The sequence below is a fragment of the Microbacterium sp. CIAB417 genome, assembly GCF_022788845.1.
Map to the genome: position 1 here is coordinate 336,901 of NZ_JAHZUT010000001.1, position 227,528 is coordinate 564,428.

Sequence of the window (227,528 nt, forward strand, 5' to 3'; positions counted from 1 at the left end):
GGGCGCCTGCGGGCTCTCGGGGCCGTCGGCGTCTCGGCACGGACGTTCCATGCGGCAGCTCTCGCGCAGCTGAACTTCTTCTGGCCGACCCTCACGGGTTCTCCCGCGCCGAGCATCGTGGACAACAAGGTGCGCGTCCTCGGTCAGGCGGCTGATGCCTTGCGTCTGCGTCTGGACCGCGCCACGCTGCGCGACGTCGCGGGCGAGATCGAATGGCGCAAGGTCTCGATGATCGGCATCGATCAGCATGCGACCCTCGGTCGCACGGTCGGCGGAGTCACGGTCGAGCAGCTCGCCGACCTGCAGCGCGGTTATGAAGTGCTCAAGGACGAGCGTCATCAGCTCGACTTCGAGGACGTGCTCCTCGCCTGCGCCGGGATGCTCGAGGCGGAGAGCCGGGTCGCGGCCTCGGTGCACGAGCAGTACCGTCACTTCACGGTCGACGAGTACCAGGACGTCTCGCCGCTGCAGAACCGGCTGCTGGAGCTGTGGCTGGGCGACCGGCGCGATCTCTGCGTGGTGGGCGACGCCAGCCAGACCATCTACTCGTTCGCCGGCGCCGACCAGCACTACCTGCTGGACTTCGAGCGGCGCTACCCGGATGCGACCATCGTGCGGCTCGAGACGAACTACCGCTCCCAGGCGCCGATCCTCGCGGCGGCGAACGCGCTCATGCGCGGGCGGCCGGGAGCCCTCGAGCTCATCCCGGCGCGTGAGGCGCTCACCGCCGAGTCGCCGTCCGTGACGGCTTACGATTCCGAGACCGAGGAGGCCGAGGGGATCGCGCGGCAGATCGCCGCACGCATTGAAGACGGGGTCCCGGCATCCGACATCGCCGTGCTGTACCGCGCCCACGCGCAGTCGGCGGCGATCCAGCAGGCGCTCGCGGGCCAGGGCATCGCGACCACCGTGCTCGGAGGCACGCGGTTCTTCGACATGCCCGAGGTGCGCCAGGCGGTGCTGGCCCTGCGGGGAGCCGCCGTCGCGCCGACCGAACGCGACTTCCTCTCGAACGTGCGCAAGGTGCTGCGCGAGCTCGGTCTGTCGGAGGAACCGCCGGCCGCGGGCGGCGCGCAGCGCGACGGCTGGGAGGCCAGGCTCGCACTTCTGCGTCTCGCCGAGGAGGCGGCGCCGGGTACCACGCTGCGCTCCTTCGCCGACGCGTTGATGGCCAGGGCGAAGGACCAGCACGAACCCACCCTGCGCACCGTCACCCTCTCGACGCTGCACGCCGCCAAGGGCCTGGAATGGCCGCACGTGCACGTCGCAGGCTGGGCCGAGGGAGCGCTGCCGATCTCGTACGCGACCGACTTCGAGGCGATCGACGAGGAGCGGCGTCTCGCCTACGTCGGAATCACGCGGGCGGGGCGCAGCCTCACGCTGTCCTGGTCTCGGGCAGCCGGACGCGGGCAGCGGTCGGCGTCCCGGTTCCTCGCTGAGATCGGAACGACGGCTCGCGGCACCGGCATTCTGCGTGAAACCGCACCGAGCGCCACTGCCGGCTCCCGTCGGCGCTGAGCCGCACCATCGCCGATTCTGTTCCGGAGTCCTCCGTGGCCGGCATGCGCAGCAGACGCGCGACGAGGCCGGCCGCCTCTGCGACCAGCGCGCGGGGGATCGGGGAGTCGTCGCGTCCCACCAGCTGGCAGTGCAGCAGCGGCCACGCGGGATCGCGGTCGCGATCGTGGCCGTCGCGGCACGCCAGGCACGGTGTCCGCCCGGGGACCACGAGAGGGCCTGCGCTGACCCCGGCGGCGTCGAACGACACCGGCAGATGGGCGATGTCCTCGCGCAGGTAGGGGTTGAGCTGCGCGGCAGCGGCGGCGCCATGGACGAGCACGACGCCGACAGCGGCAGGATCCCGGCGGCTCGCCTCCGCGACGCCGAAGTCCGCGAGGGCCTCCAGCATCCGCACGCCCACGCGCGAGTCCGAGATGTTGACGCTCTCCGTCCACACGGTCGGCGGCGGGGGATCCTCGGTCCGCAGCACCGGACGGAGCGCGTCCAGCAGCGCTCGCGCGTCGAGCCGCGGAGCGCCGAGCGCGTGCGCGACCACGTCGAACGAGTTCAGAGGGATGCCCGTGCACAGGCGGGAGACGAGCCGCTCCACCCAGGGTTCGTCGGCGCGGACGCGGACGTCCCCGGGTACGCCGAACTGCAGCGTCTCCCCATCGCGCCACAGCGGGGCGAACTCGGGAGCGATCCTCGTGAGGACGGCGGACGAACGCGGCATGCACCGATTCTCATCGCCGGGGCGACGCCCGTGGGCTCTGAGGACGGATCCGTGGAGAACTCCGCAGCCGTCAGCCCCTGTGCAGAGCGGGTGCTCAGACCGGCGTCTCTCCGTGTCCCGTGCCCTCGCCGTCGTCCTTCGACGGCCGCTCCGTGGACGGTCGATCCTCCGCCCCGCCGCCGGTCGCTGCATCGGTCCCGATCTCGCCCTCGGTCGAGCTGAAGTCGTCGCCGTCCAGCAGTCGCGCCAGCGCCTCATCGAATTCGTCGGCGGGCGGCTCCTCTCCGCGTGCCGACGCCTGCAACCGGGCGATCAGCGCAGACGGGTCGTCGATGTCCGCGGCATCCGGCATGAGGTCGGGGTAGTCCCACAGTGCGTCGCGGGCGGCGACGCCGACGGCGTCGGTGACGGCGCGCCACATCGCTGCCGCCTCGCGCAGACGGCGGGGGCGCAGCTTCAGGCCGACCAGGGCACCCAGGGCGTCTTCGGCGGGTCCGCCGACCGCGCGACGGCGTCGGGCGGCCTCGGCGATGCGCAGGCCGTCGGGAAGGCGCGACGTGGCCTCGGCGGTCACGACGTCCACCCAGCCGTCGATCATCGCGATGATGTTCTCCAGCCGCGCGAGCGACTCGCGCTGCGCCTCCGTCTGAGCGGGCAGCAGTGCGCCGCCCTCGATCGCGGCGCGCAGCTCCTCCGGGTCGGACGGGTCGAGCCGGCTCGCGACGTCCTCGAGGGCGTCGACGTCGACCGTGACACCGCGGGCGAAGTCGGTGATTTGGCTCATCACGTGCAGGTGCAGCCACTTCGCGTGCCGGTAGAGACGCGCGTATGCGAGCTCGCGCGTCGCCAGGTACAGCGCGATCTGGTCCTCAGGGATCTCCAGGCCCTCGCCGAACGCCGTGAGGTTCTGCGGGATGATCGCGGCGGTGCCCGCGGGGAGCACGGGGATGCCGACGTCGCCGCCCGAGACGACCTCGAGCGAGAGGTTGCCGAGCACCTGTCCGAACTGGGCCGCGAACACCGAGCTGCCGAGCCCCCGCATCAGACGCCCGGCGCCCTGGACGACCTGGCGCATCTCCTCGGGCACCTGCGTGTCCAGCGCGCTGGTCAGAGCATCCGCGATGCTCGTCGAGACGGGGTCGGCGATCTCCTTCCAGACGGGAAGGGTCTCCTCGACCCACTCGCCCCGGGTGAGCACGCGGGGCGCGTCCGCGAGCTCCGAGATCGTCGTCGCCTCGCCCAGCCACAGGTTCGCCAGGCCGAAGGCGTCCGCGAGCGAGGTGCGCGAGCCGTCCGTGATGCCGAGGCCGTCCCGGTTGGCGATGTGCAGCGCCCGGCGCAGAGCGTTCTCCCATGGATCGCCGCCGAAGGCGCCCTGGAGTTGGGACATCAGCTGCGACATCATCGCCGGGTCGAGGGCGATGCCGTCGGCACCGCCGAGCGCGTTCCGCAGCGCGTCGAGGTCGAAGTCGGCCCCGCCGTTCGACATCATCCGGCGGATGAACTCCTGGAAGTCCTCCGGGTTCGGGTCGTTGTCTGCCATGTCGATCGCCCTCTCAGCGCGCCTGAAGCCTGTGGCCTCTACGCTAGTTGCAGCATCCTGCGCAGGACCCGACTGTTCGCAGATCGCTGTACGCCACTCGCGAACGACGGAGGTACCCCTGTGAGTCAGACCCGGCCCCGACGACTCGGGCTGGGCGTCTGGGCGCTGATCGTCGCCCTCATCGCCCTCGTCGTGCTCACCTTCCTCCCCACCCCCTACGTGATCCAGCGACCGGGGCCGGTGTACGACACCCTCGGCACCGCGGAGGACGCCGACGGCGAGGAGGTGCCGCTGATCGAGATCTCGGGCGCCGAGACGTTCGAGACCGCCGGGACGCTCGATCTGACCACGGTGCAGGTCGTCGGCAACCGGCAGCGCACCCCGAGCTGGTTCGAGCTCGCGCTGGCCTGGATGGACTCGTCGCGCGCCGTGGTGCCGATCGAGAGCGTGTTCCCCGAGGGGGTGACGACCGAGCAGCGCGACGAGCGCAACGCCGTGCTGATGGTCGACTCGCAGCACGAGGCGACCGCCGCGGCCCTGGGGGAGCTCGGTTACGACACCGGCGCGCAGGTCGAGGTCGTCGAGGTCCTCGACGACGGCGCCGCCGCCGGGGTCCTGCAGCCCGGGGACGTCATCCTCGCGATCGACGGCACGGCGGTGGAGTCCGGCGCGCAGCTGCGCGAGGCGATCCAGGATGCCGGCGGCGACCCGATCTCGCTGACAGTGCAGCGCTGGGGGGAGCAGACCGAGGTCGAGCTGACCCCGCAGAAGACCACGACCGACGGCGTGGAGACCTGGTTGATCGGGATCACCCTGACGACCGAGTACGACTTCCCGATCGACGTCACCATCCAGCTGGACGATGTCGGCGGACCGAGCGCCGGGATGATGTTCGCGCTCGGCATCGTCGACATGCTCACTCCCGGCGAGCTCAACGGCGGGGAGAACATCGCCGGCACCGGCACGATCGAGGCCGACGGCACCGTCGGACCCATCGGCGGCATCCGGCAGAAGCTGTACGGCGCGCGGGATGCCGGAGCGGACTTCTTCCTCGCCCCGGCGTCGAACTGCGACGAGGTCTCCGGACATGTCCCCGACGGACTGCAGGTGTTCTCCACGTCCACGCTGGACGAGTCCATCGGCATCCTCGACACCATCGCCGAAGGCGGCGACCTGAGCGACCTGCCGACCTGCGACGCGCCGGTCTCGGCCGCCCCGTGAACCGCGTTCCGCGCTGAGCGGACACCTGAGCCGCATCCCAGGCATCATGCCTAGGATGGAATGGTGACCACGACCTCAGCGCCGACACCGGCCACGCCCCGCACCTCCCGACGAATCGTCGCCATCACGCTGGCGATCATCGCCGCGCTCGTCGCAGCGTTCTTCGTCTTCGCCTCGCTCTACACGGAGTTCCTCTGGTTCGACCAGCTGGACTTCGCGAACGTGCTGACGACGCAGTGGCTGGCGGCGGCGACCATGTTCGTCGTCGGGTTCCTCGGGATGGCGGTCCCGCTGTTCGTCGTCATCCAGCTCGCCTACCGGCTGCGCCCGGTGTACGTGCGGCTGAGCTCGCAGCTGGATCGCTACCAGGAGGTCATCGAGCCGCTGCGGCGCCTGGCCATGTGGGGCATGCCCATCTTCTTCGGCCTGTTCGCCGGCTTCGCCGCGGCCGGCAACTGGCAGACGGTCCTGCTGTGGATGAACGGCTCGGCGACCGACACGGTCGAGAAGGCGTTCGGCATGGACACCGGGTTCTACCTGTTCGCGATGCCGTTCTACTCGATCCTGCTCGCCTTCGTCTCGGCCGTGCTCCTGCTGTGCCTGCTCGTCACGGCGCTGGTGTCGTACCTGTACGGATCGGTGCAGATCGGGCAGCGCGAGCTGCGCATCTCGAAGCCGGCGCGCATCCAGCTCGCCGTGCTCGCGGGTCTCTACCTGCTCGTGCAGGCCGCCAGCCTGTGGCTGGACCGCTACAAGACGCTGGTCTCCGAGGAGGACCGCATCACCGGTGCCGCTTACACCAGCGTGAACGCGACCATCCCCGGCCTCGCGATCCTGTCGATCCTCGCGATCATCGTCGCGCTGCTGTTCTTCGTCACTGCGGTCATCGGCCGCTGGCGCTTCCCGCTCGCGGCGACCGCGCTGCTCATCGTGGCGTCCCTGGTCGTGGGCGTCGGCTACCCGTGGGTCGTCGACACCTTCCAGGTGCGGCCGAACCAGAACAGCCTGCAGGCGGAGTACTACCAGCGCAACATCGACGGCACCAAGGCCGCCTACGACATCGCCGACCTCGAGACCACCTCCTTCGAGGCGGTCACCGACGTCGAAGCCGGTCAGTTGCGCGAGGACGCCGAGACCACGGCATCCATCCGCATCGTCGACCCCGGCATCATCAGCCCGACCGTGCAGCAGCTGCAGCAGTACCGCGGCTACTACCAGTTCACCGACACGCTCGACGTCGACCGCTATGAGATCGACGGCGTCTCGCAGGACACTGTCGCGGCGGTCCGCGAGCTGAACATGAACCAGCTCGGCGACGGCAACAACTGGAACAACCGCACCGCCGTCTACACGCACGGCTACGGCCTCGTCGCGGCCGCGGGCAACCAGCGCACCGCGGACGGCGAGCCGGTGTTCCTCGAGAGCGGCATCCCGTCCTCGGGCTTCCTCACAGACCGCGAGAACTTCGAACCGCGCGTCTACTTCGGCGAGTACTCCCCGGAGTACTCGATCGTCGGAGCGCCCGAGGGAACCGACCCGGTCGAGATCGACTACCCGCGCGGTGAGGACGGCGCCAACGAGACCAAGACGACCTTCTCGGGCGACGGCGGACCGCGTGTGGGCAACACGTTCAACAAGCTGCTCTACGCGCTGAAGTTCCAGGAGGCGGAGATTCTCTTCTCCGACCTGGTCAACGGTGAGTCGCAGATCCTGTACGACCGCGACCCCGCGACGCGCGTCCAGAAGGTGGCGCCCTACCTGACCGTCGACAGCGACCCCTACCCCAGCGTGGTGGACGGCCGCATCGTCTGGATTGTGGACGGCTACACCACGAGCGCGACCTACCCCTACTCCACGGGCGTCAGCCTGGGGGAGGCGATCGCGGACTCGAACAACCCGGCTCCCAGCCTGACGTTCGACGACATCAACTACATCCGAAACTCGGTCAAGGCGACCGTCGACGCGTACGACGGATCGGTGACGCTGTACGCCTGGGACGACGAGGACCCGATCCTCAAGGCCTGGCAGAAGATCTATCCGGCCACGGTCGAGCCGATCAGCGAGATGTCCGGCGAGCTCATGAGCCACGTGCGCTACCCGACCGACCTGTTCAAGGTGCAGCGCAACATCCTCGGCGTCTACCACGTCGACGACGCGAACTCGTTCGCCCAGCAGGACAACCGCTGGCAGACCCCGAACGACCCGCGCAACGCTGAGCAGCTGCAGCCTCCGTACTACCTGACGATGAAGATGCCCGGACAGGAGGAGGCCGCGTTCTCGATGTTCTCGACCTTCATCCCGGCGTCACAGGGAGCCGCGGAGCGCAACGTGCTGATGGGCTATCTGGCGGTCGACTCGGACGCCGGAGCCGAGGCAGGAGTCAAGAGCGACAGCTACGGAAAGCTGCGGATGCTGGAGATCGACACCGACACGACGGTGCCGGGACCCGGACAGGTGCAGAACACGTTCAACTCCAACGCGGACATCGTGCGCGAGCTCAACCTGCTGCAGCAGGGTGAGTCCGAGGTGCAGTACGGCAACCTGCTGACCCTGCCGGTCGGTGGCGGCTTCCTGTACGTCCAGCCCGTGTACGTCCAGTCGTCCAGCGGCACGCAGCTGCCGCTGCTGCGCAAGGTGCTGGTGGCCTTCGGCGACGAGGTCGCGTTCGAGGACACGCTCACGGATGCTCTCGACGCCCTGTTCGGCGGTGACGCCGGCGCGGACGGCGGTGACGAGGAGGTCGATCCGGTCGACCCCGAGACCGGTGAGCCGACCGAGCCGACCGATCCGGACACCGGAGAGACTCCGGGTGACGGAACCGACGCGGATGCCTGGGCCACCGCCCTCGCGGACGCGCAGCAGGCCATGATGGATCGCGACGCCGCGCTGAAGGCCGGAGACCTCACGGCGTTCGCCGAGGCCGACGACCGGCTGACCGAGGCCGTGAACCGGCTGCTGGAGCTCGAGGCTCAGGAGACCGGGGGAGAGTGACCCGGACGGTTCAGAGGGCGCCCTTCGGGGCGCCCTCGCCGTCTCCGTTCGTCTTCCTCCGTTCGTCTTCCCCGTTCGTTGAGCGAGGACGCGTTCCATTTCCGATCGGCGGCGGGGCGGTCCTCCTCCCCGTTCGTTCGTTGAGCGAGGGCGCGGTCCATTTCCGATCGGCGGCGGGGCGGTCCTCTTCCTCGTTCGTTGAGCGAGGGCGGCGAAGCCGACCGAGTCGAAACGCGGTCTGCAAGCAGGGCGGCGGTCCATCGCCTCTGCCGCACGCCGACCGGATTGCAGGCCACCGATCTGCGGTGACAGGATCGGGGCATGGCATCGGAATCGGGCTCCCGGGCGGAGGAACACGAGAAGGCGCACCGGCGGAACGTCTCGCGCGCTGCGCTGTGGTCGTACGCCGCGACCGGCGCGGCGATCGCGCTGTGGATCACGCTCGTCGTGGTCAACCGGACCACGAGCGGCGAGGTCAGGCCCGATGGGCTCCAGGCCGAGCTGCTCGCGGTGGTGATGCCGCTGTGGACCGCGCTCGGCGCGCTCGCGGTCGTCCTCGCCGTGATCGCGCTCGTGCGCTCGCGCGCGAGGGGCCATGCGTTCATCGCGTTGGCTCTCGCCGTGTTCGTCGTGGCCGTGCCGATCCTCGAGCAGCTCTGAAAGCCGGTGCCTGCTATCTGGTGCGGGGACACGATCCGAGCCGCGGGACCGCGTCGCTCGCACCGCATCCGACGACGACAGAACGACGAAATCCCGGCCCTTTCGGACCGGGATTTCGTCTTCTTCTTGTTGCGGGGACAGGATTTGAACCTGCGACCTCCGGGTTATGAGCCCGGCGAGCTACCGAACTGCTCCACCCCGCGGCACAAGAAGAAAGCCTAGCACGGATTTCGGGCGGCGTCACATCGGGGTGGGAATGCGCGAGGATGGAGGCATGTCCAGCGTCCTCGTCGCCGTGTGCCAGTTCGCCCCGACCGCCGACCGCGCAGACAACCGCGCGCGGGTCGCCGAGCGGACGGCCGAGGCCGCAGCACGCGGAGCATCCGTCGTGGTGTTCCCCGAGTACTCGAGTTATTTCGTCGACCCGATGGACGCCACACTGTCCGAGAACGCCGAAGGCCTCGACGGCGACTTCGTGCGCGCGCTGCGATCCTCGGCATCCGCTCACGGCGTCGTCATCGTCGCGGGCCTCGTCGAGGCCGCGGGGGAGCGCGTCCGCAACACCCTCGTGGCCGTCGACGGCGACGGGGTCATCGCCACCTACCGCAAGCAGCACCTGTACGACGCGTTCGGGCAGACCGAGTCGGAGTGGATCGAGCCGGGGCCGCTGGGCGCTGCGGAGACGTTCGAGGTCGGCGGCCTCCGCTTCGGGCTCATGACCTGCTACGACCTGCGCTTCCCGGAGGTGGCGCGCACGCTCATGGACGCCGGGGCGGACGTCCTCGTCGTGCCCGCCGAATGGGTGCGCGGTCCCCTCAAGGAGCACCACTGGACCACGCTGCTGGCCGCGCGTGCGATCGAGAGCACGGCCTACGTGGTCGCCGCCGACCACCCGGCGCCGATCGGCGTCGGACGCTCGCAGATCATCGACCCCCAGGGCGTCGTGCTCGCGGGTCTCGCCAGCACCGAGGGTCTCGCCGTCGCGGACCTCGAACGCGCGGAGATCGAACGCGTGCGAGCCGTGAACCCGGTCCTGAGCCTGCGCCGCTACGGGGTCGTCCCGCGCTGAGTCCCGCGATGCCGGCCCGGCTCAGAAGGCCGCCGCGAGCCGGCGCATGGCCTCCTCGAGCACATCGGTGCGCTTGCACGCCGCGAAGCGCACCAGTCCTGCGTAGTCGTCGGCATGCGTCCGGCTGACGAACGCACTCAGCGGAATCGCGACGACCCCGGCACGGTCGGGGAGTCTGCGGCAGAAGTCGGCGGTGTCCGCACCGCCGAGCGCGGTCGCGTCGGCCACGGTGAAGTAGCCGCCCTGCGGTGCGATGACCGAGAACCCGGCGGCCCCGAGCCCGCGGGCGAGCAGCGCGTGCTTGTCCCGCATGACCTCGGCCGCGTCGGTGAAGAACGACTGGGGCAGACGCAGTCCCACCGCCACGGCCGGCTGGAACGGCGAGCCGTTCACATACGTGAGGTACTGCTTCACGGTCAGCACAGCGGTGATGAGATCCGCGGGGCCGTGCATCCAGCCGATCTTCCACCCCGTCGCGGAGAAGGTCTTTCCCGCGGACGAGATCGTCAGGGTCCGGTCGGCGGCTCCCGGCAGCGACGCGATGGGGCGGTGCTCGCCGTCGAACACGAGGTGCTCGTACACCTCGTCGGTGACGATGATCGCGTCGTGCGCGTTCGCGAGCCGTACGATCTCGGACTGGACCTCGGCCGAGAACACCGCACCGGTCGGGTTGTGCGGATCGTTCACCAGGATGATCCGGGTCCGGTCGGTGACGGCATCCGCGAGCGCGTCCAGGTCGGGCTGGAAGCCCGGAAGGCGCAGCGGCACGGTCCGCAGCCGCGCGCCCGCCAGGGCGACGGCCGCGGCGTACGAGTCGTAGTAGGGCTCGAACACGACGACCTCGTCGTCGGCGGATCCGATCAGCGCCAGCAGGGTCGCCGCCAGTGCCTCGGTGGCGCCCGCCGTCACGATGACCTCCCGCTCGGGGTCGACCTCCAGACCGTAGAACCGGCGCTGGTGCTCGCTGATCGCCTGGAGCAGATCCGGGATGCCCCGCCCGGGCGGATACTGGTTCGCACCGGAGGCGATCGCCTCACGGGCGGCCTCAAGGACCTCGGCTGGACCGTCCTCATCGGGGAATCCCTGGCCGAGGTTGATCGCCCCGGTTCTGACCGCCGCCGCGGACATCTCTGCGAAGATGGTGGGGGCGACCTCGCCGGACGGCGAGAGCAGCCCTGCTCCTGCGGCCGTGCGGCGCCAGGCTCCGGGAATGTCTCTCATGCAGAACAGGCTAAGGGCATAACCGACACTCACCTCAGCCATAAGGAACGCACAGAATCGGCGGGCAGTCTGAAAGCACCTCGTTGAAGGAGCAGATATGAGCGAAGAGAACGCACCCACCCCCGGCCGCACGCCGAACACCGCGGACGACGCCGCGGCGGCCTCGGCGACGACGGCGCCCGCCGGGCATGAGGTTCCGCAGACGTTCGCGTCCCCGGCCTCCACGACGCAGCAGCCCGCGGCACCCGCGCACGGCGCACAGACCTCCGGCGGATTCGTCCCGCCGATCCCCTCGCAGACCCCCACGGGCGCGGCGTTCGGCGTCGGTGCGCACCCCGGTGCGCACGCGGCCGGTTCCGCGCACGCAGCGCCGGTCTCCGGCGATGCCGACGCCACCTCGCCGATCGGCGAGGCGGCTCCCGTGACGCCGATCTCGACCAAGGAGCGCAAGCCCTTCGGCGCCGGCAAGGTCGCGGCGGTCATCGTCGCGGCGGCCCTCGTCGGCGGTGCCGCCGGCCTCGGCGGCAGCTACCTCGGATCCACGATGTGGCAGCAGCCTGTCAGCAGCTCGGCCGAGGGCCCGGGCACCGTCACGGTGAACAACCCGGACGACGTCAACGAGGCCACGGCGGTAGCATCCAAGGTCCTGCCGTCGGTCGTCACGATCGAGGTCGCGGGTTCGAGCGAGTCCGGGAGCGGATCGGGCGTGATCCTCAGCGAGGACGGCTACGTCCTCACCAACACCCACGTCGTCACCCTCGGCGGAGCCGCAGCGGACCCGACGATCCGCGTGACCACGTCGGACGGACACATCTACGCGGCCACGATCGTCGGCACCGACCCGATCTACGACCTCGCCGTCATCAAGCTCACCGACGCCGAGGGGCTCACCCCGATCGAGTTCGCCGACTCGTCCGAGCTGAACGTCGGCGCGACGGCCGTCGCCGTCGGCGCGCCCCTCGGGCTCGCCAACTCGGTCACGACCGGCATCATCTCGTCGCTGAACCGCAGCATCGAGATCGCCTCGTCCGCACTGCCGGACAGTGCCGAGCAGGACACCCCCGAGGGTGAGGGAGAGGGCGAGCAGGGCGGCCCGTTCCAGTTCGACATCCCGGGCCTCGAGCAGCAGCAGGCCACGGCGAGCGAGTCGATCTCGATCGCGGTGATCCAGACGGATGCCGCCATCAACCCCGGCAACTCCGGTGGCGCGCTCGTGGACGGCGAGGGCAAGCTCATCGGCATCAACGTGGCGATCGCCACGGCGTCCAGCTCCGAGGAGTCCGGATCGATCGGTGTCGGCTTCGCCATCCCGTCGAACGTCGCCGAGCGCATCGCCGACGAGCTCATCGAGAACGGCGAGGCCACGCACGGGCTGCTCGGCGCCTCGGTCAGCGACGCGGCGGGAGCCGCGGACGCCGACATCGCGGGTGCTTACATCGCCGCCGTCACCGACGGAGGCGCGGCGCAGGGCGCCGACCTCCGCGAGGGTGACATCGTCACCGAGTTCAACGGCGCTCCCATCTCCAGCGCGAGCGATCTGACCGCTCAGGTCCGCGCGGCGGCGGCGGGCAGCACCGCGACGCTCACCTACGTCCGCGACGGCAAGACGTACGAGATCGAGGTCGAGCTCGGCGAGCTCGCGCTCTGACGCACCGGGCGGCGCGTTCCGCTCCGATGCACCGCCCGGCTCACACGAAGGACGCCACCCCGCGCGATAGGCTCGCGGGGTGGCGTCCTTCTCTTTCGGCACCGGCAATGCGGCGAAGCTCCTGCGCATCCCGCTGTACGCCGCGGGACGCCTCGCCGCACTCCTGATCCCGCGAGGATCGCGCTGGGTGTTCGGCTGCGGCGTCGGCATCGGCGACGGGGCGCTCGCCCTGTGGCGGGTGGCGTCGGATGCCGGGCACGACACCGTCTGGCTGACCGGATCCGCCCGCGAGGACGCGGACGCTCGCGCCCTCGGCATCCGCACGATCCGCAAGCAGACTCTTCGCGGATGGTGGACGACCGCCCGCGCGGGCGTGCTGGTCGTGACGCACGGATTCGGAGACGTCAACCGCTACGGCGGCGGGGGAGCGTTCACGGTGCAGCTCTGGCACGGCATCCCCTTGAAGCGGATCGGACTGGACTCCCCGGCCACGACGCAGGTGCCCGCGATCCCGGGCGCGGGACTGCTGAGCCGGATCATCGGGCTCCTCTACCGCGCCGCGGCGCAGCGCATCGACGTCCTGCCTGCCGCATCCGATCGGGCGCGCGGGCGACTCGAATCCGCCTTCGGCCTCGGGGATGAACGTGTGGTCGTGACCGGCGAGCCCCGGGTCGACGTGCTCTCGGCAGGTGCCCCGGAGGAGCGCCGCGTCACGGCGTCCGGGATCCTCGCCCGGGCCGTGCCCGGCCTGCCGGAGGGGGCTCGGACGATCCTGTACGCGCCGACCTGGCGGGACGGGGCCGTGGACCCGGCGGTCCCGTCGGCCGCGGAGTGGACGCGGATCATCGCGCTGCTGGAAAGGCGCGACGCCGTGCTCCTGGTGCGCTCGCATCCTCTCGGCGAAGGTTCCTACGCGTCGCCGCTGCCGTCGAGGCGGGTGCGGATGCTGGGCTCCGCCGTGCTCGCGGACGTCACCGGCGCGCTGCCGGCGATCGACGTGCTCGTGACCGACTACTCCTCGCTCGCCTACGACGTGGGCCTGCTGGCCATGCCGGTCGTCCACCTCGTGCCCGACGCCGCCGAATACGCCAGGACCCGCGGCTTCTACGGGCGCCTGGACGAGGTCACCGGCGGCGACGAGGCCACGGACTGGGGCGGGGTCCTGGCCCGGCTGGATGCGCTGCTCGGCGACGAGAGCGCCTTCTCCGAGGCCTCGGCCCGATCCGCCGCGCTCAGCGCCCGGATGCACGCCCACCGGGACGGTCGCAACACCGACCGGGTCTACCGCGCCATCCGTGCGCGCGGCGTTCCCGGACCGACGACGGCGCGCCGAACCGCCGCCGACCCCGTGCGCGGTGCGACCGCGCCGAACGCTGAAGGAGCTCTCCCATGACGACCGCCGTGATCGACGGGCAGCGTGAGGCGCTCATCGTGGCCGGGGACGGCGCGCGCCCGACCGGAGCCGTCCTGGAGGGGCCGCGCGCTCGCGTGAGCGCCGTGCTCACCGGGCGGGGCAAGACGTGGAAGGCGACCTTCCCCCTCCGTGCGGCGCGTTTCGGCGGCTCCGAGCTGCCCCTGCCGTCCGGGGAGTACACGCTGCTCATCGAGGGTGTCGACCTCTCGGGGGTCGCCGTCGAGCGTCAGCTGCTCGCGGGACTCGGCGTGGCAGTCCACGGGGCGACGGTGCGGATCGATCCGCCGCTGGAAGCCGTGCACCTCTCCGCAGAAGGCCAGCGCACGCTCGAGGAGCGCTACGTCGCGCAACCGGGCGGATCCGAGAACGCGGTGTTCTTCGAGAGCTTCTACGGGCAGAGCGCGGGCTGCAATCCTCGTGCCATCGACCGCGAGCTCGCCACCCGAGCGCCGGGAGTCGTGCGCTATTGGAGCGTGACGGATCTGTCGGTGGCCGTGCCGGAGGGGGCGGTCGCCGTCGTCGAGGGAAGCCCGGAGTGGTGGCGTGCACGGGCCGCAGCGCGGCTGCTCGTCGTCAACGACTGGCTCCGCCGGCGGTTCTCCCGCAAGGATGGTCAGCGGGTGCTGCAGACCTGGCACGGCACGCCGCTCAAACGTCTGGCGCTGCACCGGCCCGGGTTCGACCCGCGCCGCATGGCCGCTGTCGTCAAGGAATCCCGCCGCTGGGACGTCCTGCTGGCGCAGAACCGCTACTCCGAGCGGATCCTCGCCAAGGCCTACGCCTTCTTCGGCAAGCCGATCTGGGTGGACGGCTATCCGCGCGACGACGTGCTGGTGAATGGTGACGCCGCCGCCGTGCGCGCGGCGCTGGGGATCGGTCCGGAGGAACGGGTGCTGCTGTACGCGCCGACGTGGCGGGACGACCGGGCCGAGATCGTCGACTTCGTGGATCCCGAGCAGCTCGCGCGAGAGGCGGATGCCGTGGTGCTGGTGCGCGGGCACTCGCGCACCCTGCGCCCCGGGCGCGATCAGGACGGCGCCAGGGTGATCGATGTGACCGGATATCCGCAGACCGCCGAGCTGCTGCTCATCGCGGATGCCCTGATCACGGACTACTCCTCCGTGATGTTCGACTTCAGCGTCACTCGGCGGCCCATGTACTTCCTGGTGCCGGATCTGGAGCACTACCGGGGTCGCCTGCGGGGCTTCTACTTCGATCTGGCGGAGCGGGCGCCCGGTCCGCTGCTGCGCACGCAGGAGGAGCTCGTCGCCGCTCTTGCCGATCCGTCCGCCTCGACCGCCTTCGCCGAGAAGTACGAGGCGTGGCGCCGGCAGTTCAACGCACTCGATGACGGGCGTGCGGCCGAGCGCGTCGTGTCCCGCATCCTGGACCTCGGTTTCGTCGAGGCCTGAGCGCGCTCACGGCAGCGGCGTGTTGCGCGTGCCCAGTCGCGAGGCGTCCACCGTGTCGTGGGCACCGCGCAGGACGCCGCCCAGGAATCCCCATCCCCAGGAGAGGTGCATGGTGGGAAGGACGGCCAGAGTCCACCATCGCTCCCGGATACTGCGCCCGGGAGTGAGCGCCATCGCGACGACGAGCAGCGCATACGCGACGAGCGGGAGGTAGACCACTGCGGCGACGAGCGACCCGATCCCGGAGAGCACGCCGGTCAGCTGCAGCACCGCGACGACGAGGGCGACGGCGACGTTCAGAACCAGCGCGGGGGGAGCGAAGAACCGCAGACCATTGCGCCGGCCGTAGCGGCGCACCAGCTCGCCGCGCCAGGCCCCGGTGGCGCGGAACTGCCGGGCCAGCCGCACCCAGCTCTCGCGCGGCCAGTAGGTCACCGACAGCGCCGGGTCGAACCACACCGTGTGCCCGGCCTGCCGGATGCGCAGATTGAGCTCCCAGTCCTCGCCGCGGCGGATCGACTCGTCGAAGAGCCCGACCTCCTCAAGCACGCTGCGGCGCATGACGCCGAGATAGGCCGATTCCGCCTCGCCCTCGCGCGCACCGCCGTGATAGGCGCCGCCGCCGAGGCCGATCGGCGAGTTGTACGCCCACGCGGCCGCCTTCTGGAACGGGGTGCGACCCTCGGCGTGCATGACGCCGCCGACGTTGGCCGCTCCGGTCCGCTCCAGCGTCGCGAGGGCGCGGGCGGCGTAACCGGGGGAGAGCTCGGAGTGCGCATCCACGCGCACGACGGTGTCATAGCGCCCGGCGCGGATCGCAGCGTTGAGACCGACCGGGATGTCAGCGGCCGGGTTGTCGACGAGGCGGATGCGGTCGTCGGCCGCGGCCAGCTCGCGCGCCAGCTCGGTCGTGCCGTCGGTGGACGGTCCGAGGGCGAGGACGAGTTCTGCCTCGCCGGGAAGCTGCTGCGACAGGACCGATTCCACGGCGTGCGCGAGGTACGCGCGCTCGTTCAGCACGGGCATGACGAACGTGACACCGGGACGAAGTGTTGTCGTTTCGTTGTCGTGCACCCCCCGATCATGTCATGAGGCGGGGCGGGGTGCCTGGGTACTCTTGACAGGTGAGTGTCGTGTCCGATGGGAAGAAGGCGTACCGGCTGCTCCGGCGCGCGCTGGCGTCGCGGAAGTCGGTGCAGCGCGTCCGCCGCCGCCTCGCGGTGCTGCCGCCGCACCCGCTCGAGCACTATCGGATCGCGGTGTACTTCGCCGACGGCGCGGTGAACATGTACCAGATGCGGCAGTGGTACCGCCCGCTCGCGGAGCTGTCGAAGCTCTGGCCCGTCGTCGTGCTCTCGCGCAGTGCGACCGGGGCCGAGAAGCTCCTCGACGAGGACGCCCCTCCCGTCGCGTTCGTGCCGAAGGTGCGCGACCTCGAGCGCTTCATCGCCACGCAGGACATCCGGGTCGTGCTCTACGTGAACCAGAACACGCGCAACTTCCAGATGTTCCGCTACGGGCGGCGCTGGCACGTGTTCATCAACCACGGCGAGTCCGACAAGATGTACATGACGACGAACCAGTACAAGGCGTACGACTACGCGCTGGTGGCCGGGCAGGCCGCGCGCGACCGCCTCAGCCGGACGCTGTGGGACTACGACATCGACCGTCGCACGATCGAGATCGGCCGGCCTCAGGCCGACCACTACTCGGGCAGCCTGCCGTACACGCCCGACGAGCGCACGGTCGTGCTGTACGCGCCGACCTGGGAGGGCGACCGGCCGAGCGCTCACTACGGGTCGATCGCGACGCACGGCGAGACGCTCGTGAAGAAGCTGCTCGCCACAGGCACTCATCGCGTGATCTACCGTCCGCATCCGCGCAGCGGTGTCGTGGACGACGCCTACGGGGCCGCGCACCGGCGCATCCTGGCGGCCATCGAGGCCGCGAACGCCGAGGACCGCGGTGCGCATCACATCTACGACGACGGACCGGAGCTGGGCTGGCAGCTCGCTGCGGCCGATGTCGCGATCGTGGACATCTCGGCGATGGTCTACGACCGGCTGGCCGCCGGCAAGCCGCTGCTCATCACGCGTCCGGCGGATGAGCGCGCCTCGATCGACACCAAGGGATACCTGTCGGACTGCGAGTGGCTGACCGTCGACGGCTCCTACGACATCGTCTCCGAGGTCGAGCGCGTCCGGGCCGATGAGGACGCGATCAAGAAGCTGCGCATGTGGGTGCAGCACTACTTCGGCGACACGTCCCCCGGGGTCGCGACCGCGAAGTTCCATGCGGCCATCGAGCGGCTGATGGGCCTGTGGGACGACTGGCGGGCGGCGGAGATCGGCTCCGTGTCCGAGCAGGAGGACGACGACGACGAGGAAGCGAAGGACGGGGACGACTGATGGACCCCTTCGCGCGCACGCGCACGGTCGCGGCCCGGCTCGAGGTCGTCGAGCAGTCGCCGTCGACCAATGCCCAGCTGCGCGCGCAGGCCGCCGGCGCTCCGCACCGCACCGTGCTGCTGACCACGGACCAGACCGCGGGCCGAGGGCGCCTCGACCGCACCTGGACCACGCCGGCGGGCTCGGCGCTCGCGGTCTCGGTCCTGCTGCGCGACCTTCCGGAGCCGGACGCGCTCGGGTGGATCCCGCTCGCCGCTGGCGTCGCGATGGCGGATGCCGTGGCACGGCAGCTGCCCGGGCACGAGGTGGGCGTGAAGTGGCCGAACGACGTCCTCGTGGACGGTCGCAAGATCTGCGGCATCCTCGCCGAGGCCGCGCACGGCGCCGTGATCGTCGGTGCGGGGGTCAACACCGCCATGGCGGCCGATCAGCTGCCCGTTCCCACCGCGACCTCGTTCGCGGCGCTCGACGCGCAGGCCGACATCGACCGGATCGCCGCTGATTTCGTCGCGGGCCTGGGCCGGCGGGTATCCGAACTGGCCGCGGCCGGCGGCGCGGATGCCTCTGGCCTGCGTCCGGAGGCCGAGAAGCGCTGCCTGAGCCTGGGGCGCGTCGTGGACGTCTCGCTTCCGGACGGCACGCGACTGCGCGGCACGGCCGAGGCTCTCGACAGCGACGGACGCCTCCTCGTTGACGCCGACGGCGTTCGGCATGCCGTCGCCGCCGGAGACGTCGTGCACGCCCGGCTGGCGTGAGGCCGCTCTCGCGCTGACACGCCGTCCGGAGACCCGGGATGTCCGCGCCCTCGGTCACAATGGAGGCATGACCCAGCCGGTGACGCTCGGAGGACGGCCAATGATGCCGCCGCCCGGCGCGCCCAGTGAAGAGCTGCTGATCGCCCGGTTCCGCAGCCAGGCGCGACGGCTGTTCTGGTGCGCGTTGCTGCTGATCGCCGTCTTCGGTGCCACGGCGTACTTCTACGACAACCTGCCCGACGGCTTCGAGAACTGGATGCTGCTGACGGCGGCCGGCCTCGTGCTGCTGCTCGGCGTCGTGATCCCGTTCCTCGTCTGGCTCTCGCGGACGTACGTCATCACCACTCGCCGGGTGATCGCGAAGTCCGGGCTCGGCGCGCGTCATCGTCGCGAGATGACCCACGTGCGCGGGTACACGATCGCGGTGCGCCGCGGCATCCTGCAGCGACTGTGGGGAGCCGGGACCATCTCGCTCTCGAACGGCGTCGATGCACCGCTGCGGCTGGTGAACGTGCCGAACGTCACGCTCGTGCACGAGACGCTCGTCGACCAGATCGAGGTGAACCAGATCCTCGCGCACCGCGACGCCCAATCGGCGTCCGACACCGGCCCGACCGCCTGACGCCGGATGCCGCGTGCGGGCGCGGATGCGGAAGAATGGTCTCCGACGAACGGAGTGCGCGAATGGCGTTGCGTGTGGGTGTGATCGGCGGAGGCCAGCTGGCCCGGATGATGATCGCTCCCGCGGTCGAGCTGGGCCTCGACCTGCGGGTGCTGGCGGAGGACGAGGGGATGTCCGCGCAGCTCGCCGCCACGGCGGTGGGCGACTACCGCGACCTCGAGACCGTCCGCGGCTTCGTGGCCGACGTCGACGTCGTCACGTTCGACCACGAGCATGTGCCGCAGGAGGTGCTGCGCGCGCTCGTCGACGACGGCGTCGCCGTGCATCCCGGCCCCGACGCGCTCCGCTACGCCCAGGACAAGCTGGACATGCGCGCTCGCCTCGCCGAGCTCGGCGTGCCGCAGCCGGACTGGGCGGCGGTGTCGACCACCGCGGAGCTGCAGGCGTTCCTCGACGAGCACGGTGGCCGGGGCGTCGTGAAGACGCCGCGCGGCGGATACGACGGCAAGGGCGTCCGAGTGGTGTCGGACGCGGCCGAGGCCGCGGACTGGTTCGCCGCGCTCGAGGACGGCGGCGCGCTCCTCGTGGAGGAGCTGGTCTCGTTCGTCCGGGAGCTGGCGCAGCAGATCGCCCGCCGCCCCAGCGGGGACATGGTCGCCTATCCCGTCGTGGAGACCGTGCAACGGGACGGCGTGTGCGCCGAGGTCTTCGCACCGGCGCCGAATGCCACGACCCGCCTGGCGCAGGTCGCCGAGGGCATCGGCCGCATGATCGCGGAGGGGCTCGGCGTCACCGGGATGCTCGCGGTGGAACTGTTCGAGACGGTCGACGAGCGCATCCTCGTCAACGAGCTGGCCATGCGTCCGCACAACAGCGGGCATTGGAGCCAGGACGGAGCGGTGACCTCGCAGTTCGAACAGCATCTGCGCGCCGTGGCCGACCTGCCGCTCGGGGACGCCTCACCCCGTGCGCCGTGGTCGGTGATGATCAACATCCTGGGCGGGCCGGCCGAGGGCACGATCGAGGCGCGCTTCGCCGATGCCATGGCCGATCAGCCCTCCGCCAAGATCCACACCTACGGCAAGGCGCCGCGCCCCGGCCGGAAGGTGGGGCATGTGAACGCCACGGGGGAGGATCTCGACGACGCCGTGTTCGTGGCGCGCGCGGCCGCGGATCACTTCCGCTGAGCGGGCGCGCGCCGTTCAGGCGATCGGCAGGGGCAGACCGTACCCTAGGTGAGTGACTGAGCCGCTGCATTCCTCTGCCGTGCCCCTCGTCGGCGTCGTGATGGGTTCCGATTCCGACTGGCGCGTGATGAGCGACGCCTCCCAGGCGCTGACCGACTTCGGCATCCCGCACGAGGTCGAGGTCGTCTCGGCGCATCGGACGCCGGACAAGCTCGTGCAGTACGCGCGCGAGGCGCGCGGTCGCGGCATCCGCGTCATCATCGCCGGCGCGGGCGGCGCTGCGCACCTGCCGGGGATGCTGGCCTCCATGACGGCGCTGCCTGTGGTCGGCGTGCCCGTGCCGCTGGCCTACCTGGACGGCATGGACTCGTTGCTGTCGATCGTGCAGATGCCGGCCGGCATCCCGGTCGCCACGGTGTCGATCGGCGGCGCGCGCAACGCCGGCATCCTGGCCGCCCGGATCATCGGGGCGTCGGATGCCGAGATCGCCGACCGCATCGAGGAGTACGCCCGCACGCTGGAGGGGCAGGTGGCGGAGAAGAACCAGCGGCTGAAGGACTCGCTGTGACCATCGCCGCGCCCCGCGCCGGGATCGGGGCACGACCGGTGATCGAGACGCGTCCGATGCGGCATCCGGACGTGGACGATCCGGGATTCATGGCGCGCCGCGGCTGGTGGCTCGTCGTCATGAACGTCCTCGTCCCCGGGTCCGCCCAGGTGCTGGCCGGCAACCGCCGTCTGGGACGCTTCGCGCTGGGCGCGACGCTGATCGGCTGGCTCTCCGTGCTCGTGGCCGTGGGGCTGGCGCTGTTCGCGAGGCCGACGTTCCTGTGGCTGACCGTGGGCGCCGGGTGGCTCTCCGCCATCGTCCTCACGCTCGTCCAGGTCGCCCTGGTCGGCTACCTCGTGCTGTGGATCGTGCTCGCGATCGACACCCTGCGACTGGTGCGGCTGGTGCGCGTCTCGACCCTGTCGCGGTTCGGCATCCCGGTTGCGGCGCTCGTGATCCTGGGCCTCGTCGGGGCGGGAACCGGCTACGCCGCGACCGTGGTGGGCTCGGGACGGGACACGCTGGGGTCGATCTTCACGCAGAGCGGCCCGAGCCTGCCGCCCAGCGACGGCTACTACAACATCCTGCTCCTCGGCGCGGACAGCGGAGAGGGGCGCGACTCGATGCGCTACGACAGCATCTCCGTGGTCTCGGTGAACGCCGACACCGGAGCCGTCACGATCACCGGCATCCCGCGCGACATGCCCGGCTTCCCGTTCGCCGAAGGGCCGATGCGCGATCTGTACCCGGACGGGCACTCCAGTCACAACGACAGCACCTGCGGCTGGGGCAGCGGCATCAACCAGCTGCGCACCGAGGTCGAGGTGTGCCGGGACGGCACGGAGCTGTACCCGGAGGCGGAGGCGAACGGCTCCGAACCCGGGATCGAGGCGACCAAGGATGCCGCGGAGGGGATCCTCGGCATCGAGATCCCGTACTACGTGTTCATCGACATGAACGGGTTCGCGAATCTCATCGATGCTCTCGGAGGCGTGACGGTCACGGTCGAGAAGCGTCTGCCGAAGGGCGGCGGCCCGTCGTACAAGGGAGAACCCGCCGAGGACTGGGCCATCGGCTGGATCGAGCCGGGCGAGCAGAAGATGAACGGCGACACCGCGCAGTGGTATGCGCGATCCCGCTACACGACGGACGACTGGGACCGCATGAAGCGTCAGCGTCAGCTGCAGGAGGCCATCCTGGCGCAGTTCACGCCGCAGACCGTGCTGACCCGGTTCAACGAGATCGCCTCAGCGGGTACGGCCCTCGTGGACACCGACCTTCCGCAGGACAAGCTGCCGGAGTTCTTCGACCTGGTGATGAAGGCCAAGGAGCTTCCCGTGACGACCATCGAGCTGACGCCCGAGGGCGGCGTGGACGACACCGATCCTGACTTCGAATACGTCCGTCAGCTGATCCAGGAGACGCTGCACCCCGCGACCGAGACGCCGTCGCCCTCGTCCTGAGCGCCTGGAGCGTCCGATCCGCTGAACCGCCGGTCCGCGGATCAAGCGCAGGCCTTCGGATCCGGGCAGGTCGATGGACCCGTGGAGCCCCACGCTCCACGGGTCCATCGGGTCCGGCACTGGGCGACGACGGACGGAGGGGGAGGGGCCGTCGTCGCCCGGCCAGCCACAGTCGCCGCGCGCAGCGACCGTGACTCAGGAACGGCGCCTGCGCGCGGCCCCCGCCGCGATGAGAACGCCGCCGGCGGCGAGAGCGACCGCTCCGCCCCCGAGGATCCAGGGCGACGCCGAGCCGCCGGTCAGCGCGAGTTCCATGCCGGAATCCGTCGATCCCGTCAACGGCAACTCGGTGCCGGATGGCGCGACGCCCGGGTCCTGCTCGCAGCTGGGCCCGACTCCGCCGGCCTGCACGACCGTGACCGTGGCGGTGTACTCGCGGTCCTGCGCTGCGGTCGCGATCAGCGATCCCGACGCGGCACTGAGACCGGCACCACCCGAGTGCGCACCCCCGGCGAATGACAGCGAATAGCTTCCCTCGCCATCGGACGGCGGGCGGAACGACACCACCAGGCTTCCGTCTCCGGCCGCGGTGTTCCCTGAGATGGAGGCGTCACCGGCATTGTGTCCGGAGACCGAGACGGAGACGCGCTCACCGGGCAGGAAGTAGCCGGCACTGAAGGCGATCGTCGACGCCTCGCAGGGCGTGATGATCGGATCGCCGACCGAGACGCGCGGCGTTTCCGCATACGTGTTCGGCGGCGGAGGCGTCTCGAAGGACGCGGCGGATGCAGCAGCCGGTGCGGCCAGGACGAGCGCACCTGCGGTCAGACCGATGACGGCCATCTTCTTCAGCATGATTCTCCCCCAGAGAGATACACGCGGAATCACACCCGAGCACACCCCTGCGCCCGACTGCGTGGACCCTTCCTGCCCCCACGGCAGGATGGCAGAGCCCGATATTCCCCAGTGAGGTCACACTAGCGCATGCGCTGCGGAATGTCACGACCCGCAGTCGATGGATTCGCGCGTGATCTCCGGAGCATGGATGAGCGGGGTGTGGGCGACTTCGGTGAGCCGTTCTCCGGCTCCCTCCCCGGTGAAGTCGACGGTGATCGTCGTGGACTCTCCCGGAGCCAGCTGGACCGAGTGCTGGATGACGCTCCGCCCGTCGATCACGGCGGTCTGCACGTCCTCCTCGGACCCGTCGCGGTCGATGCGCACCGGCGTCGCGCCCGTCGGGCCGTACACCGCGACGAGCGTGCGCGTCTCGCCGGGAGGGACATCGTACCGGCCGCCGCCCGTGACGTACTCGGGGAGAGCTGTCCCGGCATCCTCCGGCGCGTCGTTCGTCCAGGTGACGGACAGGCGCGTGGTCGGCGCGCCCGCGCACACGCCGGTGGCGACCGTGAACCGCGCGTCGGCGTAGTAGTCCATCTTCCCGCCCGTGGTGTCGTTGAGGAGGACGCCGACCCAGGTGGCGCTGTCGTCGTCCGTGGGCAGGGTGCCGCCCAGCATGGATGCCGAGAGGCGGTCCTGCTCGTCCTCGTGCGCGCTCCAGATCCGGATCCGGCCTTCGTCTGCGGACGTCGACAGCGCGCCCAGCAGCGCCTGGGGATCACCGGAGGACAGGGCGGCCGCGAGCAGGGCGCTGGATGCCTGGGCGAACACGGCGTCCTGGGTGCGTGGGTCCGGGATGGCGCTGTAGATCTCCGAGAGCAGGATGCTGAGGACGTTGTCGGCATCGGCCGTGAACGGTCCGAAGGAGACCGGTCCGGTGGCTTCGATGAGGTGCTGGGCGACGACGGCGTCGACGGCGACGACGCCGTCCACCGTGCCCCCGAACCGCTGGGTCCAGCGGGTCGCGATGAGCTGAGCGGCTTCGGGGAAGCGGGGGATGCTCGTGATGTTCTGAAGGTGGCGGCCCGGCTGCTGCTCGAACAGGGCGAGAGTGGAGTCGCTGACCTCCAGGGGAGCGTCCAGCGGCGGGAAATCGGTCGTGGAGGCATTGCGCACGATCCGGATCTGACCCTGATCGGCGGTGATCAGCGCCACGGCACCCACGATCCCTCCGGACGAGCGGACCTCGGCGTTGTTCTGCATCGCGACGACATAGGAGCGCGGGCCCTCCGCACCGAGCATGCTCGGCAGCAGTACGGAGGCGCCGTGAAGGGCGCCCACGAGGGTCGCTGCCTCGTCGACGGCGTCGCGGACCTGCCCGACGGCGTCGGCCAGCGGTGGCAGCGTCGCGTCGGCGTCGATCGCGCGGGCCTGTGCGAGCGCGGCGGAGAGGGTCTCATCGGCGGCGCCCAACGGCTCCTGCGCGGCCGCGAACGGGGTCAGGTCGATCGAGGTGCCGGTGATGCCGAGGCCGGCGAGCTCGAGTTCTCCCGCGGCATCCAGGACCGGGGTCAGGGCGTCGGACGCCACGCTGTCGGCGATCTCGGCGATCTCGCGCACCGCCGTGAAGTTCGCGCCGAGCCAGGGGACGACCTCGAACCCGCGCCAGACGGGGTCGGACGTGAGCTCCGTCGCGACCGACGCGTGGTGCTCGATCCGGTCGGCGACCCTTTCGGCGCGCTCGAGATCCCGCGCGGCGACGGCCGCCTTGAGATCCTCCGCGTTGTCGGACACTGCCTGGAGCTCGTTCGCCGCGCCGATGCCGCGCACGCCTACCCAGCCGAGCGCCAGCAGCAGGAGCATGACGAGCGTGCCGAGGGTCCAGCCGATCCATCGGCCGCGGCGTTGGGGGAGTCGTCCGTCGCTCACGTGAGCATTCAAGCACGGACCCGACGATGACCGCTGATCGGTCTGCGGCCGGGCATCCCGAGGAACGCGCGGGTGCCGTCTACGCTTCTGTTATGAGTGCTCAGCTGCGTGTCGTCCTCGATCAGCTCGCGCAGGTCGTCGCGGCGGACACGGCCTGGGCGGCTCTGGATCTGACGCACGGGCTCATCGACACGGCGCCCGCCGGATGCACGGTCGACGCGATCGTTCCTGCCGGTTCGCAGCCGGAGATCCGAGGGATCGGCGAGGTCCGGACGCTCCCGCTCCAGCGGCGCGAACTGGCGGCCTCCTGGCAATTGGGTATCGCTCCGGGTGTCGGGGGAGGCATGATTCACTCGCCGAGCCTGATGGCGCCGCTCGTCAAGCACGATCGCGTCCACGACCCGGACCAGACCGTGGTCACGCTGTGGGACCTGAACGCCTGGGAGGCGCCGCAGGGCATGGCGAAGCCCGCGGTCAGCTGGCATCGGGGGATGCTGCGCCGGGCGGCGAAGCACGCCGATGCGATCGTCGTCCCGTCGCATGCCTTCGCCGAGCGTCTGGAGGACTTCGCCCGTTTCGGGGACCGGGTGCGGGTGATCGCCGGAGCTCCGCCGTCGAACCTGGTCGTGCCGGGTGACGCCGCGGCGCGCCGGGCCGAGCTGGATCTGCCCGAGACGTACATCGTCATCGCAGGGGCCGGGGAGTCGTTCGCAACAGGCTTCCGCGCGGCGATCGCGGCGGAACGGGATGCCGTGGTCATCGACGCTCCGGACGGGGCCGAACCGCGGCTGGTGGAGATCGCCTCAGCCGCGGGCCTGCCGGCCCGCCGTGTGCACGTGCGCGGCGCGCTCGACCCGGAGGAGCGCGCGTCCGTCGTCGCCGGTGCCGAGGCGTTCGTCGGGACGAGCACCGTCACGGCTTGGCCGTGGCGGGCCGTGGACGCCATGGCGCTCGGCGTGCCCGTGGTCGTCGTCGACAGCGGTGTGCATCGCGACGTCGTGGCCGACGGCGGAATGGTCGTCGGCGACGACGACATCGCGGATGCTGTCGTCGACGCGGTCGGGGCTGGCAGTGCCCGGCTGCGCGTGCTCGCCGGCGACCGGGCGCGCGCCTTCTCCTGGGCGAGTTCGGCTGAGCGCGTCTGGGCGCTGCACGCCGACCTCTGAGCCTTCGTACGGAGCCTGAGAGCTCGCTGAGATCTGGCGACACGCCCGGGTCCAATGTCGACTGTTCGCGGTCACAGTGGCATCATCGCGCCACATACGTCACACTGGTCACATGTCTCGACGTGCCCCACGCTCTCGAAACGTGCCCCGGATCGCCCGAACGATCACGGTCTTCGCCGCTGCCACAGCGGTCATCCTCGGCACGGTGCTCCCTGTTTCCGCCGCGACGGCGGCGAGCGCGCCGACCGGGATCGGAGGCGCCTCGGTCAGCCGGGTGGCCGGGGATCCTGTCTCGAGCGGGATCGTCAAGACGTCTCTCGCCGGGTTCAAGGCCGGCAACATCATCAGCGATGTCGTGTTCACGGACGAGAGCACGATGACCGAGGCGCAGATCCAGTCGTTCCTCAACGGCAAGGTGAAGACGTGCCGTTCCGGCTACACGTGCCTGAAGGATCTGCGGATCCCGACGCAGTCCAAGGCGGCAGACAAGTACTGTTCCGCATACAGCGGCTCGTCCAGTGAGTCGGCTGCGCGCATCATCTACAAGGTGGCCCGCGCCTGCAACATCAATCCTCAGGTGCTGATCGTCATGCTCCAGAAGGAGCAGGGGCTCGTGACGCACACGTGGCCGAGCGACTGGCGCTACAACGCGGCGATGGGACAGGCGTGCCCCGACACCGCCCCGTGCGACGTCAAGTTCGCCGGGTTCTTCGCACAGGTCTACGGTGCCGCGCGGCAGATGCAGCTCTACATGGAGGGTCGCTACTTCACCTGGTACGCGCCCGGCAAGACCTGGAACATCCTCTACCACCCGAACGCATCGTGCGGACGCGCACCGGTGTACGTCGCGAACAAGGCGACGTCCGCGCTGTACTACTACACCCCGTACCAGCCGAACGCTGCCGCGATGCGGGCCGGATACGGCACGGGTGACTCCTGCTCGAGCTACGGCAACCGCAACTTCTACAACTACTTCACGGACTGGTTCGGTTCGACGCAGACTCCGGCGATGACGCCGAGTGGCGCGATCGCCACGGAATGGAAGCGGATGGGGGGTGCATCCGGAGCCCTGGGCAATCCGGCGGCGCCCGTCCAGGTGGTCACGGACCCGAACGGAAACGGCCGGGCGCAGAAGTTCACCGGCGGGTGGATCCACTCCTCGTCCGCAGGCACGTACTCCTCGCTGACTCCGATCATGACGGCCTACAGCGCCGCCGGATGGCTGCGGGGCGACCTCGGATGGCCGGCGACTCAGACCAGTTGCGTCGGCGGCCTCTGCACTCAGGGTTTCGCCGGCGGGCTCATCTCCTACGCGAGCGGGAAGAGCGCGACCGCCACCTTCGAGATCACGCCGGGCGCCATCGACAAGGAGTACGCCGCGCGGGGCGGCGCGAGCGGGTTCCTCGGGAAGGCGCTCGCCGGCGTGCAGGCCGTGTCGGATGCGAACGGGATCGGCCTGGCACGGAAGTACGCCGGCGGCTGGATCCACACGTCCGAGGCAGGAACGTTCTCGTCGTCGTCAAAGATCATGACGGGGTACAGCGCGGCCGGATGGCTGCGCGGGTTCCTCGGATGGCCGGCCAAGGCCGAGCAGACCGTCACGGACCCGAATGGCAACGGGGTCGCGCAGCAGTTCGAAGGCGGCTGGGTCCACTCGTCGGCCAAGGGGTCGTTCGCCTCGTCCACCAGCATCATGACCGCATACAGCGGTGCAGGCTGGCTGCGCGGCGAGCTCGGATGGCCCACGAGCACGGAGAGCTGCACCGGCCAAGCATGCGTTCAGACGTTTGCGGGCGGCGTGATCAGTTATCTCAAAGGCAAGGCAGCTGTGGTTGCGAAGGGAGTGACGCCGGCTGCCATCACGAAGGCGGCCTCGGCGCAGACCTCGGTGACGGGGTCCCTCGGTCAGGCGCAGCCGGTGCAGATCGTGGCCGATCCGAACGGCTCTGGCCTGGCGCAGAAGTTCGCCAACGGATGGGTGCACTCCTCCGACCATGGGACCTTCGTGTCGTCGTCGACGATCATGACGGCCTACAGCAAGGCGGGATGGCTGCGCGGGAAGCTGGGTTGGCCGGTCGGCGTGGAAAGCTGCTCGGGGACGGTCTGCTCGCAGTCCTTCGAAGGTGGCACTATCGCCTACACGCAGGGCAAAGCCGCAGTGACGATGTATGGCGTCGCGCACGAGGCGGTAACTGCGTTGCGTTCGGCGCAGACGAGCGCGCTCGGGAAGGCGGCTCTTCCGGTTCAGGTCGTGTCGGACGCCAACGGGAACGGTCTGGCGCGCAAGTACGCGAACGGCTGGATGCACGCGTCGGATCGCGGGACCTTCTCGTCCTCGGCGAAGATCATGGCCGGATACAGCGCCGCAGGCTGGCTGCGCGGATTCCTCGGATGGCCGGTCGCCGCTGAGCAGACGGTCACCGACGCGAACGGCAACGGAGTCGCCCAGCAGTTCGAGGGCGGGTGGATCCACTCCTCGGGGAAGGGGACGTACACGTCCACGTCGACGATCATGAAGGCGTACAGTGACGCGGGCTGGGTCCGTGGAGGACTCGGCTGGCCCGTGGGCGCCGAATTCTGCACAGGCAACGCCTGCGCCCAGCAATTCGCCGGAGGCGTGATCGGCTACACCAAGGGTCAGGCCGCTGTGGCGACCGTCGGCGCGACGGCGGCCGCGATCACCGCGGCCGCCACGAAGCAGACGGCCGTCACCGGGTCTCTCGGCAAAGCACAGGCATCCGTTCAGGTGGTGGCGGACCCCAACGGGGCCGGCCTGGCCCAGAAGTACGCGAAGGGCTGGGTGCATTCGTCCGCCCGAGGCACCTTCGTGTCGTCCTCGACGATCATGACGGCCTACAGCAAGGCGGGATGGCTGCGCGGCAAGCTGGGCTGGCCCACGAGCGCCGAGACCTGCACCGCGACGGCATGCACGCAGTCCTTCGAAGGAGGTACGATCTCCTACGCGCCGGGCAAGCCGGCCACGGTCGCGTACAAGTGAGCCGTGGGCGTGAGCGACTACAGTGGAACGCATGAAGGTACTGCTCACAGGAGCTGACGGATTCATCGGATCGCACCTCGCGGAGCAGCTCGTTCGGGATGGTCATGACGTCCGTGCGCTGGTCCTCTACAACTCGTTCGATTCACGCGGCTGGCTCGACGGTGTCGACGAGGAGATCGCGCGCGAGATCGAGTTCCTCCCCGGCGATGTGCGTGATCCGGCCCTGATGATGTCGGCGGTCGCGGACCGCGATGCCGTGCTGCACCTGGCGGCGCTCATCGCGATCCCGTACTCCTATGCGGCACCGGACCTGTACGTGCAGACGAACATCCAGGGCACGCTGAACCTGCTCAACGCTGCGCGCGCTGCCGGGGTGTCCCGTTTCATCCACACCTCGACCAGCGAGGTGTACGGAACGGCGCGCTACGTGCCGATGGACGAGGGACACCCGCTCCAGGGGCAGTCGCCGTACTCGGCGTCGAAGATCGCCGCGGACCAGATGGTCAACGCCTATCACGCCTCGTTCGGTCTGCCGACCGTGACGATCCGGCCCTTCAACACGTTCGGCCCCCGCCAGTCCGCCCGCGCCGTGATCCCCACGATCATCAGCCAGCTCGCTGCGGGCAAGCGCGAGATCCAGCTCGGTGCGCTGACGCCCACACGCGACTTCACCTACGTCCCCGACACCGTGTCAGGCTTCACCGCGGCGCTCACCAGCACCGCCGGCGTCGGCGAGGTCATCAACCTCGGCGTCGGTTTCGAGGTTTCGATCGGTCAGACCTTCGAGCTCATCGCCGAGGCCATGGGCGTCGATGCCGTCGCCACGGAGGATCCCGCGCGCCTGCGACCGGCGAACTCCGAGGTCGAACGGCTCTTCTCGGACAACTCGAAGGCGCGCGAGCTGCTGGGATGGCAGCCCCGGTTCGACGGCGTGGACGGGTTCCGTGAGGGGCTGCGCGTCACGGCGGACTGGTTCACCGACCCGTCGAACCTCGCGCGTTACCGCACCGACGCCTACGTCGTATGAGCATCGAGCAGGAGATCGTCCAGGCGATCCGCGACGTCGTCGGGGACGCGGACTTCGTCGGGCTGCACGTTCCCGACATCGCGGACCGCGAGAAGAAGCGCGTCCTGGAGTGCCTCGACTCGACCTTCGTCTCGAGCGTCGGCGCATTCGTCACCGAATTCGAGCAGGGGATCGCCGATTTCGCGGGTTCCGCTCACGGCATCGCGGTGTCCAACGGCACATCGGCGCTTCAGGTGGCGCTCCAGCTCGCCGGCGTCGGCGCGGGTGATGACGTGATCGTCCCCAGCCTGTCCTTCGTCGCCACGGCCAACGCCGTCGTCCATGCGGGTGCGCAGCCGTACTTCGTGGACAGCGATGAGGAGACGCTCGGGATGTCCGTCGAGTCCGTGGCCGAGGTGCTGCGCACGGCACGGACGACGCCGGAGGGGGTCGTCAACCACGCAACCGGACGTCGCATCGGTGCGATCGTGCCCATGCACACTCTCGGCCACCCCCTTCGGATCGCCGAACTCATCGAGCTCGCCGCGGAGTACGGGATCCCGGTCGTCGAGGATGCGGCGGAGTCGCTCGGCAGTCGCGTGGGTCCCCGGCACACCGGGACGTTCGGGGCGCTCGGCATCGTCAGCTTCAACGGCAACAAGATCCTCACCACCGGCGGCGGCGGCATGATCCTCACCGACGACGACGAGCTCGCCCGGCGTGCCCGGCATCTCACAACGACCGCCAAGCTGCCGCACCGCTGGGAGTTCGAGCACGACGAGGTCGCGTTCAACTACCGGATGCCGAATCTCAACGCCGCGCTCGGTGTCGCCCAGCTCGAACGCCTCCCCGAGTTCCTGACGGCGAAGCGGCGACTGGCAGCGCACTATCAAGAGAGGTTCTCCGACGTCGCCGGCGTCGAGTTCCTGGTGGAACCACGGGGGACCGAGAGCAACTACTGGCTGTGCGCGGTGCGTGTCGACGGCGGGCGCGAAGAGCGCGACGCCGTGCTCGAGGCGACCAACGCCGCGGGCCTCCAGTGCCGGCCGTTCTGGAATCTGCTGCATGACCAGGCGGCCTTCCGCGATCTGCCGCACGCTCCCGTACCGGTCGCGGAAGCGCTGCATGCCCGCACCGTGTGCATCCCCAGCTCCCCAGCGCTGGCGGCGATGTGATCACGGTCGCCGTCCTCACCGGCACCCGCGCGGATTACGGTCTGCTGCGCGGACTGCTGTCGGCGATTGACGCCGAACCGAAGCTTCAGCTGCAGTTGATCGTGACGGGGACGCACCTCAGCGACGCGTTCGGTCGTACCGTGTCCGAGATCGAGCGCGACGGCTTCGAGATCTCCGCCACCGTGCCGATCTGGTCCGCCGGCGACGGTCCGCTCGACGCCGCCGCAGACGTCGGCCGTGCGCTGCCGGGGTACGCTCGAGCGCTCGAAGAACTCGACCCGGACGTCCTGGTGGTGCTGGGCGACCGGCTGGAGGCGTTCGCCGCGGCGACGGCGGCGACCATCCTGTCCGTGCCCGTCGCGCACATCCACGGGGGTGAACGGACCGAGGGTGCCATGGACGACGCGCTGCGCCACTCGATCACGAAGATGTCGTACCTGCACTTCGCATCCACGGAGGAGCACCGACGACGCATCATCCAGATGGGCGAGCAGCCCGAGCGGGTCTTCTTCGTCGGCGCGCCCATCGTCGACGCGCTGTCCGTGCTCGAGCTGCTGCCCCGGGAGGCGGTCGAAGACCGCTTCGGCGTCCGGCTTCCCGCCCCCACGGCGCTGGTCACCTTCCACCCCGCCGTGATGGACGTCGCTCCGCCTCAGCATCTCGTGGACGAGATGCTGGCGGCACTGCTGGAGGTAGAGGGCCTGCATGTCGTCATCACCGGATCGAACTCCGACATCGGCACCGCCGATGTGCGCGCGCGCATCGCCGCCTTCGTCGCAGACAATCCGGACCGGGTGGACTTCATCGAGTCGTTCGGACAGCTCGGGTATCTGAGCGCGATGCGTGCGGCATCGGTCGTCGTCGGCAACTCCTCGAGCACCGTGCTCGAGGCGCCGGTTCTCGGGGTGCCGTCCGTGCTCATCGGCGACCGCCAGCGCGGACGTCCCCTGGCGGAGAGCGTCGCAACACCCGTGCCCCACAGGGACCGGATCGCAGAGGCCGTGCGCTCGGCGATCCGGCACGATGCGAACGGTGCCGGGACGGAGATCTTCGGCACCCCCGGGTTCGCGCCGCGCGTCGCGACGGCGTTGCGCGACATGCCGATCCCGCGTCCGCCGCGCAAGTCCTTCTACGACATCGGAGGAGAATCCGCCCATGACTGACCGTGTGTTCGTGATCGCCGAAGCCGGGGTGAACCACAACGGATCGCTCGACACCGCGAAGGAGCTCGTGGATCTGGCCGCATCCGCCGGCGCCGATGCCGTGAAGTTCCAGACCTTCTCCGCCGACAATCTGGCCATGGAGAGCGCGGCGCTGGCCGACTACCAGCGTCTTTCCGACAGCGACGCGCGCACGCAGCACGACCTGCTCCGGGAGCTGGAGCTCAGTCACGAAGAGTTCCGCGCCCTCCGCGCGCACTGCGATTCGCGCGGCATCGCCTTCCTCTCCACGGCGTTCGACCTCGAAGGCCTCGATTTCCTCGTCACGGAACTCGGCATCCCGCTGGTGAAGATCGCCTCCGGCGATCTCACATTCGCGCCTCTGCTGGTCGCCGCGGGACGCACAGGGCTGCCCGTGATCCTGTCGACCGGGATGGCGGATCTGGCAGAGATCGACAGGGCACTGCGGTTCATCGCGGCCGGCGTCGCGCAGGCGCACGGCGCGATCGAGCGCTCCGAGAGGCTCACGGCCGACGTGCTGGAGCAGGCATGGCGACGCCGGGACGAGTTCGTGGATTTCGCGCAGCACGTGACGATCTTCCACTGCACCACCCAGTACCCCGCCGCGGACGAGAACCTCGATCTGCGTGCGATGCAGACCATCGCATCGACGTTCGGTCACCGCGTGGGCTATTCCGACCACTCCCTGGGCTCTCTCGCCTCGGTGCTCGCCGTCGGGCTCGGGGCCATCGCCGTCGAGAAGCACTTCACCTTCGACATCCACGCCGAAGGACCCGACCACGCGGCATCCCTGGACCCGGACGGCCTGCACGCGTACGTCGCCGACCTCCGTCGCGTCCCCGCGATGCTGGGATCCGCTCAGAAACGCTGTCAGCCGGTCGAAGCAGGTAACCGTGCGGTCGTCCGGCGCAGTCTGGTGGCGACTCGGGACATCGCTGCGGGAGCGGTGATCACCGAGGAGGACGTTGCCTGCTATCGTCCCGCGTCCGGGCGCACCTCGTTCGACTACTGGGAGATCGTCGGCTCGACGGCATCCCGGTCGTATCGCCGCGGTGATCTGATCGATGACTGACCTGATCCTTCTCGGGGGCGGCGGCCACGCCCGTTCGGTGCTGGCCGCGCTCGAGCAGGCCGGGAGCGGCGTCCTGGGGTATGTCGCCCCTGAGCCCGGCTCGCTCGGCGAGCTTCCTCATCTCGGTGACGACTCCGTCCTGGCCGAATTCGGACCCGAACGGGTCGCGCTCGTGAACGGTCTCGGTTCCGCCGGCTCGACGCGCGCGCGACGCGAACTGCACGAGCGCGTGATCTCGGACGGCTACACGGTCGTCGACGTCGTCCATCCGCGGGCCTTCATCGACTCGGGTGTCCCGCTCGGCGGCGGGGTCCACGTGCTCGCGAACGCGGTGGTCAACGTGGGCGCGGTGCTCGGAGACGGAGCTCTCATCAACACCGGGGCCATCATCGAACACGACTGCGTGATCGGTGCGCACGCGCACGTGGCGCCGGGTGCCGTGCTCGGTGGTGCCGTGCGCGTGGGAGCCGGCGCACACGTGGGCCTCGGTTCCCGCGTGCTCCAGGGCGTCACGATAGGGTCGGGGAGTGTCATCGGCGCGGGGGCTGTCGTGCTCTCCGACGTGCCCGATGGCGTCACCGTCGTCGGCGTCCCGGCACGACCGATCCGGAAGTGAAGGACGAGCAGCCATGATCGACAGGGCGGACCTCACGGTCGCTCCCGAGACCAGCATCCGGGTGGCACTCGAGCGTCTGGATCGCAGCCGACTGCAGGTCGTCTTCGTCGAGGACGCCGCCGGACGCCTGGTCGGAGCCGTCAGTGACGGGGACATCCGCCGAGGACTCCTCGCCGGCGCCGTGCTGGACGACCATGTCTCCGGCATCATGAATTCGGGGCCCGCTGCGGTCGCGCCGACCGCGAGCCAGGACGCCGTGGATGAGCTGAAGGAGCAGCGCGGCATCCGCGTCGTCGCGGTCGTCGATGACGGCGGCAGGCTCGTGGATGTCGTGGGGGAGGGCGAATCCATCGGTACCCCGCTGTCCACGCCCGTGGTGCTCATGGCCGGAGGCCGCGGTCAGCGTCTGTATCCGATCACGAAGGACATCCCCAAGCCGCTCGTGCCGCTCGGCGATGTGCCGATGATCGACATCATCCTCGGACGCCTGCGCGAGCAGGGGTTCCGGCGCGTGCACGTCTCCGTCAATCACCTCGGACACCTGATCGAGGCGCACCTCGGAGACGGATCGCGCCACGGCCTCGAGATCACCTACCTGCACGAGCCGATGCCTCTCGGCACCGCGGGAGCGATCGCGCAGCTCCGAGATCGGATCGGTGAGGACTTCGTCGTCATGAACTCCGACCTGCTCACGCAGGTGGACCTGCGGCGCATGCTCGCGTTCCACAGCGCGACCGGGGCCGTCGCGACGATCGGCGCGCGAGAGTACGGTTTCGAGATCCCTTACGGTGTGATCCGACGCGAGGGGGACAGAGTGACCGGCCTCGCCGAGAAGCCGTACCACAGCGAGCTCGTCAGCGCCGGCATCTACGTTCTGGCTCCCGATGCCCTCGGACTGCTGGAGCAGGATGAGTACTGCGACATGCCGACGCTGCTGGCGCGCCTCATGGACGACGCTCGGCGCGTGAGCTCGTTCGAGATTCGTGAAGAGTGGATCGACGTCGGGCGTCCAGAGGATCTGGAACGCGCCCGGCAGGCCTGGGAGAGGAACGGACGATGAGGATCTGCACGATCACCGTGCGCGCGGGCTCGAAGGGCGTGCCGGGCAAGAACCTGCGGGTCGTCGCGGGTCGTCCGCTGTTCGGGCATTCCGTCGTCCAGGCCGTGCGGTCAGGGCTGTTCGACGAGGTCGTCGTGTCGAGCGACTCCGAGGAGATCCTGGCTCTGGCTCCCGGTTTCGGTGCGACCGGAGTCGTGCGTCGTCCGGCCGAGATGGCGACCGACACCGCGGGAAAGGTCCCTGCGATCGCTCACGCGGTGCGCGCGACGGAGGAGCGCACGGGCGCGACCTACGACGTGTGCGTCGACCTCGACGCCACGAGCCCGCTGCGCACCGTCGACGATATCCGGGCCGCGGTCGCGATGTTCGAGAAGGAGCGGCCGGAATCGCTCATCACGGGCGTCGAGGCGCGCCGGAACCCGTACTTCAACCTCGTCGAGGAGCAGCCGGACGGCACGGTGGCCGTGAGCAAGAAGCCGGACGACGCCGTCCTGCGCCGCCAGGACGCGCCGCGATGCTTCGACATGAACGGTTCGATCTATGTCTGGAGTCGCGAGGCGCTGCTCGAAGACCAGGTCGTGTTCTTCCCCTCGACGATCCTCTACGAGATGCCGCCCGAGCGCTCGACGGACGTCGACAGCGAGTTCGACTTCCGGGTCGTGGAATGGCTCATGGCGCAGAGGGATGACCTGTGAGTGCGGACGCCGCAGACCTCGACGCGCGCACGTCCGGGGCGATGAAGGCCATCCTCGACCTCGAGGATGCCGCGCCGGACGAGTTGCTTGAGATTCTGCCAGGTGCCACGGTCCCGTTCTGGGCGCATGTGCGCATGCAGATCTTCTGGCAGTTGTCGCAGCAGCACACCGGGAGCGTTGCTGTGGCGAGCACGAGCCAGTGGACCCGATGGGCTGAGGCGAAGCGGGTCGCACGTGGCTTCCTCCCGAACAGATGGGATGCGGTTCGAAGGGCGAAGCAGCACGATGTCTGCTTCTATGTGGCGGGCGGGACCCTTTCGAAGGAGGGTGACCGCGCTCGCAACTGGCTTGTGGATGACTTCGCCGAAGCGACTGAGGGTGCGATGGTCGTGCAAGTGCGTCCGTTGCCGTCGGCTCTGGGAAACCCCACATTTCGACCGACGCTGAGCATGGAATCGGCGACGGCGCGGTCGCGCTGGCGTGCCAGGGGCACGTCGTTGCGACCGGAGACGGACCGCGGCATGGATGTTCTGCTCCGCGCCTTCGCCCGCAGGCTCCAGCAGCCCGAAGACGCGTTCGTCGATATCGGACGACGGACCCGGCGTACCGAACTTCTGCGTCCGTTCCAGACCGACGAGTTGCGTCGGTTGCTCGAACGCATGAGTCCGCGGATCGTCTTCTTCGACAACGGCTCCTATACGTACCACGGCGAGTCGGTGGCAGCGATGAAGGATTTCGGTGCCTATGTCGTCGAACCGCAACACGGCTGGATCGGACCGTCGCATGCGGCCTACAACTACGGGAAGGTTTTCGAGGAGGCGAGCTTGAGACGCGCGCTTCCCGATGAGGTCCTCACCTTCGGCGATTACTGGTCGACATCGATCAGGCACCCCGGACGCGTGACGACGATCGGCAAACCGCATCTGGAACGGCAGGCGGCCAAGGCACGCGAGCATCGGTCGAGTCGCGTCCTCGTGGTCTCTTCTCGCACAGACCCCGAGCGCACGGACGCCTATGTCACAGCCCTTCGTTCCGCCCTCGGAAGCAGCTGGTCGATCGCCTTCCGGCCTCATCCTGGAGAACGTGCCGAGACAGATCGGCGGTACCCTCTGCTGTCCGCCGACACAGACATCACCGTCGATGTCGAACCGGACGTGTACGAGTCGCTGAAAGAATCCGCGGTCGTGATCGGCGAGGCCAGCACCGTGCTGTTCGAGGCGCGAGCATTCGGCTGTCAGGTCATCGCGCGCGACAGCGCCTTCGCCGACACCGTGATCGGGGGACTCTTCGGGCCGCGTGTCACCAATGCAGAGGAGACGGCGGCACGAGTGACGGCGATTGCTTCGACGGGAGCGGTCGAGCCCGTCTCCGACCCCACGATCTGGGCACCGAATTCCATCGCGACGTACAAACTCTGGCTCGCCGACGCGCGTCGACGTGTGTCCCAGGCTGTCTGACCTAGAATGACCACATCCCCGTGGCGGCTCCCGCTGCCGCGCGCCGAATGAGTGGGCCTGTGACCGATACCCGAGATCTCTTCACCGTCGTCCCGCGTTCCGAATTCGACACCCCGGGCAAGAGCCGCGGGCTGATCGACGTGGTGCGCTGGCGCTATCTGCTGAACCTGCTGGTCCGCACCGGGGTGACCACTCGATACCGCAACTCGGTGCTGGGCTGGACCTGGTCGTACGTTCGGCCTGCCGCGCAGTTCCTGGTGTTCTGGGTCGTGCTCGGTCTCTTCATGAACCTCGATCGCGGCATCCCGAACTATGCGGTGTACCTGTTCTCCGGGATCGTCGTCATCAACCTCTTCTCCGAGGGGTTCAAGAACGCGACCACCTCGATCGTCGGCAATGCGCCACTGGTGCGCAAGGTGTTCCTGCCTCGGCAGCTCTTCGCCGTCTCCGCCGTGATCGTCGCCTTCGTGCACTTCCTGCCCCAGGTCGGGCTCCTGCTCATCGTGTGCCTGCTGCTGGGCTGGGTCTCGCACATCACGATCATGTCGGTGCTCGCGATCCTGGCGGGCATGCTCATCGTGATGCTCTTCTCGCTGGGGCTGGGGCTGTTCTTCGGCGCGATCAACGTGCGGTTCCGGGATGCCGAGAACATCGTCGAGCTGATGCTCCTGCTGGCGACCTGGGCATCCCCTGTGCTGTACGCCTGGACGCAGGTGCAGGATGCGGTCGTGGAGACGCTCGGCTGGCCGCAGTGGCTCGTCGAGATCTACCTGCTCAACCCGATCACCCAGGGCGTCGAGCTGTTCCACTACGCGTTCTGGAGACCTGCCACCGAGGGGATGGTCTCGGCATCCGGATATGTCGGGGCCCAGCTCATGGACATCCCGCCCGGGCTCGCCTGGAACACCCTGTGGACGTTCCTCATCGCCCTCGGAACGCTGCTGTTCGGCCAGCTCGTCTTCCGGCGCCTCGAAGGAAGGTTCGCGCAAGACCTATGACCGATCAGACGGCGATCAGGCCCAGCATCATCATCGACGGCGTGCGCAAGCGATTCACGCTCAACCACGCCTTCTCCCTCAAGGACACGGTCGTGTCCTGGATCAAGCGACGCAAGCTCACGAGCGAGTTCGAGGCGCTCAAGGGCGTCGACCTCGTGATCGGCGAGGGCGAGTCTGTCGCGATCCTCGGCTTCAACGGGTCCGGCAAGTCGACGCTGCTCAAGCTCGTCTCGGGAGTGATGGAGCCCGACGACGGACAAGTGCTCACGCGTGGCCGGGTCGCGGGACTCATCGAGGTCGGTGCGGGGTTCCATCCCGAGCTCTCCGGTCGCGAGAACGTGTTCCTCAACGCCGCCATCCTCGGGATGAAGAAGCACGAGATCGAGGCCCGCTACGACGAGATCGTGGCCTTCAGCGAGATCGAGGAGTTCATCGACCAGGAGGTCAAGCACTATTCCTCGGGCATGTTCATGCGTCTCGCGTTCTCCGTCGCGATCCACGTCGAGCTCGATGTCCTCCTCGTCGACGAGATCCTCTCCGTCGGTGACGCACCGTTCCGCGAGAAGTGCCGGCTGAAGTTCGAAGAGCTCATCGCCCAGGGCAAGACCCTCGTCGTCGTCAGCCACGACATGGAGATGGTCCGCGAACTCTGCACCCGTGGCATCGTGATCAACAAGGGTCGCGTCGTGTACGACGGTGAGATCGAGGGCGCGATCGGGATGGTCGACGCGTGATCGGCGACTGGCTCGCACAGACGCCGGCACTGCTCGCCGCGATCCTCGTGGTGTTCGTTCCCGGCGTTCTCGCACTCTGGGGCGTCGGGCTGAGAGGTCTCGCGCTTCTCGCGGCCGCGCCCGTTTTCGGAGTCGCTGTCGTCGGTGTGACCGCCCTGGTATTCGGTGCCCTCGGCATCCCCTGGTCCCCGCTGAGCTGGGGGGGCGCCGCGCTCGTGCTCGTCGTCGTGGCGTGGGTGCTCGGCCGGCTGTTCGGAAATCGGCTTCCCCCGGCGGAATCCAGGGGCGCAACCTGGATCCTGCCGGTCGCGCTGGCGATCGGTGCCCTCTTCGGTATCTGGCGTCTCGCGGCGTATATCAGCGACCCGACCGCCCTTTCCCAGACCAATGATGCGGTGTTCCACATGAACGCCGTCCGATTCGCTCTGGAGACCGCCGACGCCTCCTCGCTGCATATCAACGCCGTGATCGGCGGGCGCAGCTTCTATCCAGCGGCCTGGCACGGAGTCGTGTCGCTGGTCGTGATGCTCACCGGGTCGCAGATCACCGTGGCGGTGAACATGCTCACGCTGGTCATCGGTGCGTTCATCTGGCCGCTGGGAATCGCATGGTTGACCAAGCAGATCACCGGGTCCATCACGATCTCCGCGTATGCCGCCGTCTTCTCGGGAGCGATGCAGGCGTTCCCGCTGCTCATGTTCCAGTGGGGGGTTCTCTTCCCGAATGCGCTGTCGACAGCCCTGATCCCGGCAGGCATCGCGATCGTGATGTCATTGCCTCGATGGAACCGGAACACCGATCGTGTGCGTGCCGGTTTCCGCACACTGCTGCTCGTCCTGCTCGTCATGGCGGCGCTTCTGCTTTCGCAGCCTGCGGCCTTGCTGCCGTGGGCGGCGATATGCGCGGTGTGGTTGACGTTCCACCTGCTCGGCGGCTCGAGCGGCGTTTCACGGCGAGTCGCGATCATCTCTGTGGTCGCGACCTGGGTCGCCCTCGTCGGAGTCTGGGCGTATCTTGCGCAGGGAACCAGCGGATCGCATTGGGGACCGTTCCGTGGAAAGCTCGAAGCGGTCCTCGACGTGATTCTGAACGGGCAGGTCACCCTTCCGTTCGCGTACGGGGTGAGCGTGCTCATGCTCCTCGGACTGGTCGTTGCCGTGCGACGCGCGTCGTATCGGTGGTTCGTCGTGGCCTGGCTCGGCATTTCGGGTCTGTACGTGCTCGTCGCAGCGGTGGGCAACCCGTTCATCCGTGAGCATGTGCTCGGTGCCTGGTACGCAGATCCATATCGGATTGCGGCGCTGGCTCCGATCGTCGTGATCCCGCTGGCCGCGATTGGTTTCGACGCGATCGTACGATGGGCGGCTCGCCTGTGGCGCGGCACAGCCACACCGCCTAAAGCGTCGGTCGTGAGCGCAATCGCTCTGATCGTCGCGGTCCTGGGGATGCTGGTGCTTGTGCTTCTGCGTTCCGTTGCGATGCCCCAGTACATGGATAGGACATTCGAACTCGACTCCCGATATGCCGCAGACCCTGAGCGCTTCGGATACCTCGATCCCGACGAGCGGGCACTGCTCGAGTCATTGGGGGAGTACGTCCCGGAAGGCGAACGCGTCATCGGAAACCCGGGGACCGGCAGCGGATTCGGGTACGTGCTCAGCGGATACGATGTGTTCCCGAGGACCTGGTCACCCCCGAACACCGAGGACTGGGCATTGATCGGTGAGAGCCTCCGCGACGCAGCCGAGGACCCGGACGTCTGCGACGCTCTCGAAACCTATGGTTCTCCGCAGTATGTGCTCGACTTCGGCCCCGGTGAAGAACGGGCCGGACGATGGCTGATGCCCGGCATGACGGACTTCGCCGAACAGGACGGCTTCGAACTCGTCGCCGAGCGGGGAGACGCGTCGCTGTGGCGTATCACGGCGTGCGCGGAGTGAGTCGACATCTCGAATCGGTAAGATCACAGGCGATGCGTCCGGTTGATCTGTCCGTTCTCGTCGTCATCCCGGCGCTGAACGAGGAGGATTCCGTCGCGGACGTGGTCCGCGACGTGCGTCGCGCCATCCCGGAAGCGCGTGTGCTCGTGATCGACGATGGCTCCGTGGATCGCACGGGTGAGCGCGCCGCGGATGCGGGTGCATCCGTGCTGACTCTGCCGTTCAACCTCGGCGTCGGCGGTGCGATGCGAGCCGGATACCGCTATGCACGGGACAACGGCTTCGGCGTGGTCGTGCAGGTGGACGGAGACGGGCAGCACGATCCCGACGTGATCCCCCGGCTCATCGAGGAGCTCGATTCCGCCGACCTCATGATCGGCGCGCGATTCGCGGGAATCGGCGACTACGGCGTCCGAGGACCGCGGCGATGGGCGATGAAGTGCCTGGCGCTGATCATCAGTCGCGTCGCGCGGACGCGTCTGACCGACGTCACGAGCGGTTTCAAGGCGGCTGGCCCGCGGGCAGTCGCGCTGTTCGCCGACGACTTCCCTGCCGAGTATCTCGGCGACACGATCGAGGCACTGGTCATCGCGGCGCGTGCCGGACTCGTGATCCGCCAGCATCCTGTCGCCATGCGCGAGCGCCAGGCCGGTCGGCCATCGCACAACCCGGTGAAGGCTGCGGTGTATCTGCTCAGGGCATGCGCGGCTTTCGGGCTCGCGATGCTCCGCCCGCGCGCACGTCTGGAGGAGTCGTCATGAATCCGGTCACCTATGCGTTCGGCATCACCGCGGCCGTTCTCGCCCTGATCGCGATCGTCGAACTCATGCGTCGAGGAACCCTGCGTGAACGCCATGCCGTGTGGTGGTTCGTCGGTGGCGTGCTGGCCCTTGTCATCGCCATCTTCCCGCAGACGCTCACGTGGGCGGCGCAGGTGCTGGGCGTGAGCGTTCCGACGAACCTCGTGTTCTTCGTCGCGATCGGACTGCTCTTCCTCGTGAGCCTCCAGTACGGAGCCGAGCTGACCCGAATCGAGGAGAAGCTGCGCACGCTCGCCGAGCGCAGCGCCTTCCAGGAGAACCGGATCGCCGAGCTGGAGAGGGCCATCCGCGATCAGACGTCCGATCCGGGACCGAGCCGGGACGGGGACGGCACATGACTCGGCCGAGCCGAGCGCTCATCGCGTCACGATTGTTTCCCCCGGAGGTCAGCGCAGGAGCCTTCCGCCTGGGTGCACTCGCGCGCTCACTGGCACGACAGGGTGACGACGTGACCGTTCTCACCTCGACACCGCCGCGGCACGCGCCGGCGATCGCCGACGCTCCTGGTGTCGACGTGCAGCGGTGGCCCGTGTTGCGAGACAAGGGCGGCAACGTGCGCGGCTATGTCCAGTACATGAGTTTCGATGTCCCCCTGCTCTTCCGTCTGCTGTTCCGCCGGTTCGATGTCGCGGTCGCGGAATCGCCGCCGACCACCGGACTCGTCGTCGCGCTCGCGGCGCTGCTGCACCGCCGCCCGATGGTGTATTACGCGGCGGATGTCTGGACCGACGGTGTCATCTCGATGGGGGCGCCCGGAATCGTCGTCTCGGCGATGCGGTTCATGGAGCGCACCGTGCTGAGGCGGTCCGCCCGGATCATCTCGGTGTCTGACGAGGTCACGGAGCGACTGACCGCCCTGGGAGCGGAGCCCGGTCGGATCACGACGGTCGGGAACGGCATCGACACCGACATCTTCACGCCGGATGCGGTGCCAGCCGGATCCGACCGATACTTCGTCTATACGGGCACCATGTCGGAATGGCAGCAGCCCGAGGTGTTCGTGCGCGCTTTCGCGCTCATTGCCGAGGAAGCGCCGGATGTACGGCTGCGCTTCTTCGGGCAAGGAGCCGTCGAGCAGGAACTGCACCGGCTCGCGGATGAGCTGGTGCCCGGGCGCGTGGAGTTCGGCGGTGTCGTCAGTCCGAGCGAGTCGGCATCCTGGATCCGCGGCGCTTGCGCCGCGCTGGTGAGCATCGTCCCCGGAATCGGGTACGACTTCGCGAAACCGACGAAGACCTATGCGGCCGCGGCGGTCGGTACGCCTGTTCTGTTCGCAGGGCCAGAAACGGGGGCAGAACTCGTACGCTCGGCAGGACTCGGGCGGGCAGTGGACTTCACACCGGCATCCGTCGCCGACGCGATGCGCGCCTTCCTCGGCGAAGCCGAGCAGGGTATGACGGATCGGTTGCGCGCTCAGCGTGCTGATTGGGCACGGGGGCACGTGTCGCTGACGGCTGTCGCGGACCGCGTCGCCGAAGCGATCTCTCAGGTCGCCGATCATGCGAACGCTAAGCTGGAAGGCGCTTCGGGCCGCGCTGCCGACCCGGGTGAAAGGCCCTCAACGTGACTCACTCCGCATCTGTGCGAATCGTCGACTCCGCCGACGTCTCACCGAACGCCTCCATCGGCGACGGCTCATCGATCTGGCACCTCGCGCAGGTGCGCGAGGACGTCCGGATGGGCGAGAACTGCGTCGTCGGCCGAGGCGCATACGTCGGGACCGGCGTCGTGATGGGCGACAACTGCAAGGTGCAGAACTACGCCCTCGTCTACGAACCGGCGAAGCTCGGCGACGGTGTCTTCATCGGTCCGGCCGTCGTCCTCACCAACGACACGTATCCGCGCGCGATCAATCCGGACGGTTCGCTGAAGAGCGCCCACGACTGGGAGCCGGTCGGCGTGACGATCGAACGCGGCGCTTCCGTCGGCGCGCGCGCGACCTGCGTCGCCCCGGTCACGATCGGGGCATGGGCGACCGTCGCGGCGGGTGCCGTGGTCGTCAAGGACGTACCCGCCTACGCACTGGTGGCGGGAGTTCCCGCCCGACGCCTGGGCTGGGTGGGGGAGGCGGGCGTCCCGCTGAACCCGGCGGACGCCGACGGCGTCTGGGTGTGCCCGTCCACGGGCGACCGTTACATCGAGAACGATGGCACTCTGAGCAAGGAGACCGTGTGAGCGAGTTCATTCCCCCGGCAAAGCCGATCATCGGCGACGAGGAGCGCGAGGCTGTCGACCGCGTGCTGCGCAGCGGCATGGTCGCTCAGGGGCCGGAGGTCGCAGCCTTCGAGAGCGAGTTCTCGCAGCACTTCGTGCAGGGTCGTCCTGCTGTTGCGGTCAATTCCGGCACGGCAGGTCTGCACCTCGGACTGCTGGCGGCAGGAGTGGGCCCGGGCGATGAGGTCATCGTCCCTTCCTTCACGTTCGCCGCGACCGGCAACTCGGTGGCACTCACCGGCGGAACGCCCGTGTTCGTCGACATCGAGCCGGAGACGTTCACGCTCGATCCCGAGGCGGTCGCGGCGGCGATCACCCCGAAGACCAAGGGCATCCTTCCTGTGCACCTGTACGGGCACCCCGCCAGGATGCGCGAGCTCGAGGCTCTGGCCGCGGCGCGGGGCGTGGCGCTGTACGAGGATGCTGCGCAGGCTCATGGCGCTGCTCTCGACGGGCGCCCGGTCGGGACGTTCGGCGAGTTCGCGATGTTCAGCCTCTACCCGACCAAGAACATGACCAGTGGCGAAGGCGGGATGGTCTCGACCGCGACGGATGAGGTCGCCCGCCGGGTCAAGCTGCTGCGCAACCAGGGTATGGAGCGCCAGTACGAGAACGAGATCGTGGGCTTCAACGCGCGCATGACAGACATCCACGCCGCGATCGGCCGCGTTCAGCTGACGAAGGTCGATGCGTGGACCGCGACCCGACAGAAGAACGCCGCCTTCCTGGACGCGAATCTGCAGGGGGTCGTGGTTCCGCCCGTCCTCGACGGGGCCGTCCACGTCTATCACCAGTACACGATTCGAGTCCCGGCGGATCGCGACGGGTTCGTCGCGGCGCTGAAGCAGGAGCACAACGTCGGGGCGGGCGTCTACTATCCGATCCCCAACCACCGGCTGCCGTCGCTTGCTCCCTATGCTCCGGGCCTGGACCTGCCTGAGACCGAGCGCGCCGCTCGTGAGGTCGCATCGTTGCCTGTGCACCCGTCGCTCTCCGCGGACGATCTGGAGCGGATCGTGACGGCCGTGAACGCGGTCGCGAAGGCAGGGTCCTGATGGTGCTGCGCGCCGGGCTCCTCGGCGTCGGGATGATGGGGCGGCACCACGCCCGCGTTCTGCGTGAACTCGACGGCGTCGAGCTCGTCGCGATCGCTGATCCGGGTGGGGATCCGCACGGCGTCGCCGGAGACCTGGACGTGCTGCCGGACATCGACGCACTGATCGCGGCCGGTCTGGACATCGCCGTCGTCGCCGTGCCGACGCGTTTCCACGAGGATGCGGCTCTAAAGCTGGCGGCCGCGGGCGTGAACACGCTCGTCGAGAAGCCGATCGCGCACAGCATCGAAGCGGGCCAGCGCATGGTCGACGCGTTCGCATCCGCGGGCCTCGTCGGCGCGGTCGGGCACATCGAGCGCTTCAACCCCGCCCTGCAGGAGCTGCGTCGCCGCATCGAAGCGGGTGAGCTGGGGGCGCTCTACCAGGTGGCCACGCGCCGTCAGGGTCCGTTCCCGTCGCGCATCGCGGATGTCGGGGTCGCGAAGGATCTCGCCTCCCACGACGTGGACCTCACTGCGTGGGTCGTGCAGAGCGACTACGAGCGCGTCTTCGCGCAGACGGCGTTCAAGTCCGGCCGCGAACACGAGGACATGATCACGATCACGGGTCGGACCGCCTCCGGCGTCATCGTGAACAACATCGTCAACTGGCTCAGCCCGATGAAGGAGCGCGTCACCGTCGTAACGGGAGAGAAGGGGGCGTTCATCGCGGACACCTCGACGGGAGATCTGACCTTCTACGCGAACGGCACGATTCCGCTCGAGTGGGAATCGGTGTCGAGCTTCCGTGGTGTTTCCGAGGGCGACGTCACCCGGTATGCGTTCGCGAAGCGAGAGCCGCTGCGCGTCGAGCACGAGGCGTTCCGTGACGCCGTGCTCGGTCAGCAGACCGACGTCGTGACGATGGAGCAGGGGCTGCGCACCCTGGTCGTCGTCGAGGCGGCCCTGGAGTCCGCGCGCGAGGGCGAAGCCGTCCGCATCTGAGACATGAACCACATCGTACGAACGCTCAAACGACTTCTGCCGTTCCTTCCGGCATCGGCACGCACCTTTCTCATCGTCTACGCGGTGGTCAGCTCCGTGCTGGCGGTGGTCGACGTCGTGGCGCTCATGCTCCTCGCGCTGACCCTCGCTGCGAGCGTGAGCGGCCAGGAGATCCAACTACCTGTGATCGGAACGATCGCGGCCGACCAGGTCGTGTGGCTGATCCTGATCTTGGCGATCATCGTCATCGCCAAATCGGCGGCGAACGTCTGGCTGCAGTGGATCGCGACCAGGCGGTTCGCCACGTACGAGTGGACGATCGGCCAGGAGCTCTTCAGCGCGTACATCCGCTCGTCCTGGACGGACCGGATGTCCCGGAACAGCGCGCAGATCGTGCAGATGTCCGACACGGGCATCGCGAATGTCATCGCCGGATTCCTGTTGCCCGTGACGACTCTGCCCGGGCTTCTCGTCACATCCGTCGGCGTGGTCGGGGTGATCGTGGTGGCGCAGCCGATCACAGCGCTCGTGACGATCATTTATCTCGGCGCGATCGCCGCGATCCAGTACTGGGTGCTCAGCGGCAAGACCCGGCAGGCGGCCCGCGTCGCGCGGGACTCCACGCTCCGCGTGGCCGCGCTCATCTCCGGCATGGTGGCCTCCCTGAAGGAGATCACCCTCCGAGACAAGGCCGATGAGGTGAGTCAGGTCGTCGGCGTGCATCGACGTCGCACCGCGCAGGCCCGAGCGAACAACGGATTCCTCTCGGCCGTGCCGCGGTTCGTCTTCGATGCGGCCATCATCGGAGGATTCGTGATCGTCGGCGGCGCGGCGTTCGCGGTCGGCGGCATCGACACCGCCATCTCGGCGATCGCGCTGTTCGGAATCGCGGGCTTCCGGCTGGTGCCGTCACTGACGGGTTTCCAGTCGGTGCTGACGCGCACCCTGACCTCCAAGCCGTACGTCGACGCGGTGATCGCGGATGTCGAAGCCTCGAAGAAGTTCCTCGCCGACCAGGAGGTCCTGGGCAAGCAACCACTTCCGGGTTCGCCGGAGCTGCTGGAGCTGCGCGACGTCTCATTCACCTTCCCCGGCAGTGACACGCCTGCAGTCCGCGACGTGGAACTGCGGATCCCGATGGGGACGACGGTGGGGATCGCCGGCGTGTCCGGTGCGGGCAAGTCCACGCTGGTGGACCTGCTCCTCGGCCTTCTCACGCCGACCCAGGGTTCCATCCGGATCGACGGCCTGCCACTCGACGACGTACTCAAGGCATGGCGCACGCATGTCGGTTACGTACCGCAGGAGGTGACGCTTTTCGATGGCACCATCGCCCAGAACATCGCTCTGACCTGGGGTGACGACATGGACCTCGCTCGCGTCGAGGATGCCGCGCGCCGTGCTCAGCTCTGGAACGTCATCACCGAACGCGCCGACGGTCTGCAGACGCGGGTCGGCGAGCGAGGGCTGACGCTCTCCGGTGGCCAGCGACAGCGTCTCGGCATCGCCCGGGCGTTGTACAGCGATCCGCTCATCCTCGTGCTCGACGAGGCGACGAGCGCTCTTGACACGAAGACCGAAGCGGATGTCGCGGCCGCCATCCGGGATCTCCGCGGGGATGTCACGATCATCGCGGTCGCACACCGCTTGAGCACGATCCGCGACTCGGATCAGATCCTGTTCATGCAGGAGGGCACCGTCGCCGCGAAGGGCACCTTCGATGAGGTCGTTCAGAAGAGCCCCGCGTTCGCTCATCAGGCGCGACTGGCGGGGCTGACGTGAACGTTGTTGTCGTCACGACCGCGTCGGAGCCGATGAAGGAGCCGCTGGGAGAGCTGCCAGACACCGTCCGGTTGATGCATGTCACCTGGGGAGGGCGCGAAGTGCAGAACCATGCCGCACTCGCGATCGCGGCTCCGAATGGACCTCTTGCACGATTCGGGACTCGTCTGTCGCGCGTGCTGCAGCGTGGGCCCGTGTTGCGGATGCTCGAACGCGTATCGCCGCTTGATCGTGGTGCGCGGTTCTGGCGCGCAGTTCGTCATGACGAGCGAATCCCGACAACGCTGGCGGATGCTGATCTTCTGGTCGCAGGCGATCGGGATGCCAATCTAGCGTGCTGGCACTTGGCCAGGCGGTTGCGAATCGCGGCCGTCAGCGGTTACGCCGCGGGCACGAAGGAAGTGCTGCAATGGGGCATGCAATGAACCCGCACCTGCTGTACACAGCCTGGAGCTTCCCGCCCAGCCGTGCAGGCGGTGTGTACCGGGCGTTGGCGACGGTCAACGCGTTCGCCGCCGACGGATGGGATGTCACGGTACTCACCGTCCCGAGGGAGCTCTTCGAAGCGAGCACCGGGGTCGATTCCTCCTTGGAAGACCAAGTCGCGCCAGGCGTCGAGGTCGTCAGGGTTGATCCGGGCGTCACCGCTCATGTGACGGATCTGCGGAAATGGAGTCGCCTGCGCGCGAGGAACATCGAGCTGTGGCGCGGCTTGGAACGAGTGCGGGACCTTTCGGCCTTTCCGGAACTCAGCTATGGGCGGTGGCGACGTCCGCTGGAGAGCGCGGCGGAACGGGTCCATCGTTCGCGACCGGTCGACCTTGCGATCGGCACCGCGAATCCGAACGTTGACTTCGCCGCGGGAATGTTCCTCAACCGCCGATTCGGGGTCCCATACGTGATGGACTACCGTGACGCTTGGTCACTCGACGTCTTCAGCGGCGAACCCATCGCCAGTTGGGTACCCGGGGTGGCGCGCTTGGAGAGGCGGCTGTTGAACGATGCCGCCGAGATCTGGTTCGTGAATGAGCCGATTCGGGCATGGCACGCGCATCGGTATGGCGGGGCGGACCGTATGCATGTCGTTGCCAACGGTTTCGACGAATACGAAGCGCCGCTGACGGTACCCGTCCGTGCCGGCAGGGACCGCGGGCTGGTTTTCGGCTACATCGGCACGCTGTCGGATCAGGTGCCCGTGGAGCCCCTCGTCGCCGGGTGGCGTAGGGCGAGGCGTGATGGACGCATCGGTCGCGCCGATCAACTCGTGATTCACGGCTACGTGGGGCACTGGGGAACCGGAGAAGCCGAGCGCATGCTGGAGGCTGCAGCGGCTGACGGCGTCTCATTCCGCGGTCCTGTGAGCAAATCGCGCATCGGCGAGGTCTACGAAGGTTTCGACGCGCTCGTCCTCGCTCTCGGTACGGGGCGGTATGTCACGAGCGGCAAGGTCTACGAATATCTGGCCACTGGCATACCGATCGTCTCGGTGCATGACCCTGGCAACGCAGCGACAGATGTCGTCAAAGATGCCCCCGGCTGGCACGGTACGCGTTCCCTGGATCCGGGGCATATCGCCGAGGCGCTGGCCTCCACAGCGACGGTCGCTGCGACCCAGACGCCAGAAGATCGCGCCGTCGCGCAGGCGTGGGGGGCGCGGTACGCGCGACGCGCACAACTCGATCCGCGTATCGCAGATCTTCGTCACCTCGTCTCGCTGCGATCGCGTTGACAGTGAAATTGACCGTCACTCCTTTGTCCGGCTGACCTCAAGCGCCCATTGCGCCGCCGCAAAGCCGTAGACGGCGGCCCAGCCGCCGCCGAAGGTTCGCGACTTCCTCGACATCTGCCAGACGCTGAAGACGGCGTCGCGGTCGCCGGCGACGACGACGTCGGCGTCGCGGACCACAGCGGCGATCGAGGCGTCTCGACGCAGGGCGTTCCAGAGCCGGCGGGAATCGTCGAACGGTGAAAGGCGAACGAGATTACGTCCGAGGACGGTGCGCCAAGCCAGGGTCCGCAGACGATCGATCCAGAGCGGAAGGGGGCGTAGCTCGACGGGATATGCGGCTGCGTCCGGACCGATGACAGTGATCTCTTCAGCATCGAGGTCGCCGATCGCGGCTGCGGAGCCGGAACGGGAGACCAAAACGGCAACCGTGCTCATGCTGCGTGTCCTGCGTAAGCGGCTCTGTCCCGCCAACGGGTCGCGATCGGCTGGAGTATGTTGCGACGATCGTATCGATCCGCCCACGCTCTGGCCGCCAGCCTGTCCTGGAGGGTCTGTGTTCGAGCGTATTGCGCAGCCGACACGAGCGCCCGTCCGATCTCGTCCGGGCCGAGTGACGAGACGGCGAACCAACCGGGGTAGCCGCGAAGCGTATCGGTGACCGCGTTGACGGGATCGTGCACCGACACGATGGGAAGGCCTGTCGCCATGTACTCGAAGACCTTCCCGCTGGTCATGAATCTGCTGGTGCCGAGCGGCAGGACCAACACGTCCAGTTGGGCGTACGTTTGCGCGATCTGAGCTTTCTTAACCGGACCGCGGTACCGGACGGACCCGTCCCGAACGGACTCGACGTAACCCAGGATGCCCCCGTCGTCGTTGCCCTGATGACCGAGATAACCGTAGAGATCGATACGCGCGTCGTTCAGCGACCCCTGCGATCGTCCGGCCGACCACCCCGCGATCAACTCGGGGATCGGGGTCTGCGCCGTCATCGTGCCGATGTTGCCGAAGACGATCTGGCGATCGGCGGGTCCGGAGGGTGGCACAGGTGCATCAACGAAATCACGATCGAAGCCGTTCGGCACGACGCGCATCTTGATCGCATGCTCCGGGTAGAGCTCGCGGTGCCACTGGGCAATGGGCTCGTTGACGAACCAGGCTTCGGCCGCAGTCGAGATCAGTCGACGTTCCCACACAGCTCCGGGGTGACGGTCGCTGAGAGTTCGCCGTCCACCGTACATGTCGAGCTGCCACGTGTCGCGGTAGTCCATCACGAAGGGCACGCCATGCTGTTCGTGGAGCAGGTGCCCAGCTGTGTGCACGACGTTCGGGTTGGCGGAGCCGATCACGAGGTCGACGGGATCCGTGGCGTGGATGCGAAGCGCCTCGCGTTCGAGTACCGGGCGCCACAGCGCATAGCGCGGTTCGGGAAAGACCTTCCGGGTGCGACGCGCCTCCCATACGTTCCACAACTCCGGCGCCATCGCTCGTGCCCGGCCCCAGGACCGCAAGTCCGAATCGATCTCTCGCACCGGAAACTCCGTCCTCACCACGCGGATATCCGGGTCGATGCGGGCTTCGAGCGAAGCATCGATTCCGGTGGACTGGAGGAAGACCTCGCGCTCGCAGGTGAGCACCGTCACGCGCCATCCGGCGCGGCGGAACTCATTCGCCGTCGCCAGGAGACGATAGGCCCCGCCACTCCTGGAGGGCGGGTATCCCCACGCCACGTAGAGTAGATGCGGTCGATCAGTGTCAGTCATGGTCAGCCAGTTCTCCAGCCCGCCCGCCCGTTGGCATCAGATGAGAGCTATCAACTTTATCGTCGTTCAGCGCCGCTAGCGGACAGGGAGTCAACGATGCGTATCGCGATCACGAAGGGGTCTTTGCGGATTCCACCAACCTATTTCGCGGTCCAACATGCGATGGAGTTGGCTGACCAGTTCGACTTCGAGTTCTTCACGATGGCCGCCGACGTCACGGACTCCGCGGTGGCGACCGCGATCAGAATCGTCGATGGGTCTGAAGGGACGCCGTTTGCCGCGGGGCGACGTCCGTGGTCGCAGCGGGAGCGCGCCCTGCCCCTGTTGTTCCGACGGATGGAGCGAGAGATCCGCCGGTGGGACCCGGCTGTGGTGCATCAGCACTTCGCGAACTGGTCTCAGCCCGCCGTGGCAGCAGCAAGGAGATCTGGCGCGCCGTTGTTGTTGACGCTGCATGGCGCCGATGTGTACGTTCCGCTCACTCCGTTGTCGGAAAGAAATCTTCTCGGTCGGCCGACGCTTCGCTGGCATCAGCGAACCGTGGGCAGGGCATTCGATGCGTCCGCTCGCATCCTGGCGGTCAGTGAGTTTCTCGCGGATCGGGCAATCGCGGCCGGCGCCGATGCCGGTCGTATCGCCGTGCATTATCAAGGTGTCGACACCGAGGTGTACCGTCCGACCGCGGACGCACGTGCGGGTCTGCCGCGTGTCGTCTTCGTCGGTGCGCTATCCGACGCCAAGGGCGTGCGCGATCTGCTGAGCGCCTCTGTCTCTCTGGCTGCGCGCACTCCGCACGAACTCGTGATCGTCGGGGACGGACCCTTGCGGCAACTTGCCGAGGCTGCCGCGACAGAGCATCGGCACATCGTGGTCCGTGGTTCCCTGGATCGTGCGGGCGTTCGGGCGGCGCTTTCTGGCGCGACCGTGTTTGTGCTGCCCACGCGAGAGTTCCGAGGGCGCCGGGAAGCAGCGGGCCTCGTCTCGCTGGAGGCGCAGGCATCCGGAGTTCCGGCCATCGTTTACGACTCGGGCGGCGCAGCTGAGATGCTGGATGCGGACAGCACCGGTCTGGTTGTGCGCGAGGGTGATGTCCCTGCGTTGACGGACGCCATCCGTTCGATCGTGGAACTCTCCGAGACGGAATGGCAAGCGATGAGCAAGCGCGCACGTGAATTCGTGGTCGCCGAGCGCAGCCTGCACGCGAGTGCACGCGAGCTGGCGGCGCATTATCGCGATCTGACCGAGGAGACAGCGTGACCCGTCCCCGCATTCTTTGCATTTCGTTCTCCGACATCCGCAGTGACGCTCGCGTCTTGCGACAGCTTGACGTGTTGGCGAGGTTCGGTGATGTCACGACTCTCTCGTACGGCGGACGTCCCGATGCAGCATCAGACCATCTCGAGATCGACCGCAGTCTGCCTTCGTTGCCGCAGACCCCTCGCGGTGTCATGAAGCTCGCCCTGCGGCGGTTCGCCGCCGTCGCTCTCGACGCGCCGGCGGTGAAAGCAGCGAAGACCCTTTTGGGTGACCGGGAGTTCGATGTCGTCGTCGCGAACGAGGCTCGTGCGCTTCCGCTCTCTTTCGAGGTCGCCGGCTCACCGAAGATCTGGTGTGATCTTCATGAGTGGGCACCCGCTGAGCGCACCCATGTCTTGTCATGGCGGCTGCTGGTGGCACCGTTCATGCACTGGGTGTGCGCGCGGTACCTACCCCGCGTGGACGCCGCGACGACGATCAACCGATCAATCGCCGAGCTGTATCACGACCAGTTCGGCGTTGACGCCGACATCGTGCGCAACGCACGTCCGTTCGTCCCCGAACTGGTGCCCAGCCCGGTTGAGCCCGGACGTATTCGATTGGTGCACAGCGGCGGAGCGGTCCCGGGACGGAACATCGAGGCGATCATCGACGCCGTGGATGCTCTGGGCGACGCGTATTCGCTCGATCTGTTTCTCATTCCGTCACGTCAGGGCGATGCCTACTGGCAGCAGCTCGTGCGGCGGATCTCTCAAAGCCCGAGGACGACATTGCACCCTGCGGTCGCTCCGGACGAACTACCGGCCGCGCTGAATCCGTATGACCTGGGCGTTTTCCTCCTGCCTCCGCACACACCGAATCATCGGCTCATGCTGCCGAACAAGTTCTTCGATTTCGTACAGGCACGGCTGGGCATGATCTTCGGGACATCGGTCGAGACGGATCGACTCATCACGGAGCACCGGCTCGGATTGATCACGCAGGGCTTCCACGCTATCGACCTCGTAGAGACGCTGAAAGGAATCAAGCCGGAGCAGGTCCAGGAGTACAAGCATGCAGCAGATGACATCGCGTCCGAGATGTCATCGGACGTCGATATCGCCGTAGAGGAGAGCATCCTGCGCCGTCTGATCGTCGTTTGACGGTGTGCGGACCCGCGGGTTCCCTAGACTGGTCTCCCGTGAAGATCGTCAGCGTCGTCGGGGCCCGCCCGCAGTTCGTCAAGCTCGCTCCCATCCACAAGGCCGCGAAGGCCGTCGGTGTCGACCACGTCATCGTGCACACCGGCCAGCACTACGACCCGATGCTCTCGGATGTGTTCTTCGAGGATCTCGGCATCGGCGCCCCCGACGTGCACCTCGGTGTCGGCAGCGGCTCCCACGGTGTGCAGACGGGCGCCATGCTCGCGGCGCTGGACGCCGTGTTCGACGAGCACCGCCCGGACTGGGTCCTCGTGTACGGCGACACGAATTCCACGGTCGCGGCGGCTCTGAGCGCCGTGAAGATGCACATCCCCGTCGCTCACCTCGAGGCGGGCCTGCGCAGCTTCAATCGCCGCATGCCCGAAGAGCACAATCGGGTCATGACCGACCATGCCGCAGATCTGCTCCTCGCGCCCACCCAGGTGGCCGTCGATCATCTCGCGAGCGAAGGGCTCGCAGCCCGGACGGTCCTGGTGGGCGATGTCATGACCGACGTGCTGCTCGAAGTACGCGACGAGGTCGCCGGACGACCGTCCGTGCTCGTGGACGAACTCGGGCTCACGCCGGGGGAGTATTACGTTGCGACGATCCACCGCGCGGAGAACACCGACGATCCTGCGCGGCTCGCCGAGGTCGCGGCCGGTCTGGCCGGGCTCGACAAGCCGGTCATCTTGCTGGCGCATCCGCGCGTGGTCACCAAGGCAGCCGCGCACGGCATCGAACTCACGCAGGGCTCACTGGTCGCGCACGCGCCTCTCGCGTATCCGGATCTCATCGCCGCCGCGGTGTCCAGCGCCGGCGTCGTCACGGACTCCGGAGGACTGCAGAAGGAGGCGTTCCTCCTGCGCGTGCCCTGCACGACCGTGCGCACGGAGACCGAATGGGTCGAGACGATCGACCTCGGGTGGAACATCCTCGCCAACACCGCCGAGGAGATCGCCGCCGGCGTCTCCCGTCCGCGCCCGGCGGACACCGATGCGGCACCATATGGGGACGGACGAGCCGCGCAGCGGGTCGTCGAGACCCTCCTGAACGCCTCCGCATCCACCGCCCCGTAGACTGGATCCCATGCGTATCGCCGTCGTGGCCCTCGGAAAGATCGGGCTTCCCCTCGCCGTCCAGTTCGCCTCCTCCGGTCACGATGTCATCGGCGTCGACGTCAACCAGAAGGCCGTCGACACCATCAACGCAGGGCAGGAGCCGTTCCCCGGTGAAGCCCACCTGCAGGAGCGTCTGGCCGAGCTGATCCCGGCCGGCAAGCTGCGCGCCACGACCGACTACGCCGAGGCGATCCCCGGTGCGGACGCGGTCGTCCTGGTCGCCCCGGTCTTCGTCAACGACGAGACCTGGGAGCCTGACTTCAAGTACATGGATGCCGCGACGACCTCGCTCGCCGAGCACCTGACCCCCGGCACGCTCGTCTCGTACGAGACGACCCTGCCCGTCGGCACCACCCGGACGCGCTGGAAGCCGATGCTCGAACAGGGCTCCGGTCTCACCGAGGGCGTAGACTTCCACGTCGTGTACTCGCCCGAGCGCGTGCTGACCGGCCGCGTCTTCGAGGACCTGCGCAAGTACCCCAAGCTCATCGGCGCACTGTCCCCCGAGGGCACCCGCCGCGCCCGCGAGTTCTACGAGGCCGTGCTGCAGTTCGACGAGCGGCACGATCTGCCCCGCCCGAACGGGGTGTGGGACCTCGGTTCGACCGAGGCGTCCGAGATGGCCAAGCTCGCTGAGACCACGTACCGCGATGTCAACATCGGACTCGCGAACCAGTTCGGACTCTTCGCGGCATCGCACGGCATCGACGTCTACAAGGTCATCGAGGCCTGCAACTCCCAGCCGTACAGCCACATCCACCGTCCCGGCATCGCGGTCGGCGGACACTGCATCCCGGTGTACCCGCGCCTCTACCTCTCGACGGACCCCGACGCCGACATCGTCCGGGTCGCCCGCCAGCTCAATGCGTCGATGCCGGAGCGCCTCGTGGCGCAGGCCGAGGGCATCCTCGGGGACCTGTCCGGCCGCCGGGCGGTCGTGCTGGGCGCCGCCTACCGCGGGGGAGTCAAGGAGACCGCGTTCTCCGGCGTCTTCCCGACGGTGACCGCTCTCACCGAGCGGGGCGCCGAGGTCTACGTCCACGACCCGCTGTACACCGACGACGAACTGCGCGCGCTCGGCTTCCAGCCCTATGCGCTGGGGGATGCCGCCGACCTGGCGATCCTGCAGACGGATCACGCCGACTACAAGCAGCTCACCCCGGAGAGCATCCCCGGGGTGAAGCTCCTCGTCGACGGCCGCAACGCCTCGGATGCCGCGCTGTGGGCGGGAACCCCGCGCATCGTCGTCGGCACCGCCGGCTGACCCCCCGGCGGAAAGAACTCCCCACAGGCCTGCGCCGCGGGGAGTTCTCGTCTTCCGGTCAGGCGCCGAGATACTCGGCGAGTGCCTCGGCGCCGTCGCGCGGCGTGAAGCCCGTGGCTGTGATCTTCGCCAGATCGAGCACGCTGTTCGCCGGTCGCGGCGACACCGGCCCGACTGCCCCGGCGAAGTACTCGGCGGTGGTGACCTCGGTGACTTTGCCCGGGTCGTGACCGGTCAGTCGGTACACGTCCCGGGCGATGTCGGCCCAGGTGCGCGGCGGCCCGCTGCTGGTGACGTTGTACGTGCCATGGGGTGCGCGCGATTCCAGTAGGTGCACGATCGCGTCCGCGATGTCCGTCGTGAAGCTCAGCCGACCGACCTGATCGCCGACCACCGTCGGACTCACGCCGCGTTCGGCGAGCGAGCGCATCGTCGCGACGAAGTTCCTGCCGTCGCCGATCACCCACGAAGTGCGGACGATGTAGTGCCGCGGCGCCGTCGCCGCCGCGATGTCGCCGGCGGCCTTGGTCTGGCCGTACACGCCCAGCGGGCTGAACGAGGCGTCCTCCGAATAGGGAGCGTCTGCGGTCCCGTCGAACACATAGTCGCTGGAGACGTGCACGAGGGTGATGCCGTTGTCCCGTGCGACGGAGGCCAGTGCGCCCACAGCCATCGCGTTCGCCTCCCAGGCCGCCGAGCGTCCATCGGGGGTCTCGGCGGTGTCGACTGCTGTGTACGCCGCAGCATTGACGATCGTGCCGTAGTCCCGCCAGCGCCGGGCGCCGGCGAACCCGGGTGCGGACAGGTCGAGCTCCGCTCGGGTCGCGTACTCGATGTGCCCCTGATCGCCGAGGCGGTCGCGCAGCGCACGTCCCAGCTGGCCGGCCGCTCCCAGCACGAGGATCCGCCGAGGCGCGATGGCGGCGACCTCCGCCAGACGGGGATGCTTCCTGTCCTTGTCCGAGATCTCGACCTCTGACAGGGGGATCGGCCAGTCGATCGCGACGGTCTCATCCGCGAGGTTCAGGAAGGAATAGCTCGCGTTCGGCGACCAGTGGTCGTTGACGAGATATATGTATGCCGTGTCCGGCTCGAGGGTCTGATAGGCGTTGCCGACGCCTCGGGGGACGAAGATCGCTCGGGACGGATCGATCTCGGCCGTGAACACCGCCCCGAATGTGGGGCCCTCGCGCAGGTCGACCCAGGCTCCGAAGATACGCCCGGTGGCGACCGAGACCCATTTGTCCCACGGTTCGGCGTGGATGCCGCGCGTGGTGCCGACCGCGTCGTTGAACGAGACGTTGTTCTGCACCGGCCCGAAGTCGGCCAGACCCGCCGCGATCATCTTCTCGCGCTGCCAGTTCTCCTTGAACCACCCGCGGGAGTCGCCGTGCACGGGCAGGTCGGCGATCAAGAGCCCGGGGATCGGGGTCTCGCCGATCGACAGAGCCTTGCCGAACTGCGTCATCACTGCCCCTTCGAGGCGTAGAACGACTCCGTGGCGTCCTTGGACGGCGACCACCAGTCCTCGTGCGTTCGGTACCAGTCGATGGTCGCCGCAAGCCCGGCCTCGAAGTCGCCGAATCGCGGACGCCACCCCAGTTCGGAGCGCAGCCTGCGGGAGTCGATCGCGTACCGAAGGTCGTGTCCGGCCCGGTCGGTGACGTGGTCGTACGCATCCGCCGGCTGTCCCATCAGGGTCAGGATCAGCTCCACGACCTCGCGATTGTTCTTCTCGCCGTCCGCGCCGATGAGATACGTCTGACCGATCTCGCCCTTCTCGAGGATGGTGAGCACGGCCGAGGAGTGATCGTCCGCGTGGATCCAGTCGCGCACGTTCTCGCCGGCTCCGTACAGCTTCGGGCGGATGCCGCGGAGCACGTTGGTGATCTGCCGCGGGATGAACTTCTCCACGTGCTGATATGGACCGTAGTTGTTGGAGCAGTTCGAGATCGTCGCCTTCACTCCGAACGACCGGACCCAGGCCCGCACGAGAAGGTCGCTTCCTGCTTTCGTGGACGAGTACGGCGAGGACGGGTTGTACGGTGTCGACTCGGTGAACCGGGCCGGGTCGTCGAGCTCGAGGTCTCCGTACACCTCGTCGGTGGAGATGTGGTGAAACCGCGTACCGTGCCGCCGAGCGGCCTCAAGCAGCGTGTAGGTGCCGATGATATTCGTGTCCAGGAACGGGCGCGGATCATCCAGCGAGTTGTCGTTGTGCGACTCGGCGGCGTAGTGCACCACGGCATCCGCGTCGGCGAACAGCGAATCGACAAGTGCGGCGTCCGTGATGTCGCCGTGCACGAACGTCACCCGGTCCTCATCCAGCCCGTCCAGCGATGCGCGGTTGCCGGCGTAGGTGAGGGCGTCGAGAACCGTGACGTGGTGGTCGGTCGTCGCAACCACATGATGGACGAAGTTGGAGCCGATGAATCCGGCGCCTCCGGTCACGAGCAGACGGCTCACGCTTTCCCTCTCTCCAGCAGCTCCAGCAGATACGCGCCGTAGCCCGACTTGACCAGCGCCTGGGCGCGCTCGTGCAGCTGTGCGTCGTCGAGGAATCCCTGACGCCAGGCGACCTCTTCCGGGACGCCGATCTTGAGCGCGGTGCGGCGTTCCATCGTTCGCACGTAATCCCCGGCATCCGTCATCTGGTCGAAGGTCCCCGTGTCCAACCATGCCGTGCCGCGGGGGAGCACTTCCACCTGCAGCTTCCCGCGCTCCAGGTAGGCACGGTTGATGTCCGTGATCTCGTACTCCCCGCGTGCGCTCGGCGCCAGCCCGCGGGCGATCTCGATCACGTCGTTGTCGTAGAAGTAGAGCCCCGGAACCGCATAATTGCTCTTCGGGACCGAAGGCTTCTCCTCGAGCGAGATCGCTCGCCCCTCGGCGTCGAACTCCACGACGCCGTACGCGCCGGGCTCGGCGACCCAGTAGGCGAAGACCGCGCCGCCGTCGAGCCCGCGGAACCGCGACAGACGGCTGCCCAGGCCCGGGCCGTACAGCAGGTTGTCGCCGAGAACGAGGGCGACGTCGTCGTCGCCGATGAAGTCCGCGCCGATCGTGAACGCCTGTGCGAGACCGTCCGGGGACGGTTGCTGCGCGAAGGAGATCGAGATCCCGAACTGCGAGCCGTCACCCAGCAGCCGCACGAAGTGCTCCGCATCGTGCGGCGTCGTGATCACCAGGATCTCCCTGATGCCGGCGAGCATGAGCGTCGACAGCGGGTAGTAGACCATCGGCTTGTCGTACACCGGTATGAGCTGCTTCGAGACGCCCAGCGTGATCGGGTGCAGCCGCGTCCCCGAGCCCCCAGCGAGAATAATCCCCTTCACGCCTCCCATGCTGGCACAACCGCTCTCGCAGCGGGTTCCCTGGCGCTCGCCGATACGATGGAGTCATGGATCTCCTCGTCGTCGGGTCGGGTTTCTTCGGCCTCACCATTGCCGAGCGCGCTGCGAACGCGGGCCGCAGGGTCACCGTCATCGAACGCCGCCACCACATCGGAGGCAACGCCTACAGCGAAGCCGAGCCGTCCACCGGCATCGAGGTCCACCGCTACGGCGCGCACCTGTTCCACACCTCGAACGCGACGGTGTGGGAGTACGTGAACCGGTTCACGACCTTCACGAACTACGTGCACCGCGTGTACACGAACCACAAGAGCGTCGTCTATCCGATGCCGGTCAATCTGGGAACGATCAACCAGTTCTTCCAGGCCGCGTACTCGCCCGCCGAGGCGCGCGCACTCGTGAAGGAGCAGGCCGGCGAGTTCGACGTCGCCACCGCCGCGAACTTCGAGGAGAAGGGCATCGCGCTGGTCGGTCGCCCGCTGTTCGAGGCGTTCTTCCGCGACTACACGGCCAAGCAGTGGCAGACCGACCCCCACAAGCTCTCGGGCGACATCATCAGCCGCCTGCCCGTGCGTTACACGTACGACAACCGCTACTTCAACGACACGTGGGAGGGCCTGCCCACCGACGGCTACACGGCGTGGCTCGAGCGCATGGCGGACCACCCGAACATCGAGGTCAAGCTGGACGTGGACTTCTTCGACGAGGCGCAGCCGCTGAACAAGAAGGCGCTCGTCGGCCAGGTGCCCATCGTGTACACGGGCCCTGTGGACCGCTACTTCGACTACGCCGAGGGTGCGCTCAGCTGGCGCACGCTCGACTTCGAGCAGGAGGTCCTCGAGATCGGAGACTTCCAGGGGACCAGCGTCATGAACTACCCGGATGCCGACGTCCCGTACACGCGCATCCACGAGTTCAAGCACTTCCACCCGGAGCGCAAGGAGATCTTCGCGCAGGACCGCACCGTCATCATGCGCGAGTTCTCGCGCTTCGCCGAGCGCGCGGACGAGCCCTACTACCCGGTGAACACCGCCGACGATCGCGCTGGTCTGCTCGCGTACCGTGAGCTGGCGAAGGGCGAGAAGGACGTCCACTTCGGTGGACGCCTGGGCACGTATCAGTACCTCGACATGCACATGGCGATCGGCTCGGCGCTGTCCATGTGGAACAACTCCCTCTCGTAGACTCGATCCTGTGAGTCACGCTGCTGTCGGGGCGCCGGGGACGCCCCGGCGATACCTGCATTCGCTGTGGTTGCTGTCCGCGCGCGACCTGAAGGTGCGCTACTCGACGAGCTTCCTCGGGTACCTGTGGTCGGTACTGGACCCGCTCGTCATGAGCGTCATCTACTGGTTCGTCTTCACCCAGGTCTTCCACCGCTCCGCGGGACTGCAGCCGTACATCGTCTTTCTCATCAGCGCGCTGCTGCCGTGGGTCTGGTTCAACGCCGCGGTCGGAGACTTCACCCGCGCGTTCAAGAAGGATGCCCGTCTGGTGCGCTCCACGTCGATCCCGCGATCCATCTGGGTCAACCGGATCGTGCTCAGTAAGGGGATGGAGTACCTGTTCTCGCTTCCGGTTCTCGTCCTGTTCGCCGTCTTCACACCGGAGACGCAGTTCGGGTGGGGCATTCTCTGGATGCCGGTCGCCATCATCCTGCAGACGATTCTGCTCATCGGGCTGGGGCTGCTCGTCGCGCCGCTGTGCGTCCTCTACACCGACCTGGAACGCACGACCGCGTTGATCCTGCGCGCGCTGTTCTACGCCACGCCGATCATCTACACTCTCGGCGACCTTCCCGGTGTCTTCCAGACGCTGGGAGCCTTCAATCCGCTCGCGGGCATCTTCATGCTGTACAGGATGCCCTTCTTCCCCGACCAGTTCGACGGCACCACCGTACTCATCGCGGCCGTCATGAGCGTCGGCTTCCTCGTCCTCGGGCAGTGGGTCTTCCGCGTGCTCGAACGACCCGTGTTGAAGGAGCTGTGATGTCCGCGGCCATCGACGTGCAGGGACTCGGCGTGCGCTTCCGGCGCAACCGTCGCGGTCGCCGCAGCTTCAAGGACATCTTCGCAGGGGCCTCGCGCCGCTCGCGGCCGGGGGAGTTCTGGGCCTTGCGGGACGTGTCGTTCACCGTCCAACCGGGGGAGTCGATCGGCGTCGTCGGCCGGAACGGCCAGGGCAAGTCCACACTGCTGCGCCTCGTCGCGGGCGTGCTGCTTCCCGACGAGGGCACGGTCCGCGTCAACGGCGGCGTCGCGCCGCTCATCGAGCTGACCGGCGGCTTCGTCGGCGACCTGACGGTGCGCGAGAACGTGAAGCTCACCGCCGGCCTGCACGGGATGTCACGCGCCGAAGTCGCCCGCCGCTACGACGGCATCATCGCCTTCTCCGAGCTGGAAGGCTTCGAGGACACTCCGTACAAGCACCTCTCCAACGGCATGAAGGTGCGTCTCGCCTTCGCGGTCGTATCGCAGCTCGACGAGCCGATCCTGCTCGTCGACGAGGTGCTCGCCGTCGGTGACAAGGGCTTCCGCGACAAGTGCTACGCCCGCATCGACGAACTGCTCGCCGAAGGACGCACGCTGTTCTTCGTCAGCCACAACGAGCGCGACCTGCGACGGTTCTGCACACGCGGCCTCTACCTCAACCGAGGGTCGCTCGTCCTGGACGCTTCGATCGGCGAGGTCCTCGATCGCTACAACGCCGACCTCAAGACCGGCTGAGCCCGACCGCAACGACCGTCAGAGTTCGACGAGATCCCGCAGGTTCTGGAGAGCCGCAGTCGCGGCGTCCTCGGCGCCGCCGATGCCGCTGCCGCTGCGATAGGCGTCCTGCAGATCGCTCAACGCCGACAGGTACGAGGACACGCCGTCCGACCACTCCGCCGAGATGGAGCTCGGCGGAGGTGTGTCCGAGAGCCGTTCGGCGTCCTGGCGGATGGGCTCGATCACGCTCGCGGCATCCTCGCCGCTCGTCTCGGAGGCGATCTGAAGACCCGTGACCGCGTCATCGAGCCAGGGGCGCACCTGCCCGGCGAACGCATCGACGTCGGGATCCGGGACGGGCGGGGGAGTCTGCGGCGGCTCGGTCGGCTCGGAAGAGGTCGTGGGTGTCGGAGACGGGGTGGTGGTCGTCGTCGGCGCCGCGCTGGGCGTGCGCGTCGACGTCGGCGACGGCGTCGGACCCACAGGGAAGGCGCCGGGCAGCACGAACACGAGGAAGACGACCACGATGGCCAGCGCGAGGGCGGCGAGCCCGGAGATCAGCCAGACCTTCCGCTTGTTCGCGGGCTTCGGTTCGCGAGGCGCCCAGCGGAGTTCGGGCTGCGGTTCGTCGGTCATCAGGCCTCCAGAGGCGGCATCGGCTTCCAGCTCCGATCGCGGCCGAGTCGGCCGCCGTCCCGGATGCCGCGGAAGAGGTTGCTCGTCCCGCGCACGGTGCGCTCGACGAACACGAGTCGGATCAGCTCCTTGAAGAAGGTCGCCGCGGTGCCGAGTCCGAAGAGCACGGGGTTGTAGACGCCGTGGACCCGGTAGTACTGCTTGATGAAGGCGCGATTGCGCATGATGTAGTACCGGTAGGCGTTGCTCGAAGCGTTCAGGTGCCGGACGCCCAGGTCCCACTGGCGGATCTCGCGCGTGCGACGCAGGACGAACTCGTTCACGATCACCGCGGTCGTCTTCCGCGACGCGAGCCAGCCGTAGGTCTGGTCGTCCCAGTAGATGAAGTACCGCGGGTCGGGAAGACCGACCTGCTGCACGATCGAGCGGTGGATGAACATGCCCTCGAAGCATCCGCTGTTCATCTCCCGGAAGCCGGAGGCGTCGAACCCGGCGGGGGCGAAGGGGATCGGGATGCCCATGCGCTCGGCGATCCGATACTGCCAGTAGAACTCGCTGCCGTCGTAGTCGTATCGCCGGCCCTGGATGCTCTTGAACCGCGGGGCCCACTTGCCCATCTTCGCCAGGCCGTCCTCGACGACCTCGACGTCGTCGTCCATCATCCAGATCCACTCGGAGCCGAGCTCGTACGCCGTGCGCATCCCCTCGCTGAAGCCACCGGAACCGCCGGTGTTCTCATCGAGGCGGCGGTAAACGATCTCGGTGCCGATCGTGTCGCGGAAGCTCGCCACGACCTCGGTCGTGTCGTCCGAAGAGGCGTTGTCGATGACCACCACGTGACCGGGCTTCGGGTCCATCGCCGAGATGCTCGTGAGAAGGCCGGACAGCAGGTGCGAGCGGTTGTACGTGACGATGACGATGGTCGCCGAGGCCGGATCGAACACGGCGGCGGTCATGCCTTCTCCTCGAAGATCTGCTGCCAGGAGGTGTCGGAGACCAGCTCGGGAAGCGCGGCCCGGTACTGCTGCTGCAGTTCGGGCCAGCGACGCTGCAGCTGCGCGTGCAGTCGGACGGTGTCGCGGAGCATGCGGCGGAAGCGGGCGCGGTCGCGCGTGTAGATGTTCTTCCCGGAGCCGTCGGCGGCGCTGACCAGCGCGCTGTCGAAGTGCGGCAGGCGCCACCAGTGGGCATCGCCTTTGCCGAACTCCACTTCGGGCTGCGAGACGTTCGCGGGGTCCGGGCGGTGCAGCCAGTGCGACAGCAGCGTCGAGATGGTGAACCACCGCAGCTTCAACCCGGTCGGGCTGTCGTACTCGTGCTGCTTCAGCTTCTTGTACACCTGGCGGCCGCGGCGCGAGTGCAGCACGGTCGACGGATCCTTGTGCACGATGGTCTCGGGGTACTCGGCAGCGAGTGCCCGCGCGGCGGGCATCGCCGTGGCGAGATTGCGGCGCATGTGCTCCGGGCCCGAAAGCACATCGCGCAGCGCCCTGGCGCGCAGCGCCACCGGGTAGTACTGCATCATCATGAGGTGCTTGAGGTCGACGCGGCGGCTGTGGCGGATGAGCCGTCCCCCGAACGGGACCTCGGAGTGCAGGAGTCCCGCCACGATCCGGTTGCGGGCGTGGAAGTACGCCTGCCAGTCGATCGAGTCGTCCTTGTTGACCCAGGAGACGTGCCAGAGCGCGACCCCCGGCATCGACACGGTCGGGAATCCGGCCTCGCCCGCGCGCAGACAGAACTCGGCGTCGTCCCATTTGATGAACGCCGGCAGCGCCAGGCCGACCTCGCGGATCGCGTCCAGCGGGATCAGGCACATCCACCAGCCGTTGTAGTCGGCGTCCATGCGCATGTGCAGCAGAGGCGTCTGACGGAGGTTCGCGGTGCCGAAGTCGTGCGGCATCTCCTCCTGATAAAGGTTGCGCCACATGAAAGGCACCTCGTCGACGACCTCGGCCCAGCCGTGGAGCTTCGGACGGTCGAGCAGGTCGAACATGTGCCCGCCCACGAGTACGGGGTTCGTCGCGTACTGCGCGAACATGATCGAACGGCGCAGGGACTCCGGCTCGATCCGGACGTCGTCGTCCAGCAGCTGGACGAAATCGCTCTCCGGGCGCTGCAGCGTCTCGTGCATGGCGCGCGCGAATCCGCCCGAGCCGCCCAGGTTCGGCTGGCGGATGACGTCCAGAGTGTCGCCCAGGCGCTCGGCCACCGCGTCGTAGCCGGCCTCGTCCGCCACGAGCTGCGTGCCCTGGTCGATGAGGAAGATCCGGTCCACGAGCTCGAGCACCTCCGGTGCATCGGCGAGGGCCGTGAGCGTCGAGACGCAGTAGTCCGGCTTGTTGTACGTCGTGATGCCGATCGAGGCCTTGCCCGTTCGGGAGGGCTCCTGCTCGGTCGTCCACTGCGCTCCCTCGAGCACGGCGTTCTTCTCGTCGGCGACGACGTCGAACCAGATCCATCCACCGTCGCTGAATTGCGTCAGGGAGAGGTCGAAGTCGCTGGTGGCCTTCCCGGTGACCTCCTGGGTCGCGATGCGCTGACGGATCCCCGCCCCGTTGGAGCGGTAGACGAGGATCGTCGCGCGACCGTCCGTGTGCACCGTGAGCCGGATGTCGCGGACGCTCGTCCAGTGCTGCCAGTAGGACGCCGGGAACGCGTTGAAGTAGGTGCCGAGCGAGACGCGACGTCCGGCGACGATCCGGGCGCTGTTGCGCCCGAGGATGTTCCCCAGGTGCGCACGCGAGGACACGCGCACGGGCTCGTCGTCGATGGTGGACCAGGTCTCCGGGTCGGCGTACAGCGGCAACAGGTCGGGGTCGCGATCGAGGGGGAAGACGACGTTCTGCAGGACGTGGGGCACAGGCGATCTCTCTCCGAGGTGGTGCGACGCACGCGGACAGGGGAATGCCCGGCGAGCGGTTCAGCGAGCAGGGACAGCCTACCTTCCCTGACCAGGGATTCCCCGAGACCGCCGCGGTGCGCCCGAGGGATCAGCCCTGTCCGGGGAGCGTCGGGATCACTCCGGTCTGCGCTGCGTCGATGTTCTCGCGCCAGGATCGCGACTGCCCGGCGCGCAGCGCGCACAGCACGAGCATGAACCAGCCGAGGTTCGCGAGCGTGAAGCTCTCGAACATCGAGTCGATCGCGAGCGTGACCAGGATCAGCGGCGTCCATGCGTACACGACCGAGCGGCGGGAGCTGGCCACCAGCCACGAGCGCACGAGGGCGATCCCACCCAGGAGCAGGAAGAGCACGAGGCCGGCCGCGCCGAGTTGCAGCAGCACGTCGAAGTAGGCGTTCAGTGCCGTCGCGTGCTGCTGGTCGAGCAGGTAGTTCAGGTAGTTGAACGGGTATTCACCGCGATGCCACGGGCCGAACCACCCCCAGCCCTGCAGCGGTTTGATCGCCACGAAGTCGAGGATCCGGTTCCAGAGATCCGCCCGCATCGTGAAATCGGATCCGGCCCCCAGCCACGCGATGATCGGATGCCGAAGCACGAAGGCGAGCGCGAGAGCGACGGTGACGAGTCCGGCGAGCACCCACTGCACCATGGCTCGCCGGGCCGGCGCGGTGTGACGGACGATGGTGAGCGCTCCGGTCGCCACACCCACGCCGACCGCGAGGACGAGCACCGTGGGGGAGGCGGAGAGCAGCGCGAGGAACGCCGCGAGGGCGATCGAGGGCACGGCGATCGGCGACGTCACCGACTGCGTGCGCCATTCGATCACGAACGTGATGAGCGCCATCACGGCGACGAAGCCGAGCATGTTGCGGGTGCCGAAGATGCCCTGGATCGGCCCCCCCGCGGCCAGGGCGCCCTCGATGCCGAGGAAGGTGAACGGAAGGTCCAGGAGCACCCCGGAGAGGATCTCCATCCCGAGCGAGACCGCCAGGAGTACGCGCAGCGTGTCCCCGATCGCGCGGACGGTCTGCAGGGTGTCCCGGATGTGCCCGATCGTGATGGCGAGGACGGCGTATCCGAGGAGCGAGAGCCACGCGAACACCGTGTCGGAGCGGTCGGTGCTCCAGATGACGCTCACGAGCGCGAGCGCGAGGAAGGCGATCAGCGAGGAGGGTGCCAGTCGCAGCAGCGACAGCTCCTCGCGGCGCACGACGAGGATGGCGATCCCCACCGCGCACAGCGCGAAGACGATCGTCGCGAGGGTGACCGTCGAGGTCATCCGCTCGATCGCGAAGGACGCGAACACCGCCACCAGCGCCGCCAGGGTGAACGCCCTGGCCATCTCGACCGAACCGAGCAGGCGCGCGAGCCCGCGGCGTGCGCTCATGGCACCCGCCGAGACCGACGACCGTGCTCGGTGACCCGTGCCTGTTCGCTGAGGCCCACGCCGACCAGCGGCACCGACTTGATCTTGAACGACAGCAGCACCAGCAGCAGCCACCCCCACAGCATGATCGGCGTGGACTCGCTCAGCCCCTGCACGAGGAGCACGGTCGTGAACAGGGCCGGCAGCAGCGTCAGTGGGGAGTACGGTCGGTCGGCCCGCAGATCCCAGCGCGGCCGGTCCACCGCGAAGAACCACGCCCGCCAAAGCAGCGCCCCGTACGCGACCGCCATGAGGACCGCACCGATGATGCCGAGCTGGAACAGCACGTCGATCCACATGTTGTGCGCGTGGAACACCGTGATGCCGTGATCGGTGATCCAGCCGTCGAACGCCGGATCGGTCGGGATCCAGGGACTCGAGAATCCGAGACCGATCACCGGACTCGTCGCCGCCCGTTCCAGCACGGCGGCCCAGATCAGGTCGCTGCGGCCGGTGAGGTCGGCCGTGCGTCCGAGCGCCGCCAGGATCGGACGGTGCAGCAGTGCGGCCCCGAGGACGAGGACGGCGAGGATGCCGAGGCACCAGGCGTAGACCTTCGCCCGAGCGCGCGAGGTGCTCGTGCGGCGGATCAGCAGCGCGATCGTGAGCACTGCCGCGGCGGCGAACGCGCAGATCCAGGCGGTCGCCGAGGAGGCGCGCACGAAGAAGAACGCGGCCAGAAGCATCCACAGCGCCAGCGTCGTGCGCCAGCGGGCGCCGAGCGCGAAGCGCACGCCGAACGTGATGAGCGCGAACAGGCAGATGAAGGCCAGCAGGTTCGCGTTGCCCACGATGCCCTGCAACCGCCCACCGTCGAACAGATTGTCCCGCACCCAGTACCACTGCGGATCGATCGAGCCGTCCGGGAGGGTCACGAAGTTGGGCAGGATCGGTCCGTGCACGATCAGCGACGCCCACAGCTCGATGGCCAGTGACAGGGCGAGGATCCACTTGAACGCGGAGGCGAGCGCGCGACCGATCTCCTGCCAGTTCAGCGCATGGGCGATGAACAGGGCGTTCACGGTGACCGCCGCCAGCAGCACCCACGTGGCCAGGGTCGGCACCCGCCACCCCGACCAGACGACCGACAGCAGGGCGAACGCGGTGTAGCCCAGAGCAGCCCAGGGCAGGCGGCGCCAGGCGAAGGGGGCGGGCCGGGAACGCGCGAGCATCGGGATCCCGATGCCGAGCGTCGCGAGGATCAGCACCGCGATCACGACGGCGGCGCCGAGCTGTCCCAGCAGGTTGTAGACGGCGGAATGCGCGAACGTGGCGATCAGCACCAGCACGATGTAGCCGCGCAGCAGCAGATGCCCCGTCGACTCGCGCTCCGGCGCGGCGGGCGGGGCCGTCACGGGATGCTTCGTGTACTGCGCCATCGTGACTCAGGCTACCGCGCACCATCCGGCCTCCGCTGTGACGGGCGGGCATGGCTCTACGCTGGGGGCATGCTGCTGAGTCTCTCGAATGCACCGCGCGACTACGCATGGGGATCGACCACTCTCCTCGCCGACCTGGAGGGGCGTCCGGCTTCGGCCGCGCCGGAGGCCGAGGTGTGGTTCGGAGATCACGCGTCGGACCCTGCGGAGCTGGACGACGGCCGGACGCTGGATGCCGTCACCGGTGGGTCCCTGCCGTACCTGCTGAAGCTCCTCGCCGCCGCCGATCCGCTGTCGATCCAGGTGCACCCGACGATCGCGCAGGCCCGGGACGGCCGCAGGCGCGAGGCATCGCTCGCGGCCGACGACCCGCACCGCAACTACCGCGACGACAACCACAAGCCCGAGCTGATCGTCGCCCTCAGCGAGCGCTTCGAGGCGTTGGGAGGACTCCGGCCCGTGGATGCCACGCTCCGGCTGGTGGAGGCGCTCGGCGACGGCCGCGGTCCGGCGGAGCTGCGTGCGCACCTGACGGGCGCCGACGGGCTGCGCGGCGCGATCGCCTGGCTGCTGTCCGGTCGGGCTCAGGACGCGGTCGACGACGTCATCGGCGCGCTCGAGACGGCGTCCTCTGCGGAGTTCGAGGACACGATCCACGCGATCCGCACGGTCGCGGAGCGCAACCCGGGGGATCCGGGCGTCGTCGTGGCGCTGCTCATGAACCACATCGTGCTGCGTCGGGGCGAGGGCATCTTCCTGCGCGCCGGGCTTCTGCACGCCTATCTGTCGGGGCTCGGCGTCGAGATCATGGCCGCGAGCGACAACGTGCTGCGCGGCGGGCTCACCCCCAAGCACATCGACGTGCCTGAGCTGCTGAGCGTCCTGGACGCCACGCCGGGTAACGTGCCCGTGCTGCGCCCCGCAGACGGGGCCGTGACGGAGTACCCGGTCGAGGTCGACGACTTCGCCCTGCGCCGGGTCACGCTCGACGGCGCCCCGGTCGCCGTCGATGTGACCCCTCCGGCGATGGTGCTGGCGACCGCCGGCTCGGTCACCGTGGCCGGAGCGGATGCCGTGGCGCACGCGGTCGCGGTCGGCTCGGCGCTGTTCTCGGCCGACGAGGCCGTGCTCACGCTCGCGGGGACCGGCGAGGCGTTCATCGCTCAGCCGGGCTGAGCCCGCCCGATCCGCCTCTCCGACACGCCCGGCGCGACACGCCGACGAGGCTCCAAGAACCTTCAAGAGTCGCTTGAGGGTTTATTCTCCGCGACTTGACCGCGGCGAATGACACGGGTGTAATTAGTGGAGCACGGCCCGGTGGGGGGCAACAGACAGGGCAAGGGAGAGCGACATGACGGGTTACCGTTCCGACGTTCCCGACAACTGGTACGTCGATCCAGTGAACCTCGGGGTCCCCGGGGTCCGTCGAGTCGATACCGACGAGGACAACGCGCTCGCCTGGCAGACCGACGCGCTGTGCGCACAGACGGATCCGGAGGCCTTCTTCCCCGAGAAGGGCGGCTCGACCCGCGACGCCAAGCGCATCTGCGCCTCCTGCGACGTCCGCGGCGAATGCCTGGAGTACGCGCTCGGCAACGACGAGCGCTTCGGGATCTGGGGCGGACTGTCCGAACGCGAGCGTCGCAAGCTCAAGCGCCGCGCCAGCTGACCCACGGCTTCGCAGGCGCGCCGGGCGCTTGAGCGCAGCCGCGCCGATCCGCGCCTAGGCTGGCCACGCCATGCCAGCCCGACTTCACGCCGTCATCGTCGCGCGCTCCGGCGCGACCGCCCGCGCGCAGCTGCTTCGCACCCTCGAGGCCCTCCAGGCGCAGACCCGTCGACCCGATGCCGTCACCCTCGTGGTGTGCGGCGACGTCACGACCGCCCGCGAGAGCCCGGCTGTCGCCGCGATCGCCGAGGGGATCATCGAAGCGCGCCACACGACCTCCTTCGCAGACGCCGTCGCGCTCGGTGCCGCGCGGGTGCCCGACGGCAGCGCCGTGTGGCTGCTCACGCACGACAGCGCCCCGGATCCGTCGGCGCTCGCGCAGCTCGCGGGAGCCCTCGAACGGTCGCCGTCCGCGGCGATCGCGGCGCCCAAGCTCGTCCGCCAGGGAGCCGAGCGCGAGATCGTCTCGTTCGGCGTCACGATGACCACACTCGGGCGCTCCGTGGAGCTCGCCGCCGGGGAGCTCGACCAGGGGCAGCACGACGGCGCCGACGAGGCGCTCGGGTCCGACATCCGTGGCATCCTGCTGCGGGCCGAGGTGCGGCCGCACCTGAAGATCGACGAGGCGCTCGGCGGCGCCGACGAGGGACTCGACCTCGGCGTCCGTGCCCGGCTCGGCGGAGGCCGCGTCGTGCTCGCGCCGGCCGCGCGCATCCGCGTCGAACCGGACGGACCGGCGGCTCTGCCGCAGCGGCCCTCCGCGCGCGCCTACGTCACGCGCCTCGCGCAGCTGCACCGCCGGCTCGTCTACGCGCCCGCGGTCGTGGTCGCACTGCACTGGCTGAGCTTCCTGCCCCTCGCGCTGTGGCGGACGATCGTCCACCTCATTGAGAAGCGTCCAGCGGCCGTGCTGCCGGAATGGGGAGCGGCGGCGACCGCGATGGTCCGCTTCGGCGCCGTCGCCCGCGCGCGCGGCCGCATCCGCGCCTTCCGCTCGGCGGGATGGTCGAGCATCGCGCCGCTGCGCGTGACCGGCGCCCAGTTGCGTCGCCGCCTCGACGACGGTCACGGCAGCGAACGCGGCGCGGTCAGCGAACTCCGCTTCTTCTCCGGAGGCGGGGCATGGGCCGTCCTCGCGGCCGGGCTCGTGAGCGTCGTGGCGTTCACGTCCCTGCTGGCCTGGCGCGACCTGGCGGGCGGCGGTCTGCTGCCGATGCGCGACACGCTCGCGGGCCTCTGGCAGGACGCGACCTGGGGAACGCGCGGTCTCGGCGTCGACGTCACGGGACCCGCCGATCCCTTCGCGGCCGTGCTGGCGGTGCTCGGATCGCTCTGGCCGGCCGGCCCCTCGTTCTCGCTGGTGCTGCTCTGGCTGCTGGCGCTGCCTCTCGCGGTCCTGGGGGGCTGGTTCGCCGCGACCCGTGTGACGGACAGGCCGGCGCTGCGCATCTTCGTCGGCGTCGTGTGGGCTCTGGCCCCGACCTTCCTCACCGCCCTCATCGACGGGCGACCCGCCGCGGTGATCGTGCACCTGCTGCTGCCGTGGCTGTTCCACGCCGCGGCCGTCGCGCATCGCTCCTGGGGGGCGGCGGGCGCGGCATCCGTCCTGCTGGTCGGCGTGGTCGCCTCCGCACCCGCGCTCGCCCCGGCTCTGCTCATCGTGTGGGCGATCGCCCTCGTCATCGTCCTGGTTCAGCGGAGGCTGCGCGGCGCCGTACGGCTGATCTGGGTGCTGATCCCGACCATCGTCATGTTCCTGCCGCTCGCCGTGCGGCGGCTCGGGCGAGGCGAGTTCCTCACGATCCTCGCCGACCCGGGCTACATCTGGCAGGGACCTCAGGCGACCGCGGACGCCGCCGGACGGCTCCTGCTCGCGACCGGATTCCCCACCGCCGATCTCGCGTCCTGGACCGACGTGCTCGATCCCGCCGTCGCCGCCTGGGTTCCGCTGCTGCTCGCCCCGTTGGCGCTGCTGGCTCTCGTGTCTCCGCTGGCACCGCGTCGTCGCGCCGGATTCGTGCTCCTCGTCATCGCGCTGTCGGGCCTCGCCACCGCCATGCTCGCCGTCGGGATCGCGGTCAGCTTCTCCCAGGGGACCCCGGTGCCGATCTGGCCGGGCTCGGCGCTCAGTCTCGCGTGGGTCGGCGTCGTCGGCGCCGCTGCCGTCGCTCTGGACACGCTGATCGCCCTTCCCCGCCTGCGCACCGTCGCGGCCGTCGCCGCCGGCGTCGCGCTCGCGATCTGCGCCGTCCCGGCGCTCACCGCTCTGCACACCGGGCACAGCGCCGTCGTCGAAGGGTCGGGGAGCACGTTGCCCGCGCTGATCGCCGCGAACGCGCGAGGGGACCAGCAGCTCGGGACACTGGTGATCACACCGCTCGGAGAGGACAGCATCGCCACGCGTGTCGTCTGGGGATCCAGCGACACGCTCGGAGCGCAGACCACCATGCTCAGCACGGCCACCACGGTGCAGGGGACGGACGTCAGCGCGCTCGCCGTGGACCTCGTCTCGGCGCGCGACTTCGAGGCGGCGGCCGAGCTCGCCGAACTCGGGATCGACTTCGTGCTGCTCGACGAGCTGCCGTCGGCTTCGGACGACGGTGCGCAAGGATTCCGCCTGGACGCCGTGATCGCGCTGGATCAGCGCACCGGCTTCGTGCGCGCCGGGGATGTGACCGGCATCGGCACGCTGTGGCGGCTCGAGGACTCCGGCGATGCCCCCGCCAGAGCGGAGTTGAGCGACACCGAGCACGGCATCGCGCGGTCGGTCACGACGCTCCAGCTCGTCGTCGTGTTCGCCGCCCTCCTGCTGGCTGTCCCGACGCGAGCGTCGCGCCGGGCGGCGAAGGCGATCTCCCGCGTCGTCGGCAAGGTGCCCGAGGAACCGCCGACGCCCATCCGGCGCCATGGCGGCGATGACGCCCGCGTTGCGGAGCACGCGCACTCGGCGGTGGTGGAGCATCCGCCGACCGAGGCCGAGAACGCGGATGCCGATCCGGGTGGGGATTCCGGGGCGTCCGTGTCCGCGACGACCGACGGCTCCGGCCCCTCCGATGCCGATCCGGTGCGGGATGCTGCGGCATCGGCGCCCGCCGCAGACACCGAGGACGGTGCCGGAACCGTGGTCGAAGGGTCGGACGACGCGGTCTCCTCGAACGACGACGCGGTCCGACAGGACCGCGCGGCGGAACCGGCGGAGAGGCCCGAGAATCCCGAGAAGCACGAGGAGGACCGATGAAGACGGACAAGCGCACGGTCACCGTCGTCGCGACCGGGGCACGGCTCCTCGTCGGCGCCGTGGTCGCCGTGGGATGCGTCGCCGCGACGATGGCGGCGACCGTGGCTCCGTGGCCGGTTCTTGCACACACCCCGGCCTCGACCCAGGTCAGCACGGTGCCGGGCGACCCGGTGCTGGTGTGCTCCGGGCCGTTCCGGGCGCTCGGCCGCGATGCGCAGAGCGCGCAGCAGATGGAATCCGCAGGCGAGGGCCGGGTGACGGTCGATGGCGACCCCGTGTCTCCTGAACGCACCGTCATCGCCACGCCTGAAGTGTCCGGCGACGGAGCCGCGGTCTTCACCGGCGCCGTCGAAGGGCGCGAGAGCGCGGCCATCGCCGCATCCGAATCCCTGCAGCTGCAGGAGGAGGACCTGTCCGGTCTCGCGGCCTCGGCATGCGCCCCCACGAGCACCCAGTCCTGGATCGTCGGGGGCTCGGTCGACACGGGCGCCAATGACGTCCTCGTGCTCTCCAATCCCGGCGCCGTGCCCGCGACGGTCACGCTCACCGTCTACGGCGGGGCGGTGAACCCGACGACGACGGTGGTCCCGGCCCAGACCCAGGTCGCGCTGCCGTTCGCGTCGATCGCCGCCGGTGCCGAGGACCCCGTCGTGCGCGTCACGGCCGAGGGAGCGCCCGTCCGCGCCGTGCTGCAGTCCGCGCTGACCCGCATCCTGGACCCCGCGGGCGCTGACCTGCAGGGATCGGCCGGTGAGGCGTCTCGGACGCTGAGGTTCGCCGGGGTGCAGGTGGTGGCGCCGAGCGAGGGCACCGCCACTGACGCCATCCGCCTGCTGTCCGCGGACTCCGACACCGAAGCTCGCGTGGTGGTGCGCGACGACGAGGGCGACATCGCCGCGGAGTTCTCGGTCCCGCTCACGGCGGGGACACCGCTCGACGTCGCGCTCGCCGACCTCGAGATCGACACCTACAGCGTCGAGGTCACCGCCGAGGCGGATGTCATCGGCGCCATCTGGCAGAGCGAGGGTGCCGCCGCCGGAACCGACTTCGCCTGGATGACACCGGCGACACCCCTCACCGGGGAGAACCTGTTCGCGGTTCCGTCCGGGCCGGCGCCGAAGCTGCACCTCGTCAACAGCACCGATCAGGACGTCAGCGTGATGCTGGCCGCGCCGGGCGGCGGCGAACGCGAGGTCATCGTGCCGGCGGGGGCCGCGGAGCTCGTGACGGTGCGCGCGTCGACCGTGTACACGCTTGCCTCGGACGGCGAGGTCGTGGCCGCTGTGACGATGACGGGAGAAGGGCGCCTCGCGGGATGGCCGGTCTTCCCGAGCCGCACCGATCAGAGCGAGATCACGGTCTACCCCTGAGGGCAGTCCTGGCTCAGCCCTCGGGGCCCAGTTCCCACGGGTCACGGCCGACGAACTCGGCGGCAGCGCGGAACACGGCGCTCTCGACCGAGATGCGCCGGTGCGCGGCGTCGTCGTGACCGGGCGGGAGGAATCGTTCGATCGGTACGCGGTACAGCACGATGCGCCGGGCGTTCCGGTCGATCGCCCAGCGCGGGACGAGACCGGATCCGTCGTCCCCGATCGGCATCGCGCCGATCTCGAACCGCACGTCCTCGAGCTCCGGCCAGGTGCCGCGCAGGAACTCGACGGCGGTGCCGACCGAGAGGTCGAATCGGTCGATCCGGCCCTCCAGAGGGGGAAGCGGCGGACGGACGACCTCGCTGCGCCCGAGCCGTCCGTGCCGTCCGTGCCTGCTTCCCCTGCGGGGAGCGGTGCGAGCGGGGCGGCGACGAGGCATGACCAAAGTCTAGGCCGCCGGGCGCGGCATCCGCTCGGGGCCGGGGGAGCGGTCTAGCCTGGAGCGGATGGACGAGAGACTCTGCTCGAAGGTGGGCTGCGCTCGCGAAGCGGTCGCCACGCTGACCTACGACTACGGCGACCAGATGGCCGCGCTCGGCCCGCTCGGCGGGTCCCGGCATCCGAATGCGCACGACCTGTGCGCCCAGCACGCGGATCGACTGTCGGTCCCGGCCGGCTGGATCGTCGTGCGGCACGAAGCGTTGCGCGCCTGAGACCGATACCGCGGGCGACGCGCCGCCGAGTGGAGCGTTGTGCCGATATCGCGGGCGACGCGCCGCCACGTAAATGAGTACCCGGTAAACAGTTCCCGGCTATCCTGACCCGGAGTGCGTCAGAGCGTCGCACCCGGAAAGGCAGCAGCCGTGGTCGTCTGGCGTCGTTGGGTTCTCCCCATCCTCCTGCTCATCGTGTTCGGCGCCTGTGCGGCCGCCCTCGTCAAGCTGGCGTTCTTCCCCGACAGCAGCCAGGCGGTCGTCGCTCCCGAGGCCGCAGTCACCGATCCGATCGTGTCCGTCGAGCGGGCGTCGGTGGTCAACGAGCTCACGCTGAGCGGCACCATCGCCCGTGACGAACCGGTGGTGCTGCGCGGCGACGTCAACGGCGCGGTCACCGAAGTCCACGTGCGCGACGGCGCGACCGTCCAGGCCGGCCAGAAGCTCTTCACGGTCAAGCAGGAGGACCCGCGCCGGAACGTCGACATCGTCGCCCCCGAGGCGGGCGAGATATCCGAGATCGCGCTCGTCAAGGGCCAGATGACGGCGGTCGGCGAGCAGATCGCCACGCTCAAGCCTGCGCGCTATCACGTGCTCGCCACCGTCGAACCCGTGCAGCTCTACCGTCTGGTGGGCGCGCCGAGTGAAGCGACCGTGACGATCACCGGCGGACCCGCGCCGTTCTCCTGCACGGGCGTGCGTGTCGAGGTATCCGACGAGGGAACGGCCAGCGTACGGTGCACCGTCCCCTCGGACCAGACGGTGTTCGCCGGGCTTCCGGCACAGCTGGATCTCGCGCTCGGACAGGTGGACGACGCGCTCGTCATCCCCGTCACTGCCGTGCAGGGCGGCTCGGGTTCGGGCGTCGTGTGGGTCGATGCCGGCGACGGCGGGGAACCCGAGGAGCGCCCCGTCACCCTTGGCGTCAACGACGGCACCATGGTCGAGGTCACCGAGGGACTCGCCGAGGGCGACAGCATCCGGCAGTTCGTGCCCGGATTCGCCGCCCCGGTCGAGGAGGTCTGCTACGAGATCGAGCCGGGTGTCGAGCAGTGCGACAGCGGGATGAGCTGGTGAGCCTCGTCACGCTCGAGGACGTCACCAAGAGCGTCACGCTCGCCGACGACTCCCGCCTGGAGATCCTGCGCGGCATCAGCCTGGACGTCGCGGCGGGCGACCACGTGTCGATCGTCGGTCGGAGCGGATCCGGCAAGTCGACCCTCCTGAACATCCTCGGGATGCTCGACGCCCCGACGACCGGATCCGTGGCGTTCGAGGGCACCCCGGTCCGGCGGATGCGCACCGGAAGGCTCGATCGTCTGCGCGGCGCGAACGTCGGGTTCGTCTTCCAGCAGTTCAACCTGCTCGCCGGCCGCACTGCGCTCGAGAACGTCATGATGCCCCTGGGCCACGCGTCCGGCCGGCTGTTCTGGCGTCGCCGCGACATCGCCACCGACATGCTCGAGCGCGTCGGCCTCGGGCACCGGATCGACCAGATCGCGGACCGGCTCTCGGGTGGCGAGCAGCAGCGCGTCGCCATCGCACGCGCCCTCGTGCGCCGTCCCGTGCTGATCCTCGCGGACGAGCCGACCGGCGCCCTCGACATCGACACGGGCGCGTCGGTCATGGCGCTGCTGGACGAGGTCGCCACCGAGACGGATGCGGCGCTGGTGACGATCACGCATGACCTGCACGTGGCCGCGCGGGCTCGGCGGCATTATCGCCTGGACGCGGGCCTGCTCGCACCCGCAGACCTCACGCGCGCCTTCGAGGCGTCCACCCTCGCCGAATCGGTGCCCGGAGCGGGCGCATGACCGCCCTGTTCGGCGCGCTCTCCGACGCGTGGGCGGAGATCCGCGTCCACAAGCTGCGCGTGCTCCTGAGCCTGATCGGGATCGCGGTCTCGGTCGCGGCGCTGACCGCTGTCGTCGCGTTCAGCGAGTTCCAGCAGCAGTATCAGGCCGAACAGTCCGACCGGTGGGGCGGTCGCGTCGCGACCATCGCCGTGTCGCCGTACAGCGAGGACGGCGGCGCGGTCGACGTCGACGCCTTCGACGCCCACTTCCAGCAGGTCGGGGAACGCTTCGGATTCTCGCACTCCGCGCGCAACGTGCAGGGGATGACCCTGCCTGTGCAGCTCCCCGACGGCGTGACCGAGATCCCCGCGCGCCTGGTCGACCCCGCGTTCGCGCAGATCCATCGCGAGAGCCTGCTCGAGGGACGCTGGCTGCGCGACTCCGACGTCGAGGCGCTCGCGCCCGCCGTGGTGATCAGCGAACCGCTGTGGGATCGACTCGGCCGGGTGCCGCTCTCGCAGCACCCGCTGCTGACGGTGTCCGGGCCGGCGGCCGGCACCTACCAGATCGTCGGCGTCACGCCGAAGCAGGGCGTCTGGGACGAGGAGCCGCGCGTGGATCTGCTCTACGACGCCTACCGCGCCAGGGTCGACAGCCTGCCCGAGGGCCTCGCACCGACCTACGAGGTGTGGGTCGGAGAGGAGCAGGCCGCCGAGATCGGCCCCGTGCTGGCGATGGATCTGCGCGCCGGACTCGCCGACGGGCAGGACCTGTCCGTCACGAGGACCGACTGGGCCTCCATGTCCGGGGCTCAGGACGCGATGCGCACCTTCGAGCTCATCACCGGGGGCATCGCGGTGCTCATCCTTGCCCTCGGCGCGCTGAGCCTGATCAACATCCAGCTCGTCGCGATGCGCCAGCGCGTGCGGGAGATCGGCGTGCGCCGCGCCTTCGGAGCCACGGGCGCTCGCGTGTTCACCACGGTGCTGCTGGAGAGCCTGGTCGCCACGACGGTCGCCGGCATCATCGGCATCGCCGTCGTCGTCGCCCTGCTCCGATCGGAGTGGATCGTGACGAGCATGTTCCAGGGCATCCAGGACATCCCGCCGTTCCCGATGAGAGCGGCGCTGACCGGTCTGGTCGCCTCGGTCGTGGTCGGCGCCGTGGCCGGGTTCATCCCGGCGCTCGTCGCTCTGCGCGTCAAGGTGATCGACGCCATCCGCTTCTGAGGCTCAGGCGCCGATCGAGCGCCCGGACAGACGCTCGGCACGCTCATCGGCGATCTGCAGCGCACGCCGCTCCCGGCCGCGGCGGATCACGGTGATGGCCGCGAGCACCTGCTCCGCGGGGGCGATCGGACGAGGCGAGACGAAGGGCAGGGCCTCCGCGACGAGCTGATCCGCGATCCGCGCTCGCGCTTGGGGCATCATCTGCGGCGCGGTGCGCAGGAACTGCGAGATCCGCCGGGCGAGGCGATCCGGCAGGCGCGCCACGTCCGCGACCCCGGCCCATTCCGCGAGCATCGGAGGCAGAGCGGGCTCGTGCGGCACGAGCTTCGGCGTGCGCACGCGCTGGCTGTAGGTGCCGGCGACCAGATCGCCGAGGCGCTGGGACCGGGCCGTGAAGGCGCCGGTGAGCAACGCCACGGACCCGAAGGTCATGTAGATCTCCAGCACTCCCAGGAGGGCCCGGATGAACGCGTGACGGAATCCGGTCGCGCCGCCGTCCACGCGCACGATGCGCCCGCCCACGGCGAGCTTGCCGAGACTCCTGCCGCGCAGGGACACCTCCAGGGCGACCGGGACGACGACGAAGCAGACGACCATCGACGACACGTTGAGGATGCGATCGATCGCATCGTCGATGAGGCCGGCGTCGAGCATCCAGATCCGCAGGAACAGGAACAGCACGTACAGGCCGAACGACAGCGCCATGTCGATGAGGGCGCCCAGGACCCGCAGGAAGAAGCCGAGGGGCTGCACGTCGATCGCGACCGCCTCGCCGGACAGGACCTCTTCGCTCGCTTCGATGGGCGTGGACATGAGTACAGTTAATCAGGTGGATGCCGACGCCCTCAGCGATGCGCGCCGCACGGAGTGGGAGCGCCTCGACGAACTCAGCCGTGCGCGTCTCGACGACGGCGACCGTGTGGACGAGCTGATCGTCCGGTACCGCGCGGCATCCGCCGACCTCGCCGAACTGAAGACCTCCGTGGGGGAGTCCCCGCAGAGCGCGTACCTGTCCACGATCCTGGCGCGTGCCCGTCTGCGGCTCACCGGAGCAGGCGACAGCGTGCTCACGCAGATCACCCGCTTCTTCGTCGATCAGTTGCCTGCTGCGCTGTACCGCGTGCGCTGGACGACGCTCGTCATCGCGCTGGCGTTCATCGCGATCACCGTCGGGACGGCGGCCTGGATCTCGGCGGACCCGAGCCTGGTCGCGACCCTCGGGGAACCGGATTTCCTCGAGGCGTACGCCGAGGAAGAGTTCACCCAGTACTACACCGAGAACCCGGCCGCCGTGTTCGCCGGCATGGTCTGGACGAACAACGCCTGGCTCGCCGCCCAGTGCGTCCTGTTCGGCGTCACCGGCATCTGGCCGGTGTACATCCTCGTGCAGAACGCCGTCGGGCTCGGCGTCTCGGGAGCGGTGATGGCCGCGTACGACCGGGCGGACATCATGGTCCTGTACATCCTCCCGCACGGGATGCTGGAGATGACCTGCCTCTTCGTCGCCGGCGCCGCAGGGCTGCATGTCTTCTGGGCGTGGGTCGCCCCGGGGCATCGTTCGCGCGGCGAGGCGCTCGCACAGGAGGGACGGTCCCTGGCCACCGTGGCGATCGGCCTGGTCTTCGCGCTGCTGCTGTCCGGGCTGGTCGAGGGGTTCGTGACCGGTTGGTCGCTGCCGTGGCCGGTCAAGATCGGGATCGGCGCGGCCGCGCTCGCCGTGTTCCTCATCTATATGCTCGTCGTGGGCGGTCGCGCCCACCGCCGCGGTCAGACGGGCGACCTGCTCGAGTACGAGGCCGGCACGCCGCGACTGGTCGCCGGCTGACGGCCCCTCGACACGAGAACGCCCCCGCCGGCCGAGACCGACGAGGGTGTTCGCGAAGGGGATCAGATCTTCTTCGTGCCGTCGAACAGTGCCTTGTACGCGAAGCCCGCGATCAGGGCGCCGACGATGGGGAACACCAGGAACACCCACAGCTGCGAGAGCGGGCCGACACCGCCGTAGATCGCCGCGGCGATCGAGCGCGCCGGGTTCACCGAGGTGTTGTCGACCGGGATGCTGATGAGGTGGATGAGGGTCAGGGTGAGACCGATCGCCAGACCCGCGAACGGCGTGCCGCGCTTGGAGTGCGTGGTGCCGAGGATCACGAGGAGGAAGATCGCGGTCAGGATCACCTCGATGATGATCGCGGATCCGATGCCGAACCCGCCGGGGGAGTGCTCGTCGAACCCGTTGCTGGCGAACCCGGCGTCCTGTGCGCCGGTCAGCCAGCCTTCGGGGCCGAACTGCCCGATCAGGAACAGCAGCGTGCTGGCGACGACGCCGCCGACGATCTGCGCCACGATGTAGGGCAGCACGTCCTTCCAGCCGATACGTCCGGCCGCCGCTGCGCCCAGCGTGACCGCCGGGTTGAAGTGGCCGCCCGAGATCGGACCGAAGGCGTATGCGCCGACGACGACCGTGAGTCCGAACGCGAGCGCGACCGCGCTGTAGACGGCGGCGTTCGGCGCAGGCTCGGTGTAGAGGTTGGAGGCGAACAGCGCGGTGCCGACGCCGCCGAAGACGAGGAGGAGGGTGCCGAATCCTTCGGCGGCGAGCTTCGCGCCGAGGCTGGGCACAGCGGACGGTGAATCGCTCATTTCTGTGTCCTTTCGAGTGCGCCGGATCCGCTGACCCGGCGTGAACATGATTCCGCTGTTCACAGAGAACTTTCAGGAGGCGCGCCGGGGGTTCATCAGGGATTCCGCGCAGCGATATATCGGCGGAAGCCCGCGTGGCGAGGTTTTCTTGAATGATTCAAAACAAGTAGGATGGAGCCATGCCCCTCACCCGCACAGACGTCGACGGCGCCATCCGCGACGCCGGACTGCGCGTGACGGAATCGCGCCGCGCGGTCTTCGACGCGCTGCAGGAGCACCCGCACGCCAGTGCCGAGGACATCCACGCCGTCGTCCGGCAGCGCGTCGAGTCCACCAGCCTCCAGTCGGTGTACAACGCGCTCGGGGACTTCGCCGCCGCCGGACTCGTGCGCCGCATCGAGCCGGCCGGCCATCCGATGCTCTTCGAGCTGCGCGTCGACGACAACCACCATCACCTCGTCTGCACCCGCTGCGGCGCCGTCGAGGACGTCGACTGCGCCACCGGCCACGCGCCGTGCCTGGTGCCGAGCGATGCGCACGGCTACCGCGTCGCGGTGGCCGAGGTGACGTACTGGGGCCTGTGCGCCTCGTGCGCCGCCGACGAAACCTGAAACCTGCCCCCACACCGGAAGGACAACCATGACCGCTCACGACCAGGTGCCCGGTATCGGTGACGACGTCACCGGCATCGACCAGTCCAAGACCGTCATCGACGAGCCCGTCGAGGCCGACGAGGCGGGAACCTGCCCCGTCATCCACGCGCAGCCGCACCCGACCATGGGGTCCGCGAACCGCGTGTGGTGGCCCGAGCAGCTGAACCTCAAGATCCTCGCGAAGAACACGGCGGAGCGGAACCCGCTGGGCGTCGACTTCGACTACAAGGCCGCGTTCGAGGCGCTGGACCTGGATGCCGTGAAGAAGGACATCGAGGAGACCATCACCGTCTCGCAGGACTGGTGGCCCGCGGACTTCGGCCACTACGGACCCCTCATGATCCGCATGGCCTGGCACAGCGCGGGCACGTACCGCGTGACCGACGGACGCGGCGGCGGCGGAACCGGTCAGCAGCGTTTCGCGCCGCTGAACAGCTGGCCCGACAACGTCGGCCTCGACAAGGCGCGCCGCATCCTGTGGCCCGTCAAGAAGAAGTACGGGCGGTCGCTGAGCTGGGGCGACCTGATGATCCTCGCCGGCAACGTCGCGCTCGAATCGATGGGCTTCAAGACCTTCGGCTTCGCCGGCGGACGCATCGACGCCTGGGAGCCGGACGACGACGTGTACTGGGGCCCGGAGACCACCTGGCTCGGCGACGAGCGCTACTCCGGCGACCGCGACCTCGAGCGTCCGCTCGCGGCAGTGCAGATGGGACTGATCTACGTCAACCCGGAGGGCCCGAACGGCAACCCGGACCCGATCGCCTCGGCCCGCGACATCCGCGAGACGTTCTCGCGCATGGCGATGGACGACGAGGAGACCGTCGCGCTGATCGCCGGCGGCCACACCTTCGGCAAGACGCATGGAGCAGCCCCCGACTCCAACCTCGAGGACAACCCCGAGGCGGCCGGGCTGGAGCGCCAGGGCCTGGGCTGGAAGAACAACCACGGCACCGGCAAGGGCGACGACCAGATCACCAGCGGTCTCGAGGTCACGTGGACCTATCACCCGACCCGTTGGGACAACGAGTTCTTCCACATCCTGTACGCGTACGAGTGGGAGCTGTTCCAGAGCCCGGCTGGCGCGAACCAGTGGCGGCCGAAGAACGGCGGCGGCGCCGACATGGTTCCGCTGGCGCACTCGAACGGCCGTCGCGAGCCGCGCATGCTGACCAGCGACCTGGCACTGCGCTTCGATCCGATCTACGGACCGATCTCCGAGCGCTTCAAGGACGACCCGGACGCGTTCGCCGATGCCTTCGCTCGCGCCTGGTTCAAGCTCACCCACCGCGACATGGGGCCGCGCAGCCGCTACGTCGGCACCGAGGTCCCCGCCGAGGAGCTCATCTGGCAGGACAACGTCCCGGCCGTCGACCACGAGCTCATCTCCGACGCCGACGCCTCAGCGCTCAAGGCGAAGGTCCTGGAGTCCGGCCTGTCGGTCGCCGACCTCGTCTCGGTCACGTGGGCCGCGGCATCCACCTTCCGCGGCAGCGACAAGCGGGGCGGCGTCAACGGCGCCCGCATCCGGCTCGCCCCGCAGAAGGACTGGGAGGTCAACGACCCGCAGCGCCTGGCGCGCGTGCTGAACGTTCTCGAGGGCATCCGCTCCGAGTTCAACGCGGCGCAGACCGGTGACGTGCGCGTCTCGCTCGCCGATCTCATCGTGCTCGCGGGCAACGCCGCGGTCGAGAAGGCCGCGAAGGATGCCGGGGTCGACGCGGTCGTGCCGTTCCACGCCGGACGCACCGACGCCTCCCAGGAGCAGACCGACGTCGCGTCGTTCGCGTTCCTCGAGCCCGCCTCGGACGGCTTCCGCAACTACGTCTCGAAGGACGTGGCGGCGATCCCCGCCGAGCACCTGCTCATCGACAAGGCGAACCTGCTCACGCTGACCGCCCCGGAGCTCACCGTGCTCGTCGGCGGCCTCCGCGTGCTCGGCGCGAACTGGGACGGCTCGTCCTACGGCGTGTTCACAGACACCCCCGGCGTGCTCACGAACGACTTCTTCGTGAACCTGCTGGACCTCGGCACGACGTGGAAGCCGCTCGACCCGGGCTCGCATGCCTTCGAAGGCCGCAAGGAGGGCTCGGGCGAGCTCGTCGGCCGCGGCACCCGTGTCGACCTGCTGTTCGGCTCGAACTCCGAGCTGCGCGCGATCGCCGAGGTGTACGGCGCGGACGACGCCAAGGAGAAGTTCGTGCGCGACTTCGTCGCCGCGTGGGGCAAGGTCACCGAGCTCGACCGCTTCGACCTCGTCTGATCCGCTCGTACTCGGACGGCCCTCGCCTCACGGCGGGGGCCGTCCGCGTTTCCGGCGTGTTCGCCGCGTGGGGTCGTCGTGGATGCTGCGGGTCGCAACGCGGCGTCGATCGCGACCGGAGCGGTGCTCGTCGGGTCGGAAAGGAGACGGCTGTCTACAGCCTGCCGGCGGCCTTCAGCTCGAGGTAGCGATCGGCGATGCGCGGCGGCAGGCTCTCGGGATCGGCGGCGATCGCCTCTCCGCCCGCTCGGCGCACGGCGTCCGCGACGTTCTCGGCGTCCCGCAGCGTCCGCTCGGCGGCGGCGGCGAGGTACACCTCTTCCCGCGATCCGCGTCCCCGCGCGATCTCGGCGACCGACGTGTCGGTCACCGAGCCGACGAGCACGGTCGTGGCGCGTCCGGGGTTCGGAAAGGCGCCCAGGAAACCGCGCGCCGACTCCGCGGCATCCTGCGCGGTCAGCACGACGATCAGCGACGGCCGGGTCGTCAGAGACCGCAGCGACGCGAACGCCGCCGGCCAGTCCGTGTCGACCAGTCCCGCGTGCACGGGGGCCATGGCGTCGGTCATCGCGGGGAGCAGCGCTGCGCCGTCCACGCCGGTGACGCGTCCGCGCACGACCCGGTCGAACATCATCAGGTGCACGTGGTCGCCGGCCCGCGAGGCGAGCGCGCCGAGCAGCAGAGCGGCCTCGAGGGACGCCTCCAGACGCGTCCCGTCGCCGACGCGCGCGGCCGCGGTCCGTCCCGTGTCGATGAGGATGACGACGTGGCGATCCCGCTCCGGTCGCCACGTGCGCAGCATCGTGGTCCCGGCCCGCGCCGTGGCACGCCAGTCGATCGAGCGCACGTCGTCGCCCCGGACGTACTCGCGCAGCGAGTCGAACTCGGTTCCCTGTCCGCGGACCTGGATGCTGGTGTTGCCGTCGAGCTCCTTCAGCCGGGCGAGCCGGGACGGCAGGTGCTTGCGCGAGGTGAAGGCGGGGAGGACACGGACGGCTCCGCGGACGTCGTGCCTCGCCTGCCGCCCGGCCAGGCCGAGCGGACCCACCGAGCGGATCATGACGAACTCGCTCACCAGCTCGCCTCGGCGGCGCGGATGCAGCGGGATCTCGACCCGGCGCCGCTCGCCGGACGGGATGACGAGGCGCTGCCGTCGAGCGTCGGCGCCGGCCGTGGGCTGCCAGGCGTCGCGGATCACGGCGTGCAGCGTCCGCGAACCGGTGTTGTGCAGCGCGACGCTGACGGGGACCGGCTCGTTCAGCCGCGCCCTGGCCGGAACGCGGCGGGTCACGACGACCGAGCGCGCCGACGCGGAGACGGCCACGTCGACGGCGATCAGAATCAGGCACAGCAGGATCCAGCCGCCGACCACGGCCCACGCCGGAGCCGCCGTCGTCGCGGATAGCGCGACGACGGGGAGGATCCCCGCAGCGACCAGCAGCGGGAGGCGGCCGGTGACGAACACCTAGATCGGAACCCGGGTCTGCTGCACGACCGCGGTGAGCACGGCATCCGCCGAGACGCCCTCCATCTCGGCATCCGGGCGCAGCTGCAGTCGATGACGCCAGACCGGGACGAGCATGGTCTGCACGTGGTCGGGAGTCACTGCGGTCGACCCGTTGAGCCAGGCCCAGGCCTTCGCGGCCGCGAGCAGGGCGGTCGACGCGCGGGGGCTCGCTCCGAGCTGGACCGAGGGCGACTGGCGACTCGCGCGGGCCAGGTCGACGACGTAGCCGAGGACGTCGTCCGTGACGTCGACGCGGGCGGCGGCGTCCTGGGCGGCGCGGATCTCCTCGGCGGTGACGACCGCCTGGACGCCGGTGAGCGCGCGCGGCGAGAATCCTCCGGCGTGCAGGCGCAGGACGTCCACCTCGGCATCCCGCTCCGGCATCGCGACGACGAGCTTCATGAGGAAGCGGTCCAGCTGCGCCTCGGGGAGGGAGTAGGTCCCCTCGTGCTCGATGGGGTTCTGCGTCGCGGCGACGAGGAACGGATCGGGCAGCGGACGGCTCACGCCGTCGGCCGAGATCTGCCGTTCCTCCATCGCCTCGAGCAGCGCGGCCTGGGTCTTCGGAGGCGTGCGGTTGATCTCGTCCGCGAGCAGCAGGTTCGTGAACACGGGACCCTCGCGGAATTCGAACTCGCCCGTGCGCGCGTCGTACACGAGGGAACCGGTCACGTCCCCGGGCATGAGGTCGGGCGTGAACTGCACGCGCTTGGTGTCCAGGCCCAGCGCGCGGGCGAACGAGCGCACCACGAGCGTCTTCGCGACCCCGGGCACGCCCTCAAGCAGGACGTGTCCTCGGGCGAGCAGCGAAACGAGCAGTCCGGTCACGGTGCCGGCCTGGCCGATCACGGCCTTGTCGACTTCCTGGCGCACGCGGTGCATGGCCTGGCGCAGAGCCGCGTCGTCCACGGCGGTCGTCGGTGGGGTGGTCATGGGTTCCCTTCCAGTGGCACGGAGGCGGAGCAGGTCACGATGCACCCCGTTCGGCGTGAACGGCGGCGTCGACCGAGGCCTCGAGGTCGGCGAGACGGCGCGCATCGTCGATCAGCGCATCGTCGGAGGCGGGCAGGGGGCCGGTGAGCAGCGCCTGCACAGCGGTCCGCGGGACGCGGAGACGGTCCGCGGCGGCATCGGCGACCTCGGCGGCGCCGGCGCGCTCGTGCAGGCCGAGCCGCCGCGCGAGCCTGCGCACCGTGCCGTCGCGCAGCGCAGCGCCGGCGTGCTCGGCATCCGCCGCCCTGGCTGTCAGGCGTGCTCGGCCGTGCATGGTCTCCGAGGCCCGCACGGTCACGGGCAGCGTCTCGGCGACCAGCGGTCCGAAGCGGCGTCCGCGCCACACGGCGGCCGCGGCGCCGGCCAGGATGAGCATGACGATCGCCGGCGTCACCCAGTCGGGGGTGAGGTCGCCGAGCGACGGGTCGGTCTGCGCCTCCAGGTCGCTGTCCAGGAGCGACGGCACGTACCAGACGACGTGCCCGGTCTGCCCGAGCAGCGCGAGTCCCAGCGCGGCGTTGCCGTCCTCGGCGAGGTAGCCGTTCCCGAAGAGCCGGGAACCGTCGATCAGGACCGTGCGGGCGCCGCCGCTGTCGTCGACGAGGAGTGCGGCATTGCCGTCCGCATCCGGAAAGCAGCCGGTGACGCCGTCGGCCGGCACGAACAGCCGTCCGGGATGGATGGTGCCGATCTCCGCGAGCTCGGGGAGGTCGCAGGATGCCGTCACCGCCGCGGACGTGCTCGCGGTCGTCCCCTCGCCGAGGTCGAGCAGATCGAGGATGCGTGAGCTCGCGGACAGGAACACGGTGCGGTTGGCGGGCTCGATGAGCGCGGCCACGGCCTCGTCGGACAGCGAGTACGGATCCGTCATCACCAGTGTCGTGTCGTCCCGTATCTCGGAGACGGCCTGAGTCCGGGAGCGCACGACGTCGACCTCGATGCCCTGGTCGCGCAGGATCTCCGCGAGCGCCAGGGTGCCGTGCTCTCCTGTGCCGTCCGGGTCGCCTCCGCCGCGGAACGGCACGGAGGCCGACTGCGACACGAGCAGGACGACGGACGCCGCGCCGATCACGAGGAGGACGACGAGGATCCAGCCGATCCAGCGGCGCGCACGGCGCGGCGCGGCGGCCGCTGTGGACGAGCCGTCGGGGCGGGTGGCGGTGTCGGTCATGCCGTCACCGCCTCGGGATGCCGAGAGATGAGGCGCTCGTCCAGTCCGGCGAGCTGCCGGTAGCGCTGCTCGGACGACGGATGCTCGAGATAGCGGACATCGTCGAACGCCGCCGCCGCGTCGCGCAGCGCGGCGGCCTCGTCCGCGAAGACGCGGGCCGTGTCGCGGGCGATCGCCTGCGCCGTGGCGCCCGGAGCCGGGTCGATCAGGTCCCGTTCCAGCAGGCCGCGCGCGAGAGCGCGGAACCGCAGGATGGTCGCGGCATCCCAGTCGCCCGATCGGGCCGAGCGCTCGGCATCCGCGCGCAGCTGCGCGGCCGATCGATCGTCGCGATCCCCGAGCAGGTCGCGCCCGCGCCCGCGCACCGCGCGTGAGGCCCGCGGGCGCCCCCATACGATGAGCGCGGCGACCAGCGCGGCCACGATCACGATGCACACGATCACGAGGGCGAGTGGACCGACCTGACCGCCGCCTTCGGGGGTGAACAGATCGGTGAGGTAGCGGAGCACGTCACGCGCCAGCAGGTCGAACCAGGTGGGCTGCGCCTCGGCGTATCGCGGGTTGGAGAGCTCCTCCTCGGCCAGCCGGCGCGCTTCGTCCCCATCGGGGATGAAGTACTCCGAGAACAGGATCATGGCTGCTGACCGCCGGGCGGAGCCCAGGGACTGTCGGTCGGCGGCAGGGGGTGCGCGGGCGGTGCCGGCGCGGGAGGCGTCGGAGCGGGAGGTGCCGGTGCGGGCCGTGCCGGTGCCGGAGGAGCGGCCTGCGCCGGTGCGGGCGCAGGTGCCGGTGCGGACGCGGGGCCCGGCCACGGGGTCGGTCCCGGCGCCGGGGCGGGCGTGCCGTACGGCTGCGGCGGAACCTGCCCGTACTGCTGCGGCGGGTAGGGCGCCTGCCCGTATCCGGGCGCCCAGCCGGACTGCATGCGGACGATGTCGGGGACCTGCGCCGGCGGGGGAGCGCTCGTGACGGCCCTCGTCGGATCCACGGCGAACGGGTCGCCGAGCTGCTCGGGCGCCCAGCCGAGGTCACGGCGCTCGAGGAAGGCGATGAGGGACTGGTCGAGTCCCTCGTAGCGGTAGCGGCAGTCGATGTACACGAAGGCGGCCCCCGTGCCCTGCACGACGAGGGCGACGGCCTGGATCACCAGCACCAGGATCTGAGGGATCGCCGTGGCCAGCGTCGCCGCGATGATGATCGCTGCGGGGTCCTGCGCCCCCGTGGGGGACAGGACGGGCAGGAGCAGGCTCGACAGCAGGGACAGCGGGATGCTGACGAGTTGGGCGGCGAATCCCATGATCAGGTTGATGAGGAACATCACGCCGAACGCGACCCAGAACCGGCCCCGGGTCAGACGCCAGCTGCGCACGAGCGCCTCCCGCAGTGTGGCGTGCTCGAACACGAGCACACTGGGGACGAGCAGCAGTTTGGTCCACAGCCACACGGCCAGCGGGATGCTGGCGAGGATGAGCAGCACGACGATGCCGATCCCGATGCCGATGAAGTCCCCGGACCCGCCGATCGCGCCGATGACCATCGCGGCGATGATGCCGCCGGCCACGGCGACGAGCCCGAGGGTGAACAGCATCTGCAGCAGGGCGAAGCCGACCAGGCGCCAGAACACCGGGCGCACCTGCGCCCAGAGCTGTCCCAGACGCGCCTTCTCGCCGACGGCCGCGTAGCGGACCTCGGCGGCGACGATGCCCTGGACGAGCGCCGTGAACCCGAGCGAGAGCAGACCGACGCAGAACGCGACCAGCCCGTTGATCGCGAGCGTCCCGATCAGCAGCGGCTCGAAGTCGGGGGAGCCTGGCGAGACGTTCTGCAGTCTCAGGATGGTGACGACGAGGACCGTGATCATGATGCCCGCGGCGATGAGCGCCATCACGAGCTGCATGACCACCGCGAACCCGAACACGACCTTCGGGTTGTGGCGCAGGACGGCGAACGCGCGTCCCAGCAGCATGCCGAACGTGAACGGATGCAGCGGCACGATGCCCCTCTTCGGGGCGGGTGTCCACATCTGTCCGCTCACGGCGCTCCCTCCGACGGTGCCGTTCCCATCGTGTCATACGGACGCGGGTGCTCAGCAGGCCGCCGTCCGGTTCCGTGATTCCCGGCGTGTCGTGAAGTACGCTGGGAAAATCTGCGGCCGTTCGGTGTGTTCCCGGCGGGCGCCCTGGGAAGAAAGTCGGAGCTGGGCACACATGACCTCACGCATCCTCGTTGTCGACGACGACACCGCACTCGCCGAGATGATCGGGATCGTGTTGCGCACCGAGGGCTTCGAGCCGGTCTTCTGCGCGGACGGCGCCCGGGCTGTCGAGGAGTGGCGCACGCAGCGCCCGGACCTGATCCTGCTCGACCTCATGCTCCCCGGGATGGACGGCATCGAGATCTGCACGCGGATCCGCGCCGAATCCGGCATCCCGATCATCATGCTCACAGCCCGCAGCGACACCGCCGACGTCGTGCGGGGGCTCGAGGTCGGAGCGGACGACTACATCGTCAAGCCGTTCAATCCCAAGGAGCTCGTCGCCCGCATCCGCACGCGCCTGCGCCCGTCCACGCAGGCGGCGAGCGAAGTGCTGCGCATCGGCGACCTCGTCGTCGACGTGGACGCGCACGAGGTCCGCCGCGGCGCGACGCCGATCGCCCTGACGCCGCTCGAGTTCCAGCTCCTCGTCGCCCTCGCCTCCCGCCCGCAGCAGGTGTTCTCCCGCGAGATGCTGCTCGAGCAGGTGTGGGGCTACCACTACAAGGCGGACACGCGCCTGGTGAACGTGCACGTCCAGCGTCTGCGCGCCAAGGTCGAGCTCGACCCGGACAACCCGAAGATCGTCATGACGGTGCGCGGAGTCGGCTATCGCGCCGGCAGCGTCGCCTAGGAGCCCGCGTGATCGCGACGAGCGCGACGGCGACCCCGGTCGGGCTCTGGCGCGACTGGCGCAGCTGGCCCGCGAACGTGAGCGCTCTGTGGCGCCGTTCGCTGCGTTTCCGCACCATCGCCATCACGCTCCTGCTGACGGCGACGGCCGTGTTCGTGACGTGCGCGACGATGGCGCTCGTGATCGCGAACGACCTCTTCGAATCCCGCAGGGATCAGGCGCTGGCTGACGCGCGCCGTGCGGTGTCGGTGGCGCAGAGCACGCTGGACTCCGCCGAGGTGGGGGACGACCGCGCGGCGTTCGTCGCACTGTGGCGAGTGGTCCAGCGCGACCTGAGCGGCACCTCCTCGTCCGACCGGATCGCCGTCTTCCAGGGCGACATCGAGCCGGGCGGATACGCTCCGCCCAGCTTCAGCTCGGAGCTGCTCAGCGATGAGCTGGTCAGCCCTGCACTGCGCACCAGGGTGGAGGAGCTCGACGACGTGCAGGCGTGGCAGTCCGTCGCTCTCGACCAGGACGGCACCGAGGTCCCCGGCATCATCGTGGGACAGCAGCTGTTCGTCCCCGAGGTGGGGCCGTACGAGGTGTACATCGCCTACGACCTCGCGGACTCGGAGCAGACTCTCGTTTTCGTCCAGCGCACGCTGTGGGTCGCCGGCACCGCGCTGGTGGCGATCATCGCCGCGATCTCGTGGATCGTGCTGCGCTCGATGTCGGTGCCCATCGTCGAGGTGTCCCAGACCAGCGCGCGCTTCGCGACCGGCGACCTCGGCGTGCGGATCCCGGTGCACGGCGAGGACGAGCTGGCGACCCTGGGGCGCTCGTTCAACGCGATGGCGGACAGCATCGAGGCGCAGATCAAGGAACTGGGGGAGCTGTCTCTCGTGCAGCAGCGGTTCGTGTCGGATGTGTCGCACGAGCTGCGCACCCCGCTCACGACCATCCGGCTCGCCGCCGACATGCTCAACGACCAGCGCGATGACTTCGACGCCACGACCGCCCGTACAACGGAGCTGCTGCACACCCAGGTGCAGCGGTTCGAGACGTTGCTGAACGACCTTCTTGAGATCAGCCGCTACGACGCCGGCTCCGTGCAGCTGGAGCTCGAGGCGACGAGTCTCGCCCAGCTCGCCGAGGACGTGATCGATCAGATGCGTCCGCTCGCGGACGGACACGGCACCGAGCTGCGCATGGTCGCCCCCGGTGGGTACTCGCCGGTCGACATGGACGCGCGCCGCGTGCGCCGGGTGCTGCGCAACCTCATCGGCAACGCCATCGAGCACGGCGAGGGGCGTCCGGTCGTCGTCACGGTCGACAGCAATCAGCACGCGGTGGCGGTCGGAGTCCGCGACTTCGGCCTCGGAATGTCGGCCGCCGACACCGAGCGCGTCTTCGACCGGTTCTGGCGCGCCGACCCGTCCCGGCAGCGCACGATCGGCGGGACCGGGCTCGGGCTGTCGATCGCCCTCGGCGACGCCCGCCTGCACGGCGGTTCTCTGGCCGTCTGGTCGGAGCTCGCGGTCGGCTCGAACTTCGTGCTCACCATCCCCCGCACCCCCGGACACCTCCAGGGCCCTTCGCCGGTCGCCTTGGAGCCCGAGAACGCGCTGGCCGATCTGTCCGACGAGACCCAGCCGCTGCACATCACGCAGGTGCGCTACGAACTGGATGCCGCGGAGAACGGCGCGGTCGACCCGAGTCGTTCCGCGGACGGGGAGGATCGCTCATGAGAACCGCCAGGTCCCTCAAGACGCTCGCGATCGCGACTCTCGCGTTCGTACTGACAGCGTGCGCCGGGCTCCCCACCTCGGGACCCGTGGGCATCGAACCGCTCGCCGGCAACACCGACACCGATCCGCAGATCACCGAACGCGCCTCCGGACCGATCGCGGGGGCGGGGCCCGAGGCCATCGTGGCCGGATTCATCGAGGCCGCCATCACTCCGGCCGACAACTGGGCGATCGCGAAGCAGTTCCTCACCCCCGAGCTCGCGGACTCCTGGCGACCCGGGGTCGGCGTGACGATCGACGTGGCCGGCTCGCGGGCCTACGGGTCCGACGTGGAGTCCCCGGAGGAGGCGGAGGCCGCCACCACCGCCGACGTCTCGGTCGAACTCGATCAGCGCGCGAGCGTCGACGGCGACGGCCGCTACACGGAGGCCAGCGGCGACACAGAGCTCGCTTTCACCCTGACGCGCGACGAAGATGGTGAATGGCGCATCGCCAGCGCGCCGGACGGCATCGTCCTCGACGAGGTCTCGTTCCAGCAGGTGTACAACCGCTATGCGCTGCAGTACTTCGACCAGGGCTGGCGTCATCTCGTGCCCGATGTGCGCTGGTATCCGCGGCGCTCGACGGTCGCGACGACGATCGCCCAAGCGGTCATCGAAGGCGCCCCCAGCGACTGGCTCGAGCCGGCGGTACAGAGCGCGTTCCCGGCGGACGTGCTGCTGGACGGCAGCTCGGTCCCCGTCAGCGAGCAGGTCGCCACCGTCGCGCTGACCGATGAGGCGCTGGCGCTGGACGGGATGACGCTGGCGCGCATGCGCACCCAACTGGAGAGGAGCCTGACCGCGGCCGGGGTCAGCGAGGTGCGCTTCACCGTGAACGGGACCGCGCTGGACGCCGACACGGCAGGTCTCGCGGGCGACGACACGGACGTGAGCACCGTGGTGCTCACCGAAGACGGCTTCGGCAGTCTCGTCGGCAGCGAGGTCACGCCGATCCCGGGCATCAGTGACGAACTGGCGCGGATCGAACAGCCCATAGCCGCGATCGATCTGGCGCAGGGCGAGCGCCTCGCCGCCGTCCAGCTGGCCACCGGTGCGGTGTTCGCGGTCACGGAAGGCCACGTGAACGAGGTGCTCGCGCCGCCGGGGCTCGTGAAGCCCTCGATCGACCCGTACGGCTACATCTGGTCCGCGCCCGCGAGTGACCCCCAGGAGCTGCACGCCTGGACCGAGGACGTCACTCCGCACGACATCGCCGGAGCGTGGCCCGAGGCGTCGGCGATCTCTGCGCTGCGCGTCTCGACGGACGGCGTGCGCATCGCGGCCCTCGTGACGATCGGAGGGCGCCAGAGCATCGTCACGGCGGTGATCCTCCGGGACGACCGGAACATGCCCACCGGACTCGGGCCGATCCACGAGGTGGCCGAGTTGAGCACACCGGCGAAGGGGCTGGTGTGGCTGGGAACCGAGAATCTCGGCATCCTGGTGCCCGGTGAGGAGGCCCTGCTGACGACGCAGGTGGTCGGCGGGCCCGGAAGCGCGCAGAGCGCTCCGCCCGGAAGCGTCTCGCTCGCGGGCGCGAAGTCGCCGGCCGGCGTGCGCGTGCTCGGCTCCGAAGGCACGCTCTTCGCGCCGCGGGTCTCCGCCTGGCAGGAGTTCTACGAGGACGTTCTCGTCCTCGGCACGCGCGCCGGATACTGACCCCACTCGTTCTGCACACGCGGACCGATCGACCCATTGTGCACAGATGCCGAGGGGAGACCTGTGCGTGCGAGCGGCGGATCGATTCCACCCGTCACACTGGCCGGGTGGAACAGGACGCGGCTTCGACACTGCTCGACGAGGTCCTCAGTCTGCTTCTGGGGGCGTCGTGCACGGGCTGCGACGAGCCGGGGCGGCTGCTGTGCGCCTCCTGCCGTGCCCGGCTCGGTCCCGCCCCGGTGCGTCGCTCGCCCGTCTCGGGCATCCCGGTGACCGCGGCCCTGCCGTTCGAGGGCGTAGCCGCCCGCTGCATCCGCGCCGTCAAGGAGAACGGCATCACGCTGCTCGCGCGACCGCTGGGCGCGGCCCTGGGAGCGGTGCTTCCCGATGATCCCGCCGTGCTGCTCGTGCCGGTGCCCACCTCGCGCCGTGCGTTCCGCCGGAGGGGTTACCGCGTCCCGGATCTGCTCATCCGCGCGGCCGGAGGGCGTCCCGTCCGCCTGCTCGGCGCCGCGGGAACGGTGCGCGATCAGCGCGGCCTCGGCCGCGTCGAGCGGGCCCGCAACGTCGAAGGGAGCATGCGCGCGCGTCGACGCGGGGACGGTGCCGAGGTGGTCGTCGTGGACGACGTGATCACGACGCGAGCGACGCTCGCCGAGGCGGTTCGCGTGCTGCAGGAAGCGGGTTTCCACGTGCGCGGCGCCATCGCGCTGGCTGCCACGCCACGTCAGGGTGAACTCATCGGAGACACGGAGGAAATGGGTGATGACATCCCACCGAACGCGGACTACGGTAGGGGGTCACAAGGCGACCACGGTCCGCCCTTGGCCGGGAGGACCGGGACAAGGAGGCACGAATGGAAACGAGCATCGTCGGCGTCGGAGTGAGCATCTCGGATCGCTTCCGAACCGTTGTCGAGGAGAAGATCGCCCGGATCTCCACGCTCGCCGCCCGCGCGCAGCGCCTGGACGTCAAGGTCACCCATCGGGCGTATCGGGGCGGCCGCGTTCCCGACGAGACCGTGGAGCTCACGCTCGTGAGCAAGGGCCCGGTGGTGCGTGCGGAGGCCACGGACGGTGACAAGTTCGTCGCCCTGGACCTCGCCCTCGACAAGATGTCCGAGCAGCTGCGCCGCGCCAAGGAGAAGCGCGTGGACGGCCGCCAGCACCCGCGCGGTGCCCATTTCGAGAAGGGCAGCGGAGCCCTCACCGGGATCGATGTGCAGCCGGCGTCCGCCGACGTCCTGCACGCCGTGGCGACCGGCGCGATCCCGGTGCAGCCGGAGGAGGACGAGACGTACTCGCCGGTCGTGATCCGGACCAAGAACTTCGACGCCGAGTGGATGACCGTCGAGGAGGCGGTGGACCGCATGGAGCTGGTCGGACACGACTTCTTCCTGTTCGTGGACGTGCGCACCGACCACCCGAGCGTCGTGTACCGCCGCAAGGGATGGGACTACGGCGTCATCTCGCTGACGACGCAGGCACCGCCGGAGGAGGCCCTGGCATCCTGAACCTGCGTCTCTCCTGAGACGACGAACCCCCTCGTGTTCACCCGAACACGAGGGGGTTCGTCGTGGCGGCAGGTCAGTCGAAGATGCCGTCCAGGATGCTGCCGATCACGAGACCGCCGAGGATGCCGGAGGCGAGGTCGCCGCCGCCACCGCCACGGCGTCCGCCGCCCCAGCCGCCTCCGCCCCAGCCGCCGCCCCAGTCGTCGTTCTGCTGCTGCGGACGCGAGGAGTCGATGTCGCGCTGCGCCAGCTGGAGTGCCTCCGAGGCGAGCTGAGCGACCCGACGGGCTGTCGCGAGAGCCTGCTCGCGCGTGTCCTCGGCGGGCAGCAGCGTCGGCACGTCCGTGCGCAGCCGCTCGGCCTCGGCCAGGCGGGTGCGCGCGTCGGCGCCGATCCAGCCGCGATGTCCCGCGATGAGGCTGCGGGCCACGCCGAGCTGGCGGTCGGCGTCGTCGAGGGCGTGCTGCACGTGCTCGACCGAGGGCAGGGGGTTCTCCGCCCTGTGCCGCGCCTTCGCGATCGCGTCGTCGAGAGCCGTGTTCGCAGTGCGAAGCCGGCTGAGCTCCGCGAACGGATCGTTGCGGCTGCCGGACGGCGCCAGCGATTCGAGGGCCTGCTCGAGTGCGGCGACGGCCTCCGTGACGGCGGGGACGCGCGGGGCCGTGCGGGCCGCGATGATGTCGCTGCGCGAATCGGCGACGACTTCCGCGAGGGTCGACTCCGCGCGCAGCGCCTCGATCTCGAAGTCCTCGACGGCATCGAGCACGACGCCTGCCCGGCGCACGGCCTCGGTCGCCGTCTCCAGCGCGAGGTTGGCCTCCTCGTTCTGACGGGCCGCGCGGCGCCGCTCGGAGACTTCGGCGCCGTGGGTGGCGAAGGCGACGAGCTGCTCGGCCTCGTCGGCGGCGGCCGCGATCTGGTCCATGGCGGATTCGGAGTAGCGGGCGGAGAGGCGTTCGCTGGCGGCACGGGCCTGGGGGATCCGGGCCGTCAGCGCCTCGGCATCCGTGCGCAGCTGCGCGACGACCTGCGGAGCCTGGCGGACCTTGGCGATCTGCTGGGCGAGAACGGCCGTCTTCTCGTCCAGGAGCTGCTCGGCCCATTCGCACAGCTGGGCGATGCGCGCGTTGCGGGTGCGCAACTCCTCCTCGGTGTCGGGGATCTCGTCGTGGTTGAGCTGGTGAAGCTGGAACGCCTCGCGCAGGTGCGTGCGGACGGCGTCGAGGGCGGCCTTGAGATCGGCGGTCAGCGACGCGCCGAGCTCCGCCTCCGCGAAGACCAGCTCGTCGCTCGCCGTGCGGATGCGCTCGTCGGCTGCGACGAGTGCCTGCTCGGCCTTGCGTGCGAGGTCGGCGTCCTGCGCCGCCTGAGCTTCCTGATCGCGCTTGCGCCTGCCCCAGAATCCAGCCATGAGCCGATCCTACTTTCCTTCGGCGATGCGTCGGCTGTGCATCCGCTCCAGGCGAACGGGGCGGAGGCGGAGACCGGCGTTCATGCGCCGACCTTCGCGGCCTGCGCTCTGGCAGGACGTCCGCGTTTGGGGCGCTCGGTCGCCAGCGAGAGCGCCAGGGCGTGCTGCGGATGCGCGGCCAGGCGCTGCTCGGCGTGCTCGAGCCAGCGCATCTCGGCCTCGGCGGCGAACACCATCGAGTCGATCACGAGCGAACGGGCGAGTTCTTCCGCATCGCCGTCCGCGTCGACGGTCGGCGATGCGGCGGTGAGGCACCGCAGTCGCCGCAGTGTCTCCGCGCGCTGGGCGCGGATGACCGAGGCGACGTCGACCCCTGGGAGGGTGGCGGCGACGGCGAGTTTCATCGCGAGCTCGTCGCGGGTCGCCGTGCCCCGCGTCACGGGTTCGGAAAGCCAGGAGGCGACGTCTGCGGTTCCGGCCGGGGTGATCTGCCAGTACACATGGCCGTGCTCGTCCGGTGCGCCGCGCTCGACCAGGCCGTCGCGCTCGAGGCGCTCAAGGGTGTTGTAGATCTGGCCCACGTTCAGGGGCCAGGTGGACCCGGTGCGGCGATCGAACTCGGCGCGCAGCTGGTAGCCGTAACAGGGCCCCTGGTCGAGGATCGCGAGCAGACTCTGGCGGACGGACATGGGGCTCCTTCGGGGCGGAGGCGGCGCAGCACTGCCGAGTATATGCATACGCGGAAACGTCGCGGCGCGCCCATGCAGGCGACGCGCAGGTCACAGCCCGGTAACATGGCACAGTATGCCCGGCACCGGCTCCATCGGGGCGGCCGGGATCTGACCCAGAACAGGGAGATGACTTAAGTGGCGAATCCTCTTGAGAAGCTGCTGCGCGCGGGTGAAGGTCGCATCCTTCGCCGCCTCAACCAGGTCGTGAAGGCCGTGGGCGCGCTGGAGGAGGACTTCGAGAAGCTCACCGACGAGGAGCTCGCGAACGAGACCACGGAGCTGCGCGCCCGGTTCGAGAACGGCGAGACGCTCGATCAGCTCATGCCCGAGGCGTTCGCCGCCGTCCGGGAGGCCGCGAAGCGCACGCTCGGCATGCGCGCGTACGACGTGCAGATCATGGGCGGCGCGGCCCTGCACATGGGGAACATCGCCGAGATGAAGACCGGTGAGGGCAAGACCCTGGTCGCCACCTTCCCGACCTATCTCAATGCCATCGCGGGCAAGGGCGTCCACGTGATCACGGTCAACGACTTCCTCGCCTCGTACCAGGCCGAGCTCATGGGCCGGGTGTACCGCGCGCTCGGCATGACCACCGGCATCATCGTGTCGGGGCAGACTCCGGCCGTCCGTCGCGAGCAGTACGCGGCGGACATCACCTACGGCACCAACAACGAGTTCGGCTTCGACTACCTGCGCGACAACATGGCGTGGCGCAAGGAGGACCTCGTCCAGCGCGAGCATTTCTTCGCGATCGTCGACGAGGTGGACTCGATCCTCATCGACGAGGCGCGTACGCCGCTGATCATCTCCGGTCCCTCGTCCGGCGAGGCCAACCGGTGGTTCGCGGAGTTCGCCAAGATCGCCCGCACCCTGGTCGCGGGCGAGGACTACGAGGTCGACGAGAAGAAGCGCACGGTCGGGGTGCTGGAGCCCGGAATCGAGAAGGTCGAGGACTACCTCGGCATCGACAACCTGTACGAGTCGGCCAACACGCCGCTCATCTCGTTCCTGAACAACTCGATCAAGGCACTCGCCCTGTTCAAGAAGGACACCGATTACGTCGTCATGAACGACGAGGTCATGATCGTCGACGAGCACACCGGCCGCATCCTGGTCGGCCGGCGCTACAACGAGGGCGTCCACCAGGCCATCGAGGCGAAGGAGGGCGTGCCGGTCAAGGCCGAGAACCAGACCCTCGCGACCGTCACGCTGCAGAACTACTTCCGCCTGTACGACAAGCTCGCCGGCATGACGGGTACCGCCGAGACCGAGGCGGCCGAGTTCATGTCGACGTACTCGCTGGGCGTCGTCCCGATCCCGACGAACAAGCCGATGATCCGCAAGGACCAGCCGGACCTCGTCTACAAGAACGAGACCGCCAAGTTCGCGCAGGTCGTGGAGGACATCGCCGAGCGCCACGCCGAGGGCCAGCCCGTGCTGGTGGGCACGGTCAGCGTCGAGAAGAGCGAGTACCTGTCACGCCTGCTCGCCAAGAAGGGGATCAAGCACGAGGTCCTCAACGCGAAGAACCACGCCCGTGAGGCCGAGATCGTCGCCCGCGCCGGACGACTCGGCGCCGTGACGGTGGCCACGAACATGGCCGGCCGAGGAACCGACATCATGCTCGGCGGCAACGCGGAGTTCCTCGCCGTGCAGGAGCTGAAGGCCAAGGGGCTCGACCCGGCGGAGACGCCGGAGGAGTACGAGCAGGCCTGGGACGAGACCTACGAGTCCATGAAGGCGATCGTGGCCGAGGAGAGCGCCAAGGTCGTCGAGGCCGGCGGCCTCTACGTCCTCGGCACCGAGCGCCACGAGTCCCGCCGTATCGACAACCAGCTCCGCGGTCGCTCCGGCCGTCAGGGCGACCCCGGTGAGAGCCGGTTCTACCTCAGCCTCACCGACGACCTCATGCGCCTCTTCCAGTCCGGGGCCGCCGAGGCGATCCTGGCGCGCACGAACTTCCCGGATGACGTCCCGATCGAGTCCGGGCTGGTCTCGCGCGCCATCCGCAGCGCTCAGTCCCAGGTCGAGGCCCGCAACGCCGAGATGCGCAAGAACGTGCTGAAGTACGACGACGTCCTCAACCGTCAGCGCGAGGCCATCTACGCCGACCGCCGCCAGATCCTGCACGGCGACGACATCGCGGACCGCGTGCAGCACTTCATCGAGGATGCCATCACCGGCGTCGTCAAGGACCACACCGCCGAGGGGCACAACGAGAGCTGGGACTTCGACGCGCTCTGGACCGAGCTGAAGACGCTGTACCCGGTGGGCGTCACGATCGACGAGGTCGTCTCGGAGGCGCAGGGGCGCAAGGGCGGGATCACGTCGGACGGTCTCATCCGCGAACTGCTCTCCGACGCGAGGATCGCGTACGAGAAGCGCGAGGCCGCGCTCGGCACGCCCGCGACCCGCGAGCTCGAGCGCCGCGTCGTGCTGCAGGTGCTCGACCGCCGCTGGCGCGACCACCTCTACGAGATGGACTATCTCAAGGACGGCATCGGCCTGCGGGCCATGGCGCAGCGCGACCCGCTGATCGAGTACCAGCGCGAGGGCTACGCGATGTTCCAGGCGATGATGGGGCAGATCAAGGAGGAGTCGGTCGGCTACCTCTACAACCTCGAGGTCGAGGTGCGCCGTGCGGGCGACTCGGAGGCGGCATCCGTGGAGGCCAAGGGCCTCGTCGACGGCGCCCCCGAGCAGCGCCTGGAGTACTCGGCGCCCAGCGACTCGGGAGACGTCGAGGTTCGCAACGAGCGCGGGCAGGTGCAGCAGGCCGCGACCGATCGCGTGCGCCGTGCGGCCGCGGCGGCATCCGCCGCTCCCGCGGCCGAGGCGCCCGCCGAGCGCGGAGCCTTCGGTCAGCGCACCGACGGCGGACAGGGCGCCGGTCCGCAGAACCGCGCCCAGCGCCGCGCCGCGGGCAAGAAGAAGTGAGCGGACCGGCCGACCCCCGCGCCGCGGGCGAGAAGAAGTGAGCGGATCCGGCGGCCGGTCATCGTACCGGTCGCCGGAGAGGTCCACAGTCGCGCCGGTGGATCAGGCATCGGCCCGACGGCCAGGAGCATCCGCTTCGCGGCGGTAGGCTTTCTCAATGACCCACTCGCGCCACTTCGACCAGTCGTCGAAGCTCAAGAACGTCCTGTACGAGATCCGTGGCAAGGTTCCGGCAGAGGCGGCGCGACTCGAGGCGGAGGGCCACACGGTCCTCAAACTCAACACCGGCAACCCGGCGATCTTCGGGTTCGAAGCGCCGCACCAGATCGTGCACGACATGCTGGCGGCACTGCCGACCGCCCACGGCTACAGCGACAGCAAGGGCATCATCTCGGCCCGTCGCGCCGTCGTGAGCCGCTACGAGCAGATCGAGGGGTTCCCGCCGGTCGATCCCGATGACGTCTATCTCGGCAACGGGGTGTCCGAGCTCATCACCATGACCATGCAGGCCCTGCTCGACGAGGGCGACGAGGTGCTGATCCCGGCCCCGGACTATCCGCTCTGGACGGCCATGACCAGCCTGGCCGGCGGAACCCCGGTGCACTATCTGTGCGACGAGGACACCGGATGGGAGCCCGACCTCGAGGACATCCGCGCCAAGGTCACCCCGCGCACCAAGGCGATCGTCATCATCAACCCGAACAACCCCACGGGTGCCGTGTACTCCCGCGCGGTGCTCGAGGGCATCGTCCAGATCGCCCGCGAGAACGAGCTGCTGCTGCTCTCCGACGAGATCTACGACCGCATCCTCTTCGACGACGCCGTGCACATCCCGACGGCCACCCTCGCCCCCGATCTGCTGTGCCTCACCTTCAACGGGTTGTCCAAGACCTACCGCGTCGCCGGATACCGCTCCGGCTGGCTCGTCATCACAGGCCCGCAGGACCACGCGAAGGGGTTCATCGAGGGCATCACGCTCCTGGCCTCGACGCGACTGTGCCCGAACGTCCCCGCTCAGCACGCGGTGCAGGCCGCGCTGTCCGGTGTGCAGTCGGTCGACGCGCTGATCGCGCCGACCGGGAGGCTGCACGAGCAGCGCGACGTGGCGTGGCAGGGGCTCGAGGCGATCCCCGGCGTCTCCTGCGTCAAGCCGCAGGGAGCGCTGTACGCGTTCCCGCGACTGGACCCGAACGTCCACGACATCCACGACGACGAGAAGTTCGTCTATGACCTGCTCGTCGCGGAGCACATCCTCCTCGTGCAGGGGACCGGGTTCAACTGGCCCACCCCGGATCACTTCCGCGTCGTGACGCTGCCGGAGCCGCGGGTGCTCGGCGACGCGATCGAGCGACTCGGGAACTTCCTCGCCGACTACCGGCAGTGACGTCGGCCGCGGTTTCATCCGCGGTCTGCGCGAGCCGTCGGATGCCGGCCACGAGTTGCGAGCGCGGGCTGACGTCGGCGACCGGGCGGGCGTGCAGCAGTGCGGCGTCCGCGGCGCGCTGATCGTACGGCAGGAAGGTCACGTCGGTGATGCCGGCGAAGCGCTCGAGGGTGCGCCGCACCTGGCCGCGCGCATCGATCCCGAGGGGACCCGGGCGCACGCGGTTGACCACGACGCGCACTGGCGCGTCGCCGACGATGCCGCGCAGCTCGGCATGGTCGCGCAGGAAGCGCGCGATGCCGAGCGGATCGGCCGAGGCCACGGCGATCACCTCGTCGGCTGCGGCGAGCACCGCTGCGGTCGCGGCGTGACGCCGGGGGCCCTCGAGATCCCAGGTGACCTCGTCATCGGCCTCGAAGGCCGCGGCGGTGTCGACGACCACGCGGTCCACCCACTCCCGGCAGGCCGTCAGCGTGCCGCGCAGACGCGGGGCGGTGAGTTCGGGCCATCGGCTCGGCCGATTGAGTCCGCCGAGCACCTCGAGGCCGCCGCCCGCCGTCTCGACGACGGCGGCGAGCCGGGTCAGCTCGGAGGCGTCCAGGCCGCCGAGCTCGGCACGACGGCATGCGGCCGCGATCCCCGGTGCCTCGTCGCTGAGCCCCAGCAGCAACGCGATGGACGGAGCGACGCTGTCGGCGTCCAGCAGCGCCGTGCGGTGGCCGGTGCGGACCAGTTCGACCGCGAGCTGGATGGCGACCGTGGATCGTCCTGGCGCACCCTGCGGTCCCCAGATCGCGATCACCCGTGACGACTGCGCGCGTGGCACGCCGGACGAGGGGCCGGGTGCGTCCGTCCTCACGGCGGCGGCGATGGTCTCGGCCGCCGCATCCGACGCCAGCGCCCCGGTGATGCCGAACCGGCCCAGCAGGCGGGACTCCCCGTCGCCGAGGGCGATGATGCGGATCCCGGCCCGATCGCAGGCCCCGACGACCTCGGCGGTGAGCGCGGCCCTGCTGGCCGGCATGATGAGGGCGTCGACCTTCCCGACCGCCGCATCGGGAACCGTTCCGACGGGGACCACGGCCGCGACCGCGAGGCCGAGGTCCTCGAGCTCCTCGGCGAGAACCGATGCCCGCGGTTCCTCGATCGCGATGACCACGACGCTCATCGCGAACCCAGGGGCACGATCGACAGGGCCGCTCCGCCGGTGATGGCCGACAGCACGTCGGCCACGTCGGCACGGTCGATCACGAGCTCCACCGCGGGGCGGTCCTGTGTCATCATCCCTTCGGAGTCGACGAGCGAGGCGACGGTCACGTCGGCCACGAGGATTCGCGGCTCGTCGTACCCCTCCTCGAGAGGAGGCGCCTGCCACAGTTCGACGACGGTGCCGGCGTCGATCTCGGCGGGAAGGCCCACGCTGCTCTCCACCACGATCGTCGTCGTGCGGGCGTCGTCCGCATCGCCGACCGCTGCCGCAGACAGCAGCTCTCCCTCGGCCATGGCGCGGGTCGCGATGTGACCCGCGGTGAGATCCTGCGGCGCGAGGTACTGGTCCTCCGCTGTGCCCAGCGAGACCTCGACGACGCTGAAGTCGGCGGAGCTCAGGGCCTCACCAGGCACGATCGTCCGGTCGGCCCGCAGCACGGGCGTCGTGCTGCGGGACGCGTCGACGATGAGCCAGACGCCGACGATCGAGAGCACGACGAGGGCGACGCCGATGAAGAACCGGGCGTCGGCCCACGGGGTGCGGCGGGCGCGCGTGGGGGTGGTCATGCAGGACATCGTCACAGAAATCGGTCCAGCCGAGCGGAAGTTATCCACAGGGGTGTCGGTCCCAGGCGCCGATGCCGCCCAGCGTGGACAATAGGAGCATGCCCGAACCGTCCCCGCGCGCTCCGCGCTTCCTCGCCCCTGCCGAGGTCGCCGAGCTGCTGAGCATCGAGGTCGATGAGGTCATCGCCCTCGTCCACGAGGGGCGACTGCGCGGTTCGCAGCTCGGATCTCCGCAGCGCTGGCGCATCGAGGAGAGCAGTCTCGCCGAGTACCTGGACGAGCAGTCCGAGCAGGCAAGGCGGATGGCGCTGTGGCGACAGGCGAACGAGGCGAGCTTCCCGGAGGTCTGGGGCACCACGCCGCACCGCCCGTGAGTCCGCACGCGTGAGAGCGCGTCAGTGCGGGCCGACGTCGATCGCCGCGATGGAGGCGAAGACGATCACGACGTGACCGCGGACGTCCTGTGCACGCCGCGGCGAACCCGCATCGTGCAGGGCGAGATCGAGGTGATCCGCCCCCGCGCGATCGACGGTGCCGTGCCGCCGGTGACCGTCGACGTCTTCGACGGTCAGCGGCACCCGTCGGCGGGCGAGGTCGCGGACCACGAAGCCGAGCGTCATGCGCTCGCGCACCGCCGACGCGGCGCCGGCGGCCGCATCGGGGGAGAGGCTCGAGAGCAGGGCGCCGTGATCCATCCGGATGCCGCGGACGCTCGCGAGCGGGATCAGCGCCGTTCCGCGAGCGGGCGCCGCATCCGCGATCGCGAACCAGTCCGCACCGATCTCCTCGACGACGCCGGTGGTCGTGCGCCCCGCAGGGAGCTCGACGGTGATCGTCGCATCCCTCGCGCGGAGAGCACGCAGCCGCTCGCGCAGCCCGAGGCGGGAGATGCGCAGGCGCTCGGACTCGGCCTCCAGCGCGGCGCGCTCCGCCTCCCATTCCGAGGCGAGCTGCCCCTCGAGGTCCTCGAACAGCCGATCCCAGTGCACGCATCGAGCGTAGGGGAGGCGCGATCCGCATGTACGAGTTATCCACAATGTGCTCGCGAAGACCGCTTTCCGGCCGCGCGACGTGATCTACTTTCGGCACGTCACGCACGAGAACGGCACGACATGACATTGCACGAGTACTTCTCCCCGCAGCCGACGCCGGCGTCGCAGCTGCCCGATCCGGAGCCGCTGCTGCGCAGCCTCACCCAAGGAGCGCTGGAGGTCTTCGCCGGTGTGAGGGAGGTGGACCAGCTGGCCCGATGGTTCAGCGAGGAGGCCTACGCGAAGCTCGTGATCCGCGCCAATCTGTCCGCCCGAGCCCGCAGCGCGCGCAACGTCCGTCCCAGCAGGCCGGTGTTCGAGATCCTCTCGGTGCGGCGGTCCGCGCCCGCCGACGGGGTGGTCGAGGCCGTCGTGATCGTCGCGGGGCCCGGCCGGACCCGGGCGGTCGCGATCCGGTTGGAAGGGCTGGACCGCCGGTGGCGTGCGACCTCGCTCGCCGTCCTCTGAGCGATGACGGGCGAGACGGCGAACGGACGGATTGGTATGCTCATCCGGTTATCCTCTCCCTCGTGATCAGGTAGGAGCCAGATGAACGACCTCCAGAGAGTCAACGGCGACTGGGAGTTCGACGCCGCGCACACGCGGATCGGGTTCTCGGCCCGTCATGCCATGGTCACCACGGTCCGCGGCTCCTTCAACGACATCGCGGGCAATCTGCACGTCGACACCGACGAGCCCTCGAACTCCTCGGCCCAGGTGATCCTCCGTGTCGCCAGCATCGACACCCGAAACAAGCAGCGCGACGATCATCTGCGCAGCGCGGACTTCTTCGACGCGGAGCGATGGCCGGAGATCACCTTCGTGAGCTCACACATCGAAGAGGTCGACGACAACGCGTTCGCTGTCACCGGCGACCTCACCATCCGCGACGTCACCCAGCAGGTCGTGATCCCGCTCATGCTCATCGGCATCGAGACCGATGCCGACGGGAAGCTCCGAGCAGGATTCGAGGGGACCAGGCGCCTCCAGCGCCGAGACTTCGGTCTGGAGTGGAACGTGCCGCTGGACTCCGGTGGCGTGCTGGTCTCCGAGAAGATCACCCTCGAGTTCGAGATCTCCGCGGTCAAGGTCGACTGACGCGGGGAGGCCGGCCTGACGGTGCAGGGTCGGTGACACGCCCTAGGCTGGGAGACGTGTCAACTCTCAGTGATCTCGTCCTCGCGCAGGGCCGCCTGACCGACAGCGACGTCGAATGGCTGCACCGCCTCGCCGGTGACGGACAGCTCCTCGCCGACCTCGCCTCCGCAGACATCGTGGTCTGGGTGGAGACGGACGACGGCTCCTTCGTCGCGGTGGCGCACACGCGCCCCAGCGGTGCGGCGACGCTGTTCTACCGCGACATCGTCGGAGAACGGGTGCGGCCGCAGTGGCGCACGCAGGTGCAGGGCGCGTTCGACGCGGGGGAGATCGTCGACTCCTCGTCTCCGGACTGGTTCGAGGAGACGCCGACGCGTGTGCGCGCCGTGCCGATCGTCGTGGAGCGCACGGAGCACGGCTCGCGGGTGATCGGCGTCCTCACGCGGCACACGAACCTCGGCGAGGCGCGGACGCCGTCCCGGCAGCAGATCACGTTCGACGACTGCGCGAACGATCTGTTCCGCATGATCGCATCGGGGGAGTTCCCCGACCTCGCTGCTCCGACATCGCCGCGCCGCGGAGCCCCGCGCGCGTCGGACGGCCTGATCCGGATCGACGTGGACGGGATCGCGACCTTCGCCAGCCCGAACGCGCTGTCTGCGTTCAACCGGATGGGCTTCGACGACGAGCTCGAGGGGGAATCCCTGGCCGAGGTGACCACGCGCATCCTCCCCGTGACGCGCCAGGTGGACGAGTCACTGCCCGTCGTGGTGACCGGACGGGCGCCGTGGCGCACCGACATCGAGGCGCGCGGCGTCACCGTGTCGCTGCGGGCGATCCCGCTGCGCGATCACGGCACCCGCATCGGCGCCATCGTGCTGTGCCGCGACGTGACGGAGCTGCGCCACCAGGAGCAGGAGCTGATCACCAAGGACGCGACGATCCGCGAGATCCATCACCGCGTGAAGAACAATCTGCAGACCGTCGCCTCGCTGCTGCGCATCCAGGCGCGCCGCACGCACTCGGAGGAGGCGCGCGAGGCGCTCACGCAGGCCATGCGCCGAGTGGACTCGATCGCGGTGGTGCATGACACCCTGGCACAGGGCCTCACCCAGCAGGTCGACTTCGATGAGGTGTTCGACCGCGTGCTCAAGCTCGTCGCCGAGGTGGCCGCCGCCCCCAACACGCGGGCGCGGACCCGATCGAGCGGGCACTTCGGCGTGCTGCCGAGCGAGTACGCGACACCGCTGGCGCTGGCGCTGACCGAGGTCGTCACCAACGCGGTCGAGCACGGTCTCGCCGGCCAGGAGGGCTTCGTCACGATCGACGCCTCGCGAACGGATGAGAACCTGCGCGTGACGGTCGCCGACACCGGTCATGGACTTCCCGAGGGGCGCGTCGGTCAGGGCCTGGGCACGCAGATCATCCGCACGCTCATCCAGGGCGAGCTCGGCGGCACGATCGAGTGGAAGGGTACTGACGGCGAGGGCACCGAGGTGACCATCGACATACCGCTGCGCTGGATCAAGAAGTGACTGTCTGACCGGCGCACACGAAAGAAGGCCCCTCCGCGGAGGGGCCTTCGTCACAGGTCGGGTCAGCTGGCGCGACGGGCGCGGGCTGCGCGGCGCTTCAGGGCGCGGCGCTCGTCCTCGCTGAGGCCGCCCCAGACGCCGGAGTCCTGGCTCGTCTCCAGGGCGTACTGCAGGCAGATCTCGGTGACGGTGCAGGTGGCGCAGACGGCCTTCGCCTTCTCGATCTGGTCGACGGCCGGTCCGGTGTTCCCGACGGGGAAGAACAGCTCGGGGTCGACAGTCAAGCAGGCGGCCTTGTCGCGCCAGTCCATGGGGGCTCCTTGGTGTGGATTCGTGAACCAACGACGTTCGATGGCTCTGATTCGGGCGGCGGGGAATCGGGTTCCGCTACCCTGGTGAAGTGATGCGAGCGGATGCTCGCCCCACGCCGCTGTGGGAGCACATGACTGTTAACATTGTGTTACAGCACCCGCACGAAATCAAGGGTTTTGTGCATTCAGATCCGATTCTCAGGAGAAACCGTGCACGCTCCCGGCCTGGCCCGTGCGGCGGCCGCCGTCCTCGCCCTGGAAGGGGCGGCCCTTCTGGTCATCGCCCTGATGGAGGTCTTCGGACTCGGCTCGGGTGGCGCCGCGAACCTGGCGACGGCTCTCGCTCTGATCGCGCTGACGCTGATCGGCGCGGGCGCTCTGGTCGCCTTCGCGTTCGGCGCGCTGCGTGGACGCTCCTGGGCGCGCTCCGGGGGCGTGGTCCTCCAGGTGCTGGCGATCGCGCTGGCGCTCGCGTCGCTCACGCTCCAGCCGGTGCCGTGGGCGTTCGTCATCGCCGTCGGCGCGCCCGGCGTGTTGGGACTCGTGCTGCTGCTGGCCAGCGCGCGCCGCGAGGCCCCGACTCGCGAGGAGTGACGCCGAGGGCGACCGCCCGGCTCAGGCGTCGACGCCGAGGATCTTCCGCAGTCGCGCCACGTGACCGGTCGCCTTGACGTTGTAGAGCGCATGCGTGACGACGCCCTGCTCGTCGAGGACGAACGTCGAGCGGATGACGCCCTCGACGACCTTGCCGTAGTTCATCTTCTCGCCCCACACGCCGTAGGCGGTGTGGACCGCGTGGTCGGGATCGCTCAGCAGCGTGAAGGTGAGCGCATCGCGGTCGCGGAACTCGGCCAGCTTCGCGGGCTCGTCGCGCGAGACGCCGACGACGCGGTAGCCGGCGCTCTGGAGCGATGCGATGCTGTCGCGGAAGTCGCAGGCCTGCGTGGTGCACCCCGGCGTCATGGCGGCCGGATAGAAGTACAGCACGACCTTCTCGCCGCGCAGGTCGGCCAGCTGCACACTCGAGCCGTCCTGATCGAGCAACGTGAAGTCGGGGGCGGGGTCACCGGGGGCGAGGCGCGTTTCAGTCACGTCCCCAGCCTAACGTCCGGGCGTCTGCTCGGCCTTGTCGGCGAACGTCTGCAGCAGGCGCTGCAGGGAGTCCAGACGTGCGAGCTCCGCGGAACTGAGCTCGCCGCGCTCGGCCGCCTCGATCAGTGCGCAGTCCGGCGCGTCCGCCAGGTGCGTGCACCCGCGCGGGCAGTCCTCGGCGATGCGCGCCAGCTCGGTGAACGCCGCGAGGATGTTCCCGGGGTCCACGTGTCCGAGTCCGAACGAGCGCACGCCGGGGGTGTCGATCACCCACCCGGTGCCCGCCGCGCTCTCGTAGCGCAGCGACACCGTGGACGACGACGTGTGCCGACCGCGCCCGGTGACCTGGTTGACATGACCCGTCGCGCGGCCGGCCGAAGGGACCAGGGCGTTCACGAGCGTCGACTTGCCCACTCCCGAGTGCCCGACGAAGACGGTGGAGTGCCCGATCAGCGCGGTTCCGATCTCGTCGACCGGCATCTCGTCGCGGGCGCTGGTGAACACCTGCAGCTCCAGGCCCTCGAAATGCGCGAGGAAGACGGAGGGGTCGTGCAGATCGGTCTTGGTGACGACGAGGAGCGGGCGGATCCCGGCATCCAGCGCCGCGACCAGGTACCGGTCGACCAGTCGCGGACGGGGTTCCGGATCCGCCGCGGCGACCACGATGAGCATCTGGTCGGCGTTGGCGACGATGACCCGCTCGACCTGATCGGTGTCGTCCGCGCTGCGGCGGAGCAGGGACGTGCGGTCGACGATGCCGACGATGCGCGCGAGCGTGCCCTCGTCGCCGGAGGTGTCGCCGACCACTCTCGCCTGGTCGCCGGTGACGATCGGAGTGCGGCGCAGCTCGCGCGCCCGCGTGGCTGTGATGGTGCGTTCGTCCGTCGTCCCCTCGTCGAGCATCACGGCGTAGCGGCCTCGGTCCACGCCGAGCACCCGCCCGATCTCCGCGTCCACGTGCGCCGGACGCCGCTTGGTCCTCGGGCGGTTGGCCTTCGGGTTCGGCCGCACCCGGATGCTCGACTCGTCGAACTCCTCGAACTCGTCGTCGAGGTCGTCGTCGGGATCGAGCCAGCTCACAGGGCCCCCAGCATCCGCTCCCACAGCTGCGTGAACTCGGGCAGGGTCTTCGCGGTCGTGCCGATGTCGTCGATCTCGACACCGGGCACGCGCAGTCCGACGAGCGCGCCGGTGGTCGCCATGCGGTGGTCGTGGAACGCCGACCACGTACCGGCGCTGAGCTCGCGCGGCACGATGCGCAGACCGTCGCTCAGCTCCTCGGCTTCGCCGCCGAGCGCGCGGATGTTGCGGATCAGAGCCGCGATCCGGTCCGTCTCGTGCAGGCGGATGTGCCCGATCCCGCGAATCGTGGTGGGGGAGTCCGCGAAGAGGGCGAGGCCGGCGATCGTGGGCGTGAGCTCGCTGGCCGCGGACAGGTCGAGGTCGACGCCGCGGATGCCGGAACCGCCGCGCACCGTGAGGTCGCCGTGCTGCCGGCCGGCGTGCGCTCCCATCGCCTGCAGGATCTCGGGCAGCAGAGCGCCGGGCTGCGTGGAGTGCAGCGGCCATCCGGTGACCGTCACGTCACCGCCGGTGACGAGGGCGGCCGCCAGGAACGGCGCGGCGTTGGACAGATCGGGCTCGATCGCGATCTCCTTGGCCCGAGGGACTCCGGCTTCGACGAGCCACTCGCCGGTCGCAGGACGCTCGATGCGGATGCCGCGGCGGCTGAGCGCCTCGATCGTCATATCGATGTGCGGGAGGCTCGGAAGGTGCTCGCCGGTGTGCACGAGGTGCAGCCCCACGTCGAAGCGCGGAGCGGCCAGCAGCAGGCCGGAGACGAACTGGCTCGAAGCCGAGGCATCGATCTCGATGCGTCCACCTCGGATGCGTCCGTGGCCGCGGATGGTGAACGGCAGCGACCACGTGCCCTCATCGTCGATGTCGACGCCAAGATCGCGCAGCGCCGTGATCATCGCCCCCATCGGACGATGCAGGGCGGTCTCATGCGCCGTGAGATGAACATCCTCCGCCGCGATGCCTGCGAGCGGGGCGATGAAGCGCATCACGGTGCCGGCCTGACCGCAGTCGATCGTGACGCCGCCGGTGAGCGCTGCCGGGGTCACGACGAGGTCGGGGCCGAACTCCCGCCCGGCATCCACCTCTTCGATCCCGGTGCCGAGCGCACGCAGCGCCTCGACCATGCGACGCGAGTCGTCGGAGTGCAGCGGGGCGACGAGACGGCCGGGACCGTCCGCGATCGCGGCGATGATGAGCTCGCGGTTGGTCAGCGACTTCGAGCCGGGGACGGTCACGACGGCGTGCACGGCGGAATCGGCGGTGGGCGCGAGGTAGGCGCCACGGACGGAGGCGGGGGAATACCGGTTGTCACTCATCGGTTTCCACTGTAGTGAACGGCGGTGACAACGCCGAGGAGGAGTGGTGATGATCGCGACGGTCGATCAGGATTTCGCGGACATCGTCGGCCTAGACTGGCCGGTGATGGATGACACCGCACCTGCCGACACGGTCGGCGACCCCCGGCGCGAGTTCGAGGCGCAGGCGATCCCGTACATGGATCAGCTCTATGCCGCGGCCATGCGCATGACCCGCAACCCCGCCGACGCGGCGGATCTCGTGCAGGAGACCTTCGTGAAGGCCTTCGGCTCGTGGTCGTCGTTCTCGCAGGGTACGAACCTCAAGGCGTGGCTGTACCGGATCCTCACGAACACGTACATCAACATCTATCGCAAGAAGCAGCGCGAGCCCTTCCAGGGCACGATCGACGAGCTCGAGGACTGGCAGCTGGGCGGAGCGGAGTCGACGACGGCCTCGCACAGTCGGTCCGCCGAAGCCGAGGCGATCGATCGCATGCCCGCGTCCGTGGTCAAGGATGCGCTGCAGGAGCTGCCCGAGGACTTCCGGCTGGCGGTGTACCTCGCCGACGTCGAGGGCTTCGCCTATCAGGAGATCGCCGACATCATGAAGACCCCCATCGGCACCGTGATGAGCCGTCTGCACCGTGGCAGGCGGATGCTGCGGGAGCTGCTGGCAGATTACGCCGCGGAGCGAGGAATCTCCGCGGCCGGTACGAGGAGCAGGAAATGACGGATTGCGGCTGCGAGAAGGCACGCCAGGATCTGGAGGAATATCTCCGCAACGAGGTCTGCAAGACCGAGCATGCCGAGATCCGCGAGCACCTGGAGAACTGCCCCGGATGCCGGGACGAGGCGCTCGTGGCGACGACGCTGACCGAGGTGCTCGCGCGCGCCTGCAAGGAGACCGCGCCGGAGGAGCTCCGCGATCAGGTGTTCGCCAGGCTCCGCGCGGTGCAGGCCTCGGCGCACTGATCCGCCGCGCGTCGGAGCCTGCCCATAGGCTGGGTGGCATGACCGACGCACGCAGCATCCCCGTCGACCCCACCTCCGCCGAGCGGCTGTCCGCTCAGGACCTGACGTATCGCCTGATCGACACCTCGTCGGACGCCGACACCGAGGCGTTCCTCCGCGCCGATGCGCGCGGATTCCTGGATTCCGATCCCTCCGCCGAGCAGATCGACGGAGATCGCCCCGGGCTCACCGAACGACGCAACATCGGCGTCTTCCCCGCCGCCGCCACCGAGGGCTCCTGGCCTATCGCCACCGTCAATTCCTGGGCGACGCCGCTGACGGTCCCGGGCGGGGAGGTCGAGATGTGGGCGATCAGTTCGGTCACGGTCGCCGGCACCCACCGTCGCCGTGGCATCGCCAGGGCGCTGCTGGAGGGGGAGCTGCGCGCCGCTGCCGGTGCCGGCGTCCCCGTCGCCGGTCTCACCGCCTCAGAAGCGACCATCTACGGGCGCTACGGCTTCGCGTCGGCGATCCCGGTGGCGCGGGTGAAGATCGACACGCGACGCGCCGGCTGGATCGGTCCCGACGTGCCCGGCCGCGTCGAGTACATCGACCGCGAGACGCTCAAGGCGCATCTGGGCGCCCTGCACGAAGTCGCACGCACGCAGCGTCCGGGGCAGATCGCCGGGTGGGACGGGCGCTGGGCACGCATGGCCGGGCTCTCCGCCGGGCATCCCTCCGCGACCGCGATCCGCGGAGTGCACTATCGGGATGCCGACGGCGCCGTGCGCGGAGTGCTGGCCTACAAGCTGACCGAGGTCCCCGGGGCGTTCCGGTTCGCGCTCGAGGTGCATCATCTCTCCGCCGTGACTCCCGACGCCCTCGTCGCCCTCTGGTCCTTCGCCGTGCAGCACGACCTGGTCGACACGGTGACAGCCGACCTGCGTCCCGTCGACGATCCGGTGACCTGGCTCGTCGCCGATCAACGTGCGGTCGAGGTGACCGTGCACGACCATGGATGGCTGCGCATCCTCGACGTGCCGGGCGTGCTCGGCGCCCGGACCTACCGTGCCGCCCTGGACGCGGTTCTGCGCGTAGAGGACCCGCTCGGGTTCGCGGACGGCGCCTGGCGCCTGGTCGTCGGCGCCGACGGGCGCGCGTCCGTATCGGCGGTCGCCGACGACGCGCCGGCCGACGCGGTCCTCGACATCGCCGCGCTCTCGGCCATGTGCGTCGGGGGAGTGAGCGCCGTGCGACTGCGTGCGGCAGGCCGGCTGAAGGCGTCCGCCGAGATGGCCGCATCCCTCGACGACGCGTTCCGCGCCGCCGAGGCACCGCTGCTGGCGATCTGGTACTGAGCGCTCGAACGACGAAGCCCACCCGCCGAGGCGGGTGGGCTTCGTCGTGGACGGCTCAGATCGTGAGCGCGCGCTTGAGCAGGTCGGCCTGCTCAAGCGCGTGGACCTTCGAGGAGCCGGTGGCCGGCGACGCGGAGGCGGCACGGGCAACGGTGCGGAATTGCCGCGGGCCGGGGACGTCGGCGAACGCGAGGGCGAGGAACGGCCACGCCCCCTGGTTCTCCGGCTCGTCCTGCACCCAGACCAGTTCGGCGTTCGGGTACGAGTCCGTGATCGCCTTCAGGCCCTCGATCGGCGTCGGGTACAGCTGCTCCAGCCGTACCAGGGCGACCTCCGGGTTCGGGTTCTTCTCCAGCTCTGCGCGCAGATCCCAGTGGATCTTCCCGGAGTGCACGAGCACGCGCTTGACGGCGCTGCGCTCGAGCCCGCGGTCGTCGTCCAGCACCGGTTCGAAACGTCCCTGCGTGAAGGCCTCGACTGGGCTCGTCGCGCCGCGCAGGCGCAGCATGGCCTTCGGGGTGAAGACGATGAGCGGCTTGCGCGGCCGCGCGTAGGCCTGACGGCGGAGCAAGTGGAAGTGGGATGCCGGGGTCGACGGACGCGCCACGATCATGTTGTCCTGTGCGCACAGCTGGAGGAAGCGCTCGATGCGGGCGGACGAGTGGTCGGGGCCCTGGCCCTCGTAGCCGTGCGGGAGCAGCAGCGTCACGCTGGACTGCTGTCCCCACTTCTGGTCGGCGGCCGAGATGTACTCGTCGATGACGGACTGCGCGCCGTTGGCGAAGTCGCCGAACTGCGCCTCCCAGAGCACGAGCGCCTCGGGGTTCTCGACCGAGTAACCGTATTCGAACGCCATGGCGGCGTACTCGCTGAGCAGCGAGTCGTACACCCAGAAGCGGCCCTGGTTCTCGGACAGGTTCGCCAGAGGCAGCCATTCCTGCCCGTTCGCGCGGTCGTGCAGCACGGCGTGGCGCTGCACGAAGGTGCCACGCCGGGAGTCCTGCCCGGCGAGCCGGACCGGCGTGCCCTCGACGAGCAGCGAGCCGAAGGCGAGCAGCTCGCCGAAGCCCCAGTCGATGCCGCCGTTGCGGCTCATGTCGCTGCGCTTGTCCAGCAGCTGCTGGATCTTCGGGTGGACCGTGAAGCCCTCGGGCTTGTTGACGAACGCGTCGCCGATGAGGTGGATGACCTCGGCGGCCACGCCGGTCACCTCCGGCGCTCCGACGGCGGCCTCGACGGGAGCCAGGACCGGCGCGATCGGGGTCGCGCCCGTCTCGGCCGCATGCGTCTCGGCGAAGGCGACCTCCAGACGACGCTGGAAGTCGTCCTTGGCCTGCTCGTACTCCTCCTCCGTGATGTCGCCGCGTCCGACGAGCGACTCGGTGTAGAGCTTGCGCACCGAGCGCTTCGCCTGGATGAGGTCGGTCATCAGCGGCTGCGTCATCGACGGGTCGTCGCCCTCGTTGTGCCCGCGGCGGCGGTAGCACACCAGGTCGATCACGACGTCGCGGTGGAAGCGCTCGCGGTACTCGAACGCGAGCTGCGCGACGTGGATGACGGCCTCGGGGTCATCGCCGTTCACGTGGAAGATCGGCGCCTGGATCGTCTTGGCGACGTCCGTGGCGTACACGGAGGTGCGGGCATCCGTGGGGGTCGTCGTGAAGCCGACCTGATTGTTGACCACGACGTGCACGGTGCCGCCCGTGCGGTACCCGCGCAGTTGCGACATCTGCAGGGTCTCGACGACCACGCCCTGACCCGCGAACGCGGCGTCGCCGTGGACGAGGATGGGCAGCCACGAGAACGTGCCGATGGGCTTGCGGTCCTGCTTGGCGCGGACGATGCCTTCGAGCACGCCGTCGACGGTCTCGAGGTGCGAGGGGTTCGCGGCCAGGTAGACCGGCAGCTCCGAGCGGTCGTCCGCCACGAACGTCCCCTCGGTGCCGAGGTGGTACTTCACGTCGCCGGAACCGCGCTGGTTGCCGGGGGCCTGAGTTCCTTCGAACTCGCGGAACACCTGGCCGTACGTCTTCCCGGCGATGTTGGTCAGCACGTTGAGGCGTCCGCGGTGGGCCATGCCGATCGCGGCGCCGTCCAGACCGGCGGTCGCCGCTCCCTGGAGGATCTCGTCAAGCAGGGGGATGAGGGACTCGCCGCCCTCGAGCGAGAAGCGCTTCTGGCCGACGAACTTCGTCTGCAGGAAGGTCTCGAACGCCTCGGCCTCGTTGAGCTTGCGCAGCACGCGCAGCTGCTCGTCGTGACCGGGCTTCTGGTACTTGACCTCGACCTTCTCCTGGAACCAGCGCCGCTGCTCCGGGTCCTGGATGTGCATGTACTCGATGCCGAGGGTGCGGCAGTACGAGTCGCGCAGGACGCCGAGGATGTCGCGCAGCTTCATGACGCGCTTGCCGCCGAAGCCGCCAGTGACGAACTCGCGGTCGAGGTCCCAGAAGGTCAGCCCGTGGCTCTCGATCTCGAGGTCCGGGTGCGAGCGCTGCACGTACTCGAGCGGGTCGATGTCGGCCATGAGGTGGCCGCGCACCCGGTAGGAGTTGATGAGCTCCTGCACGCGGGACTGCTTGTCGACGCGCTCGGCGAGATCGACGGCGATGTCCGGGTTCCAGCGGATCGGGGCGTACGGGATGCGCAGCGCCGCGAAGATGTCGTCGTAGAAGCCGCGCTGGCCGAGCAGCAGCTCGTGCACCTTCTTGAGGAACTCGCCGGACCCCGCGCCCTGGATGACGCGGTGGTCATAGGTGCTGGTCAGGGTGATCGTCTTGCCGATCGCGAACTCGTTGAGCGTCTTCTCGCTCGCGCCCTGGAACTCCGCGGGGTATTCGAGGGCGCCGGCGCCGATGATGCAGCCCTGGCCCTTCATCAGGCGGGGGACCGAGTGGACCGTGCCGATGCCGCCCGGGTTCGTGAGCGAGACCGTGGTGCCCTGGAAGTCGGCGGCCGTGAGCTTGTTCGCCCTGGCCCTGGTGACGAGGTCCTCATAGGCGGACAGGTACTCGCCGAAGGTCAGCGACTCGGCGCGCTTGATGCTCGGCACCATGAGAGCGCGCGTGCCGTCGGGCTTCGGGAGGTCGATCGCGATGCCGAGGTTCACGTGGGCCGGAGCGACGACCGAGGGCTTGCCGTCGACCTCGGCGTAGAACACGTTCTGGCTGGGGAAGTCCTTCAGCGTCTGGATCAGCGCCCAGCCGATCAGGTGCGTGAAGCTGATCTTGCCGCCGCGCGTGCGCGACATGTGGTTGTTGATGACGATGCGATTGTCGATCATCAGCTTGGCGGGGATCGTTCGAACGCTCGTCGCCGTGGGGACGGTGAGCGACTCGTCCATGTTCGCGGCGAGGGTCTTGGTCATGCCGCGAAGCGTCGTGACCTTGTCCTCTTCGGCGGGCGCCTCTTCGGCGGGCTTGGTCTTCGCCTCGGGCTTGGGCGCCTGGGCCGGGATCGGCGCGGGCGCGGCCGGCTTGGCGGTGGTGCGCGCGACCGGCTGCGAGCCGATCACCGGGATGGGCGCCGTCACCGGGTGGGCGGGGGAGGCATCCGCGGGTGCGGCCTTCGCCGCGGCATCCGGCTGGTAGTTCTCGAGGATCGGCCACCACTCCTTGTCGACGGAGTTGCGGTCCGCCGTGAACTGCTCATAGAGCTCGTCGACGAGCCAGGAATTGGCTCCGAACCCCCCGTCGCCCGATGACCCGACGCCGGTCCCTTGGCTCGACACGCTCGATCGCCCTCTTTCATCGCTGAAGCTCTGTGCCACGCACAGGGTCAGGACGTCCCCCGCCCCGTGCGTTCTCGAAGATCAAGCCTAACGTGTTTTGTCCCCCGAATAGGCGACAGGACACGACCGATCCGGCGTGCGGAAAGCTACCGTGGGGGTATGGACTTCCTCGGCCCTCAGCCCACCGTCGACCTCACCTACTCCGACGTGTTCCTGGTGCCTCGACGATCCGGCATCACCAGTCGTCTGCAGGTGGATCTGGCGCCCCACGACGGGACGCCGGCGACCCTCCCGCTGGTGGCGTCGAACATGAACTCGGTCACCGGGCCGCGCCTCGCGGCGGTGCTGGCGAGACGCGGCGGGCTCGGAGTCCTGCCGCAGGACATGCCGCTTCAGGAGCTGGACGCCGCGATCCGCGACGTCAAGGCGCAGCCGGTCGCATGGGACACGCCGCTGGTGCTGCCGCCGAGTGCGACGGTCGCCGACGCGCTCGAGCTGCTGCCGGCCACGGAGGGGCATGGGATCGTCGTGGCGGAGGGGGACGGCCGGATCGACGCGTCCGGCATTCGCGGCATCCTGCCCGCCACGCGGCTCGCGACTGCCCTGCCCGACGCGCAGCTCGGCGACCTCGTGCACGCCGGGACGCCGTCGCTGGACGCCGAGGACGTCACCGACGGCCGCCAGGCCTTCGACCTCATCACCGAGGCCGGGGTCGAGACGGTGAGCATCGTCCACCACGGCCACCTGGTCGGAACCCTCAGCGCCCGCAGCGCGCTGCGCTCGACGCTCTACCGCCCTGCGGTGGACGCCGACGGACGACTGGCGGTCGCCGCGGCCGTGGGCATCAACGGCGATGTCACCGGGAAGGCGAAGGCGCTCGCCGCGGCCGGCGTTGACGTCCTCGTGATCGATACCGCACACGGCCACCAGGAGGGGATGCTCTCGGCGCTCGCCGCCGTGTCCGCCCTCGATCTCGGCATCCCGCTCGTCGCGGGCAACATCGTCACGGCAGACGGCGTGAAGGACCTCGTCGATGCCGGCGCGTCCATCCTGAAGGTCGGCGTCGGACCCGGCGCCATGTGCACCACCCGCATGATGACCGCCGTGGGACGTCCGCAGTTCTCCGCGGTCCTCGAGACCGCGGAGGCCGCTCGCTCACTCGGCGCCCACGTGTGGGCCGACGGGGGAGTGCGTTATCCGCGCGACGTGGCGCTCGCGCTCGCCGCGGGGGCGGCGTCCGTCATGATCGGATCCTGGTTCGCCGGCACGATCGAGGCTCCCGGGCGGCTGCAGACCGACGGCGAGGGCCGGATCTTCAAGGAGTCCTGGGGGATGGCCTCGACCAAGGCCGTCCAGGCCCGCTTCGGGCGCCTGGACCCCTACGAGCGCGCGCGCAAGGAGCTGTTCGCCGAGGGCATCTCGTCGTCGAAGATCTATCTCGACCCGCTGCGCCCCGGCGTCGAGGACCTCCTGGACATGATCACGTCCGGGGTGCGGTCCTCGTTCACGTACGCGGGGGCGGCGAGCGTGCCGGAGTTCCATGACAGGGCCCTCGTGGGTCTGCAGTCCGCCGCCGGTTACGAGGAGGGCAAGGCGCTCCCCGTCAGCTGGTGACCCGGCCTGCGGTTCGCGCGCTGTCGCCGCCCGCCGGTTTTGCTACACCTTTCCGCATCTGCGACAGCTCCTTCCTGGCGCATTCGTCGAAAGGTGTCGCAGAACCTGAGGGAAAGGGGCGGGGCGGAGTCGATCTACACGGCAGGGGAGAAGCAGCGGGTTCTCCACAGGGACGTGGGATTCTGCGTGTGCGGGCGTGCGGCGCAGCGGATGCTGGGGTGCATGACCCTCGAGCAGGATTCCGTGGTGGTGGTCACGCGCACCGGCGAGCGTCGATCCGACCCGATCGACTACCGCCACGTGCGCCGTGCGATGGACTCCGGCAGGGTGGTGCGCATCGCCCGCGGCAGCTACGCGCTCACGGAGCCATGGGGCGCTCTGAGACCGATCGAGCGGCATCGCCAGCGCGTCCACGAGGCGATGAGCCGTTTGCAGGGGCAGGTGGTGTTCTCTCACTTCGCCGCAGCAGCGATCCATGACATCGATGTGCTGGGGCAGTGGCCGCAGTCCGTCGACGTGCGGGTCGCACGCGCGAACGGTGGACGCTCCACAGGACTCATCCGTCGTCGGTCGATGGGGACCGATGAGGCCGAGACCGAACAGTGGAACGAGCATTTCGTCACCTCGGCCGCTCAGACGGCCATGGACCTCGCCGCCGTGCTGCCGTTCACGCTCGGGGTCGTGGTGATCGATCAGGTGCTCTGGTGGCGGCGAGAAGGCGGGGCGCTCGCGACGAAGGACGAGCTCCACGCGATCCTCGAGAACGGCAGCATCCGGCGCGGCCTGGTGAAGGCGCAGCGCACGCTCGAGTTCGGCACCCACCTGTCGGACTCGGTGCGCGAGTCCCACAGCCGTGTGCTGATCCATCGACTCGGCTTCCCGCCGCCTCTGCTCCAGCATCCGATCCGGCTTCTGGACGGGACTCTGGTCCACCCCGACTTCTATTGGGAACACGAGGATCACGCGGGGGAGTTCGACGGCGTCGGCAAGTATCTCGACCCCGCGCTGCTGGCCGGCAGGAATGCCGAGCAGGCTCTGATCGCCGAGAAGGACCGTGCGGACGCGCTGCGTCGGGTCGTGTCCGGTGCGTCGCGATGGCGGACGCCGGCGCTGCGCAGACCTCGCGAGCTCTACGACATCCTCACCGCAGACGGGATGCGCTCAGCGCGCCCCCGTCCTTCGGCGGGTTTCCGCCCCTGGTGAACGTCCGCTTCCTGCGGCGCCCGTCGTCGCGCAGCATCCGCTTCTGCGCCACTTCTCGACGAATGCGACTGAAAACATCAGTGGCATTCGTCGAAAGGTGTAGCAGAACCAGCGGCGGCAACCGGCAGCGCGAGTCCGGGGGCGGCGAAGAGGGACAACCGGGCGACATCACGGCGAAGGTCTGTAGAATCTACCCACTATGGACGACCCTCCCAGTTGCAGTATCTCGCCCCACCGCCCGCCCTTCCGCACTGAGGAGGGAGACAGTTGATGGATTACATCCTGCTGGGCGTGGGGCTCCTGCTCACGATCGGCACCGGTCTGTTCGTCGCGAGTGAGTTCGCGCTGGTGAACCTCGACCGCGCCGAACTCGAAGCGCGTCAGGCGCGCGGCGAGTCCCGCCTGTCGATGACCATCGGCGCCCTCAAGCACACCTCGACGCATCTGTCCTCCGCGCAGCTCGGGATCACCCTGACGACGCTGCTGACCGGATACACGATGGAGCCGGCCATCTCGCGCCTGCTCGGTCCTGTGCTGATCTCGTGGGGGATCGCCGAGGCCGTGGTCGCACCGACCTCGACCGTCGTCGGGATGCTGGTCGCGACCGTGCTCTCGATGATCCTCGGCGAACTCGTGCCGAAGAACTTCGCACTCGCGCTGCCGCGTCAGACGGCGAAGCTCGTGGTGCCGTTCCAGGTCGCGTTCACCGCGGTGTTCAAGCCCGTGGTGGCGCTGCTCAACGGCAGCGCGAACGCGGTGCTGCGCTCCATGGGCGTCGAGCCCAAGGAGGAGCTCTCCGGAGCGCGCAGCGCAGAGGAGCTCTCGTCGCTGGTCCGCCGTTCGGCGAGCGCCGGCATGCTCGAGGCCGACACGGCGAGCCTGCTCGATCGCAGCCTCACGTTCGCGCGTCTCACCGCGGCGGACGTCATGACGGCCCGGCCGAGCATGCACGCGCTGTCGGCGGGCGATCCCGTCGAGGACGTCATCCAGCTGGCCCGCCGGACCGGCCACAGCCGCTTCCCGGTGTACGACGAGGATCTGGACGACATCACCGGCGTCGTGCACCTCAAGGCCGCCGTCTCCGTTCCGCGCGAGCGCCGCGCCGACGTGCCCGTCGGGGCGCTGTCGACCGAGCCGCTGCGCGTCCCCGAGACGGTGCACCTCGACACCCTCATCGCCGAGCTGCGCGCCAAGGGCTATCAGCTCGCCGTCGTCGTGGACGAGTACGGCGGGACCGCCGGACTCGTGACCCTCGAGGATCTCGTGGAGGAGATCGTGGGCGAGGTCTCCGACGAGCACGACCGCACCAGGGCGGGCATCGTCCGCGGACGCGGCTCGATCACGTTCCCCGGTGAGCTGCGTCCGGACGAGCTGCAGAGCCGCACGGGCGTTCACGTCCCCGAGGGGGAGGTCTACGACACCGTGGCCGGATACGTCATGAGCGTGCTCGAGCGCGTCCCGGCCGCGGGCGACGAGGTCACGCTCGACAGCGGTGTGCTGGAGGTGGTGCGCATGGACGGCAGACGTGTCGATCGCCTGCGCTACACGCCGACGCCGGTGGACGCCCCGATCGAGGAGGTGCCCCGATGAACGACTGGGCAGGACTGGTCTGGCTCGTCGTGCTCCTGGCCGGCAACGCCTTCTTCGTCGGCGCCGAGTTCGCCGTGATCTCCGCCCGTCGCTCGCAGATCGAGCCCCGCGCCGAGCAGGGTTCGCGAGCCGCGAAGACCGCGCTGTTCGCGATGGAGCACGCCACGCTGATGCTCGCGACGTCGCAGCTGGGGATCACGATCTGCTCGCTGCTCATCCTGAACGTGTCCGAGCCTGCGATCCATCACCTGCTCGCCGTGCCGATGCACGCGATCGGATGGACGGATGCCGTCGTCGACGTCACCGCCTTCGTGATCGCGCTGGTGCTGGTGTCCTTCCTGCACGTCGTGTTCGGTGAGATGGTGCCCAAGAACCTGGCGTTCTCGGTGCCCGACCGCGCGGTTCTGATCCTCGCCACGCCGCTGGTCTGGGTGTCGAAGGTGTTCCATCCCGTCATCTGGGTGCTCAACACCGCGGCGAACGGCGTGCTGCGCCTGTTCCGGGTCGAGCCGAAGAACGAGGCCGCATCGACCTTCACGATCGACGAGGTGGCGACCATCGTGGACCAGTCGCGTCGCGAGGGCGTGCTGGCGGATGCCGCGGGCACGGTGGCCGCGGCGGTCGAGTTCACCGACAAGAAGGCGAGGGATGTGGCCGTGCCGCTCGCCGACCTGGTCACGCTGCCGCAGACCACCACGCCGGACGAGATCGAGCGCGCCGTGGCGCGCTACGGATTCTCGCGGTACGTGATCGTGGACGAGGCGGACGCCCCGGTCGGCTACGTGCACCTCAAGGACATCTTGCGGGCCGCCGAGGGCGAGGACGCCGCGCAGCGGGCGGTCGAGCCGATCCCCGCGAAGCGGATCCACCACATGGTCCCGGTCCAGGAGGACACCGACCTCGAGGACGCCCTCGCGGTGATGCGCCGGGCCGGTCGTCATCTCGCGAAGGTCCGTGACGCTCAGGGCGAGACCACGGCGGTGCTGTTCCTGGAGGACATCCTCGAGGAACTGGTCGGCGAGGTGCAGGACGCGACCAGACGCGTCGTCCACCGCGGAGAGTGATTCAGCGGGGTGGCGGTGAGGATCTCACCGCCACCGCGCGCGCTCGTACTGCGGCGGCCACGGCATCTCCACGCCGAGTTCGTGCGCGGCGCGCAGCGCGAAGTGCGGGTCGCGCAGCCACTCCCGGCCGGCGAAGATCGCGTCGGCCTCGCCGTCCTCCAGGACGCGCTCGGCCTGTTCCGCGGCGGTGATGAGACCCACGGCAGAGGTCGGGATGCGTCCTCCGCGCCGGACGGTGCCCGCCAGCCCCACCTGGTATCCGGGGAACACGTCGATGCGCTGATGCGCGACCAGGCCGCCGCTGGAGACGTCGATCAGGTCGGCGCCGCGCTCTCGCGCCCAGTCCGCGACGACGGCGGCCTCCTCGGGCGAGAATCCGCCGTCGGCGTGGTCGGTCGCGGAGATGCGCACGAAGACCGGTACCTCCTCGCCCGCCGTCCGCCGCACGGCGTCGAGGACGCGCAGCAGCAGTCGTGCGCGATTCTCCAGGGATCCGCCGTACTCGTCCTCGCGCAGGTTCGACAGCGGGGACAGGAACTGGTGGAGCAGGTATCCGTGCGCTCCGTGCAGCTCGAGCACGTCGAATCCGGCATCCAGAGCCCGTCGGGCTGCCGCGGCGAACGCGGCCACGACGGCATCGATCCCCGCGGCATCCAGAGCCCGGGGCGTGTCGAAGCCGTGGAACGCCACCGCCGACGGCGCGGACGTGATCCATCCGCCCTCGGACGCCGGGACGGAACCGCGCTGCTCGGCCCAGGGCCACCACGTCGACGCCTTTCGTCCGGCATGGGCGAGCTGGATCCCGGCGAGGGCGCCGCGGGCGTGGATGCCGGAGACGATGGGCTCCCACGCCTCGCGCTGCTCCTCCGTCCAGATGCCCGCGTCGCGCGGGCTGATGCGGCCTTCGGGAAGGACCGCCGTGGCCTCCGCGACGACGAGTCCGGCGCCGCCGGAGGCGAACTGGGTCAGGTGCGTGCGGTGCCAGTCCTGCACGACGCCGTCCACGGCGCTGTACATGCACATGGGGGACACCCACAGGCGATTCGGGAACGTGACGGAACGCAGACGCAACGGGGAGAAGAGCAGACTCACCCCTCGACGGTACCGCCGCGCGCGGGGGCGAAGGCCGTGCCGGTACCGTTGATCGCATGGTCGAGGTGCGTCAGTGGCGGCGGGAGGACAGCCTCCGCTTCGTGAGGGCGCCGGGGCCGGACGACGACAAGTACTCCCGCGGCGTCGTCGCGCTGCGGACGGGATCGGCGGAATTCCCCGGCGCGGCCGTGTTGTCCGTCGAAGCCGCGTGGCGTGCGGGAGCAGGATACGTCCGGTACGTCGGCTCGGCGCGGGACGCCGTGCTCGCGCGGCGCCCGGAGACCGTCGCTGCGGACGACCTCGGACGCACGCGCGCGGACGCCTGGGTGCTCGGCTCGGGAACGGATGCCGCCACGCGCACGGCCGAGGAGACAGCGGCCCTGCGAGGGATCCTCCGCGGTGAGATCCCCGTCGTCGTCGACGCCGGGGCGCTGGATCTCGCGCCGGAGGCGACGGCGCCGGTCGTCGTGACGCCGCACGCGGGGGAGTTCTCCCGACTCCGGGAACGGCTCGGCCTCGAGACGGGGGCCGATCGCGTAGTGGAGGCCGTGCAGACGGCGCAGGCCCTGGGAAGCACGCTGCTGCTGAAAGGCTCCCGCACTCTCGTCGCTTCCCCCGACGGCGTCGTGATCGAACTGCCGACAGCTCCCGGATGGCTGGCCACGGCCGGCAGCGGCGACGTGCTCGCCGGGGTCCTGGGCGCCGTGATCGCCGCGAACCCCGACGCGCCGCTCGCCCCGGCGGCCGCAGCCGGGGCATGGCTGCATGCCCGCGCGGCCCGCATCGCCGCCGGCATGTCGGACGGCCCGCCCGGCCATCCGATCGTCGCCCTGGACGTCGCCGAGGCGCTGCCCTCGGCGATCGGGGATCTGCTGTCGTGAACCGGCGCATCGTGCCCCTGTGGGCCGCGTTCCTCGCTGTGCATGCCGTAACGGCCTGGCTCGGCTGGGTGTATCCGAGCCAGCCGATGGGCGACGTCGTCCTGGTCTACGAGCCCTGGGCGACCTCTGCTCTGACAGGCGGGACGATCGTCGGCATCACCGAGCCGTGGGTGTACCCGCAGCTCGCCCTCGTGCCGATGATGCTCGCGAAGGCGATCTCGCTGCCGTTCGTGGGACTGTGGGGTCCGTCGGCGGCGTACCTCGTGGCCTGGGCAGTGCTCGTGACAGGCCTGGATGCCATTGCCTTCGCGATGCTCGTACGGCGTCGTCCCTCGGGTCCCCGTCGCGTCGCGGCGTGGTTCTGGACCGCCGCCGTGCTGCTGCTCGGGCCGATCGCGCTGTACCGCATCGACGCCGTGACCGTGCCGCTCGCCGTGACCGGCGGACTCCTGCTCGTGCGGCATCCCGCCGTCGGCGCCGCGCTGCTGACGCTTGGTGCCTGGATCAAGGTGTGGCCGGGGGCGCTCGTGCTCGCCGCCCTGATCGCGGCGCGTTCCCGGCTTCGGGTCCTCGCGACGGCGGCCGCCGTGTCCGCCGCGCTCATCGTCGTCCTGTTCCTCCTGGGCGCCGACCAGCACCTGTTCGCCTTCCTCTCCCAGCAGACCGGGCGCGGACTCCAGGTGGAAGCCGTGGCCGCGACGCCGTACCTCTGGGCGGCTCGGGCGGGCGCGGCATCCGTCGGCTACAGCTTCGAGATCCTGACCTTCCAGGTCGACGGCCCCGGGGTGGCGGTCGTCTCCGCGGTGCTGACACCGGTGATGGCGGTCGCGGTCGCCGCCGTGGCGGCGCTCGCCGCGGTGAAGAGCTTCCGCGGCGCGGCGTTCCGGCGCCTCTTCCCGCCGGTGGCGCTGACCCTCGTGACAGCGCTCATCGTGACGAACAAGGTCGGCTCGCCTCAGTTCCAGACCTGGCTGATCGCGCCGATCATCCTGTGGTTCGTGTACGACAGGGCGAGGGCCGGGGCACCCGCGGCGCTGGTCCTGGTGCTCTGCGGGCTGACCTGCCTGATCTATCCGCTCTCGTACGATGCGCTGCTGCGCACCGAGCTCGTCCCGGTGCTGCTGCTCACGGTCCGCAACCTTCTCCTCGTCGTCCTGTTCGTGATCGGCATCCGCGCGATCATCCGCACCCCCATCCCCACCCGGAGGTAACCATGCTCATCGCCTTCTCCGTCGCTCCGTCCGGCACCGGCCGTGCGGACGGATCCGTCCACGACGCCGTCGCCGCTGCTGTCAGGATCGTCCGCGAATCGGGTCTGCCGCATCGCACCACCAGCATGTTCACCGAGCTGGAAGGGGAGTGGGACGAGGTCATGGACGTCGTCAAGCGGGCGACGGAGGCCGTCATGCCGTTCGGTTCGCGGGTGTCGCTCGTGCTCAAGGCCGACATCCGTCCCGGTTACAAGGGGGAGCTGGATGCGAAGATCGATCGGCTCGAGGCGGCGATCGAGGACGCCGATCCCGCGTAGCATTGACGGGTGAACCACTCCTCGACACTCTCGAGGGGTGCGGCGACGAAGGCGCTCCTCTCTCTCGCCATCGGCTCCTTCGGCATCGGCATGACCGAGTTCGTCGCCATGGGGCTGCTCCCGGACATCGCACGGGACCTGCTGCCCGATCTCTGGGCAGCCTCACCCGAGGAGGCGATCGGGCGCGCCGGCCTGCTCATCTCGCTGTACGCGCTCGGCGTCGTGATCGGCGCTCCGACCATCGCGGGCCTCGTGGCACGGTTCCCTCGGCACCGCGTGATGATCGGACTCGCACTTGCACTGACGGTCTTCAACGCACTCACGGTCGTGCTGCCGAGTTTCGGCCTCGTCGGCGCGTCCCGGCTGCTGGCGGGCCTGCCGCACGGCGCTTACTTCGGCATCGGCGCCCTGGTCGCCGCGGACGTGCTGGGACCGGGCCGGCGCGCTCAGGGCGCGGCGTTCATCCTCACCGGCCTCACGATCGCCAACGTCGTCGGGGTGCCCCTCGGAACGTTCCTCGGCCAGAGCTTCGGATGGCGCACGGCGTTCCTCGTCGTGGCCGTCGTCTTCGCCCTCGCGACGCTGTGCATCGCCCTGTTCGTCCCCGAACACCCCGGAGACCCCGGGCGGAGCATGCTCGGCGAGTTCGGGGTGTTCCGTGTCGGCCAGGTGTGGCTGACGCTGGGGATCGGTGCCATCGGCTTCGGCGGATTCTTCGCGGTTTACAGCTACGTCTCGCCGCTCGTCACCGAGGTCGCCGGGGCCCCGGAATGGGCCGTACCCATCGTGCTCGTGCTCGTCGGCATCGGCATGACGGTCGGCAACCTGGTGGGCGGCTACGTCGCCGACCGGGATCTGCGCCGCACCCTCGTGATCGGGATGGCGGTGCTCGCCGGCATCCTGGTCCTGCTCGCGGTGCTGTCGTTCCACATCGTGCTGCTGGGACTGCTCGCGCTGGGGGTCGGGGCGGTGTCGTCCCTGCTGAGCCCCGCGATCCAGACGCGTCTCATGGATGTCGCAGGGGACAACCAGTCGATCGCCGCGGCGCTGAACCACTCCGCGCTGAACATCGGCAACAGCCTGGGAGCGTTCCTCGGCGGCACCGTCATCGCGCTCGGCTGGGGGTACACCGCGCCGGCATGGATCGGAGCACTGCTCGCCGCAATCGGCCTGGGCATCACGATGCTGGCGTACCGCGTGCAGCGCGCTCCGGTTCCCGCCTGAACTCGTAGAGTGGCTGCATGACGGACGGTCTGCCCCTCGCCGGAACCGTTGTCCTGGTGCGCGACGGCGCCGCGACGGTCGAGGTGCTGATCCTGCGCCGCCCGGCCCGCGGCTCGTTCGCGGATGCCTGGGTGTTCCCGGGCGGACTCGTCGAGGACGGCGACCGCACCGAGGGCGGGACGGGGCAGGATGCCGCGCGCGCCGCCGCCGCACGGGAGTGCGCCGAGGAGGTGGGGCTGCATCCCGTGGATCTCGTCCCGCTGTCGCGCTGGATCCCGCCCGCGCAGGCGCCGAAGCGCGTCGGGACGTGGTTCTTCCTTGCGGCGGACCCTGGCGGGGCGGTCGTACCCTCGCCGGACGAGGTGGTGGACTGGCGCTGGATCGGACCCGTGGAAGCGCTGGAACGCCATGCGGCCGGCGACATCGAGCTCTTCCCGCCCACGTGGGTGACGCTGCACGGCCTCGTGGGATATGCATCCGCGGCCGAAGCACTGGCAGCGGCCTCCGACGCCCCGACCTTCGCGACCCGACTGCTCCCCGGCGACGTGTTCTGCTGGGCGGGGGATGCGCGGCATCCGGACGGCGGCGAGGGCGTGCATCGCCTGGAGACGGCGGTGCGGCCCTGGCGCTATCGGCGGGACTGAGCAGCGGTCAGGCGGCGAGCAGCCGCCGCAGATGATCGCCCACGACATCGGTCTCGATGAGGAAGCCGTCGTGGCCGAAGTCGCTCGAGATCACGACGGCAGCGTCGCCGTCGAGCGTGTTCGGGATGCTGCGGGCGATGCGGTGCTGTCCCTCCAGCGGGAAGAGCCGGTCGGTGTCGATGCCGAGGACGAGCGTCGTCGCCGTCACGGTGCGCAGGGCGTCCTCGATGCCGCCTCGGTCGCGGCCGACATCGTGCGAGTTCATCGCCTCGACGAGCGTGATGTAGCTGTTGGCGTCGAAACGACGCGTGAACTTGTTGCCGTGGAAGTCGAGATAGCTCTCCACCGCGAAGCGCCCGCCGTGTCCGAGTGGGGAGAGATCCGACTGCCAGGACCGCTGGAAACGGCTGTTCAGCTCGATCGGGGAGCGGTAGTTCAGCATCGCCATGCGGCGCGCGAGCGCGAGGCCGCGGTGCGGGCCCTCGCCGGTGGGCGCGTCGTAGTACTCGCCTCCCTCGAAGCGCGGATCCATCCGGATGGTCTCCAGCTGCAGCATGTTCGAGGCGATCTGGTCCGCCGTGCTCGCCGGGGGAGAGGCCAGCACTGCGAGGCGCCCGACGCGCTCGGGGTGCGTGACCGCCCACTCCAGCGCGTGCATGCCGCCCATGGAGCCGCCGACGACCGCGCCCCAGCGATCGATGCCGAGCGCATCGGCCAGCCTGACCTGTGCGGCGACCTGGTCGCGGACCGTGAGGTAGGGGAAGCGGGATGCCCACTCGTAGCCGTCCGGGGCGATGCTCGCGGGACCGGTGGACCCCTGGCATCCGCCGAGGATGTTGGGGGCGACGACGAACCAGCGGTCGGTGTCGATGGCGGCGCCGGGGCCGACGATGTCGCTCCACCAGCCCGCCGTGGCGTGACCGGGCACGGCATCGCCGCGCACGTGGCTGTCGCCGGTAAGAGCGTGGGTGATGAGGATCGCGTTGTCGCGCTCGGGACTCAGCTCACCCCAGGTCTCGTACGCGATCCGGATGCCGGGGAGCTCCTGGCCGCTCTCGGTGCGGAAGGCGCCGAACGCGGCGAACCGGCGCTCGCCGATCGGGTCGCCGTCGCGCCAGGCGCCGGTGACCGGCGGCCGGGCGCGCATCATGCTGGCCTGCGCCTCGGTCACGCGCCGCGAGGGCACGGTCTCCTCCGACGTCGTCTGCCAGTCCATGCCTCCATTCTCGCCCGGTTCCGGACACGGCGGCGGAAGGTTACGTCGACACGGATCTCGCAGAACAGCACGGATCTCGCACGGATCCCGCGGATTCCTGCGAGATCGGTGCGAATCCGCGCGACGCGTGCGCCGGCGATAGGGTGATCGCGTGCCGCCCGTTCCGATCGCCCACCTGCTGTTCGACGCCGACGGTGTGATCCAGGAGATCCCCGGCGGATGGTACGCCGCCATGGAGCCGCATGTGGGCGATCGCTCCCGGGAGTTCCTGCACGCGACCTGGAAGGACGAGCGGCCGACGCTCGCGGGCATCGGCGACTACCGTCCGATGCTCGCAGCGACGCTGGAGGAGTACGGCGTCGCGGCACACGTCGACGACGTGCTCGCCGACGTCTGGTACCGGATCGATCCGCATCCGGAATCCCTCGCCCTGGTGGCGCGGCTGAGGGAGGCGGGGTACCGCGTGCACCTCGGGACCAACCAGGAGCCGTACCGCGCCGCGCACATGCAGACGGCGCTCGGGTACGCCGACCTCTTCGACACCTGCTTCTACTCGTGCGAGCTGAAGGCCGCCAAGCCGGATGCGGGCTTCTTCAGCGCCGTGGTGGCATCCTTGGCTGCGGAGCCGGAGAGCATCCTGTTCATCGATGACAGCGAGCGCAACGTCCTCGCCGCTCGAGAGGCGGGGATGCGCTCGGTCCACTGGCATCTGGATGCCGGTCACGCCGCTCTGCTCGAGGAACTCGCAGGCCACGGCGTCCGCGCACGCTGACGCGCCCGATGAGGCCGCACGCAGCGGATGCCCCGGACCGTGCGGCCCGGGGCATCCGTGTCCCTGAGGAGGAGGGTCAGGCGCGCGCGGCGTCGGAGACGCGGCGCGCGGCGGCGAGGGCCTGCTCGAGGTCCGCCTTCAGATCGTCGACGTTCTCCAGGCCCACCGAGAGGCGCACGAGACCCGGCGTGACGCCGGCGGTCAGCTGCTGCTCGGGGGTGAGCTGCGAGTGCGTGGTCGACGCCGGGTGGATCACGAGCGAGCGCACGTCGCCGATGTTGGCGAGGTGGCTGAACAGCGACAGGCTGTTGACGAACTCGCGGCCCGCCTCGACACCGCCCTTGAGCTCGAAGGAGAGCACGGCTCCGACCCCCTGGGGCAGGTACTCGTTGGCCTTGGCGTACCACGGAGACGTGGGAAGACCCGAGTAGTTGACGCTCGCGACGTCCGCGTGGTCGTCCAGCCACTCGGCGATCTCCTGCGCGTTCTGCACGTGGCGCTCGACGCGCAGCGACAGGGTCTCGATGCCCTGGATGAGCTGCCAGGCGCTCTGCGGAGAGATCGCCGAGCCGAGGTCGCGCAGCAGCTGCACGCGCGCCTTGATGATGTAGGCCAGCGAGTCGCCGACCGCCGTCGTGTAGCTGGCGCCGTGGTAGGAGGGGTCGGGCTCGGTGAGGCCGGGGAAGCGCTCGACGTTCTTCGACCACTCGAAGGTTCCGCCGTCGACGATGACTCCGCCGATCGTCGTGCCGTGACCGCCGAGGAACTTCGTCGCGGAGTGGATCACGATGTCGGCGCCGTGCTCGAACGGACGCAGCAGGTAGGGTGTCGCGATCGTGTTGTCCACGATCAGCGGGACGCCGGCGGTGTGCGCGACGTCGGAGACCGCGCGGATGTCGAGCACGTTGATCTTGGGGTTGCCCACGGTCTCGGCGAAGAACAGCTTCGTGTTCGGGCGGACGGCGCGACGCCACTCCTCGGCGTCGTCCTGGTTCTCGACGAAGGTCGTCTCGATGCCGAGCTTGGCGAGGGTGTACTTGAAGAGGTTGTACGTGCCGCCGTAGATCGAGCTCGAGGAGACGATGTGGTCGCCCGCCTCGGCGATGTTCAGCACGGCGAACGTGGAGGCGGCCTGACCACTGGAGAGGAGCAGGGCGCCGGTGCCTCCCTCGAGCGCCGCGACGCGCTGCTCGACGACGTCCTGCGTCGGGTTCTGGATGCGGGTGTAGATGTTCCCGAACTCCGCCAGGGCGAAAAGGTTCGCTGCGTGGTCCGCGTTGTCGAACACGTACGACGTGGTCTGGTAGATCGGCGTGGCACGGGCCTTGGTGACCGGATCCGGGGCGGCGCCCGAGTGGATCTGCTTGGTCTCGAAACGCCAGGACTCGGGTGCGGACATTGGTTCCCCCTGGAACTCTCGGATTCGGGTATGGCGGATGCCGTTTCAGAGACAGTACGGAAGCACGCGTCATGTCAACAACAGACGGGAAATGTGACGTAACACTCGCGCGCGCGGAAATCCGGTGGAAACGTCGTACGGTGGATGGCATGGTGACAAGGCGTGCAGTGGTGACCGGTGCGAGCTCGGGGATCGGGGAGGCGACTGTGCGCGCACTGCGCTCTCGCGGCTGGGACGTCGTCGGCGTCGCGCGCCGTGAGGACCGTCTCGCCGCCCTCGTGGCCGAGACCGGAGCCTCGGCGATCTCGTGCGACCTCACCGACGCCGCGGCGGTCGCCGCCCTCGTGTCCGAGCTCGAGTCCTCCGGACCCGTCCACGCGCTCGTGCAGGTCGCGGGCGGAGCGCGGGGCACCGACCGCGTCGAGGACGGTGCGATCGAGGACTGGCAGTGGATGTACGACGTCAACGTCCTCGCCACGCAGCGCCTCGTCGCCGGCATCCTTCCGCTGCTGCGCCGCGCGTCCGAGCAGGACGGCCACGCGGACACCGTGTTCGTGACGTCGACGGCCGCCCAGGTGGCGTACCCGGGCGGCGGGGGTTACAACGCGGCGAAGGCCGCCGAGGCGATGCTCGTGCGGGCTCTGCGCCAGGAGCTCAACGGCGAGCCGATCCGCGTCGTCGAGATCGCGCCCGGCATGGTGCACACCGAGGAGTTCACGCTCAACCGGCTCGGTGGAGACAAGGTCGCCGCCGACGCCGTCTACTCCGGCGTCGAGGAGCCGCTGCGGGCCTCGGACGTCGCGGACGTCATCGCCTACGCGCTCGACGCCCCGAGGCACGTGAACCTCGACCTGGTCACGATGCGCCCCGTCGCGCAGTCCGCTCAGCACATCCTCGCGCGGGGCCCGCTGCGTCCTCGCACCGAGGACTGACGGATGCCGCAGCGATCGCTGTCCCAGCTCGCCGACGAGGGCCTGATCGATCCCGGCTGGGCGGACGCCCTCGCCCCGGTCGCGGACGTCATCGCGGGCCTGGGGGATCGGCTGCGCGCCGAGCAGGCCGCCGGCCGTGGGTACCTTCCCGCGGGTCACGACGTGCTGAGGGCGTTCCAGCGGCCGCTCGCCGACGTGCGCGTCCTCATCACCGGCCAGGACCCGTATCCGACCCCCGGTCATCCGATCGGGCTGTCGTTCGCGGTGGATCCCCTCGTGCGTCCGCTGCCGCGCAGCCTCGGAAACATCTACAAGGAACGCGAGTCCGATCTCGGCATTCCGCCGGCGCCGCACGGTGACCTCACGGCGTGGAGCGACCAGGGCGTACTGCTGCTGAACCGCGTGCTCACGGTGCGACCAGGCGCGCCGGCGTCGCACCGCGGCTGGGGCTGGGAGCAGGTCACCGAGCTCGCCATCCGGACGCTCGCTGCCCGTGACCGTCCGCTCGTGGCGGTGCTGTGGGGGCGGGATGCCGCGGGTCTGCGGCCGATGCTCGCCGACACCCCCGTGATCGCCTCGGCGCACCCGTCGCCGCTGTCGGCCAACAGAGGATTCTTCGGGTCCCGGCCGTTCTCGCGCGCGAACGCGCTGCTCGAGCAGCAGGGAGCCTCGGCGGTGGACTGGCGGGTCGCCGGAGAGCACGCCCTAAGCTGAGCGCATGCAGTTCGAACCCGGGGATCGGCGTCGCCGGCTCCCGCGGCATCTGCGGCAGCCGGAGCCCGAGCCGGACGTGTTCGCCTACACGATCCGGCCTGCGACCGCGCGCGACCTGCCCGACGTGCGCGAGATCTACAACCACTACGTCTCGAACTCGGTGGTGACGTTCGACGACAAAGGCAGCTCGCACCGGTACTGGCGGGAGAAGTTCGCCACCCTCTCGAAGCTCGGTCTGCCGTTCCTCGTCGCCGTCGCGCCGTCGGGGAACGTCATCGGCTACGCGCTGGTGTCGCCCTGGCAGGGCAAGAACTCGTATCGGTACACGGTGGAGGACTCGATCTATCTCGGCCCCGGCGCGGGCGGGAAAGGACTGGGGACCGCGCTGCTGCAGGCGCTGATCGACGCGTGCGAAGCCATCGGGCTGCGCGAGATCATGGCGGTCATCAGCGACAGCAGCGCCGAGGCGTCGATCCGGCTGCACCGGCGTCTCGGTTTCGTCGAGGTCGGTCGGATGGGCAGGGTCGGCTACAAGTTCGGCCGCTCCATCGGCTCGGTGTACCTGCAGCGCAAACTCAGGCCCCGGGGCCGCCGCTGGGGATCGCGCTCGCCGAGGTGACCGCGAACTTCACGCCTCATCGGGTCGCGGGATGACGGGGATCGCCGCGAGGAGCGCCTGCGTGTAGTCCTGACGCGGTCGCAGCAGCACCTCGTCGGTCGCGCCCTGCTCGACGACCTGCCCGTCCTTCATGACCACGACCGTGTCGCAGAGATTCTGAACGACGCCGATGTCGTGAGACACGAGCAGCAGCGTGAGCTGCTCGCTCAGGCGCAGCTCCGCGAGCAGCTGCAGGATCTGGGCGCGCACAGTGACGTCGAGTGCCGACATCGGCTCGTCGCCGACGAGGATCCGCGGGCGGTGCACGATCGCGCGCGCGAGCGCGATGCGCTGCCGTTGGCCGCCGGAGAACTCGTGCGGATACCGCTCCGCCATCTCCGGCTCCAGGCCCACCCGACTGAGGACGTCGTGGACGCGCGCGCGGTGGTCGCCCGGGACGCCGAGAGCGCGCAGCGGCTCGGCGATGATCCGTCCCGCGCTCATCCGAGGGTCGAGCGACGCGTAGGGATCCTGGAAGACCAGGCCCGTGAGCCGCCGGAGCCAGTGCAGCGATCGGGCGGAGGCGGCGGCATCCACCGCCCTGCCCTCGAGCTCGATCGATCCGCCGGAGGGCCGGTCGAGCCCGAGGAGGAGTCGGACCAGCGTGGACTTGCCGGATCCGGATTCGCCGATGATCCCGACGGCGGAGCCGGCCGCGACGTCCAGGTCCGTCGGATGCAGGGCCGTGGTCGTGCGCGAGCGCTCGAACATGCTCCTCTTCGGCACCGGGAACGAGCGGGACAGTCCGCGGGCCCGGATCAGCACATCGTCGCGTCCGCCGGTCATCGCGGTCCCCCGTCCGGCCGCCAGAGCGTCGCCGTCGCATCGCGAAGCAGACCCTGGGTGATAGGGGAGGACGGGGCGCTCAGCAGGGTCGCGACCGGGGCGGATTCCACGATCCTGCCGTGCTCGAGGACCACGCCGTGCGTGGCGACCTGGGCGAGCACCGCGAGATCATGGGTGATGAAGACGAGAGACATGCCCTCGTCCTCGACGAGCGACAGCAGCAGGTCCAGGATCTCGGCCTGGATCGTGACGTCGAGCGCCGTGGTGGGCTCGTCGGCGATGAGCAGCCGCGGTCGGCAGGCGAGGGCCATCGCGATCGCGACCCGCTGGCGCTGACCGCCCGAGAGCTGGTGCGGATAGCGGTTCACGATCGACGCGGGATCGGGCAGCCGGACTCTGGCCGCCTCCTCCACGGAGCGGGCGGCGGCCTCGCGGCGGGAGATCCCGGTGTGGATGCGCAACGACTCGGCGATCTGGCGTCCGACCGTGCGGATCGGGTTCAGCGCTGTGCGGGGCTCCTGGAAGACGATGCCGATGTCGTCGCCCCGGTAACCCGCCAGCTCCCGATCCGGCATGCCGATCAGCTCCGTGTCGCCCCACCGGATGCTGCCGTTCGCCGTCGCGCCGGAGGGGAGGAGTCCCAGGACGGCGAGTGCTGTCAGGGATTTGCCCGAACCGGATTCCCCGATCAGTCCGAGGCGCTCGCCGGGACCGACCCGGAAGGAGATCCCGTCGATCACTCGTCGGCCGTCGATCTCGACGACGAGGTCGGTGACCTCGAGAGCGGCGTGCGCGGGCGCGGTCATGCGACCACCTCCGGGGTGTGGACCTCGGCGGAGCGGTGCGCGAGGGTCGGATCGGTCGCCTCGCGCAGGCTGTCGCCGAGCAGGTTGAGCCCGAGCACCGTGAGGGTGATCGCGAGTCCAGGCCAGACCACGGACAGCGGATGCACGGCGATGTAGCGCTGGAGATCGGCGAGGAGGATGCCCCAGGACGGCTCGACGACGCTGGCGCCGAAGCCGAGGTAGCTGAGACCGGCTTCGGCCAGGACCGCGACGGCCATCGACCAGGACAACTGGACGATGAACACGGGGGCGACGTTCGGGAGGAGATGCTGCACGAGGTTCTGCGCCGGGGTGAGGCCGGAGGCCCGTCCGGCGAGCACGAAGTCGCTCTGCTGCACGCGGCGCAGCTCCGGCCTGGTCACCCGCGCGATGTTGACGCCGAAGCCGATGCCGACGGACCAGATCACGACCCAGAGCGACCCGCCCCACACGGACGAGATCATCATCGCGATGAGCAGGACGGGGAAGGCGATGAGGATGTCGACCAGCACCGCGACGGTCTCGCGCAGCCAGCGCGCCGTCAGCGCACCCAGCGCGGCCAGTGCGATGCCAACGACCGTCGCGACGATCGCCGCTCCCACGCTCACGAACACCGTCGTGCGCGCTCCGGCCATGATGAGGCTGAGGATGTCGCGGCCCGTCCCGTCGGTGCCGAGCAGGTGCGGCCAGCTCGGGGTCGCCCAGCGGTCGCGGAGATCTGTGGACAGCGGGTCGAACGGCGTCCAGAACAACGAGACCACGGCGGTGAGGGCGATCACCAGCGCGACGACGATGCCGAAGCGCCCGGTGCCCGAGCCCCACAGCGCGCGCAGCCAGCGCGGAGTCATGCGGTCTCCCTCTGCCGGGGATCGACGACGTGGTGGACGAGATCGACCACGAAGCCGATGACGAGCACGAAGCCGGTGAGGACGAGCAGTTCGCTCTGCACCTTGACGAGGTCGCGCGTGCCCACGTCCGCCACGAGCATCCGCCCGATGCCGGGGAGCGTGAACAGCTGCTCGATGACGACGGATCCGACGATGATCCCGGCGACCTGGAGTCCGAGCACGGTGATGATGGACAGGCCGACGGCCGGGATGCCGTGCTGGATGAGAGCGCGGTTCCGGCTGAGCCCCTTCGCGGCCGCGGTGCGGACGAAGTCCTGCCCCGCTGCCTGAAGCGTGGCGCTGCGGACGAATCGCAGCAGCATCGCCCCCTCGACGATCCCGATGGTCAGGGCGGGGAGGAGCAGCGCGCGCATCGCCTGCCACGGTTCCGACCACCCGTCACGGGGGAACCCCTGCGCCGGAAGCCACCCGAGCCACACTGCGAACACGACGATGAGCATCATGCCCGCCCAGACGACGGGGACGGCTGCGAGCGCCTGAGCTGCGACGCTCAGGCCGGTCCCGGCGGCTCGGCCGCGCAGCAGAGCGGACAGGATGCCGAACGGCACGGCGATCAGCAGGGCGATGACGAGCGACAGGATGCCGAGCGGCGCGGTCACCTGCGCCTTGAGCGCCAGCTCCTCGCCGACCGAAGCGCCGGAGAGCAGCGACGTGCCGAGGTCGCCACGGAGGATCCCGCCGATCCAGTCGAGGTACTGGGTGGGCAGAGGGCGGTTCAGCCCCAGGGACTCACGCAGCTGCTCGACCTGGGCCGGGCTCGCCTGGGTCCCGGCGATGAGCTGGGCGACGTCACCCGGGAAGACCCGCAGGGTGAGGAAGATGAGCACGCTCGACACGAGGAGCCCTGCGATCAGCAGGGCTCCTCGTGTGAGCGCGTATCTCAGCATCCGGAGATCAGTCGGCCGCGACCGTCACGCCGGAGAGGTTGATGCGGGAGTTGATCGAGTCCTCGGGGAAGCCCGAGACCCCGGCGGTCAGGGCCGTGATCGTCGCGCCGTTGTACAACCAGTCGGCCGCGTGATCCTCGGACACGATCCGGGCCGCCTCGGCGAGCAGCTCGGCGGACGCCTCCGGGTCGATCTCGGCGAGCGCCTCGGTGTAGAGCGACTGGACCTCCGGGTTGTCGTACCCGAAGTAGTAGGTCGGGTCTGCGAAGTTGCCGAAGTCGCGCGGTTCGACGTGCAGCACGAAACTCAGCTCGTAGTCCTTGTTGGTGTAGACGTCCTCGAGCCAGGTCGCGAACTCCACGGAGTCGACCTCGAGCGTGACGCCCACCTCGGCGAAGTCGCTGATGAGCACCTGGGGCACCGTGGTGCCGTAGAAGTTCGGGATGGTCAGCGTGAGCTCGAGGTCCTCCTGACCGGCCTCGGCGAGCAGGTCCCTGGCGCGCTCGGGATCGTACGGCGCGACATCCGCGAGGTCCTCGTAACCGGGGTCGAGCTCGGGGATCGGGCCGTAGAGCGTCTGCCCCGCACCGACGGCCTCGACGAGAGCCTCGTGGTCGATGGCCAGGCGCAGCGCCTCGCGGACCCTGACATCGTCCAGGGGAGCGGTGGCGTTGTTGAACGCCAGGGTCGCCTTGTCGGTCGTGCGCCCGGTGGTCAGCGTGAAGTCGCCGGAATCCTCGAGCTGAGGGGCGAGGTTCGGGTCGACAGCGGTGAGCACGTCCAGGCTGCCGTCCAGCGCCGCGTTCACTCCGGAGGTGAAGTCCGGGATGTACTCGAAGACGACCTCGGCGACGCCGGCGGCTTCTCCCCAATAGGCGTCGTTGCGGGCGAAGGTGATCGAGGACCCCTTGCTCCACCGTGTCAGGGTGAACGGCCCCGTGCCGTTCTCCGCCGTCTGCAGGTCCGTCGTGTCGCCGGAGCGGAACACCAGGCCCCCGGGCCCGGTGAGGGCGAACAGGAAGTTCTGGTTGGGTTCGGTCAATGTGATGACGACCGTGGCGGCATCCGGTGCCGTGATCGACGCCACCTGCGCGAAGTCGTCATGCCCCTGAAGGGTCTCGTCGGTGCGGACCGCTTCGTAGGAGGCGACCACGTCGGCGGAGGTGAGCGCCTCCCCGGTGTGGAACACGATGCCCTCGTTCAGCGTGAACGTGTAGGTCAGGCCGTCTTCGGACACCTCGTACTCGGAGGCCAGGCGCGGCTCGATCTCGTTGTCCTGTGTGCGCGTGACCAGGCCCTCGTAGATGTTGTCGATGAGGATCTGCTCGAGCGCCGCCCCCGATGTGCGACGGATGTCGAGGTTGGTCGGCTCCAGGACGAGACCGACGGTGAGCGTGGCGTCGGGATCGGGCTCCCCGACGGAGGTCTCGGTGGGCTCGGGGGCACCGGTGCACGCGCTCAGGACGATCGCTGCGGCGGCGAGGGCGGTGACGGCGGTGAGTCTCCGTCGGGTGCGGGTGAACATGAGTGCGGGTCCTCTCAGGCGGCAGTGCGGTGTGCCGGGTGGGTCGAGCCTAGGGTGGCGGCGGTACGGGATGGGGGAACGACGGAATGCGCGGTCACATTCCGTCGTTTACGCGGGATCGGATGAGGTCGGCGAGCACGTCGGGCGCGGTCTCCTGGACGTTGTGGGTGGCGTCGATCTCGACGAGATCGGCCCGGGGGAGACGTCGCCGGTAGTCGTCGGCGTCCGCGGACGTGACGTAGCCGCGCGTGGCGCGCACCAGCGTGAGGGGCGCCGACACGCCGGCCAGGTCGTCCCATCCGTCCGTGCTGAGGACCGCACCGGGGGCTGCGGATCCGCCCTGCGGCTCGGCGAACACCCGCGCGGCCAGGTGCGCGAAGTGATGCTTCCATTCCACGCGACCGTCTTCGCGGATGCGCGAGTTGAAGAACACCCCGCGTTCGGTGTCCTCGCGCGACCCGCCCAGTCCGAAGGCGAGCGCCCGTTCCACGAGCTCGTCGCGGTCGGCGAAATCCGAGACGCGGAAGAACTCGCGCAGGGCGGCTGGCCCCGAGGCATCGATGCCAGGTGTGATGTCGACGACGATCACATCCCGCACCAGCTCGGGGTGAGCGCTCGCGAGCGCGGCGGCGGTCAGGCCGCCGAGGGACTGACCCACCAGGACGACGGGCGCATGCGACCAGTGCGGGAGCGCCTCGGCGATGTCGGCGGCGAGGGTGCGCGCCGAGTAGTCGACGTCGTCGCGCCATGAGGAGTCGCCGTGGCCGGCGAGATCGATCGCCAGTGCGGGAACGCCGAGTCGCAGGATCGTGGTGTCCCAGGTGTGGGCGTTGAGACCGGCCCCGTGCAGGAGGACGACGCGGGGATCGCCGTCGCCGAACCGCAGAGCGCTGAGCGTGCGTCCGCCGGAGAGCGTGAACCCGATGCGCTCGGCGGCCGGCGGTCGGACGCCGATGGCCTCGGCCTGTGCGGGAAGATAGCGGAACTCGCTGATGTCGGTCGGCACGTCCATATTCTGCTCTGCACGACCGTCACGACGAAATGCCGGAGCGATATGACAAGCCTCCTCGGTCCTATGGTTGTCAAATTAGTGAACATGTGGCGAAGATGCGTGTCAGTCGGCATTCGAGTGCGGTCGGTGCGCTGCGACGGTTGCGCCGTAGGCTGGAGGCATGACCGAGACGCGCGTGCACCTGTCCAGGACCGAGCCGGCCGCCTACCAGGCGCTGGATGCCTTCTCCAAGACCGTCGGCGAGATCTGCGCCGCCAACGGCATCGACGATCGCCTCAAGGAGATCGTCATGATCCATTGCTCGCAGCTCAACGGCTGCGCGTACTGCACCCGCATTCACGTCGACCGCGCGCTCGCCGCGGGGCTGGACGCCGACGTGCTCACCCAGATCCCCACCTGGCGGGAGAGCGGCGTGTTCTCGGATCGCGAGTGCGCCGCGCTGGAGCTCGCGGAGGCGTTCACGTTCATCCACGAGGACGGGATTCCCGATGACGTCTACGACCGCGTCGGCGGGGTGTTCACCGAGAAGGAGTACGCCGCGCTGAGCTGGGCGTGCGTCTCGATCAACGCGTTCAACCGCATCGTCGTCGCGGGACGCTACCCCGTCCCGCCCCGCGGCGCCCAGGGGACCGCATGACCGTCCTCGTCGTCGACGGCGTCTGGAACGCCAGGGATGTCGGAGGGATGCCGGCGGACGGCGGCCGCATCGCCCCGGGCCGGCTGCTGAGGTCGGCGAACCTCTCCGGAGCGACTGAGCAGGGGGCGCGCACGCTGGCGGGTCTCGTCGACCACATCGTCGATCTCCGCGCGGACGACGAGGTCGCCGCGGACCCGTCGGCCGTGCGTGGTCCCGAGACCACGCATCTGCCTCTCTTCCTCGGTTCGGTGGCGTCCTTCTTCGAAGAGGACAGCAGCCTGGACGAGCTGTACCGTCACCTGCTGGAGCAGAGCGGGCCGCGGCTGGCGGAGGCGCTGCGCATCATCGCCCGCGGGCAGCGGACGCTCGTGCACTGCACGGTTGGCAAGGACCGGACCGGGGTGACGGTCGCCCTCGCCCTGGACGCGGTCGGCGCCGATCGCGAGGCGATCATCGCCGACTACGCGCTGACGGAGTCTCAGCTCCCCGCTGAACGCAACCGCCGCATCGCGGCATACCTGCGCTCCCAGCACCCCGACGCCCAGCATGTCGTGGCCCTGGCGACGCTGTCCCCGGCTCCCGTCATGCGTGCGCTGCTCGCATCGATCGACGAGCGATGGGGATCGACGGTGCAGTATCTCCGCGAGCAGGGGATGACGGAAGCCGAGCTGGCCCAGCTGCGGACCGCGCTCGTGACGCCGGATTTCGACGAAGGTTAGGCAACCCTTCATGCGGTGATACGATGGAGGAATCATGAGCACCGCTTCCGTCGAGTACCGGTCCGCACGCGCTGAGCGCCGTGCGGCTCGTCAGCGCTCCCACCACCTGGTGACGGCCGACGAGAACTCGCTCGCGGATCTCGAGATGTTCCTGGCCGCGCTGCCGCTGTGCGCGACGGGCCGGATCTTCATCGAAGTGGCTGACGAATCCGGCATCGGCAGGGTGCAGGCTCCGCCGCGGATGACCGTCACGTGGCTCGCGCGTTCTTCCCGTTCGGGTGCTCCCGGCACGGGGCGCGGCTGCACTCCCGGCATGGCGCTGTCCCGCGCGACCTGCGCATGGGCGGACGAGATGCTCTGCGAAGACGGCGCGGCGACGACCGTCACGCTGCTCGGCGGCTACCTCGGCACGGCCGACATCGTGGAGCACCTGACGGTCGCCCTGGACGTCCCGACCTCGTCGATCCACGCGCCGGAGCAGTTCGGGCTGCTTCCCTCCGACCGCTGAATCAGCGCCGCGACCGCGAGCGGGGCACGTAGTTGCCGTCCTCGAGGCCGGCCTCGATCTCGAAGCGGTTGCGCAGCGGGTCGCGTCCTGCGAACAGGTACAGCACGGGCATCAGGAACCCGTAGCGCAGCCACTGCGCCTTGTGCACGGCTTCGTGTCGGAGGATCGCGTCGTCCGGGGCGCGGTCACCGGTGAGGAAGCACCCGCCCGCGCAGACCCCGCCGCGGTTGAACGTCCAACGCGGCATCCCGCGGAACACCCAGAGCCCGTGACGGCGCTCGACGCGACCCGTGCTCCACAGCGAACCCCAGATCCAGCCGACGGCGGTGCCCCACCAGTATCCGAGGCGGCTGATCGGCGATCGCAGAAGGAACGCGGGGATGCGGCGGTCGAATCGACGACCGCGCTCCAAGACCTCCTGCGCCTGTGCGCGCCAGTCTGTCGCCGCCGTCACGCGACGGCTCCCACGAGGCGCAGGAGAGCGCCGAGGTCGTCGACAGCGTCCACCGGAGATCGCGGTGCGAAGCCGGCGATCGTGGCGCCGGCGAGCGGCACGCGTTCCCGCAGACGCCGCAGGGCAGCGCTCAGCGGGGCAGCGCCGACGCCGAACGGCGCGGGGCTGGAGACCCCGGCGATCTCCGAGGGGTCCAACACGTCGACGTCGATGTGCACCCACACCCGGGTGGCTCCCGTCGCGGCGATCGCGTCGGCGAGCGCGTCGGGGTCGTCGAGCGCGTCGGCGGAGAGGCCGGTGAGGCGGCCGAGCGGTTCCTCCTCGCCCTCGTCGACGGCGCGCGCACCGAGCACGACGACGCGATCCGCGGGGATTCCGGGAGACAGCGCCAGCCGGGGTTCGCCCTCACCCAGCACGGCGCGCAGCGCCATGCCGGAGAACGCGCCGGACGGGGACGAATCGGGGGTGTGCAGATCGGGGTGGGCGTCGCACCACAGCACGGCGAGGTCGTCGGTGCCCTCGGGCAGGGCGTCCAGCGCGGCGACGGTGATGCTGCAGTCGCCGCCGATCAGCACGGCGCCCGGGACGAGATGATCGCGGACGAGCTGACGCACGCGCTGCAGGGCGCTGAGCCGATGCACGCCGGTCCCGAGGGACTCGCCCGCCTCGAGCGGGACGTCGAGGACCGTGGTGGCGGCCCGGGGCAGATCTCCCGCGATCGCGGCCGCCCCGTCGGTGAGGAGCATCGCTCGTGCAGCCGGGGAGCCCTGCCACTGCGGGACGACGAGGAAGTGGGCCATGACGACCTCCGTGAACCAGAGAACGGATGCCCCGGGATCCGGGTCCCGGGGCATCCGCGCGAAATCAGGACTCGAGCTGTCCCTGGGGGCCGCCGGCCTTGAGCTCGGCCAGCCGGGCCTCGACCTCGGTGAGCTCACCGAGGTCGTCCAGGCTCTCGAACTGGGCGTCGAGGCTGGACGCGGCCAGCTCGATCTTGCCCTGCGCGAGCGCCTCCTGGCGGCGCACCTTGTCCTCGAAGCGGCCCAGCTCGCTGGTCGGGTCGAGGACGTTGATCGACGAGACCGCGTCCTGCACCTTGGTCTGCGCCTCGGCGACCTTGGCGCGGGCGAGCAGTTCGCTGCGCTTCGCCTTGAGCTGCTCGAGCTTCTCCTTCATGCCGTTCAGGCCGCTCTTCAGCTTCTCGACGATCTCGGTCTGCGACGCGATCGTCGGCTCGGCCGCCTTGGCGTCGCGCTCCTCGCCGATCTGGCGCTGCAGGGCGATCTTGGCGAGGCTGTCGAACTTGTCGGCGTCCGCCGTGCTGCCCGCCGCGCGCAGCTCGTCGGCCTTACGGCTGGCGGCCAGCGCCTTGTTGCCCCAGTCCTTGGCGGCCTGGAGGTCTTCCTCGTGATCGCGCTCGAGCAGGCGGAGGTTGCCGATCGTCTCCGCGATCGCCGCCTCGGCGTCCGCGATGCTGTTGGTGTAGTCGCGCACGAGCTGATCGATCATCTTCTGCGGGTCCTCGGCGGAGTCGAGGAGCGCGTTGATGTTGGCCCGGACGAGCGTCGAGATGCGCCCGAAGATGGACTGCTTGGCCATGGTGTTTCCTTTCGGTTGGAACGGTGTCTGGAAGGTTCAGGTCTGCGGATTCTGCGGATGCCGGGTCAGAAGCGACCGCCTCGGGATCGTCCGCCGCGCGAGCCTCCGCGCGATCCGCCGCCGAAGCTGGACGGACGGTGCCCGCGGCTGCTGCTGCCGCCGCTGGAGCGCCAGCTGCTCCCGCCGCTCCAGGAGCCGCCTCCGCCGCCTCCGCCACCGCCGGCGAAGAGCCCGCCGAGGATGCCGCCGAGAATGTCTCCCGCCAGCCCGCTGTCGGTGCCGTAACCGCGCCCGGGCGTCCCGTAGCCGGTGCCGAACGGCCCGCTCGGGCTCCAGGACTGCACCTCGCTCTCGGCCGTGGAGATCGCCTCCGAGGCCAGATGGTAGGCGCGTGTGGCGCGTTCGACGGCGCGTGCGGGATCCGAGGCGCGGACGGCGACCGCCTCGCGGTACGCCGCATCCGCCTCGGCGAGTCGGGTGCGTGCGGTGGGACCGATGGCACCGCGACGGGTTGCGAGGTAGTCGTTCGCCGCGGCGAGCTGGGACTGCGCCTGCAGCAGGCGCTGGCTCAGCGCGCGCTCGGTGCGCTGGGCCTGCTCCGCGGCATCCCGCACCTGCGCCAGCGCGGTGTCGATCTCGGTGTTGACCGCGGTGAGCGTGTCGACGAGGCGCTGCGGATCCCGGCCGGTCCCGGTGAGGGCCGCGGCGGACTCCGTCACGCGGGTCCGTGTGCCGGCGACGAGCGGCGCCAGCGCCCCGTGCGGGTCCGGCGCCTGCGCGGCGGCGGCGAGGTCGGCCTCGAGATCCGCGATGAGCGCCTTGGCCTGATCCTCGATCGAAGCGAGGCCCGAACCGAGGGTGTTCACCGCTGTTGCGAGCTGCTCGGCTTGGATGATCGCCTGCTCGGCGGTGCGGATCGAGAACGCGGCCTCACCGCGCTTGCCGGCCGTGAGGTGCCCGCGGGCCTCTGCGATCTCGGCGTCCGCGAGTGCGAGGCGCTCCGCGGCCTGGACGGGGTTGTCCGCCACCGTGCTGAGCGCCGCTTCCGCGTAGGTGCTTCGCAGGGTCGTCAGCGCCGCGGGCAGTGCGGTCACGGCATCCTGCACCTGTGCCCGCCGGACCTCGACGCGCTGCAGGGCGGCGGGTGCGTCCGCCTCGAGCTTGCGGAGCTCCTCGAAGGCTTCGATGTTGTCGTCGAGCAGCTCGTCGGCCGCCGTGCACAGCTCGATGATCTGGATGTGCCAGGCGCGGCGCTGCTCGACCGAGTCCTCGATCTCGTCATCGAGCTGTTGCTTGAGCGCGAACGCCTCGGCGACCCTCGCCTTCGCGCTCTCCACCACCTGGGTGAACGGCGCGATGGAGTCCTCGCCGAACTGGGCGGCGGCGAAGCCGAGCTCCTCTCGGCTTGCCGTGATGGCGTCGTCGGCGGCCACCAGCGCACTGCCGGCCTGACGCTCCAGGTCGGCGTCGCTGATGCTCGAGTACGGGTCGTCCGGGTCGGCCACAGCGGGCTGCGCACCGCGCGCCTTCTTCCGCGCGCGGACGACCAGCCAGACGATGAGCGCGGCGACGGCGGCCACGAGAAGGACGATCAGGAAGACCCAGCCGGCGTTCGACGGGCCGGGGAAGGCGTCGGCGGCGGCGACGATCGCACCGTCCCAGTCGTCGTCGCGCAGCCGGTCCTCGACCGCCTGCGCGACCGCGTCGATCTCGCTGTCGCTGAGCGGTCCCGCGTCATCGACCGAGAGGGCGTACTGGCGGGACTCGGTGGCGATGGCGAGCAGGTACTGGTCCGCGGCGAGTCCGTTGTCGACCGCCGTGTCGTTCGCCCAGCCCACGCTGTCCGACGGATCGGTGAACTCGTCGACGATGACGACGTAGAGGTCGCCGCCTGCGGCTTGACTCAGCGTGTCGAGACGCGCGTTAGCGGCCTCCAGCTCCGAGGGACTCAGCACTCCGGCGTCATCCGTGACGAACCCGGGATCCAGCGTGACAGGCGGCGTGGCCAGGGCGCTCGACGCGACGGAACCGGACAGCAGGACCGCCCCGATCGCCCCCAGGACGATCGTCATCCGAGACCGCATTCTGCTCCCTCCGCGGAGACCCCGGCCCCCGTCGAGCACGAGTCTATTCACTGTGGTGGGCCGAGGATAGCGACTGTAGGGAATCATTCTGTGTCGTCGCCGGGAACGCTCCGAGCGACGCATACCCTGGAAGGCATGGACGACAGGTACGGCTCCGATGTGCTCGCGGCGGGATGGCGGGAGCGGTCGGCGAAGAAGGTGCCGCAGGTTCCGGCCGAGATCGATCTCGTCGTCGAGGTCGCGGAAGACGGGTTCTGCGGAGCCGTCACGGCCGTCCGCAGCGGAACCGTCGAACTCGAGGACTTTCGCGGCCGCCGGCGTCTCTTCCCGCTCGGCGGTGGGTTCCTGATCGACGGCGAACCCGTGAAGCTGGTGCCGCCGGCTCCGAAGGAGAATGGGCCGCGACGCACGGCCTCCGGATCGTTCGCCGTGGCCGATCAGCGTGCGCGCATCGCCCTGCCCAGCCGCATCCTCGTCGAGGGGCGGCACGATGCTGAACTCGTGGAGAAGGTCTGGGGTGCGGATCTGCGGGTGGAGGGCGTGGTCGTCGAGTATCTGCAGGGCGTCGACCTGCTGGACGACCTGCTCGCAGCCGAACCGCCCAGCGCGAAGCGGCGCTACGGCGTGCTCGTCGACCATCTGGTGCCCGGGTCGAAGGAATCCCGCATCGCGGAGGCCGTCGCGCGCGGTCCGCACGGTCGGCACGTGCGCATCGTGGGACACCCCTACGTCGACGTGTGGCAGTGCGTGAAGCCCGAGGCGCTCGGAATCGCGCGGTGGCCCGAGATCCCCCGCGGCGTCGAGTGGAAGGTCGGCATCTGCCGGGCGTTCGGCTGGCCGCACGAGGACCAGGCCGACATCGCGCGCGCCTGGCAGGCGATCCTGAGCAAGGTGACCACGTACCGCGACCTCGAGCCGTCGCTGCTCGGGCGGGTGGAGGAGCTCATCGACTTCGTCACCGCTCCGTGAGCGGGGCGCTCCGTCCCGGATACCCTGGATCCATGCCCGAACCCCGCACGTTCCGCGATGAGCCCGTGTCCTTCGTCCGCCGCAGCGGGCGCATGTCGGACGCGCAGGAGCGGGCGTTCCAGAAGCTCGCGGGGCGCTACCTGCTCGACGTTCCTCGGGACGTCGCGTGGACCAGCGTGCATCCCGATGCGCGGCTGGATCCGGCATCCGAATACGGCCGGACGGCGCCGCTGATCGTGGAGATCGGCTCGGGTCAGGGTCACGCGATCGTCGCGGCCGCGTCCTCGAGGCCGCAGGACGACTTCCTCGCCGTGGAGGTGTTCCGTGCGGGCCTTGCTCGCACGATGCTGGACGCCGACAGCGCCGGCGCCCGGAACCTGCGCCTCGTCGAGGCCAATGCCCCCGAGGTGCTGTCCTCCTACCTGCCCGAGGGAGCGGCCTCCGAGGTGTGGATCTTCTTCCCGGATCCGTGGCACAAGAAGAGGCACACCAAGCGGCGGCTCGTCCGGGGAGGCTTCGGACACGTCGCCGCGCGTGCGCTCGCGGACGGCGGGCTGCTGCGGCTCGCGACCGACTGGGAGGACTACGCGCTGCAGATGCGCGAGGTGCTGGATGCCGAGCCGCTCTTCGAGCGCGCCTTCGACGGGGACTGGGCCGACCGGTTCGACGGCAGGGTCATGACCGCCTTCGAGCGCAAGGGGCTGGGGAAGGGCCGCGACATCCGCGATCTCGTGTACCGGCGGGTCCCGCGCTCATGAACGCCGAGGCCGGGCCCTGGCGGACGGCGCTGGTGCCGGCGGCCCTCGTCTGCCTGGCGGCCCCCGCTTTCTTCGTCGTCCAGTGGCCCTGGCTCGGCTGGCTGCTGCTCGCGGCCGGGGTGGGCGGCGCGTGGGTCCTCGAGGGGCGCACCGTACCGGCATCCGTCGAGGTGCGAGCCGGCGGCCGGCGCGAGACGTCCCGGCTCGTCGGCCGGTCGCCCTCGCTCACCCGCGATCTGTCCCTGATCGCGATCGGGATGCTGATCGTCAGCGTCATCCCGCTCGCGGCGGAGCTCGACAACCTCGCGATGCTGCGCTTCACGCTCGCCCTCGGCGGCGCTGTGCTCGTCCCGTACGTCATCTCGCGGTTCGTCTACCGGGACCGTGCGATCTCCTTCCCGTGGCGCACCGGCAAGCGCTGGGGGAGGCTGCAGTGGGGTTGGCTCGTCGCCGTCCTCGTGCTCGGCTGGCTGATCCTGCCGTTCTACTTCATCACCAGCGGCGTCTACGCGAATTGGCCCGTTGTGGACACACCCGACCTCATCGCCCGGCTGTTCGTCGGGGTCGGCGCGGTCGGCATCTGGGACGAGCTGTTCTTCATCTGCACCGTGTTCGCGCTGCTGTGCCGGCATTTTCCGGATGCCGCGGCGAACATCCTGCAGGCCGTGGTGTTCGTCTCGTTCCTGTGGGAGCTGGGCTACCGATCCTGGGGTCCGGTGCTGACCATCCCGTTCGCGCTGCTGCAGGGGTTCATCTTCCTGCGGACGCACTCGCTCGCCTACGTCGTCACGGTGCACCTGCTCTTCGACGCCGTGGTCTTCGCCGTGCTCGTGCACGCGCACAACCCGGGGCTTCTGCCGATCTTCCTGGTCTAGCGTTTGGTGCCCGGTGGGCCGGCACGACAGAATCAGCGCATGATCATCGTCGGTCTCGTCCTCGCCGCTGCTGCGGCCGCCGTGCATGTCTTCATCTTCGCGCTCGAGTCGCTGCGGTGGACGGATCCGGACACGCGTCGGATCTTCGGCATCGCCACGGAAGCGGACGCCGCCACCATGAAGCAGCTCGCGTTCAACCAAGGCTTCTACAACCTGTTCCTCGCGCTCACGACTCTGATCGGAGTGGGGCTCTACATCCTCGGCGCCGCAACCGTCGGCCTGACCCTCGTCTTCGCCGGCACCGGCATGATGCTCGCGGCGGCCCTCGTGCTGGTGCTCTCGGACCGCACGAAGGTCCGCGCCGCGCTGACGCAGGGGACCCTGCCCCTGCTGGCGGTGCTCGCGACGTCGATCGGTCTCGCGCTCAGCTGACGCGTTCGACCGGCTGCCGCAGGATCGTCCGGCGCCGGGCGGGATCGCCCTTGCGCGGGTCACTGAAGTAGATCTCGTGATGGAGACCGGTCAGCCGCAGTCCCTGTTCGGGGATGACCTCGTCGTGCATGCGGGCGAGCACCGGCGCCTCATCGTCGAACGCTCCGACGTGCAGGGTCTGGACGCACAGGCCCTCGTGGAGCGTCTCGAGGCGCACCTCGCCGGAGCGTCCGTCGGGATTCTTCGCGGATGCCGCGGCGACGGCACCCTGGAACATCGCGTCGTCGATCCAGTCCGGCTGCATGATCAGGAGCGTCCAGGACCACCGAGACTTGTCGCGTGCGGTCGTGAAGGCGGAGTGGTCCTCCGCCCACCAGAGTCCCTCCAGGGGCATCACCACGTAGTCGCGGCCCAGCTCGCGCTTGCTGGCGAACTTCAGGCCGTAGGCGACGGGGTAGAGCGCCTCGACCGCGCTCGTGAACGACGGCGACGAGTTGGGATCCCCGTGGCCGTCGATCATCAGGTACTGCAGCGCCGGCACCTCCAGCGTGCGGAACGCATCCTTGCGCGCCTGATACGCGTCGATGGTCTTCTTGAAGTCGATCTTCTCGGTCACACGCCCATCATGCCGACTCGGGCCGCCTCCTACAGCCACCTCTTCCACTTGAACGCGGCGAACAGCCCCACGCCCACGCCCAGCATGAGCAGCATCGCGAAGGGATATCCCCAGCTCCAGTGCAGTTCGGGCATGATGTCGAAGTTCATGCCGTAGACGCTGCCGATGAGCGTCGGGGCGAACAGGATCGCCGCCCAGGCCGAGATCTTCTTCACCTCGTCGTTCTGAGCCAGCCCCAGTTCGGTCATGCGGCGCACCTCGTCGTTCTGACGCTGCGCGACGAGCGTGGCGTTCAGGCTCAGCGCATTCTCGAGGATGGCGCGGAACGAGTCGGCGCGCTCGACGATGCGCAGAGTGTGGTCGAGCACGTCCCGCAGGCTCCGCTGCAGCTCGATGTCGACCTCGTACTTGTCCGAGCCGCGGCGCAGGGCTTCGACCATCTCGACGAGAGGGCGCGTGGCGCGCTGGAAGTTGATCACCTCGCGAGAGAGCTCGTAGATGCGGCGGGACACCGCTTCGTCGCCGGCGAAGATCTGGTCCTCGATCTCGTCGATGTCGTTCTCGAGGCCGGCGATCACCGGTCCGTACTCGTCCACGACCTCGTCGAGGATCGCGTACAGGACGGCCTCAGGGCCCATCGCGAGCAGCTCCGGCGTCGCCTCCAGCCGACGACGCACCGTGGCGAGACTCGGCGACTCGGCATGACGGATCGTCACGACGAAGTCCTTGCCGACGAAGATGTGCAGTTCACCGAACTCCACCACTTCGGTGTCATCGAGATAGCGCGCCGGGCGCAGCACGACGAACAGCGTCTCGCCGTAGCGCTCCAGCTTGGCGCGCTGGTGGCCGGACAGGGCGTCCTCGACAGCGAGCGGGTGCAGGTCGAACTCATCGGCGATGGACTGCACCTCGGCCGGGCTCGGCCGATACAGCCCGATCCACGCCATACCCGTGTGCTCGCGCATGGTCTCGTACGTGTCGGTCAGGTTCGCCGGGTTGCCGGTGCGGTGTCCGTCGACGTACACGGCGTTGTCGATGAGGGCGGTCATGGTTCACCTCGATTGCTCGCTGGAAGCGACGCTGCGGCGTCGCGGTGGAGGCGCGCATGCGCGCGATCACGCCACCGCCCGCCTGCGGAGGTCAGCGCATCGAGATGCCGACCAGCGAGGCGTGAACGGTGGCGCGGCGACTATCACTGGACATCGCGCATCACCTGCCTTCGGGTCGGTCGGGGCCGTTTCGGCCTCCTGAAGCGTACACCACGGTCCTGACCCGACTCAGCGCCCACACCACGGCGGCAGCGGCGAGCAGCGCCCCGAGCAGTCCGGCGACATGCGACCAGAGCGAGACGGCACCGCGCTCGGGGAGCAGGAACCCGTATGGCACCCACCCGTCGGTGGCGCCGCGCAGCAGGACGACGGTCAGCCACACCAGGGAATAGGGCAGCGTGATCCAGAGCATCCGCCAGGCGAGGGGGCGGCGGTCCGGTGCGAAGATCCAGTCGGCGAGGACGAGGACCGGGAGCGCGACGTGCAGCGCGGCGCTCACCCAGGGCGGGGCGGAACCTGTACCGGGTACCAGCACGTTGTAGATCAGGCCGACGACGAGAAGGCAGGTCGTCGTGACGGCGCGGAGCAGGATGAGCCCGTCCGAGGGCCGGAGGCCACGCAGGTTCGTGACCCCGGCCGCGATGAGGACCACGGAGGCGATGAGCGAGGTCTGATTCGTGAAGTACCCGAAGTAGTCGAACGGGTTGCCGTCGCCGGCGCTCACCCGCAGCGCCCAGGCGTGCAGGAGGATCCCGATCGTCAGCGCGCCGACGATGATCCGCGCGAGCCCCCACAAGTGGACCGGGCGCGGCGAGGCGGGAGGAGAGGGCACGGCGACAGCCTAGAGGCGACTCCTGGCAGGTGACATCCCGGCCCGTACGCGCCAGACTCGACGCATGGCCGCCTGGGTGCTGCACGTCGACATGGACCAGTTCATCGCCGCCGTGGAGGTTCTGCGTCGTCCCGAACTCGCCGGCGTCCCGGTGATCGTCGGGGGACGGGGCGACCCCACCGAGCGGGCGGTGGTGTCCACGGCATCCTACGAGGCGCGCGCGTTCGGCATCGGATCCGGGATGCCGTTGAAGATCGCCGCCCGGAAGGCGCCGCCCGAGGCCGTGTTCCTGCCGGTCGATCACGCCGCGTACGAGCAGGCCTCCGCCGACGTCATGCAGACCCTGCGAGAGATTCCGGGCGTCGTCCTGGAGGTGATCGGGTGGGACGAATGCTTCCTGGGCATCGACGTGGACGATCCCGAATCCGTCGCACGCGCCGCGCAGGCCGCGGTTCTCGAGGCGACCGGGTTGCACTGCTCCGTCGGTGTCGGCGACAACAAGATCCGCGCGAAGATCGCCACCGAGTTCGGCAAGCCGCGCGGCGTGTTCCGCCTCACCGCCGAGAACTGGTTCGACGTCATGGGGGAGAAGTCGACGCGGGACCTGTGGGGCGTCGGCCCGAAGGTGCACAAGCGGCTGGCGTCGCACGGGATCGACACGGTCCGCCAGCTCGCCGACGCGGACGAGCAGGAGCTGATCGCGGAGTTCGGTCCCCGAATGGGCGTCTGGTATCACGGACTCGGATCCGGGCTCGGGCCCGCGACGGTCGACGACACCCCGTGGGTGGCGCGCAGTCACAGCCGGGAGACGACGTACCAGCAGAACCTGACGACGCCCGACCAGGTCGCGGATGCCGTGGTCGAACTGGCGTCGCAGGCGTTCGAGGACTGCCGTGCGGAGGGGCGGCCGGTGATCCGGGTCCACCTGAAGGTGCGATACGCGCCCTTCGAGACGAAGACGTTCGGCCGCAAGCTGGCTGCTCCCACGACCGAGCGCGAGGATGTCGTGTCGGCGGCCCTGGCGCTCGCCGCCGCGCTCGACGCGCAGCGCGAGGTCCGTCTGCTGGGTGTGCGCGCCGAGATGTCGATGCCCGCCGAGGGCGATCCCGCCGAGCGCACGCCGGTCCGCGGACGCCTCTGACGGTCCCGCCTCGTAACGATGGCGGAACGCGCCGGCAACATCGCCGGTCTAGCGTGCGATCGAGGGCGCACACGGCGCCGAGAGGAGTGGACATGCCCGCGATGATCTCCAAGCAGGATGCCGGGGAGCAGATCGACGAGCGGCGCCGGAATGCGGGACTCACGTGGCGGGCGCTCGCCTCGCGGCTCGGGGTCCCGGAGGTGTGGCTGGCGGCCGCGGTGCTCGGGATGCATCCGCTCACCCCGGCTCAGGCCGAGGAGCTCGGTTATGCGCTGGACCTGGAGGACGAGCTGATCTCGGCGCTGGTGCGCCAGCCGAATCGGGCGCCGGGTGCGGACGTGTCCGCCGACCCCACGATCTATCGCTTCCACGAGCTGATCCAGGTGTACGGGCCGGCCCTCAAGTCGCTCATCCATGACGAGTTCGGCGACGGGATCATGAGCGCGATCAACTGCAGCCTGACGTTCGAGCGCGTGCCGCATCCGGACGGCGACCGCGTCGTCATCACGATCGACGGGAAGTTCCTCCCGTACGCGTGGGTCTCCGGCACGGACTGAGCGGAGCGGTTGCAGGGGATCGCGGCACGCGGGAGGCTGGTCGCATGGCGATCTCGGAATCGGACCTCGGACACCTGCGGCGCTGCGTGGACCTCGCTCGCGAGGCGCTCGACGACGGCGACGAGCCCTTCGGTTCGGTGCTGGTGTCGGCCGGAGGGCAAGAGCTCTTCGCGGACCGCAACCGGGTGAAGGACGGTGACGCGACCCGGCACCCGGAGTTCGAGATCAGTCGGTGGGCGGCGCAGAATCTGTCGCCGGCGGAGCGGGCGGACGCCGTCGTCTACACCTCGGGGGAGCACTGCGCGATGTGCTCGGCGGCGCACGGCTGGGTGGGCCTGGGGCGGATCGTCTACGCGGGATCGACCGAACAGCTGCTGACGTGGGCGGCGGAGCGCGGTGTCCCTGCGGGACCCGTGGCGCCGCTCGCGATCCGCGACGTCGTGCCCGGCGCGGTCGTCGACGGGCCGGCGACGGAGTTCGCCGAGGAGCTGCGAGAGCTGCACGTGCGGCGCTGGCGACGGGACGGACTCGGGACCGACCCGTCCTCGCGGGCATGAGCGATCAGCGGGGCGAGAGCGTCGTCATCGTCGCGAGATGATCGCTGGTTCCTGCGCGGACGGTTCCGGCCGAGGACACCGCGAACCCGCGCTGGAACACGTGGTCGATCTTGACGAGCGGCAGGTCCGCCGGCCAGGTGAACCCGGTGACGCTGTCGGTCGGCCGGGCGAGCTCGAGTGCGTCGCTCAGCGGACGCAGGGCCGGATCGGTGGTCGCCGCGTTGAAGTCCCCCAGCGCGACGATCCGGGACGCCGGATCCTCGCGGACGATGGCGGCGAGCTCCTCGAGCATCCGATCGCGCGCGTCCTGCGCTCCAGGACGCACCGAGGCCGCATGCACCAGGTAGACGCGGACGGCGCCGGACGGTGCGTCGACCGTGACACGCAGGGCGCGATTCCACCCCAGTCCGAGGCTGAGAGGCTCGCCCGCCTCGAGCGGGTGCTCGCTCCAGATCCCGACCGTGCCGACGGCGTACGCGTGCGGATACTCGGCGGACAGAATCTCGGCGGCGGCCGTGCGACTCGCGGCATCCAGTTCGGTGAGCGTGATGACGTCGGGGTGCTCGGCGAGGAGGTCCGCCGCGGATCCGGCAGCGCTTCCGGATCGGGCGTGCACGTTCTGGCTCGCGATGGTCAGGCTCGTCTGCGCCGGGGCGGCCGCCAACGCGGGCAGGGCAGGAGCCGACGCGATGACGCACACAAGCACCGCGACGGCGGCGGGAATCGCCGCGCGCTTCACGAGCAGGAACACGGCGAGGAGGATGAGGACGGCGAACACGCTCAGCAGCGGGAGCGCCACCGACACCGCCGTGCCGATCGGTCCAGGGATCCAGCCGGCCAGGATCACGAGCGCGATCAGAGCGCTGACCAGGAGCAGGAGGCGCGCCGAGCGACGTCGTGACCGACTCGTCGCCGGTGGTCGCGCATCACTCCTCACATCCGTGATCCTCTCCCGGCCGTCCTGAAGAACCGCCGGACGGCCAGGAGAGGCCGGTTCAGAACCGCAGGAGCACCTTGCCCACGCGCCCTGGCGTGTTCGTCGCGCGGACGGCGTCCGCGGCATCCGCGGCGTCGAAGATCCCGGCGACGGGAAGCGTGAGCGTTCCGTCGGAGATCCGCTGGACCAGTTCGGCGAACAGCTCGCCACGCGTCGCGGCATCCATCGTCTGACCGACCCTGCTGCCCCAGAAGCCCTTGACCGTCGCCTGATTGAAGATGACGTCTCCGGAGGCGATCTGCATCACCGGGGAGCTCATGGCGCCGAAGGCGACGAGAGTGCCGTTCTCGGCCAGCAGCGCGAGCACGTCCCCGGAGGCGGTGCCGCCGACGGAGTCGATGCCCGCGACGATCGGGGCGCCGTCCGTGAGCGCGCTCGCGTGTGCGCGCCAGTCGTCCTGGTCGGTGGCCACGACGTTCTCGATGCCCTGAGCGCGCAGCTCCTCGACGCCGTCCGAGCGTCGGACGAGCCCGAGCACGTGGACGCCACGCGCTGCGCCGAGCTGGGCGAGCATGCGACCGACAGCACCGTTCGCGGCGTTCTGGACGATCCAGTCGCCCTCGCGCACGTTCAGGAACTCGAGCAGGCTGATCGCGCTGAACGGCATGGAGACCAGCTGCGCCGCCGCCTCGTCTGGGAGGCCCTCCGGGACGGGGATGAGACCCGCGGCGTTAGCGACGACGTACTCGGCCCACGCGCCGAACGTGCCGCCGGTGGCGATGCGCTGACCGACGGCGAGGTTCTCGACGCCCTCGCCGAGCGCATCGACCACTCCGACGGCTTCGGTTCCGGATGCGGCGGGCAGCTCGGGCTTGAAGCCGTAGGTGCCGCGGATCGTCCAGAGGTCGTGGTTGTGGATGGGCGACAGCAGGATGCGCAGACGCACCTGACCGGGGCCGGGCTGCGGCATCGGGCGATCCTCGAGGGCGAGCACGTCCTCAGCGGGACCGAACGCCTGGTGGATGAGCGCGCGCATCAGTCGTCCGAGACCGTGATGGCGACGTCGATGTTCCCGCGCGTCGCGTTCGAATACGGGCACACCTGGTGCGCGGCATCCGCCAGCGCCTGGGCCTGGTCGTGCGGGAGATCGGGGATGACGACCTCCAGCTGCACGGCGAGGCCGTACCCGCCCGCGCCGTTAGCGCCGATCTGGACGCGGGCGCCCACGGAGGAATCGGCGATGGACACCTTCTGGGCGCGGGCGACGGTCTGCAGAGCCGAGTGGAAGCACGCCGCGTAGCCGGCGGCGAACAGCTGTTCGGGATTCGCGCCGTCACCCGAGCCGCCCATCGACTTCGGGATCGCGAGATCCAGATCGAGACGGCCCTCGCTTGTGGCGACTCGGCCGTTGCGACCGGCGCCGGTGGCGAGGGCTTCTGCGGTGTACAGGGCTTCCATCGTGTGGATTCCTTCCATTGTCAGTTCTCAGCGGTCGGGGTGCTCGCCTGGAGCAGAGCCGTCAGCTCCTTGAGCTCGGCGATGAGGCGGAGTCGATGGTCGTCGTCGTGGATGCCGGCGAGAGCGGCCACCTGCGCCCGGATCGGGGCGAGTTCGGCGCGCAGCGCACGTCCCTGCTCGGTCGGACGCACCGTCACCACGCGCTCGTCGGACGTGCTGCGGCTCTTCGTCACGAGGCCGGCCTGTTCGAGCCGGCGCACGAGGGGGGAGAGGGTGCCGGAGTCCAGCTGCATGGCATCGCCCAGGGAACCGATCGTCTGCTCGCCGTCGTTCCACAGGACCGCGAGCACGAGGTACTGCGGGTAGGTGAGGTTCCACGGCGCGAGAAGCGTCCGGTACGCCTGCGTCGTGGCGCGGGCCGCCGAGTAGAGGGAGAAGCACACCATCTCGTCCGTGATGCTCATGTCCTCAAGGATTGCACGCGATTAGATTGTGCACAACTTAAATATCGGTTCGTCTACACCGCAGCCCACGCCCGCTTCATGGCCTCGGCTCGGTCGGACAACGTGGACGAGTCCAGGAGAACCGGGCCATCCGAGATGTCGACATTCCGGAGAGGATCGTCCTCGGAGTGCTGCGGGAGCAGGTGGCAATGCACATGCGGCATCCGATGGCCCATCACGAGGTAATCGATCTTCCGCGGCGTGAAAACCGCCTGGATCGACCGAGCGGCGCGTTGCACATCGCGCCAGAAGGCCGCCAGTGCGGCGGTGTCGAGGTCTGCGAGGTCCACGCGGTGTTCACGAAGGATCACCAGGGCGTACCCGCGGTGCGCCTGGTTCCGTGACAGCCGAACGTGCGTGGCGTCCGTCGACGTGATCAGGACGCTGTGAGGATTCTCGTCCAGGTGGGCGTCGGTGCACATGCCGCATCCCTCGGCCGAGGCGAGCCGTGCCCATTCCTCATCGCTCCACCAGGGCATCAAGGTGCTCCCCTTGTCGTCGGGAAGCTGGCGTCCGTCATGAGGACTTCGTCCGAGCGCGGAAGGGCAGGTCGCTCATGAACGTCGATCCTATGGTTCGTTCTGCCCGGAGGAGCACACCGGGCGATATGTGATCGGGAGAGCAGTCGCCGGGTAGCGTGCGTCGGAGACGGAGGGAGGGGATGCATGTCGCGATGGCCCGGAGCTCCTCAGGAGGTGTGGGCGCAGGAGGTGGCCCGCGACGCGGGATCGGCCGAGCCGCACTGGCTGCCGACTCCGGAGGATCTGCCGCCGTGGCGATCACCGGAGGAGCTCGACGCGAACTATTCGGCGCTTCCGCTCTGGTGGCAGCGGTGGATGCCGCTGATCTTCGCCCTGGTGGTCGGAGCCGTCTTCGTGCCGGTCGTGCTGGTGTCGGCTTCGCAGGCGGAGGGACTCGGCCGGGTTCTGGGTCTTGCTGTCGCCGCGCTCGGGTGCGCGGCGATCGTGGGGTGCGCGATCCGGCTGCTGTTCGCGGAGCGGAGGTTCCGCCGCCGTCGGCAGGCGGAGCTGCGCGAGATCCACATCCTGATGCGAAGGCTCGCTGTCCCCGTCTGGGCGGTGTTCGAGGATCGAGTGCGGGTGTCCGGCGGCGGCGACACCGTCTACGACCTGCAGTTCGTCTTCGATCTGCGCGTTCCTCGCGAGACACTCGCCCTGCAGCGCCGGGTGGTCGAGGCCTGGCTCGATCGGATCGTCGCCACGTCGGACACCGGGAGTCCTGAGGACTTCGAGACGGGTTTCGCGCGCCACGAGCCGGTGCACTGCGTCGACGTGTTCGGCGAGGGCATGCGCGGCGTCTGGATCTGGTCCAAGCCGGCGATCCTTCCCTTCCAGGTGCTCGGACTTGCCGTGGACGATCCGAGGGAGACTCCCTCGCTGACCGAGGAGAACGTCGCGTTCCTGAGACGCCAGCCGCGCGAGCTGCGGCGGCGTTCGGCCATCGGACGAACTCCGTGACGCGCAGCAGCCGAGGTCGTATCGTGAGTCCTGCGCGAAACCACCGGCGAAGGAGCTTCCATGTCCGACGTGCTGCACGACCTGCTCGCCCGTCATGTCGAAGCGGGGACGATGCCCGGAGCGGTGGCCACGCTCGGGCACGAGCTCACGCCGATCGCCGTGGGCTCGGCGGCTCCCGGCGGCGAACCGCTGCGCTCGGATGCGATCTTCCGCATCCAGTCGATGACCAAGGCCGTCACGTCCGTCGCGGCTCTGAGCCTCGTGCAGGACGGCATCCTCGCGTTGGACGACCCGATCGCCACCTGGATGCCGGAGCTCGCGGAGCCGCAGGTCCTGCTGCGTCCGGATGCGCCCCTCGCCGAGACCAGGCCGGCTCGGCATCCCATCACCGTACGGCACTTGCTCACCAACGGGTCCGGATACGGGATGCAGACCTCTGACACACCGCTGAACCGGGCCATGGCGGACGCCGGCATGATCGCGGGTGCCGAGCCCGTCGATCGCGGCGCGGACGAGTGGCTTGCGACGCTCGCCTCGCTCCCGCTGACGTTCGAGCCCGGTGAGGGCTGGCGCTATCACCATTCCTTCGGCCTTCTCGGCATCCTGCTGGATCGGGTGACCGACGGAGGGATCGACGAGGTGCTGACATCGACCGTGCTGGATCCCGCGGGGATGCCGGACACCGGATTCGTCGTTCCTCGGGATCAGGCTCATCGCCTGGTCGCCGCGTTCCGTCGCGAGGCGGACGGGTTCGAGGAGACCGAGCCGGCCGGCGCGGGGTTCTCAGTCGCGCCCGCTCCGTTCGACGTCAGCCACTCTGAGCTGGTGTCGACGCTCGCCGACTATCACGCGTTCCTGCGCGCTCTGGTCGACGGCCGCCTGATCGGCGAGGATCTGCGGGATGAACTGCGCACCGATCAGGTTCCGGGGGCGCTGAAGACACCGGACAGCTTCTTCCCCGGGTTCTGGGACGGCCTCGGCTGGGGCTACGGCGTCTCGGTCGTGACGGGCGGGCCCCATCGGGGCCGGTTCGGATGGTCGGGCGGCCTCGGCACGGACTTCTTCGTCGACCCGGACGGCACGATCTGCATCGTGATGATGCAGGTGGAGATGGACGAGCGGGTCTTCGCGCTGCTCGGAGAGTTGCAGGAGATGCGCGCGGGGTAGCGCTCCGGGATACGAGAAGAGGGCCGTCCGATGGACGGCCCTCTCGTGTTGTGCCCCCGACAGGAGTCGAACCTGCGACCTACGGTACCGGAAACCGGCGCTCTATCCACTGAGCTACGGAGGCGTACCGAACGACGATATCACTGCTCGGGGCCGGTCTCCGACCCGACGGGCTCCGTGGCGGCTTCGCCGCCGAACTCGGCCAGCGCCGTCGCCACCTTCTCGGCGAGGTATCGGTGCCCTTCCGTGGACGGATGCTTGCGACCCACCTCCACGTCGATGATGTCGAGATAGTTGTCCGGCGTGATCCAGTCGCGCTCGATGGGGGAGATGTACCACCATCCCCGCGCCGCGGCGAGCTCGGCGAGATCGACGTCGATCCGGGCGGTGCCCTCGCCGACCGGCAGTTCGTGGGGCGCGGGGCCCAGCACGACGATCGGGGCGTCGGGATAGAGCGCCGAGAGAGCGTCCCAGGCCGCGTTCACGGCCTCGCGATAGCCGGTCGCGCCCTGCAGGCGGTCGTTGATCGATCCCTGGATGATCACGAGATCGGGATCGATGCCCGGGTTCAACGCGGCGATGCGCGCGCCGAACGCGGGACCGTCGAGCCCTGGCTTGAGGTAACCGCTTCCGCGCACGCCCTTGACGACCGACTCTCCACCGAGCATCCCGCCCAGCTGATACGCATACCCCTGCGTGTACGGCGCGGCCGCGGAGCCGTATGTCCAGGAGTCGCCGAACACGAGCACGAGCGGGTGCTCGGGCAACACCAGCGGCGCCGGTTCCACGACGATCGGCTCGTCGCCGGCGCCGATCGGAGCCGCCTCGGGCAGCGGGGCCCACGGTCGCCACAGCCCGACGAGCAGCGCGGACAAGGCGATCAGCCCCAGCGCGCAGAACGCGAGAACGCGCCCTCGGTGCGCGCGGGAGGCCAGGTTCATGGCATGAGAGTAGATCACGATCCGCCCAGCGCAAATTCCGACCCGGTCCGAGCCGTAAACTTGAGTCCCTATGAACCCCGACACCCTCGCCGAAGCCCTTCTCGCCGTCGTCACTCCGCTCGCGGCCTCCCTGCGCCCCGACGAGGCGCTGGACCTCGCGGCATCCGACATCGTGCTGGAGCGCCCGCGCAACCGCGACCACGGCGACTGGGCGTCGAACCTGGCGATGCGCCTCGCGAAGCGCCTCGGCACCAACCCGCGCGAGCTCGCCGAGCAGATCGCGACCGGTCTCGCCGCCGTCGACGGTGTCGCGAGCGCCGAGGTGGCCGGTCCCGGGTTCATCAACATCCGTCTGGATGCCGCGGCCGCCGGTGTCCTCGCCCGGACCATCGTCGAGGCGGGAGCCGCCTACGGCACCAACGACTCGCAGAAGGGCGTGTCGGTCAACGTCGAGTTCGTGTCGGCCAATCCGGTCGGGCCGCTGCACATCGGGCACACCCGCTGGGCCGCCCTCGGAGACGCGATCGTGCGCCTGCTGCTGGCCAGCGGAGCCGAGGCCGTGCGCGAGTACTACATCAACGACGCCGGTGCGCAGATGGAGCGGTTCGCCGGCTCGATCCTCGCCGCGGCGAAGGGTGAGCCGACCCCCGAAGGCGGCTACCCGGGGGAGTACATCACGACGCTCGCCGGCCGCGTGCTCGAGGCACGCCCCGATCTGCTCGGCCTGCCCGAGGGCGAGCAGCTGGTCATCGCCCGTGATCTCGCGTACGAGTACCAGCTGGCCGAGATCAAGGACTCCCTCGAGCAGTTCAACGTGCCCTTCGACGTCTGGTTCTCCGAGCGCACGCTGCACGCCGAGGACGCCGAGGGCTCGAGCCTCGTCGATCAGGCCGTCGACCGGCTGCGCGAGCAGGGACACGTGTTCGACGACGAAGGCGCCGTCTGGGTGCGCACCACCGACTTCGGCGACGACAAGGACCGCGTGATCCGGCGCTCGAACGGCGAGTACACGTACTTCGCCGCGGACGCCGCGTACTACCTCAACAAGGGCGACCGCGGTTTCCAGAACAAGATCTACCTGCTCGGCGCCGACCACCACGGCTACGTGCATCGCCTGAAGGCCATCGCGGGTGCCGCGGGTGAAGACCCCGAGAAGAACATCCAGGTCCTCATCGGGCAGCTCGTCTCGGTGCGGGGAGCCCGGTTGTCGAAGCGTGCGGGCAACATCATCGAGATGGACGACCTCCGCGCCTGGATCGGCACCGACGCGCTGCGGTACGCGCTGGAGCGGTCACCCGCCGACTCGCCCCTCGACCTCGACCCCGAGCTGCTGCAGAAGCGCACGAACGACAATCCGGTCTTCTACGTGCAGTACGCCCACGCGCGCACCCACAACGTGTCGCGCAACGCCGCGGACTCCGGTGTGGACCGCGGCGAGTTCGCCCCCGAGACGCTCACGCACGAGACCGAGGCCGCCCTGCTCGGCGCGCTGCAGGAGTTCCCGCGCATCGTCGCCTTCGCCGCGGAGGTGCGCGAGCCCCACCGCATCGCGCGCTACCTCGAGGAACTGGCGGGGCTGTACCACCGCTGGTACGACAACTGCCGGGTCATCCCGCTGAGCTCCGACCCGATCGAGTCCGTGCACCGCACGAGGCTGTGGCTCAACGACGCCGCGGGACAGGTGTTCCGCAACGGACTGGGCCTGCTCGGCGTGTCCGCCCCGGAGCGGATGTAGTCCCCACGACGCCGACCCACCAGGATGGACGCATGAGCGACGACAACCCCACGCTGCCGTACCCGGATGCGTCGACCGAGCATCCGACCCTGGTGATCCCCGGGCAGAAGGACGACGAGGCGGCGGACGCCCGCCCCCGGCGTCCGCGGTGGCCATGGGTCGTCGGCATCGTCGTCGTGGTTCTGGTGGTGCTGGTCGTCGCGGCCGAGCTGATCGCCCGCGCCGTCCTTCCCGGGATCGTCCGCGGCATCGTCGTCGAGCAGCTGGACCTGCCGGCCGATCAGCAGCTCGACGCGCACGCCGAGGGCCTCCTCCTGCCGCAGCTGATCTCGGGGCGCCTCGACGAGCTCACGCTCTCGACGGACTCGATCACCCTCGGCGGCATCACGGGCTCGGCGGACGTCACGGCGCTCGGCGTGCCGCTGGGCGGCGGTGACCTGGAGGCCGCGAGCGGCACGGTTCGCATCGATCAGGAGCAGCTCCAGAACCTGCTGGCGCAGAGCGACCTGCCGATCGAGGAGATCGCCTTCGAGGAGCCGGATGTCGTGGCCTCCGGTTCCGTGGACGTCCTCGGATTCAGCCTGCCGATCTCGCTCACGGCGACGCCAGGGGCAGAGGACGGCGAACTGACCCTCACGCCGATCGCCCTCCTCATCGGTGGCGTCGAGCTCAGCGCGGATCAGGTGTCGGCGCGACTGGGCGACCTCGGCGCGCGCCTCACCGAGACCCAGCGGATCTGCATCGCCGATCAGCTGCCTGCGGGCATCACGCTCACCGGCCTGACGATCGACGGCACCGAAGCGGTCGCGGACCTGTCCGTCGACGGCGGCATCGTCACGGACGCGGCACTGCAGCAGAACGGGACCTGCGGCTAGGACTTCCGCTCCGGCAGAGCATCCCTGGCGGCCTTCAGATTCGACACCGCCACCGACACGTCGTGCTCGGCCCGCTGGACCCGCCGCTGCGCCAGCGTGCGAGCCCCGAAGCGCGCGCTCACGCGGTCTTCGTGCTCCTCGATGCCCGTGACGATCACGGCGCATGCGATCAGGATCACCTGCGCCGAGAAGTTCAACCAGATCAGCAGAGCCAGCAACGAGGCGAACGAGGCCAGCAGCGGATTGGACGAGGCCCCGCCGACGAACAGACTCGACAACTCCTGCAGGACGATCAGGCCGACGGCCCCGAGCAGGGCGCCGGGCCACAGGGCGCCCCAGGGGGCGCGCCGTCCGGACAGCAGCATCCAGACGCCGATGATCAGTGCGGCGTCGAGCGCGAGGACGATGAGCAGAGAGAGGGCACGCACACCCCACAGGGCTGCGGGGGAGTCCGCCGCGATGCCCAGGAGCCCGGTGATCCAGGACACACCGAGCCGGCCGAGCACCGTCAGCGCCGCGGCGGCCAGGAACGCCGCCGCGATCCCGGCCGCGAGCAGGATGTTGCGCAGGACGACCCAGACGATCATCACATCATCGAGGACGGTGTCCGCGATGGTCCTGACAGCCGTGCGCAGCGACCCGACGGCGCCGAGAGCGGCGCCGATCAGCGCCACGAACGAGATGACCCCGGCGATCGAGAGTCCCGCCGGAACCGGGATCCTGTCCGGATCGGTGATCACCCCGTCCTCCCCGAACAGGCCGGGGATCGCGGCGTCCACGGCGGCGATCAGCGCCCGCCAGGCCTGCGGGTTGTCCGCGAGCCAGACCGTGGCGATCGAGAAGCCCAGCAGGACGCCGGCGAACACACTGAAGAGCGAGCGATAGGTGATGCTGTCGGCGAGCATGGGGCCGCGCCGCTCCGAGTACAGCAGCAGGGCGCGGACCAGGCGGCGCTGCAGAGCCCAGGCCGTGACGCGCTGGATGAGCCCGGCGATCCCGGTCGGCTGGGACGGGGCGGGTTCGGAAGGCGTGTCGTGTGCAGGCTCCATGCCGCCAAGGTAGGGCACCGCGCCCGCGCAGGACAGGGGGCTTGCCCCGTGTCGACCGGATCGCGTATGCGCCCGGAACATGGCGTCACCGTGGCAGGGCGGCAACGGCGCTTGCCCTAGAATCGGGGGCAGCCTCGCCGAGCGTCTCCTCGCCCGAGGATCCCGTCTCCACGATTGGTCCGCTGTGCTTCCCCCTGCCGATTCACTCGCCCCGGAATGGCTTCGCGTGCCCGAGGACGCGAACGATCTCGCGCCCGGCGTCTGGCCGGCTTCGGCCCGGCGCGACGACACCGGCCAGCTGCGCATCGGCGGCATCGCTGCTGCGGATCTCGTGCACGCCCACGGTTCTCCGCTGCTCGTGCTCGACGAGGACGAGGTGCGCACGCGCGCCCGCGCGTTCCGCGACGCGTTCGCCGCAGCGACGGCCGAGCACGGCGGCACATCGCGCGTCTACTATGCCGGGAAGGCGTTCCTCTCCACCGCCGTCGCGCGCTGGGTCACAGAGGAGGGCCTGAACGTCGATGTGTGCACGCGCGGTGAACTCGAGGTCGCGCTCGCCGCCGGCGTGGCACCCGGGCGCATCGGCTTCCACGGCAACAACAAGTCCGTTTCCGAGCTCGAGCGCGCCGTCGAGGTCGGGGTGGGCACGATCATCGTCGACAGTCTCATCGAGATCGAGCGGCTGGCTGCCATCACCGCGCGCACGGGTGCCGTGCAGAGCATCCTCATCCGCGTCAACAGCGGCGTCCACGCCGAGACGCACGACTTCCTCGCGACGGCGCACGAGGATCAGAAGTTCGGCTTCTCCTTCGCGGACGCCGAGGGCGCGGTGTCGCGCATCCGCGAGCTCGACGGGCTGCGGCTGATCGGCCTGCACTGCCACATCGGGTCGCAGATCTTCGGGGTCGGCGGCTTCCGCGAATCCGCAGCGCGCGTGCTCGAGCTCCACGAGCGTCTGTGCCAGGGCGGGGAGCTGCCGTTGCTGAATCTCGGCGGCGGGTTCGGCATCGCGTACACGCGGGTCGACGACCCGACGCCCATCGAGCTGCTCGCGTCCGAGATCGTCGACGCGGTGGCGGCAGGTTGCGCTGTCCGCGGCATCCCCCTGCCCGAGCTGGCCTTCGAGCCGGGGCGGGCGATCGTCGGCACGGCGGGAGTGACGCTGTACGAGATCGGCACGACGAAGGACGTGACCCTGGATGCCGGGTCCCGCCGCTATCTCAGCGTCGACGGCGGCATGAGCGACAACGCCCGCCCCGCGCTGTATGGAGCGCAGTATTCGGCGCGGCTCGCGTCGCGCGCGGGCAGCGGCGAGCCGGTGCTGGTCCGCGTCGTCGGCAAGCACTGCGAGTCCGGCGACATCGTGGTCGATCACGAGTACCTCCCGGAGGATGCTGGGCCCGGCGACCTTCTCGCGGTGCCCGCCACCGGCGCCTACTGCGCCTCGCTGTCCAGCAACTACAACCACGTCCCCCGGCCCGCCGTGGTCGCCGTGTCCGGCGGCGCCGCCACGGTGATCGTGCGGGGAGAGACGATCGACGACCTGCTCGCGAGGGATGCCGGGATCGCCGGCGCCCGCGCGGCCGACACCGGGGCCGTGCGCCTCGCAGAAGGAGAACGATGACGCAGCTGGGGGATCCGGCACAGTACCGACGACTTCGGGTGGCGCTGCTCGGCGCCGGAGCGGTGGGATCGCAGGTGGCGTCTCTGCTGCTGCGCCACGGCGACGAACTCGCCGACCGTGCCGGAGCGCGACTGGAGCTGGCCGGCATCGCGGTCCGCAACCCCGACGCCCCGCGTGACGTCGATCTGCCGCGCGACCTGTTCACGACGGATGCCGAGGACCTGATCCTGGGCAGCGACATCGTCATCGAGCTCATGGGCGGCATCGAACCGGCACGCACGCAGCTGCTGCAGGCACTGAACTCCGGTGCCGACGTCGTCACCGCGAACAAGGCGCTGCTCGCAACGCACGGTCCTGAGCTGTTCGAAGCGGCCGACCAGGTCGGCGCCTCGGTGTACTACGAGGCGGCGGCGGCAGGCGCCATCCCGATCATCCGTCCGCTGCGCGATTCGCTCGCCGGCGACCGCGTGGTGCGGATCATGGGGATCGTCAACGGCACCACGAACTACATCCTGGACCGCATGGACACCGAAGGCGCCGACTTCGACGCCGTGCTGGCCGATGCGCAGCGCCTGGGGTACGCCGAGGCCGACCCGACGGCGGACGTCGAGGGCTACGACGCCGCGCAGAAGGCGGCGATCCTCGCGAGCCTCGCCTTCCACACCACGGTTCCTCTGGACGCGGTGCACCGCGAAGGCATCACCGGGGTCACGGCGGGAATGATCCAGCAGGCGCGCGAGGCCGGTTACGTCATCAAGCTCCTCGCCGTATGCGAACGCGTCACGGTCGACGAGGCCGAGTCCATCTCGGTGCGCGTGTACCCGGCACTCGTCTCCCGCAGCCATCCGCTCGCGTCCGTGCACGGAGCCAACAACGCCGTGTTCGTCGAGGCGGAAGCCGCTGGTCCGCTCATGTTCTACGGCGCGGGGGCCGGCGGAGTGCAGACCGCTTCCGCCGTTCTCGGCGACGTCGTGTCGGCCGCGCGCCGGCACATCGCCGGCGGTGTCGGCGTCGGCGAATCCACCAGGGCGGGACTCCCGATCGTCCCGATCGCCCACGTCACGACGCGCTATCAGATCACGCTCGAGGTCGAGGATCAGCCCGGAGTCCTGGCACGGATCGCCGGGATCCTCAGCGAGGGCGGCGTCTCGGTGGCGACGGTCGTGCAGACCGTCGATGACGAGGACGCAGGAACGGCCCGGCTCGTGATCGGCACGCACCGGGCGACCGAGGGCGCCCTGAGCGCGACCGTCGAACAGCTGGCCGCCAGTGAGGTCGTGGATCGCGTCGTCGCCGTGCTCCGCGTCGAGGGGGAGTGAGATGACGTCGATCGTCGTCCGCGTGCCCGCCACCAGTGCGAACCTCGGACCCGGATTCGACACGCTGGGCCTCGCGCTCAGCGTGTACGACGAGCTCGAGATCACCGTCCTCGACGACGACCGCCTCGAGATCCAGGTCGCCGGCACCGGGGCGGATGAGATCGCGCGCGACGAGTCGAACCTCGTTTACCGCTCGATCGCGCATGTGTACGCGGATGCCGGTCGAGAGGTCCCGGGTCTGCGCATCGTCGCACGCAACGGTGTCCCGCACGGCCGAGGCCTGGGTTCCTCCGGCGCGGCGGTCGCCGCCGGCGTCCTCGCGGCCGCCGGCCTGCTCGCGCGGGCTGTGTCCCTCGACGAGGACGCCCTGCTGCGCCTGGCCACCGAACTCGAGGGACATCCGGACAACGTGGCGCCCGCGCTGTTCGGCGGGCTGACGATCGCGTGGACGGGACAGGACGGGCCGCGCCACAAGAAGCTGCTCGTGCACCGCGGCGTCGCGCCGCTCGTGCTCGTCCCGGAGCACACGATGTCGACGACTCTTGCGCGGTCGCTCCAGCCCGCGCAGGTCCCGCGCGAGGACGCCGTGTTCAATGTGTCGCGGTCAGCGCTGCTGATCGCGGCGCTGACGCAGAGCCCCGAGCTGCTGCTCGACGCCACGGCGGATCGGCTGCATCAGGACTACCGCGCCGAGGCGATGCCCGAGACGTACGCGCTCGTACAGGCGCTGCGGAAGGAAGGCTTCGCCGCCGTCGTCTCGGGGGCCGGCCCGAGCGTCCTGGTGCTCTGCGACGGCCCCGGCCGACGGCGCGAGGCCGTCGAGGTGGCGATGAGGGCCGCCGACACCCCGTGGGAGTCCCTCATGCCGGCCGTCGATGTGCGGGGTGGTACAGTAAAGGAACGAGCGGAGGGGTCCGCGTAGTTTCGTGAATCTGGCCCCCATCGCAATCTGCGAATTCCGTACGTCACATCCAGAGCCTTCATCGCTCTGGCCTCCGCGCGCCACGCGCCCGTGCGTACGAACGTGCATGGCACCCGTCGTGCACGAATGACGCTCACATCCCACGACATATAAGGGAGTACTCGTGGAGAACTTCTCCGAGACCCAGAACGACCAGCCCGCAGCGGCAGCCCCTGCCGCCGAGGCTCCTGCCGCCGACACGACCGCGGAGACCGCGGCGCCGGCGCGCAAGCGCGCTCCTCGCCGCGCGACCAGTGCCACCGCGGCCGCCAAGGCGGCGGCCGAGAGCGCCGCCGAGGCGCCTGCCGCGGCCGAGCCGGCGGCGTCCGACGCCCCGGCCGAGCCGGCCCCCAAGACCCCGCGCCGCAGCCGCGCCAAGAAGGCGGATGCCGCGGCCTCCGAGGCTCCGGCCTCCGACGCGCCTTCTGCTGACGCCCCTGCCGCCGCCGAGGCTCCGGCAGGCGACGGCGAGCCCGCGGCGGCCCCCAAGGGCCGCAAGCGCCCTGCGAAGAAGAAGGCGGACGCCGAGACGACTGACGACGCCGCCGAGGCGAAGCCCGCGGAGAAGGCTGAGGCGAAGGGCGAGAAGGCCGAGAAGGCCGACGCGAAGAAGGACGACGCGAAGGACGCGGCCAAGGGCGACGCGGCTGCGGCATCCACCGACGAGTCCGCGAAGCAGAGCGCCTCCGACGCCGAATCCGGCGCCGAGTCGGGCGAGGAGGGCTCGGGCCGCAGCCGGAGCCGCAGCCGGAGCCGCAACCGCGGACGCGGCGGGAACGGTCAGAACGGCAACGGCCAGGAGCAGCAGTCCTCGTCGGCGGACGAGGAGCAGTCCTCCGGACGCAACCGCCAGCGCAACAAGCGCCGCGGCGGTGGCAACCAGACCGCCGACGAGTTCGAGACCGAGATCGGCGAGGACGACGTCCTGATCCCGATCGCCGGCATCCTGGACGTGCTCGACAACTACGCGTTCGTGCGCACCTCCGGCTACCTGGCCGGAGCCAGCGACGTCTACGTGTCGCTCGGGCAGGTCAAGAAGTACAACCTGCGCAAGGGCGACGCCGTCGTCGGTGCCATCAAGCAGCCGCGCGAGGGCGAGCAGCAGGGACGCCAGAAGTACAACGCGCTCGTGAAGGTCGACTCGATCAACGGCCTGTCCGTCGAGGATGCCGCCGCTCGTGTCGAGTTCGGCAAGCTGACGCCGCTGTACCCGCAGGAGCGTCTGCGCCTGGAGACCGCGCCCGAGAAGCTGACGCAGCGCATCATCGACCTGGTCGCCCCGATCGGGAAGGGTCAGCGCGGTCTCATCGTCGCGCCCCCGAAGGCGGGCAAGACCATCGTGCTGCAGCAGATCGCGAACGCGATCGCGCAGAACAACCCCGAGGTGCACCTCATGGTCGTGCTCGTGGACGAGCGCCCCGAAGAGGTCACCGACATGCAGCGTTCGGTGAAGGGCGAGGTCATCGCCTCGACCTTCGATCGCCCCGCGGAGGACCACACCACCGTCGCCGAGCTCGCCATCGAGCGCGCCAAGCGGCTGGTGGAGCTGGGCCGCGACGTCGTCGTTCTGCTCGACTCGATCACGCGTCTCGGCCGTGCCTACAACATCTCCGCCCCGGCATCCGGCCGCGTGCTCACCGGCGGTGTCGACGCCTCGGCGCTGTACCCGCCCAAGCGCTTCTTCGGCGCCGCGCGCAACATCGAGAACGGCGGATCGCTCACGATCCTGGCCACGGCGCTCGTCGAGACCGGTTCGAAGATGGACGAGGTCATCTTCGAGGAGTTCAAGGGCACCGGCAACAGCGAGCTGCGCCTGTCGCGCGCGCTGGCCGACAAGCGCATCTTCCCGGCGGTGGACGTCAACGCGTCCAGCACGCGTCGCGAGGAGATGCTGCTCAGCCCCGACGAGGTCAAGATCACCTGGAAGCTGCGTCGCGCCCTCGCGGGACTCGACACCCAGCAGGCCCTCGAGGTCGTGCTCGGCAAGCTCAAGGAGACCCACTCCAACGTCGAGTTCCTCGTCCAGATGCAGAAGTCGATCCCGGCCCCCGCGACCGGCTCCAGCCACGGGCACGAGAACAACATCCGCTGAACCGTGTTCGAGTCCGTCCAGGCGCTCATCGACGAACACCGCCGGGTCCAGGAGGAGCTCTCCGACCCGGCGGTGCACGCCGATGCCGCCCGCGCCAAGCGCGTGAACCGGCGCTACGCCGAGCTGTCCAAGATCGTGGCCGCTCACGAGGCGTGGCTCGCGGCATCCGAGGACCTGGAGGCGGCACGCGAGCTCGCCCGTGAGGACGAGGCCTTCGCGGCGGAGATCCCCGAGCTGGAAGCCGGCGTCGAGCAGGCGCAGGAGAAACTGCGACGACTGCTGATCCCGCGCGACCCGGATGACGCCCGCGACGTGATCATGGAGATCAAGGCGGGGGAGGGCGGTGCGGAGAGCGCGCTGTTCGCCGCCGACCTGCTGCGGATGTACATGCAGTACGCGGCATCCAAGGGCTGGAAGACCGAGCTGCTGGAGCGCAACGAGTCCGATCTCGGCGGTTACAAGGACGTCCAGGTCGCGATCAAGGGCGCATCGACCGATCCGGCGCAGGGAGTGTGGGCGCATCTGAAGTACGAGGGCGGCGTGCACCGCGTGCAGCGGGTGCCGGCGACCGAGTCGCAGGGGCGCATCCACACCTCGACGACGGGGGTGCTCGTCTTCCCCGAGGTCGACGAGCCGGACGAGATCGAGATCAACCAGAACGATCTGAAGATCGACGTGTTCCGCTCGTCGGGACCCGGCGGGCAGTCGGTGAACACGACGGACTCCGCCGTGCGCATCACGCACATCCCGACCGGGATCGTCGTGTCGATGCAGAACGAGAAGTCGCAGCTGCAGAACCGGGAGGCCGGCATGCGCGTGCTGCGCGCACGCCTGCTCGCCAAGCAGCAGGAGGAACTGGATGCCGCGGCCTCCGACGCCCGGCGTTCGCAGATCCGCGGGATGGACCGCTCCGAGCGGATCCGGACCTACAACTTCCCGGAGAACCGGATCGCGGATCACCGCACCGGCTTCAAGGCGTACAACCTGGACCAGGTGATGGACGGCGCGCTGGATCCCCTCATCGAGAGCGCGATCCACGCCGACGAGGAGGCGCGCCTCGCCGCCGTCGGCCGCGAGTCCTGACCGGCGGTCAGATCGAGCCTTGACCGGCGGCCGCTGCGCGCCCGCCTCAAGCCCGTCTATATGGCGCAAATGCTCGGTTCGCACGGCGTGTCGCGTGCATTTGCGCCACATTGACGGGGGTTGTGGAGAAGCCGAGCGAGCCGGAGGCGAGATCGGGCATGGTGGCGGCATGCTGCGGCCTCTTCCTGACGGACTACCGGACGTGTTCCGGGTGCGCGACGCCCGGGACCAGGGGGTCGGGCGGCGCCGATTGGATGCTCCCGACCTGGCGGCACCTTTCCGGGGCGTCCGGTTGGACGTCCGTGCGAGCCTGCAGGATCCCTCGTCGGAGGATCCCTGGGAGCGACGGCGTGACGCGCATCTGCGCCTCCTGCGCGCATACCTTCCCGTCCTGCCCGATGACGCCTACTTCTGCGGACCAAGTGCGGCGGTCGTGTGGGGGATTCCGTTGCCTCCGTGGGGTTGGCCGGATGAGCTGCACGTCGGTGTCCATCGGCCTCGGCGCGCGCCGCGCCGTCCCGGTGTCGTCGGGCATCAGCACACGCGCGGTTTCGTCAGGACGGTCGAACACGACGGACTGCCGGTGACGGACGCGGCGAGCACCTGGGCCTCGCTCGGAGGTGCGCTGGGGCTCGACGACCTCGTCGCCGCGGCCGACCGGGTCCTTCGCGTGCCGCGGCATCCCGGCGGGTTCGCGGAGGTGACGGAGGAGGCGCTCGCGACGCGCGACGAGCTCGAGCTCCTCGCGCGGCGCAAGGGTCGCCCCGGAGCCCCGCGGCTACGGCGCGCGCTGCAGCTGGCGCGCACGGGCGCATCGTCCCCGCCGGAGACGCACGTGCGGCTGATCCTCTGTCGCGCGGGACTTCCGGAGCCGGTCCTCGACCACGACGTGTACGACGATAACGGCCGCTTCCTGGGATGCAGCGAGTTGGCGTACCCGGACCTCAAGGTCGCGATGGAATATGAGAGCGATGGCCATCTGAGCCGTCATCAGCTCCAGCGGGACATCGACAAGTACCAGGCGTACGCCGAGGCGGACTGGTACCCCGTCCGTCTGACGTCTGACCATGTCTACCGGAACCCTCGGGAGACGGTGCGTCGCGTACGTGAGGCGCGTGCCGCGGCATCCGCCCGCCGTCACCGCCCGTGAGCGCCCGTCTATATGGCGCAAACGCACGCGACACGCCGAGCAGGGGCGTGCACTGGCGCCATATAGACGGGCATTACGCCGCCTCGGCGGTCAGATCGAGTAGTCGGGAGCGGTCAGCAGCGCGCGCGTGTCGTCGTGCGGCTTGCGGGTGCGCGCCTTGGCCGGCACGCCGACCAGCACGCTGTCGGCCGGTGCGTCCTTCGTGACGACGGCGTTCGCGCCGATGACCGAGCGCGCGCCGACCGTGACCGGACCGAGGATCTTGGCGCCCGCGCCGACTGCGACGCCGTCGCCGAGAGTGGGATGCCGTTTGCCGGCGTCGCGCGTGCGGCCGCCCAGCGTCACGCCGTGGTAGATCATGACGTCGTCGCCGATCTCGGCGGTCTCTCCGATGACGACGCCCATGCCGTGATCGATGAAGAAGCGGCGCCCGATGCGCGCTCCGGGATGGATCTCGATTCCGGTCAGCCAGCGCGCGAGCTGCGAGCCGAGCCGCGCGGGGAAGCGCAGCCCGCGCCGCCAGAGGGCGTGGTTGACCCGGTGCGCCCAGACGGCGTGCAGCCCGGGGTAGAGGATCGCGATCTCCAGGCCGCCGCGGGCGGCGGGATCACGAAGCCGGGCGGACGCGACGTCCTCGCGCATCCGCCCGACCCAGTGCATGCCGGGGATCGGCATCAGTCTTCGCGCAGGTCCTCGAACAGCGCGGTGGACAGGTAGCGCTCACCGGTGTCCGGAGCGACGACGACGATCGTCTTGCCCGCGCTCTCCGGGCGGGCCGCCACCTTGAGCGCCTGGGCGACCGCGGCACCGCTGGAGATGCCCACCAGCAGGCCTTCCTTCGCGGCGAGCGCACGGGCGGTCGCGATCGACTCGTCGAACTCGGCCGTGATGACCTCGTCGATGACCTCGCGGTCGAGCACGTCGGGGACGAAGTTCGGTCCGATGCCCTGGATCTTCGCGGGGCCGACGCGGCCCTCGGAAAGCAGCGGCGAGTCCTTGGGCTCGACGGCGATGACCTTCACCTCGGGCTTCGCTGCCTTGAGCGCCTGTCCGGTGCCGGTGACCGTGCCGCCCGTGCCGACGCCGGCGACGAAGACGTCGACGGCGCCGTCGGTGTCGCGGAGGATCTCCTGCGCGGTGGTCTCGCGGTGGATCTGCGGGTTCGCGGCGTTCTCGAACTGCCGGGCCCAGACCGCGCCGGGGGTCTTCTCGATGATCTCCTTGAGCGTCTCGATCGCGCCGCTCATGCCCTTGGTCGGGTCGCTCAGTACGAGCTCGGCACCGAACGCCTTGAGCAGGACACGGCGCTCCTTGGACATCGACGCGGGCATCGTGAGGATCACGCGATAGCCGCGCGCGGCACCCACCATGGCCAACGCGATGCCGGTGTTGCCGCTCGTGGCCTCGACGATCGTGCCGCCCGGCTTGAGCTCGCCGGACGCCTCGGCCGCGTTCACGATCGCGATGCCGATGCGGTCCTTGACGCTGGAGGCGGGGTTGAAGGCCTCGACCTTGACGAGGACGGTGGCGTCCAGGCCCTCGGTGAGACGGTTCAGCTTGACCAGCGGCGTGTTGCCGAAGGCTGTTGTGATGTCGGAGTGGATGCCGGGCATGAAGACGCCTTTCCTGAGCGGGTGACTGCCGACAGCCTAGGGGAGCGGTCTGTGGTGGGGACATATGTGACGGACCGTTGCGCTCTACGCTGGAGGGATGCCCGTCTCGATCGCCGCGCTCCTGCGCTCCGTCGCCCAGCAGCTCGCCGACGCGGGCGTGCCCGACCCCCTCGTGGACGCCGAGCTCCTGCTCGGGCATGTCGCCGGTCTCGGACGCGGAGCCGTGCAGGCGGCCGCCGTGCGCGGCGACGAGCTCGCGGAGGAGGACGCAGACCGTCTGCGCGCGCTCGTGGAGAGGCGTGCGGCGCGGGAGCCGCTGCAGCACCTGACCGGCACGGCGCCGTTCCGGCACCTCGAGCTCGCGGTCGGACCAGGTGTCTTCGTCCCGAGGCCGGAGACCGAGCAGGTCGCCCAGTTCGCCATCGACGCGCTCATGAACGCCCCGGATGCCGAGCCCATCGGCGTCGACCTCGGCACAGGATCCGGAGCCATCGCCCTGGCGATGGCGACCGAGGTCCCGCACGCCCGGATCTTCGCGGCCGAGCTCTCTGCGGACGCCCACGCGTGGGCCGCACGCAACACCGAGGCCGCCGCCAACCTGACGCTCGTCCACGCGGATCTCGCAGAGGCCTTCCGGGAGCTGGACGGCCGCGTCGCGGTCGTCATCTCGAATCCGCCCTACGTGCCGGACGATGCGATCCCGCGCGACCCCGAGGTCCGGCTGTTCGATCCGTCCACGGCGCTCTACGGGGGACCGGACGGGCTCGACGTCGTGCGCGTGCTCAGCCGTCGTGCACTCGCGCTGCTGCGGCCGGGGGGACTCCTGGTGATCGAGCACGGCGAGCTGCAGGGGGCGGAGGTCCGCGCGCTGCTGACCGCCGACGGCTGGCGAGCCGCGGCCACGCACCCCGACCTCACCCACCGTGACAGGGCCACCACGGCGCTGCGCCCCTGACCCGTTCCGCTTCTCCCCGACGTCTCCGCGTAGAATCGATCCGTCATGTCCCCCGTCTTCGACTGCCGCGATGAGGAGCAGCTGCTCGCCGGCATGCGCCGTGCCCGCCAGGCCATCGGCCGCGGCGAGCTCATCGTCATCCCCACCGACACCGTCTACGGCGTCGCCGCCGACGCGTTCTCGCCGGCTGCCGTCCAGCGCCTCCTCGACGCGAAGGGGCGCGGTCGCGACCAGCCGCCTCCCGTGCTCGTCTCGGGTCCCGCAACGCTCAGCGCTCTCGCGGAGTCGGTGCCCGAACCCGTCCAGCGCCTCGTCGACGCGTTCTGGCCCGGCGGCCTCACGATCGTGCTCCCCGCGCAGCGCTCGCTCTCCTGGGATCTCGGCGAGACCCAGGGCACGGTCGCGGTGCGGATGCCCGACAGCCGCGTCGCCCTCGAGCTGCTGGAGGAGACCGGTCCGCTGGCGGTGTCCAGCGCGAACCTCACCGGCAAGGACGCCGCCATCACGGCATCCGAGGCTCTGGACATGCTCGGCGACAGCGTCGCGGTGTACCTCGACACGGGCATCAGCCGGGATGGGATCGCCTCGACGATCGTCGACGCCACCTCACTCGTCCCGCGCGGCGACGACGCTCCCGCGCCGGTCGTCCGCATCCTCCGCGAAGGCGCGATCACCCGCGAGCAGCTCGAGGACGTGCTCGGCGATCTTCTCGAACCCGCCGTGCAGCCCGGCGACGTCCTGACGGACGACGGCTCGGACGGCACGGCGTGAAGCAGTACCTGTTCACGATCATCCTGACCGCGACCGTCACCTTCGCGCTCTCCTGGGTGGTCTGGCAGCTGAGCCTGCGGTTCAAGCTGTATCCGGGGATCCGCGAGCGCGACGTGCACACCACGCCGACTCCGCGTCTCGGCGGGGTCGCCATCTTCCTCGGCATCGCCACGGCGGTCGGCGTCTCCGCCGCCAATCCGTTCTTCGAGACGCTGTGGATCCCGCCGCAGACGATGTGGTCCGTGCTGTGCGCGGCCCTGCTCATCGCGGTGATCGGCGTCATCGACGACCTCATCGACCTGGACTGGATGATCAAGCTCGGCGCGCAGTTCCTGGCTGCCGGGATCATCACGGTGTGGGGCGGGATGCAGATCCTCTCGCTGCCGTTCGGCGAGATGATCCTGTTCTCGAGCTGGGTGAGCATCGCCGTCACGATGTTCGCGATCGTCGTGGTGATGAACGCGGTCAACTTCATCGACGGGCTGGACGGACTCGTCGCCGGCGTGTGCCTGATCGCGAACAGCGTGTTCTTCGCCTACTCCTACATCGTGTCGCGGGACATCGGGGCGACCACGTACTTCAACCTGTCCACGTTCCTCGCCGCCGTCCTCATCGGCGCGTGCCTGGGGTTCCTGCCCTGGAACTGGAGCCCGGCGAAGCTGTTCATGGGCGATTCCGGTGCGCTTGTGATGGGACTGCTGATGGCCACCTCCACCGTGGTGCTCACGGGGCAGTGGCCGGCGTCGGCGCTCGACCCGGAGCAGTTCGGCCGTTCACAGCTGCTCGGTGCGTTCATCCCGATCCTGCTGCCGATCGCCGTCGTGATGCTGCCGCTGCTGGACTTCGGTCTCGCCGTGTTCCGGCGCATGCGCGCGGGCAAGTCGCCGTTCTCGCCGGATCGCAAGCACCTCCACCACCGCATGCTCGACCTCGGCCACCGCGATCGCGACGCCGTGCTGATCTTCTACGCGTGGACGGCGGTCATCTCGCTCGCGCTGCTGCTGATGTACATCGGCGCGCGCGAGGACTGGATCGGGCAGTACCTCATCGGAGTCGCTTTCGGCGCCGTCGGCGTCGTCGCCTGCCTGGTCGTCACCCTCATGCCCTCACCGCGCCGCACGGCTCCGGCCGCGGCGTCGCCGCCCGCCGTGGCAACCGCACCCGAAACCCTGGAGCCCTGATGAGCCCGAGCCCCGTGTCCAGCACCCCGATCCTGCGCCGCACCCTGATCTGGTCGGCGATCGCCGCCGCCGTCCTCGCGGTCGTCGCGGGCGGCATCGGCTTCGCCGTGGCGGGGGGAGAGGGGCTCGCGAGCGGGCTGCTCGGCGTGCTGCTCGCCGTCGTCTTCCTGGGGATCACGGGCCTGAGCATCCTGATCGCCAACCGCTGGTACGGCGACCCGCTGTACGTGCAGTTCTTCTTCGCGATCGTGCTCGGCGGATGGCTGCTGAAGCTCGGCATCTTCGTCGTGATCATGATCGTGCTGGCGGGGCAGCCGTGGATCGAGCCCATGGTGTTCTTCCTGTCGATCGTCGCCGGCGTGGCCATGTCGCTGATCATCGACGTCGTCGTGCTCACCCGCATGCGCCTGCCGAACGTCAGCGACGTGCAGCTGCCGACCGAGAACCCCGAGGACCTGCCGCCGGAGGCGGGCGAGGGTGAGGCCGGCCCGAACTTGCGAAAGTCCTGATTCTGATAGTGTTGACCTGTGCCCCGCTCGTGTCCCGCGAGCGCTTGCGCCGTCACGCATCACCGACCATCGTCGCCCCGGTCCTGAACCGGTGCCCCGAAGCTGGAGCCCGCGCTGTCTAATCTTGCTGCGACCCTGATTCCCCGCCTGGCCGCCGATGGCGAGTTCCACGGCCCTTCGATGGACGAGTTCTTCCCGGAGATCCTGTTCAACGTCTTCGGCGTCGTCCCGATCCACCGCATCCACGTGATCCAGGCGCTCTCCGTGATCGCCGTCGTGCTGATCCTCTGGCTCGGCACGCGCCGGATGACAGTCGTCCCCGGTCGCTTCCAGAGCGTCGTGGAGATGGGCCTCGGCTTCGTCCGCAACGGCATCGCCCACGACCTGCTCGGACGCAAGGACGGCGACCGCTTCCTGCCGATCCTCACGACGATGTTCTTCATGATCCTGTTCATGAACATCACCGGCATCATCCCGTTCCTGAACATGCCGGGTACCGCGATCATCGCTCTGCCGTTGACGCTGGCCGTGATCAGCTATGTCACGTTCATTTACGCCGGCATCAAGAAGAGCCCGAAGAACTTCTTCAAGAACGCCCTCTTCCCCTCCGGTGTCCCGTGGCCGGTCTACTTCATCGTCACTCCGATCGAGTTCATCTCGACCTTCATCATCCGCCCCGTCACGCTGACGCTGCGACTCATGATGAACCTCGTCGTCGGGCACATGATCCTCGTGCTCTGCTTCGCGGCGACGCACTTCTTCTTCTTCACTGCAGGTGGCGGCTGGGCACTCCTCGGCGTCGGAACCCTCGCCTTCGGCGGTGCGTTCACCGTCTTCGAGATGCTGGTCGTCGTCCTGCAGGCCTACGTCTTCACCGTCCTCACCGCGGTCTACATCCAGCTCGCGGTCGCAGAAGAGCACTGAGCGGGTCGGCAACTGCCGTCCCACCCAACGAAAGGAAAAACCCGTGGACGCAACTACGGTTCTCGCTGAAATCAACGGTCACCTCGCGGCGGTCGGCTACGGCCTCGCAGCCATCGGTCCCGCCATCGGTGTGGGCATCGTCGTCGGCAAGACGATCGAGGGCGTCGCCCGTCAGCCCGAGCTGGCCGGTCGCCTGCAGGTTCTCATGTGGATCGGTATCGCCTTCACCGAGGCGCTTGCGTTCGTCGGCATCGCCGTCGGATTCATCCCCTTCCCGTAATCCGCACCGACTTCTGAAGGAGACAGGATGCTGAACGCTCTTGTCACGAACCTCGCGGCGGAGGAGACACCCAATCCGCTGATCCCCGCGTGGTACGACATCATCTGGTCGGCCCTGTGGTTCGTCGTCATCCTCGTCGTGGTGTGGAAGGTCGCCCTCCCGCGCTTCACGAAGGTGCTCGACGAGCGCTCCGCAGCCATCGAGGGCAACATCGCCAAGGCGGATGAGGCCCAGAAGCAGGCCGAGGCCGCGCTGGAGGAGTACACCCGCCAGCTCGCCGAGGCGCGCACCGAGGCCGGTGAGATCCGCGAGGCCGCCCGCGAGGACGGCAAGAAGATCGTCACCGAGGCCAAGGAGACCGCTTCGGCTGAGGCCGCGCGTCTGACCGCGGCCGCGCACACGCAGATCGAGGCCGAGCGCCAGGCCGCTCTCGTCTCGCTGCGGTCCGAGGTCGGCACGCTCGCCCTCGACCTCGCCGGTGGCGTGGTCGGCGAGACGCTCTCCGACGACGCCCGCGCGACGGCCGTGGTGGACCGGTTCCTGGCGGATCTCGAGGCATCCGAGGCGGCCAAGTAATGGGAAGCGCGACCACTCAGGCTCTGTCGGCGACGACGGCGGCTCTCTCGCAGGCCAAGGGCGTGACCCTCGGCACGGCGGAGGAGCTGTTCGCCGCCGCGCGGCTGGTGGGCGCTTCGCCCCAGCTGAGCGGCGCGCTCGCAGATCCCTCTGCCACCGCCGAGGCACGCGAGAAGGTCGTCCGTACGGTGTTCGCCGGTCTCTCGGCGAGCGCGCAGGACGTCCTCGTCGCGGTCGCGGCGCAGCGCTGGTCGGACTCCTCGGACCTGATCGACGGCATCGAGGAGCTCGCCATCCGCGCGGTGGCGATCGCCAAGCCGAAGGACGACATCGAGGGGGAGCTGTTCGGCTTCCTCCGCGTCGTCGCCGGCAACCCCGAACTGGAGCTCGCCCTGGGCAGCCGCCTGGGCGACTCCGCGGCCAAGGGCGATCTCGTCGAGAAGGTCATCAGCGGCGCCGCCGGCGCCCCGACCACGCTGATCGTCTCGTCGCTCGTGCGCCAGCCGCGCGAGCGCCGGGTGCGCCAGATGCTGAACCGCGCCATCCGCATCGTCGCTGCGCAGCGCGGCCTCATCGTCGCGACCGTCCACACGGCCGCGGCGCTGAGCGACGCGCAGCGCACCCGCCTCGTCGACACGCTGTCGCGTCGCTACGGCGGACAGGTGACGCTCAGCGAGGTCATCGACCCCCATGTCGTCGGAGGCCTGCGCGTGCAGGTGGCCGATGACGTCATCGACGGCAGCATCTCCGCGCGGCTCGCCGATCTTCGACAGAAGCTCGCGGGCTAACACGACTTCGCGCGGGGAACCGCGCACCCAGATACAAAGGGAAGACAATGGCAGAACTATCGATCAGCCCCGACGTCATCCGTGACGCGCTGAAGGACTTCGCCGCCGCGTACGAGCCGACCGCCGCCGCGGCCACCGAGGTCGGCACGGTCATCGACGCCGCAGACGGCATCGCGCACGTCGAGGGACTGCCGGGCGTCATGGCCAACGAGCTCGTCACCTTCGCGGACGGCACCAAGGGCCTGGCTCTGAACCTCGACGAGCACGAGATCGGCGTCGTCGTCCTCGGCGACTTCACCGGCATCGAGGCCGGCCAGGAGGTCACCCGCACGGGTGAGGTCCTGTCCGTCCCCGTCGGGGACGCGTTCCTCGGCCGTGTCGTCGACCCGCTCGGCAACCCGATCGACGGCCTCGGCACGATCGCCGCAGAGGGTCGTCGCGAGCTCGAGCTGCAGGCGCCGGGCGTCATGCAGCGCAAGAGCGTGCACGAGCCGCTGCAGACCGGCATCAAGGCCATCGACGCGATGATCCCGGTCGGCCGCGGCCAGCGCCAGCTCATCATCGGCGACCGCCAGACCGGCAAGACGGCCATCGCGATCGACACGATCATCAACCAGAAGGCCAACTGGGAGTCCGGCGACCCGACCAAGCAGGTGCGCTGCATCTACGTCGCCATCGGTCAGAAGGGCTCCACGATCGCCTCCGTGAAGGGCGCGCTCGAGGACGCTGGCGCGATGGAGTACACCACCATCGTCGCGGCCCCCGCCTCCGACCCGGCCGGTTTCAAGTACATCGCCCCCTACACCGGTTCGGCGATCGGCCAGCACTGGATGTACGGCGGCAAGCACGTCCTCATCATCTTCGACGACCTGTCGAAGCAGGCCGAGGCCTACCGCGCTGTCTCCCTCCTGCTGCGTCGCCCGCCGGGGCGCGAGGCCTACCCGGGTGACGTCTTCTACCTGCACTCGCGCCTGCTGGAGCGGTGCGCGAAGCTCTCCGACGAGCTCGGCGCGGGTTCGATGACGGGTCTTCCCATCATCGAGACCAAGGCGAACGACGTCTCGGCGTACATCCCGACCAACGTCATCTCGATCACCGACGGGCAGATCTTCCTGCAGTCCGACCTCTTCAACGCCAACCAGCGTCCCGCGGTCGACGTGGGCATCTCGGTCTCGCGAGTCGGTGGTGACGCTCAGGTCAAGTCCATCAAGAAGGTCTCCGGAACCCTGAAGCTGGAGCTCGCGCAGTACCGCTCGCTCGAGGCGTTCGCGATGTTCGCCAGCGACCTCGACGCGGCATCGCGTCGTCAGCTCGCCCGTGGTGCGCGTCTGACCGAGCTGCTCAAGCAGCCGCAGTACTCGCCGTACCCGGTCGAGGACCAGGTCGTCTCGATCTGGGCCGGCACCAACGGCAAGCTCGACACCATCGAGGTCTCCGACGTGCTGCGCTTCGAGCGCGAGCTGCTCGACCACCTGCGTCGCAACACGAAGGTGCTCGACACTCTGCGCGAGACCAACGTGCTGGACGACGAGACGGTCGCTGAGCTCGACAAGGTCACCGACGCGTTCATCCTGGAGTTCCAGGGCGGCAAGGGGCAGTCGATCGGCGCTCCCGGCCACGAGGAGCACGCTGCGGCCGCGGCCGAGGACGTCAACCAGGAGAAGATCGTCAAGGGTCGTCGCGCGTAACGCGCGGGGTACGCAGTTATGGGCGCTCAACTCAGGGTCTACAAGCAGAAGATCTCTTCTGCTCAGACGACCAAGAAGATCACGAAGGCGATGGAGCTCATCGCGGCTTCGCGCATTCAGAAGGCGATGGCGCGCGTGCGCGCGTCCTCTCCCTTCGCGCGTGCCGTGACCAGGGCCGTGTCCGCCGTCGCGACGTACTCGAACGTCGACCACCCGCTGACTCGCGAGCCCGAGACGATCACCCGTTCCGCGGTGGTGATCTTCTCGTCGGACCGCGGTCTCGCCGGTGCGTTCAACTCCCAGATCCTGCGCGAGGCGCTGGAGCTGGCCGAGCTGATCCGCGCCGAGGGCAGCGAGCCGGTGTTCTACCTCGTCGGCCGCAAGGCGGTCGGGTACTTCCAGTTCCGGGGCATCGAGTCCGCGGCCGAGTGGACGGGTGACACCGACACCCCGCAGTTCTCGACGGCGGAGGAGATCTCCGCGACGCTGCTCGAGGCGTTCTCCCGCGGCGGTGCCGGCGGCGGCGTCGACGAGATCCACCTCGTCTACAACCGCTTCGTCAGCATGATGACGCAGAGCCCGGAGACGGTGCGTCTGCTTCCGCTGGAGATCGCCGAGTCGGACGAGTCGGATGCCGGCCACGCCGTGTATCCGCTCTACGAGTTCGAACCGGATGCCGAGACCGTGCTGGACGCGATCCTGCCGGTGTACATCCAGAGCCGGGTCTTCAACGCCCTGCTGCAGTCGTCGGCCGCCAAGCAGGCCGCGACGCAGAAGGCGATGAAGTCGGCCAGCGACAACGCCGACAAGCTCATCACCGACTACACCCGTCTGCGCAACAACGCGCGTCAGGCGGAGATCACGCAGCAGATCGCGGAGATCGTCGGCGGCGCCGACGCGCTCGCGTCGAGCAAATAGACCATCAAGAAAGAGACGAAGATATGACCCCCACCGCAACAGCCGAGGCTGCGACCGCGGTCGTCGGGCGCGTCGCACGCGTCACGGGCCCGGTCGTCGACATCGAGTTCCCGCACGACTCGATCCCGGACATCTACAACGCCCTCAAGACGACGATCACGATCGGCGAGGAGTCCACCGAGATCACGCTCGAGGTCGCTCAGCACCTCGGCGACGACCTGGTCCGCGCCATCGCGCTCAAGCCGACCGACGGCATCGTCCGCGGCCAGGAGGTGCGCGACACCGGCGAGGCCATCTCGGTCCCCGTCGGCGACGTCACCAAGGGCAAGGTCTTCAACGTGATCGGCGAGGTCCTCAACGCCGAGCCGGGCGAGCAGATCGAGATCACGGAGCGCTGGCCGATCCACCGCCAGGCGCCGAACTTCGACCAGCTCGAGTCGAAGACCACGATGTTCGAGACCGGCATCAAGTCGATCGACCTGCTGACCCCCTACGTGCAGGGTGGGAAGATCGGTCTGTTCGGCGGCGCCGGCGTCGGCAAGACCGTCCTCATCCAGGAGATGATCCAGCGCGTCGCGCAGGACCACGGCGGTGTGTCCGTGTTCGCCGGTGTCGGCGAGCGCACGCGTGAGGGCAACGACCTCATCGGCGAGATGGAGGAGGCGGGCGTCTTCGACAAGACCGCCCTCGTCTTCGGCCAGATGGACGAGCCGCCGGGGACGCGTCTGCGCGTCGCGCTCTCGGCTCTGACGATGGCGGAGTACTTCCGCGACGTGCAGAAGCAGGACGTGCTGCTGTTCATCGACAACATCTTCCGCTTCACGCAGGCCGGTTCCGAGGTCTCCACGCTGCTGGGCCGCATGCCCTCCGCCGTGGGTTACCAGCCGAACCTCGCCGACGAGATGGGCCTCCTGCAGGAGCGCATCACCTCGACGCGCGGCCACTCGATCACCTCGCTGCAGGCGATCTACGTTCCGGCCGACGACTACACCGACCCGGCTCCGGCGACCACCTTCGCGCACCTCGACGCCACGACCGAGCTGTCGCGTGAAATCGCGTCGAAGGGTCTGTACCCGGCCATCGACCCGCTGACCTCGACGTCGCGCATCATGGACCCCCGCTACCTGGGCGAGGACCACTACCGCGTCGCCACCACGGTCAAGCAGATCCTCCAGAAGAACAAGGAACTGCAGGAGATCATCGCGATCCTCGGTGTCGACGAGCTCTCCGAAGAGGACAAGATCGTCGTGTCGCGTGCACGCCGCATCCAGCAGTTCCTCTCGCAGAACACCTACATGGCCAAGAAGTTCACGGGTGTCGAGGGCTCCACGGTTCCGCTCAAGGACACGATCGAGTCCTTCGACGCGATCGCCAAGGGCGACTTCGACCACGTCGCCGAGCAGGCCTTCTTCAACGTCGGCGCGATCAGCGACGTCGAGGAGAAGTGGGCGCAGATCCAGAAGGAGAACGCCTGATCATGGCCCTGAACGTCAGCCTTGTCTCCGCGGACGCGGAGGTCTGGACGGGCGAGGCGAGCCTCGTCGTCGCCAAGACCGTCGAGGGGGAGATCGGCATCATGACCGGTCACGAGCCGGTGCTCGCCATCCTCGCGCAGGGCGAGGTGCGCATCACCCGTGAGGACGGGTCCAAGGTGCTCGCCAACGCGCAGGACGGGTTCCTCTCCATGGAGGGCGACACCCTGACGATCGTGGCGGGCAACGCCGCGCTCATCGCCTGATCCGTTTCGCTCTCGAGGCGTCCGTCACCGGCTGTGCCGGGGCGGGCGCCTCGATGCGTCCGCACCCGGAAGTCCCATGAAGATCCTGCTGCCGCCGTCCGAGACCAAGCGCGCCGGGGGAGCGTCCGGTGCGTTCGATGCGCGCCGGCTCGCGCTTCCGGCGCTCGGCCCGCAGCGCGAGGCCGTCATCGACGCGCTCGTCGATCTCTCCGCCGACGAGGATGCCGCGCGCCGCGTCCTCAAGCTGAGCGACCGTCAGGTCGGCGAGATCGAACACAATCGCCTGCTCCGCACTTCGCCGACGATGCCCGCTGTGGACCGCTACACCGGCGTGCTCTTCGACGAGCTGGACGCCGCGACCCTCGGGGCCGAGGTCCGCGCCCATCTGCATGAGCATGTCCTCATCCACTCCGCGCCCTTCGGACCAGTCGCCGCGCTGGATCCGATACCGGTGTACCGGCTCGCGGCCGGCGCATCCCTGCCCGGGGTCGCGCCGCTGCGCCGGCACTGGTCGGAGGCGACGACGCGCGCGCTGGCCGAGGACGACGCGCCGTTCCTGCTGGACCTGCGCAGCGAGGCCTATGCCGCGCTCGGGCCGGTCCCGGCATCCGTGCCGTCCGCGTACGTGCGGGTCGTGGCGGATGAGGGCGGCGTCACGCGGGCCCTGAACCACTTCAACAAGAAGGCCAAGGGCGCCTTCGTGCGCGCGTTCGCCGAGGACCTCGTGTCCGTGCAGACCCCGGCGGACCTCCTGGCATGGGCCGCAGCGCGCGACATCGTGCTCCGCACGACGTCCGATCCCGGCATCTGGGAGCTCGTCGCGCCGGCGTGAACATTGCGCGACATCCCGCGGGACCCGTGCGCGCGGCACACCGGGCGCGCTAGGGTTGTGGGCGCGGCGCGACCGTCGCCATGAACACTGACCCGGAGGGGATCATGGGTAGTTATTACTACGACGATTACAGCGGAGCATGGGCCGCCGCGATCATCGGCACATTCTTCGTGCTGCTGCTGATCTCGATCATCCCGTACGTGCTGTCGTCGATCTTCCTGATGAAGATCTTCGAGAAGGCCGGCGTCCAGGGCAAGTGGCGCGCGTGGGTGCCGATCTACAACACGATGGTGCTGTTCAAGCTCGGCGATCTGTCGCCGTGGCTGATCCTCTACGGCATCGGTGCCGCGATCGCGCTGAGCATCCTGTCGCTGATCCCGATCCTCGGCCTCCTGTTCGCGATCATCTCGTGGGTCCCCGCCGTCGCGCTGGCTGTGCTGTCGGTCCTCGCTGCATGGCGCGTCGGCCTGAAGCTGCAGAAGGACGCCGTCTGGGTCGTCCTGTTCATCTTCCTCGCGCTCGTGTGGGAGGGCATCCTGGCCTTCGACAAGTCGCGCTGGAACCCGAACGTCCCCGGTGCTCCGTGGGCAGGCCAGAAGTTCCTCGCGGATGACACCGTCTGGGCCGGCATCCCCGTCCAGCCGAAGAACCCGCCGGCGACCGCGTACGGCGCGGCTCCGGGCTACGGCGCCCCGCAGGGATACGGTCAGCCCGCTCAGCCGGGTTACGGACAGCCCGGCTACGGCCAGCCCGCTCAGCCCGGATACGGTCAGCCGGCCCAGCCCGGGTACCCGCAGCAGCCGGCTCAGCCGGGCTATGGTCAGCCGGCCCAGCCGGGATACCCGCAGCAGCCCGCGGCACCCGCGGTCCCGCCGACCGGCGCCCCGACGACGCCCCCGGCACCGCCGGCTCCTCCGGCGGCCCCGCCTGCTTCGGCCCCGAGCACGCCTCCGGCCCCGAACACGCCGCCGGCCGCGCCGAGCACGCCGCCGCCCGCGACGCCCCCGGCACCGCCGACGACGCCTCCGGCCCCGCCTGCCGCACCGACCGACCCGGACCAGCCGCCGGCCTGATCGACCGCAGTCCGAGAGCCCTCGATTCCGATCGGGGGCTCTCGGCGTATCCGGCATCCGCCCCGCCCGTTACCGGATAGCGTGGAAGCATGGCGTACTCGCAGCATCCCGCGTCCACTACGATGTGTGGAGGTCGTGCGGCCGCCCGGATCGCCGCAGGCACTTCGGAGGAAGCTCGTGGCTGACACGACAGCGAACACGCTCGACGTCGACGACCGCTTCACGCTCAGCTGGGCCGGAGCGACCGACCGCGGTCGTCGGCGCGACACGAACCAGGATGCCTTCCTCGCGGACTACCCGCTCTTCGTCGTCGCGGACGGGATGGGTGGACATGCCGGAGGCGAGATCGCGAGCCAGAGCACGATCGCGCGGCTGAAGAGCGTCGTGGAGTCCGGGAGCGTCGCGGCCGAGTCGATCGAGAGCGCCCTCGCACTCGCCGTGGAGGACATCGCGTCGCATCCCGACACGACCGACGAGGGGACCGGCACGACCCTGACCGGCGTCTTCCTCGACCTCGACGCGGATCCGCCGCGCTGGGTGTCGCTGAACATCGGCGACTCGCGCGTCTATCTCCTCCGCGACGATCAACTGGTCCAGGTCACCACCGACCACTCGGTGGTCCAGGAGCTCATCGCCTCGGGCCGCCTCAGCCCGGAAGAGGCCGAGGGGCATCCCTACAGCAACGTCATCACCCGGGCCGTCGGCGCGAGCGAGCTGTTCGCCCCCGACTATCTGGGCATCGAGCTGAGGGACGGCGACCGTTTCGTGATCTGCTCGGACGGACTCACGAAAGAGCTCACGGACTACGGCATCCAGCACTTCCTGCGCGAGCACGCGGACCCTGCGGCGGCGGTCGACGCCATGATGGAAGCCGCACTGGAGAACGGCGGCAGGGACAACGTCACCCTGATCGTGCTCCAGGTCGCCGAGCACTCGCCCTCCACAGCCGACTGATCCGCAGGACTTCGCCCGCCTCCTGTGGAGAGCGGTCTCCGCCGTGTCCGGACGGTGTTCGCTGGGGGCATGTCGTCCGAACCCATCGCCCTTCCTGCCGCAGTGCAGCCGCCCCGTCGCCCGCCGATCCCCTTCGTCGCGGCTCTCGTGCCGGTCGCCGCGGGGATCGTCCTGTGGACAGTGACCGGATCGGTCCTGTCGTTGTGCTTCGCTCTGCTGGGGCCGCTGATGATCGGCGGATCGCTGCTCGACGGCATCCGGCAGCGTCGACGTGAGCTCAAGCGCCTGACCGTCGCGGCGGAGGACGCGTGGGCTCGCGCCGAGGCCGAGATCACCCAACGTCATCTCGAGGAGGGGGAGCGGCTGTGGCGCCGCCATCCGGATGTCGCGCGCTGCCTGATCGCCGAGCCGCTGCACGACGACCATCCGGTCGACGCCGGCACCGTCGTCGTGATCGGGCGCGGTGAGCGGACCAGCGAGACCCGGGTGACCGGAGGCGACGACGGCCGCGGGCGCGAGCTTCGTCGCCGCGCCGCCACGCTGGTCGACGCCCCCGTCACCGTTCCGCTGGGACGCGGGGTGTGCATCCGCGCCCCGCGTCCGGTGGGCCTCGCGATCGCCAGGGCGCTGCTCGCTCAACTGTGCCTGCGCCACCTGCCGGGCAGGCTCGCCCTCGTCGGACCGCTGCCGGAGGGGTGGGCCTTCGCTCAGGCGCGCTCGTCGCCGCGCGGTGCTTGGCGGGTGAGCATCGGGTTGGACGCCCCGGCCGCCGTCGCCGACTCCACGATCCGGGTGTGCGGGCCCGACGACCCGGTCCCGGACGGCATAACGACTGTGATCGACTGCGTGGATCCGTCCGATGCCCTGCTGCGCATCGGCGACCGCACGCAGCGGATCACCGCCGAATGCGTGTCGGCGGCGCAGCTGCAGGCGCTGGCGCTGGCCAGTGCCGATCGCGCGGTCGGGGAGGCAGAGCTTCCGGATCGCGTGAGGCTGTCCGACCTCGCCGCGGAACCCGGCGGTATCCTACCTGCGGTGCTCGGCACGGGGGTGGATGCCGCGGCCGCCGTCGACCTGGTCGCCGACGGACCGCACGCCATCGTCACCGGGATGACCGGCGCCGGCAAGAGCGAACTGCTGATCACCTGGGTCGCTTCGCTCGCCCGGACGCACGGCCCGGATCAGGTCGTGTTCGTGCTCGCCGACTTCAAGGGAGGCACCGCCTTCGATCCGCTCGCCGGCCTGCCGCACGTGACGGCCGTGCTGACGGACCTCGACGAGGACGGAGCCCGCCGCGGGGTGGAGAGCCTCACGTCCGAGCTGCGACGCCGGGAGCGTGTCCTCGCGGAGGCCGGCGCCAAGGACATCTCCGGGACCGGCGTGCGGATGCCGCGCCTCGTGATCGTCGTGGACGAGTTCGCGGCACTCGTGCAGGAGCATCCGGATCTGGGCGCGGTGTTCACCGACATCGCCGCGCGCGGCCGCGCTCTCGGGATGCATCTGATCCTCGGCACGCAGCGCGCGGCCGGTGTGATCAGAGACGCCCTGGCGGCCAACTGCCCGTTGCGCATGTCCCTGCGCGTCTCGGATCCCGCGGACAGCCGACTGGTGATCGGATCGGAGGCGGCGGCGGAGCTCGAGGGCGGTTCGCGATCGCGCGGCATCGCGTTCGTGCGCCGGCCGCAGGATGCCGAGGCTGCTCCTCTCCGCGTCGCGCTGACCGGCCCCGAGGACCTGCGAGCGATCGGCGCTCTCTGGTCGCACGCCGAACGACCGTCCGGGCCCTGGCTCCCGGCGCTCCCGACTCGTCTGCCGCTTCTCGAGCTGCCCGGCACGGCCGAGGGGGAGATCGCGATCGGACTCGCCGACGAGCCGCACCGGCAGCGACAGCCGGTGATCACCCTGCGTCCCGGCCGCGAGCGCGGTCTGGGGGTGATCGGCGGGCCGGGGGCGGGCAAGAGCTTGCTGCTGCGGGTGCTGCGGAGCCAGGAGGCCGGCGCGTTCACGATCCCCGCGGACCCCGAGCACGCGTGGGACGTGCTCGGGGCACTGGAGCGCGGCGAGGAGCCGGCGCGGCTCGTGCTGTGCGACGACCTGGATCGCCTGCTCTCGGCCTATCCGACGGAGTACGCGCTGGCGTTCGCGGAGCGCTTCGAGCAGTTCGTGCGGGCGGCCGAGGAGCGCTGCGTGGTCGTGACGGCGGGGCGCGCATCCGGGGCGACGGCGCGGATCCTGGATGCGCTGTCCGAGAGGCTGCTGCTGCGGCTTCCTACCCGCGGCGATCATCTCGCCGCGGGAGGTGAGTCGGCGACGTTCCGGCGCGACCGGCCACCCGGACGCGGGCATCTCGGCGAGCGCGAGGTGCAGGTCGCGTGGGCCGATCCGGGAATGGAGGCCGCGTCGTCCGCGGGCGCGGCGGCGAGCGCCGAGTCCCGTGCCGGGTGGATCCCGCAACGGCGCCTGGTCGCCGTGATCAGCACGGGCGCCGCCGGCCTGCTCGACGCCCTGCGTGAGGCCTATCCCGCGTGGCAGGTGGTGCCCGCCGGGCCTGCCGCCGTGCAGTCCGCGGGATCCGGGAACGGCCTGCCCACGCGGCCGGGGGACGACCCTCACACGAGACCACGGGATGAACCGGGGGCGGAACTCGGGAACGACCTGCGCACCCGGCCCGGGGACGACCCGCGCACCCGGCCCGCCGGCATCCCCAGCGGGCGGCCCGGAGACGCAGGCTGCATCATCGTCGGCGACGCGGAGAGCTGGCAGCGGGACTGGACGCGCTGGCAGCGCGTCCGCGCCGAAGGGGAGATCCTCGTGCTGTCCGAATGCGCGGCCCAGCTGCGCACCCTGGTCGGCGTCCGTGAGCTGCCGCCCTACGCGCGCCCTCACCAGGGGCGCGCGTGGCGGGTACTGGACGGCGGACCGCCGGAGCGGGTCATCCTGCCGAGAGGATCCGCCGGCTGAGTCAGAGCAGGTCGGAGACCGGCACCAGCTCCGATCCGTGCGCGGCGGCCACACCCGGGTTCACGACGTGGCCACTGGTGACATTCAGCCCAGCGGCCAAGGCCGGGTCCGCCGACATGGCCGCACGCCACCCGCCGGACGCGATGGCGCGCGCGTAGGGCAGCGTGGCGTTCGTGAGCGCCGAGGTCGACGTGTTCGGGACGGCTCCCGGCATGTTCGCGACGCAGTAGAAGACGGTGTCGTGCACGGGGAACGTCGGATCGTCGTGCGTCGTCGCGTGGGTGTCCTCGAAGCACCCGCCCTGATCGACGGCGATGTCGACGAGTACGCTGCCCGGTCGCATCTGCGCCACCATGGCGCTCGTGACGAGCTTCGGTGCGCGCGCACCCGGGATGAGCACCGACCCGATCACGAGATCCGAGTCCACGACGGCACGACGCAGATCCAGCGGATTGGAAGCGGCCGTCTTCACGCGGCCGGCGAAGTGATCGTCGAGCATCCGCAACCGGGGGATGTTGGTGTCGAAGATGGTGACATCCGCGCCCATGCCGCTCGCGATGACCGCGGCGTTCGCTCCGGCGACACCGCCGCCGATGACCGTGACACGTGCGGGCCGCGTGCCGGGGACACCGGACATCAGCAGGCCGAGACCGCCTTGAGAGCGCATCAGCGTGTGGGCGCCGACGAGCGGCGCCAGACGACCGGCCACCTCGCTCATCGGAGCCAGCAGTGGCAGCCCGCCTCCGGGCAGCTGCACCGTCTCGTACGCGATCGCCGTCATGCCGGAAGCGACCAGCCGCTCGGTGAGCGGCCGATCGGCGGCGAGGTGCAGATAGGTGAACAGCACGAGGTCCTCGCGGAAATGACCGTACTCCTCGGCGATGGGCTCCTTGACCTTCATCACGAGCTCGGCCCGCGCCCAGACCTCCGCCGGGTCCTCGACGAGGACGGCTCCGGCCCCGGCGTACTCGGCATCCGGCATCGACGATCCGGCACCGGCACCCGACTGGACCACGACCTCATGACCCGCCTGCACCAGGTCGTGCACGCCGGACGGGGTCAGTGCGACCCGGTACTCGTTGTTCTTCACCTCGGTGGGGACGCTGATCCTCATCGTGGCTCCTTTCCTCCCCTCCTCATCGAGGGGGTTCACCGCCCCTGGTGGGGGCTCAGACGGCGACGCCGGGGCGGATGACCCCGACATCGCTCCCTCCGCCGGTGACGGCGAGGGGAAGTGCTTCGGCGAGCGACCGGACGTCCGCGTCGGCCAGCGCGCCGGCCCGGGCGAGCAGCGTCGCCGCGACGATCGTGGAAGCGCGCGGCGATCCGTCCAGCATCTTCAGCGCGACCGTGGTCCCGTTCGGGGCGACCATGACCATGACGCCCTCCGCACCGCCCTTGGCGAACACGCCGAGCGTCTCGATCGCGATGGTGTCCGGACGCCCTGGACCTTCGATCGTCCACGGATGCTCGCGCACCGTGCGCACGAGCGTCCCGGCGACCCGGTGCAGGGCGAAGGGGGAGCGGTCCGAGGCCGAGCCGATGCGGTGGATGGCGCGCGCGAGACCTGTGAGCGTCATGGCGTACACGGGAGCACCGCATCCGTCCACCGCGGTGTGCGCGACCTTCTCACCCGTGAGACGCTCGATCACCTCGCGGATGTGCGCCTGCAGCGGATGCGCGGGATCCAGGTACCCCTGCGTCGGCCACCCGGTCGCCACGCACGCGCGCAGCATCGCGGCGTGCTTGCCGGAGCAGTTCATCCGGATTCGTGCGGGGGAGCCGTGTTCCCGCACCAGTTCGTCCCGCGCTGTCGTGTCCGACGGCCATGCCGGAGGGCAGGCGAGATCATCCTCGGTGAGCCCTCCTTCGACGAGCATGTCGCGCACGGTCGCCGCGTGCCGGTCGGTGCCGACGTGGCTCGCCGTCGACAGGGCCAGCTGCTCGCCTTCGAGCGCAGCGCCCGCTGTGACGCAGGCGATCGCCTGCAAGGGCTTGAGGCTCGACCGCGGAAGGATCAGCGCGTCCGCGTTACCGAGGCGGGAGACGACATCGCCGTCGGGAGACAGGACGACCGCGGCGCCGGCATGGCGGGATTCGATGAAGCCGCTCCGCTCGACGACGGCGAGTTCGACGGCATCCGCGACGGTGAGAGTCTCCAGCACCCGACCAGCTTAGGCCAGACTGAGGGTATGAGCCTGGGCGAACACCACTACGAACTCACATCGACCTGGACCGGGAATCGGGGGAGCGGGACGAGCGGATACCGCGACTACGCGCGCGACGTCACGATCGAGATCGCCGGAAAGAGCGAGCTGCTCGCCTCCTCGGACAAGCCGTTCCGCGGCGACCCGACGCGCTGGAACCCCGAGGACCTGCTGCTCGCCGCTCTGTCGGAGTGCCACCTGCTGTCGTACCTGCACGCGTGCGTCACAGCGGGCGTCGTCGTCGTCTCGTACCGCGACAGGGCGACCGGCGTGATGCGCGAGGACGGCCGAGGCGGAGGAGCGTTCGCCGAGGTCGTGCTGCACCCCGAGGTCGTCGTGGCGGAGGCGTCGATGATCGAAGCGGCCGAGAACGCGCACGCCCAGGCGAACGCCTGGTGCTTCATCGCCAACTCGGTGAACTTCCCGGTGCGCCATGAAGCCGCGGTGACCGCGGCGACCTGATCAGCGCCGCTCGTGCGGCAGGGCCTGCTTGATCTTCTCGATCGTGCCCTGAGCCGGCGCCTCGTTGTAGGCGTCGGCGAGCTCCTGTCCGCTCAGCGCATGGATCGCGGCCATGATGTCGTCCGTCGCGAGACGACGTGCCCTGCCGCTCGACGCCGGACCGTGCGACGAGACGTCGATCGGCTCGCCGAAGCGCACCGTGATGCGTTCGCGCAGGGACGGCATCTTCGCGCCCTTCGGCATCACGCGGTCTGTGCCGATGAGACCGACCGGCACGACAGGGGCGCCGGTCTGCAGTGCGAGGAACGCGACGCCGGTACGGCCCTTGTAGAGCCGGCCGTCGGTGGAGCGCGTTCCCTCCGGGTAGAGAGCGACGGCGAGGCCGTCGTCGAGGAGCTTGCGCTGCTGATCCAGCGCGTCGAGCGCGGCCTGACCGGCGCCGCGGCGCACCGGGATCGCGCCGATGGACTGGAAGAACGTCCGACTCAGGGCGCCGCTGATGCCGGTCCCCTCGAAGTAGCTCGACTTGGCGAGGAAGTGCACCGGCCGGGGAGCTGCCACCGGGATCGCGATCGAGTCGATGAAGGACAGGTGGTTGCTGGCGAAGATCACCGGTCCGGTACGGGGAACGTTGTCCCTGCCCTCGACCCTGGGCCGGTAGACCAGGCGCGCGAGCGGGCCGATGACGGCGCGGCCGAGCGCGTAGGTGAAGCCCGCACGACGCGGACTGTCGGACTCTTCCACCGGCGTTTCGGGCGCGTCGGACGGCTCAGAGGTCATCCTGCCAGCCTACGCCCGAGATCATTCCGTGACCGGAATGCACCGCCGGTTCGTGCGACACGGCGACTCCCAGCGCGAGCAAAGGCGAGATGCGCCAGGATAGGGGGGTCCCATCCCCGACTCGAGGTCTCACTGTGCGCACGCGTCCGATCGCCCTCCTTTCCACCGTCGCCGCGGCGACCCTGCTCCTGGCGGGCTGCAGCGGCGGCGCGGCGCCCGAGTCCACCGAGACGCCCGACGCGTCCGCCGACCTGTGCGCGGTGGCCGCGGCATCCGGGGATGCCTCCGACAGCGTGACGATCGACGGCACGTTCGGCGAGGTCTCCGCGGCGACGTTCGAGCTGGGCCAGACCGTCGACGAGCTGCAGCGCACGGTCGTCAGCGAAGGCGACGGCGAGGAGATCTCCGACGGCGACTACGTCTCGTACGCGCTCAGCGCCTTCGACGCCGAGACCGGCGACCGTCTCGGCGATGCGGGCTACACGGCGGCCGAGCTGCTGCCTGCGAAGATCACCGCCGACGCGTCCCTCGCCCAGGTCCTGGGCTGCGCGACGGTCGGGTCCCGCCTATCGGTCGCCTTCCCGACCAGCGACCAGGCCGCCGCTCAGTTCTACATCATCGACGTCCTCGGGATCACCCCGACCGCGGCGTGGGGCACCGAGCAGGAACCCGCCGACGGCATGCCGGCCGTGACGCTCGCCGACGACGGCGAGCCGAGTGTCGAGATCCCGGACGCGGACGCCCCGTCCGACCTCCAGATCTCCGTGCTCAAGCAGGGCGACGGCGCCGCGGTCGCCGCGGGCGACACGACGCTTCTGCAGTACCACGGCGTGAACTGGGACACCGGCGAGGTCTTCGACTCCTCCTGGCAGAACGACGGACCGATCTCCATCCAGGGGAACACGTACGTCGAGGGCTTCATCCAGGCGCTCGAGGGTCAGAAGGTCGGCTCCCAGGTGCTCGTCGTGATCCCGCCCGCGCTCGGGTACGGCGAGGCCGGATCCAGCGAGCACGAGCTGGCCGGGCAGACGCTCGTCTTCGTGATCGACATCCTCGCGAACCAGACCGCGGTCCAGTAGCGGGACGCCGGGCGCGTAGGCTGGCGGCATGCGTCGCGTCATCGTCCTCGGCTCCACAGGCTCCGTCGGCACTCAGGCGCTGGAGGTGATCCGCGCGAATCCGCGCCGCTTCGAGCTGGTGGGTCTCGCGGCCGGATCGAACGCCGAGCAGCTCGCGCAGCAGGCGGCCGAGTTCCGTGTGGAGGACACCGCGCTGGGCGCGGAGGCCGCGCAGCAACTGGTGCGCGACGTCGAGGCCGACGTCGTGCTCAACGCCATCACCGGATCGATCGGACTCGGGCCGACCCTCGAGGCGCTCAAGGCGGGTCGGACGCTGGCTCTGGCCAACAAGGAGTCGCTGATCGTCGGCGGCGATCTGGTGCTCGCCGCAGCGTCGGAGGGGCAGATCGTCCCGGTCGACTCGGAGCACTCCGCGCTCGCCCAGGCCCTGCGATCCGGCCGGAAGGACGAGGTCCGCCGCCTGATCGTCACGGCCTCTGGCGGGCCGTTCCGGGGGCGTCGGCGCGACGAGTTGGCGGATGTCACCCCGGCCGAGGCGCTCGCGCATCCCACCTGGGACATGGGGCGCGTCGTCACGACGAACTCCGCAACCCTCGTCAACAAGGGCCTCGAGGTCATCGAGGCGCATCTGCTGTTCGATGTCGACTACGACGACATCGACGTCGTGGTGCACCCGCAGTCCATCGTGCACTCGATGGTGGAGTTCATCGACGGGTCCACGATCGCCCAGGCCTCACCGCCGGACATGCGCCTGCCGATCTCCCTCGGGCTGGATTGGCCCCACCGGGTCGGCGGCGTCGGGCGTCCGATGGACTGGACCACCGCCGCGCAGTGGACCTTCGAGCCCCTGGACGACGACGCGTTCCCGGCCGTCGCGCTGGCCAAGGCGGTGGGACGAGCCGGCTCGACGTTCCCGGCCGTCTACAACGCCGCGAATGAGCAGGCGGTCGACGCGTTCCATGAGGGGCGTCTGCCGTTCCTCGGGATCGTCGACACGATCTCCGCCGTGGTGGACGCGCATGAGCCGCCGGAGACGCTCTCGGTCGCCTCTCTGCACGAGGCCGAGCGCTGGGCACGTGAGCGCGCCGACCGGATCATCGCCTCCTGATCGCCTCGCCGAACGGCGGCGCGCGACGGCTTACGTGTCGATCTGCGGGATCGCGCGCGGCGCTGCGGCGGGCGATCCCGCCTCAGGCGACGGGCCAGCCGGCGTCCTGCAGCGCCTGTCGCGCCAGGGCGCGGGCGGAGAACGGGGTGCGCACGCCGTCGATCTCGCGATAGTCCTGGTGTCCGGGGCCCGCCCAGAGGATGGCATCGCCCTCGCCGACCAGTGAGACTGCCGTGCGGATCGCCTCCTCGGGAGCCGCTACCTCGAGGATCCGGGCCGCTGTCCCCGCCCCTCGTGCGCCCTCGAGGAGAGCGGCGCGGATCGGAGCAGGCGCTTCGTAGCGCGGGTGGTGGTCTGTGACGACCACGATGTCCGCCCCTTCGGCGGCGACCCGTCCCATGACGGGACGCTTCAGCGTGTCGCGGTTGCCCGAGGCGCCGAACATCATCAGCACGCGCCCCGGCGTCACCTTCCGCACGGCGGCGAGCGTCTTCTCGAACGCATCGGGTGTGTGCGAGAAGTCGACGTACACCGCCGGGCCCGCGGAGCCCGAGACGAGCTCTGTGCGCCCGGGGAGTGCGGCGTCGATGCGGCCGTCCCGGTTCAGCGCCTCCGCGATCCGGGCGAACGGGTATCCGCCCTCCACGAGCATCGCGATCGCGAGGGCCGCGTTGGCGGCCATGTGGGCGCCGATCACGGGGATCGACGTCGTCAGCGAGGCGCCGTCGGGGGCGCGGACGGTGAAGGTCGATCCGCGCTGGTTCTCCTCGTCGAGGTGCACGGTCCAGTCCGCGGTGGCCGCGGCATCCGGGTCCGTCGCCAGCTGCGGGGCGCCGACCGTGACCACCGGGATCTCCGATCGGCGCACGACCTCCCATCCGGACGCCGTGTCGACGCACACGACGCCGCGACGCGCGCGGTCCGGGCGGAACAGCGCGAGCTTCGCCTCGAGATAGGTCTCCATGTCGCCGTAGTCGTCGAGATGGTCGTGGGTGAGGTTGGTGAAGCCCGCGACGTCGAACACGATGCCGTCGACGCGGTGCCGGGACAGTGCCTGCGCGCTCACCTCGACCGCGACGGCCTGTACGCCGCGCTCCCGCATGAGGGCGAGCAGCGCGTGCATCTCGGACGACTCCGGGGTCGTCAGGCGCGAGACGATGCTGCGACCGGCGATGTGGCGTTCGGCCGTGGAGCTCAGCCCCGTGACCACGCCGAGCTGGCCCAGGACGCCTTCGAGGACATGGGACGTGCTCGTCTTGCCGTTCGTCCCCGTCACGGCGAAGAGCTCGGGCATGTCGCGGTCCGTGCCGTACAGCCACGCGCTGATGTCGCCGAGTGCGGCGCGCGGATCGTCGGCGATGAGGGCCGGCAGGCCGCTGGATGCTGCGATCTCCGCGCCGTCGCGGTCGGTGAGGACGGCGACGGCGCCCTGCTGAGCGGCCTGCGTGGCGAATTCCGCTCCGTGCCGGCGGGCTCCGCGGATTCCGACGAACACCTCACCGGAGCGCAGATCCGCGGTCGCGAGGGAGATCCCGCGCACCACGACGTCGTCGACATGGCCTCGCACGGCGAGATCGAAGCGGGCGGCGAGCTCGCTCAGCGGATGCCGGGGAGGATTCTCCGGACGCAGGACAGGTGGCAGCGGAGCGGACTCGGGTTCTGTGGCCATGACCACACCAGTTTCTCACGCGGGCGCCGGCGCCTTCCGATCCGGATATCGAAGTCGGCGTTGCGGCGGACGGACATGGCCCGGTACTCCTGCCTGCCGAGCGCCGTGACGGCGGATCGTCCGGTTGCTCAGATCGACGCAGGGCGACAGCCGGGCCGCGTCCGGTCGGGCAACGGATCGTGCGGATACCCCGGTTCGTCCGCCCGGTGCCGAAGGCGGCGGGGACGACGGTTCGCGGCGCGCGGCGCGCCAAGGTTCGGGCTGCGGTGCGGGCCGGTCATCGGAGGACCGGCCCGCACGCGCATCAGGAGCTGCGGCGCCGGTAGGCCAGGATGGCGACGATCAGGCCGGCGACCCCGGCGACGAGACCGCCGGCGCCGAGCGCGACGGCGAGGGGATCGCCGGTCGCCGCCTCCGCATCCGTCGCGGATCCGGATGCCGCATGCTCGCCGTGTCCGTCCTCGCCGTCCGACTCGCCGGCGACGAGCGCCACCACCGGGGCCGGAGCGTCCAGATCATGCGGATCCTCGCCGTCCTCGGCGAGCTCGACCCATTCGTTGGCACCGGTCTCGCAGATCTGCTCCACGGGGAAGGCCAACGTTTCCGCCGCATCCTCTCCGGGGCGGACCTGCATGCTCACGGCACCGCGCAGATCGCTGGGCACGGGCGTCACCGCGGTGTACGTCACGGTGTCGACGAGTCCGTCGTCGCCGCGTTCCACGGCGATGTCCCAGCCGGAGTCGACGCTCGGGGAGACGGAGGCCAGGCCGTCCGGCATCGTGATCCGCAGGGCGGTCGTGGGGGAGTTCTCGCAGCCGTGCGTGAACGAGAAGGTGAGGACCGTCGCCTCGTCGGCGGCGAGGGAGTCGGGTGTCACGCCGACGTGCGCTGACGCGAGGGACGGGGCGGCGACGGCGAGGCCGGTGCCGAGGATGACGGCGAGGACGCCGCGACGGGTGAAGGACATGAGTGTTTCTCCTGAGTCTGATCTGCGTCACCACGGGCGCGGTGACGTCGTCCGCCGGCTTCCGGCGGGCGCGCGCATCGGGCACTTCTCCGTGAGGGGACGTGCGGGAGGCGCGGATCAGAATCGGGGAGGGCCGCGTCGACTGACGGTCTCGGACAGAGGCGTCAGCGTGCCCGCGAGGACGGGAGCGATCGGGGCGGGACGGACACGCGCCAGCACCGGCGGTGTTGGCAGGGTGCGCAGCAGCCGTGCACGCGCCCAGCGGGCGATGCCGCGCAGGATCCGCTCCCCGTGCCAGATCAGCAGCGCCGTCCCGATCGCCGCGAGCAGGTGCGACACGAGCATGGGCGCATCCGGAGCGGCCGCGGCCACGACCGGTCCGAGGACGACGAGGTGATGTTCGTGCCCGACGGACGGTGCGGCACGGTCGGTCAGCGTGCCGCCCAGCACCTGGAACAGGACGTGGAAGACCGCCTGCGACACGAGAACGGTGAGCACGGTGCGCACGGCGGACGGACCGCGACCGATCAACGCGGCGGCGAGCGGGATCAGCAGAACCGAGACGGCTGCGACCAGCAGCGGATGCGGCGGCATCCCGCCGCCGATCGTGTGCGAGACGGCGGCGAGGACGGTCGCCGTGGAGGACGCCGCGGCCGCGCGCTTCAGTCGCAGCTGCCGGGAGGTCACCCCTTGAGTCTATGCGCCGGACTCAGCGGATTCCTCGCCGCAGGCCAGTACGGTGATCTGGTGGAAATCCTGCTCTACGTGGTCGGCATCCTCTTCATGCTCGTCGGCCTCGGCGTCTCGATCGGGCTGCATGAGGTCGGCCACCTCGTCCCGGCGAAGCTGTTCGGCGTGCGCGTCGGGCAGTACATGATCGGGTTCGGGCCTCGACTGTGGTCCCGGTGGATCGGTGAGACGGAGTACGGCTTCAAGGCGCTGCCGCTGGGCGGGTTCATCTCGATGTCCGGCATGTATCCGGCATCCTCGGACGACCGGCCGGCCGGAGGCGTCTTCCGCACGCTGGTCCAGGACGCCCGCACGGCGAACGACGAGACCATCGCGGCAGGGGAGGAGGATCGGGTCTTCTACCGGCTGCCGGTCGTCAAGCGCATCATCGTGATGCTCGGCGGCCCGGTCATGAATCTCGTCCTCGCGATCGTGATCTTCACGGTCCTTGCCTCCGGGATCGGCCTGCAGCAGGGGACGACCACGATCGCCTCCGTCTCGGAGTGCGTGCTGCCCGCCGGCACCTCCCAGACCGAATGCGCGCCCGGCGATCCGATCGCGCCCGCAGCGGAGGCCGGCATCGAGCCCGGTGACGTGCTCGTGTCGATCGACGGCACCCCGGTTTCGACGTTCGAGGAGGCGACGGAGATCGTGCAGGCCTCCGCCGGCGAGACGCTCGATGTCGTCGTCGACCGGGACGGCGAGCAGGTCACGCTGGCGGTCACGCCGATCGCGGCCGAGCGCACGCTGACGGATGCCTCCGGGCAGCCCCTTGTCGACGAGAACGGCGAAGAGCTCGTGGCCGAGGTCGGCTACGTCGGCATGGGATCGCAGATGGGGTTCGTGCCGCAGCCGCTGAGCACCGGCTTCGAGATGACGATGGAGACGGCCGGACGGGTCACGAGCATGATCGCCACCCTCCCCGTGCGACTGTGGGATGTCGCCGTCTCGACCTTCACCGGCGGGGAGCGCGACCCGGAGGGACCGCTGAGCGTGGTGGGCGTCGGTCGGCTGGCCGGAGAAGTCGCGGCCACGGACGCGCCGGTGCTCAACCGCTTCGCCGTGCTGCTGAACCTGCTCGGCTCGCTCAACGTCGCGCTGTTCGTGTTCAACCTCATCCCGCTGCTGCCGCTGGACGGCGGACACATCGCCGTCGCGATCTGGGATGGGATCCGCCGTGGTTGGGCGAAGCTGTTCCGTCGTCCGCCTCCCGCGCCGATCGACGCGACCCGGCTGGTGCCGCTGACGGTCGTCGTCGCCACGCTGCTGATCGCCATGGGGGCTCTGCTGCTCATCGCGGACCTGTTCAACCCCGTCGACCTGCTGGGCGGGTGAATCTCCCGGCGGTGTCGAGAATCCGGTTGTCCGTTCGCTGATTGCATGGGACGGTCGAGTGACCGTCTGCCGCGACAGAGAGGATCACCATGAAGTACGTCCTGATGTTCACGTCCCAGCCCGAGCTGGACCGCACTGTCTCCCCGGAGCGCAACGAGGAGCTCCTGACCGAGATCTACCGCTGGTTCGAGACCAACGCCGCCGTCATCGCGGACGGCGGGGCCGCGCTGCAGGACCCGCCCACGGCCAAGACCGTCCGTGCCGGGGACCCGTCGCCGGTGGTCGTGGACGGGCCGTTCTCGGAGGCGAAGGAGGTGATCGGGGGCTTCTCGATCATCGACGTCCCCGACATGGACGCCGCCGTCGCGCTGGCGCGCACCTGGCCGGAACTGACCCTTCCCGGCAAGGCGGTGGAGATCCGTCCGATGTTCGAGGACGAGGAGCTGTTCGCCGACGTCGCCGGAGAACAGCCGGCGCCATGAAGTACGTCCTGATGTTCGCGTCGACTCCGGCGCTGGATGCGGAGGTGGACGTCGGGGTCGCGGATGCGGTCTACCAGCGGATCTACGACTGGTTCGCCGCGAACTCCGCCGTCATCGTGTCGGGCGGAGCCGAGCTGCAACCCGTCGTCACGGCGACCACCATCCGTGCGGCGGAGGGCCGCCCGCTGGTCGTGGACGGGCCGTTCTCGGAGGCGAAGGAGGTGATCGGGGGCTTCTCGATCATCGACGTCCCCGATCTGGATGCCGCGATCGCCCTCGCGAAGACGTGGCCGGTGCTTGATCTGCCGGGGACGTCGCTGGAGATCCGGCCCGCTGTCGAGGATTACAGCCGGTTCGAGGACGACGGCGGTTCCGCGCCCGTCAACGGATCGGAAAGCGGCCAAGGACGGGCGGGGCTCGCCGGATGAGCGACCAGGCGCTCGCCGCGGCCGTCCGTGACGAAGCCGGACGCATCGTCGCGGCGCTCGCCCGATCCTTCGGGAGCTTCGACATCGCCGAGGAAGCCGTCTCCGCCGCCGTCGAGGAGGCGCTGCGCACCTGGCGGGCGAAGGGGGTGCCGCCGCGGCCGGGCGCCTGGCTCGCCGCGGCGGCACGCCACGACGCGCTGGATCGTGTGCGGCGCGAGCGGCGCTATCGCGACAAGCTCGCGCTCGTCGCCGCCGCGGATCCCGCACCCGCTGACACGGGTCCGGATGAGCGGATCCCGCTGCTGTTCGGCTGCTGCCATCCGGCGCTCGCCGCAGAGGCGCAGCTCGCGCTGTCTCTGCGTGCGGTCGTCGGCCTGACCACCCGGCAGATCGCGCGGGCGACGCTCGAGCCGGAGGCCACGGTGGCCCAGCGCATCTCTCGTGCCAAGCGCAAGATCACGACGTCAGGTATCCCGCTGAGGATCCCGGAGGGTGCCGATCTCGCTGAGCGGCTCGATGTGGTGTTGACGATGGTGAGCGTGATGTACGACACGGCTCATCTGCGCCCGGGAGAGGATGCCGGCGCCGATCGCGACGTGGCCGACGACGCGCTCTGGCTCGCGCGCGTGATCGCCGAGGCGCTGCCCGCGCATGCCGAGGCAGCGGGACTGCGGTCGCTGCTGCTGTTCCACCGCGCCCGCGAGGGCGCCAGGGCCGTCGACGGAGACCTGGTCCCGCTGCCGCGGCAGGATCGCTCCCGGTGGGATGCCGAACTGCTCGCGCAGGCGCGCGCGGAGCTGGAACGGGCCGCCGCGCTTCACCGACCGGGCCGCTGGCAGCTGCAGGCGGCGATCGCGGCCTGCCATGCTGATGCGCCCGCGTCCGCCGACACCGACTGGCCGCAGATCCTGGTGCTGTACGACCTGCTGCTCGCGCTCGACCGGTCGCCGCTGGTGCGTCTGAACCGCGCTGTCGCCCTCGGCGAGGTCGCCGGTCCCGAGGTCGCGCTGGCAGAGCTGGACGGTCTGCGCTCACGGCTCGGGGAGTACCACCTGTGGCACGCCGTCCGCGCGGAGCTGCTGCGGCGCGCCGGTCGCGTGACGGAGGCGGCTGATGCCGACCGTGAGGCGCTGGCGCACACAGCGAACGAGGCCGAGCGTCGGCTGCTCGCACGCCGCCTGGCGACCTGAGCGGCCGGGCCAGCTCCCGAGCGGGTGCCGCAGCCAAGGTCTGCACGGCTGGACCGAACGCAGGGCGACGCGTCCGCGTCCGCTCATGACGCACGGTCGTCGGTGGGCGCCTCCCCGGGCGGAGCACCGTTCGGCTCGGCACGGCTCGTCCGAGTGAGGCCCGATCCCGTACACGTCGGTCGGCTGGCGTCGTCAGCGTGTCGGTGGAGCTGCTCGGCCTGTGCGGCTGGTCGGTGTGCCAGTCAGGTGATGTCGGTCAGCGCGCTCCGGTAATACAGCAGATGCAGCAGAGACAGCCGGAGCGGCTGGTGCACGGTCCGGCCGACCCGTGCCCGCGACACCGGTCAGCTCAGCGCGTGCATGACAAGGCGCTCCAGTGTGCGGATGCCGTCGCGGGACAGGATCGATTCCAGGTGTCCCTGGATGCTGGCCAGACGAGGACCGCGCAACGCGAACACATCGCCCGTCACGGCATCCGCCGACACCTCGACGTCGCCGACGCGCGTCGTCCCCGGCGTCACACGGGCCGTGAACGTGTTGTAGAACCCGATCGACGCGTCTTCGCCGAACACCCGCACGACCTTCTGCAGGCCCTGGTGGGGGCTGTCCAGCGGGACGAGGTCGATCCCGAAGCCGTCCGCCAGGATCTGGTGGCTCAGGCAGACAGCCAGAAGCGGTCGCCGTTGCGCGCGGCGGCGCGAGACCAGCTCTCGCATCCGAGCGACGCGCGGGCTGGACTCGTCGCGCGGGTCACCAGGCCCGGGTCCGGCCACGACGAGGTCGGCGGCATCGGCATCCGACTCCGTCGTCTCGTGCCAAGCCAGAATGCGGACGTCGAGTCCGAGGTGGCGCAACTGGTGGGCGAGCATGGTGGTGAAGCGGTCCTCGGCATCCACGACGAGCGCTGTCCGCCCCGCGAACGGGCCGGAGGAGCCGTCCGACTGGGGATTCAGCCAGAACTCCGCCAGTCGCGCGTTGCGCGAGGCGAGCAGCGAGGCGACTTCGGGATCGGCGGCGAGGTCGACCGGCGCAGCCGGCGCATCGGCATCCGCTGCCTCGTCGCGGTCGATCGCGCCGATCGCCCCGAGGACGCCCGCCGCCTTGCCGTGCGTCTCGCTGACCTCGCCGTGCGGGTCGGAGTGGCGCACGAGGGTCGCTCCGACGGGAACGCGCAGCGCGCCGTCGTTCGCGTACACCGTGCGGATGAGGATCGGTGCGTCGAGGTCGTGACCGCCGTGCGCGTTCGGGGTGAACAGCGCCGCGACTCCCGAGTAGTAGCCGCGGGGCTTCTGCTCGTGGCGGCGGATGACCGTGCAGGCGTTCTGCATGGGAGAGCCGGTCACGGTCGGCGCGAACATCGTCTCGCGCAGGATGTCGCGCGGGTCGAGCCGGCTGGAACCGCGGAGCATGTACTCGGTGTGCGTCAGGCGAGACATCTGCTTGAGGTGGGGGCCGGTGATGCGCCCGCCGTCGGAGCAGACGGCGCTCATCATCTTGAGCTCCTCGTCGACGACCATGAACAGCTCCTCCGTCTCCTTCGTGGAGGAGAGGAACTCGACCAGGGACTCCTTGGTCGCGCCGCCTGCCGGATGCCGGAACGTGCCGGAGATCGGATTCATCGTGACGATGCCGTCCTGCGCCACGACGTGCGCCTCGGGGCTCGCGCCGACGAGGATCTGTCCGGGGGTGATGACGGCGAAGGTCCAGTAGGCCCCGCGCTCGTGTTCGAGAAGCGCGCGGAACCAGGTCAACGCCGCGGTGCGGTCGTCGCCTTCGAAGCGGGCGATGTAGTCGCGTCGGATGACGAAGTTCGCGCCCTCGCCTCGCCCGATCTCCTCGGCGATCACGCGCTCGACCACGGCGGCGTAGTCGTCGTCCGAGATGTCGAAGCCGGCGCCGTGCAGGGTGATCGGATCGTGCGGCAGCGACGCGATGAGCTCTTCCGCGGGGAGGTGCTCGTGGCGGTCGACGATGATGCACCGCAGCGGCGTCTCGTCCTCCCGTGCCTCGAATCCGCGTTCGCGCACCTGGCGGTACGGGACGAGCGCGAAGACCTCCTGCGGTGCCCCGCCCGCGGTGCCGTCTGAGGTGAGCGGGATGTCGGCGAGCAGGTCCACGTCGACGACCTCGCCGGTCAGCAGCTCGACGGTGTCGGCGCCGTCGCGGGCGATGAGGACGAAGGACGCGCTCGGGTCGGAGGCGAGCGGGGTGATCATCGGTGTCTCCTGAGGATCGGGCATCCGGCGCGACTCAACGAAAAGACCGCCGGCGACGGCGGTCTGGGTCGTGGGAACGCGAACACACCGCCTAGGAGGCGGGCCACCACGTGCGGTTCGCGAGCATGCGCTGAAACTATCACACTGCGTGTATCCAGCCTCGCCACGTTTCGGCCGCGTAACCTGGAGGGGTGCCAGCAGTCAATCTTGGGATGCCTCGCGTCCCCGAAGTCCTGAGCCCGCGCCGCAAGTCCCGCCAGATCAAGGTGGGCAAGGTGCTGGTCGGCGGCGACGCCCCCGTCAGCGTCCAGTCGATGACGACCACGAAGACCACCGACATCAACGGCACGCTCCAGCAGATCGCCGAGCTGACGGCGTCCGGCTGCGAGATCGTGCGCGTGGCGGTGCCGTCCCAGGATGACGCCGATGTGCTGCACATCATCGCCAAGAAGAGCCAGATCCCGGTGATCGCGGACATCCACTTCCAGCCGAAGTACGTGTTCCAGGCGATCGACGCCGGATGCGCGGCGGTGCGCGTCAACCCCGGCAACATCCGCAAGTTCGACGACCAGGTCGGCGCGATCGCCAAGGCCGCGCAGGATGCAGGAGTGTCGCTGCGCATCGGCGTGAACGCGGGCTCCCTCGACCGGCGCCTCCTCGAGAAGTACGGCAAGGCCACGCCGGAGGCGCTCGTGGAGAGCGCCGTCTGGGAAGCGTCGCTGTTCGAGGAGCACGATTTCCACGACTTCAAGATCTCCGTCAAGCACAACGACCCGATCGTGATGGTGAAGGCGTACCGGCAACTGGCCGAGCGCGGCGACTGGCCGCTGCATCTCGGCGTCACGGAGGCGGGGCCCGCCTTCCAGGGCACGATCAAGTCGGCGACGGCCTTCGGCATCCTGCTGGGCGAGGGGATCGGCGACACGATCCGCGTCTCGCTTTCGGCTCCGCCTGCGGAGGAGGTCAAGGTCGGTCACCAGATCCTGCAGGCGCTGAATCTGCGGGAGCGCAAGCTCGAGATCGTGTCGTGCCCGTCGTGCGGTCGGGCCCAGGTGGACGTGTACACGCTCGCCGAGAACGTGACGGAAGGGCTCAAGGACATGACCGTGCCGCTGCGCGTGGCTGTCATGGGCTGCGTCGTGAACGGGCCCGGTGAGGCACGGGAGGCGGACCTCGGCGTCGCATCAGGGAACGGCAAGGGGCAGATCTTCGTCAAGGGCGAGGTCATCAAGACGGTTCCGGAGGACGACATCGTGGCCACCCTGATCGAGGAGGCGAATCGCATCGCCGCCGAGATGGGTCCGGATGCTCCGCTCGGCACCGCCCAGGTCATCACGGCGTGAGACCCGCATGACGACGATCACGGTCGACGGGCTCGGCGAGCGGCACCTCGCGGCCGAGAGGGTGACGCTGACCGCGCGGGTGGCGATCGCGCATCGTGACCGACCCGAGTCGATCGCGCAGGGGACAGCGGTGCACGCCAGGCTCGCTCGCGAGGCGGCGAGTCTGCGCGAGACGGGAGCGGCCACGTGGCACTCGGTCGATCCGCTCAGCACGAACGTGCGGACCTGGACAGACAAGGACGGCCGGAAGCACCAGGATCACGTCACCGCCGGTGCGGTGCGGATCAAGCTCGGCCGGCTCGAGGTCGTGTCCGACGTCGTGGCGACGTTGAGCGCCCTGGGGGCGACCGTGTCGCCGTCCTGGGCTCTGACGGAGGCGACGAAGCTCCGGGTCACGCGGGATCTACGGGGCGTCGCGGTGCGCGATGCGCGGACGAAGGCCGACGACTTCGCGGCCGCGCTGGGCGCGGCGGTCGGTCGTGTGACGGCGATCCGAGAGGCTCAGCAGGCGGCTCCCGTGGGTGTGCGCGGGGCCGGTGGCGGGGCGCCGGATGATCTGACGATCCCCGAGATCACCGTGCGCGTCGCGGTGACCGGCGAGTACGAGACCGATTGAATCAGGAGGCCTGATGTCCGAAGCAGCACTTCCCGCGCCGGTGCAGGCGCTGGTCGACGCGATCAACGACGCGGACACGGATGCGTTCGTCTCCGCCTTTACCCCCGAGGGATTCGTGAGCGATTGGGGAACGGTCAAGGCGGGGCCGAGCGGTGTGCGCAGCTGGGCCGATTCGGATGCCATCGGGGCCGGAGCCAGGATGACGGTGCTGTCCGCCGAGACCGAGGGCGACACCACGCGGATCCGCTTCGCATGGGCGAGCCGGGTCTTCACCGGCGAGTCGGATGGAGTCTTCGTCGTGGACGGCGGCCTGGTCGCGAGCTTCACCATCCCGCCGGGGCACTGATGGACGCGACGCAGGTGGACTTCGAAGCGGTGGAATCGTCTTCCACGGTGCTCCGCGTGGAGCGGATGCCGCGGCCTCTGGTGGTCGTCGAGGAGACGCCGTTCCATCCGGTCGACCACACGTGGCCCGATCAGCCCGGAGACAGCGGGACGATCACCGGAGCCTGGGGCTCGGCCGTCGTCACGGAGGCCGTGATGGCAGCGGTCTCGGACGAGGGCGTGTTCGCGGTCGGGGAGGAGATTCCCGTGAAGCGCGGTGCGGACGGATGGACGTGGCTCGTCGGGCATGCGCTGGCGGGCGAGGTGCCGGCTGGGCTCGTCGAGGGCGCTGCGGTCACGCTGTCGGTGGATGCCGGTCGACGTGCGGGTCTGAGTCGTGGTCACACGGCGTGCCACCTGGCGTCGCTGGCGCTGGATCTGGCCGTGGCCGATCTGTGGCGCAAGGACCCGGGGGTGGACGCTCTGGGGTCTCCGGACTTCGAGGGGCGCTCCAACCAGTCCAGCCGCATCCGTGAGGACGGCGCGGTCGACGAGTATCGACTCGGGAAGAGTCTTCGCCGTGCCGGGTTCGACACCGAGTCGTTCGTGGCGACGCTTGCGGAGCGCGAGGACCGGATCAACGCGCAGCTGTCCGCGTGGGTCGCTGCGGGGGCGTCGAGTCGCGTGGTGGCGGAGGGGCCAACGATCGTGGACCGGCGGCGGTGGGAGTGCGAGCTTCCCGAGGGCGTGGCGTCGATTCCGTGCGGTGGAACGCATGTGCGTTCGTTGTCCGAGTTCACCTCGATCTCGGTGTCTCTTGATCTGTCCGACCCGCAGTTGCTGGTGATGACGACGACCGTCGTGCCGTCGCCGTAGTCGAGTCGAGTCGAGTCGGGTCGGGTCGGGTCGGGTCCGCGGACGCTGGATGTCGGCGCGCATCGAATCTGCCGGCGCCGTTGACAGCCAGGTCGTGCCCAGAGGCGGCAGAACCTTCTCGTGCTCCCGTGGACTCGCCCGGTGGCGCCGACAGGCGTGTCGTGCCCGGGAGGCGCCGGGACCCGACCCGCTTCCTCCACCACCGGTGGCAGAACCGACCGTCTTCACGCGGCGGATCGGAACCGTTTCGGCGGCGGGGCGAAGTCTGCGAAGGCGTACCGCAGATGGAGGCGTGGTGGCAGATCGTACGTCTCGCCGCTCGGATGATGGAGTACGAAGTCGTCGGTGCCGTCCCGGGTGATCCGCCATCCTCCGTTGTGGAGCTGCATGTGGTGGAAACGGCAGAGCAGAATCCCGCGATCGATGTCAGTGCGTCCGCCTCGGGACCATTCGTCGATGTGATGCGCTTCGCCGTAGGAGGCGGGGCGGTCGCAGTTCTTCCATCGGCAGCCGCCGTCGCGAATGGCGAGAGCGATGCGCTGCTTCGGTGTGAACAACCGGTGCTCGCGTCCGACCTGAAGAGGATTGCCGAGCGCATCCGCGATGATCGGCAGCGCCCCGGTGTCGCAGACCTGCTGCTCGACAGCCGACCGGGGAAGGGAGACGAGACCGTCCTCGGTGTGCGCGGACCGGTGAACGCCTTCGGCGCCGACGGTCTGCACGATGCGGACGCCGGCCTGCTTGACGCCGAACACGGTGGCGGATTCGGCAGTCGCGCCGGCATGGATCAGGTCGATCATCAGGTCGTACGCGAGTTGCTCGTTGGTGCGCGGATCCTCGATGAGTTCCTGCGCTGCCTGTCTGTCGGCTTCGTCGACGAAGCGGGGGCCGCCTCGCCGAGGTCTCAGCGCTGCGTCGTGGATACTCCGAATGAGCGCGTAGCCGTGTTCGTCGTAGACGGTCGATGAATGATGCACGCCGTCTCGGTCGGTCCACATCCGGAAGGACCGGGCGTTGTGACGTTCCTGGTACCGACGTTCGGCGCCATCGGGATCGAGCATGTCGCGCAGTGAACGCGCGGCTGATCGGAGCTCCTCCAGCGTGCGATGGGCTGATTCGGTGACGAGGTCCTCGGTGGCGACGAGCCATGCCTCGTGGACCGCTGCCGTGTCGGTCATGAGTTCCGCACCGTCCGGTGCGCCGCGCGGCGGCGCGTCCAGTCCGCGGACGATCGCGTCATGCTGCGCCGTGGAGATCCGCCCGGCGAGCAGGGCATCGTCAGCCGGAGCGTGCCAGGGGCGAGTCGGTGCATGCCCCGCCGAAGACGGCTCCTGATCCCCCGAACCGTCGACAGCAGGAGGGACGGCTGCGCCGTCCTGTGCCGGATGATCGACGGTCTCGAGGAGCGTCGAGCCGACCCGGATGCGCTGCGTCGCATCGGCCCGGGAGCCGCCGGTGAGCTCCTGCAGCAGGTCCGCGGGTTCGCGGTGCCCGCGTGACTGTGCGAGACCGCCGTGTCCGGCAGATCGATCCGAGCGTGCCGCGATGATGCCGGCGCCCAGCGTGGCCACCCTCTCGACGCACCTCGACAGGGCTGCCGCGGCGCGCATCACCTCGACGAGATCGTCGTCGCTCAACGCCCGCAGTGATCCGGCCAGCTCCTCTACCGCTGCATCTTCACCGAGCAGACACCGCAGAGCGGTGATCTGCTGGTCGATCTCGGTGAAGAAATTCATACCCTCATGATGCTGCGGGCCTCCGACATTCGAACGTGGATTCGATTCGAATCCGACGTGATCCGATAACGGATGGATAACGAGTGGCGGCTGATTGACTGTACCCATGCAGACCGTCTGGCTCAGCCGTCCCGATGCCTGCTACGGAGCGACGGAGCGGTGACGATGGCAGCGATCTCACACCAACCCGCCGACTACGACTGTCCGTTCTGCCGTCTGCAGCAGGGAGGATTCGACGAGCGGAACCAGCCGACCGACGTCGTGGCCGTCACTGAGCGCGCCTACGCCCGGATCGCGCCGAAGTGGTGGCCGGGCAATCCCGGTGCGGTGCTCGTCATTCCACGAGTGCACGTCGAGAACCTGTACGACCTCGCGCCCGAGGATGCGGCCGCGGTGTGGTCGCTGACGCAGCTCGTCGCCCGCGGCATCCGTGCGTCTTACGACTGCGCGGGCGTCTCGATCCGGCAGCACAACGAGCCGGCCGGGGGCCAGGACGTCTGGCACCTGCACGTCCACGTCTTCCCCCGGCACGAGGGAGACCGGCTGTATCAGCGTCACGACGAGGCGATGTGGGTGCCGAGCCGAGATCGCGAACCGTTCGCGCAGACATTGCGAGACATTCTGCGGCTGCCCCACGAGCTCAGCGGGTGACGAATCAGGAGGACCGTTCTCGACCCACGCCCTTCACAGCGCGAACTCCACCTCGCCCTTCGCGATGTCGGCGCGCACGAGCCGCAGCGAGACCGCGTCGCCCGGCACGGCTCCGGCGGGCAGGGGAGCGGATGCCGTGACCGCCGGCTCGGCGATCTGGACGGTGGCCCGATCCTCCCTGACCGCGATCACCGTCGCGTCGAGGCGCTCGCCGACGCGCGGCGAGAGCAGCGCCGCCTCGACGCAGTTGATCGTGTCGGCGTTCAGGCGCGATGCGCGCTGAGAGGAGGCGCGCATCAGCTCGGGCAGCTCGGCCAGCGAATCCCGGGCCCAGGCCGGGGCATCCTGCCCGTTCGAGACGGCGAGGCAGATCGCCAGCGACCAGCGATCCACGAGCCGCCTCAGGGGCGCCGTCGCGTGCGCGTACGGCGCCGCGATGGCGGCCTGCTCGATCCCGTCGGGGACGCTCCCGTCGAACACCTCGTACCCGGCTCCGCGGAACAGCGTCGATGCCGCCTCCAGCACGGGAAGGGTCAGCGGATCCGAGCGGTCCAGGCTCCGCAGGTACTCGCCGTAGCCGCCGGAGGTCCACGGCCTCCCCAGCGCCTCGGTCTGGTGCCGGAACGCGTCGAAGGCCGCGGCGTCCGGCTCCGGCATGGTGCGCAGCACGCCCACGCCGGCGTCGATCATGAGTGTCGCGGCCGCCATGCCCGTCATCAGCGACAGCTGCGCGTTCCAGTCCTCCACGGGCAGCGGGTGACGCCGGACGATCGAATACGTTCCGTCCGCAGCGCGCAGCACCTCCTCGTCCGGGACGTTCAGGCTCGCGCCACCGCGCTCGCGCTCGAGGTCCTGCCGCAGCCCGCCGATCACCGGCAGCAGTGCCGCGGGTGAGTCCTCTCCGGCGGCGAGCGCCTTCTGGACGCTCGTGTACTCCAGCTGCGCGCGGGATCGGATCAGTGCGCGTTCCAGGCGGAAGCCGTCGACGGCTCCCGCCTCGTCCAGCCTGAAAGTCCACACCAGCGCGGGGCGCTCGACGTCCGGCAGCAACGAGGCGCGGTCCTCGCTCAGCGGACGCGGGTGCAGCGGGATCGACCCGTCTGCCGCGTAGAGGGTCTGACCGCGCTCGCGCGCCGCGGCATCCAGCGCTCCACCGGGGCGGACGAACGCCGGGACGTCGGCGATCGCGTATCGCACCTCGAATCCGTTCCCGAGTCGCGCCAGATGGAACGCCTGATCGAGATCCCTCGAACCCGCGGGATCCAGCGTCGCGAACGGCACGTCCCGCAGGTCGACCTCCGGTTCCGGAGCGGTGGACTCGGATGCCTCGGCCAGCGCCTCCGGCGAGAACTCGACCGGGGCGTCCAGCGACGCGCGAAGTGCGGCGAGCGCTTCGGCGAGCTCGCTCTGCGCGACGGAAGGGGCGACATGTGCGCGACGCTGAGGCATGCTTCGAGACTAGTCAGGCCCACCCGCATCGATCGGCGTTAGCGTGGACGCATGACCGTTGCTGAGAAGGCCCAGACCCTTGTCGATCTCCACCGCGCCCCCGGTATCCTGCGCGTCGTGAACGTCTGGGACGTCGTGTCCGCCCAGGCTGTCGCCGCGCTCCCCGAGACCGCCGCCATCGCCACCGCCGGCCATTCCATCGCCGCCACGTTCGGCTATCCCGACGGAAGCATCCCGCGCGAGCTCATGCTCGACATGGTGTCGCGTATTGCCGCGGCCGTCGAGGTGCCGGTGTCGGCTGACCTCGACGACGGCTACGGGGACGCCGGTGAGACCACTCGCCTCGCGATCGCGGCGGGAGTCGTCGGCGCGAACATCGAAGACCGGCTGAAGCCCCTCGCCGAGTCGGTGGCGGATGTCGCCGCGATCGTCGCCGCGGGGGAGGCCGAGGGAATCCCGTTCGCCCTCAACGCGCGCACCGACGCGTTCGTGCGCGCCGGCGACCGTCCGGTCGCGCAGAGCATCGCCGACGCGATCGAACGCGGTCGTGCTTACCTCGACGCCGGTGCGACGACCGTGTTCGTGCCGGGCGTCCTGGACGCCGAGGTGACGGGCCAGTTGGTCGCGGGCATCGGAGAGAACCGCATCAGCGTGATCGGACTGCCCGGCGCACTGACCGCGGCGGAGTACGAGGCGCTCGGTGTCGCCCGGATCTCGTACGGTCCGATGACGCAGCGGGTCGCGCTCACGGCGCTGCAGGACCTCGCCTCCAGCCTGTACGCGGACGGAGCCATTCCCGAGGGGACCCGCGCCCTGAACTGAGCCGGACGGACGGGTGATCGCAGGTCACTAGACTTGGGCCGTGGTCACTCGTCTCTCCCGCTTCTTCCTCCGCACGCTCCGTGAAGACCCCGCCGGCGCCGAGGTCACCAGCCACAAGCTGCTGATCCGCGCCGGGTACATCCGACCGCAGGCGGCCGGCATCTTCGCCTGGCTGCCGCTGGGCCTGCGCGTGAAGGCGCGGATCGAGACCGTCATCCGCGAGGAGATGGCCGCGGCCGGTGCGCAGGAGGTGCATTTCCCCGCGCTCATGCCGCGCGAGGCGTACGAGGCGACCGGTCGCTGGGAGGAGTACGGCGATCTGCTGTTCCGCCTGCAGGACCGCAAGGGCGGCGACTACCTCCTGGCGCCGACGCACGAGGAGGCCTTCACGCTTCTGGTGAAGGACCTCTACTCCTCCTACAAGGACCTGCCCCTGACGATCTTCCAGATCCAGGACAAGTACCGTGACGAGGCGCGTCCTCGTGCCGGCCTCCTGCGCGGCCGTGAGTTCACCATGAAGGACGCCTACTCCTTCGATTCCTCGGATGCCGGGCTGGACGCGTCCTACATGGCCCAGCGCGACGCCTACGAGCGCATCTTCCAGCGCCTCGGCCTGGAGTACGTGATCGTCCAGGCGGATGCCGGGGCGATGGGCGGATCCCGCAGCGAGGAGTTCCTCCACCCGACCCCTGTCGGTGAGGACACGTTCGTCCGTTCCGCGGGCGGATACGCCGCGAACGTCGAGGCGTTCACGACTGCGGTGCCCGACCCCGTCGATTTCTCGGATGCGCCGGCGGCGACGATCTTCAATTCTCCCGACACACCGACCATCGAGACGCTCGTGGCGCACGCGAACGCCGTGCTGGACGGCGAGTACACCGCCGCGGACACGCTGAAGAACGTCGTGCTCGCCCTGACGCACCTCGACGGCACCCGGGAGCTCGTCGTCGTCGGGATCCCCGGCGATCGCGAGGTCGACGAGAAGCGCGCCGAAGTCGCGTTCGCTCCGGCCGGGGTCGAGACTGCCACCGCCGAGGACTTCGAGAACAACCCCCTGCTCGTACGCGGGTACATCGGCCCGTGGTCGCCCGCGGGCGCCGTCCTGGGTGAGGAGTCCGCGACCGGCATCCGCTACCTCGTCGATCCCCGGGTCTCGGAGGGCACGCGCTGGGTCACGGGCGCGAACATCGATCAGAAGCACGCGCACTCCGTCGTCGCCGGACGCGACTTCTTCGCCGACGGCGTCGTCGAGATCGCGAACGTGCGAGACGGCGACCCGGCCCCGGACGGCTCCGGACCGGTGGAGCTCGCACGCGGCATGGAGATCGGCCACGTGTTCCAGCTGGGACGCAAGTACGCCGAGGCCCTCGGCCTGAAGGTCCTCGACGAGAACGGCAAGCTCGTCAGTGTGACGATGGGCTCCTACGGAATCGGTGTGACGCGCATCCTGGCGATCATCGCCGAGCTCAACAACGACGACAAGGGACTGATCTGGCCGGCGTCCGTCGCGCCGTTCGACGTGCACGTCGTCGCTGCCGGGCGCGACCAGGCCGCGTTCGACGTCGCGGAGCAGGCCGCCGCACGTCTGGAGGAGACCGGACTCGAGGTGCTCTACGACGACCGTCCCAAGGTGTCGCCCGGTGTCAAGTTCGGCGATGCCGAACTGGTCGGCGTTCCGCGCGTCCTCGTGGTCGGACGCGGGGCGGCCGAAGGCCAGGTCGAGCTGTGGGATCGCCGTACGGGCGAGCGCGAAGCACTCGCGCTCGACGACGCGATCGCGCGCCTGACTGCCTGATCGGGTCAGTGCTCCCCGGCTGAGGGGTTCTCCTCCGCAGGCCCTCCGCGGCGTTCAGCTACCATCCGCCGGAGCTCGGCCGTGAGCTGCTCGGCGCGCTCCAGCAGCTCACGCAGCCGGTCGTCCGCGTCCGCCGCGTCCGCTCGCCGCCCCGCGGAGACCCCGACGGCGACGGCACCGGACGCGGCTCCCGCCGCGACCCCGGCGGCCGCCGCATGTCCGGCAGCTTCATCTTCATTCGCACCGTCGGCGGGGTCGGACGTCTTCTCGGTCCGGTCCGGTCCGGCCTCTGTCTTCCCGGACGGCCCGAGGAACAGATTCGCGAGGTAGCCGGTGAAAGTTCCGAAGATGCCGACTCCGACGACGATGATCAGCACTCCGAGCAGGCGTCCGGCCTGCGTCACCGGATACTGATCGCCGTACCCGACCGTCGCGATCGTGACGATCGTGTACCACAGCGCATCGGACGCGGTGGTGATGTTGGCGCCGTCGGCATCCTCCTCGACCGCCAGCACCGACAGGCTGCCGAACTGCAGCACGAGGATGCCGAGCAGGAGCAGGGTCATCAGGGTGCTGTTGGCGCGATCCTGCACCAGCGTCGTCGCGATGCGCTTCGGGCCGAGGTCGCGCATCAGCCGGAGCACCCGCAGCAGCCGGAACACCCGCAGCACCTTCAGCTGAGGGAACGGGAGGCTCGCCAGCAGATCCGCCCATCCGAACCCGCGGAAGAAGTAGCGCCGGGGCGCTGTCGAGGTCGCCATGCGATACACGAAGTCGATCAGGAAGATGACGCTGAGGACGCCGTTCATCACCGCCAGCACGACCTGCATGGCGGTGTCGCCGTGCAGGGCGTAGACGAACACCAGGTTCATGATCGACAGCAGGGACAGGATGCCGATGAAGATCTCGTACGCCGGATTCTTCAGCTCGGTGCGCGCCCGGCGCCTGGCCGCGATCCGGTCCCTGATCCCGCCCATGAGGCCGCTCCCTCCGCCGATGTCCCGCTGTGCCGCGAGCGGAACCATTCTGGAGCACCACCCCGCTCGGCGCGCGTGCTCTCACCCGGACGGGTGAGCCTGCATGTCAGAGTAGAGCCATGGACGAGCTGACGACCCGGATCGATGAACTGCTGGACGAGGCGGGCATCACGTCGAGCCGCGCACTGATCACCCGCATCCTGCTCTCCGGCATCCAGCTGGGGCAGGATCGCACCGATCGGCTCGACCTCAAGATCGCCTCGTCGGCGCTGAGCGAGATGCGCGACGCGTTCCGCCTGTTCCAGCCGTACTCGGACGTGCCGAAAGTGACCGTGTTCGGTTCGGCCCGCACGCGTTCGGAGGATCCGCTGTACCGGTCGGCCCGCGGAGTCGCGACGGAGCTCGCCGAACGCGGATGGATGGTCGTGACCGGTGCCGGCCCCGGCATCATGCAGGCCGCGGCCGAGGGGGCGGGGGAGAAGATGGCTCTCGGCGTGTCCATCCGCCTGCCCTTCGAGGAGAAGCCGAACGCGGTCGTCGCGAAGGACGCCCACTCCGTCGAGATGAAGTACTTCTTCACCCGCAAGCTCATGCTCGTGAAGGAGTCGAGCGGATTCATCTGCCTGCCCGGCGGCTTCGGAACCATGGACGAGATGTTCGAGCTGCTCACTCTTCAGCAGACCGGCAAGGCCGAGCCGACCCCGATCGTCCTGCTGGATGCTCCGGGCGGCACGTTCTGGCAGGGGCTCGAGCGGTTCGTCGTCGAGCAGCTGATCCCGGCCGGCGTGATCTCCCCGGACGACTTCGATCGCGTCCTCGTCACGGATTCTCCCGAGCAGGCGGTGACGAGGATCACCGGCTTCTGGCGCAACTACGATTCCCTGCGGTGGGTGGACGACGTCCTCGTCCTTCGGCTGAAGAACACCCCGACGGATGCCGAGATCGAGGCGCTGAACGTCGAATTCGCGCCGTTCGTGGCCTCGGGCCGGATCGAGCGGAGCGATGCCCTTCCCGCCGAGGTCTCGGATCGCGACCGCGTACATCTGCCGCGCATCGCCCTGCGCCTGCGGCAGCGGGAGGTGGGCGGCCTCTACCGCCTGATCGACGCGCTCAACGCGCTGCCGTCCGCGGACTGAGGAAACGCGGCATTCAGCGACCGTTCACGCGGACGTCATCGGATGCGAGGAAGGTGGCGCGGGCAACAGCATCCGATCTCGAAGGACCGATGATGAGCCTGACCGACATCTCCCGCCGCTCCCTGCCGATGGCCCCGCACGTGAGCGGCAAGCGCTCCGCCGTGACGTGCGAGCTCAAGTGCGCCAACGCCTGCCTCGGGCCCGAGTGCAACACCTCGCAGAACGAGCACTTCCGCACGATCGCCTCGGCCGTGTTCTCCCGCCGCGCGCTGCTGGGGATGGGGGCCGCCGCCGCGGTCGCCATCGCGGTCGGCGTGGGCGACGGCGCCCCCACCTCCGCACCGGTCGCCGCCGGTGCGTCCGGTCCTGGGGCGTCCTTCGGGCGGCCGGGGCGGGGCCGGCTGCCGTTCGAGGCGATCGCTCCGGTCCCGGCCGAAGTGGATGCCTTCACCGTGCCGCGCGGGTACGACTGGAGCCCTCTGATCCGCTGGGGCGACCCGCTCTTCTCACGGACGCCGGCCTTCGACATCGCCGCGCAGACGCCCGAGGCGCAGGCCGGGCAGTTCGGCTACAACAGCGACTACCTCGACATCATCCCGGATCCGAGCGGGAAGACCGGCGTGCTGGTGAACAATCACGAGTACGTCAACCCGGGACTCATGTTCCCGGCCACTTCGGACGCCGCCGAGCTGCGACGCCGCGGCGACATCTACAAGGCGGCCCAGGGACTCTCCGTGGTCGACATCCGCCGCCGTCGGACCGGCCGGCCGTGGAGCTACGTGGTGGACGGCCGCCGAAACCGCCGCATCACGGTGGAGACGGTGTTCGAGCTGACCGGTCCGGCCGCGGGCTCCGATCTGGTGAAGACCGCCGCGGATCCCGAGGGTCGCTGGGTGCACGGCACGCTCGGCAACTGCGCGGGCGGAACGACGCCGTGGGGCACGATCCTGTCCGGCGAGGAGAACTTCAACGGCTACTTCGCCTGGGCGGCGGACACCCCGGAGCAGAAGCGCTACAGCTCGTCGAGCACGACTTCGACCTCCACCGGGTGGGAGACCTACGACCCGCGCTTCGACGCGCACGACCCCGCATACGTGAACGAGCCCAACCGGTTCGGGTACATCGTCGAGATCGACCCGCAGGACCCGACCTCGACGCCGCGCAAGCACACGGCGATGGGGCGCTTCAAGCACGAAGGAGCGAACGTCCGCGTCGCGGAGGACCGCCGGGTCGTCGCGTACATGGGCGACGACGAGCGCAACGACTACCTGTACAAGTTCGTCTCGAAGAACCGGATCTCGGGGTCCCGCAAGAAGAACCTGCGTCTGCTGAGCGAGGGCGATCTGTACGTCGCCCGCTTCACGGGCGACTCGCCGGCCGCCGAGATCACCGGCACGGGGCAGCTGCCCTCCGACGGCGCCTTCGACGGCTCGGGTGTCTGGATCCCGCTCACCCAGGGCGGAAAGAGTGTCGTCCCCGGCTTCAGCACCGAGGAGGTCCTGGTGTACACGAGGCTCGCCGCGGACGCCGTCGGCGCGACCAAGATGGATCGCCCGGAGGACGTCGAGCCGAACCCCGTCACCGGCAAGGTGTACGTCGCGCTCACGAACAACTCCGCCCGCAGCGCGGTGGACGAGGCGAACCCGGTCGCGGGCAACCGCTACGGTCACGTGCTCGAGATCACGGAGACGGCCGGCCAGAGCGGAACCACGTTCGGCTGGAGCGTCCTGCTGCTGTGCGGCGACCCGAACACGTTCGGGAACGCGTACTTCGCGGGCTTCCCCAAGGACAAGGTGTCGCCGATCTCCTGCCCGGACAACCTGGCCTTCGACTCTCACGGCGACCTGTGGATCTCCACGGACGGCCAGCCGGGCACGATCGGATACGCCGACGGCCTGTTCAAGGTCCCGCTGAAGGGCTCGGAGCGCGGACACGTGCAGCAGTTCCTCGCCGTCCCGCGGGATGCCGAGACCTGCGGCCCGGTGATCCATGACGAGGACGGACTGGTGTTCGTGGCCGTGCAGCACCCCGGCGAGGACGGCACGTTCGACGCGCCGCGTTCGCTCTTCCCGGACTACGGCTCCACTGCGCCCGGGGATGTGGCGACGGCCCCGCGCCCCTCCGTCGTGCAGGTGCACCGGGCCTGAGGCCTCCTGCCCTCCGGTGCGCCGCCGCTCTCCGCCGGCGCACCGGAGGGCGCTGCGCATCCGCCGGCTCGGCTCAGGGACGCCGGTTCCGGTATCCTGGTCGGATGCCCGCGGATGCCGCGGATGAGAGCTGAACAGGGAGGCCGCCATGGATATCGAACTCGGACTGCTGCGCGGGATCGAGAAGGAGAAGGCGATTCCGTTCGACGAACTCGTCGCGATCATCGAGCAGGCCGTGCTGACCGCCTACGGCAAGCACATCTCCGAGGACGGAGCGGTCCCCGCGGGCGTCCGCGTCGAACTCGACCGCAAGACCGGACACGTCGCCGTCCTCCAGCCGGTCACGGACGACGAGGGCGCCGTCATCGGCGAAGAGGATGCCACTCCCGACGACTTCGGCCGCATCGCCGCGTTCGCGGCCAAGCAGGTCATCAGCCAGCGGCTGCGCGACATCGCGGACGACGCCGTGCTCGGCGAGTTCCGCGGCAAGGAGGGCGACATCGTCGCCGGTGTCATCCAGCAGGGCCCCAACCCGCGGATGATCCACGTCGACCTGGGCTCGGTCGAGGCGATCCTGCCTCCCGAGGAGCAGGTCCCCGGCGAGGAGTACTCGCACGGATCGCGTCTGCGGGTCTACGTGACCAGCGTGGCCAAGGGGCTGAAGGGTCCCCAGATCACCGTCTCCCGCACTCACCCTGGCCTGGTGCGCAAGCTCTTCGCCCTCGAGGTCCCCGAGATCGCGGCCGGCCTGGTCGAGATCGTCTCGCTCGCGCGCGAGGCCGGGCATCGCACGAAGATCGCCGTGAAGGCGAACGACCCGTCGATCAACGCGAAGGGCGCATGCATCGGCGAGCTGGGCCGTCGGGTCAGGGCGGTCACCGAGGAGCTCGCGGGGGAGAAGATCGACATCGTCGACCACAACCCCGACCTCGCCACGTTCGTCGCGAACGCGCTGTCGCCCGCCAAGGTGACCAGCGCCTTCGTCCTGGATGCCGGCACCAAGGCCGTCCGCGCCCTCGTGCCGGATTACCAGCTCTCGCTCGCGATCGGCAAGGAGGGGCAGAACGCGCGTCTGGCCGCCAAGCTGACCGGAGCGAAGATCGACATCCAGCCGGACAGCATCCTCGACGAATGATCTCGACCGCCACGACCGGCCGGCGTCGCTCGGGCATCGGCACCGAGGTGTAGGATGGAACCTGTACGAACGTGTGTCGGTTGCCGCGCACGTGCCTCCCGGTCAGACCTCCTCAGGGTGGTCGCCCAGGACGGCGCCCTCGTCATCGATGAGCGCGCGGTGCTTCCGGGACGCGGCGCGTGGGTGCATCCGGAGCCGGATTGCCTGGACAAGGCATTGCGGCGCCGGGCCTTCGCGCGAGCACTTCGTGTCGCAGCCGAGCTCGACACGCAGACCATCGAACAGTACTGCCAGCAGAACAAAGGCTGAACGGCTATGGAAACAAAGTGAACGGCTCGAAATGAGACCCGTCCGCGACTAGTGGTCTGCCCTGCCTGGGTGGACCGACCCAGACAGGAGAATTGTGGCTGCCAAACCACGTGTGCACGAGATCGCCGCTGAACTCGGCGTCGACAGCAAGGTCGCACTCGCCAAGCTCAAGGAGCTCGGCGAGTTCGTGAAGAGCCCGTCGTCGACCATCGAACCGCCGGTGGCGCGCAAGCTGCGCGCGGCGATCGAGGCCGACGGAGCCGCGAAGCCCGCGGCCAAGGCGGAGCCCGCGAAGCCGAAGGCTGCGCCCGCCCCCAAGCCCGGCGCCGCGGCGCCGACCCCCGGTCCGAAGCCGGGTCCGAAGCCCACCCCCGAGACGCCGGCCGCGGCTGCCCCGGCGCCCTCCGCGCCGACCCCGGCGCCCGCTCCGGCTGCACCCAAGCCCGCCGACAAGGGTGCCCCCAAGCCCGGGGACAAGGCCGCACCCAAGCCCGGTGCTCCGCGCCCGGGCAACAACCCGTTCGCGTCCTCGCAGGGCATGGGCCAGCGTCCCGCCGGCCCGCGTCCCGGCAACAACCCGTTCGCCTCTTCGCAGGGCATGGGCCAGCGTCCGACCCCGGGTAACATCCCGCGGCCGCAGGCTCCGCGTCCCGGCGCTCCGCGCCCTGGTGCCCCGCGTCCCGGCTCGCCGCGTCCCGGCGCTCCGCGCGGCGGTCAGGGCGGTCGTCCCGGCGCTCCGTTCCAGCAGCGTCCCGGCGGCCCCGGTCGCCCAGGCGGCGGCGGTGCGGGCGGCGGCTTCCAGCGTCCCGCCGGCGGTTTCGCCGGTCGTCCCGGTGGCGGCGGAGGCCGCGGTCGTGGACCCGGCGGTGGCACGGCCGGAGCCTTCGGAAAGGGAGGCGGCAAGAGCAAGCAGCGCAAGTCGCGGCGGGCGAAGAGGCAGGAATTCGAGATGCGGTCGGCGCCGGTCGTCGGCGGCGTCAACGTCCAGAAGGGCAACGGCGAGACCATCCGGCTCCGCCGCGGCGCTTCGATCGCCGACTTCGCGGACAAGCTCGAGGCGCTGAACGGCTACACCGTCCAGCCCGGGACGCTCGTCACGATCCTGTTCAACCTGGGCGAGATGGCCACGGCCACCGAGTCCCTGGACGAGGCGACCTTCGAGGTCCTCGGAGCCGAGCTCGGCTACAAGATCCAGATGGTCTCGCCCGAGGACGAGGACAAGGAGCTCCTCGAGGGCTTCGGTCTCGACCTCGAGCAGGAGCTGGCCGAGGAGGACGACTCCGACCTCGAGATCCGTCCTCCGGTGGTCACCGTCATGGGTCACGTCGACCACGGTAAGACCCGCCTTCTCGACGCCATCCGCAAGACCAACGTCATCGAGGGCGAGGCCGGCGGCATCACCCAGCACATCGGTGCCTACCAGGTCTGGACCGAGCACGAGGACATCGAGCGCGCCATCACCTTCATCGACACCCCGGGTCACGAGGCGTTCACCGCCATGCGCGCCCGCGGTGCGCAGGTGACCGACCTCGCGATCCTTGTGGTCGCGGCCGACGACGGCATCATGCCGCAGACGGTGGAGGCGCTGAACCACGCCCAGGCGGCGAACGTGCCGATCGTGGTCGCGGTCAACAAGGTCGACAAGCCCGAGGCCAACCCGGCGAAGGTGCGCCAGCAGCTCACCGAGTACGGACTGGTGGCCGAGGAGTACGGCGGCGACGTCATGTTCGTCGACGTCTCGGCCCGTGCCGGCACCGGCATCCAGGAGCTCCTGGACGCGGTCCTGCTGACGGCCGACGCGGGTCTCGACCTGCGCGCGAACCCGAACAAGGCCGCTCGAGGCGTCGCCATCGAGGCGAAGCTCGACAAGGGCCGCGGTTCGGTCGCGACCGTGCTCATCCAGTCCGGAACCCTCCGGATCGGCGATGCGATCGTCGCGGGCACCGCCTACGGACGCGTGCGCGCCATGATCGACGAGAACGGCGATGCGGTCGAGGAGGCCGCACCGTCCCGTCCGGTCCAGGTGCAGGGTCTGAACTCCGTGCCCCGCGCCGGTGACGTGTTCATCGTCACCGAAGAGGACCGGATGGCCCGCCAGATCGCCGAGAAGCGCGAAGCCGTCGAGCGCAACGCCCAGCTGGCCAAGGCCCGCAAGCGCATCTCGCTCGAGGACTTCACCCGCGCTCTCGAAGAGGGCAAGGTCGAGACGCTCAACCTCATCATCAAGGGCGACGTGTCCGGTGCCGTCGAGGCGCTGGAGGAGTCGCTGCTCAAGATCGAGGTCGACGACTCCGTCCAGCTGCGCATCATCCACCGCGGCGTCGGTGCGATCACCGAGAGCGATGTGAACCTGGCGACGATCGACAACGCGATCATCGTCGGATTCAACGTCCGACCCGACACCAAGGCCCGTGAGGCCTCGGTGCGCGAGGGCGTGGACATCCGCTTCTACTCGGTCATCTACAACGCGATCGACGAGATCGAGAACTCCCTCAAGGGCATGCTCAAGCCGGAGTTCGAAGAGGTCCAGTCGGGTGTCGCCGAGATCCGCGAGGTGTTCCGCTCCTCGAAGTTCGGCAACATCGCCGGTGTCATCGTGCGGTCGGGGACCATCACGCGCAACGCCAAGGCGCGCGTCATCCGCGACGGCGTCGTCATCGCCGACGGCCTGGCCATCGAGTCGCTGCGTCGCTTCAAGGATGATGTCACCGAGGTCCGCACGGACTTCGAGGCCGGTATCGGCCTCGGCAAGTACAACGACATCCAGGTCGGCGACGAGATCGAGACCACCGAGATGGTGGAGAAGCCGCGGGGCTGATCGCCATGTGACTCGTCGGGCGGGGATGCACTGCGCATCCCCGCCCGACGAGTCTCGACGAGGGAGAAGGAAATGGCTGGAGAACGACAGGCACGCCTCGCGGATCGCATCCGCGTCATCCTGGCGGAGCGGCTCGACAAGGGCCTGCGCGACCCGCGTCTGGGCTACGTCACCATCACCGACGTCCGGGTCTCGGGCGATCTGCAGCACGCCAGCGTCTTCTACACCGTGCTGGGCACCGACGAGGAGCGCGTCTCCAGCGCCGCTGCCCTGACCTCGGCGACCGGGATGCTGCGGACCGAGGTCGGACGTCAGCTCTCGACCCGTCTCGTGCCCACGCTGGAGTTCATCCCCGACGCCCTGCCCGAGACCGCGGACCACATCTCCGCGCTGCTGCGCGAGGCGCAGGAGCGGGACGCCGCGGTCGCGGAACTCGCCTCCACGGCCACGCACGCCGGGGACGCCGACCCGTATCGGTCGGACGACGACGAGGACTGAGTTCCCGGCAGACAGGGCCTCGCTGCACGCGCGGCCGTCGACGGTTTGCTAGCCTGTTCGCCGATCGCGCCGCTCCCGCGGCGTCGGGAGAGCGGGTCTCATGGGCGACACCGGCGCACGGCGCGCGGCCGACGCCCGCCCCGAGGGCGGGCCGGACGCGCAGGTCGTGCTGGATGCCGTCGCCGAGCTGCGCTCTCAGGGGATCGTCGTGGCACCGCACGTGCTCGCCCGGCTGCAGGCGCGCGCGGGCACCGACCGTGCCGTGCTCGGCGAGATCGCCCTGTCGCTCACGGCTGCGCAGCGCCACGGGCATCGGGCGCTGCCGGTGCCATTGCCCGTCCCGCAGGCGATCGCGTCCTCCGTCGAGCGGCTCGCCTCCGGGTCGACCGAGCGCGATGCCCTCGTGGTTCTCGCGCTGGGTTCGACCGACCGCCTCGACGCCTACCTCGCCGTCACGGGCCTGACCACCGAGCAGCTCTCGGTCGGCGTCCTGGGTGAATGCGTCGACGTCGCGGCCTGCCGCGTCGCGCTGCGCGAACCCGCGCTCGGGGAATGGCTCCAGGCGTCCGCGACGGCGGCGGAATCCGCGTCGGCGCACGAGCGGTTGAGCATCCACCACGCCGAGGCGGGAGATGAGGTCAGGGCCGCGTGGCACACGGCACGCGGCGCGAGCGCCAAGGCACCGGGCGCGGCCGCCGTCCTGCTCGCCGCCGCCCGCCGGCTCTCGGCGGAGGGGCAGTCGCTCGCTGCCTTCCACGTCGCCGTCGAGGCCTTCGACCACGCCGAGGGCGCCCAGGCCGAGGAAGCCAGGCGGGTCGCCGGGGACGCCGCACTCTGCGCCGGGCTCGTCGCGGATGCCGTCGACTGGCTGGGCAGCCTGTTCCCGGCGGGGACTGCGGAGCAACGGACGCAGGCCCTCGCGCCTCTCGTGATCGCTGAGACGGCGCTGCGCGGAGCGCTGCCCATCACGGATCCGGCGGCGCACCGTCCGGACCACGACGAGGCGGCGAGCTGGACGGCCTGGGCGCGGACGGCCGGCATGGCGGCGATGCTGTCCGCGGAGCGCGGTGCCGACGCCGCCATGCGCATGTGGCTGGCCGAGGCGCGCGACGCGGATGTCCGCGCGGGTGCCGGCGGTGCGATCCGGGATCCTGCCGCCGCCCTGTGCTGGCTGCTCAGCGGAGACCCGTCTGATCCGATTCCGGACGGCACGCTGTCGTTCGGCGTCGCGGCCGCCGTGCGCAGAGCCCTGGACGGGGAGTTCGAGGACGGCCTCGGCATCCTGGCCCGGCATGAGGCCGGCATCGCGGAGGAGAAGGATCCCTTCCTGCAGGGCTTCGAGCGCACACCGCTGGCCGGCGCGTATCGCGCCGTCGTCGACGTGCTGCTGCGCTTCTGGCAGGGCGATGCGGCTGCCGCCCGTGCCCGCCTCGACGACGCGCTCGTCCGCCTTCCGATCGGTCTGCCGTTCGCCGGACTCGGCGTCGTGCTCGCCCGGCGACTGGACCTCGCGATCCTCGGCCGGATCGGACTCGCGACGCAGAGCGCGACGGATGCGCTGCCCACCGGCATCCGGCTCGATGCCCTCGTGGACCGGGCGCTTCAGGCGTACCTCGCGGGCTCGGTCCAGGAGGCCGCCGCGCACATGCGGCTGTGGCACGACCGGGGCGCACCGGCTCCACCGCTTGCCGTCCCCGGACTCGAGGAGCTCGGGGACGGGGACTCATCTCCCGCAGTCGAACCGCCCGATCAGCGCCTGGCGTCGGAGCTGTACCGGCGGATCCGCACAGTCGCCCAGGGGGCATGGCAGCACGAGTACCCGTCGATCGCCGAGCGCGTGCGCGCGGTGAGATCGCCGTTCACGCGCGCTCGCGTCGAGGCGCTGCTCGGAACGACGTGCGTGATCCGCGGAGACCGCGTCGCCGGCCGGCGGCACCTGCACTCGGCGCACAGTCTCTTCACGGATGCCGGAGCCGATGCCTGGCGCGACAGCGTCGGTCGCCGGCTGGTCCGCCTCGGGGAGCAGATCGAGCAGCTCGCGGGGCTGGAGACCGTGCCGATCCCCGTGGTGGATCCGCTGGCGGCCTGCCGTGCGGCGTGGGAGCCGCTCGTCACCGAGCGCGAGCTCCAGGTCGCGATGCTCGTGGTCGAGGGCGCGTCCAACCGCGACATCGCGGAACGGCTGCAGTTGTCGGTGCGCACCGTCGAGGTGCACCTCGGCCGGGTCTTCGCGAAGCTCGACGTGCGCAGCAGGGCGGAGCTCATCGTGCTCGCGCACCGCACCGGCCGGCACCTCTGACCCGGTCATCCCGGCAGCGACAGAAACCCGTCCGACGCTTCGGCGAGGCCGTCGGCGATGAGCGAGTCGATCGCCCGATCGCGCTGCACGGGATCCGGCCAGTCCGGGATGACGCTGACCTGCGGGACGCCGGCCGGAGCCGCGTCCCGCAGCGTCCGCAGCACGGCCCCCCTCGCCTGACGGTCCGAGCCCTCGTACCGGGCCTGCCTGCGGCGGGTGTCCTCGCCGGCAGGACGGCCGGCGGCGAGCCAGCGGCACTCCCGGCGGATCGGGCAGTGCTCGCACCGGGGGGATCGCGCGGTGCAGACGACCGCCCCGAGCTCCATCATCGCCGCGTTGAACAGCGCGGATTCCGCGGGCTCGGCCGGAAGCGCGTCCGCCATCGTCGCCAGATCCCGTCGTGACGGCGACCCCGGCTGGGCTGCACCCCCGACAGCGCGGGTGAGCACACGGCGCGTGTTGGTGTCGACGACCGCGTGGTGATCCCCGTAGGCGAACACCGCCACGGCGCGGGCGGTGTAGTCGCCGATCCCCGGCAGCGCCAGGAGCGCCTCGACATCGCGCGGCACCACGCCGTCGTGGCGTTCGGCGACGGCGATCGCTGCGCCGTGCAGCCACAGCGCCCTGCGCGGATATCCGAGATTCGCCCACTGCGTCACGACCTCCGCGGGTGTCGCGAGGGCCATCGCGGTCGGCGTGGGCCAGCGTTTCAGCCAGGCCTCCAGATGCGGGATGACCCGTGCCACCGGCGTCTGCTGGAGCATGAACTCGCTCACGAGGACGCCCCAGGCGCCGTACGCCTCATGGAACTCCGGTCGGCGCCACGGCAGGTCGCGGGCCTCGGATCGATACCAGTCCGAGACCCCGCTGAGGTCGGGGAGGGGTGTCGGAGTCGGGGGCACCTGGTTAGCCTAGACGGACGATCCAGGCTCATCGACGGGGGAGAGCAGGGAGGGACGCCATGAGAGTCTTCCGGACCGCCGCTGCGCTGCTGGCGGTGACGTTGCTGCTGGCGGGATGCTCCACGGCCGCGGAAGGACCGGAGACCGAGCCGCCCACGACCGGGCCGACGCCGACGGCGACGGCGGAGGAGACCGCGTCGCCGACCCCGGCACCGGATCCTGCGGATCCGGCGACGTGGACCATCAGCGCCGAGGGGATCGGACCCGTGCACATCGGCGGTGACTTCGACGGCACCCTGGCAGACCTGCCCACCAGCTGGACGAGCGACGGCGCGGCCTGCTCGTGGGCGGCGTTCTGGAATGCGCCCGACGCGTCGTTCAGCATGCACTTCGTGCGCGGGTCGGAGAACCAGAGCGACCCGATCTCGGAGGTCTCGGCATCCACCATGGCGGATGCCGTGAGCGGACCCGTCGGTCCGGTGACGGCCGAGGGGCTGGGCGTCGGCGCGGCTCGGGACGAGATCCTCGCCGGATATCCGGATGCCGAGGAGGGCACCGGCGCCGTGGACGGCGAGTGGATCCGGATCCCGTCGGACGGGGAGGCACAGATCTTCTTCCAGTTCCTCACGGGAGCCGACCTCGCGTGGGCGGTCACCGTCACCACTCGCGACGAACCCTCCTACGAGGTCTGCGGCTGATCGCTGCTCGCGTGCTCGGTAGGCTGGGGGGATGGTCTCACCCGGCATCCTGCTCGTCGACAAGCCGGGCGGAATCACCAGTCACGACGTCGTCTCGCGCACGCGTCGCGCGTTCGGCACCCGCAAGGTCGGCCATGCCGGAACGCTCGATCCGATGGCGACGGGCCTGCTGGTCATCGGCATCGAGGGGGCCACGCGGCTGCTGACCTACATCGTCGGCGCTGACAAGACCTACACGGCGACGATCCGTCTGGGGGCGACCACGTCCACCGACGATGCCGAGGGGGAACCGCTGACGACGGCGAACGCCGCGGCGCT

At 69.8% G+C, this 227,528-nt stretch carries 210 protein-coding genes and 2 tRNA genes (2 of these 212 only partly in view); 141 read left to right on the forward strand and 71 right to left on the reverse strand.

All coding sequences use genetic code 11. The features are described from left to right. Nucleotides 1–1,518: the 3' portion of an ATP-dependent helicase gene (locus tag KYX17_RS01700; RefSeq protein ID WP_243224809.1), read on the forward strand. The gene continues 204 nt to the left of window position 1, outside the view; 1,518 of the gene's 1,722 nt are visible here — the last part of the coding sequence; its start codon lies off the left edge, out of view; its stop codon occupies nt 1,516–1,518. Nucleotides 1,519–2,327: 809 nt separating this feature from the next. Here the strand turns inward: KYX17_RS01700 and KYX17_RS01705 are convergent. Further along, entirely contained in the window at nt 2,328–3,776 is a 1,449-nt protein-coding gene (locus KYX17_RS01705) for a zinc-dependent metalloprotease (RefSeq protein WP_243224810.1), read from the reverse strand. 120 nt (nt 3,777–3,896) lie between these two features. Between KYX17_RS01705 and KYX17_RS01710 the strand changes: the two genes are divergently transcribed. The 3 genes from KYX17_RS01710 (at nt 3,897) to KYX17_RS01720 (ending at nt 8,648) form a co-directional block, all read left to right on the forward strand. Beyond that, nucleotides 3,897–4,997, forward strand: a complete 1,101-nt coding sequence (locus KYX17_RS01710; protein WP_243224811.1) for a PDZ domain-containing protein — start codon at nt 3,897–3,899, stop codon at nt 4,995–4,997. Nucleotides 4,998–5,057: 60 nt separating this feature from the next. After that, nucleotides 5,058–7,988, forward strand: a complete 2,931-nt coding sequence (locus KYX17_RS01715; protein WP_243224812.1) for a UPF0182 family protein — start codon at nt 5,058–5,060, stop codon at nt 7,986–7,988. Nucleotides 7,989–8,309: 321 nt separating this feature from the next. After that, a complete protein-coding gene (locus KYX17_RS01720) occupies nt 8,310–8,648 on the forward strand; it encodes a hypothetical protein (protein ID WP_243224813.1) in 339 nt (112 codons plus the stop codon). Between the two features lie 129 nt (nt 8,649–8,777). On the opposite strand, the gene KYX17_RS01725 is transcribed toward KYX17_RS01720, so the two are convergent. Beyond that, nucleotides 8,778–8,851: transfer RNA gene (locus KYX17_RS01725), tRNA-Met, on the reverse strand. 71 nt (nt 8,852–8,922) lie between these two features. Between KYX17_RS01725 and KYX17_RS01730 the strand changes: the two genes are divergently transcribed. Next, nucleotides 8,923–9,717, forward strand: a complete 795-nt coding sequence (locus KYX17_RS01730; protein ID WP_243224814.1) for a carbon-nitrogen hydrolase family protein — start codon at nt 8,923–8,925, stop codon at nt 9,715–9,717. 21 nt (nt 9,718–9,738) lie between these two features. On the opposite strand, the gene KYX17_RS01735 is transcribed toward KYX17_RS01730, so the two are convergent. After that, the gene (locus tag KYX17_RS01735; protein WP_243224815.1) at nt 9,739–10,938 is read right to left on the reverse strand and encodes an aminotransferase class I/II-fold pyridoxal phosphate-dependent enzyme; all 1,200 of its coding nucleotides are present in this window, start codon (nt 10,936–10,938) and stop codon (nt 9,739–9,741) included. Nucleotides 10,939–11,035: 97 nt separating this feature from the next. Here KYX17_RS01735 and KYX17_RS01740 point away from each other — a divergent pair, with 97 nt between their 5' ends. From KYX17_RS01740 to KYX17_RS01750, 3 genes are all read left to right on the forward strand, one after another. Next, nucleotides 11,036–12,586, forward strand: a complete 1,551-nt coding sequence (locus KYX17_RS01740) for a S1C family serine protease (RefSeq protein WP_243224816.1) — start codon at nt 11,036–11,038, stop codon at nt 12,584–12,586. A gap of 79 nt (nt 12,587–12,665) precedes the next feature. Next, nucleotides 12,666–13,979, forward strand: a complete 1,314-nt coding sequence (locus KYX17_RS01745; RefSeq protein ID WP_243224817.1) for a CDP-glycerol glycerophosphotransferase family protein — start codon at nt 12,666–12,668, stop codon at nt 13,977–13,979. After that, nucleotides 13,976–15,412 (forward strand): CDP-glycerol glycerophosphotransferase family protein, encoded by a 1,437-nt coding sequence (locus KYX17_RS01750; protein WP_243224818.1) that lies wholly within the window; start codon nt 13,976–13,978, stop codon nt 15,410–15,412. The genes KYX17_RS01745 and KYX17_RS01750 overlap by 4 nt, the downstream gene beginning before the upstream one ends. Nucleotides 15,413–15,418: 6 nt before the next feature. Here KYX17_RS01750 and KYX17_RS01755 read toward each other — a convergent pair whose 3' ends face one another. Continuing rightward, on the reverse strand, nt 15,419–16,486 hold the full coding sequence (locus KYX17_RS01755; RefSeq protein ID WP_308220830.1) for a glycosyltransferase family 2 protein: 1,068 nt from the start codon (nt 16,484–16,486) through the stop codon (nt 15,419–15,421). Nucleotides 16,487–16,536: 50 nt separating this feature from the next. Between KYX17_RS01755 and KYX17_RS01760 the strand changes: the two genes are divergently transcribed. The 6 genes from KYX17_RS01760 to KYX17_RS01785 all read left to right on the forward strand — a co-directional run bounded on the left by KYX17_RS01760 (nt 16,537) and on the right by KYX17_RS01785 (nt 22,397). Continuing rightward, nucleotides 16,537–17,820 carry a CDP-glycerol glycerophosphotransferase family protein gene (locus KYX17_RS01760; protein WP_243224819.1) on the forward strand — a complete coding sequence of 428 codons (1,284 nt, stop codon included), beginning with the start codon at nt 16,537–16,539 and terminating at the stop codon, nt 17,818–17,820. After that, nucleotides 17,820–18,575, forward strand: coding sequence for a biotin--[acetyl-CoA-carboxylase] ligase (locus tag KYX17_RS01765; RefSeq protein ID WP_243224820.1), 756 nt, complete (start codon nt 17,820–17,822; stop codon nt 18,573–18,575). Before KYX17_RS01760 ends, KYX17_RS01765 begins: the two co-directional genes overlap by 1 nt. 67 nt (nt 18,576–18,642) lie before the next feature. After that, entirely contained in the window at nt 18,643–19,197 is a 555-nt protein-coding gene (locus tag KYX17_RS01770; protein WP_243224821.1) for a PH domain-containing protein, read from the forward strand. A gap of 35 nt (nt 19,198–19,232) precedes the next feature. Continuing rightward, entirely contained in the window at nt 19,233–20,384 is a 1,152-nt protein-coding gene (locus KYX17_RS01775; RefSeq protein ID WP_283818067.1) for a 5-(carboxyamino)imidazole ribonucleotide synthase, read from the forward strand. 100 nt (nt 20,385–20,484) lie between these two features. After that, nucleotides 20,485–20,952, forward strand: coding sequence for a 5-(carboxyamino)imidazole ribonucleotide mutase (purE, locus tag KYX17_RS01780; RefSeq protein WP_243226155.1), 468 nt, complete (start codon nt 20,485–20,487; stop codon nt 20,950–20,952). Further along, nucleotides 20,949–22,397: an LCP family protein gene (locus tag KYX17_RS01785; protein WP_243224823.1), complete on the forward strand. Its 1,449-nt coding sequence runs from the start codon at nt 20,949–20,951 to the stop codon at nt 22,395–22,397. The genes purE and KYX17_RS01785 overlap by 4 nt, the downstream gene beginning before the upstream one ends. Before the next feature lie 195 nt (nt 22,398–22,592). Here KYX17_RS01785 and KYX17_RS01790 read toward each other — a convergent pair whose 3' ends face one another. Beyond that, nucleotides 22,593–23,252: a hypothetical protein gene (locus KYX17_RS01790; RefSeq protein ID WP_243224824.1), complete on the reverse strand. Its 660-nt coding sequence runs from the start codon at nt 23,250–23,252 to the stop codon at nt 22,593–22,595. Nucleotides 23,253–23,396: 144 nt separating this feature from the next. Beyond that, nucleotides 23,397–25,163, reverse strand: a complete 1,767-nt coding sequence (locus KYX17_RS32195) for a DUF4012 domain-containing protein (protein ID WP_243224825.1) — start codon at nt 25,161–25,163, stop codon at nt 23,397–23,399. 92 nt (nt 25,164–25,255) lie between these two features. Here KYX17_RS32195 and KYX17_RS01800 point away from each other — a divergent pair, with 92 nt between their 5' ends. From KYX17_RS01800 to KYX17_RS01905, 22 genes are all read left to right on the forward strand, one after another. Then, complete coding sequence (locus KYX17_RS01800) at nt 25,256–26,329, forward strand: glycosyltransferase (protein WP_243224826.1); 1,074 nt, start codon at nt 25,256–25,258, stop codon at nt 26,327–26,329. 142 nt (nt 26,330–26,471) lie between these two features. Then, a complete protein-coding gene (locus tag KYX17_RS01805; protein WP_243224827.1) occupies nt 26,472–29,327 on the forward strand; it encodes an LGFP repeat-containing protein in 2,856 nt (951 codons plus the stop codon). 31 nt (nt 29,328–29,358) lie between these two features. Continuing rightward, complete coding sequence (locus KYX17_RS01810; protein WP_243224828.1) at nt 29,359–30,354, forward strand: GDP-mannose 4,6-dehydratase; 996 nt, start codon at nt 29,359–29,361, stop codon at nt 30,352–30,354. Continuing rightward, the gene (locus KYX17_RS01815; protein WP_243224829.1) at nt 30,351–31,508 is read left to right on the forward strand and encodes a LegC family aminotransferase; all 1,158 of its coding nucleotides are present in this window, start codon (nt 30,351–30,353) and stop codon (nt 31,506–31,508) included. The genes KYX17_RS01810 and KYX17_RS01815 overlap by 4 nt, the downstream gene beginning before the upstream one ends. Next, nucleotides 31,505–32,671: a UDP-N-acetylglucosamine 2-epimerase gene (neuC, locus tag KYX17_RS01820; RefSeq protein ID WP_243224830.1), complete on the forward strand. Its 1,167-nt coding sequence runs from the start codon at nt 31,505–31,507 to the stop codon at nt 32,669–32,671. The genes KYX17_RS01815 and neuC overlap by 4 nt, the downstream gene beginning before the upstream one ends. Next, nucleotides 32,664–33,761, forward strand: coding sequence for an N-acetylneuraminate synthase family protein (locus tag KYX17_RS01825; protein WP_243224831.1), 1,098 nt, complete (start codon nt 32,664–32,666; stop codon nt 33,759–33,761). The genes neuC and KYX17_RS01825 overlap by 8 nt, the downstream gene beginning before the upstream one ends. Then, nucleotides 33,754–34,377, forward strand: a complete 624-nt coding sequence (locus KYX17_RS01830) for an acetyltransferase (protein ID WP_243224832.1) — start codon at nt 33,754–33,756, stop codon at nt 34,375–34,377. The genes KYX17_RS01825 and KYX17_RS01830 overlap by 8 nt, the downstream gene beginning before the upstream one ends. Nucleotides 34,378–34,390: 13 nt before the next feature. Continuing rightward, a complete protein-coding gene (locus tag KYX17_RS01835) occupies nt 34,391–35,437 on the forward strand; it encodes a nucleotidyltransferase family protein (protein ID WP_243224833.1) in 1,047 nt (348 codons plus the stop codon). Beyond that, nucleotides 35,434–36,132 carry a cytidylyltransferase domain-containing protein gene (locus KYX17_RS01840; protein WP_243224834.1) on the forward strand — a complete coding sequence of 233 codons (699 nt, stop codon included), beginning with the start codon at nt 35,434–35,436 and terminating at the stop codon, nt 36,130–36,132. The genes KYX17_RS01835 and KYX17_RS01840 overlap by 4 nt, the downstream gene beginning before the upstream one ends. Nucleotides 36,133–36,173: 41 nt before the next feature. Then, nucleotides 36,174–37,589: a hypothetical protein gene (locus tag KYX17_RS01845; protein WP_243224835.1), complete on the forward strand. Its 1,416-nt coding sequence runs from the start codon at nt 36,174–36,176 to the stop codon at nt 37,587–37,589. Nucleotides 37,590–37,648: 59 nt separating this feature from the next. Next, on the forward strand, nt 37,649–38,587 hold the full coding sequence (locus KYX17_RS01850) for an ABC transporter permease (RefSeq protein WP_243224836.1): 939 nt from the start codon (nt 37,649–37,651) through the stop codon (nt 38,585–38,587). Then, on the forward strand, nt 38,584–39,321 hold the full coding sequence (locus tag KYX17_RS01855) for an ABC transporter ATP-binding protein (protein WP_243224837.1): 738 nt from the start codon (nt 38,584–38,586) through the stop codon (nt 39,319–39,321). The genes KYX17_RS01850 and KYX17_RS01855 overlap by 4 nt, the downstream gene beginning before the upstream one ends. Beyond that, nucleotides 39,318–41,261: a DUF6541 family protein gene (locus tag KYX17_RS01860; protein ID WP_243224838.1), complete on the forward strand. Its 1,944-nt coding sequence runs from the start codon at nt 39,318–39,320 to the stop codon at nt 41,259–41,261. Before KYX17_RS01855 ends, KYX17_RS01860 begins: the two co-directional genes overlap by 4 nt. Nucleotides 41,262–41,293: 32 nt before the next feature. Beyond that, entirely contained in the window at nt 41,294–42,022 is a 729-nt protein-coding gene (locus tag KYX17_RS01865) for a glycosyltransferase family 2 protein (protein WP_243224839.1), read from the forward strand. Further along, entirely contained in the window at nt 42,019–42,420 is a 402-nt protein-coding gene (locus KYX17_RS01870) for a DUF2304 domain-containing protein (RefSeq protein WP_243224840.1), read from the forward strand. Before KYX17_RS01865 ends, KYX17_RS01870 begins: the two co-directional genes overlap by 4 nt. After that, complete coding sequence (locus KYX17_RS01875) at nt 42,417–43,649, forward strand: glycosyltransferase family 4 protein (RefSeq protein WP_249223107.1); 1,233 nt, start codon at nt 42,417–42,419, stop codon at nt 43,647–43,649. The genes KYX17_RS01870 and KYX17_RS01875 overlap by 4 nt, the downstream gene beginning before the upstream one ends. Next, on the forward strand, nt 43,646–44,257 hold the full coding sequence (locus KYX17_RS01880) for an N-acetyltransferase (RefSeq protein ID WP_243224842.1): 612 nt from the start codon (nt 43,646–43,648) through the stop codon (nt 44,255–44,257). The genes KYX17_RS01875 and KYX17_RS01880 overlap by 4 nt, the downstream gene beginning before the upstream one ends. Then, nucleotides 44,254–45,351: a DegT/DnrJ/EryC1/StrS aminotransferase family protein gene (locus KYX17_RS01885; RefSeq protein WP_243224843.1), complete on the forward strand. Its 1,098-nt coding sequence runs from the start codon at nt 44,254–44,256 to the stop codon at nt 45,349–45,351. Before KYX17_RS01880 ends, KYX17_RS01885 begins: the two co-directional genes overlap by 4 nt. After that, nucleotides 45,348–46,334 (forward strand): Gfo/Idh/MocA family protein, encoded by a 987-nt coding sequence (locus KYX17_RS01890; RefSeq protein ID WP_243226156.1) that lies wholly within the window; start codon nt 45,348–45,350, stop codon nt 46,332–46,334. Before KYX17_RS01885 ends, KYX17_RS01890 begins: the two co-directional genes overlap by 4 nt. 3 nt (nt 46,335–46,337) lie before the next feature. Then, nucleotides 46,338–48,116: an ABC transporter ATP-binding protein gene (locus KYX17_RS01895; protein ID WP_243224844.1), complete on the forward strand. Its 1,779-nt coding sequence runs from the start codon at nt 46,338–46,340 to the stop codon at nt 48,114–48,116. Next, nucleotides 48,113–48,541, forward strand: a complete 429-nt coding sequence (locus tag KYX17_RS01900; RefSeq protein WP_243224845.1) for a hypothetical protein — start codon at nt 48,113–48,115, stop codon at nt 48,539–48,541. The genes KYX17_RS01895 and KYX17_RS01900 overlap by 4 nt, the downstream gene beginning before the upstream one ends. Continuing rightward, nucleotides 48,538–49,845: a glycosyltransferase gene (locus KYX17_RS01905; RefSeq protein ID WP_243224846.1), complete on the forward strand. Its 1,308-nt coding sequence runs from the start codon at nt 48,538–48,540 to the stop codon at nt 49,843–49,845. The genes KYX17_RS01900 and KYX17_RS01905 overlap by 4 nt, the downstream gene beginning before the upstream one ends. 15 nt (nt 49,846–49,860) lie before the next feature. Here the strand turns inward: KYX17_RS01905 and KYX17_RS01910 are convergent, their stop codons facing one another. Together KYX17_RS01910 and KYX17_RS01915 are read right to left on the reverse strand one after the other, a co-directional pair. After that, nucleotides 49,861–50,280 carry a hypothetical protein gene (locus tag KYX17_RS01910; RefSeq protein WP_243224847.1) on the reverse strand — a complete coding sequence of 140 codons (420 nt, stop codon included), beginning with the start codon at nt 50,278–50,280 and terminating at the stop codon, nt 49,861–49,863. Beyond that, nucleotides 50,277–51,488, reverse strand: coding sequence for a glycosyltransferase (locus tag KYX17_RS01915; protein ID WP_243224848.1), 1,212 nt, complete (start codon nt 51,486–51,488; stop codon nt 50,277–50,279). The genes KYX17_RS01910 and KYX17_RS01915 overlap by 4 nt, the downstream gene beginning before the upstream one ends. A 216-nt stretch (nt 51,489–51,704) precedes the next feature. Here KYX17_RS01915 and KYX17_RS01920 point away from each other — a divergent pair, with 216 nt between their 5' ends. The 4 genes from KYX17_RS01920 to KYX17_RS01935 are packed head-to-tail and all read left to right on the forward strand — an operon-like array spanning nt 51,705 to nt 56,431. Then, nucleotides 51,705–52,865 (forward strand): glycosyltransferase, encoded by a 1,161-nt coding sequence (locus tag KYX17_RS01920; RefSeq protein ID WP_243224849.1) that lies wholly within the window; start codon nt 51,705–51,707, stop codon nt 52,863–52,865. Further along, nucleotides 52,862–54,007 (forward strand): hypothetical protein, encoded by a 1,146-nt coding sequence (locus tag KYX17_RS01925; protein ID WP_243224850.1) that lies wholly within the window; start codon nt 52,862–52,864, stop codon nt 54,005–54,007. Before KYX17_RS01920 ends, KYX17_RS01925 begins: the two co-directional genes overlap by 4 nt. Before the next feature lie 38 nt (nt 54,008–54,045). After that, on the forward strand, nt 54,046–55,125 hold the full coding sequence (wecB, locus tag KYX17_RS01930; protein ID WP_243224851.1) for a non-hydrolyzing UDP-N-acetylglucosamine 2-epimerase: 1,080 nt from the start codon (nt 54,046–54,048) through the stop codon (nt 55,123–55,125). Between the two features lie 10 nt (nt 55,126–55,135). After that, entirely contained in the window at nt 55,136–56,431 is a 1,296-nt protein-coding gene (locus KYX17_RS01935; RefSeq protein WP_243224852.1) for a nucleotide sugar dehydrogenase, read from the forward strand. 58 nt (nt 56,432–56,489) lie between these two features. On the opposite strand, the gene KYX17_RS01940 is transcribed toward KYX17_RS01935, so the two are convergent. From KYX17_RS01940 to rfbA, 3 genes are read right to left on the reverse strand one after another with little or no spacing between them, the layout of a single operon-like run. Beyond that, the gene (locus KYX17_RS01940; protein WP_243224853.1) at nt 56,490–57,899 is read right to left on the reverse strand and encodes a bifunctional dTDP-4-dehydrorhamnose 3,5-epimerase family protein/NAD(P)-dependent oxidoreductase; all 1,410 of its coding nucleotides are present in this window, start codon (nt 57,897–57,899) and stop codon (nt 56,490–56,492) included. Beyond that, a complete protein-coding gene (gene rfbB / locus KYX17_RS01945) occupies nt 57,899–58,897 on the reverse strand; it encodes a dTDP-glucose 4,6-dehydratase (RefSeq protein WP_243224854.1) in 999 nt (332 codons plus the stop codon). The genes KYX17_RS01940 and rfbB overlap by 1 nt, the downstream gene beginning before the upstream one ends. Further along, entirely contained in the window at nt 58,894–59,766 is an 873-nt protein-coding gene (rfbA, locus tag KYX17_RS01950) for a glucose-1-phosphate thymidylyltransferase RfbA (RefSeq protein WP_243224855.1), read from the reverse strand. Before rfbA ends, rfbB begins: the two co-directional genes overlap by 4 nt. Before the next feature lie 65 nt (nt 59,767–59,831). Between rfbA and glf the strand changes: the two genes are divergently transcribed. From glf to KYX17_RS01965, 3 genes are read left to right on the forward strand one after another with little or no spacing between them, the layout of a single operon-like run. Continuing rightward, nucleotides 59,832–60,968, forward strand: coding sequence for a UDP-galactopyranose mutase (gene glf / locus KYX17_RS01955; protein WP_243224856.1), 1,137 nt, complete (start codon nt 59,832–59,834; stop codon nt 60,966–60,968). Nucleotides 60,969–60,978: 10 nt separating this feature from the next. Then, on the forward strand, nt 60,979–61,773 hold the full coding sequence (locus KYX17_RS01960) for an ABC transporter permease (RefSeq protein ID WP_243224857.1): 795 nt from the start codon (nt 60,979–60,981) through the stop codon (nt 61,771–61,773). Beyond that, nucleotides 61,773–62,510: an ABC transporter ATP-binding protein gene (locus KYX17_RS01965; protein WP_243224858.1), complete on the forward strand. Its 738-nt coding sequence runs from the start codon at nt 61,773–61,775 to the stop codon at nt 62,508–62,510. The genes KYX17_RS01960 and KYX17_RS01965 overlap by 1 nt, the downstream gene beginning before the upstream one ends. 18 nt (nt 62,511–62,528) lie before the next feature. Here KYX17_RS01965 and KYX17_RS01970 read toward each other — a convergent pair whose 3' ends face one another. From KYX17_RS01970 to KYX17_RS01990, 5 genes are all read right to left on the reverse strand, one after another. Then, nucleotides 62,529–63,128: a hypothetical protein gene (locus KYX17_RS01970; RefSeq protein ID WP_243224859.1), complete on the reverse strand. Its 600-nt coding sequence runs from the start codon at nt 63,126–63,128 to the stop codon at nt 62,529–62,531. After that, nucleotides 63,128–64,084, reverse strand: a complete 957-nt coding sequence (locus KYX17_RS01975; RefSeq protein WP_243224860.1) for a glycosyltransferase — start codon at nt 64,082–64,084, stop codon at nt 63,128–63,130. The genes KYX17_RS01970 and KYX17_RS01975 overlap by 1 nt, the downstream gene beginning before the upstream one ends. Continuing rightward, entirely contained in the window at nt 64,081–65,991 is a 1,911-nt protein-coding gene (locus tag KYX17_RS01980; RefSeq protein ID WP_243224861.1) for a glycosyltransferase, read from the reverse strand. The genes KYX17_RS01975 and KYX17_RS01980 overlap by 4 nt, the downstream gene beginning before the upstream one ends. Before the next feature lie 130 nt (nt 65,992–66,121). Continuing rightward, complete coding sequence (locus KYX17_RS01985) at nt 66,122–67,420, reverse strand: O-antigen ligase family protein (protein ID WP_243224862.1); 1,299 nt, start codon at nt 67,418–67,420, stop codon at nt 66,122–66,124. Further along, the gene (locus tag KYX17_RS01990; protein ID WP_243224863.1) at nt 67,417–68,838 is read right to left on the reverse strand and encodes an O-antigen ligase; all 1,422 of its coding nucleotides are present in this window, start codon (nt 68,836–68,838) and stop codon (nt 67,417–67,419) included. Before KYX17_RS01990 ends, KYX17_RS01985 begins: the two co-directional genes overlap by 4 nt. Nucleotides 68,839–68,907: 69 nt before the next feature. On the opposite strand from KYX17_RS01990, the gene manA reads away from it, so the two are divergent. From manA to KYX17_RS02010, 4 genes are all read left to right on the forward strand, one after another. Then, nucleotides 68,908–70,014, forward strand: coding sequence for a mannose-6-phosphate isomerase, class I (gene manA, locus KYX17_RS01995; protein ID WP_243224864.1), 1,107 nt, complete (start codon nt 68,908–68,910; stop codon nt 70,012–70,014). A gap of 175 nt (nt 70,015–70,189) precedes the next feature. After that, nucleotides 70,190–70,507 carry a WhiB family transcriptional regulator gene (locus KYX17_RS02000; RefSeq protein WP_243224865.1) on the forward strand — a complete coding sequence of 106 codons (318 nt, stop codon included), beginning with the start codon at nt 70,190–70,192 and terminating at the stop codon, nt 70,505–70,507. A gap of 70 nt (nt 70,508–70,577) precedes the next feature. Next, entirely contained in the window at nt 70,578–73,745 is a 3,168-nt protein-coding gene (locus KYX17_RS02005; RefSeq protein WP_243224866.1) for a glycosyltransferase, read from the forward strand. Next, nucleotides 73,742–75,115: a DUF5719 family protein gene (locus KYX17_RS02010; protein WP_243224867.1), complete on the forward strand. Its 1,374-nt coding sequence runs from the start codon at nt 73,742–73,744 to the stop codon at nt 75,113–75,115. The genes KYX17_RS02005 and KYX17_RS02010 overlap by 4 nt, the downstream gene beginning before the upstream one ends. 13 nt (nt 75,116–75,128) lie before the next feature. On the opposite strand, the gene KYX17_RS02015 is transcribed toward KYX17_RS02010, so the two are convergent. Beyond that, nucleotides 75,129–75,554, reverse strand: a complete 426-nt coding sequence (locus tag KYX17_RS02015) for a hypothetical protein (protein WP_243224868.1) — start codon at nt 75,552–75,554, stop codon at nt 75,129–75,131. Between the two features lie 67 nt (nt 75,555–75,621). Between KYX17_RS02015 and KYX17_RS02020 the strand changes: the two genes are divergently transcribed. The 4 genes from KYX17_RS02020 (at nt 75,622) to KYX17_RS02035 (ending at nt 78,853) form a co-directional block, all read left to right on the forward strand. Beyond that, nucleotides 75,622–75,828, forward strand: a complete 207-nt coding sequence (locus tag KYX17_RS02020; RefSeq protein WP_243224869.1) for a DUF3499 family protein — start codon at nt 75,622–75,624, stop codon at nt 75,826–75,828. Nucleotides 75,829–75,942: 114 nt separating this feature from the next. Next, nucleotides 75,943–76,905 (forward strand): efflux RND transporter periplasmic adaptor subunit, encoded by a 963-nt coding sequence (locus KYX17_RS02025; protein ID WP_243224870.1) that lies wholly within the window; start codon nt 75,943–75,945, stop codon nt 76,903–76,905. Further along, nucleotides 76,902–77,642: an ABC transporter ATP-binding protein gene (locus tag KYX17_RS02030; RefSeq protein WP_243224871.1), complete on the forward strand. Its 741-nt coding sequence runs from the start codon at nt 76,902–76,904 to the stop codon at nt 77,640–77,642. The genes KYX17_RS02025 and KYX17_RS02030 overlap by 4 nt, the downstream gene beginning before the upstream one ends. Further along, nucleotides 77,639–78,853: an ABC transporter permease gene (locus tag KYX17_RS02035; protein ID WP_243224872.1), complete on the forward strand. Its 1,215-nt coding sequence runs from the start codon at nt 77,639–77,641 to the stop codon at nt 78,851–78,853. Before KYX17_RS02030 ends, KYX17_RS02035 begins: the two co-directional genes overlap by 4 nt. A gap of 3 nt (nt 78,854–78,856) precedes the next feature. On the opposite strand, the gene KYX17_RS02040 is transcribed toward KYX17_RS02035, so the two are convergent. Then, nucleotides 78,857–79,666: an RDD family protein gene (locus KYX17_RS02040; RefSeq protein ID WP_243224873.1), complete on the reverse strand. Its 810-nt coding sequence runs from the start codon at nt 79,664–79,666 to the stop codon at nt 78,857–78,859. Between the two features lie 16 nt (nt 79,667–79,682). Between KYX17_RS02040 and KYX17_RS02045 the strand changes: the two genes are divergently transcribed. Further along, nucleotides 79,683–80,678 carry a stage II sporulation protein M gene (locus tag KYX17_RS02045; RefSeq protein ID WP_243226157.1) on the forward strand — a complete coding sequence of 332 codons (996 nt, stop codon included), beginning with the start codon at nt 79,683–79,685 and terminating at the stop codon, nt 80,676–80,678. Nucleotides 80,679–80,740: 62 nt separating this feature from the next. Here the strand turns inward: KYX17_RS02045 and aqpZ are convergent, their stop codons facing one another. Next, the gene (aqpZ, locus tag KYX17_RS02050; protein ID WP_243224874.1) at nt 80,741–81,493 is read right to left on the reverse strand and encodes an aquaporin Z; all 753 of its coding nucleotides are present in this window, start codon (nt 81,491–81,493) and stop codon (nt 80,741–80,743) included. A 179-nt stretch (nt 81,494–81,672) separates the two neighbouring features. Between aqpZ and KYX17_RS02055 the strand changes: the two genes are divergently transcribed. Next, nucleotides 81,673–82,104, forward strand: a complete 432-nt coding sequence (locus KYX17_RS02055; RefSeq protein WP_243224875.1) for a Fur family transcriptional regulator — start codon at nt 81,673–81,675, stop codon at nt 82,102–82,104. Nucleotides 82,105–82,132: 28 nt separating this feature from the next. Further along, nucleotides 82,133–84,409 carry a catalase/peroxidase HPI gene (gene katG, locus KYX17_RS02060; protein WP_283818068.1) on the forward strand — a complete coding sequence of 759 codons (2,277 nt, stop codon included), beginning with the start codon at nt 82,133–82,135 and terminating at the stop codon, nt 84,407–84,409. A gap of 154 nt (nt 84,410–84,563) precedes the next feature. Here the strand turns inward: katG and KYX17_RS02065 are convergent, their stop codons facing one another. Genes KYX17_RS02065 through KYX17_RS02085 form a run of 5 tightly spaced genes read right to left on the reverse strand, consistent with a single transcriptional unit; the run spans nt 84,564 to nt 90,115 of the window. Beyond that, a complete protein-coding gene (locus KYX17_RS02065; protein WP_243224876.1) occupies nt 84,564–85,874 on the reverse strand; it encodes a DUF58 domain-containing protein in 1,311 nt (436 codons plus the stop codon). Continuing rightward, a complete protein-coding gene (locus KYX17_RS02070; RefSeq protein ID WP_243224877.1) occupies nt 85,875–86,849 on the reverse strand; it encodes a MoxR family ATPase in 975 nt (324 codons plus the stop codon). 34 nt (nt 86,850–86,883) lie between these two features. Continuing rightward, on the reverse strand, nt 86,884–88,080 hold the full coding sequence (locus KYX17_RS02075) for a DUF4350 domain-containing protein (protein WP_243224878.1): 1,197 nt from the start codon (nt 88,078–88,080) through the stop codon (nt 86,884–86,886). Continuing rightward, complete coding sequence (locus tag KYX17_RS02080) at nt 88,077–88,715, reverse strand: DUF4129 domain-containing protein (RefSeq protein WP_243224879.1); 639 nt, start codon at nt 88,713–88,715, stop codon at nt 88,077–88,079. The genes KYX17_RS02075 and KYX17_RS02080 overlap by 4 nt, the downstream gene beginning before the upstream one ends. Then, nucleotides 88,712–90,115: a hypothetical protein gene (locus KYX17_RS02085; RefSeq protein ID WP_243224880.1), complete on the reverse strand. Its 1,404-nt coding sequence runs from the start codon at nt 90,113–90,115 to the stop codon at nt 88,712–88,714. Before KYX17_RS02085 ends, KYX17_RS02080 begins: the two co-directional genes overlap by 4 nt. A gap of 172 nt (nt 90,116–90,287) precedes the next feature. Between KYX17_RS02085 and mtrA the strand changes: the two genes are divergently transcribed. The 5 genes from mtrA to hpf all read left to right on the forward strand — a co-directional run bounded on the left by mtrA (nt 90,288) and on the right by hpf (nt 95,911). After that, nucleotides 90,288–90,968: an MtrAB system response regulator MtrA gene (gene mtrA / locus KYX17_RS02090; RefSeq protein WP_243224881.1), complete on the forward strand. Its 681-nt coding sequence runs from the start codon at nt 90,288–90,290 to the stop codon at nt 90,966–90,968. Nucleotides 90,969–90,976: 8 nt separating this feature from the next. After that, the gene (gene mtrB / locus KYX17_RS02095; RefSeq protein ID WP_243224882.1) at nt 90,977–92,698 is read left to right on the forward strand and encodes an MtrAB system histidine kinase MtrB; all 1,722 of its coding nucleotides are present in this window, start codon (nt 90,977–90,979) and stop codon (nt 92,696–92,698) included. After that, a complete protein-coding gene (locus tag KYX17_RS02100; protein ID WP_243224883.1) occupies nt 92,695–94,398 on the forward strand; it encodes a GerMN domain-containing protein in 1,704 nt (567 codons plus the stop codon). Before mtrB ends, KYX17_RS02100 begins: the two co-directional genes overlap by 4 nt. Nucleotides 94,399–94,505: 107 nt before the next feature. Further along, nucleotides 94,506–95,285 carry a ComF family protein gene (locus KYX17_RS02105; protein WP_243224884.1) on the forward strand — a complete coding sequence of 260 codons (780 nt, stop codon included), beginning with the start codon at nt 94,506–94,508 and terminating at the stop codon, nt 95,283–95,285. After that, on the forward strand, nt 95,255–95,911 hold the full coding sequence (gene hpf, locus KYX17_RS02110; RefSeq protein WP_243224885.1) for a ribosome hibernation-promoting factor, HPF/YfiA family: 657 nt from the start codon (nt 95,255–95,257) through the stop codon (nt 95,909–95,911). Before KYX17_RS02105 ends, hpf begins: the two co-directional genes overlap by 31 nt. Before the next feature lie 73 nt (nt 95,912–95,984). Here the strand turns inward: hpf and KYX17_RS02115 are convergent, their stop codons facing one another. Then, nucleotides 95,985–97,322, reverse strand: a complete 1,338-nt coding sequence (locus KYX17_RS02115; RefSeq protein ID WP_243224886.1) for a hypothetical protein — start codon at nt 97,320–97,322, stop codon at nt 95,985–95,987. 80 nt (nt 97,323–97,402) lie between these two features. Beyond that, nucleotides 97,403–98,011: a PadR family transcriptional regulator gene (locus tag KYX17_RS02120; RefSeq protein WP_243224887.1), complete on the reverse strand. Its 609-nt coding sequence runs from the start codon at nt 98,009–98,011 to the stop codon at nt 97,403–97,405. A gap of 177 nt (nt 98,012–98,188) precedes the next feature. Between KYX17_RS02120 and secA the strand changes: the two genes are divergently transcribed. Beyond that, the gene (gene secA, locus KYX17_RS02125) at nt 98,189–100,990 is read left to right on the forward strand and encodes a preprotein translocase subunit SecA (protein WP_243224888.1); all 2,802 of its coding nucleotides are present in this window, start codon (nt 98,189–98,191) and stop codon (nt 100,988–100,990) included. A 157-nt stretch (nt 100,991–101,147) separates the two neighbouring features. Then, a complete protein-coding gene (locus tag KYX17_RS02130; RefSeq protein WP_243224889.1) occupies nt 101,148–102,374 on the forward strand; it encodes a pyridoxal phosphate-dependent aminotransferase in 1,227 nt (408 codons plus the stop codon). On the opposite strand, the gene KYX17_RS02135 is transcribed toward KYX17_RS02130, so the two are convergent. Together KYX17_RS02135 and KYX17_RS02140 are read right to left on the reverse strand one after the other, a co-directional pair. Next, entirely contained in the window at nt 102,265–103,542 is a 1,278-nt protein-coding gene (locus KYX17_RS02135) for a P-loop NTPase (protein WP_243224890.1), read from the reverse strand. The two genes, KYX17_RS02130 and KYX17_RS02135, sit on opposite strands and share 110 nt — an antisense overlap. Then, nucleotides 103,539–104,150 carry an SAF domain-containing protein gene (locus KYX17_RS02140; protein WP_243224891.1) on the reverse strand — a complete coding sequence of 204 codons (612 nt, stop codon included), beginning with the start codon at nt 104,148–104,150 and terminating at the stop codon, nt 103,539–103,541. The genes KYX17_RS02135 and KYX17_RS02140 overlap by 4 nt, the downstream gene beginning before the upstream one ends. A gap of 98 nt (nt 104,151–104,248) precedes the next feature. Between KYX17_RS02140 and KYX17_RS02145 the strand changes: the two genes are divergently transcribed. Next, nucleotides 104,249–104,524: a helix-turn-helix domain-containing protein gene (locus KYX17_RS02145; RefSeq protein ID WP_243224892.1), complete on the forward strand. Its 276-nt coding sequence runs from the start codon at nt 104,249–104,251 to the stop codon at nt 104,522–104,524. Between the two features lie 21 nt (nt 104,525–104,545). Here the strand turns inward: KYX17_RS02145 and KYX17_RS02150 are convergent, their stop codons facing one another. Further along, nucleotides 104,546–105,139 carry a hypothetical protein gene (locus KYX17_RS02150; RefSeq protein WP_243224893.1) on the reverse strand — a complete coding sequence of 198 codons (594 nt, stop codon included), beginning with the start codon at nt 105,137–105,139 and terminating at the stop codon, nt 104,546–104,548. A gap of 123 nt (nt 105,140–105,262) precedes the next feature. Between KYX17_RS02150 and KYX17_RS02155 the strand changes: the two genes are divergently transcribed. The 3 genes from KYX17_RS02155 to KYX17_RS02165 all read left to right on the forward strand — a co-directional run bounded on the left by KYX17_RS02155 (nt 105,263) and on the right by KYX17_RS02165 (nt 107,814). Further along, nucleotides 105,263–105,649, forward strand: a complete 387-nt coding sequence (locus KYX17_RS02155; protein WP_243224894.1) for an Rv3235 family protein — start codon at nt 105,263–105,265, stop codon at nt 105,647–105,649. A gap of 81 nt (nt 105,650–105,730) precedes the next feature. Continuing rightward, nucleotides 105,731–106,279 (forward strand): YceI family protein, encoded by a 549-nt coding sequence (locus KYX17_RS02160; RefSeq protein WP_243224895.1) that lies wholly within the window; start codon nt 105,731–105,733, stop codon nt 106,277–106,279. 56 nt (nt 106,280–106,335) lie between these two features. After that, nucleotides 106,336–107,814 carry a sensor histidine kinase gene (locus tag KYX17_RS02165; protein WP_243224896.1) on the forward strand — a complete coding sequence of 493 codons (1,479 nt, stop codon included), beginning with the start codon at nt 106,336–106,338 and terminating at the stop codon, nt 107,812–107,814. Between the two features lie 62 nt (nt 107,815–107,876). Here KYX17_RS02165 and KYX17_RS02170 read toward each other — a convergent pair whose 3' ends face one another. After that, nucleotides 107,877–108,125 carry a WhiB family transcriptional regulator gene (locus KYX17_RS02170; protein ID WP_243224897.1) on the reverse strand — a complete coding sequence of 83 codons (249 nt, stop codon included), beginning with the start codon at nt 108,123–108,125 and terminating at the stop codon, nt 107,877–107,879. 210 nt (nt 108,126–108,335) lie between these two features. Here KYX17_RS02170 and KYX17_RS02175 point away from each other — a divergent pair, with 210 nt between their 5' ends. Further along, nucleotides 108,336–108,719: a hypothetical protein gene (locus KYX17_RS02175; protein WP_243224898.1), complete on the forward strand. Its 384-nt coding sequence runs from the start codon at nt 108,336–108,338 to the stop codon at nt 108,717–108,719. A gap of 21 nt (nt 108,720–108,740) precedes the next feature. On the opposite strand, the gene bcp is transcribed toward KYX17_RS02175, so the two are convergent. From bcp to aroA, 3 genes are read right to left on the reverse strand one after another with little or no spacing between them, the layout of a single operon-like run. Continuing rightward, nucleotides 108,741–109,217, reverse strand: a complete 477-nt coding sequence (bcp, locus tag KYX17_RS02180) for a thioredoxin-dependent thiol peroxidase (protein ID WP_243224899.1) — start codon at nt 109,215–109,217, stop codon at nt 108,741–108,743. Between the two features lie 9 nt (nt 109,218–109,226). Further along, nucleotides 109,227–110,297 (reverse strand): ribosome small subunit-dependent GTPase A, encoded by a 1,071-nt coding sequence (gene rsgA, locus KYX17_RS02185; RefSeq protein WP_243224900.1) that lies wholly within the window; start codon nt 110,295–110,297, stop codon nt 109,227–109,229. After that, nucleotides 110,294–111,613, reverse strand: coding sequence for a 3-phosphoshikimate 1-carboxyvinyltransferase (gene aroA, locus KYX17_RS02190; RefSeq protein ID WP_243224901.1), 1,320 nt, complete (start codon nt 111,611–111,613; stop codon nt 110,294–110,296). Before aroA ends, rsgA begins: the two co-directional genes overlap by 4 nt. Nucleotides 111,614–111,662: 49 nt before the next feature. Between aroA and KYX17_RS02195 the strand changes: the two genes are divergently transcribed. From KYX17_RS02195 to KYX17_RS02205, 3 genes are read left to right on the forward strand one after another with little or no spacing between them, the layout of a single operon-like run. Then, nucleotides 111,663–112,325 carry a sigma-70 family RNA polymerase sigma factor gene (locus KYX17_RS02195; RefSeq protein ID WP_283818069.1) on the forward strand — a complete coding sequence of 221 codons (663 nt, stop codon included), beginning with the start codon at nt 111,663–111,665 and terminating at the stop codon, nt 112,323–112,325. Next, the gene (locus tag KYX17_RS02200) at nt 112,322–112,567 is read left to right on the forward strand and encodes a zf-HC2 domain-containing protein (RefSeq protein WP_243224902.1); all 246 of its coding nucleotides are present in this window, start codon (nt 112,322–112,324) and stop codon (nt 112,565–112,567) included. Before KYX17_RS02195 ends, KYX17_RS02200 begins: the two co-directional genes overlap by 4 nt. Before the next feature lie 38 nt (nt 112,568–112,605). Beyond that, the gene (locus KYX17_RS02205) at nt 112,606–113,904 is read left to right on the forward strand and encodes a GNAT family N-acetyltransferase (RefSeq protein ID WP_243224903.1); all 1,299 of its coding nucleotides are present in this window, start codon (nt 112,606–112,608) and stop codon (nt 113,902–113,904) included. 55 nt (nt 113,905–113,959) lie between these two features. Here KYX17_RS02205 and KYX17_RS02210 read toward each other — a convergent pair whose 3' ends face one another. Further along, nucleotides 113,960–117,634: a multifunctional oxoglutarate decarboxylase/oxoglutarate dehydrogenase thiamine pyrophosphate-binding subunit/dihydrolipoyllysine-residue succinyltransferase subunit gene (locus tag KYX17_RS02210; RefSeq protein WP_243224904.1), complete on the reverse strand. Its 3,675-nt coding sequence runs from the start codon at nt 117,632–117,634 to the stop codon at nt 113,960–113,962. 159 nt (nt 117,635–117,793) lie between these two features. Between KYX17_RS02210 and KYX17_RS02215 the strand changes: the two genes are divergently transcribed. From KYX17_RS02215 to KYX17_RS02230, 4 genes are all read left to right on the forward strand, one after another. Next, nucleotides 117,794–119,248 carry a GuaB1 family IMP dehydrogenase-related protein gene (locus tag KYX17_RS02215; protein ID WP_243224905.1) on the forward strand — a complete coding sequence of 485 codons (1,455 nt, stop codon included), beginning with the start codon at nt 117,794–117,796 and terminating at the stop codon, nt 119,246–119,248. Between the two features lie 222 nt (nt 119,249–119,470). Next, nucleotides 119,471–120,451 carry a hypothetical protein gene (locus tag KYX17_RS02220; RefSeq protein WP_243224906.1) on the forward strand — a complete coding sequence of 327 codons (981 nt, stop codon included), beginning with the start codon at nt 119,471–119,473 and terminating at the stop codon, nt 120,449–120,451. A gap of 270 nt (nt 120,452–120,721) precedes the next feature. Then, nucleotides 120,722–122,041, forward strand: coding sequence for a hemolysin family protein (locus KYX17_RS02225; RefSeq protein WP_243224907.1), 1,320 nt, complete (start codon nt 120,722–120,724; stop codon nt 122,039–122,041). Beyond that, nucleotides 122,038–123,105 (forward strand): hemolysin family protein, encoded by a 1,068-nt coding sequence (locus KYX17_RS02230; protein ID WP_243224908.1) that lies wholly within the window; start codon nt 122,038–122,040, stop codon nt 123,103–123,105. The genes KYX17_RS02225 and KYX17_RS02230 overlap by 4 nt, the downstream gene beginning before the upstream one ends. Nucleotides 123,106–123,129: 24 nt before the next feature. Here the strand turns inward: KYX17_RS02230 and KYX17_RS02235 are convergent, their stop codons facing one another. Then, nucleotides 123,130–124,197 carry an NADH:flavin oxidoreductase/NADH oxidase gene (locus tag KYX17_RS02235; RefSeq protein ID WP_243224909.1) on the reverse strand — a complete coding sequence of 356 codons (1,068 nt, stop codon included), beginning with the start codon at nt 124,195–124,197 and terminating at the stop codon, nt 123,130–123,132. Between the two features lie 56 nt (nt 124,198–124,253). On the opposite strand from KYX17_RS02235, the gene KYX17_RS02240 reads away from it, so the two are divergent. The 5 genes from KYX17_RS02240 to KYX17_RS02260 are packed head-to-tail and all read left to right on the forward strand — an operon-like array spanning nt 124,254 to nt 128,474. Continuing rightward, nucleotides 124,254–125,078 carry an ADP/ATP-dependent (S)-NAD(P)H-hydrate dehydratase gene (locus KYX17_RS02240; RefSeq protein WP_243224910.1) on the forward strand — a complete coding sequence of 275 codons (825 nt, stop codon included), beginning with the start codon at nt 124,254–124,256 and terminating at the stop codon, nt 125,076–125,078. After that, nucleotides 125,075–126,289 carry a hypothetical protein gene (locus tag KYX17_RS02245; RefSeq protein ID WP_243224911.1) on the forward strand — a complete coding sequence of 405 codons (1,215 nt, stop codon included), beginning with the start codon at nt 125,075–125,077 and terminating at the stop codon, nt 126,287–126,289. Before KYX17_RS02240 ends, KYX17_RS02245 begins: the two co-directional genes overlap by 4 nt. Nucleotides 126,290–126,291: 2 nt before the next feature. After that, nucleotides 126,292–126,606 carry a thiamine-binding protein gene (locus KYX17_RS02250; protein ID WP_243224912.1) on the forward strand — a complete coding sequence of 105 codons (315 nt, stop codon included), beginning with the start codon at nt 126,292–126,294 and terminating at the stop codon, nt 126,604–126,606. Between the two features lie 9 nt (nt 126,607–126,615). After that, nucleotides 126,616–127,830 (forward strand): MFS transporter, encoded by a 1,215-nt coding sequence (locus tag KYX17_RS02255; RefSeq protein WP_308220832.1) that lies wholly within the window; start codon nt 126,616–126,618, stop codon nt 127,828–127,830. 17 nt (nt 127,831–127,847) lie between these two features. Continuing rightward, nucleotides 127,848–128,474, forward strand: a complete 627-nt coding sequence (locus tag KYX17_RS02260; RefSeq protein WP_243224913.1) for an NUDIX domain-containing protein — start codon at nt 127,848–127,850, stop codon at nt 128,472–128,474. A gap of 7 nt (nt 128,475–128,481) precedes the next feature. On the opposite strand, the gene KYX17_RS02265 is transcribed toward KYX17_RS02260, so the two are convergent. Continuing rightward, nucleotides 128,482–129,690, reverse strand: coding sequence for a homoserine O-acetyltransferase (locus KYX17_RS02265; protein ID WP_243224914.1), 1,209 nt, complete (start codon nt 129,688–129,690; stop codon nt 128,482–128,484). Nucleotides 129,691–129,841: 151 nt separating this feature from the next. Here KYX17_RS02265 and KYX17_RS02270 point away from each other — a divergent pair, with 151 nt between their 5' ends. Further along, on the forward strand, nt 129,842–130,462 hold the full coding sequence (locus KYX17_RS02270; RefSeq protein ID WP_243224915.1) for an HAD family hydrolase: 621 nt from the start codon (nt 129,842–129,844) through the stop codon (nt 130,460–130,462). Between the two features lie 76 nt (nt 130,463–130,538). Here the strand turns inward: KYX17_RS02270 and KYX17_RS02275 are convergent, their stop codons facing one another. Continuing rightward, on the reverse strand, nt 130,539–131,861 hold the full coding sequence (locus KYX17_RS02275) for a bifunctional o-acetylhomoserine/o-acetylserine sulfhydrylase (RefSeq protein WP_243224916.1): 1,323 nt from the start codon (nt 131,859–131,861) through the stop codon (nt 130,539–130,541). 149 nt (nt 131,862–132,010) lie between these two features. Between KYX17_RS02275 and KYX17_RS02280 the strand changes: the two genes are divergently transcribed. Genes KYX17_RS02280 through KYX17_RS02290 form a run of 3 tightly spaced genes read left to right on the forward strand, consistent with a single transcriptional unit; the run spans nt 132,011 to nt 134,126 of the window. Continuing rightward, entirely contained in the window at nt 132,011–132,793 is a 783-nt protein-coding gene (locus tag KYX17_RS02280) for an SDR family oxidoreductase (protein WP_243224917.1), read from the forward strand. Nucleotides 132,794–132,796: 3 nt separating this feature from the next. After that, nucleotides 132,797–133,507, forward strand: coding sequence for a uracil-DNA glycosylase (locus tag KYX17_RS02285; protein WP_243224918.1), 711 nt, complete (start codon nt 132,797–132,799; stop codon nt 133,505–133,507). 4 nt (nt 133,508–133,511) lie between these two features. Then, nucleotides 133,512–134,126, forward strand: a complete 615-nt coding sequence (locus KYX17_RS02290) for a GNAT family N-acetyltransferase (protein WP_243224919.1) — start codon at nt 133,512–133,514, stop codon at nt 134,124–134,126. Between the two features lie 9 nt (nt 134,127–134,135). Here KYX17_RS02290 and KYX17_RS02295 read toward each other — a convergent pair whose 3' ends face one another. From KYX17_RS02295 to KYX17_RS02320, 6 genes are all read right to left on the reverse strand, one after another. Then, nucleotides 134,136–134,951 carry an ABC transporter ATP-binding protein gene (locus KYX17_RS02295; RefSeq protein ID WP_243224920.1) on the reverse strand — a complete coding sequence of 272 codons (816 nt, stop codon included), beginning with the start codon at nt 134,949–134,951 and terminating at the stop codon, nt 134,136–134,138. Then, nucleotides 134,948–135,757 (reverse strand): ABC transporter ATP-binding protein, encoded by an 810-nt coding sequence (locus KYX17_RS02300; RefSeq protein ID WP_243224921.1) that lies wholly within the window; start codon nt 135,755–135,757, stop codon nt 134,948–134,950. The genes KYX17_RS02295 and KYX17_RS02300 overlap by 4 nt, the downstream gene beginning before the upstream one ends. After that, nucleotides 135,754–136,623, reverse strand: a complete 870-nt coding sequence (locus tag KYX17_RS02305; protein ID WP_243224922.1) for an ABC transporter permease — start codon at nt 136,621–136,623, stop codon at nt 135,754–135,756. Before KYX17_RS02305 ends, KYX17_RS02300 begins: the two co-directional genes overlap by 4 nt. Then, nucleotides 136,620–137,570: an ABC transporter permease gene (locus tag KYX17_RS02310; RefSeq protein ID WP_243224923.1), complete on the reverse strand. Its 951-nt coding sequence runs from the start codon at nt 137,568–137,570 to the stop codon at nt 136,620–136,622. Before KYX17_RS02310 ends, KYX17_RS02305 begins: the two co-directional genes overlap by 4 nt. A 7-nt stretch (nt 137,571–137,577) precedes the next feature. Continuing rightward, a complete protein-coding gene (locus KYX17_RS02315) occupies nt 137,578–139,095 on the reverse strand; it encodes an ABC transporter substrate-binding protein (RefSeq protein ID WP_243224924.1) in 1,518 nt (505 codons plus the stop codon). A 94-nt stretch (nt 139,096–139,189) separates the two neighbouring features. Beyond that, the gene (locus tag KYX17_RS02320; RefSeq protein ID WP_243224925.1) at nt 139,190–140,107 is read right to left on the reverse strand and encodes an alpha/beta fold hydrolase; all 918 of its coding nucleotides are present in this window, start codon (nt 140,105–140,107) and stop codon (nt 139,190–139,192) included. A gap of 160 nt (nt 140,108–140,267) precedes the next feature. Here KYX17_RS02320 and KYX17_RS02325 point away from each other — a divergent pair, with 160 nt between their 5' ends. Genes KYX17_RS02325 through KYX17_RS02335 form a run of 3 tightly spaced genes read left to right on the forward strand, consistent with a single transcriptional unit; the run spans nt 140,268 to nt 141,971 of the window. Next, nucleotides 140,268–140,744, forward strand: a complete 477-nt coding sequence (locus KYX17_RS02325) for a carboxymuconolactone decarboxylase family protein (RefSeq protein ID WP_243224926.1) — start codon at nt 140,268–140,270, stop codon at nt 140,742–140,744. Next, nucleotides 140,741–141,463, forward strand: coding sequence for a tyrosine-protein phosphatase (locus KYX17_RS02330; protein ID WP_243224927.1), 723 nt, complete (start codon nt 140,741–140,743; stop codon nt 141,461–141,463). Before KYX17_RS02325 ends, KYX17_RS02330 begins: the two co-directional genes overlap by 4 nt. Before the next feature lie 34 nt (nt 141,464–141,497). Further along, on the forward strand, nt 141,498–141,971 hold the full coding sequence (locus KYX17_RS02335) for an SIP domain-containing protein (RefSeq protein WP_243224928.1): 474 nt from the start codon (nt 141,498–141,500) through the stop codon (nt 141,969–141,971). A gap of 1 nt (nt 141,972) precedes the next feature. On the opposite strand, the gene KYX17_RS02340 is transcribed toward KYX17_RS02335, so the two are convergent. The 4 genes from KYX17_RS02340 to KYX17_RS02355 all read right to left on the reverse strand — a co-directional run bounded on the left by KYX17_RS02340 (nt 141,973) and on the right by KYX17_RS02355 (nt 146,096). Next, the gene (locus tag KYX17_RS02340) at nt 141,973–142,425 is read right to left on the reverse strand and encodes a Fe-S oxidoreductase (RefSeq protein WP_243224929.1); all 453 of its coding nucleotides are present in this window, start codon (nt 142,423–142,425) and stop codon (nt 141,973–141,975) included. Continuing rightward, on the reverse strand, nt 142,422–143,225 hold the full coding sequence (locus KYX17_RS02345; protein WP_243224930.1) for an arginase family protein: 804 nt from the start codon (nt 143,223–143,225) through the stop codon (nt 142,422–142,424). The genes KYX17_RS02340 and KYX17_RS02345 overlap by 4 nt, the downstream gene beginning before the upstream one ends. Nucleotides 143,226–143,289: 64 nt before the next feature. Next, the gene (locus KYX17_RS02350) at nt 143,290–144,024 is read right to left on the reverse strand and encodes a PspA/IM30 family protein (RefSeq protein WP_243224931.1); all 735 of its coding nucleotides are present in this window, start codon (nt 144,022–144,024) and stop codon (nt 143,290–143,292) included. Nucleotides 144,025–144,089: 65 nt separating this feature from the next. After that, on the reverse strand, nt 144,090–146,096 hold the full coding sequence (locus tag KYX17_RS02355; RefSeq protein ID WP_243224932.1) for a TPM domain-containing protein: 2,007 nt from the start codon (nt 146,094–146,096) through the stop codon (nt 144,090–144,092). A 147-nt stretch (nt 146,097–146,243) separates the two neighbouring features. On the opposite strand from KYX17_RS02355, the gene KYX17_RS02360 reads away from it, so the two are divergent. The 4 genes from KYX17_RS02360 to KYX17_RS02375 are packed head-to-tail and all read left to right on the forward strand — an operon-like array spanning nt 146,244 to nt 149,142. Then, nucleotides 146,244–147,077: a DUF3097 domain-containing protein gene (locus KYX17_RS02360; protein ID WP_243224933.1), complete on the forward strand. Its 834-nt coding sequence runs from the start codon at nt 146,244–146,246 to the stop codon at nt 147,075–147,077. Between the two features lie 32 nt (nt 147,078–147,109). Further along, entirely contained in the window at nt 147,110–147,835 is a 726-nt protein-coding gene (gene trmB, locus KYX17_RS02365) for a tRNA (guanosine(46)-N7)-methyltransferase TrmB (protein ID WP_243224934.1), read from the forward strand. Further along, the gene (locus KYX17_RS02370) at nt 147,832–148,710 is read left to right on the forward strand and encodes a CPBP family intramembrane glutamic endopeptidase (protein ID WP_243224935.1); all 879 of its coding nucleotides are present in this window, start codon (nt 147,832–147,834) and stop codon (nt 148,708–148,710) included. Before trmB ends, KYX17_RS02370 begins: the two co-directional genes overlap by 4 nt. 39 nt (nt 148,711–148,749) lie before the next feature. Beyond that, the gene (locus tag KYX17_RS02375) at nt 148,750–149,142 is read left to right on the forward strand and encodes a DUF1304 domain-containing protein (protein WP_243224936.1); all 393 of its coding nucleotides are present in this window, start codon (nt 148,750–148,752) and stop codon (nt 149,140–149,142) included. Here the strand turns inward: KYX17_RS02375 and KYX17_RS02380 are convergent. From KYX17_RS02380 to KYX17_RS02390, 3 genes are all read right to left on the reverse strand, one after another. Next, nucleotides 149,135–149,758 carry a GyrI-like domain-containing protein gene (locus tag KYX17_RS02380; protein WP_243224937.1) on the reverse strand — a complete coding sequence of 208 codons (624 nt, stop codon included), beginning with the start codon at nt 149,756–149,758 and terminating at the stop codon, nt 149,135–149,137. The genes KYX17_RS02375 and KYX17_RS02380 overlap by 8 nt on opposite strands. A 29-nt stretch (nt 149,759–149,787) precedes the next feature. Then, nucleotides 149,788–150,807 carry a magnesium and cobalt transport protein CorA gene (locus KYX17_RS02385; protein WP_243224938.1) on the reverse strand — a complete coding sequence of 340 codons (1,020 nt, stop codon included), beginning with the start codon at nt 150,805–150,807 and terminating at the stop codon, nt 149,788–149,790. Nucleotides 150,808–150,967: 160 nt separating this feature from the next. Beyond that, the gene (locus KYX17_RS02390) at nt 150,968–151,639 is read right to left on the reverse strand and encodes a Pr6Pr family membrane protein (RefSeq protein WP_243224939.1); all 672 of its coding nucleotides are present in this window, start codon (nt 151,637–151,639) and stop codon (nt 150,968–150,970) included. Between the two features lie 64 nt (nt 151,640–151,703). Here KYX17_RS02390 and KYX17_RS02395 point away from each other — a divergent pair, with 64 nt between their 5' ends. The 3 genes from KYX17_RS02395 (at nt 151,704) to KYX17_RS02405 (ending at nt 153,894) form a co-directional block, all read left to right on the forward strand. Continuing rightward, entirely contained in the window at nt 151,704–152,780 is a 1,077-nt protein-coding gene (locus tag KYX17_RS02395; RefSeq protein ID WP_243224940.1) for a DNA polymerase IV, read from the forward strand. A gap of 92 nt (nt 152,781–152,872) precedes the next feature. After that, the gene (cynS, locus tag KYX17_RS02400; protein ID WP_243224941.1) at nt 152,873–153,337 is read left to right on the forward strand and encodes a cyanase; all 465 of its coding nucleotides are present in this window, start codon (nt 152,873–152,875) and stop codon (nt 153,335–153,337) included. A 44-nt stretch (nt 153,338–153,381) separates the two neighbouring features. Next, a complete protein-coding gene (locus tag KYX17_RS02405) occupies nt 153,382–153,894 on the forward strand; it encodes a nucleoside deaminase (protein WP_243224942.1) in 513 nt (170 codons plus the stop codon). 4 nt (nt 153,895–153,898) lie between these two features. On the opposite strand, the gene KYX17_RS02410 is transcribed toward KYX17_RS02405, so the two are convergent. Genes KYX17_RS02410 through KYX17_RS02430 form a run of 5 tightly spaced genes read right to left on the reverse strand, consistent with a single transcriptional unit; the run spans nt 153,899 to nt 157,271 of the window. Next, the gene (locus KYX17_RS02410) at nt 153,899–154,831 is read right to left on the reverse strand and encodes an endonuclease/exonuclease/phosphatase family protein (RefSeq protein WP_243224943.1); all 933 of its coding nucleotides are present in this window, start codon (nt 154,829–154,831) and stop codon (nt 153,899–153,901) included. 58 nt (nt 154,832–154,889) lie between these two features. Beyond that, nucleotides 154,890–155,867, reverse strand: a complete 978-nt coding sequence (locus KYX17_RS02415) for a zinc-binding dehydrogenase (RefSeq protein ID WP_243224944.1) — start codon at nt 155,865–155,867, stop codon at nt 154,890–154,892. After that, on the reverse strand, nt 155,867–156,289 hold the full coding sequence (locus KYX17_RS02420; RefSeq protein ID WP_243224945.1) for an organic hydroperoxide resistance protein: 423 nt from the start codon (nt 156,287–156,289) through the stop codon (nt 155,867–155,869). Before KYX17_RS02420 ends, KYX17_RS02415 begins: the two co-directional genes overlap by 1 nt. Before the next feature lie 20 nt (nt 156,290–156,309). Further along, nucleotides 156,310–156,753 (reverse strand): MarR family winged helix-turn-helix transcriptional regulator, encoded by a 444-nt coding sequence (locus KYX17_RS02425; RefSeq protein ID WP_243224946.1) that lies wholly within the window; start codon nt 156,751–156,753, stop codon nt 156,310–156,312. A gap of 53 nt (nt 156,754–156,806) precedes the next feature. Next, complete coding sequence (locus tag KYX17_RS02430; RefSeq protein WP_243224947.1) at nt 156,807–157,271, reverse strand: HIT family protein; 465 nt, start codon at nt 157,269–157,271, stop codon at nt 156,807–156,809. Between the two features lie 186 nt (nt 157,272–157,457). Here KYX17_RS02430 and KYX17_RS02435 point away from each other — a divergent pair, with 186 nt between their 5' ends. Together KYX17_RS02435 and KYX17_RS02440 are read left to right on the forward strand one after the other, a co-directional pair. Continuing rightward, nucleotides 157,458–158,270 (forward strand): hypothetical protein, encoded by an 813-nt coding sequence (locus tag KYX17_RS02435; RefSeq protein ID WP_243224948.1) that lies wholly within the window; start codon nt 157,458–157,460, stop codon nt 158,268–158,270. A 60-nt stretch (nt 158,271–158,330) separates the two neighbouring features. After that, entirely contained in the window at nt 158,331–159,437 is a 1,107-nt protein-coding gene (locus KYX17_RS02440; protein WP_243224949.1) for a serine hydrolase, read from the forward strand. Between the two features lie 51 nt (nt 159,438–159,488). Here the strand turns inward: KYX17_RS02440 and KYX17_RS02445 are convergent. Both KYX17_RS02445 and KYX17_RS02450 read right to left on the reverse strand, forming a co-directional pair. Beyond that, nucleotides 159,489–159,561, reverse strand: a tRNA-Arg gene (locus KYX17_RS02445). Between the two features lie 16 nt (nt 159,562–159,577). Then, complete coding sequence (locus KYX17_RS02450) at nt 159,578–160,378, reverse strand: SGNH/GDSL hydrolase family protein (protein WP_243224950.1); 801 nt, start codon at nt 160,376–160,378, stop codon at nt 159,578–159,580. A gap of 70 nt (nt 160,379–160,448) precedes the next feature. On the opposite strand from KYX17_RS02450, the gene argS reads away from it, so the two are divergent. Together argS and KYX17_RS02460 are read left to right on the forward strand one after the other, a co-directional pair. Next, on the forward strand, nt 160,449–162,113 hold the full coding sequence (gene argS, locus KYX17_RS02455; protein WP_243224951.1) for an arginine--tRNA ligase: 1,665 nt from the start codon (nt 160,449–160,451) through the stop codon (nt 162,111–162,113). 32 nt (nt 162,114–162,145) lie between these two features. Then, nucleotides 162,146–162,988: a DUF2993 domain-containing protein gene (locus tag KYX17_RS02460; protein WP_243224952.1), complete on the forward strand. Its 843-nt coding sequence runs from the start codon at nt 162,146–162,148 to the stop codon at nt 162,986–162,988. On the opposite strand, the gene KYX17_RS02465 is transcribed toward KYX17_RS02460, so the two are convergent. Continuing rightward, nucleotides 162,985–164,037, reverse strand: coding sequence for a YihY/virulence factor BrkB family protein (locus KYX17_RS02465; RefSeq protein WP_243224953.1), 1,053 nt, complete (start codon nt 164,035–164,037; stop codon nt 162,985–162,987). The two genes, KYX17_RS02460 and KYX17_RS02465, sit on opposite strands and share 4 nt — an antisense overlap. 184 nt (nt 164,038–164,221) lie before the next feature. Here KYX17_RS02465 and lysA point away from each other — a divergent pair, with 184 nt between their 5' ends. From lysA to KYX17_RS02495, 6 genes are all read left to right on the forward strand, one after another. Then, nucleotides 164,222–165,661: a diaminopimelate decarboxylase gene (gene lysA / locus KYX17_RS02470; RefSeq protein WP_243224954.1), complete on the forward strand. Its 1,440-nt coding sequence runs from the start codon at nt 164,222–164,224 to the stop codon at nt 165,659–165,661. Beyond that, nucleotides 165,658–166,980, forward strand: coding sequence for a homoserine dehydrogenase (locus tag KYX17_RS02475; RefSeq protein WP_243224955.1), 1,323 nt, complete (start codon nt 165,658–165,660; stop codon nt 166,978–166,980). The genes lysA and KYX17_RS02475 overlap by 4 nt, the downstream gene beginning before the upstream one ends. 1 nt (nt 166,981) lies before the next feature. Then, the gene (gene thrB / locus KYX17_RS02480; protein ID WP_243224956.1) at nt 166,982–167,902 is read left to right on the forward strand and encodes a homoserine kinase; all 921 of its coding nucleotides are present in this window, start codon (nt 166,982–166,984) and stop codon (nt 167,900–167,902) included. Between the two features lie 163 nt (nt 167,903–168,065). Beyond that, nucleotides 168,066–170,033, forward strand: coding sequence for a transcription termination factor Rho (rho, locus tag KYX17_RS02485; protein WP_243224957.1), 1,968 nt, complete (start codon nt 168,066–168,068; stop codon nt 170,031–170,033). 3 nt (nt 170,034–170,036) lie between these two features. After that, a complete protein-coding gene (gene prfA / locus KYX17_RS02490; RefSeq protein WP_243224958.1) occupies nt 170,037–171,116 on the forward strand; it encodes a peptide chain release factor 1 in 1,080 nt (359 codons plus the stop codon). A gap of 169 nt (nt 171,117–171,285) precedes the next feature. Further along, complete coding sequence (locus KYX17_RS02495) at nt 171,286–172,266, forward strand: hypothetical protein (protein WP_243224959.1); 981 nt, start codon at nt 171,286–171,288, stop codon at nt 172,264–172,266. Nucleotides 172,267–172,356: 90 nt separating this feature from the next. On the opposite strand, the gene epsC is transcribed toward KYX17_RS02495, so the two are convergent. Further along, nucleotides 172,357–172,941 carry a serine O-acetyltransferase EpsC gene (gene epsC / locus KYX17_RS02500; protein ID WP_243224960.1) on the reverse strand — a complete coding sequence of 195 codons (585 nt, stop codon included), beginning with the start codon at nt 172,939–172,941 and terminating at the stop codon, nt 172,357–172,359. Then, nucleotides 172,941–173,879 (reverse strand): cysteine synthase A, encoded by a 939-nt coding sequence (gene cysK / locus KYX17_RS02505; RefSeq protein ID WP_243224961.1) that lies wholly within the window; start codon nt 173,877–173,879, stop codon nt 172,941–172,943. Before cysK ends, epsC begins: the two co-directional genes overlap by 1 nt. Before the next feature lie 97 nt (nt 173,880–173,976). On the opposite strand from cysK, the gene prmC reads away from it, so the two are divergent. The 16 genes from prmC to KYX17_RS02585 all read left to right on the forward strand — a co-directional run bounded on the left by prmC (nt 173,977) and on the right by KYX17_RS02585 (nt 190,027). Beyond that, the gene (gene prmC / locus KYX17_RS02510) at nt 173,977–174,834 is read left to right on the forward strand and encodes a peptide chain release factor N(5)-glutamine methyltransferase (protein WP_243224962.1); all 858 of its coding nucleotides are present in this window, start codon (nt 173,977–173,979) and stop codon (nt 174,832–174,834) included. Nucleotides 174,835–174,879: 45 nt separating this feature from the next. Continuing rightward, complete coding sequence (locus KYX17_RS02515; protein WP_243224963.1) at nt 174,880–175,605, forward strand: L-threonylcarbamoyladenylate synthase; 726 nt, start codon at nt 174,880–174,882, stop codon at nt 175,603–175,605. Continuing rightward, nucleotides 175,602–176,786: an MraY family glycosyltransferase gene (locus KYX17_RS02520; RefSeq protein WP_243224964.1), complete on the forward strand. Its 1,185-nt coding sequence runs from the start codon at nt 175,602–175,604 to the stop codon at nt 176,784–176,786. The genes KYX17_RS02515 and KYX17_RS02520 overlap by 4 nt, the downstream gene beginning before the upstream one ends. Beyond that, nucleotides 176,786–177,295, forward strand: coding sequence for a hypothetical protein (locus KYX17_RS02525; RefSeq protein WP_243224965.1), 510 nt, complete (start codon nt 176,786–176,788; stop codon nt 177,293–177,295). Before KYX17_RS02520 ends, KYX17_RS02525 begins: the two co-directional genes overlap by 1 nt. Before the next feature lie 180 nt (nt 177,296–177,475). After that, a complete protein-coding gene (gene atpB / locus KYX17_RS02530) occupies nt 177,476–178,219 on the forward strand; it encodes a F0F1 ATP synthase subunit A (RefSeq protein WP_243224966.1) in 744 nt (247 codons plus the stop codon). Nucleotides 178,220–178,262: 43 nt separating this feature from the next. Next, entirely contained in the window at nt 178,263–178,499 is a 237-nt protein-coding gene (atpE, locus tag KYX17_RS02535; protein WP_025103147.1) for an ATP synthase F0 subunit C, read from the forward strand. Between the two features lie 27 nt (nt 178,500–178,526). Next, a complete protein-coding gene (locus KYX17_RS02540) occupies nt 178,527–179,075 on the forward strand; it encodes a F0F1 ATP synthase subunit B (protein WP_243224967.1) in 549 nt (182 codons plus the stop codon). After that, on the forward strand, nt 179,075–179,863 hold the full coding sequence (locus KYX17_RS02545; protein WP_243224968.1) for a F0F1 ATP synthase subunit delta: 789 nt from the start codon (nt 179,075–179,077) through the stop codon (nt 179,861–179,863). Before KYX17_RS02540 ends, KYX17_RS02545 begins: the two co-directional genes overlap by 1 nt. A gap of 47 nt (nt 179,864–179,910) precedes the next feature. Further along, nucleotides 179,911–181,551 carry a F0F1 ATP synthase subunit alpha gene (atpA, locus tag KYX17_RS02550; RefSeq protein ID WP_243224969.1) on the forward strand — a complete coding sequence of 547 codons (1,641 nt, stop codon included), beginning with the start codon at nt 179,911–179,913 and terminating at the stop codon, nt 181,549–181,551. A gap of 18 nt (nt 181,552–181,569) precedes the next feature. Next, entirely contained in the window at nt 181,570–182,469 is a 900-nt protein-coding gene (locus KYX17_RS02555; protein ID WP_243224970.1) for a F0F1 ATP synthase subunit gamma, read from the forward strand. 23 nt (nt 182,470–182,492) lie between these two features. Further along, nucleotides 182,493–183,944 carry a F0F1 ATP synthase subunit beta gene (gene atpD / locus KYX17_RS02560; RefSeq protein WP_243224971.1) on the forward strand — a complete coding sequence of 484 codons (1,452 nt, stop codon included), beginning with the start codon at nt 182,493–182,495 and terminating at the stop codon, nt 183,942–183,944. Between the two features lie 2 nt (nt 183,945–183,946). Further along, complete coding sequence (locus KYX17_RS02565) at nt 183,947–184,207, forward strand: F0F1 ATP synthase subunit epsilon (RefSeq protein WP_243224972.1); 261 nt, start codon at nt 183,947–183,949, stop codon at nt 184,205–184,207. 76 nt (nt 184,208–184,283) lie between these two features. Further along, on the forward strand, nt 184,284–185,039 hold the full coding sequence (locus KYX17_RS02570; protein ID WP_243224973.1) for a YaaA family protein: 756 nt from the start codon (nt 184,284–184,286) through the stop codon (nt 185,037–185,039). A gap of 80 nt (nt 185,040–185,119) precedes the next feature. Next, on the forward strand, nt 185,120–186,112 hold the full coding sequence (locus KYX17_RS02575; protein WP_243224974.1) for a DUF5684 domain-containing protein: 993 nt from the start codon (nt 185,120–185,122) through the stop codon (nt 186,110–186,112). A gap of 177 nt (nt 186,113–186,289) precedes the next feature. After that, the gene (locus tag KYX17_RS02580; protein ID WP_243224975.1) at nt 186,290–187,066 is read left to right on the forward strand and encodes a PP2C family serine/threonine-protein phosphatase; all 777 of its coding nucleotides are present in this window, start codon (nt 186,290–186,292) and stop codon (nt 187,064–187,066) included. A 69-nt stretch (nt 187,067–187,135) separates the two neighbouring features. Continuing rightward, entirely contained in the window at nt 187,136–190,027 is a 2,892-nt protein-coding gene (locus KYX17_RS02585) for an FtsK/SpoIIIE domain-containing protein (protein WP_243224976.1), read from the forward strand. A gap of 1 nt (nt 190,028) precedes the next feature. Here KYX17_RS02585 and ald read toward each other — a convergent pair whose 3' ends face one another. Together ald and KYX17_RS02595 are read right to left on the reverse strand one after the other, a co-directional pair. Further along, complete coding sequence (gene ald, locus KYX17_RS02590) at nt 190,029–191,141, reverse strand: alanine dehydrogenase (protein ID WP_243224977.1); 1,113 nt, start codon at nt 191,139–191,141, stop codon at nt 190,029–190,031. Nucleotides 191,142–191,196: 55 nt separating this feature from the next. After that, complete coding sequence (locus tag KYX17_RS02595; protein ID WP_243224978.1) at nt 191,197–192,192, reverse strand: asparaginase; 996 nt, start codon at nt 192,190–192,192, stop codon at nt 191,197–191,199. 27 nt (nt 192,193–192,219) lie between these two features. Between KYX17_RS02595 and KYX17_RS02600 the strand changes: the two genes are divergently transcribed. Beyond that, complete coding sequence (locus KYX17_RS02600; RefSeq protein WP_243224979.1) at nt 192,220–192,696, forward strand: OsmC family protein; 477 nt, start codon at nt 192,220–192,222, stop codon at nt 192,694–192,696. Here KYX17_RS02600 and KYX17_RS02605 read toward each other — a convergent pair whose 3' ends face one another. After that, on the reverse strand, nt 192,697–193,476 hold the full coding sequence (locus KYX17_RS02605; protein WP_243224980.1) for a 1-acyl-sn-glycerol-3-phosphate acyltransferase: 780 nt from the start codon (nt 193,474–193,476) through the stop codon (nt 192,697–192,699). It lies immediately after the preceding gene. Nucleotides 193,477–193,610: 134 nt separating this feature from the next. Between KYX17_RS02605 and KYX17_RS02610 the strand changes: the two genes are divergently transcribed. Together KYX17_RS02610 and dxr are read left to right on the forward strand one after the other, a co-directional pair. After that, nucleotides 193,611–194,555 carry an FKBP-type peptidyl-prolyl cis-trans isomerase gene (locus KYX17_RS02610; RefSeq protein WP_243224981.1) on the forward strand — a complete coding sequence of 315 codons (945 nt, stop codon included), beginning with the start codon at nt 193,611–193,613 and terminating at the stop codon, nt 194,553–194,555. Nucleotides 194,556–194,583: 28 nt separating this feature from the next. After that, the gene (dxr, locus tag KYX17_RS02615) at nt 194,584–195,663 is read left to right on the forward strand and encodes a 1-deoxy-D-xylulose-5-phosphate reductoisomerase (protein ID WP_243224982.1); all 1,080 of its coding nucleotides are present in this window, start codon (nt 194,584–194,586) and stop codon (nt 195,661–195,663) included. Between the two features lie 82 nt (nt 195,664–195,745). Here dxr and KYX17_RS02620 read toward each other — a convergent pair whose 3' ends face one another. The 3 genes from KYX17_RS02620 to KYX17_RS02630 all read right to left on the reverse strand — a co-directional run bounded on the left by KYX17_RS02620 (nt 195,746) and on the right by KYX17_RS02630 (nt 198,986). Beyond that, a complete protein-coding gene (locus KYX17_RS02620; RefSeq protein ID WP_243224983.1) occupies nt 195,746–197,332 on the reverse strand; it encodes a Mur ligase family protein in 1,587 nt (528 codons plus the stop codon). A gap of 304 nt (nt 197,333–197,636) precedes the next feature. Next, nucleotides 197,637–198,299 (reverse strand): YcnI family protein, encoded by a 663-nt coding sequence (locus KYX17_RS02625; protein WP_243224984.1) that lies wholly within the window; start codon nt 198,297–198,299, stop codon nt 197,637–197,639. Nucleotides 198,300–198,416: 117 nt separating this feature from the next. Beyond that, nucleotides 198,417–198,986, reverse strand: a complete 570-nt coding sequence (locus KYX17_RS02630; RefSeq protein WP_243224985.1) for a hypothetical protein — start codon at nt 198,984–198,986, stop codon at nt 198,417–198,419. Between the two features lie 60 nt (nt 198,987–199,046). Here KYX17_RS02630 and KYX17_RS02635 point away from each other — a divergent pair, with 60 nt between their 5' ends. The 4 genes from KYX17_RS02635 to KYX17_RS02650 all read left to right on the forward strand — a co-directional run bounded on the left by KYX17_RS02635 (nt 199,047) and on the right by KYX17_RS02650 (nt 202,463). Further along, entirely contained in the window at nt 199,047–200,363 is a 1,317-nt protein-coding gene (locus KYX17_RS02635; RefSeq protein ID WP_243224986.1) for an RIP metalloprotease, read from the forward strand. A gap of 89 nt (nt 200,364–200,452) precedes the next feature. Next, on the forward strand, nt 200,453–200,845 hold the full coding sequence (locus KYX17_RS02640) for a YciI family protein (protein ID WP_243224987.1): 393 nt from the start codon (nt 200,453–200,455) through the stop codon (nt 200,843–200,845). Continuing rightward, entirely contained in the window at nt 200,842–201,273 is a 432-nt protein-coding gene (locus KYX17_RS02645; protein ID WP_243224988.1) for a YciI family protein, read from the forward strand. The genes KYX17_RS02640 and KYX17_RS02645 overlap by 4 nt, the downstream gene beginning before the upstream one ends. Beyond that, nucleotides 201,270–202,463, forward strand: coding sequence for an RNA polymerase sigma factor (locus KYX17_RS02650; RefSeq protein WP_243224989.1), 1,194 nt, complete (start codon nt 201,270–201,272; stop codon nt 202,461–202,463). Before KYX17_RS02645 ends, KYX17_RS02650 begins: the two co-directional genes overlap by 4 nt. Before the next feature lie 344 nt (nt 202,464–202,807). On the opposite strand, the gene KYX17_RS02655 is transcribed toward KYX17_RS02650, so the two are convergent. Further along, the gene (locus KYX17_RS02655; protein WP_243224990.1) at nt 202,808–204,679 is read right to left on the reverse strand and encodes an anthranilate synthase family protein; all 1,872 of its coding nucleotides are present in this window, start codon (nt 204,677–204,679) and stop codon (nt 202,808–202,810) included. Between the two features lie 212 nt (nt 204,680–204,891). Here KYX17_RS02655 and ispG point away from each other — a divergent pair, with 212 nt between their 5' ends. Genes ispG through KYX17_RS02675 form a run of 4 tightly spaced genes read left to right on the forward strand, consistent with a single transcriptional unit; the run spans nt 204,892 to nt 207,838 of the window. Further along, nucleotides 204,892–206,022: a flavodoxin-dependent (E)-4-hydroxy-3-methylbut-2-enyl-diphosphate synthase gene (gene ispG, locus KYX17_RS02660; protein WP_243224991.1), complete on the forward strand. Its 1,131-nt coding sequence runs from the start codon at nt 204,892–204,894 to the stop codon at nt 206,020–206,022. 7 nt (nt 206,023–206,029) lie between these two features. Further along, entirely contained in the window at nt 206,030–206,638 is a 609-nt protein-coding gene (locus tag KYX17_RS02665; RefSeq protein ID WP_243224992.1) for an SIMPL domain-containing protein, read from the forward strand. Nucleotides 206,639–206,651: 13 nt separating this feature from the next. After that, entirely contained in the window at nt 206,652–206,984 is a 333-nt protein-coding gene (locus tag KYX17_RS02670; RefSeq protein ID WP_243224993.1) for a nuclear transport factor 2 family protein, read from the forward strand. After that, nucleotides 206,984–207,838, forward strand: a complete 855-nt coding sequence (locus tag KYX17_RS02675) for a hypothetical protein (RefSeq protein WP_243224994.1) — start codon at nt 206,984–206,986, stop codon at nt 207,836–207,838. Before KYX17_RS02670 ends, KYX17_RS02675 begins: the two co-directional genes overlap by 1 nt. A gap of 224 nt (nt 207,839–208,062) precedes the next feature. On the opposite strand, the gene KYX17_RS02680 is transcribed toward KYX17_RS02675, so the two are convergent. Continuing rightward, complete coding sequence (locus tag KYX17_RS02680; protein ID WP_243224995.1) at nt 208,063–209,574, reverse strand: HNH endonuclease signature motif containing protein; 1,512 nt, start codon at nt 209,572–209,574, stop codon at nt 208,063–208,065. A gap of 165 nt (nt 209,575–209,739) precedes the next feature. On the opposite strand from KYX17_RS02680, the gene KYX17_RS02685 reads away from it, so the two are divergent. After that, nucleotides 209,740–210,225, forward strand: a complete 486-nt coding sequence (locus KYX17_RS02685) for an HIT family protein (protein WP_243224996.1) — start codon at nt 209,740–209,742, stop codon at nt 210,223–210,225. Between the two features lie 33 nt (nt 210,226–210,258). Here KYX17_RS02685 and KYX17_RS02690 read toward each other — a convergent pair whose 3' ends face one another. After that, nucleotides 210,259–211,674: an RNB domain-containing ribonuclease gene (locus KYX17_RS02690; protein WP_243224997.1), complete on the reverse strand. Its 1,416-nt coding sequence runs from the start codon at nt 211,672–211,674 to the stop codon at nt 210,259–210,261. A 51-nt stretch (nt 211,675–211,725) separates the two neighbouring features. Between KYX17_RS02690 and KYX17_RS02695 the strand changes: the two genes are divergently transcribed. Next, the gene (locus KYX17_RS02695) at nt 211,726–212,496 is read left to right on the forward strand and encodes an isocitrate lyase/phosphoenolpyruvate mutase family protein (RefSeq protein WP_243224998.1); all 771 of its coding nucleotides are present in this window, start codon (nt 211,726–211,728) and stop codon (nt 212,494–212,496) included. A 40-nt stretch (nt 212,497–212,536) separates the two neighbouring features. Beyond that, nucleotides 212,537–214,291 (forward strand): proline--tRNA ligase, encoded by a 1,755-nt coding sequence (locus KYX17_RS02700; RefSeq protein ID WP_243224999.1) that lies wholly within the window; start codon nt 212,537–212,539, stop codon nt 214,289–214,291. A 5-nt stretch (nt 214,292–214,296) separates the two neighbouring features. Here KYX17_RS02700 and KYX17_RS02705 read toward each other — a convergent pair whose 3' ends face one another. Beyond that, nucleotides 214,297–215,268, reverse strand: coding sequence for a potassium channel family protein (locus tag KYX17_RS02705; protein WP_243225000.1), 972 nt, complete (start codon nt 215,266–215,268; stop codon nt 214,297–214,299). A gap of 119 nt (nt 215,269–215,387) precedes the next feature. Between KYX17_RS02705 and KYX17_RS02710 the strand changes: the two genes are divergently transcribed. From KYX17_RS02710 to KYX17_RS02740, 7 genes are all read left to right on the forward strand, one after another. After that, on the forward strand, nt 215,388–216,404 hold the full coding sequence (locus KYX17_RS02710) for a TIGR00730 family Rossman fold protein (RefSeq protein WP_243225001.1): 1,017 nt from the start codon (nt 215,388–215,390) through the stop codon (nt 216,402–216,404). Between the two features lie 92 nt (nt 216,405–216,496). Then, the gene (locus KYX17_RS02715; protein ID WP_243225002.1) at nt 216,497–218,551 is read left to right on the forward strand and encodes a PhoX family phosphatase; all 2,055 of its coding nucleotides are present in this window, start codon (nt 216,497–216,499) and stop codon (nt 218,549–218,551) included. A 148-nt stretch (nt 218,552–218,699) separates the two neighbouring features. Next, nucleotides 218,700–219,686 carry a transcription termination factor NusA gene (nusA, locus tag KYX17_RS02720; RefSeq protein ID WP_243225003.1) on the forward strand — a complete coding sequence of 329 codons (987 nt, stop codon included), beginning with the start codon at nt 218,700–218,702 and terminating at the stop codon, nt 219,684–219,686. Between the two features lie 54 nt (nt 219,687–219,740). Further along, on the forward strand, nt 219,741–219,995 hold the full coding sequence (locus tag KYX17_RS02725) for a YlxR family protein (RefSeq protein ID WP_249223112.1): 255 nt from the start codon (nt 219,741–219,743) through the stop codon (nt 219,993–219,995). Between the two features lie 94 nt (nt 219,996–220,089). Next, nucleotides 220,090–222,813: a translation initiation factor IF-2 gene (gene infB, locus KYX17_RS02730; protein ID WP_243225005.1), complete on the forward strand. Its 2,724-nt coding sequence runs from the start codon at nt 220,090–220,092 to the stop codon at nt 222,811–222,813. Between the two features lie 72 nt (nt 222,814–222,885). Beyond that, nucleotides 222,886–223,311, forward strand: coding sequence for a 30S ribosome-binding factor RbfA (gene rbfA, locus KYX17_RS02735; protein ID WP_243225006.1), 426 nt, complete (start codon nt 222,886–222,888; stop codon nt 223,309–223,311). A 100-nt stretch (nt 223,312–223,411) separates the two neighbouring features. Further along, the gene (locus tag KYX17_RS02740; protein WP_243225007.1) at nt 223,412–225,610 is read left to right on the forward strand and encodes a helix-turn-helix transcriptional regulator; all 2,199 of its coding nucleotides are present in this window, start codon (nt 223,412–223,414) and stop codon (nt 225,608–225,610) included. Between the two features lie 5 nt (nt 225,611–225,615). Here KYX17_RS02740 and KYX17_RS02745 read toward each other — a convergent pair whose 3' ends face one another. Then, the gene (locus KYX17_RS02745) at nt 225,616–226,512 is read right to left on the reverse strand and encodes an A/G-specific adenine glycosylase (protein WP_308220833.1); all 897 of its coding nucleotides are present in this window, start codon (nt 226,510–226,512) and stop codon (nt 225,616–225,618) included. Nucleotides 226,513–226,571: 59 nt separating this feature from the next. On the opposite strand from KYX17_RS02745, the gene KYX17_RS02750 reads away from it, so the two are divergent. After that, the gene (locus KYX17_RS02750) at nt 226,572–227,210 is read left to right on the forward strand and encodes a hypothetical protein (RefSeq protein WP_243225008.1); all 639 of its coding nucleotides are present in this window, start codon (nt 226,572–226,574) and stop codon (nt 227,208–227,210) included. A gap of 31 nt (nt 227,211–227,241) precedes the next feature. Then, a protein-coding gene (gene truB / locus KYX17_RS02755) for a tRNA pseudouridine(55) synthase TruB (RefSeq protein ID WP_243225009.1) crosses the window boundary here: on the forward strand, nt 227,242–227,528 show its beginning. Its footprint extends 607 nt past the window's final position; 287 of the gene's 894 nt are visible here — the first part of the coding sequence; its start codon is at nt 227,242–227,244; its stop codon lies beyond the right edge, outside the window.

Coding starts and splice junctions, on each gene's coding strand:
- KYX17_RS01705 (WP_243224810.1), bottom strand. CDS start 3,776: ATGGCAGACAACGACCCGAACCCGGAGGACTTCCAGGAGTTCATCCGC.
- KYX17_RS01715 (WP_243224812.1), top strand. CDS start 5,058: ATGGTGACCACGACCTCAGCGCCGACACCGGCCACGCCCCGCACCTCC.
- KYX17_RS01720 (WP_243224813.1), top strand. CDS start 8,310: ATGGCATCGGAATCGGGCTCCCGGGCGGAGGAACACGAGAAGGCGCAC.
- KYX17_RS01730 (WP_243224814.1), top strand. CDS start 8,923: ATGTCCAGCGTCCTCGTCGCCGTGTGCCAGTTCGCCCCGACCGCCGAC.
- KYX17_RS01735 (WP_243224815.1), bottom strand. CDS start 10,938: ATGAGAGACATTCCCGGAGCCTGGCGCCGCACGGCCGCAGGAGCAGGG.
- KYX17_RS01740 (WP_243224816.1), top strand. CDS start 11,036: ATGAGCGAAGAGAACGCACCCACCCCCGGCCGCACGCCGAACACCGCG.
- KYX17_RS01750 (WP_243224818.1), top strand. CDS start 13,976: ATGACGACCGCCGTGATCGACGGGCAGCGTGAGGCGCTCATCGTGGCC.
- KYX17_RS01765 (WP_243224820.1), top strand. CDS start 17,820: ATGGACCCCTTCGCGCGCACGCGCACGGTCGCGGCCCGGCTCGAGGTC.
- KYX17_RS01770 (WP_243224821.1), top strand. CDS start 18,643: ATGACCCAGCCGGTGACGCTCGGAGGACGGCCAATGATGCCGCCGCCC.
- KYX17_RS01775 (WP_283818067.1), top strand. CDS start 19,233: ATGGTCTCCGACGAACGGAGTGCGCGAATGGCGTTGCGTGTGGGTGTG.
- purE (WP_243226155.1), top strand. CDS start 20,485: ATGGGTTCCGATTCCGACTGGCGCGTGATGAGCGACGCCTCCCAGGCG.
- KYX17_RS01790 (WP_243224824.1), bottom strand. CDS start 23,252: ATGCTGAAGAAGATGGCCGTCATCGGTCTGACCGCAGGTGCGCTCGTC.
- KYX17_RS01800 (WP_243224826.1), top strand. CDS start 25,256: ATGAGTGCTCAGCTGCGTGTCGTCCTCGATCAGCTCGCGCAGGTCGTC.
- KYX17_RS01810 (WP_243224828.1), top strand. CDS start 29,359: ATGAAGGTACTGCTCACAGGAGCTGACGGATTCATCGGATCGCACCTC.
- KYX17_RS01815 (WP_243224829.1), top strand. CDS start 30,351: ATGAGCATCGAGCAGGAGATCGTCCAGGCGATCCGCGACGTCGTCGGG.
- KYX17_RS01825 (WP_243224831.1), top strand. CDS start 32,664: ATGACTGACCGTGTGTTCGTGATCGCCGAAGCCGGGGTGAACCACAAC.
- KYX17_RS01830 (WP_243224832.1), top strand. CDS start 33,754: ATGACTGACCTGATCCTTCTCGGGGGCGGCGGCCACGCCCGTTCGGTG.
- KYX17_RS01835 (WP_243224833.1), top strand. CDS start 34,391: ATGATCGACAGGGCGGACCTCACGGTCGCTCCCGAGACCAGCATCCGG.
- KYX17_RS01840 (WP_243224834.1), top strand. CDS start 35,434: ATGAGGATCTGCACGATCACCGTGCGCGCGGGCTCGAAGGGCGTGCCG.
- KYX17_RS01845 (WP_243224835.1), top strand. CDS start 36,174: ATGAAGGCCATCCTCGACCTCGAGGATGCCGCGCCGGACGAGTTGCTT.
- KYX17_RS01855 (WP_243224837.1), top strand. CDS start 38,584: ATGACCGATCAGACGGCGATCAGGCCCAGCATCATCATCGACGGCGTG.
- KYX17_RS01865 (WP_243224839.1), top strand. CDS start 41,294: ATGCGTCCGGTTGATCTGTCCGTTCTCGTCGTCATCCCGGCGCTGAAC.
- KYX17_RS01870 (WP_243224840.1), top strand. CDS start 42,019: ATGAATCCGGTCACCTATGCGTTCGGCATCACCGCGGCCGTTCTCGCC.
- KYX17_RS01875 (WP_249223107.1), top strand. CDS start 42,417: ATGACTCGGCCGAGCCGAGCGCTCATCGCGTCACGATTGTTTCCCCCG.
- KYX17_RS01895 (WP_243224844.1), top strand. CDS start 46,338: ATGAACCACATCGTACGAACGCTCAAACGACTTCTGCCGTTCCTTCCG.
- KYX17_RS01905 (WP_243224846.1), top strand. CDS start 48,538: ATGAACCCGCACCTGCTGTACACAGCCTGGAGCTTCCCGCCCAGCCGT.
- KYX17_RS01910 (WP_243224847.1), bottom strand. CDS start 50,280: ATGAGCACGGTTGCCGTTTTGGTCTCCCGTTCCGGCTCCGCAGCCGCG.
- KYX17_RS01920 (WP_243224849.1), top strand. CDS start 51,705: ATGCGTATCGCGATCACGAAGGGGTCTTTGCGGATTCCACCAACCTAT.
- KYX17_RS01935 (WP_243224852.1), top strand. CDS start 55,136: ATGCGTATCGCCGTCGTGGCCCTCGGAAAGATCGGGCTTCCCCTCGCC.
- KYX17_RS01940 (WP_243224853.1), bottom strand. CDS start 57,899: ATGACGCAGTTCGGCAAGGCTCTGTCGATCGGCGAGACCCCGATCCCC.
- glf (WP_243224856.1), top strand. CDS start 59,832: ATGGATCTCCTCGTCGTCGGGTCGGGTTTCTTCGGCCTCACCATTGCC.
- KYX17_RS01965 (WP_243224858.1), top strand. CDS start 61,773: ATGTCCGCGGCCATCGACGTGCAGGGACTCGGCGTGCGCTTCCGGCGC.
- KYX17_RS01970 (WP_243224859.1), bottom strand. CDS start 63,128: ATGACCGACGAACCGCAGCCCGAACTCCGCTGGGCGCCTCGCGAACCG.
- KYX17_RS01975 (WP_243224860.1), bottom strand. CDS start 64,084: ATGACCGCCGCCGTGTTCGATCCGGCCTCGGCGACCATCGTCATCGTC.
- KYX17_RS01985 (WP_243224862.1), bottom strand. CDS start 67,420: ATGAGCGCACGCCGCGGGCTCGCGCGCCTGCTCGGTTCGGTCGAGATG.
- KYX17_RS01990 (WP_243224863.1), bottom strand. CDS start 68,838: ATGGCGCAGTACACGAAGCATCCCGTGACGGCCCCGCCCGCCGCGCCG.
- manA (WP_243224864.1), top strand. CDS start 68,908: ATGCTGCTGAGTCTCTCGAATGCACCGCGCGACTACGCATGGGGATCG.
- KYX17_RS02000 (WP_243224865.1), top strand. CDS start 70,190: ATGACGGGTTACCGTTCCGACGTTCCCGACAACTGGTACGTCGATCCA.
- KYX17_RS02005 (WP_243224866.1), top strand. CDS start 70,578: ATGCCAGCCCGACTTCACGCCGTCATCGTCGCGCGCTCCGGCGCGACC.
- KYX17_RS02010 (WP_243224867.1), top strand. CDS start 73,742: ATGAAGACGGACAAGCGCACGGTCACCGTCGTCGCGACCGGGGCACGG.
- KYX17_RS02015 (WP_243224868.1), bottom strand. CDS start 75,554: ATGCCTCGTCGCCGCCCCGCTCGCACCGCTCCCCGCAGGGGAAGCAGG.
- KYX17_RS02020 (WP_243224869.1), top strand. CDS start 75,622: ATGGACGAGAGACTCTGCTCGAAGGTGGGCTGCGCTCGCGAAGCGGTC.
- KYX17_RS02035 (WP_243224872.1), top strand. CDS start 77,639: ATGACCGCCCTGTTCGGCGCGCTCTCCGACGCGTGGGCGGAGATCCGC.
- KYX17_RS02040 (WP_243224873.1), bottom strand. CDS start 79,666: ATGTCCACGCCCATCGAAGCGAGCGAAGAGGTCCTGTCCGGCGAGGCG.
- aqpZ (WP_243224874.1), bottom strand. CDS start 81,493: ATGAGCGATTCACCGTCCGCTGTGCCCAGCCTCGGCGCGAAGCTCGCC.
- KYX17_RS02055 (WP_243224875.1), top strand. CDS start 81,673: ATGCCCCTCACCCGCACAGACGTCGACGGCGCCATCCGCGACGCCGGA.
- katG (WP_283818068.1), top strand. CDS start 82,133: ATGACCGCTCACGACCAGGTGCCCGGTATCGGTGACGACGTCACCGGC.
- KYX17_RS02070 (WP_243224877.1), bottom strand. CDS start 86,849: ATGACCACCCCACCGACGACCGCCGTGGACGACGCGGCTCTGCGCCAG.
- KYX17_RS02075 (WP_243224878.1), bottom strand. CDS start 88,080: ATGACCGACACCGCCACCCGCCCCGACGGCTCGTCCACAGCGGCCGCC.
- KYX17_RS02080 (WP_243224879.1), bottom strand. CDS start 88,715: ATGATCCTGTTCTCGGAGTACTTCATCCCCGATGGGGACGAAGCGCGC.
- mtrA (WP_243224881.1), top strand. CDS start 90,288: ATGACCTCACGCATCCTCGTTGTCGACGACGACACCGCACTCGCCGAG.
- KYX17_RS02100 (WP_243224883.1), top strand. CDS start 92,695: ATGAGAACCGCCAGGTCCCTCAAGACGCTCGCGATCGCGACTCTCGCG.
- hpf (WP_243224885.1), top strand. CDS start 95,255: ATGGAAACGAGCATCGTCGGCGTCGGAGTGAGCATCTCGGATCGCTTC.
- KYX17_RS02115 (WP_243224886.1), bottom strand. CDS start 97,322: ATGGCTGGATTCTGGGGCAGGCGCAAGCGCGATCAGGAAGCTCAGGCG.
- KYX17_RS02120 (WP_243224887.1), bottom strand. CDS start 98,011: ATGTCCGTCCGCCAGAGTCTGCTCGCGATCCTCGACCAGGGGCCCTGT.
- KYX17_RS02130 (WP_243224889.1), top strand. CDS start 101,148: ATGACCCACTCGCGCCACTTCGACCAGTCGTCGAAGCTCAAGAACGTC.
- KYX17_RS02135 (WP_243224890.1), bottom strand. CDS start 103,542: ATGAGCGTCGTGGTCATCGCGATCGAGGAACCGCGGGCATCGGTTCTC.
- KYX17_RS02140 (WP_243224891.1), bottom strand. CDS start 104,150: ATGACCACCCCCACGCGCGCCCGCCGCACCCCGTGGGCCGACGCCCGG.
- KYX17_RS02145 (WP_243224892.1), top strand. CDS start 104,249: ATGCCCGAACCGTCCCCGCGCGCTCCGCGCTTCCTCGCCCCTGCCGAG.
- KYX17_RS02155 (WP_243224894.1), top strand. CDS start 105,263: ATGACATTGCACGAGTACTTCTCCCCGCAGCCGACGCCGGCGTCGCAG.
- KYX17_RS02160 (WP_243224895.1), top strand. CDS start 105,731: ATGAACGACCTCCAGAGAGTCAACGGCGACTGGGAGTTCGACGCCGCG.
- KYX17_RS02170 (WP_243224897.1), bottom strand. CDS start 108,125: ATGGACTGGCGCGACAAGGCCGCCTGCTTGACTGTCGACCCCGAGCTG.
- aroA (WP_243224901.1), bottom strand. CDS start 111,613: ATGAGTGACAACCGGTATTCCCCCGCCTCCGTCCGTGGCGCCTACCTC.
- KYX17_RS02195 (WP_283818069.1), top strand. CDS start 111,663: ATGATCGCGACGGTCGATCAGGATTTCGCGGACATCGTCGGCCTAGAC.
- KYX17_RS02200 (WP_243224902.1), top strand. CDS start 112,322: ATGACGGATTGCGGCTGCGAGAAGGCACGCCAGGATCTGGAGGAATAT.
- KYX17_RS02205 (WP_243224903.1), top strand. CDS start 112,606: ATGACCGACGCACGCAGCATCCCCGTCGACCCCACCTCCGCCGAGCGG.
- KYX17_RS02215 (WP_243224905.1), top strand. CDS start 117,794: ATGGACTTCCTCGGCCCTCAGCCCACCGTCGACCTCACCTACTCCGAC.
- KYX17_RS02220 (WP_243224906.1), top strand. CDS start 119,471: ATGACCCTCGAGCAGGATTCCGTGGTGGTGGTCACGCGCACCGGCGAG.
- KYX17_RS02225 (WP_243224907.1), top strand. CDS start 120,722: ATGGATTACATCCTGCTGGGCGTGGGGCTCCTGCTCACGATCGGCACC.
- KYX17_RS02230 (WP_243224908.1), top strand. CDS start 122,038: ATGAACGACTGGGCAGGACTGGTCTGGCTCGTCGTGCTCCTGGCCGGC.
- KYX17_RS02240 (WP_243224910.1), top strand. CDS start 124,254: ATGGTCGAGGTGCGTCAGTGGCGGCGGGAGGACAGCCTCCGCTTCGTG.
- KYX17_RS02250 (WP_243224912.1), top strand. CDS start 126,292: ATGCTCATCGCCTTCTCCGTCGCTCCGTCCGGCACCGGCCGTGCGGAC.
- KYX17_RS02260 (WP_243224913.1), top strand. CDS start 127,848: ATGACGGACGGTCTGCCCCTCGCCGGAACCGTTGTCCTGGTGCGCGAC.
- KYX17_RS02265 (WP_243224914.1), bottom strand. CDS start 129,690: ATGGACTGGCAGACGACGTCGGAGGAGACCGTGCCCTCGCGGCGCGTG.
- KYX17_RS02275 (WP_243224916.1), bottom strand. CDS start 131,861: ATGTCCGCACCCGAGTCCTGGCGTTTCGAGACCAAGCAGATCCACTCG.
- KYX17_RS02280 (WP_243224917.1), top strand. CDS start 132,011: ATGGTGACAAGGCGTGCAGTGGTGACCGGTGCGAGCTCGGGGATCGGG.
- KYX17_RS02285 (WP_243224918.1), top strand. CDS start 132,797: ATGCCGCAGCGATCGCTGTCCCAGCTCGCCGACGAGGGCCTGATCGAT.
- KYX17_RS02290 (WP_243224919.1), top strand. CDS start 133,512: ATGCAGTTCGAACCCGGGGATCGGCGTCGCCGGCTCCCGCGGCATCTG.
- KYX17_RS02295 (WP_243224920.1), bottom strand. CDS start 134,951: ATGACCGGCGGACGCGACGATGTGCTGATCCGGGCCCGCGGACTGTCC.
- KYX17_RS02300 (WP_243224921.1), bottom strand. CDS start 135,757: ATGACCGCGCCCGCGCACGCCGCTCTCGAGGTCACCGACCTCGTCGTC.
- KYX17_RS02305 (WP_243224922.1), bottom strand. CDS start 136,623: ATGACTCCGCGCTGGCTGCGCGCGCTGTGGGGCTCGGGCACCGGGCGC.
- KYX17_RS02310 (WP_243224923.1), bottom strand. CDS start 137,570: ATGCTGAGATACGCGCTCACACGAGGAGCCCTGCTGATCGCAGGGCTC.
- KYX17_RS02315 (WP_243224924.1), bottom strand. CDS start 139,095: ATGTTCACCCGCACCCGACGGAGACTCACCGCCGTCACCGCCCTCGCC.
- KYX17_RS02320 (WP_243224925.1), bottom strand. CDS start 140,107: ATGGACGTGCCGACCGACATCAGCGAGTTCCGCTATCTTCCCGCACAG.
- KYX17_RS02325 (WP_243224926.1), top strand. CDS start 140,268: ATGACCGAGACGCGCGTGCACCTGTCCAGGACCGAGCCGGCCGCCTAC.
- KYX17_RS02330 (WP_243224927.1), top strand. CDS start 140,741: ATGACCGTCCTCGTCGTCGACGGCGTCTGGAACGCCAGGGATGTCGGA.
- KYX17_RS02335 (WP_243224928.1), top strand. CDS start 141,498: ATGAGCACCGCTTCCGTCGAGTACCGGTCCGCACGCGCTGAGCGCCGT.
- KYX17_RS02345 (WP_243224930.1), bottom strand. CDS start 143,225: ATGGCCCACTTCCTCGTCGTCCCGCAGTGGCAGGGCTCCCCGGCTGCA.
- KYX17_RS02350 (WP_243224931.1), bottom strand. CDS start 144,024: ATGGCCAAGCAGTCCATCTTCGGGCGCATCTCGACGCTCGTCCGGGCC.
- KYX17_RS02355 (WP_243224932.1), bottom strand. CDS start 146,096: ATGACGATCGTCCTGGGGGCGATCGGGGCGGTCCTGCTGTCCGGTTCC.
- KYX17_RS02360 (WP_243224933.1), top strand. CDS start 146,244: ATGGACGACAGGTACGGCTCCGATGTGCTCGCGGCGGGATGGCGGGAG.
- trmB (WP_243224934.1), top strand. CDS start 147,110: ATGCCCGAACCCCGCACGTTCCGCGATGAGCCCGTGTCCTTCGTCCGC.
- KYX17_RS02370 (WP_243224935.1), top strand. CDS start 147,832: ATGAACGCCGAGGCCGGGCCCTGGCGGACGGCGCTGGTGCCGGCGGCC.
- KYX17_RS02375 (WP_243224936.1), top strand. CDS start 148,750: ATGATCATCGTCGGTCTCGTCCTCGCCGCTGCTGCGGCCGCCGTGCAT.
- KYX17_RS02385 (WP_243224938.1), bottom strand. CDS start 150,807: ATGACCGCCCTCATCGACAACGCCGTGTACGTCGACGGACACCGCACC.
- KYX17_RS02395 (WP_243224940.1), top strand. CDS start 151,704: ATGGCCGCCTGGGTGCTGCACGTCGACATGGACCAGTTCATCGCCGCC.
- cynS (WP_243224941.1), top strand. CDS start 152,873: ATGCCCGCGATGATCTCCAAGCAGGATGCCGGGGAGCAGATCGACGAG.
- KYX17_RS02405 (WP_243224942.1), top strand. CDS start 153,382: ATGGCGATCTCGGAATCGGACCTCGGACACCTGCGGCGCTGCGTGGAC.
- KYX17_RS02415 (WP_243224944.1), bottom strand. CDS start 155,867: ATGCGCGCGCTCATCCACCAGGCGTTCGGTCCCGCTGAGGACGTGCTC.
- KYX17_RS02420 (WP_243224945.1), bottom strand. CDS start 156,289: ATGGAAGCCCTGTACACCGCAGAAGCCCTCGCCACCGGCGCCGGTCGC.
- KYX17_RS02425 (WP_243224946.1), bottom strand. CDS start 156,753: ATGAGCATCACGGACGAGATGGTGTGCTTCTCCCTCTACTCGGCGGCC.
- KYX17_RS02430 (WP_243224947.1), bottom strand. CDS start 157,271: ATGCCCTGGTGGAGCGATGAGGAATGGGCACGGCTCGCCTCGGCCGAG.
- KYX17_RS02435 (WP_243224948.1), top strand. CDS start 157,458: ATGTCGCGATGGCCCGGAGCTCCTCAGGAGGTGTGGGCGCAGGAGGTG.
- KYX17_RS02440 (WP_243224949.1), top strand. CDS start 158,331: ATGTCCGACGTGCTGCACGACCTGCTCGCCCGTCATGTCGAAGCGGGG.
- KYX17_RS02450 (WP_243224950.1), bottom strand. CDS start 160,378: ATGAACCTGGCCTCCCGCGCGCACCGAGGGCGCGTTCTCGCGTTCTGC.
- argS (WP_243224951.1), top strand. CDS start 160,449: ATGAACCCCGACACCCTCGCCGAAGCCCTTCTCGCCGTCGTCACTCCG.
- KYX17_RS02460 (WP_243224952.1), top strand. CDS start 162,146: ATGAGCGACGACAACCCCACGCTGCCGTACCCGGATGCGTCGACCGAG.
- KYX17_RS02465 (WP_243224953.1), bottom strand. CDS start 164,037: ATGGAGCCTGCACACGACACGCCTTCCGAACCCGCCCCGTCCCAGCCG.
- KYX17_RS02475 (WP_243224955.1), top strand. CDS start 165,658: ATGACGCAGCTGGGGGATCCGGCACAGTACCGACGACTTCGGGTGGCG.
- thrB (WP_243224956.1), top strand. CDS start 166,982: ATGACGTCGATCGTCGTCCGCGTGCCCGCCACCAGTGCGAACCTCGGA.
- KYX17_RS02495 (WP_243224959.1), top strand. CDS start 171,286: ATGCTGCGGCCTCTTCCTGACGGACTACCGGACGTGTTCCGGGTGCGC.
- epsC (WP_243224960.1), bottom strand. CDS start 172,941: ATGCCGATCCCCGGCATGCACTGGGTCGGGCGGATGCGCGAGGACGTC.
- cysK (WP_243224961.1), bottom strand. CDS start 173,879: ATGCCCGGCATCCACTCCGACATCACAACAGCCTTCGGCAACACGCCG.
- prmC (WP_243224962.1), top strand. CDS start 173,977: ATGCCCGTCTCGATCGCCGCGCTCCTGCGCTCCGTCGCCCAGCAGCTC.
- KYX17_RS02515 (WP_243224963.1), top strand. CDS start 174,880: ATGTCCCCCGTCTTCGACTGCCGCGATGAGGAGCAGCTGCTCGCCGGC.
- KYX17_RS02525 (WP_243224965.1), top strand. CDS start 176,786: ATGAGCCCGAGCCCCGTGTCCAGCACCCCGATCCTGCGCCGCACCCTG.
- atpB (WP_243224966.1), top strand. CDS start 177,476: ATGGACGAGTTCTTCCCGGAGATCCTGTTCAACGTCTTCGGCGTCGTC.
- KYX17_RS02540 (WP_243224967.1), top strand. CDS start 178,527: ATGCTGAACGCTCTTGTCACGAACCTCGCGGCGGAGGAGACACCCAAT.
- KYX17_RS02545 (WP_243224968.1), top strand. CDS start 179,075: ATGGGAAGCGCGACCACTCAGGCTCTGTCGGCGACGACGGCGGCTCTC.
- atpA (WP_243224969.1), top strand. CDS start 179,911: ATGGCAGAACTATCGATCAGCCCCGACGTCATCCGTGACGCGCTGAAG.
- KYX17_RS02555 (WP_243224970.1), top strand. CDS start 181,570: ATGGGCGCTCAACTCAGGGTCTACAAGCAGAAGATCTCTTCTGCTCAG.
- atpD (WP_243224971.1), top strand. CDS start 182,493: ATGACCCCCACCGCAACAGCCGAGGCTGCGACCGCGGTCGTCGGGCGC.
- KYX17_RS02565 (WP_243224972.1), top strand. CDS start 183,947: ATGGCCCTGAACGTCAGCCTTGTCTCCGCGGACGCGGAGGTCTGGACG.
- KYX17_RS02570 (WP_243224973.1), top strand. CDS start 184,284: ATGAAGATCCTGCTGCCGCCGTCCGAGACCAAGCGCGCCGGGGGAGCG.
- KYX17_RS02575 (WP_243224974.1), top strand. CDS start 185,120: ATGAACACTGACCCGGAGGGGATCATGGGTAGTTATTACTACGACGAT.
- KYX17_RS02585 (WP_243224976.1), top strand. CDS start 187,136: ATGTCGTCCGAACCCATCGCCCTTCCTGCCGCAGTGCAGCCGCCCCGT.
- ald (WP_243224977.1), bottom strand. CDS start 191,141: ATGAGGATCAGCGTCCCCACCGAGGTGAAGAACAACGAGTACCGGGTC.
- KYX17_RS02600 (WP_243224979.1), top strand. CDS start 192,220: ATGAGCCTGGGCGAACACCACTACGAACTCACATCGACCTGGACCGGG.
- KYX17_RS02605 (WP_243224980.1), bottom strand. CDS start 193,476: ATGACCTCTGAGCCGTCCGACGCGCCCGAAACGCCGGTGGAAGAGTCC.
- dxr (WP_243224982.1), top strand. CDS start 194,584: ATGCGTCGCGTCATCGTCCTCGGCTCCACAGGCTCCGTCGGCACTCAG.
- KYX17_RS02620 (WP_243224983.1), bottom strand. CDS start 197,332: ATGGCCACAGAACCCGAGTCCGCTCCGCTGCCACCTGTCCTGCGTCCG.
- KYX17_RS02625 (WP_243224984.1), bottom strand. CDS start 198,299: ATGTCCTTCACCCGTCGCGGCGTCCTCGCCGTCATCCTCGGCACCGGC.
- KYX17_RS02640 (WP_243224987.1), top strand. CDS start 200,453: ATGAAGTACGTCCTGATGTTCACGTCCCAGCCCGAGCTGGACCGCACT.
- KYX17_RS02645 (WP_243224988.1), top strand. CDS start 200,842: ATGAAGTACGTCCTGATGTTCGCGTCGACTCCGGCGCTGGATGCGGAG.
- KYX17_RS02650 (WP_243224989.1), top strand. CDS start 201,270: ATGAGCGACCAGGCGCTCGCCGCGGCCGTCCGTGACGAAGCCGGACGC.
- KYX17_RS02655 (WP_243224990.1), bottom strand. CDS start 204,679: ATGATCACCCCGCTCGCCTCCGACCCGAGCGCGTCCTTCGTCCTCATC.
- ispG (WP_243224991.1), top strand. CDS start 204,892: ATGCCTCGCGTCCCCGAAGTCCTGAGCCCGCGCCGCAAGTCCCGCCAG.
- KYX17_RS02665 (WP_243224992.1), top strand. CDS start 206,030: ATGACGACGATCACGGTCGACGGGCTCGGCGAGCGGCACCTCGCGGCC.
- KYX17_RS02670 (WP_243224993.1), top strand. CDS start 206,652: ATGTCCGAAGCAGCACTTCCCGCGCCGGTGCAGGCGCTGGTCGACGCG.
- KYX17_RS02675 (WP_243224994.1), top strand. CDS start 206,984: ATGGACGCGACGCAGGTGGACTTCGAAGCGGTGGAATCGTCTTCCACG.
- KYX17_RS02680 (WP_243224995.1), bottom strand. CDS start 209,574: ATGAATTTCTTCACCGAGATCGACCAGCAGATCACCGCTCTGCGGTGT.
- KYX17_RS02685 (WP_243224996.1), top strand. CDS start 209,740: ATGGCAGCGATCTCACACCAACCCGCCGACTACGACTGTCCGTTCTGC.
- KYX17_RS02690 (WP_243224997.1), bottom strand. CDS start 211,674: ATGCCTCAGCGTCGCGCACATGTCGCCCCTTCCGTCGCGCAGAGCGAG.
- KYX17_RS02695 (WP_243224998.1), top strand. CDS start 211,726: ATGACCGTTGCTGAGAAGGCCCAGACCCTTGTCGATCTCCACCGCGCC.
- KYX17_RS02705 (WP_243225000.1), bottom strand. CDS start 215,268: ATGGGCGGGATCAGGGACCGGATCGCGGCCAGGCGCCGGGCGCGCACC.
- KYX17_RS02710 (WP_243225001.1), top strand. CDS start 215,388: ATGGACGAGCTGACGACCCGGATCGATGAACTGCTGGACGAGGCGGGC.
- KYX17_RS02715 (WP_243225002.1), top strand. CDS start 216,497: ATGAGCCTGACCGACATCTCCCGCCGCTCCCTGCCGATGGCCCCGCAC.
- nusA (WP_243225003.1), top strand. CDS start 218,700: ATGGATATCGAACTCGGACTGCTGCGCGGGATCGAGAAGGAGAAGGCG.
- KYX17_RS02725 (WP_249223112.1), top strand. CDS start 219,741: ATGGAACCTGTACGAACGTGTGTCGGTTGCCGCGCACGTGCCTCCCGG.
- rbfA (WP_243225006.1), top strand. CDS start 222,886: ATGGCTGGAGAACGACAGGCACGCCTCGCGGATCGCATCCGCGTCATC.
- KYX17_RS02740 (WP_243225007.1), top strand. CDS start 223,412: ATGGGCGACACCGGCGCACGGCGCGCGGCCGACGCCCGCCCCGAGGGC.
- KYX17_RS02750 (WP_243225008.1), top strand. CDS start 226,572: ATGAGAGTCTTCCGGACCGCCGCTGCGCTGCTGGCGGTGACGTTGCTG.